Source organism: Aliisedimentitalea sp. MJ-SS2, from assembly GCF_032586155.1.
Lineage (GTDB): Bacteria > Pseudomonadota > Alphaproteobacteria > Rhodobacterales > Rhodobacteraceae > JAWHTC01.
In genome coordinates, this window is record NZ_JAWHTC010000002.1 from 734,792 (window position 1) to 959,090 (window position 224,299).

233 protein-coding genes, 3 tRNA genes and 2 pseudogenes (1 of these 238 only partly in view) are annotated in these 224,299 nt (G+C 60.6%); 106 read left to right on the forward strand and 132 right to left on the reverse strand.

Features of this window, described 5'->3' with window-relative positions:
- A protein-coding gene (locus RXV86_RS10050) for a nucleoside-diphosphate sugar epimerase/dehydratase (RefSeq protein ID WP_316299364.1) crosses the window boundary here: on the forward strand, positions 1-315 show its 3' end. 1,563 nt of this gene lie to the left of the window's left edge; only the last 315 of its 1,878 coding nucleotides appear in the window; the start codon falls outside the window, past its left edge; its stop codon occupies positions 313-315.
- On the opposite strand, the gene RXV86_RS10055 is transcribed toward RXV86_RS10050, so the two are convergent.
- On the reverse strand, positions 312-737 hold the full coding sequence (locus tag RXV86_RS10055) for a VOC family protein (protein ID WP_316299365.1): 426 nt from the start codon (positions 735-737) through the stop codon (positions 312-314). The two genes, RXV86_RS10050 and RXV86_RS10055, sit on opposite strands and share 4 nt — an antisense overlap.
- A 35-nt stretch (positions 738-772) precedes the next feature.
- Here RXV86_RS10055 and RXV86_RS10060 point away from each other — a divergent pair, with 35 nt between their 5' ends.
- Positions 773-1,582: a MaoC family dehydratase N-terminal domain-containing protein gene (locus RXV86_RS10060; protein WP_316299366.1), complete on the forward strand. Its 810-nt coding sequence runs from the start codon at positions 773-775 to the stop codon at positions 1,580-1,582.
- A gap of 141 nt (positions 1,583-1,723) precedes the next feature.
- Here the strand turns inward: RXV86_RS10060 and RXV86_RS10065 are convergent, their stop codons facing one another.
- Positions 1,724-2,758, reverse strand: coding sequence for an FAD-binding oxidoreductase (locus RXV86_RS10065; RefSeq protein ID WP_316299367.1), 1,035 nt, complete (start codon positions 2,756-2,758; stop codon positions 1,724-1,726).
- 66 nt (positions 2,759-2,824) lie between these two features.
- Between RXV86_RS10065 and mnmD the strand changes: the two genes are divergently transcribed.
- Positions 2,825-3,511: a tRNA (5-methylaminomethyl-2-thiouridine)(34)-methyltransferase MnmD gene (gene mnmD / locus RXV86_RS10070; protein ID WP_316299368.1), complete on the forward strand. Its 687-nt coding sequence runs from the start codon at positions 2,825-2,827 to the stop codon at positions 3,509-3,511.
- A complete protein-coding gene (locus tag RXV86_RS10075; RefSeq protein WP_316299369.1) occupies positions 3,508-4,374 on the forward strand; it encodes a DMT family transporter in 867 nt (288 codons plus the stop codon). The genes mnmD and RXV86_RS10075 overlap by 4 nt, the downstream gene beginning before the upstream one ends.
- Here RXV86_RS10075 and RXV86_RS10080 read toward each other — a convergent pair.
- Complete coding sequence (locus RXV86_RS10080; protein WP_316299370.1) at positions 4,339-6,270, reverse strand: lytic transglycosylase domain-containing protein; 1,932 nt, start codon at positions 6,268-6,270, stop codon at positions 4,339-4,341. The genes RXV86_RS10075 and RXV86_RS10080 overlap by 36 nt on opposite strands.
- A gap of 191 nt (positions 6,271-6,461) precedes the next feature.
- On the opposite strand from RXV86_RS10080, the gene dapA reads away from it, so the two are divergent.
- Together dapA and RXV86_RS10090 are read left to right on the forward strand one after the other, a co-directional pair.
- On the forward strand, positions 6,462-7,337 hold the full coding sequence (dapA, locus tag RXV86_RS10085; RefSeq protein ID WP_316299371.1) for a 4-hydroxy-tetrahydrodipicolinate synthase: 876 nt from the start codon (positions 6,462-6,464) through the stop codon (positions 7,335-7,337).
- A gap of 85 nt (positions 7,338-7,422) precedes the next feature.
- Positions 7,423-9,465: a DEAD/DEAH box helicase gene (locus RXV86_RS10090; protein WP_316299372.1), complete on the forward strand. Its 2,043-nt coding sequence runs from the start codon at positions 7,423-7,425 to the stop codon at positions 9,463-9,465.
- Positions 9,466-9,526: 61 nt separating this feature from the next.
- Here the strand turns inward: RXV86_RS10090 and RXV86_RS10095 are convergent, their stop codons facing one another.
- The 4 genes from RXV86_RS10095 to smpB form a co-directional block, all read right to left on the reverse strand.
- Entirely contained in the window at positions 9,527-10,711 is a 1,185-nt protein-coding gene (locus RXV86_RS10095; RefSeq protein WP_316299373.1) for an amino acid aminotransferase, read from the reverse strand.
- A complete protein-coding gene (gene sseA, locus RXV86_RS10100; protein WP_316299374.1) occupies positions 10,711-11,568 on the reverse strand; it encodes a 3-mercaptopyruvate sulfurtransferase in 858 nt (285 codons plus the stop codon). Before sseA ends, RXV86_RS10095 begins: the two co-directional genes overlap by 1 nt.
- Before the next feature lie 129 nt (positions 11,569-11,697).
- Positions 11,698-11,973, reverse strand: coding sequence for a hypothetical protein (locus tag RXV86_RS10105; protein ID WP_316299375.1), 276 nt, complete (start codon positions 11,971-11,973; stop codon positions 11,698-11,700).
- A gap of 117 nt (positions 11,974-12,090) precedes the next feature.
- Positions 12,091-12,567 carry an SsrA-binding protein SmpB gene (gene smpB, locus RXV86_RS10110; RefSeq protein WP_316299376.1) on the reverse strand — a complete coding sequence of 159 codons (477 nt, stop codon included), beginning with the start codon at positions 12,565-12,567 and terminating at the stop codon, positions 12,091-12,093.
- A 287-nt stretch (positions 12,568-12,854) separates the two neighbouring features.
- Between smpB and puuE the strand changes: the two genes are divergently transcribed.
- The 4 genes from puuE (at position 12,855) to RXV86_RS10130 (ending at position 17,060) form a co-directional block, all read left to right on the forward strand.
- Positions 12,855-14,267, forward strand: a complete 1,413-nt coding sequence (puuE, locus tag RXV86_RS10115; RefSeq protein WP_316299377.1) for an allantoinase PuuE — start codon at positions 12,855-12,857, stop codon at positions 14,265-14,267.
- Complete coding sequence (locus tag RXV86_RS10120; protein ID WP_316299378.1) at positions 14,264-15,076, forward strand: bifunctional allantoicase/(S)-ureidoglycine aminohydrolase; 813 nt, start codon at positions 14,264-14,266, stop codon at positions 15,074-15,076. Before puuE ends, RXV86_RS10120 begins: the two co-directional genes overlap by 4 nt.
- Positions 15,077-15,157: 81 nt before the next feature.
- Positions 15,158-15,643, forward strand: coding sequence for an ureidoglycolate lyase (locus tag RXV86_RS10125; protein WP_316299379.1), 486 nt, complete (start codon positions 15,158-15,160; stop codon positions 15,641-15,643).
- Between the two features lie 79 nt (positions 15,644-15,722).
- Entirely contained in the window at positions 15,723-17,060 is a 1,338-nt protein-coding gene (locus RXV86_RS10130) for a nucleobase:cation symporter-2 family protein (RefSeq protein ID WP_316299380.1), read from the forward strand.
- A gap of 54 nt (positions 17,061-17,114) precedes the next feature.
- Here the strand turns inward: RXV86_RS10130 and RXV86_RS10135 are convergent, their stop codons facing one another.
- Positions 17,115-17,519, reverse strand: coding sequence for a RidA family protein (locus RXV86_RS10135; RefSeq protein ID WP_316299381.1), 405 nt, complete (start codon positions 17,517-17,519; stop codon positions 17,115-17,117).
- 309 nt (positions 17,520-17,828) lie between these two features.
- On the opposite strand from RXV86_RS10135, the gene rsgA reads away from it, so the two are divergent.
- On the forward strand, positions 17,829-18,908 hold the full coding sequence (rsgA, locus tag RXV86_RS10140) for a ribosome small subunit-dependent GTPase A (RefSeq protein ID WP_316299382.1): 1,080 nt from the start codon (positions 17,829-17,831) through the stop codon (positions 18,906-18,908).
- A gap of 124 nt (positions 18,909-19,032) precedes the next feature.
- Here the strand turns inward: rsgA and RXV86_RS10145 are convergent, their stop codons facing one another.
- The gene (locus tag RXV86_RS10145; protein WP_316299383.1) at positions 19,033-20,922 is read right to left on the reverse strand and encodes an elongation factor G; all 1,890 of its coding nucleotides are present in this window, start codon (positions 20,920-20,922) and stop codon (positions 19,033-19,035) included.
- Positions 20,923-21,179: 257 nt separating this feature from the next.
- On the opposite strand from RXV86_RS10145, the gene RXV86_RS10150 reads away from it, so the two are divergent.
- Together RXV86_RS10150 and RXV86_RS10155 are read left to right on the forward strand one after the other, a co-directional pair.
- Positions 21,180-21,644 (forward strand): MaoC family dehydratase, encoded by a 465-nt coding sequence (locus tag RXV86_RS10150; RefSeq protein ID WP_316299384.1) that lies wholly within the window; start codon positions 21,180-21,182, stop codon positions 21,642-21,644.
- A gap of 352 nt (positions 21,645-21,996) precedes the next feature.
- Positions 21,997-23,505: a fumarate hydratase gene (locus RXV86_RS10155; RefSeq protein WP_316299385.1), complete on the forward strand. Its 1,509-nt coding sequence runs from the start codon at positions 21,997-21,999 to the stop codon at positions 23,503-23,505.
- 66 nt (positions 23,506-23,571) lie between these two features.
- Here RXV86_RS10155 and RXV86_RS10160 read toward each other — a convergent pair whose 3' ends face one another.
- From RXV86_RS10160 to RXV86_RS10175, 4 genes are all read right to left on the reverse strand, one after another.
- On the reverse strand, positions 23,572-24,360 hold the full coding sequence (locus tag RXV86_RS10160) for a 3'(2'),5'-bisphosphate nucleotidase CysQ (RefSeq protein WP_316299386.1): 789 nt from the start codon (positions 24,358-24,360) through the stop codon (positions 23,572-23,574).
- The gene (locus RXV86_RS10165) at positions 24,347-25,693 is read right to left on the reverse strand and encodes a TldD/PmbA family protein (protein WP_316299387.1); all 1,347 of its coding nucleotides are present in this window, start codon (positions 25,691-25,693) and stop codon (positions 24,347-24,349) included. Before RXV86_RS10165 ends, RXV86_RS10160 begins: the two co-directional genes overlap by 14 nt.
- 130 nt (positions 25,694-25,823) lie before the next feature.
- Positions 25,824-27,350: a hypothetical protein gene (locus tag RXV86_RS10170; protein ID WP_316299388.1), complete on the reverse strand. Its 1,527-nt coding sequence runs from the start codon at positions 27,348-27,350 to the stop codon at positions 25,824-25,826.
- Between the two features lie 114 nt (positions 27,351-27,464).
- Positions 27,465-28,931, reverse strand: coding sequence for a DUF2125 domain-containing protein (locus tag RXV86_RS10175; protein WP_316299389.1), 1,467 nt, complete (start codon positions 28,929-28,931; stop codon positions 27,465-27,467).
- Between the two features lie 175 nt (positions 28,932-29,106).
- Here RXV86_RS10175 and RXV86_RS10180 point away from each other — a divergent pair, with 175 nt between their 5' ends.
- The 3 genes from RXV86_RS10180 (at position 29,107) to RXV86_RS10190 (ending at position 31,929) form a co-directional block, all read left to right on the forward strand.
- Positions 29,107-29,859, forward strand: coding sequence for an SDR family oxidoreductase (locus RXV86_RS10180; protein WP_316299390.1), 753 nt, complete (start codon positions 29,107-29,109; stop codon positions 29,857-29,859).
- Positions 29,856-30,473, forward strand: coding sequence for an enoyl-CoA hydratase/isomerase family protein (locus RXV86_RS10185; protein WP_316299391.1), 618 nt, complete (start codon positions 29,856-29,858; stop codon positions 30,471-30,473). Before RXV86_RS10180 ends, RXV86_RS10185 begins: the two co-directional genes overlap by 4 nt.
- Before the next feature lie 256 nt (positions 30,474-30,729).
- Positions 30,730-31,929 (forward strand): hypothetical protein, encoded by a 1,200-nt coding sequence (locus RXV86_RS10190; protein ID WP_316299392.1) that lies wholly within the window; start codon positions 30,730-30,732, stop codon positions 31,927-31,929.
- A 67-nt stretch (positions 31,930-31,996) separates the two neighbouring features.
- Here RXV86_RS10190 and RXV86_RS10195 read toward each other — a convergent pair whose 3' ends face one another.
- Complete coding sequence (locus RXV86_RS10195) at positions 31,997-32,293, reverse strand: HNH endonuclease (protein WP_316299393.1); 297 nt, start codon at positions 32,291-32,293, stop codon at positions 31,997-31,999.
- Positions 32,294-32,364: 71 nt separating this feature from the next.
- Here RXV86_RS10195 and RXV86_RS10200 point away from each other — a divergent pair, with 71 nt between their 5' ends.
- Positions 32,365-33,765 (forward strand): mechanosensitive ion channel domain-containing protein, encoded by a 1,401-nt coding sequence (locus RXV86_RS10200; protein ID WP_316300232.1) that lies wholly within the window; start codon positions 32,365-32,367, stop codon positions 33,763-33,765.
- Positions 33,762-34,913 (forward strand): TIGR03862 family flavoprotein, encoded by a 1,152-nt coding sequence (locus tag RXV86_RS10205; protein WP_316299394.1) that lies wholly within the window; start codon positions 33,762-33,764, stop codon positions 34,911-34,913. Before RXV86_RS10200 ends, RXV86_RS10205 begins: the two co-directional genes overlap by 4 nt.
- Before the next feature lie 185 nt (positions 34,914-35,098).
- Here the strand turns inward: RXV86_RS10205 and RXV86_RS10210 are convergent, their stop codons facing one another.
- From RXV86_RS10210 to RXV86_RS10230, 4 genes and pseudogenes are all read right to left on the reverse strand, one after another.
- Complete coding sequence (locus RXV86_RS10210) at positions 35,099-35,557, reverse strand: hypothetical protein (RefSeq protein WP_316299395.1); 459 nt, start codon at positions 35,555-35,557, stop codon at positions 35,099-35,101.
- Positions 35,558-35,575: 18 nt separating this feature from the next.
- Entirely contained in the window at positions 35,576-36,535 is a 960-nt protein-coding gene (locus RXV86_RS10215; protein ID WP_316299396.1) for a DMT family transporter, read from the reverse strand.
- A 198-nt stretch (positions 36,536-36,733) separates the two neighbouring features.
- Complete coding sequence (gene ltaE, locus RXV86_RS10220; RefSeq protein WP_316299397.1) at positions 36,734-37,786, reverse strand: low-specificity L-threonine aldolase; 1,053 nt, start codon at positions 37,784-37,786, stop codon at positions 36,734-36,736.
- Between the two features lie 79 nt (positions 37,787-37,865).
- Positions 37,866-38,203, reverse strand: a pseudogene (locus tag RXV86_RS10230) (winged helix-turn-helix transcriptional regulator).
- Between the two features lie 87 nt (positions 38,204-38,290).
- On the opposite strand from RXV86_RS10230, the pseudogene RXV86_RS10235 reads away from it, so the two are divergent.
- Positions 38,291-39,283, forward strand: a pseudogene (locus RXV86_RS10235) (NAD(P)/FAD-dependent oxidoreductase).
- 170 nt (positions 39,284-39,453) lie between these two features.
- Here the strand turns inward: RXV86_RS10235 and RXV86_RS10240 are convergent.
- Entirely contained in the window at positions 39,454-40,212 is a 759-nt protein-coding gene (locus RXV86_RS10240) for a DUF1013 domain-containing protein (protein ID WP_316299399.1), read from the reverse strand.
- 126 nt (positions 40,213-40,338) lie between these two features.
- Between RXV86_RS10240 and RXV86_RS10245 the strand changes: the two genes are divergently transcribed.
- Positions 40,339-40,977 carry a ribonuclease T2 gene (locus RXV86_RS10245; RefSeq protein WP_316299400.1) on the forward strand — a complete coding sequence of 213 codons (639 nt, stop codon included), beginning with the start codon at positions 40,339-40,341 and terminating at the stop codon, positions 40,975-40,977.
- 84 nt (positions 40,978-41,061) lie between these two features.
- Here the strand turns inward: RXV86_RS10245 and RXV86_RS10250 are convergent, their stop codons facing one another.
- The 3 genes from RXV86_RS10250 to RXV86_RS10260 all read right to left on the reverse strand — a co-directional run bounded on the left by RXV86_RS10250 (position 41,062) and on the right by RXV86_RS10260 (position 43,418).
- Positions 41,062-41,394, reverse strand: a complete 333-nt coding sequence (locus RXV86_RS10250; protein WP_367575563.1) for an H-NS family nucleoid-associated regulatory protein — start codon at positions 41,392-41,394, stop codon at positions 41,062-41,064.
- Between the two features lie 357 nt (positions 41,395-41,751).
- Positions 41,752-42,735, reverse strand: a complete 984-nt coding sequence (locus tag RXV86_RS10255; RefSeq protein ID WP_316299402.1) for an NAD(P)H-quinone oxidoreductase — start codon at positions 42,733-42,735, stop codon at positions 41,752-41,754.
- Positions 42,736-42,746: 11 nt separating this feature from the next.
- On the reverse strand, positions 42,747-43,418 hold the full coding sequence (locus RXV86_RS10260) for a COQ9 family protein (RefSeq protein ID WP_316299403.1): 672 nt from the start codon (positions 43,416-43,418) through the stop codon (positions 42,747-42,749).
- Between the two features lie 107 nt (positions 43,419-43,525).
- On the opposite strand from RXV86_RS10260, the gene rpsU reads away from it, so the two are divergent.
- From rpsU to yghU, 3 genes are all read left to right on the forward strand, one after another.
- Positions 43,526-43,732, forward strand: coding sequence for a 30S ribosomal protein S21 (gene rpsU / locus RXV86_RS10265; protein WP_007818122.1), 207 nt, complete (start codon positions 43,526-43,528; stop codon positions 43,730-43,732).
- A gap of 176 nt (positions 43,733-43,908) precedes the next feature.
- Positions 43,909-44,436, forward strand: coding sequence for a flavodoxin domain-containing protein (locus RXV86_RS10270; protein ID WP_316299404.1), 528 nt, complete (start codon positions 43,909-43,911; stop codon positions 44,434-44,436).
- Positions 44,437-44,531: 95 nt separating this feature from the next.
- On the forward strand, positions 44,532-45,404 hold the full coding sequence (gene yghU / locus RXV86_RS10275; protein WP_316299405.1) for a glutathione-dependent disulfide-bond oxidoreductase: 873 nt from the start codon (positions 44,532-44,534) through the stop codon (positions 45,402-45,404).
- A gap of 49 nt (positions 45,405-45,453) precedes the next feature.
- On the opposite strand, the gene RXV86_RS10280 is transcribed toward yghU, so the two are convergent.
- The 4 genes from RXV86_RS10280 to RXV86_RS10295 all read right to left on the reverse strand — a co-directional run bounded on the left by RXV86_RS10280 (position 45,454) and on the right by RXV86_RS10295 (position 49,525).
- Positions 45,454-47,040 carry a GMC family oxidoreductase N-terminal domain-containing protein gene (locus RXV86_RS10280; protein ID WP_316299406.1) on the reverse strand — a complete coding sequence of 529 codons (1,587 nt, stop codon included), beginning with the start codon at positions 47,038-47,040 and terminating at the stop codon, positions 45,454-45,456.
- Between the two features lie 15 nt (positions 47,041-47,055).
- Positions 47,056-47,859, reverse strand: a complete 804-nt coding sequence (gene ppk2 / locus RXV86_RS10285; protein WP_316299407.1) for a polyphosphate kinase 2 — start codon at positions 47,857-47,859, stop codon at positions 47,056-47,058.
- Positions 47,860-47,955: 96 nt separating this feature from the next.
- Positions 47,956-48,972 (reverse strand): Hint domain-containing protein, encoded by a 1,017-nt coding sequence (locus RXV86_RS10290; protein ID WP_316299408.1) that lies wholly within the window; start codon positions 48,970-48,972, stop codon positions 47,956-47,958.
- Positions 48,973-49,066: 94 nt separating this feature from the next.
- Positions 49,067-49,525 (reverse strand): Lrp/AsnC family transcriptional regulator, encoded by a 459-nt coding sequence (locus RXV86_RS10295; protein ID WP_316300236.1) that lies wholly within the window; start codon positions 49,523-49,525, stop codon positions 49,067-49,069.
- Between the two features lie 143 nt (positions 49,526-49,668).
- Between RXV86_RS10295 and ald the strand changes: the two genes are divergently transcribed.
- From ald to RXV86_RS10315, 4 genes are all read left to right on the forward strand, one after another.
- The gene (gene ald, locus RXV86_RS10300; protein ID WP_316299409.1) at positions 49,669-50,784 is read left to right on the forward strand and encodes an alanine dehydrogenase; all 1,116 of its coding nucleotides are present in this window, start codon (positions 49,669-49,671) and stop codon (positions 50,782-50,784) included.
- A gap of 158 nt (positions 50,785-50,942) precedes the next feature.
- Positions 50,943-51,599 carry a hemolysin III family protein gene (locus tag RXV86_RS10305; protein ID WP_316299410.1) on the forward strand — a complete coding sequence of 219 codons (657 nt, stop codon included), beginning with the start codon at positions 50,943-50,945 and terminating at the stop codon, positions 51,597-51,599.
- A gap of 78 nt (positions 51,600-51,677) precedes the next feature.
- Positions 51,678-53,285, forward strand: a complete 1,608-nt coding sequence (locus RXV86_RS10310) for an arylsulfatase (RefSeq protein WP_316299411.1) — start codon at positions 51,678-51,680, stop codon at positions 53,283-53,285.
- Between the two features lie 30 nt (positions 53,286-53,315).
- Positions 53,316-53,966, forward strand: coding sequence for a ferric reductase-like transmembrane domain-containing protein (locus RXV86_RS10315; protein ID WP_316299412.1), 651 nt, complete (start codon positions 53,316-53,318; stop codon positions 53,964-53,966).
- Between the two features lie 6 nt (positions 53,967-53,972).
- Here RXV86_RS10315 and RXV86_RS10320 read toward each other — a convergent pair whose 3' ends face one another.
- The 7 genes from RXV86_RS10320 to mscL all read right to left on the reverse strand — a co-directional run bounded on the left by RXV86_RS10320 (position 53,973) and on the right by mscL (position 57,495).
- Positions 53,973-54,437 (reverse strand): MAPEG family protein, encoded by a 465-nt coding sequence (locus RXV86_RS10320; protein ID WP_316299413.1) that lies wholly within the window; start codon positions 54,435-54,437, stop codon positions 53,973-53,975.
- A 191-nt stretch (positions 54,438-54,628) separates the two neighbouring features.
- A complete protein-coding gene (locus RXV86_RS10325; protein WP_316299414.1) occupies positions 54,629-55,201 on the reverse strand; it encodes a hypothetical protein in 573 nt (190 codons plus the stop codon).
- Between the two features lie 129 nt (positions 55,202-55,330).
- Positions 55,331-55,407, reverse strand: a tRNA-Met gene (locus RXV86_RS10330).
- A 78-nt stretch (positions 55,408-55,485) separates the two neighbouring features.
- Positions 55,486-55,992 (reverse strand): hypothetical protein, encoded by a 507-nt coding sequence (locus tag RXV86_RS10335; protein WP_316299415.1) that lies wholly within the window; start codon positions 55,990-55,992, stop codon positions 55,486-55,488.
- 15 nt (positions 55,993-56,007) lie between these two features.
- The gene (locus tag RXV86_RS10340) at positions 56,008-56,475 is read right to left on the reverse strand and encodes an SH3 domain-containing protein (RefSeq protein WP_316299416.1); all 468 of its coding nucleotides are present in this window, start codon (positions 56,473-56,475) and stop codon (positions 56,008-56,010) included.
- Between the two features lie 98 nt (positions 56,476-56,573).
- On the reverse strand, positions 56,574-56,798 hold the full coding sequence (locus tag RXV86_RS10345; RefSeq protein WP_316299417.1) for a hypothetical protein: 225 nt from the start codon (positions 56,796-56,798) through the stop codon (positions 56,574-56,576).
- A 262-nt stretch (positions 56,799-57,060) separates the two neighbouring features.
- The gene (gene mscL / locus RXV86_RS10350) at positions 57,061-57,495 is read right to left on the reverse strand and encodes a large conductance mechanosensitive channel protein MscL (protein WP_316299418.1); all 435 of its coding nucleotides are present in this window, start codon (positions 57,493-57,495) and stop codon (positions 57,061-57,063) included.
- 153 nt (positions 57,496-57,648) lie between these two features.
- On the opposite strand from mscL, the gene RXV86_RS10355 reads away from it, so the two are divergent.
- Positions 57,649-58,347: a glutathione binding-like protein gene (locus tag RXV86_RS10355; protein ID WP_316299419.1), complete on the forward strand. Its 699-nt coding sequence runs from the start codon at positions 57,649-57,651 to the stop codon at positions 58,345-58,347.
- Positions 58,348-58,357: 10 nt separating this feature from the next.
- Here RXV86_RS10355 and RXV86_RS10360 read toward each other — a convergent pair whose 3' ends face one another.
- Together RXV86_RS10360 and RXV86_RS10365 are read right to left on the reverse strand one after the other, a co-directional pair.
- Positions 58,358-59,491 (reverse strand): mandelate racemase/muconate lactonizing enzyme family protein, encoded by a 1,134-nt coding sequence (locus RXV86_RS10360; RefSeq protein WP_316299420.1) that lies wholly within the window; start codon positions 59,489-59,491, stop codon positions 58,358-58,360.
- 57 nt (positions 59,492-59,548) lie between these two features.
- Complete coding sequence (locus RXV86_RS10365) at positions 59,549-60,187, reverse strand: pyridoxamine 5'-phosphate oxidase family protein (protein WP_316299421.1); 639 nt, start codon at positions 60,185-60,187, stop codon at positions 59,549-59,551.
- 57 nt (positions 60,188-60,244) lie between these two features.
- On the opposite strand from RXV86_RS10365, the gene RXV86_RS10370 reads away from it, so the two are divergent.
- Positions 60,245-61,681, forward strand: a complete 1,437-nt coding sequence (locus RXV86_RS10370) for a PLP-dependent aminotransferase family protein (protein ID WP_316299422.1) — start codon at positions 60,245-60,247, stop codon at positions 61,679-61,681.
- 24 nt (positions 61,682-61,705) lie between these two features.
- On the opposite strand, the gene RXV86_RS10375 is transcribed toward RXV86_RS10370, so the two are convergent.
- Genes RXV86_RS10375 through pheS form a run of 5 tightly spaced genes read right to left on the reverse strand, consistent with a single transcriptional unit; the run spans position 61,706 to position 66,554 of the window.
- Positions 61,706-62,155 carry a YtoQ family protein gene (locus tag RXV86_RS10375; protein WP_316299423.1) on the reverse strand — a complete coding sequence of 150 codons (450 nt, stop codon included), beginning with the start codon at positions 62,153-62,155 and terminating at the stop codon, positions 61,706-61,708.
- A 14-nt stretch (positions 62,156-62,169) separates the two neighbouring features.
- Positions 62,170-62,604, reverse strand: a complete 435-nt coding sequence (locus RXV86_RS10380; protein WP_316299424.1) for a GNAT family N-acetyltransferase — start codon at positions 62,602-62,604, stop codon at positions 62,170-62,172.
- Between the two features lie 4 nt (positions 62,605-62,608).
- Positions 62,609-65,005 (reverse strand): phenylalanine--tRNA ligase subunit beta, encoded by a 2,397-nt coding sequence (gene pheT, locus RXV86_RS10385; protein ID WP_316299425.1) that lies wholly within the window; start codon positions 65,003-65,005, stop codon positions 62,609-62,611.
- A complete protein-coding gene (locus tag RXV86_RS10390; protein WP_316299426.1) occupies positions 65,002-65,457 on the reverse strand; it encodes a hypothetical protein in 456 nt (151 codons plus the stop codon). Before RXV86_RS10390 ends, pheT begins: the two co-directional genes overlap by 4 nt.
- A gap of 23 nt (positions 65,458-65,480) precedes the next feature.
- On the reverse strand, positions 65,481-66,554 hold the full coding sequence (pheS, locus tag RXV86_RS10395) for a phenylalanine--tRNA ligase subunit alpha (protein WP_316299427.1): 1,074 nt from the start codon (positions 66,552-66,554) through the stop codon (positions 65,481-65,483).
- 144 nt (positions 66,555-66,698) lie between these two features.
- On the opposite strand from pheS, the gene RXV86_RS10400 reads away from it, so the two are divergent.
- On the forward strand, positions 66,699-67,874 hold the full coding sequence (locus tag RXV86_RS10400) for a YbfB/YjiJ family MFS transporter (protein WP_316299428.1): 1,176 nt from the start codon (positions 66,699-66,701) through the stop codon (positions 67,872-67,874).
- Here RXV86_RS10400 and RXV86_RS10405 read toward each other — a convergent pair.
- Positions 67,871-68,803 carry a 3-hydroxyacyl-CoA dehydrogenase NAD-binding domain-containing protein gene (locus RXV86_RS10405; protein WP_316299429.1) on the reverse strand — a complete coding sequence of 311 codons (933 nt, stop codon included), beginning with the start codon at positions 68,801-68,803 and terminating at the stop codon, positions 67,871-67,873. The genes RXV86_RS10400 and RXV86_RS10405 overlap by 4 nt on opposite strands.
- Positions 68,804-68,958: 155 nt before the next feature.
- On the opposite strand from RXV86_RS10405, the gene RXV86_RS10410 reads away from it, so the two are divergent.
- Complete coding sequence (locus tag RXV86_RS10410) at positions 68,959-70,542, forward strand: hypothetical protein (protein ID WP_316299430.1); 1,584 nt, start codon at positions 68,959-68,961, stop codon at positions 70,540-70,542.
- 87 nt (positions 70,543-70,629) lie between these two features.
- On the opposite strand, the gene rplT is transcribed toward RXV86_RS10410, so the two are convergent.
- Positions 70,630-70,992, reverse strand: a complete 363-nt coding sequence (gene rplT, locus RXV86_RS10415) for a 50S ribosomal protein L20 (RefSeq protein WP_316299431.1) — start codon at positions 70,990-70,992, stop codon at positions 70,630-70,632.
- Between the two features lie 14 nt (positions 70,993-71,006).
- Entirely contained in the window at positions 71,007-71,207 is a 201-nt protein-coding gene (gene rpmI, locus RXV86_RS10420; protein WP_316299432.1) for a 50S ribosomal protein L35, read from the reverse strand.
- Between the two features lie 197 nt (positions 71,208-71,404).
- Here rpmI and RXV86_RS10425 point away from each other — a divergent pair, with 197 nt between their 5' ends.
- Positions 71,405-72,028 (forward strand): C39 family peptidase, encoded by a 624-nt coding sequence (locus RXV86_RS10425; RefSeq protein WP_316299433.1) that lies wholly within the window; start codon positions 71,405-71,407, stop codon positions 72,026-72,028.
- Between the two features lie 56 nt (positions 72,029-72,084).
- On the opposite strand, the gene RXV86_RS10430 is transcribed toward RXV86_RS10425, so the two are convergent.
- Together RXV86_RS10430 and pyk are read right to left on the reverse strand one after the other, a co-directional pair.
- Positions 72,085-72,309 (reverse strand): hypothetical protein, encoded by a 225-nt coding sequence (locus RXV86_RS10430; RefSeq protein ID WP_316299434.1) that lies wholly within the window; start codon positions 72,307-72,309, stop codon positions 72,085-72,087.
- A 61-nt stretch (positions 72,310-72,370) separates the two neighbouring features.
- Positions 72,371-73,816, reverse strand: coding sequence for a pyruvate kinase (gene pyk / locus RXV86_RS10435; RefSeq protein WP_316299435.1), 1,446 nt, complete (start codon positions 73,814-73,816; stop codon positions 72,371-72,373).
- 163 nt (positions 73,817-73,979) lie between these two features.
- On the opposite strand from pyk, the gene RXV86_RS10440 reads away from it, so the two are divergent.
- The 3 genes from RXV86_RS10440 to RXV86_RS10450 all read left to right on the forward strand — a co-directional run bounded on the left by RXV86_RS10440 (position 73,980) and on the right by RXV86_RS10450 (position 76,002).
- The gene (locus RXV86_RS10440) at positions 73,980-74,720 is read left to right on the forward strand and encodes an N-formylglutamate amidohydrolase (protein WP_316299436.1); all 741 of its coding nucleotides are present in this window, start codon (positions 73,980-73,982) and stop codon (positions 74,718-74,720) included.
- Between the two features lie 58 nt (positions 74,721-74,778).
- Positions 74,779-75,096 carry a DUF1244 domain-containing protein gene (locus RXV86_RS10445; RefSeq protein ID WP_316299437.1) on the forward strand — a complete coding sequence of 106 codons (318 nt, stop codon included), beginning with the start codon at positions 74,779-74,781 and terminating at the stop codon, positions 75,094-75,096.
- A 117-nt stretch (positions 75,097-75,213) separates the two neighbouring features.
- On the forward strand, positions 75,214-76,002 hold the full coding sequence (locus RXV86_RS10450; protein ID WP_316299438.1) for a class III extradiol ring-cleavage dioxygenase: 789 nt from the start codon (positions 75,214-75,216) through the stop codon (positions 76,000-76,002).
- 260 nt (positions 76,003-76,262) lie between these two features.
- Here RXV86_RS10450 and RXV86_RS10455 read toward each other — a convergent pair whose 3' ends face one another.
- The 5 genes from RXV86_RS10455 to RXV86_RS10475 all read right to left on the reverse strand — a co-directional run bounded on the left by RXV86_RS10455 (position 76,263) and on the right by RXV86_RS10475 (position 81,841).
- The gene (locus tag RXV86_RS10455) at positions 76,263-77,468 is read right to left on the reverse strand and encodes a CaiB/BaiF CoA-transferase family protein (protein WP_316299439.1); all 1,206 of its coding nucleotides are present in this window, start codon (positions 77,466-77,468) and stop codon (positions 76,263-76,265) included.
- A 69-nt stretch (positions 77,469-77,537) separates the two neighbouring features.
- Positions 77,538-78,404: a D-amino-acid transaminase gene (locus RXV86_RS10460; RefSeq protein WP_316299440.1), complete on the reverse strand. Its 867-nt coding sequence runs from the start codon at positions 78,402-78,404 to the stop codon at positions 77,538-77,540.
- 11 nt (positions 78,405-78,415) lie between these two features.
- Positions 78,416-79,381 (reverse strand): N-acetyl-D-Glu racemase DgcA, encoded by a 966-nt coding sequence (dgcA, locus tag RXV86_RS10465; RefSeq protein WP_316299441.1) that lies wholly within the window; start codon positions 79,379-79,381, stop codon positions 78,416-78,418.
- A gap of 70 nt (positions 79,382-79,451) precedes the next feature.
- Complete coding sequence (gene dgcN / locus RXV86_RS10470) at positions 79,452-80,456, reverse strand: N-acetyltransferase DgcN (protein ID WP_316299442.1); 1,005 nt, start codon at positions 80,454-80,456, stop codon at positions 79,452-79,454.
- Between the two features lie 146 nt (positions 80,457-80,602).
- Positions 80,603-81,841 (reverse strand): MFS transporter, encoded by a 1,239-nt coding sequence (locus tag RXV86_RS10475; protein WP_316299443.1) that lies wholly within the window; start codon positions 81,839-81,841, stop codon positions 80,603-80,605.
- Between the two features lie 188 nt (positions 81,842-82,029).
- Here RXV86_RS10475 and RXV86_RS10480 point away from each other — a divergent pair, with 188 nt between their 5' ends.
- The 4 genes from RXV86_RS10480 (at position 82,030) to ilvD (ending at position 86,767) form a co-directional block, all read left to right on the forward strand.
- Entirely contained in the window at positions 82,030-82,989 is a 960-nt protein-coding gene (locus RXV86_RS10480; RefSeq protein ID WP_316299444.1) for a CoA ester lyase, read from the forward strand.
- Positions 82,990-83,316: 327 nt separating this feature from the next.
- Positions 83,317-84,450 carry an alpha-D-ribose 1-methylphosphonate 5-triphosphate diphosphatase gene (locus tag RXV86_RS10485; RefSeq protein WP_316299445.1) on the forward strand — a complete coding sequence of 378 codons (1,134 nt, stop codon included), beginning with the start codon at positions 83,317-83,319 and terminating at the stop codon, positions 84,448-84,450.
- A gap of 28 nt (positions 84,451-84,478) precedes the next feature.
- The gene (locus RXV86_RS10490; protein ID WP_316299446.1) at positions 84,479-84,868 is read left to right on the forward strand and encodes a hypothetical protein; all 390 of its coding nucleotides are present in this window, start codon (positions 84,479-84,481) and stop codon (positions 84,866-84,868) included.
- A gap of 66 nt (positions 84,869-84,934) precedes the next feature.
- Positions 84,935-86,767, forward strand: a complete 1,833-nt coding sequence (ilvD, locus tag RXV86_RS10495; RefSeq protein ID WP_316299447.1) for a dihydroxy-acid dehydratase — start codon at positions 84,935-84,937, stop codon at positions 86,765-86,767.
- 37 nt (positions 86,768-86,804) lie between these two features.
- Here ilvD and RXV86_RS10500 read toward each other — a convergent pair whose 3' ends face one another.
- On the reverse strand, positions 86,805-87,257 hold the full coding sequence (locus RXV86_RS10500; protein WP_316299448.1) for an Lrp/AsnC family transcriptional regulator: 453 nt from the start codon (positions 87,255-87,257) through the stop codon (positions 86,805-86,807).
- Positions 87,258-87,330: 73 nt separating this feature from the next.
- On the opposite strand from RXV86_RS10500, the gene RXV86_RS10505 reads away from it, so the two are divergent.
- The 3 genes from RXV86_RS10505 to RXV86_RS10515 all read left to right on the forward strand — a co-directional run bounded on the left by RXV86_RS10505 (position 87,331) and on the right by RXV86_RS10515 (position 89,064).
- Positions 87,331-87,930, forward strand: a complete 600-nt coding sequence (locus RXV86_RS10505) for a LysE family translocator (RefSeq protein ID WP_316299449.1) — start codon at positions 87,331-87,333, stop codon at positions 87,928-87,930.
- Positions 87,930-88,541 carry a hypothetical protein gene (locus tag RXV86_RS10510; RefSeq protein ID WP_316299450.1) on the forward strand — a complete coding sequence of 204 codons (612 nt, stop codon included), beginning with the start codon at positions 87,930-87,932 and terminating at the stop codon, positions 88,539-88,541. The genes RXV86_RS10505 and RXV86_RS10510 overlap by 1 nt, the downstream gene beginning before the upstream one ends.
- A 109-nt stretch (positions 88,542-88,650) precedes the next feature.
- Positions 88,651-89,064, forward strand: coding sequence for a hypothetical protein (locus tag RXV86_RS10515; protein WP_316299451.1), 414 nt, complete (start codon positions 88,651-88,653; stop codon positions 89,062-89,064).
- A 99-nt stretch (positions 89,065-89,163) separates the two neighbouring features.
- Here RXV86_RS10515 and RXV86_RS10520 read toward each other — a convergent pair whose 3' ends face one another.
- Positions 89,164-89,331: a hypothetical protein gene (locus tag RXV86_RS10520; protein ID WP_316299452.1), complete on the reverse strand. Its 168-nt coding sequence runs from the start codon at positions 89,329-89,331 to the stop codon at positions 89,164-89,166.
- On the reverse strand, positions 89,328-89,960 hold the full coding sequence (locus RXV86_RS10525; protein WP_316299453.1) for a GyrI-like domain-containing protein: 633 nt from the start codon (positions 89,958-89,960) through the stop codon (positions 89,328-89,330). The genes RXV86_RS10520 and RXV86_RS10525 overlap by 4 nt, the downstream gene beginning before the upstream one ends.
- A gap of 438 nt (positions 89,961-90,398) precedes the next feature.
- Here RXV86_RS10525 and RXV86_RS10530 point away from each other — a divergent pair, with 438 nt between their 5' ends.
- Positions 90,399-91,361, forward strand: coding sequence for an acetyl-CoA carboxylase carboxyltransferase subunit alpha (locus RXV86_RS10530; RefSeq protein ID WP_316299454.1), 963 nt, complete (start codon positions 90,399-90,401; stop codon positions 91,359-91,361).
- Positions 91,362-91,525: 164 nt separating this feature from the next.
- On the opposite strand, the gene RXV86_RS10535 is transcribed toward RXV86_RS10530, so the two are convergent.
- Positions 91,526-91,846: a DUF1992 domain-containing protein gene (locus RXV86_RS10535; RefSeq protein WP_316299455.1), complete on the reverse strand. Its 321-nt coding sequence runs from the start codon at positions 91,844-91,846 to the stop codon at positions 91,526-91,528.
- A 146-nt stretch (positions 91,847-91,992) separates the two neighbouring features.
- Here RXV86_RS10535 and RXV86_RS10540 point away from each other — a divergent pair, with 146 nt between their 5' ends.
- On the forward strand, positions 91,993-92,313 hold the full coding sequence (locus tag RXV86_RS10540) for a hypothetical protein (RefSeq protein ID WP_316299456.1): 321 nt from the start codon (positions 91,993-91,995) through the stop codon (positions 92,311-92,313).
- A gap of 131 nt (positions 92,314-92,444) precedes the next feature.
- Here the strand turns inward: RXV86_RS10540 and RXV86_RS10545 are convergent, their stop codons facing one another.
- Complete coding sequence (locus RXV86_RS10545) at positions 92,445-92,975, reverse strand: cytochrome b (RefSeq protein ID WP_316299457.1); 531 nt, start codon at positions 92,973-92,975, stop codon at positions 92,445-92,447.
- A 106-nt stretch (positions 92,976-93,081) separates the two neighbouring features.
- On the opposite strand from RXV86_RS10545, the gene RXV86_RS10550 reads away from it, so the two are divergent.
- The gene (locus RXV86_RS10550) at positions 93,082-93,534 is read left to right on the forward strand and encodes a MarR family transcriptional regulator (RefSeq protein ID WP_316299458.1); all 453 of its coding nucleotides are present in this window, start codon (positions 93,082-93,084) and stop codon (positions 93,532-93,534) included.
- Between the two features lie 119 nt (positions 93,535-93,653).
- Here the strand turns inward: RXV86_RS10550 and RXV86_RS10555 are convergent, their stop codons facing one another.
- The 6 genes from RXV86_RS10555 to RXV86_RS10580 form a co-directional block, all read right to left on the reverse strand.
- The gene (locus RXV86_RS10555; protein ID WP_316299459.1) at positions 93,654-94,118 is read right to left on the reverse strand and encodes a PTS sugar transporter subunit IIA; all 465 of its coding nucleotides are present in this window, start codon (positions 94,116-94,118) and stop codon (positions 93,654-93,656) included.
- A 41-nt stretch (positions 94,119-94,159) separates the two neighbouring features.
- Entirely contained in the window at positions 94,160-94,729 is a 570-nt protein-coding gene (raiA, locus tag RXV86_RS10560; protein ID WP_316299460.1) for a ribosome-associated translation inhibitor RaiA, read from the reverse strand.
- A 228-nt stretch (positions 94,730-94,957) separates the two neighbouring features.
- Positions 94,958-95,737 (reverse strand): LPS export ABC transporter ATP-binding protein, encoded by a 780-nt coding sequence (gene lptB / locus RXV86_RS10565; RefSeq protein ID WP_316299461.1) that lies wholly within the window; start codon positions 95,735-95,737, stop codon positions 94,958-94,960.
- Positions 95,734-96,219, reverse strand: coding sequence for a lipopolysaccharide transport periplasmic protein LptA (gene lptA / locus RXV86_RS10570; protein WP_316299462.1), 486 nt, complete (start codon positions 96,217-96,219; stop codon positions 95,734-95,736). Before lptA ends, lptB begins: the two co-directional genes overlap by 4 nt.
- A gap of 4 nt (positions 96,220-96,223) precedes the next feature.
- Entirely contained in the window at positions 96,224-96,877 is a 654-nt protein-coding gene (gene lptC / locus RXV86_RS10575; RefSeq protein ID WP_316299463.1) for an LPS export ABC transporter periplasmic protein LptC, read from the reverse strand.
- A 7-nt stretch (positions 96,878-96,884) separates the two neighbouring features.
- On the reverse strand, positions 96,885-97,499 hold the full coding sequence (locus tag RXV86_RS10580) for a ribonuclease D (protein ID WP_316299464.1): 615 nt from the start codon (positions 97,497-97,499) through the stop codon (positions 96,885-96,887).
- Between the two features lie 92 nt (positions 97,500-97,591).
- Between RXV86_RS10580 and RXV86_RS10585 the strand changes: the two genes are divergently transcribed.
- From RXV86_RS10585 to RXV86_RS10600, 4 genes are all read left to right on the forward strand, one after another.
- Positions 97,592-97,825, forward strand: coding sequence for a hypothetical protein (locus RXV86_RS10585; protein ID WP_316299465.1), 234 nt, complete (start codon positions 97,592-97,594; stop codon positions 97,823-97,825).
- A 132-nt stretch (positions 97,826-97,957) separates the two neighbouring features.
- Positions 97,958-99,751, forward strand: coding sequence for an FAD-dependent oxidoreductase (locus RXV86_RS10590; protein WP_316299466.1), 1,794 nt, complete (start codon positions 97,958-97,960; stop codon positions 99,749-99,751).
- The gene (locus tag RXV86_RS10595; RefSeq protein WP_316299467.1) at positions 99,748-101,643 is read left to right on the forward strand and encodes a 2-oxoacid:acceptor oxidoreductase subunit alpha; all 1,896 of its coding nucleotides are present in this window, start codon (positions 99,748-99,750) and stop codon (positions 101,641-101,643) included. Before RXV86_RS10590 ends, RXV86_RS10595 begins: the two co-directional genes overlap by 4 nt.
- Complete coding sequence (locus RXV86_RS10600; RefSeq protein WP_316299468.1) at positions 101,643-102,692, forward strand: 2-oxoacid:ferredoxin oxidoreductase subunit beta; 1,050 nt, start codon at positions 101,643-101,645, stop codon at positions 102,690-102,692. Before RXV86_RS10595 ends, RXV86_RS10600 begins: the two co-directional genes overlap by 1 nt.
- Here the strand turns inward: RXV86_RS10600 and RXV86_RS10605 are convergent.
- The 10 genes from RXV86_RS10605 to RXV86_RS10650 form a co-directional block, all read right to left on the reverse strand.
- A complete protein-coding gene (locus RXV86_RS10605) occupies positions 102,689-103,471 on the reverse strand; it encodes a hypothetical protein (RefSeq protein ID WP_316299469.1) in 783 nt (260 codons plus the stop codon). The two genes, RXV86_RS10600 and RXV86_RS10605, sit on opposite strands and share 4 nt — an antisense overlap.
- On the reverse strand, positions 103,459-103,848 hold the full coding sequence (locus RXV86_RS10610) for a hypothetical protein (protein WP_316299470.1): 390 nt from the start codon (positions 103,846-103,848) through the stop codon (positions 103,459-103,461). Before RXV86_RS10610 ends, RXV86_RS10605 begins: the two co-directional genes overlap by 13 nt.
- A 50-nt stretch (positions 103,849-103,898) precedes the next feature.
- Positions 103,899-104,849 (reverse strand): dynamin family protein, encoded by a 951-nt coding sequence (locus RXV86_RS10615; RefSeq protein WP_316299471.1) that lies wholly within the window; start codon positions 104,847-104,849, stop codon positions 103,899-103,901.
- On the reverse strand, positions 104,846-106,840 hold the full coding sequence (locus RXV86_RS10620; protein WP_316299472.1) for a dynamin family protein: 1,995 nt from the start codon (positions 106,838-106,840) through the stop codon (positions 104,846-104,848). Before RXV86_RS10620 ends, RXV86_RS10615 begins: the two co-directional genes overlap by 4 nt.
- Positions 106,841-107,065: 225 nt before the next feature.
- Positions 107,066-108,352: a hypothetical protein gene (locus RXV86_RS10625; protein ID WP_316299473.1), complete on the reverse strand. Its 1,287-nt coding sequence runs from the start codon at positions 108,350-108,352 to the stop codon at positions 107,066-107,068.
- A gap of 22 nt (positions 108,353-108,374) precedes the next feature.
- On the reverse strand, positions 108,375-109,280 hold the full coding sequence (locus tag RXV86_RS10630; RefSeq protein WP_316299474.1) for a protein phosphatase 2C domain-containing protein: 906 nt from the start codon (positions 109,278-109,280) through the stop codon (positions 108,375-108,377).
- Positions 109,264-110,454, reverse strand: coding sequence for an FHA domain-containing protein (locus RXV86_RS10635; protein ID WP_316299475.1), 1,191 nt, complete (start codon positions 110,452-110,454; stop codon positions 109,264-109,266). The genes RXV86_RS10630 and RXV86_RS10635 overlap by 17 nt, the downstream gene beginning before the upstream one ends.
- An 11-nt stretch (positions 110,455-110,465) precedes the next feature.
- Positions 110,466-111,839, reverse strand: coding sequence for a serine/threonine-protein kinase (locus RXV86_RS10640; protein ID WP_316299476.1), 1,374 nt, complete (start codon positions 111,837-111,839; stop codon positions 110,466-110,468).
- Positions 111,840-112,126: 287 nt separating this feature from the next.
- Positions 112,127-112,202: transfer RNA gene (locus RXV86_RS10645), tRNA-Ala, on the reverse strand.
- Between the two features lie 204 nt (positions 112,203-112,406).
- Positions 112,407-112,727 (reverse strand): TIGR02300 family protein, encoded by a 321-nt coding sequence (locus tag RXV86_RS10650; RefSeq protein ID WP_316299477.1) that lies wholly within the window; start codon positions 112,725-112,727, stop codon positions 112,407-112,409.
- Positions 112,728-112,839: 112 nt separating this feature from the next.
- On the opposite strand from RXV86_RS10650, the gene RXV86_RS10655 reads away from it, so the two are divergent.
- The 4 genes from RXV86_RS10655 (at position 112,840) to RXV86_RS10670 (ending at position 115,394) form a co-directional block, all read left to right on the forward strand.
- On the forward strand, positions 112,840-113,526 hold the full coding sequence (locus RXV86_RS10655) for a SprT family zinc-dependent metalloprotease (RefSeq protein WP_316299478.1): 687 nt from the start codon (positions 112,840-112,842) through the stop codon (positions 113,524-113,526).
- A 107-nt stretch (positions 113,527-113,633) separates the two neighbouring features.
- On the forward strand, positions 113,634-114,263 hold the full coding sequence (locus RXV86_RS10660; RefSeq protein WP_316299479.1) for a hypothetical protein: 630 nt from the start codon (positions 113,634-113,636) through the stop codon (positions 114,261-114,263).
- 81 nt (positions 114,264-114,344) lie between these two features.
- On the forward strand, positions 114,345-114,992 hold the full coding sequence (locus tag RXV86_RS10665) for a GntR family transcriptional regulator (RefSeq protein WP_316299480.1): 648 nt from the start codon (positions 114,345-114,347) through the stop codon (positions 114,990-114,992).
- A 159-nt stretch (positions 114,993-115,151) separates the two neighbouring features.
- Positions 115,152-115,394 (forward strand): hypothetical protein, encoded by a 243-nt coding sequence (locus tag RXV86_RS10670; RefSeq protein ID WP_316299481.1) that lies wholly within the window; start codon positions 115,152-115,154, stop codon positions 115,392-115,394.
- Positions 115,395-115,423: 29 nt separating this feature from the next.
- Here the strand turns inward: RXV86_RS10670 and RXV86_RS10675 are convergent, their stop codons facing one another.
- The 8 genes from RXV86_RS10675 to cysQ all read right to left on the reverse strand — a co-directional run bounded on the left by RXV86_RS10675 (position 115,424) and on the right by cysQ (position 124,981).
- Entirely contained in the window at positions 115,424-116,842 is a 1,419-nt protein-coding gene (locus RXV86_RS10675) for a sulfotransferase family 2 domain-containing protein (RefSeq protein WP_316299482.1), read from the reverse strand.
- Positions 116,843-118,522, reverse strand: a complete 1,680-nt coding sequence (locus RXV86_RS10680; protein WP_316300238.1) for a beta-1,6-N-acetylglucosaminyltransferase — start codon at positions 118,520-118,522, stop codon at positions 116,843-116,845. It abuts the gene before it with no gap.
- Between the two features lie 68 nt (positions 118,523-118,590).
- The gene (locus RXV86_RS10685) at positions 118,591-119,577 is read right to left on the reverse strand and encodes a glycosyltransferase family 2 protein (protein ID WP_316300240.1); all 987 of its coding nucleotides are present in this window, start codon (positions 119,575-119,577) and stop codon (positions 118,591-118,593) included.
- Positions 119,578-119,638: 61 nt separating this feature from the next.
- A complete protein-coding gene (locus tag RXV86_RS10690) occupies positions 119,639-120,862 on the reverse strand; it encodes a glycosyltransferase family 1 protein (RefSeq protein WP_316299483.1) in 1,224 nt (407 codons plus the stop codon).
- Positions 120,863-120,872: 10 nt separating this feature from the next.
- Positions 120,873-121,853, reverse strand: a complete 981-nt coding sequence (gene galE, locus RXV86_RS10695) for a UDP-glucose 4-epimerase GalE (RefSeq protein WP_316299484.1) — start codon at positions 121,851-121,853, stop codon at positions 120,873-120,875.
- Between the two features lie 15 nt (positions 121,854-121,868).
- Positions 121,869-122,762 carry a UTP--glucose-1-phosphate uridylyltransferase GalU gene (gene galU, locus RXV86_RS10700; RefSeq protein ID WP_316299485.1) on the reverse strand — a complete coding sequence of 298 codons (894 nt, stop codon included), beginning with the start codon at positions 122,760-122,762 and terminating at the stop codon, positions 121,869-121,871.
- A gap of 171 nt (positions 122,763-122,933) precedes the next feature.
- Positions 122,934-124,187: a glycosyltransferase gene (locus RXV86_RS10705; RefSeq protein ID WP_316299486.1), complete on the reverse strand. Its 1,254-nt coding sequence runs from the start codon at positions 124,185-124,187 to the stop codon at positions 122,934-122,936.
- A complete protein-coding gene (gene cysQ / locus RXV86_RS10710; protein WP_316299487.1) occupies positions 124,187-124,981 on the reverse strand; it encodes a 3'(2'),5'-bisphosphate nucleotidase CysQ in 795 nt (264 codons plus the stop codon). The genes RXV86_RS10705 and cysQ overlap by 1 nt, the downstream gene beginning before the upstream one ends.
- Before the next feature lie 158 nt (positions 124,982-125,139).
- Here cysQ and RXV86_RS10715 point away from each other — a divergent pair, with 158 nt between their 5' ends.
- Positions 125,140-125,961: an ABC transporter permease gene (locus RXV86_RS10715; RefSeq protein ID WP_316299488.1), complete on the forward strand. Its 822-nt coding sequence runs from the start codon at positions 125,140-125,142 to the stop codon at positions 125,959-125,961.
- Positions 125,958-126,548 (forward strand): peptide-binding protein, encoded by a 591-nt coding sequence (locus RXV86_RS10720; RefSeq protein ID WP_316299489.1) that lies wholly within the window; start codon positions 125,958-125,960, stop codon positions 126,546-126,548. The genes RXV86_RS10715 and RXV86_RS10720 overlap by 4 nt, the downstream gene beginning before the upstream one ends.
- A 32-nt stretch (positions 126,549-126,580) precedes the next feature.
- Here RXV86_RS10720 and RXV86_RS10725 read toward each other — a convergent pair whose 3' ends face one another.
- A complete protein-coding gene (locus RXV86_RS10725; RefSeq protein ID WP_316299490.1) occupies positions 126,581-127,189 on the reverse strand; it encodes an alpha-ketoglutarate-dependent dioxygenase AlkB in 609 nt (202 codons plus the stop codon).
- A gap of 81 nt (positions 127,190-127,270) precedes the next feature.
- Here RXV86_RS10725 and RXV86_RS10730 point away from each other — a divergent pair, with 81 nt between their 5' ends.
- Entirely contained in the window at positions 127,271-127,585 is a 315-nt protein-coding gene (locus RXV86_RS10730; protein WP_316299491.1) for a DUF1272 domain-containing protein, read from the forward strand.
- Positions 127,586-127,624: 39 nt separating this feature from the next.
- Here RXV86_RS10730 and RXV86_RS10735 read toward each other — a convergent pair whose 3' ends face one another.
- From RXV86_RS10735 to RXV86_RS10745, 3 genes are all read right to left on the reverse strand, one after another.
- Positions 127,625-128,035 (reverse strand): hypothetical protein, encoded by a 411-nt coding sequence (locus RXV86_RS10735; protein ID WP_316299492.1) that lies wholly within the window; start codon positions 128,033-128,035, stop codon positions 127,625-127,627.
- Positions 128,036-128,273: 238 nt separating this feature from the next.
- Positions 128,274-128,615 (reverse strand): hypothetical protein, encoded by a 342-nt coding sequence (locus RXV86_RS10740; protein WP_316300242.1) that lies wholly within the window; start codon positions 128,613-128,615, stop codon positions 128,274-128,276.
- Positions 128,616-128,627: 12 nt separating this feature from the next.
- Positions 128,628-128,810: a hypothetical protein gene (locus RXV86_RS10745; protein WP_316299493.1), complete on the reverse strand. Its 183-nt coding sequence runs from the start codon at positions 128,808-128,810 to the stop codon at positions 128,628-128,630.
- Positions 128,811-129,183: 373 nt separating this feature from the next.
- Between RXV86_RS10745 and dnaK the strand changes: the two genes are divergently transcribed.
- Together dnaK and dnaJ are read left to right on the forward strand one after the other, a co-directional pair.
- The gene (gene dnaK, locus RXV86_RS10750) at positions 129,184-131,103 is read left to right on the forward strand and encodes a molecular chaperone DnaK (protein WP_316299494.1); all 1,920 of its coding nucleotides are present in this window, start codon (positions 129,184-129,186) and stop codon (positions 131,101-131,103) included.
- A 73-nt stretch (positions 131,104-131,176) separates the two neighbouring features.
- Positions 131,177-132,331, forward strand: coding sequence for a molecular chaperone DnaJ (dnaJ, locus tag RXV86_RS10755; RefSeq protein WP_316299495.1), 1,155 nt, complete (start codon positions 131,177-131,179; stop codon positions 132,329-132,331).
- A gap of 93 nt (positions 132,332-132,424) precedes the next feature.
- On the opposite strand, the gene RXV86_RS10760 is transcribed toward dnaJ, so the two are convergent.
- On the reverse strand, positions 132,425-132,514 hold the full coding sequence (locus RXV86_RS10760; RefSeq protein WP_316299496.1) for a hypothetical protein: 90 nt from the start codon (positions 132,512-132,514) through the stop codon (positions 132,425-132,427).
- Positions 132,515-132,852: 338 nt separating this feature from the next.
- Here RXV86_RS10760 and RXV86_RS10765 point away from each other — a divergent pair.
- A tRNA-Leu gene (locus RXV86_RS10765) sits at positions 132,853-132,939 on the forward strand.
- Between the two features lie 166 nt (positions 132,940-133,105).
- Here RXV86_RS10765 and RXV86_RS10770 read toward each other — a convergent pair.
- On the reverse strand, positions 133,106-133,216 hold the full coding sequence (locus RXV86_RS10770) for an integrase (RefSeq protein WP_316299497.1): 111 nt from the start codon (positions 133,214-133,216) through the stop codon (positions 133,106-133,108).
- 659 nt (positions 133,217-133,875) lie between these two features.
- On the opposite strand from RXV86_RS10770, the gene radC reads away from it, so the two are divergent.
- On the forward strand, positions 133,876-134,640 hold the full coding sequence (gene radC, locus RXV86_RS10775) for a DNA repair protein RadC (RefSeq protein ID WP_316299498.1): 765 nt from the start codon (positions 133,876-133,878) through the stop codon (positions 134,638-134,640).
- Between the two features lie 58 nt (positions 134,641-134,698).
- Here radC and RXV86_RS10780 read toward each other — a convergent pair whose 3' ends face one another.
- The 3 genes from RXV86_RS10780 to secA all read right to left on the reverse strand — a co-directional run bounded on the left by RXV86_RS10780 (position 134,699) and on the right by secA (position 140,193).
- Positions 134,699-136,207: a substrate-binding domain-containing protein gene (locus RXV86_RS10780; protein WP_316299499.1), complete on the reverse strand. Its 1,509-nt coding sequence runs from the start codon at positions 136,205-136,207 to the stop codon at positions 134,699-134,701.
- Between the two features lie 71 nt (positions 136,208-136,278).
- The gene (locus tag RXV86_RS10785) at positions 136,279-137,355 is read right to left on the reverse strand and encodes a hypothetical protein (RefSeq protein ID WP_316299500.1); all 1,077 of its coding nucleotides are present in this window, start codon (positions 137,353-137,355) and stop codon (positions 136,279-136,281) included.
- Between the two features lie 150 nt (positions 137,356-137,505).
- Entirely contained in the window at positions 137,506-140,193 is a 2,688-nt protein-coding gene (gene secA, locus RXV86_RS10790; RefSeq protein WP_316299501.1) for a preprotein translocase subunit SecA, read from the reverse strand.
- 179 nt (positions 140,194-140,372) lie between these two features.
- Here secA and RXV86_RS10795 point away from each other — a divergent pair, with 179 nt between their 5' ends.
- From RXV86_RS10795 to RXV86_RS10810, 4 genes are all read left to right on the forward strand, one after another.
- Positions 140,373-141,227: a peptidylprolyl isomerase gene (locus RXV86_RS10795; protein ID WP_316299502.1), complete on the forward strand. Its 855-nt coding sequence runs from the start codon at positions 140,373-140,375 to the stop codon at positions 141,225-141,227.
- A 3-nt stretch (positions 141,228-141,230) separates the two neighbouring features.
- Entirely contained in the window at positions 141,231-142,475 is a 1,245-nt protein-coding gene (gene argJ / locus RXV86_RS10800; RefSeq protein WP_316299503.1) for a bifunctional glutamate N-acetyltransferase/amino-acid acetyltransferase ArgJ, read from the forward strand.
- 81 nt (positions 142,476-142,556) lie between these two features.
- Positions 142,557-142,955, forward strand: coding sequence for an 8-oxo-dGTP diphosphatase MutT (gene mutT / locus RXV86_RS10805; protein ID WP_316299504.1), 399 nt, complete (start codon positions 142,557-142,559; stop codon positions 142,953-142,955).
- A 169-nt stretch (positions 142,956-143,124) separates the two neighbouring features.
- On the forward strand, positions 143,125-143,259 hold the full coding sequence (locus RXV86_RS10810) for a hypothetical protein (RefSeq protein ID WP_316299505.1): 135 nt from the start codon (positions 143,125-143,127) through the stop codon (positions 143,257-143,259).
- 126 nt (positions 143,260-143,385) lie between these two features.
- Here the strand turns inward: RXV86_RS10810 and infB are convergent, their stop codons facing one another.
- From infB to rimP, 4 genes are read right to left on the reverse strand one after another with little or no spacing between them, the layout of a single operon-like run.
- A complete protein-coding gene (gene infB / locus RXV86_RS10815) occupies positions 143,386-145,875 on the reverse strand; it encodes a translation initiation factor IF-2 (RefSeq protein WP_316299506.1) in 2,490 nt (829 codons plus the stop codon).
- Complete coding sequence (locus RXV86_RS10820) at positions 145,872-146,507, reverse strand: RNA-binding protein (protein WP_316299507.1); 636 nt, start codon at positions 146,505-146,507, stop codon at positions 145,872-145,874. Before RXV86_RS10820 ends, infB begins: the two co-directional genes overlap by 4 nt.
- 22 nt (positions 146,508-146,529) lie before the next feature.
- Positions 146,530-148,158, reverse strand: coding sequence for a transcription termination factor NusA (nusA, locus tag RXV86_RS10825; protein WP_316299508.1), 1,629 nt, complete (start codon positions 148,156-148,158; stop codon positions 146,530-146,532).
- A gap of 2 nt (positions 148,159-148,160) precedes the next feature.
- A complete protein-coding gene (gene rimP, locus RXV86_RS10830) occupies positions 148,161-148,775 on the reverse strand; it encodes a ribosome maturation factor RimP (RefSeq protein ID WP_316299509.1) in 615 nt (204 codons plus the stop codon).
- A 296-nt stretch (positions 148,776-149,071) separates the two neighbouring features.
- Here rimP and RXV86_RS10835 point away from each other — a divergent pair, with 296 nt between their 5' ends.
- Entirely contained in the window at positions 149,072-149,773 is a 702-nt protein-coding gene (locus RXV86_RS10835) for a hypothetical protein (protein WP_316299510.1), read from the forward strand.
- Between the two features lie 5 nt (positions 149,774-149,778).
- On the opposite strand, the gene RXV86_RS10840 is transcribed toward RXV86_RS10835, so the two are convergent.
- Positions 149,779-150,405: a CDGSH iron-sulfur domain-containing protein gene (locus RXV86_RS10840; RefSeq protein WP_316299511.1), complete on the reverse strand. Its 627-nt coding sequence runs from the start codon at positions 150,403-150,405 to the stop codon at positions 149,779-149,781.
- 85 nt (positions 150,406-150,490) lie between these two features.
- The gene (gene pip, locus RXV86_RS10845) at positions 150,491-151,471 is read right to left on the reverse strand and encodes a prolyl aminopeptidase (protein ID WP_316299512.1); all 981 of its coding nucleotides are present in this window, start codon (positions 151,469-151,471) and stop codon (positions 150,491-150,493) included.
- A gap of 50 nt (positions 151,472-151,521) precedes the next feature.
- Here pip and ubiG point away from each other — a divergent pair, with 50 nt between their 5' ends.
- Both ubiG and RXV86_RS10855 read left to right on the forward strand, forming a co-directional pair.
- Positions 151,522-152,268, forward strand: a complete 747-nt coding sequence (gene ubiG / locus RXV86_RS10850; RefSeq protein WP_316299513.1) for a bifunctional 2-polyprenyl-6-hydroxyphenol methylase/3-demethylubiquinol 3-O-methyltransferase UbiG — start codon at positions 151,522-151,524, stop codon at positions 152,266-152,268.
- A gap of 17 nt (positions 152,269-152,285) precedes the next feature.
- Positions 152,286-152,588, forward strand: a complete 303-nt coding sequence (locus RXV86_RS10855) for a YciI family protein (RefSeq protein ID WP_316299514.1) — start codon at positions 152,286-152,288, stop codon at positions 152,586-152,588.
- A gap of 3 nt (positions 152,589-152,591) precedes the next feature.
- On the opposite strand, the gene RXV86_RS10860 is transcribed toward RXV86_RS10855, so the two are convergent.
- Genes RXV86_RS10860 through RXV86_RS10875 form a run of 4 tightly spaced genes read right to left on the reverse strand, consistent with a single transcriptional unit; the run spans position 152,592 to position 154,885 of the window.
- On the reverse strand, positions 152,592-153,035 hold the full coding sequence (locus RXV86_RS10860; RefSeq protein ID WP_316299515.1) for a MarR family transcriptional regulator: 444 nt from the start codon (positions 153,033-153,035) through the stop codon (positions 152,592-152,594).
- Positions 153,035-153,868: a carbon-nitrogen hydrolase family protein gene (locus tag RXV86_RS10865; protein WP_316299516.1), complete on the reverse strand. Its 834-nt coding sequence runs from the start codon at positions 153,866-153,868 to the stop codon at positions 153,035-153,037. Before RXV86_RS10865 ends, RXV86_RS10860 begins: the two co-directional genes overlap by 1 nt.
- 3 nt (positions 153,869-153,871) lie before the next feature.
- The gene (gene grxC / locus RXV86_RS10870; protein WP_316299517.1) at positions 153,872-154,129 is read right to left on the reverse strand and encodes a glutaredoxin 3; all 258 of its coding nucleotides are present in this window, start codon (positions 154,127-154,129) and stop codon (positions 153,872-153,874) included.
- Positions 154,130-154,165: 36 nt separating this feature from the next.
- Positions 154,166-154,885, reverse strand: a complete 720-nt coding sequence (locus RXV86_RS10875; protein WP_316299518.1) for a ComF family protein — start codon at positions 154,883-154,885, stop codon at positions 154,166-154,168.
- Between the two features lie 24 nt (positions 154,886-154,909).
- On the opposite strand from RXV86_RS10875, the gene RXV86_RS10880 reads away from it, so the two are divergent.
- Together RXV86_RS10880 and hemH are read left to right on the forward strand one after the other, a co-directional pair.
- The gene (locus tag RXV86_RS10880; RefSeq protein ID WP_316299519.1) at positions 154,910-155,722 is read left to right on the forward strand and encodes a methyltransferase domain-containing protein; all 813 of its coding nucleotides are present in this window, start codon (positions 154,910-154,912) and stop codon (positions 155,720-155,722) included.
- 51 nt (positions 155,723-155,773) lie between these two features.
- Positions 155,774-156,814: a ferrochelatase gene (hemH, locus tag RXV86_RS10885; RefSeq protein WP_316299520.1), complete on the forward strand. Its 1,041-nt coding sequence runs from the start codon at positions 155,774-155,776 to the stop codon at positions 156,812-156,814.
- An 80-nt stretch (positions 156,815-156,894) separates the two neighbouring features.
- On the opposite strand, the gene RXV86_RS10890 is transcribed toward hemH, so the two are convergent.
- Positions 156,895-157,080 carry a hypothetical protein gene (locus RXV86_RS10890; protein ID WP_316299521.1) on the reverse strand — a complete coding sequence of 62 codons (186 nt, stop codon included), beginning with the start codon at positions 157,078-157,080 and terminating at the stop codon, positions 156,895-156,897.
- A 149-nt stretch (positions 157,081-157,229) separates the two neighbouring features.
- Positions 157,230-157,832, reverse strand: a complete 603-nt coding sequence (locus RXV86_RS10895; protein WP_316299522.1) for a L,D-transpeptidase — start codon at positions 157,830-157,832, stop codon at positions 157,230-157,232.
- 163 nt (positions 157,833-157,995) lie between these two features.
- Between RXV86_RS10895 and RXV86_RS10900 the strand changes: the two genes are divergently transcribed.
- Positions 157,996-158,508, forward strand: coding sequence for a CAP domain-containing protein (locus tag RXV86_RS10900; protein ID WP_316299523.1), 513 nt, complete (start codon positions 157,996-157,998; stop codon positions 158,506-158,508).
- 4 nt (positions 158,509-158,512) lie between these two features.
- Here RXV86_RS10900 and RXV86_RS10905 read toward each other — a convergent pair whose 3' ends face one another.
- The 5 genes from RXV86_RS10905 to RXV86_RS10925 all read right to left on the reverse strand — a co-directional run bounded on the left by RXV86_RS10905 (position 158,513) and on the right by RXV86_RS10925 (position 163,026).
- The gene (locus RXV86_RS10905) at positions 158,513-159,007 is read right to left on the reverse strand and encodes a L,D-transpeptidase family protein (RefSeq protein ID WP_316299524.1); all 495 of its coding nucleotides are present in this window, start codon (positions 159,005-159,007) and stop codon (positions 158,513-158,515) included.
- A gap of 74 nt (positions 159,008-159,081) precedes the next feature.
- Entirely contained in the window at positions 159,082-160,305 is a 1,224-nt protein-coding gene (locus RXV86_RS10910; RefSeq protein WP_316299525.1) for a class I SAM-dependent RNA methyltransferase, read from the reverse strand.
- A 3-nt stretch (positions 160,306-160,308) separates the two neighbouring features.
- Positions 160,309-161,469, reverse strand: coding sequence for a CCA tRNA nucleotidyltransferase (locus RXV86_RS10915; RefSeq protein ID WP_316299526.1), 1,161 nt, complete (start codon positions 161,467-161,469; stop codon positions 160,309-160,311).
- Positions 161,466-162,071: a CoA pyrophosphatase gene (locus tag RXV86_RS10920; RefSeq protein WP_316299527.1), complete on the reverse strand. Its 606-nt coding sequence runs from the start codon at positions 162,069-162,071 to the stop codon at positions 161,466-161,468. Before RXV86_RS10920 ends, RXV86_RS10915 begins: the two co-directional genes overlap by 4 nt.
- The gene (locus tag RXV86_RS10925) at positions 162,061-163,026 is read right to left on the reverse strand and encodes an Hsp33 family molecular chaperone HslO (protein ID WP_316299528.1); all 966 of its coding nucleotides are present in this window, start codon (positions 163,024-163,026) and stop codon (positions 162,061-162,063) included. Before RXV86_RS10925 ends, RXV86_RS10920 begins: the two co-directional genes overlap by 11 nt.
- A gap of 94 nt (positions 163,027-163,120) precedes the next feature.
- On the opposite strand from RXV86_RS10925, the gene RXV86_RS10930 reads away from it, so the two are divergent.
- Positions 163,121-163,579, forward strand: a complete 459-nt coding sequence (locus tag RXV86_RS10930; protein ID WP_316299529.1) for an NUDIX hydrolase — start codon at positions 163,121-163,123, stop codon at positions 163,577-163,579.
- Here RXV86_RS10930 and RXV86_RS10935 read toward each other — a convergent pair.
- The gene (locus tag RXV86_RS10935; RefSeq protein ID WP_316299530.1) at positions 163,546-164,844 is read right to left on the reverse strand and encodes a SpoIIE family protein phosphatase; all 1,299 of its coding nucleotides are present in this window, start codon (positions 164,842-164,844) and stop codon (positions 163,546-163,548) included. The genes RXV86_RS10930 and RXV86_RS10935 overlap by 34 nt on opposite strands.
- Positions 164,845-165,038: 194 nt before the next feature.
- On the opposite strand from RXV86_RS10935, the gene RXV86_RS10940 reads away from it, so the two are divergent.
- Entirely contained in the window at positions 165,039-165,371 is a 333-nt protein-coding gene (locus RXV86_RS10940; RefSeq protein ID WP_316299531.1) for an Hpt domain-containing protein, read from the forward strand.
- On the opposite strand, the gene ilvA is transcribed toward RXV86_RS10940, so the two are convergent.
- Positions 165,368-166,615 carry a threonine ammonia-lyase IlvA gene (gene ilvA, locus RXV86_RS10945; protein WP_316299532.1) on the reverse strand — a complete coding sequence of 416 codons (1,248 nt, stop codon included), beginning with the start codon at positions 166,613-166,615 and terminating at the stop codon, positions 165,368-165,370. The genes RXV86_RS10940 and ilvA overlap by 4 nt on opposite strands.
- A gap of 105 nt (positions 166,616-166,720) precedes the next feature.
- Here ilvA and RXV86_RS10950 point away from each other — a divergent pair, with 105 nt between their 5' ends.
- Both RXV86_RS10950 and RXV86_RS10955 read left to right on the forward strand, forming a co-directional pair.
- Positions 166,721-167,947: an argininosuccinate synthase gene (locus RXV86_RS10950; RefSeq protein WP_316299534.1), complete on the forward strand. Its 1,227-nt coding sequence runs from the start codon at positions 166,721-166,723 to the stop codon at positions 167,945-167,947.
- A 74-nt stretch (positions 167,948-168,021) separates the two neighbouring features.
- A complete protein-coding gene (locus RXV86_RS10955; RefSeq protein WP_316299536.1) occupies positions 168,022-168,309 on the forward strand; it encodes an SCP2 sterol-binding domain-containing protein in 288 nt (95 codons plus the stop codon).
- A gap of 21 nt (positions 168,310-168,330) precedes the next feature.
- Here RXV86_RS10955 and RXV86_RS10960 read toward each other — a convergent pair whose 3' ends face one another.
- Genes RXV86_RS10960 through RXV86_RS10970 form a run of 3 tightly spaced genes read right to left on the reverse strand, consistent with a single transcriptional unit; the run spans position 168,331 to position 170,859 of the window.
- Complete coding sequence (locus RXV86_RS10960) at positions 168,331-169,239, reverse strand: hypothetical protein (RefSeq protein ID WP_316299538.1); 909 nt, start codon at positions 169,237-169,239, stop codon at positions 168,331-168,333.
- 13 nt (positions 169,240-169,252) lie between these two features.
- Positions 169,253-169,951, reverse strand: a complete 699-nt coding sequence (locus RXV86_RS10965; RefSeq protein WP_316299539.1) for an HAD family hydrolase — start codon at positions 169,949-169,951, stop codon at positions 169,253-169,255.
- Positions 169,951-170,859 (reverse strand): D-amino acid aminotransferase, encoded by a 909-nt coding sequence (locus RXV86_RS10970; protein WP_316299540.1) that lies wholly within the window; start codon positions 170,857-170,859, stop codon positions 169,951-169,953. The genes RXV86_RS10965 and RXV86_RS10970 overlap by 1 nt, the downstream gene beginning before the upstream one ends.
- A 144-nt stretch (positions 170,860-171,003) precedes the next feature.
- Here RXV86_RS10970 and msrA point away from each other — a divergent pair, with 144 nt between their 5' ends.
- The gene (msrA, locus tag RXV86_RS10975) at positions 171,004-171,666 is read left to right on the forward strand and encodes a peptide-methionine (S)-S-oxide reductase MsrA (protein ID WP_316299541.1); all 663 of its coding nucleotides are present in this window, start codon (positions 171,004-171,006) and stop codon (positions 171,664-171,666) included.
- Here the strand turns inward: msrA and RXV86_RS10980 are convergent, their stop codons facing one another.
- Together RXV86_RS10980 and RXV86_RS10985 are read right to left on the reverse strand one after the other, a co-directional pair.
- Complete coding sequence (locus RXV86_RS10980) at positions 171,667-172,542, reverse strand: ribokinase (RefSeq protein WP_316299543.1); 876 nt, start codon at positions 172,540-172,542, stop codon at positions 171,667-171,669.
- A 31-nt stretch (positions 172,543-172,573) separates the two neighbouring features.
- Complete coding sequence (locus tag RXV86_RS10985) at positions 172,574-174,829, reverse strand: NADP-dependent malic enzyme (protein WP_316299545.1); 2,256 nt, start codon at positions 174,827-174,829, stop codon at positions 172,574-172,576.
- A gap of 157 nt (positions 174,830-174,986) precedes the next feature.
- On the opposite strand from RXV86_RS10985, the gene mutS reads away from it, so the two are divergent.
- From mutS to dxs, 5 genes are all read left to right on the forward strand, one after another.
- Complete coding sequence (gene mutS / locus RXV86_RS10990; protein ID WP_316300244.1) at positions 174,987-177,596, forward strand: DNA mismatch repair protein MutS; 2,610 nt, start codon at positions 174,987-174,989, stop codon at positions 177,594-177,596.
- Positions 177,593-178,504 (forward strand): histone deacetylase family protein, encoded by a 912-nt coding sequence (locus RXV86_RS10995; RefSeq protein WP_316299546.1) that lies wholly within the window; start codon positions 177,593-177,595, stop codon positions 178,502-178,504. The genes mutS and RXV86_RS10995 overlap by 4 nt, the downstream gene beginning before the upstream one ends.
- Positions 178,505-178,590: 86 nt before the next feature.
- Positions 178,591-178,833, forward strand: a complete 243-nt coding sequence (locus RXV86_RS11000) for an exodeoxyribonuclease VII small subunit (protein ID WP_316299548.1) — start codon at positions 178,591-178,593, stop codon at positions 178,831-178,833.
- A 69-nt stretch (positions 178,834-178,902) separates the two neighbouring features.
- The gene (locus RXV86_RS11005) at positions 178,903-179,706 is read left to right on the forward strand and encodes a farnesyl diphosphate synthase (protein ID WP_316300246.1); all 804 of its coding nucleotides are present in this window, start codon (positions 178,903-178,905) and stop codon (positions 179,704-179,706) included.
- Between the two features lie 20 nt (positions 179,707-179,726).
- Entirely contained in the window at positions 179,727-181,655 is a 1,929-nt protein-coding gene (gene dxs, locus RXV86_RS11010) for a 1-deoxy-D-xylulose-5-phosphate synthase (protein ID WP_316299550.1), read from the forward strand.
- Positions 181,656-181,717: 62 nt separating this feature from the next.
- On the opposite strand, the gene RXV86_RS11015 is transcribed toward dxs, so the two are convergent.
- Positions 181,718-182,578, reverse strand: a complete 861-nt coding sequence (locus RXV86_RS11015; RefSeq protein WP_316299552.1) for an SDR family oxidoreductase — start codon at positions 182,576-182,578, stop codon at positions 181,718-181,720.
- Positions 182,579-182,626: 48 nt separating this feature from the next.
- The gene (locus tag RXV86_RS11020; RefSeq protein WP_316299554.1) at positions 182,627-184,021 is read right to left on the reverse strand and encodes an aminotransferase class III-fold pyridoxal phosphate-dependent enzyme; all 1,395 of its coding nucleotides are present in this window, start codon (positions 184,019-184,021) and stop codon (positions 182,627-182,629) included.
- A gap of 230 nt (positions 184,022-184,251) precedes the next feature.
- Between RXV86_RS11020 and RXV86_RS11025 the strand changes: the two genes are divergently transcribed.
- Together RXV86_RS11025 and RXV86_RS11030 are read left to right on the forward strand one after the other, a co-directional pair.
- Positions 184,252-185,514, forward strand: coding sequence for a glycerate kinase (locus RXV86_RS11025; RefSeq protein ID WP_316299555.1), 1,263 nt, complete (start codon positions 184,252-184,254; stop codon positions 185,512-185,514).
- 96 nt (positions 185,515-185,610) lie between these two features.
- Entirely contained in the window at positions 185,611-186,720 is a 1,110-nt protein-coding gene (locus RXV86_RS11030) for a hypothetical protein (RefSeq protein WP_316299557.1), read from the forward strand.
- Here the strand turns inward: RXV86_RS11030 and RXV86_RS11035 are convergent.
- From RXV86_RS11035 to RXV86_RS11070, 8 genes are all read right to left on the reverse strand, one after another.
- Positions 186,717-187,154 carry a hypothetical protein gene (locus tag RXV86_RS11035; protein WP_316299559.1) on the reverse strand — a complete coding sequence of 146 codons (438 nt, stop codon included), beginning with the start codon at positions 187,152-187,154 and terminating at the stop codon, positions 186,717-186,719. The two genes, RXV86_RS11030 and RXV86_RS11035, sit on opposite strands and share 4 nt — an antisense overlap.
- 68 nt (positions 187,155-187,222) lie before the next feature.
- Positions 187,223-187,816 carry a recombination mediator RecR gene (gene recR / locus RXV86_RS11040; RefSeq protein WP_316299561.1) on the reverse strand — a complete coding sequence of 198 codons (594 nt, stop codon included), beginning with the start codon at positions 187,814-187,816 and terminating at the stop codon, positions 187,223-187,225.
- A 4-nt stretch (positions 187,817-187,820) separates the two neighbouring features.
- Positions 187,821-188,846, reverse strand: a complete 1,026-nt coding sequence (locus tag RXV86_RS11045) for a TraB/GumN family protein (RefSeq protein ID WP_316299563.1) — start codon at positions 188,844-188,846, stop codon at positions 187,821-187,823.
- Positions 188,847-188,920: 74 nt separating this feature from the next.
- Positions 188,921-189,265 carry a YbaB/EbfC family nucleoid-associated protein gene (locus RXV86_RS11050; RefSeq protein WP_316299565.1) on the reverse strand — a complete coding sequence of 115 codons (345 nt, stop codon included), beginning with the start codon at positions 189,263-189,265 and terminating at the stop codon, positions 188,921-188,923.
- A gap of 40 nt (positions 189,266-189,305) precedes the next feature.
- Positions 189,306-189,722, reverse strand: a complete 417-nt coding sequence (locus RXV86_RS11055) for a hypothetical protein (RefSeq protein ID WP_316299566.1) — start codon at positions 189,720-189,722, stop codon at positions 189,306-189,308.
- On the reverse strand, positions 189,719-191,203 hold the full coding sequence (locus RXV86_RS11060) for a heme biosynthesis HemY N-terminal domain-containing protein (RefSeq protein WP_316299567.1): 1,485 nt from the start codon (positions 191,201-191,203) through the stop codon (positions 189,719-189,721). Before RXV86_RS11060 ends, RXV86_RS11055 begins: the two co-directional genes overlap by 4 nt.
- Positions 191,204-191,219: 16 nt before the next feature.
- Entirely contained in the window at positions 191,220-192,518 is a 1,299-nt protein-coding gene (locus tag RXV86_RS11065) for a hypothetical protein (protein ID WP_316299568.1), read from the reverse strand.
- Between the two features lie 54 nt (positions 192,519-192,572).
- Positions 192,573-193,289, reverse strand: coding sequence for a uroporphyrinogen-III synthase (locus RXV86_RS11070; RefSeq protein WP_316299569.1), 717 nt, complete (start codon positions 193,287-193,289; stop codon positions 192,573-192,575).
- 75 nt (positions 193,290-193,364) lie between these two features.
- Between RXV86_RS11070 and tsaD the strand changes: the two genes are divergently transcribed.
- The 5 genes from tsaD to RXV86_RS11095 all read left to right on the forward strand — a co-directional run bounded on the left by tsaD (position 193,365) and on the right by RXV86_RS11095 (position 196,590).
- Entirely contained in the window at positions 193,365-194,459 is a 1,095-nt protein-coding gene (gene tsaD / locus RXV86_RS11075; RefSeq protein ID WP_316299571.1) for a tRNA (adenosine(37)-N6)-threonylcarbamoyltransferase complex transferase subunit TsaD, read from the forward strand.
- A complete protein-coding gene (locus tag RXV86_RS11080) occupies positions 194,456-195,418 on the forward strand; it encodes an NAD(P)H-dependent glycerol-3-phosphate dehydrogenase (RefSeq protein ID WP_316299573.1) in 963 nt (320 codons plus the stop codon). Before tsaD ends, RXV86_RS11080 begins: the two co-directional genes overlap by 4 nt.
- Complete coding sequence (locus RXV86_RS11085) at positions 195,419-195,691, forward strand: YciI family protein (RefSeq protein ID WP_316299575.1); 273 nt, start codon at positions 195,419-195,421, stop codon at positions 195,689-195,691.
- Positions 195,691-196,110, forward strand: a complete 420-nt coding sequence (locus RXV86_RS11090; protein ID WP_316299577.1) for an EVE domain-containing protein — start codon at positions 195,691-195,693, stop codon at positions 196,108-196,110. The genes RXV86_RS11085 and RXV86_RS11090 overlap by 1 nt, the downstream gene beginning before the upstream one ends.
- A gap of 84 nt (positions 196,111-196,194) precedes the next feature.
- Entirely contained in the window at positions 196,195-196,590 is a 396-nt protein-coding gene (locus tag RXV86_RS11095; protein WP_316299579.1) for a DUF1761 domain-containing protein, read from the forward strand.
- A gap of 263 nt (positions 196,591-196,853) precedes the next feature.
- Here the strand turns inward: RXV86_RS11095 and RXV86_RS11100 are convergent, their stop codons facing one another.
- Complete coding sequence (locus RXV86_RS11100) at positions 196,854-197,195, reverse strand: DUF2853 family protein (RefSeq protein WP_316299580.1); 342 nt, start codon at positions 197,193-197,195, stop codon at positions 196,854-196,856.
- Between the two features lie 227 nt (positions 197,196-197,422).
- Here RXV86_RS11100 and RXV86_RS11105 point away from each other — a divergent pair, with 227 nt between their 5' ends.
- Genes RXV86_RS11105 through RXV86_RS11115 form a run of 3 tightly spaced genes read left to right on the forward strand, consistent with a single transcriptional unit; the run spans position 197,423 to position 199,012 of the window.
- Entirely contained in the window at positions 197,423-197,707 is a 285-nt protein-coding gene (locus RXV86_RS11105; protein WP_316299582.1) for a metalloregulator ArsR/SmtB family transcription factor, read from the forward strand.
- Positions 197,704-198,756, forward strand: a complete 1,053-nt coding sequence (locus tag RXV86_RS11110) for a permease (RefSeq protein WP_316299583.1) — start codon at positions 197,704-197,706, stop codon at positions 198,754-198,756. Before RXV86_RS11105 ends, RXV86_RS11110 begins: the two co-directional genes overlap by 4 nt.
- A gap of 13 nt (positions 198,757-198,769) precedes the next feature.
- Positions 198,770-199,012: a thioredoxin family protein gene (locus tag RXV86_RS11115; RefSeq protein ID WP_316299585.1), complete on the forward strand. Its 243-nt coding sequence runs from the start codon at positions 198,770-198,772 to the stop codon at positions 199,010-199,012.
- Between the two features lie 10 nt (positions 199,013-199,022).
- Here the strand turns inward: RXV86_RS11115 and RXV86_RS11120 are convergent, their stop codons facing one another.
- Together RXV86_RS11120 and ahcY are read right to left on the reverse strand one after the other, a co-directional pair.
- A complete protein-coding gene (locus RXV86_RS11120; RefSeq protein ID WP_316299587.1) occupies positions 199,023-199,523 on the reverse strand; it encodes a DUF922 domain-containing protein in 501 nt (166 codons plus the stop codon).
- A 191-nt stretch (positions 199,524-199,714) separates the two neighbouring features.
- Positions 199,715-201,109 (reverse strand): adenosylhomocysteinase, encoded by a 1,395-nt coding sequence (gene ahcY, locus RXV86_RS11125; protein ID WP_316299589.1) that lies wholly within the window; start codon positions 201,107-201,109, stop codon positions 199,715-199,717.
- Between the two features lie 98 nt (positions 201,110-201,207).
- Here ahcY and RXV86_RS11130 point away from each other — a divergent pair, with 98 nt between their 5' ends.
- Entirely contained in the window at positions 201,208-201,936 is a 729-nt protein-coding gene (locus RXV86_RS11130; RefSeq protein WP_316299592.1) for an FkbM family methyltransferase, read from the forward strand.
- A 20-nt stretch (positions 201,937-201,956) separates the two neighbouring features.
- Here the strand turns inward: RXV86_RS11130 and RXV86_RS11135 are convergent, their stop codons facing one another.
- Entirely contained in the window at positions 201,957-202,271 is a 315-nt protein-coding gene (locus RXV86_RS11135; protein WP_316299594.1) for a hypothetical protein, read from the reverse strand.
- A 258-nt stretch (positions 202,272-202,529) separates the two neighbouring features.
- Positions 202,530-202,838: a hypothetical protein gene (locus RXV86_RS11140; RefSeq protein ID WP_316299595.1), complete on the reverse strand. Its 309-nt coding sequence runs from the start codon at positions 202,836-202,838 to the stop codon at positions 202,530-202,532.
- 183 nt (positions 202,839-203,021) lie between these two features.
- Here RXV86_RS11140 and RXV86_RS11145 point away from each other — a divergent pair, with 183 nt between their 5' ends.
- From RXV86_RS11145 to RXV86_RS11155, 3 genes are all read left to right on the forward strand, one after another.
- Positions 203,022-203,618 carry an HD family hydrolase gene (locus RXV86_RS11145; RefSeq protein ID WP_316299596.1) on the forward strand — a complete coding sequence of 199 codons (597 nt, stop codon included), beginning with the start codon at positions 203,022-203,024 and terminating at the stop codon, positions 203,616-203,618.
- Entirely contained in the window at positions 203,615-204,100 is a 486-nt protein-coding gene (locus RXV86_RS11150; RefSeq protein ID WP_316299598.1) for a GNAT family N-acetyltransferase, read from the forward strand. The genes RXV86_RS11145 and RXV86_RS11150 overlap by 4 nt, the downstream gene beginning before the upstream one ends.
- Positions 204,101-204,189: 89 nt before the next feature.
- On the forward strand, positions 204,190-204,759 hold the full coding sequence (locus tag RXV86_RS11155) for a hypothetical protein (protein WP_316299600.1): 570 nt from the start codon (positions 204,190-204,192) through the stop codon (positions 204,757-204,759).
- 206 nt (positions 204,760-204,965) lie between these two features.
- Here the strand turns inward: RXV86_RS11155 and RXV86_RS11160 are convergent, their stop codons facing one another.
- A complete protein-coding gene (locus tag RXV86_RS11160) occupies positions 204,966-205,502 on the reverse strand; it encodes an ActR/PrrA/RegA family redox response regulator transcription factor (protein ID WP_316300247.1) in 537 nt (178 codons plus the stop codon).
- A 96-nt stretch (positions 205,503-205,598) separates the two neighbouring features.
- Positions 205,599-206,276 carry an SCO family protein gene (locus RXV86_RS11165; RefSeq protein ID WP_316300248.1) on the reverse strand — a complete coding sequence of 226 codons (678 nt, stop codon included), beginning with the start codon at positions 206,274-206,276 and terminating at the stop codon, positions 205,599-205,601.
- A gap of 95 nt (positions 206,277-206,371) precedes the next feature.
- On the opposite strand from RXV86_RS11165, the gene regB reads away from it, so the two are divergent.
- From regB to RXV86_RS11225, 12 genes are all read left to right on the forward strand, one after another.
- Positions 206,372-207,772, forward strand: a complete 1,401-nt coding sequence (regB, locus tag RXV86_RS11170; RefSeq protein ID WP_316299603.1) for a sensor histidine kinase RegB — start codon at positions 206,372-206,374, stop codon at positions 207,770-207,772.
- Positions 207,773-207,903: 131 nt separating this feature from the next.
- On the forward strand, positions 207,904-209,451 hold the full coding sequence (locus tag RXV86_RS11175; RefSeq protein WP_316299605.1) for a PAS-domain containing protein: 1,548 nt from the start codon (positions 207,904-207,906) through the stop codon (positions 209,449-209,451).
- A 98-nt stretch (positions 209,452-209,549) separates the two neighbouring features.
- Positions 209,550-209,990 carry a tRNA (adenosine(37)-N6)-threonylcarbamoyltransferase complex ATPase subunit type 1 TsaE gene (gene tsaE, locus RXV86_RS11180; RefSeq protein ID WP_316299608.1) on the forward strand — a complete coding sequence of 147 codons (441 nt, stop codon included), beginning with the start codon at positions 209,550-209,552 and terminating at the stop codon, positions 209,988-209,990.
- Complete coding sequence (locus tag RXV86_RS11185) at positions 209,977-210,999, forward strand: phosphotransferase (RefSeq protein ID WP_316299610.1); 1,023 nt, start codon at positions 209,977-209,979, stop codon at positions 210,997-210,999. The genes tsaE and RXV86_RS11185 overlap by 14 nt, the downstream gene beginning before the upstream one ends.
- Entirely contained in the window at positions 210,975-211,667 is a 693-nt protein-coding gene (locus RXV86_RS11190; RefSeq protein WP_316299612.1) for a nucleotidyltransferase family protein, read from the forward strand. Before RXV86_RS11185 ends, RXV86_RS11190 begins: the two co-directional genes overlap by 25 nt.
- A complete protein-coding gene (addB, locus tag RXV86_RS11195) occupies positions 211,660-214,587 on the forward strand; it encodes a double-strand break repair protein AddB (protein WP_316299614.1) in 2,928 nt (975 codons plus the stop codon). Before RXV86_RS11190 ends, addB begins: the two co-directional genes overlap by 8 nt.
- The gene (gene addA, locus RXV86_RS11200) at positions 214,584-217,988 is read left to right on the forward strand and encodes a double-strand break repair helicase AddA (RefSeq protein ID WP_316299615.1); all 3,405 of its coding nucleotides are present in this window, start codon (positions 214,584-214,586) and stop codon (positions 217,986-217,988) included. The genes addB and addA overlap by 4 nt, the downstream gene beginning before the upstream one ends.
- 43 nt (positions 217,989-218,031) lie before the next feature.
- Positions 218,032-218,352, forward strand: coding sequence for a thioredoxin (gene trxA, locus RXV86_RS11205; protein WP_316299617.1), 321 nt, complete (start codon positions 218,032-218,034; stop codon positions 218,350-218,352).
- Between the two features lie 163 nt (positions 218,353-218,515).
- Positions 218,516-219,070: an ATP-dependent protease subunit HslV gene (hslV, locus tag RXV86_RS11210; protein ID WP_316299620.1), complete on the forward strand. Its 555-nt coding sequence runs from the start codon at positions 218,516-218,518 to the stop codon at positions 219,068-219,070.
- The gene (gene hslU / locus RXV86_RS11215; RefSeq protein ID WP_316299623.1) at positions 219,070-220,383 is read left to right on the forward strand and encodes an ATP-dependent protease ATPase subunit HslU; all 1,314 of its coding nucleotides are present in this window, start codon (positions 219,070-219,072) and stop codon (positions 220,381-220,383) included. Before hslV ends, hslU begins: the two co-directional genes overlap by 1 nt.
- Positions 220,384-220,414: 31 nt before the next feature.
- Positions 220,415-220,699 carry a hypothetical protein gene (locus RXV86_RS11220; protein WP_316299626.1) on the forward strand — a complete coding sequence of 95 codons (285 nt, stop codon included), beginning with the start codon at positions 220,415-220,417 and terminating at the stop codon, positions 220,697-220,699.
- 42 nt (positions 220,700-220,741) lie between these two features.
- Positions 220,742-221,965: an MFS transporter gene (locus RXV86_RS11225; RefSeq protein WP_316299628.1), complete on the forward strand. Its 1,224-nt coding sequence runs from the start codon at positions 220,742-220,744 to the stop codon at positions 221,963-221,965.
- Here the strand turns inward: RXV86_RS11225 and RXV86_RS11230 are convergent.
- The 3 genes from RXV86_RS11230 to RXV86_RS11240 are packed head-to-tail and all read right to left on the reverse strand — an operon-like array spanning position 221,948 to position 224,241.
- A complete protein-coding gene (locus RXV86_RS11230; protein WP_316299630.1) occupies positions 221,948-222,529 on the reverse strand; it encodes a Smr/MutS family protein in 582 nt (193 codons plus the stop codon). The two genes, RXV86_RS11225 and RXV86_RS11230, sit on opposite strands and share 18 nt — an antisense overlap.
- 9 nt (positions 222,530-222,538) lie before the next feature.
- Entirely contained in the window at positions 222,539-223,537 is a 999-nt protein-coding gene (locus RXV86_RS11235) for a murein transglycosylase A (protein WP_316300250.1), read from the reverse strand.
- Positions 223,538-223,581: 44 nt separating this feature from the next.
- Positions 223,582-224,241 carry a Tim44/TimA family putative adaptor protein gene (locus RXV86_RS11240; RefSeq protein ID WP_316299632.1) on the reverse strand — a complete coding sequence of 220 codons (660 nt, stop codon included), beginning with the start codon at positions 224,239-224,241 and terminating at the stop codon, positions 223,582-223,584.
- Positions 224,242-224,299: the final 58 nt, after the last annotated feature.

Sequence of the window (224,299 nt, forward strand, 5' to 3'; positions counted from 1 at the left end):
ATGATCGAGGGCGCTGGTCTGACGGTGACGGACGAGGAAAACCCTGAAGGCGATATCGAGATCGTTGAAATTGGCCTACGACCCGGTGAAAAGCTGCATGAAGAGTTGTTGATATCGCCGGACATGCTGACCACGCCGCACCAAAAGATCATGCGCGCCCAGGAAAACTTTCTGTCCGAGATCGAAATGGCCAATGCGCTCAAGGACCTGCGTAGCGCAATCAGCACCCGCGACCCCAAGGCCGCACGCGCGGTGATTTCCCATTGGGTCGAGCGGTTCGAGGACAGCCAGAAAGTGGAACAGCAAATCAGCTAGTGGCTTTCGGGTGAGCCGATCACGTTGGACAGCTCAATCAGGTTGCCGTCGGGATCACGCAGGTAGATCGACAGTATCGGCCCCTGAGCACCGGTGCGCCGCACCGGCCCCTCCTCAACCTTCAACCCATTGGCCTGCAAGTATGTCAGCCAGTCGCCGACGGGCAAGTCGGTGAGAAAACACAAATCCGCCGACCCCGGCGCAGGAGCGACCGCCTTGGGTTCGTACTCCGAACCGGCCACGTGTAGATTGATCTTCTGCGCTCCAAAAATCAGCGCATGACGGGTTGTTCCGTCCGCCGGGAAAAATTTTTCCGGCCGCATTCCTAAATGCCGGGTATAGAAATCCATCGTTGCCTCTAAATCGGTCACGGTTAGAACGAGGTGGTCGAGAGATTGCACCGCAAATCCGCTTTCTACCATTGTCGTGCCTCGCTACGGGTTCTACCAATGAGCTCATGCACGATGACAGCCCAGCTTCGATCCGTCAAAGCGACGTGCTCGACCCTTCCCATGCCCGCGCCTTCCAGGCCGCGCTTGGACGCACCCCCAGCATCACAACCGGGGACGACCTGCCGCCTTTTTTCCACCAGCTCTACTTCTGGGAGGCCCGCCCACCGGCCGAGCTGGGTCGCGACGGCCACCCTCGCACAGGGCTGGGTTTGATCCCCGACATGGGCCTGCAGCGACGGATGTGGGCTGGCGGACAGCTAAAGTTCCACGCGCCGCTTATCGCCGGACAGCCCGCGGAAAAACAAAGTACGATCACCTCGGTCACGCGCAAGGCCGGTCGCACCGGTCCGCTGGCTTTTGTCACCCTGCGACATGACATCCGCCAAGACGACCAGCTCTGCGTTACCGAGTACCAGGACTTGGTCTATCGCGAGGACCCTTCGCCGGATCAGCCACAATCAACACCCCCAATCGCTGCCACCGACGAAGAGACCAGTCGCCACCAAAGCTTCGACAGCACGCTCCTGTTCCGCTACTCAGCGCTTACCTTCAACGGCCACCGCATCCACTACGACCTCGACTATGCCACGCAGGTTGAAGGCTATGCCGGCCTTATCGTGCATGGCCCTCTTCTGGCGCAATTCCTGATGCTGATGGCAACCGACCAACTCGGCCCGCTTGAAAGTTTCGTCTTCCGTGCCACGGCGCCACTGATACACACCGAAACCGCAACACTCTGCCGCCGTGACACCGCCCTCTGGGTGCGCGGCCCCGACGGTCGCCAATGTATGCAGGCCACAGCGACACCCGCCTGACCTGCCTCTTCATTTGACCAGAAATGTCCCAGGGAGCTTGACAGGCTGGCCCCTCGACCCGGGCTTGCCATACTGCCGAACACCTTATTTCAAAGAACGAAGGAGACCGCGGAGTGGGTGGGCGCGGCGCGGGTGCCCGAGTCAGAGAGACGCTTCAACCCGGAACCCCTCAGGGATTCCATCATGCCCCTCCAGCACGAGGTCGGTCATAACCCGAGCCACGCCTGGCCCCATGCCAAAGCCGATCTTGAACCCGCCATTGGCGATGAACTGCCCTTCGCAGATGGGATGCGCGCCCAACATCGGCGCCCGGCTCTTGGCACGCGGTCGTAGTCCGGCCCAACGCTCGATCACCCGTACCCTGCGCAACACCGGCACCGCCTCAAAGGCGCATTCCAGTACCTCGTCGAGCTGCCCATCCACCGACGTTGGGTCCTCATAGTCACGTTCCGAGGTCGACCCGATCGCCACCGTGCCGTTCTCATGCGGCACCACATGGACCGCGTTGGCATAGATCTGCGGCAGGCCGCGCGCATCGAGGTCCAGAACCGCCCCCTGGCCCTTGACCCCGTTGCCGACCATTTTCCCAAGCGCCCCACTGATCCGCTCCAGGTCCCAGACTCCGGCGGCCCAGATCACCGCGCCGGCATCCGCGGCCTCTTCAACAATCTCGCCGCCCTTGGCCGCAATCGCCCGGGCCAGCGCTTGGCCAGCAGATCGCGGATGCATCCGCGCAGTCAGATCGTCTCGGATCAGCCACCCGGTCGGGCTTGCAGGTGCCCACTCCCCGGCCTCTTCGGCCCGGATCACCTGCCAACGCGCCTTGCCTTGCCACAGCTCGGCCGCGGTTTCCGCGCGCCGCCGGGCCAATTCCAACCCGCGCTCATCCGCCACCGGTTGCAATCGACCCAACCGGGCATAACCGGGCGAGTCGCCACCGGCTTCGACCACCGATTTCCAGAACTCTTCCGCGGCGATCAGGCTGTCGAATTGAAACTTCTTCTTGTCGTTCCAGTTTTCAGGCACATGCGGCGCTAGTGCACCGACCACCCCACCCGAGGCTCCTTTGCCCACACCGTTCGGATCAACCACCCGCACCGATGCGCCCCGGCTCAGGCATTCCCAGGCGATCGACAGGCCAAACACCCCCGCCCCCCGGATTGTCACGTCCACCATTGCCAATGCCCCCTCTCGGCTTCATTGTCGCGCCGTTACAGCAATCTCTTAAGGGATCATGGGTCGATGGGCCAGCAGGCAGAGATCGAATGGCGCGACGGTAAGGTGTGCGGGCAGGTGCCCGTGTCGACCCGCTTCGACGATCCGTATTTCAGCCTTGAAAACGGGTTGGACGAAACGTCTTACGTGTTTCTTGACGGCAATGACCTACCGGCACGGTTTGCAGACGGTTTCCACATTGCCGAGCTTGGTTTCGGCACCGGTCTGAACCTCCTGGCTGCGTTGCATCTCTGGCGCGCGTCGGGCCAGTCCGGAGTGTTGCACTTCACCACGTTCGAGGCCTTTCCCATGGCCGCCGATGACATGATCACCGCGCAATCCGCCTTCCCGAAATTGGCTGATCTCAGCGCCGAACTTGCCCCGCACTGGCAATCAGGCCAGCAAACAGTCACCCTACCCGACCTGCATTTCGTGATGTTCAAAGGCGACGCCCGCGAAACCCTTCCTGAATGGCAGGGCCACGCCGATGCATGGTTCCTTGATGGCTTCTCTCCGGCCAAGAACCCCGAACTGTGGCAGGCCGACCTAATGGCGCAGGTGGGCGCTCACACCGCCCCCGGCGGCACAGCGTCCACCTATACCGCTGCAGGCTTCGTCCGGCGCGGCTTGCAAGAAGCAGGGTTCGAGGTATCACGCCGCTCCGGTTTTGGCCGCAAGCGCCACATGACCGTGGCAAGGATGCCCAAAACATGAGCCAGCAGAACACCCGCCTCGGCATCATGTTGATGGTGCTCACCACCTTCATCTTTGCTATGCAGGATGGCATCTCGCGCCATTTGGCGGGGGAGTATAATACGCTGATGGTGGTCGCGGTACGCTATTGGTTCTTTGCCGCCTTTGTCATAACCGTCTCAGCGCGCAAGGCCGGAGGGCTGCGCAATGCCGCTGCCACCTCGCAACCGGTACTGCAAATCAGCCGTGGCCTGATCCTGACCTTAGAAATCTGCATCGCCATCTATGGCTTCACCCTTCTGGGGCTTGTGGAAAGCCACGCCATCTTTGCCTGCTACCCGCTGCTGGTCGCTGCCCTTTCGGGCCCGGTCTTGGGCGAGCAGGTCGGCTGGCGTCGCTGGGTGGCTATCGGCATCGGCTTCCTTGGCGTGCTGATCATCCTGCGGCCCGGGCTGGGGGTGTTTTCCCCCTATGCGCTGATACCGTTCGTCTCGGCACTTCTCTTCGCCATCTACGGCCTGATGAACCGCTACGCTGCCCGCCGCGACAGCGCCGCGACCTCGTTCTTCTGGACCGGTGTAGTCGGCGCGGTGGTCCTGACCCCCATTGGCATCCTCAGCTGGGAGCCGATGACCACTTCCGACTGGGCCTGGATGATTGCGCTCTGCATCACTGGGGCGCTGGGTCATTACACGTTGATTAAGGCTTATGAACAGGCCGAGGCCAGCGCGGTGCAGCCCTTTGCCTATCTGCAACTGGTCTTTGCCTCTGGTGTCGGTGTTCTTATCTTTGACGAGGTAATCGAACTGCCTGTCGCCATCGGCGCGGGCGTGGTTGTGGCGGCAGGCCTATTCACTCTTTGGCGTGAGCGGCAGAATGCTTGAGCCGACAAGCTCTTCCGAGAATGGCACCGGCAGCGCCTCTTTGCCTAATCGGGCGCGGTAAACCGGCAGGCTTTCCGACACCCGCATCACGTAGTTCCGGGTCTCGTCGAACGGGATATGTTCAATCCAGTCGACGATATCGATCTGGCCTTTCAGCGGATTGCCATATTCCTTCATCCAGCGCACCGGCCGCCCCGGCCCGGCGTTATAGCCGGCCGAGACCATGATCACGTTGCCCTCGAACTGCTTCGACAGGGTCGCCAGATAGGCGCTTCCCAGCACTGCGTTGTATTCCCAGTCGTTCAGCACCGCCGCCGGGTCATGATCAAGCTTCAATCCCTGCGCCACCTGCCGCGCCGTGGCCGGCATGACCTGCATCAACCCCTGCGCCCCGGCACCGGACACCACATGTGGATCGAACTCGCTCTCGCGCCGGGCAATGGCCAGAGCCATTTCCATCGGTACCGGCAGGTCCATATCGGTCATCGGGTGCAGCGGATAATAGGGTGCCGGGATCACGATGGTGCGCCGCGCCGCCGCCTTGCCCAGCATCACCCCAAGATGCGGAGCGCCCCAATCCTCAACCATGTTGGCCAACTGCCCTACCCCCTTGCGGTCCTGGGTCTCGGCAATCTGTAGGATGAAGCGTTCGGCAGTGTTCAAGTCGTCCATCGCAAGGGAAAGCGCCGCGACCTGAGCCAAGTCACTCCCGGCAAACTCGGCCTCCTGCCAGGCGGGGAAATACTCGGCCCCTTTTAGGGCCACATCCGCACCGATGCCTGCCTTTTCGGTAGCCAACAAGCCGTAAAAACTGGTCTGGTAATTCGCGCCTTCTGCGTAAGCCGCCTGTGCCGCGTCCTTGTCTCCCAGCGCGGTATGGGCCTCACCAATCCAGTAGCCCGCCCGGCCCAGTGAAATCGGGGTAAACACCGCCTCCTTGAAATTCTCGAAATGTGCCAATGCAGTGGCCGGATCGTTCAGTTTCCGTAGCGACAGATAGCCCGCCAACCATTCCAAATCGGAATAGGACGATCCTTCGACCAGCCCGTGATTGGTGGCGATGCGATAGGCCAGCTTTGCCTCGTCGTCACGCATCATCCGTCGCGCCAAGTTGCGCCGCCATCCAGCCCAGCGCGTGGGTTCACCCAACGTGTCCGCTTGGGAACGCTGGTTCAGAAGCTGAATCGCGTTGCCGACATGGCCCTTGCTCAGCCGCCATAGGAAACGCTCATAGGCCAGCCCCGGATCGTCTTTGAGCTTGTCAGGCACGGCCCCGATCAGCGCATCCGGATTGCCCGCCCGGCCGCGCAACGCCTGCCGCGCAGCGGCCAGCTTGCGGTGATCCTCGTCCACCAGCGGCAGCATCAATTCCGCGTCGCGCTTGAGCCCGCGCCACAAGGCCATGTCTAACCGCGCCTCGTGATGCGGTTTCAGGATCTTACGATAGCGTTCGGCAAAGGAGTGGTGATCCCTCTCGCTCAGATCGAAACTGCGCCATGCCAGCACCACCTCGGCATGGGCCTCGCCCTGCTCTCCTGCCTCAAGCAACGATTCCGCAAACAGAAGCACACCTTTGCCGGTTTGCGGTGCTTCCTCGCGAAAGAACGCGATGATCTCATCCCGCTGTGCACCGGCCATTGATGCCTCGGACCGCTTGCGCAAAAGCTTCAACCCGGGCCAATGGGAGTGATCCGCCAGGAACGCCTTCACATCGGCAAAACTGCCCATGCCTGCACGCAACCTGTGCCATTCGATCAGTGATACGGCGGCGGGGCCTTCACGCAACGCCAGCGCCCCGGCGCGGTCCCAGTCGCCGCGCTTCATCGCATGCAAAGCACTGGCCAGCGGGCGCGGTGCGGTCTCGGCATCGGCCGCGATCAGTGGGACCGGACCCAAAAGACACAAAATAACGGCCCAAACCCGCAACATCTCTTGCAATTCCCAAATTGAATCCGGATAGACATGCCCAGCATAGCGCCCAAATGCCAGCCATCAATTCACAAACCCGATGGGTGGCGCCGGTCCGCCGGTTATGGGTTATTTCGAGACCGGGTTCGCACCCGCCAATGACAAGAAGGAGCGTCACCATGTTAAAAGGGTCCCTAACTGCCCTGGTCACGCCGTTCAAGAACGGCGAGCTGGATCTGGAGACACTCAAGAAACTTGTCGAATGGCATATCGGCGAAGGGACGCACGGCTTCGTTCCCGTCGGCACAACCGGTGAAAGCCCGACCTTGACCCACGAAGAGCACGATGCTGTTGTCGAGTGCGTTGTTGAAACCACGGCCGGCCGTGTCCCCGTGATTGCCGGAGCAGGCAGCAATAACACGTTGGAATCGATCCGTTTGGCACAGGCCGCCGAAAAGGCCGGCGCCGATGGTATCCTTGTGGTCACGCCCTATTACAACAAGCCGACGCAGCAGGGTTTGATCGCGCATTTTACCGCGATCCATGATTGCTGCAATCTGCCGATCATCATCTACAACATCCCGCCGCGCTCGGTAGTCGACATGACCCCAACCACCATGGGATTGCTGGCCAAGCTGCCGCGAATCGCGGGTGTGAAGGATGCCACCGGTGACCTCAGCCGCGTCCCTCATCAGCGCATCACCTGCGGGCCGGACTTCATCCAGTTGTCGGGAGAAGACGCCACTGCGCTGGGCTACAACGCCCATGGCGGAGTGGGCTGCATCTCGGTCACGGCCAATGTCGCACCCAAGCTTTGCTCGCAGATGCAAGAGGCGACGCTTGAGGGTGACTACACCAAGGCGCTGGAACTGCTGGACCGGCTGATGCCGCTGCATATCGCCATCTTTACCGAGCCGGGTCTGTGCGGCGCAAAATACGCCATGTCGCAGCTTGATCTGTGCAGCGACGAAGTGCGCCTGCCTCTGGTCGGCATCTCGGATGACACCAAGGCCAAGATCGACGCCGCCATGCGTCACGCCGGCCTGATGAACTGAACATATGGTATAACGCCAAGAGCCCCGCCCCCTCGGGCGGGGTTTTCTATTTCTAAAAGGCCTCAAGGCCAGAACGGATGAACCCGTGAAACAGACCATTGCAGACGCGCTTGCGGCACAAGGCTATGACAGCCTGACCCCTGTGCAAGAGGCCGTAACCAACCCGGAACTGGCCGAGGCCGACCTTCTGGTGTCGGCCCAGACCGGATCGGGCAAGACCGTGGGATTCGGCCTTGCCATAGCGCCCACCCTTCTGGGTGAAGACGATAGGTTCGGCCCTGCGGCAGCCCCGCTCGCGCTGATCATCGCGCCCACGCGGGAACTGGCCCTGCAGGTAAAACGCGAGCTTAGCTGGCTCTATGGCAAGGCCGGTGCCGTTCTGGCCTCTTGCGTTGGTGGCATGGACATGCGTGACGAACGCCGGGCGCTGGCCCGTGGCGCGCATGTCGTGGTTGCCACGCCGGGACGTCTGCGTGACCACATCATGCGCGGCGCCATCGACCTCGGCGAATTGCGCGCCGCCGTTCTGGACGAGGCAGACGAGATGCTCGACCTCGGTTTTCGCGAGGACCTCGAATTCATCCTTGGCGAAACCCCCGAAACCCGCCGCACGCTTCTGTTTTCGGCCACCGTGCCGCGCGGCATTGCGGCGCTGGCCAAGGGCTATCAGCGCGACGCGATCCGGGTCACCACCCTGGCCGAAACCACGCAACATGCCGATATCGACTATCACGCCATGAACGTGGCCCAGCACGACACCGAAAACGCCATCATCAACGTGCTGCGCTATCACGAGGCGCCGAATGCGCTGGTCTTTGCCAATACCCGCGCGATGGTGGCCCGGATGACCACGCGGTTGTCGAACCGTGGTTTCTCGGTCGTGTCCCTGTCGGGTGAGCTGTCGCAATCCGAACGCAGCCACGCGCTTCAGGCGATGCGCGATGGCCGGGCGCGGATCTGTGTGGCGACCGACGTGGCAGCGCGCGGCATCGACCTGCCCAAACTCGATCTGGTGATCCACGCCGAATTGCCCTCAAACCACGAGACCCTTCTGCACCGCTCGGGCCGCACGGGTCGCGCTGGGCGCAAGGGGGTCAGTGCCCTGATCGTGCCACCGAAACTGCGCCGCAAGGCTGAACGCCTGCTGAACATGGCCAAGCTGACCGCTACTTGGGCACCTGCACCCTCGGCTGAGGCGGTGAATGAGCGCGACGAAGAGCGAATGCTTGCCGATCCGATGTGGTACGAGCCGCTGACCAAGTCCGAGGAAGGCCCGATTGCAAAGTTGATGGCGCAGTTTTCGCCCGAACAGCTGGCAGCGGCCTATCTGCGGCTCTACCACATGCGCCAGTCAGCCCCGGAAGAGCTGTCGCCGCCCGACACCAAACCTGCCAAGTCGCCGCGCAAGGAATTCGGCCCCAGTGTCTGGTTCTCGATTGCAGGCGGGCGCAAGAAAGAGGCCGAGCCGCGTCGTCTTTTGCCCATGCTGTGCAAGGCGGGCGATCTGACCAAAGACGATATCGGCGCGATCCGGATCCAATATGACGCCTCCTATGTGGAAATCCGCGAAGCCTCGGTTGACGGGTTCCTGAAGGCCCTAGGTGACGAGATGGTAGTCGAAGGCGGCAGCGCCGTTACCCGGCTCGACAAGGCACCCGAGTTCGCCCCCCGCCCCGGTCCCCGCGGGAAACCGCCGGGCGGCAAGCCCCATCGTGGCAAGCCGCAGGGTGGCAAACCCAAGCCCCGGTTCGAAGCTGCCCAAGAAGGGGACGCCCCGAAACCGCGCAAGTCTCGGCACACCAAGCCTGACACGTCCTCCGCCCCGATCGACTGGAACGACGATCCGGCGCCGCGGCAGAAAAAGCCCAAACCCGGCGCGAAGAAACCCCATCGCAAACCGGCGCCCAAGCCCACCGATGGGGCGGTGAGCGAGATCAGGAAAAAACGCTCGTCCGATCCGTCGAAAAGCCTGCGTTCGGATGGCAAACCCAAGGGGATCGGCAAGCCCAAAGGCCCCAAACCGCCAGTTGGCAAACCGTCGAGCAAGAAGAACCGCGCCCGTCAAGCCGCCGCCAAACTGGCCAAGACCGGCAAGGGTGGGGATGCGAAACCACGGCGCGACAAGTAAAGAAGCGGGGCCGTTCGGCCCCGCCTGACGCGGGCGGACGCCCGCGTTTCCCTTTCAGGTATCAGACACCGGTGTCGACGATTGCCTTGGCCAGCGCAGGCACCGTTTCGGCGTTCAACCCGGCCACGTTGATACGGCTGTCACCCACCATGTAGATGCCGTTCTCGACCCGCAGTTTTTCAACCACGTCCGCCGGCAGACCCAGACGCGAGAACATGCCACGGTGCTGCGCAACAAAGCCGAACTGGTCGCTTCCTGAGAGCTTTTGCAGTTCACCTGCCAGCTGTTCACGCAATTTCAGCATGCCCAGACGGGTCTCTTCCAGCTCGTCCTCCCACATCTTGCGCAGGGCGGGATCGGTCAGGATCATCGTCACCACGCGGGCACCATGATCGGGCGGGAAGGAATAGTTTTGACGGTTGAGAAAGCTGAGGTTTTCCTGGGTTACAGCAACCTTGCCCTTGTCGGCGCTGACACCCATCAGGATGCCGGTACGTTCACGGTAGACACCAAAGTTCTTGGAACAGCTCGCTGCGATCAAGGTCTCGGGACAGCTTGCCGCCACAAGACGGGTGGCCGCCGCATCCTCGTTCAGACCATCACCAAAGCCCTGGTAAGCCAGGTCGATCATCGGCAACGCGCCCTTGGCGTTCAGCTTGTCGATCACCTGTTGCCATTCGGTCAGGTTCAGGTTCGCGCCGGTCGGATTGTGACAGCAGCCGTGCAGCAGCACCACATCGCCTGCCTTCAGGCCATCGAGATCCGCCATCATGCCGTCGAAATCAACCGCCCGGGTTTCCTCGTCGAAATAACGGTAGGTGACCCGCTCGATGCCGAGGTAATCAATGATGCTCAGGTGGTTGGGCCAGGTCGGGTTCGAGGTGAATATCCGAGCATTGGGGTTGGCCATGCGGATCAGTTCGAACGCCTGACGGCAGGCACCGGTGCCGCCCGGTGTGGCAGCGGCCGCAACCTGATCACGGGCAACGGCGCCCTTGAGCACGAGATCGATCATTGCATCATGATAGGCCGGGTCACCCAGCAGGCCGACATAAGCCTTGGTTTCCTGCGTTTCGAGTAGTTGGCGTTCAGCCTCTTTCACCGCTTTCATCACCGGGGTGACGCCCTTAGCATTCTTGTAGACGCCGACGCCAAGGTCGATCTTTCCCTCGCGCGGATCTTCGCGATGCATCTGCATCAGCTGCATGATCTTGTCGACGGGCTGGGTTTTGAGGTTCTCGAACATCAGGTCTCTCCAGTAGCAACAGGCAGGGTGGGGAAGGCACCCCATTCGGTCCATGAGCCGTCATAAACGGACCAATCGGTCTTGCCGATCCGCTCCATTGCAAGCGACAGAACGCAGGCAGTGACGCCCGATCCGCAGGTCGTGATCGCGGGTTTGGAAAGGTCGACACCAGCTTTTTCAAAAATGGCGCGTAGGGTGTCAGCATCCTTCATCGTTTTGTCTTCATTGAGCAAGTCGAGGAAAGGCACGCTTTTCGAGCCGGGAATGTGACCGCCACGCAGACCTTCGCGCGGCTCATCTTCGGTGCCTGCAAAACGCCCTGCCGAACGGGCGTCGATGATCTCGTAGTCGCCCAACTTGGACGCGGCAGACACCTGCGTCACGTCCTTGACGAGGTGGTTCTGGCGGCGCACCGTCATGTGGCGATCGCGGATCATTGGCGGCAAGTCCTCGATCTCGCGACCTTCGGCCTGCCACCTGGCAAAGCCGCCATCCAGAACGGCGATGTTTTCCTGCCCCATCAGGCGGAACAGCCACCACACGCGCGGCGCTGTGGTGATACCGTTCATGTCATAGACCACCACCTGATGCCCGTCGCCGACACCCATGGCGCGCAGGCGGGACATGAACTTCTCGGTCGGCGGCGCCATGTGCGGCAGGTCGGACCGGCCATCGGCCACGTCGTCGATATCGAAATAGCGGGCGCCGGGAATATGCGCGGCCTCGTATTCGGCGCGGGCGTCGCGGTTTTCGTGCGGCATATGCCAGGTCCCGTCCAGAATCCGCAGATCCGGATCCTTCAGATGCGCCGCCAGCCAGTCGGTGGAAACAAGGGTTTTCGGATCGTCAATCGCCATGAACGCCCCCCGTGGAAGTTGCTCCACTTCCCTAACGTGAGGGACAGAGAGTCGCAAGGCCGGGCGCCCCATTGGAAGCACCCGGCCGCTGGAAAACTCGTTACCGGAAAACTGACGATAGTGCCTGGCTTACTTGGCCATCATGTTCTTGACCACGCCGACAATGGCCAGAACCACGCCGCCGCCAACGCCGCCCGAGGCGACCTGACCAATGACCGAACCGATATCCATGCCCCCGGCAGCAGCGCCACCGGCACCCAACATGCCGAGGATCTGACCGCCAAGGCCACCGCCAACAACACCGGCGATCGAATTCACGATGGCGCCCTGGTTGAGGTTTTTCAGCAGGCCACCGGCCACGTTGCCACCAACTGCGCCGGAAATCAGGCTAATCAAAAGTTCCATATCTTTGCTCCCAAAGGGTCTAATACAATTAGGTTACCAAGAGCTGACCCCCACGCCCCAGTTCTGGCCAAACATTACCAAGCGATGCGGGTTTGTCCTAATGGGAGAATCCGGGCGCTATTCCCCGTGGCGCAAAAGGCGTTGTTTCTGACGGCCCCAGTCGCGTTTTGCCTCGGTGGCGCGCTTGTCGTGGGTCTTCTTGCCCTTGGCGATCCCGATCTTCAACTTGGCGATGCCGCGATGGTTGAAATAGAGAACCAGTGGTACAAGAGTCATGCCTTTGCGCTGGGTTGCATTCCACAGACGGGCCAATTCCTTCTTGGAAACCAATAGCTTGCGCTTGCGGCGCTCTTCATGCGCAAAGGTCTTGGCCTGAGCATAAGGCGCGACATAGCTGTTGACCAACCACAGTTCGCCCTCGTCCACATGGGCATAGCTTTCAGCGATGTTCGCACCGCCCAGACGCAGGGATTTGACCTCGGAGCCTTCCAGGATGATGCCACACTCAAGATCCTCCTCGATTGCATAATCGAAGCGGGCGCGGCGGTTTTCCGCGATAACCTTGTAGTTGGGATCGTCTTTTTTCTTGGCCATAGCCGGGGTTGATTACTCCTGTGGCAAGGTTTCGGCAAGCATTCTTAAGGGCACCGTGCGGTCAAATCTTTGGGGGCTGGTGTCTGTCCGCTATCTGTCGGGTACCTGTCGGGCGTTTTGTAGGACACCTGTTAACGACACCAAAGGTTAACCAAGCGCACGCTTGTCCAGCCATTTTTTCGCTTTTCCAATAGGTGGAAAAGACCTTTAGTTATTTTCGAAAAATCCCATCGCCCAAAGCAGCGTAGAACCACGGCAAAGGACACGGCATGGAACACGGAGCCAAGATGACCCGTTATCCCCGCAACATGATCGGCCATGGTGCCAACCCGCCCGATCCAAACTGGCCGGGCGATGCCCGTGTGGCAGTGCAATTTGTGCTGAACTATGAAGAAGGCGGCGAGAACTGCACCTTGCATGGTGACGGCGGTTCCGAGGCGTTTTTGTCCGATATTGCCGGAGCGGCCTCCTGGCCGGGGCAGCGACACTGGAATATGGAATCGATCTATGAATACGGCGCACGGGCCGGGTTCTGGCGGCTGCATCGGCTGTTCACAGGCACCGGAATGCCGGTGACGATCTATGGTGTGGCCAGTGCATTGGCACGTAGCCCCGAGCAGGTTGAGGCGATGAAAGACGCCGATTGGGAGATCGCGTCGCATGGCCTGAAATGGGTTGAGCACAAGGACATGACCGAAACCGAGGAACGCGCCGCCATAGACGAGGCAGTGCGTCTGCACACCGAGGTGGTCGGGGAGCGGCCGCGTGGCTGGTACACCGGTCGGTGCAGTGAAAACACCGTGCGGCTGGTCGCCGAGGAAGGCGGTTTCGATTACGTCAGCGACACCTACGACGATGACCTGCCCTATTGGCTGGAAGTGGGCGAGCGCGATCAGCTGATCATTCCCTATACGCTGGAAGCCAATGACATGCGGTTCGCCACCGCGCCCGGATACATTACCGGTGAGCAGTTCTATACCTATCTGCGGGATGCGTTCGACACGCTTTTGCACGAAGGTACCGCAGGACGCCCCGCGATGATGAGCATCGGGTTGCATTGCCGCCTGATCGGTCGGCCGGGGAAATTCGCCGGGTTGAAGAGGTTCGTCGACTATATCCAAAGCATCCCGGATGTCTGGGTCGCGCGGCGGATCGACATTGCTGAACACTGGGCGCGGGAACATCCGCACACCCGCATCGAGCGACCCTCGGCCATGGCGCGCGGCACATTCGTGGAGCGGTTCGGTGGCGTGTTCGAGCATTCCCCGTGGATTGCAGAACGCGCCTTCGACCTTGAGCTTGGCCCGGCACATGACCGCCCCGCGGGGTTGCACAACGCTTTGGCGCGGGTATTCCGTACAGCCGGTAACGACAAACGGTTGGCGGTGCTCAATGCTCACCCGGACCTTGCCGGCAAACTGGCGCAGGCCGAACGGCTGACCGCCGAGAGCACATCGGAACAGGCCAGCGCCGGGCTGGATGCCCTGACCGATGAAGAACGGGCACGGTTCAGCGCGCTGAACACCGCTTATGTCGAAAAGCACGGCTTTCCCTTCATCATAGCGGTACGCGATCACGACAAGCCGGGGATCATGGCCGCATTTGAACGGCGGATCGGCAATGACACCGAAACCGAGTTTGCCGAAGCCTGCAACCAGGTCGAGCGCATCGCCCGAATCCGACTGGAGGATATGATATGAGTTACGCTTTCCCCCCCGGCGGATTGCCCCCCATGGATGCCAACCCCGAAGGCAGCGCGGTGTTCAGCGACGCCTACGCGGTGATCCCGGCAAACACGATGCGCGATATCGTGACCTCTTCCCTGCCCGGTTGGGAGGGCACTCGGGTCTGGATCCTGGCCCGCCCGCTGAGCGGTTTTGCCGAAACCTTCGCGCAATACGCGGTCGAGGTGGCCCCGGGGGGTGGATCACATTCCCCCGACCCGGACCCACAGGCGCAGGCCAGCCTGTTTGTTACCGGCGGGCAGGGCCGCCTGAGAATCGGCAAGACCAAGCACAAGCTGGAACCGGGGCACTACGCCTATCTGCCCGCAGGGTGCGATTGGCGGATCAAGGCCATGGGCGACACGCCCCTGCAATTTCACTGGATCCGTAAACGTCACGAGCCGGTGCCCGGCCTGCCCGCCCCGGGTGCCTTTGTCGTGCATGAGCGTGACGTACCCCTGAACATGATGCCCGGTACCGACAAATGGGGCACCCAGCGGTTTGCCGACCCCAATGACCTGCGGTTCGACTACCACGTCAATATTGTCACCTTCCAACCCGGTGGACGCATTCCCTTTGCGGAGACCCATGTGATGGAACACGGGCTCTACGTGTTACAGGGGCAGGCGCAATACCTGCTGAACACCGACTGGGTCGAGGTCGGACCTGGTGACTTCATGTGGCTGCGCGCGTTCTGCCCGCAGGCCTGTATCGCCACCGGCAACGAACCCTTCCGTTACCTTCTTTACAAGGATGTGAATCGCCACCCTTCGCTGACCCTCTGATTCTTCATTTTGCCAGAAGTACTCTCGGGGGGTCCGGGGGGCAGACAGCCCCCCGGCCTCCGTCAACCAAAAGCGCCACATATGATCGAAATCACCGTCCAACCCCTCACCGCCACGGCCTTCGCCCCCTTCGGCGACATTCTCGAAGCCACCGGTGATCCCGACAAACTCATCAACGAAGGCGCATGCGGGCGCTGGCATGACCGGGCACAGCTTGAGTTCGGCGACGACGGGCGTGCGGGAATTTCGATTTTCAATGCCGAGCCGCGCGCACTTCCCTACGTGTTCGATCTGCTGGAACGCCACCCCGAGGGCAGCCAGGCGTTTTTGCCGATGCACGCAAACGACTGGCTGGTCATTGCCGCGCCCGATGAGGATGGCAAACCGGGTACGCCACACGCCTTTCTGGCAACTGGCCAACAAGGCATCAATTTCCATCGCGGCACGTGGCACGGTGTGCTGACTCCACTGCACGCGCCCGGGCTGTTTGCAGTGGTGGACCGAATTGGGAGCACCCCAAATCTCGAAGAATTTAGGTGCAAGACACAATATGTGGTATCGTCCTGACTGAAAAACAATCAGATGCCTGAAAAACAGGCACGTTTGAACAGGCCTGAATGGCCGGACAGTGGAAGGAAACGCGAAAATGACTGATACAACTGCGGGCGCATATCGCGACCCGAACATAACACCCCCATTGGGACAGGCCGTGCCATTGGGTCTGCAACATGTATTGGCGATGTTCGCCTCGAACGTGACCCCGTCGATCATCGTCGCCGGCGGCGCTGGCGCCGGGCTTGGCTTTGGCAGCGCCGAAATGGTGTACCTGATCCAGATGGCGATGCTTTTTGCCGGGGTCGCAACCCTGTTCCAGACCGTGGGCGTCGGCCCGATCGGAGCAAGGCTGCCGATCATGCAGGGTACAAGCTTTGCCTTTGTCGGCGTTCTGACCGGGGTGGCGGCAACCCAAGGGTTGGGCGTCGCGCTGACGGCGTGCCTGATCGGCGGCGTGATCCATTTCCTGCTCGGCGGGGTGATCAAGCATCTGCGCTGGCTGTTCCCGCCGCTGGTCACCGGTCTGGTGATCCTGGCCATCGGGCTTTACCTGATCCCGGTGGCGATCAAATACGCCGCGGGCGGGGCCGCGAAATTCCAGATGGAAGCCGAAAGCTTTGGCTCGCTGATGCATTGGGCTGTGGCATTGACCGTGGTTTTCGTGGCCCTCATCTGCAAATTCTGGGGCAAGGGGATCGTCTCGAATGCGGCCATCCTGATCGGCATGATCGTGGCCTATGTCCTGGCCTACATCCTTGGCATGGTGAACTTTGGAACCGTGGCCAATGCGAGCTGGTTCTCGGGGCTGCAAGTGATGCCCTACGGATTCGAGTTCTCCTTGGGCGCGGTGATTGCAGTGACGCTGGTCTCGATTGTCTCGGCGATCGAAACCGTCGGTGATGTCTCGGCCACGACAAGGGCTGGCGCGGGGCGCAGGGCCACAGATGAGGAAATCGCGGGGGCAACCTATGCCGACGGGCTGGGCACCGCCGTGGCTGCCGTCTTTGGCGGGTTGCCCAATACCTCGTTCAGTCAGAACGTCGGCATCGTCGGCATGACCGGCGTGATGAGCCGCCACGTTGTGACCATCGGGGCGCTGGTGCTGATCATCTGTGGTCTGCTGCCGAAGATCGGCGCGGTCATCGCCTCGATGCCGATGCCGGTGCTGGGCGGCGGTGTGATCGTGATGTTCGGCATGGTGGCTTCGGCTGGCCTGAACGTGCTGACCGAGGTCAAGATGAACCGCCGCAACATGATCATCATCGCCTTGTCGCTGGCGGTTGGACTGGGCCTGAATCTGGTGCCGACGGCGGTGCAGTACCTGCCCGGCGTGGTCAAGGTTCTGGCCACTTCGGCAGTGGCACCGACGGCACTGTGCGCGGTGGTTCTGAACCTGCTCTTGCCACAGGAAGACACAGCCGAAGGCTGATGCCCGTAAATGCCACCGAAGCCCCCGCCGATCTCCTGCGGGGGCTTTGCCATTTCAGCACGCAGCGTCTGCCACGAAGGCGTCGACCTCGATCTCGACCAGCCATTCGGGGTTCACGAAACGGCTGACCGCCATGATCGTATCGACCGGGCGCACATCCTGGCAATACTCCTTGCGCGCTTCGATTGCCTCTTTCCAGTCATCGATATCGGTCAGGATCACCCGCGTGCGCACCACGTCATGCATCCCCGATCCGGCCCGTTCCAGCGCGTCCTTGATGATCTCGAAACACTGTTTCGTCTGGGCGCGGACATCGCCGACACCTACGGTTTTGCCATCGGGGCCAACCGGCGCGGTGCCGCCAACCGAGATGAACGGCCCGACCCTGACCGCGCGGCTGAAGCCGACGATTTTTTCCATCGGGTTACCGTTTGAAATCAGCCTGCGTTCATGTGCCATGGTGGGACCTCCTTGTTCGCCGATGGTGACAGTATAGCACGACGCGGGTCGCGACGGCGGCGTGGACAATCCGCAACAGCAACCGGGCCTGTTCAATTGAGGTCATTTCGCGCAACTACTGCGTGCTCTAAACTGCGCAGCGCAGATATGGAGATTTTATGTCCCGTTGAGAACGAGAGGCAAAGTGGCCTCTCATGGCAAGGCCGACCCGGAATGCGCCTCCCGCATGGGTGAGTGCGCAGTCGGGGCTTGCGTGTTTTCCAACTTTTCCGGGCTAAAACATGGCCCAAGACATGAAAGACCAATGACATGACACGGGATTTTTCCCAATTCCTGCCACCTTCACTGCAACAGAGCAAACCGCGTGAATTGAGCCTGCTGGAGCAGCTGGGCTGGCAGAATTTCTTTGCCCAGCAGATCAGTGCCGAAGACCTTGACCAGACTCCACCCGCGCGGGTGATCGAGGTACATCGCAGCGGCTTGCATATTCGTGGTGAGGGCATCGACACAATGCTGCCGCCTGACGCCGAAGTCACCGTCGGTGACTGGGTGCTCTATGACGCCGATCATCCCGCCGCGAGCCGCGTGCTGGAACGCAAGAGCCTGCTGAAACGCCGCGCGCCGGGGCACGACCGGGCAGTGCAGTTGATTGCGGCCAATCTCGACACCGGGTTCATCGTCACCTCGTGCAATCAGGATTTCAACATCGCCCGGCTCGAGCGCTACGTGGCGCTCTGTTTCGAAGCCGAGGTTGATCCTGTGATCGTGCTGACCAAGCCGGACCTGTGTGAGGTGGACGAGCGTGAGGCGTTCGCGACGCAGGCAGCGACGATTTCCGACCGGGTGCCGGTTGTGGTGGTGAATGCGCTGGAGGGCGACGTGACCGGGGCGCTGGCGGGTTGGTGCAAGCCGGGGCGCACGGTGGGGTTCCTCGGATCCAGCGGCGTCGGCAAGTCAACCTTGGTCAATGCGCTGTCTGGAACGGATGCGGTGGCAACGCAGGATATTCGCGAGGATGACAGCAAGGGGCGGCATACGACCACGCGGCGGCAGTTACACCTGCTGGAAGGCGGCTGCGTAGTGCTGGATACGCCGGGGATGCGCGAGTTGCAGCTGACCGATGTACAGGGCGGCGTGGCCGATGTTTTTGCCGATCTCAGTGAACTGGCCGAAGGCTGCAAATTCCGCGATTGCCAACACGAAAGTGAACCGGGATGCATGGTACTGGCGGCGGTAGACCGTGGCGAGGTCGATGCCGCCCGGGTGGCACGCTGGCTAAAACTAGCCCGCGAAGATGCGTTTAACTCGGCCACGCTGGCGCAGCGCAAGGCCAAGGGGCGGGCGCTGAGCAAACTGGTGCGCGAGGTGAAGAAGCGAAAGAAATCCTGAGTGAACCCGAGCGTCGACACAAGTCCTTTCCGCCACTTCCTCTTGCCCTAAATATCCCGGGGGGTCTGGGGGGCAGCGCCCCCCCAGCCCTGTCGAATTGCCCAGGCAATTCGAAGACCTGCCGCTACCGCATCGCCTCGTAGTGATCGACCTCGGTCGCGAACCACGCCGTACCACGGGTTGTACTGCCCAGCGCGTGGGAAAGCTCCTCAAGCGCGGCCATCGGCAGAAGCGCCCGGAAGACCTCCCAACCCTTGGCGTTGGCGTCGCTTTCGAACCCCTGCACCTGGCCCTTGAGCCCGCTGACCAGCTGCACCAACCCACCGGCAAAGATTGATGGGACATTGATCTCGACCGCCATGATCGGCTGCAGAACGACGGTGCCCAACTCCGAGAGCGCCTCGCGCACCGCGTTCTTACCGGCGGTGCGGAAGGCAAAGTCGGAGCTGTCGACCGAGTGGGTCTTGCCGTCCTTGAGCGTGATCTTCACGTCAACCACCGGGTGGCCCGAAGGGCCGGCCTGAAGCGCTTCCTTCGCACCAGCCTCGACGGCAGCGAAATAATTGCGCGGCACGGCGCCGCCCTTGACGGTTTCGGCAAACTCGAACCCGCCACCCATGGGCAAGGGTTCGACGTCGATCACCACGTCGGCGAACTGCCCGGCACCGCCGGATTGCTTGCGGTGACGGTGGTGCATTTCCTTGCCCTTGCGGATGGTTTCGCGCAGGGCGGTTGCGACCTCTTCGACCTCGACCTTGATGCCGAAACCCTGATCCAGCTTGTCGATGATCCGGCGCAGGTGCAGCGGGCCACCAACGCCGATGACCATATGCCCAACCGAAGCGTCCTGAGCCACTTGCAGGCCAAGGTCGACCTCGGAAATCCGCGACAGGGCCAGCGGCAGCTTGGTCTCGTCACGTTCATTGACCGGGATCACCACCCGTTGCAAGGCGGGTGGGTGCGCGGCGGCCCAATCGGGCAGCGGCGTGGTGCCCTTGGCGGTGAGGAAGGTGCCGAGTGTCAGGTGATCGCTCTTGATTGCCAGACCGATTTCACCGGGTTTCAGCGCCGAGAGCTGCGTCTTGGCGTCGACATCGTCGAGCGTGCCAATCGTATCGCCGCCCAGCGGTGCACCCTGTGCCACACCGTCGGCGAGTGCACGGACCAGGACTGCCTTGCCCACGTGTTTGAGGTTGTCGGCCAGGCAGCTGATGGCGATCACGTCCTTGCCCACGTCCAGGCGGTCACGCAAGGCATCCACCTGCGGCACCTCATGGCGCAAGGATTTCATCAATCGCAGAACCCCGTTGCCATTTTCGGCCGAGCCCAAAAGCGCCTCGATCAGGTCGTGGTGTTGCAGGGCGCGGGTGGCGACCTCGTAAAGTTCCTCGGTCGGCGGCTTTTGATCCTCGATGATCTCTTCCAGCAGGTGGTCGTCGAAATCCGCCAGTGTCTCCATCATTTCGGCGCGGGCTTCCTGTTCGCGGTCGAACATCTCTTTTGGCACTTCCACCAGCGACGAGCGTTCGCCGTCATGGTATTCCCAGGCGCGCTCGGAAATCAGGTCGATCGTGCCCACCGTCTTGCCATCCTTGCGCATCGGTACCTGCCGCAGGATGATCCCGTGGGCGCAATAGTGCTGAAGCTCGGAGATGATGTCGGCGATACGGTTGCTGGCGGCATCAATGCCGTTGACGAAGACCAGGCTGGGAACGTTCGAGTCTTCCAGAAGCCGCAGGTAGGGCGCACTGAGCACAGCCGCGTCGGCCTCGGCCGGGACACAGAGAACAGCCACGTCACAGGCGGCCAGAACCGGGCCGACCTGGCTGATATTGTCCAGGCCCCCAGGCACGTAGAACCCGGCCCAATCGTCGCCCATGAAATTGAACTTGGTTACGCTGGCCCCGCCCATCAGCGGCAATGTCTTTGGTTTTGCACCTTCGAGGCCGGCCAGTGCCTGCACCAGGGTGGATTTACCGGATTGCGATGGTCCGATGACGGCAAAAGCTCTCATGGGTGGTCCTTTCTATCCCTCATATGCCTCGGTCCCGCGCACGTGGTGCAAAGCGGACCGGGTGTTCCCGGTGATTTAGCGCCGCCGGGAATCGGCTGTCTTTGACCTAGATCGTGTCAGGTTAGCATGCCTTCGGGATTGTGGTGTGATCTTGGTCAAGATGACGGGCTACGCGACGTCACGGTGCGCGATGGCTTGTTGAGCGAAACCGGCTTCTGCATCCTTGGGTCTGCACCCGATTGAAAGGACCATCCGCCATGCAGACGCCGCCCGACAACATCCCGTTCATCCCATTCGAAAGCTTCGAGATCGGGCAGGTGCAGAATTTCGGTGCCTACGCGGTGACGCGCGACGAGATCATCGAGTTTGCCAGTAAATACGATGCGCAGTTCTTTCACCTTGATGACGAACTGGCCAAGGCATCACTGTTCGGCGGACTCTGCGCCAGCGGATGGCATACCTGTGCCATGACGATGTCGATGATGGTCGAGAACATGGAAGCCCATGGCCGCAGCCTCGGCTCACCCGGGCTAGACGCGTTGCGCTGGATCAAACCGGTTTTTCCCGGTGACATATTGAGCGTGGAGATGGAGGTGCTGGAGCTGCGGGCCTCAGAAAGCCGCCCCATAGGGTTTGTGACCAGCCGGGTAACGGTCAGCAACCAGAAGGACGAGCCGGTGATGAGTTTCGTCAGCAAGGGTATTTTTCCGCGGGGCGGTTAGGCGGATACTACTGGTCGCGATCCATGCGCCAAGCCACGCGATAGCCAGACCGCGGGATGGCGACCCAATGCTGGTTTGGGGCAGTTTATTCCGGAGAAATCCGTACGAACTCGATCTGTTGCGCTACCGTCTCGAAATCGCCAGCCCTGCGAGCGGTCTGGCTATCGCGCGGCGGCTTCGCCTCGATTCCGCGCGGGCACTGTTTGGAAAGAGCGTTCGTCAACCAACATGACACTTTTGCCCCCCGCAATACCGTACTGCATACAATTGCACACCATTTTTCGGCTTACCTTACCCGCAAACACTGTTAAAACCTGCCCCAAGCCTGAAAGCCACGCAAAGGGAGGTTCCCATGGCCGCCATCACCGAAGAGCATCTGATCGAAAGCATCGCCGATGCGTTGCAGTTCATTTCCTACTACCATCCCGGCGATTTCGTGCAGGCGATGACCGCCGCCTGGGAGCGTGAAGAGAACAAGGGCGCCAAGGATGCGATGGCACAGATCCTGGTCAACAGTCGCATGTGCGCCATCGGGCATCGTCCGATCTGCCAGGACACCGGCGCCGCCAATATCCACATCAAGGTCGGGGTCGAGGCGCCGCTGAAACTGAAACGCTCGTTGCAGGAGATTGCCGACGAGGGCACGCGCCAGGGTTATGCCCGCGACACCAACCCGCTGCGCGCCAGCGTCGTGGTTGACCCCTTTGGCAGCCGCAAGAACTCGGGCGACAACACGCCTTGCATGCTGACCGTGGAAATGGTCGCCGGGGACTCCGTTGAAGTCGAGGTTGCGGCCAAGGGTGGCGGATCGGAAAACAAATCGAAATTCACCACGCTGAACCCATCGGGCAATGTCGCCGACTGGGTGGTTGAAACCGTGGAAACCCTTGGTGCTGGCTGGTGTCCGCCGGGGGTTCTGGGCATCGGCGTTGGCGGCAATGCCGACAAGGTGATGGCGATGGCGAAGCAGGCGCTGAGCGAACCGCTCGATATGCAGGAATTGCTGCGCCGTGGGCCGTCGAATAACGTCGAAGAGCTCCGGGTCGAGATTTACGAACGGGTGAACGCACTTGGCATCGGCGCGCAAGGTCTGGGCGGTGTGACCACCGTGCTGGACGTGAAGGTGAAAAGCTGGCCCACTCATGCGGCTTCGCTGCCCGTTGGCCTGATCCCGAACTGTGCCGCCACCCGGCACGTGCATTTCACTCTGGACGGGTCTGGCCCGGCCACCTTCACGCCACCCGCTGTCGAAGACTATCCGGATATCGTTCTGGACGCTGCTGGCGCGCAGAGCCGTAAACTGGACCTTGATGACCTGAATGACGAGGTTGTTGCCTCGCTGACCCCGGGCGAAACGCTGCTTCTGTCCGGCACGCTCTACACCGGCCGCGATGCCGCGCATAAGCGGATGATCGACATGATGGACCGGGGCGAAGAACTGCCCGTCGATCTGAACCGCAAGGCAATCTACTATGTCGGCCCGGTGGATGCGGTTGGAGACGAGGCGATTGGTCCGGCGGGACCAACCACCTCGACCCGAATGGACAAGTTCACTGATCGGATTCTGGCCGACACCGGCCTCAAGGTCATGGTCGGCAAGGCCGAGCGTGGTCAGATAGGGCTGGACGCGATTGCCAAGCATGACGCGGCTTACCTGATCGCGGTCGGCGGCGCGGCCTACCTGGTGTCCAAGGCGATCAAGGACGCCAAGCCGGTGGCGTTTGAGGATCTGGGCATGGAGGCGATTTACGAGCTTCAGGTGCAGGACATGCCGGTCACTGTGGCAGTCGACACCCAGGGCAACTCGATCCACCGCAGCGGGCCTGCGGAATGGAAGAAGAAGATCGCCGAACGGGCGTGATGTAGGGTGCGTGCTTGCACGCACCTTTTAATGTCGAAGCGGCAGCGGTGCGTGCAGGCACGCACCCTACGCCAGTGCACCTACCAGCGCGCCGTGTATTCCGGCCCCCGCGGCCACGACCCCGTTCACCTGCGGGTGGGCATTGTTGAACCGTAACGGCCCGCCCTTGCGGTCGCTCGCGATCGCCCCTGCCTCTTCCAACAGCAGCGCCCCGGCGGCAATGTCCCACTCCCAGCTGTCGCGCAAGGTCAGCATGGCGTCGTAGCGCCCCTCGGCCACCAGCGCCAAACGATAGGCCAGCGAGGGGCGGTATTTCTTTATCACGCCCGGCACCTTGCCGTGTTTCCAATGCTGCGGTTGCAGCGCAGGACGGGCGCAAAGCACGGTCGCTCCTGTCAGCTTTGATCGCGAAGAGGCGCGGAGCGGTGCTCCGTTCAACGTCGCCCCCTGGCCCTTGGCCGCTGCATAAAGCCGGTCCAGCATCGGCAAGTAGACCGCCGCCGCAACCGGCACACCGTTTTCGACCACCGCCATGGAATGCGCCCAGGTGTTGTCGCCATTGATGAAGCTGCGGGTCCCGTCCAGAGGGTCGATCACGAAGACCCGCTCGCGGGCAAGCCGTGTGTCGCTGTCCTCGCTCTCTTCGCTCAGCCAGCCATAGCCTGGGCGCGCCGCCTGAAGGGTCTCTTCCAGCATCACGTTGACCGAGAGATCGGCCTCGGTCACCGGGCCCGCACCATCGGGTTTGTCCTCGGAATGGAAGCGCCCGCCGAAGAACCCGCTGGCGATCTTGCCGGCCTCGCGCGCGGCATGGATCAGCAGGTCGCGGTCGCGTGTTGCGTCATTCTCCGGCAAGGGTCAGCCCTTCGACCAGAAGCGATGGCACCACGCGGCTCAGCCATGTGCGGGCATCATTGGCAGGGATCAAGCCAAGCAGCATGTCACGCAGGTTCCCGGCGATGGTACATTCGTTGACCGGGTAGGTGATCTCGCCATTCTCGACCCAGAACCCCGAGGCGCCGCGGGAATAGTCGCCGGTGTTGGGGTTGATCGTCGAGCCGATCATCGAGGTCACCAAGAGCCCGGTGCCCATCTCATTCAACAGCTCTTCGCGGGTTTGCGTGCCCTGGGTCAGGGCCACGTTGAACGTGCCCGGCGACGGGGCCGAACCAGTGCCGCGCAGGGCATTGGCGGTGCTCTCCATGCCCAGCTTGCGCCCGGTGGCAAGGTCCAGGGTCCAGCCCTGCAGCACGCCGTCCTTGACGATCATCCGATCCGCTGTCGCCAGACCCTCGGCATCGAATGGGCGGGACGACCCCATGCGCTTGCGGTGCGGTTCCTCGAGCAGCGACAGGGAACTGGGCAGAACCTGCTCACCAAGGCTCTCACGCAGAAAGCTTTCGCCACGCGCCACGGCGCTGCCATTCACGGCGCCCAGAAGATGGCCGATCAGCGAGCTGGAAATCCGCTCGTCGAACAACACCGGGAAGGTCCCGGTGGGCGGTTTCTTTGCGCCCAGCGCGGCAACAGCGCGCTCGCCAGCAATGCGGCCGATTTCGTCGGCTCCACGCATATCGGCAGCAAAGACCCGGCTGTCACCGTCATGGTCGCGCTCCATGCCCGCGCCTTCACCGGCAATCGCTACGGAATAGAGCGAATGCGATGTGCGGGCGTATCCGCCGGAAAACCCGTTGGTGGCCGCAAAATGCATGCTCCGCGCTGAATAGCCCGCACTGGCCGATTGGACTTGCGTGACACCTTCTACGGCTTGCGTGGCGGCCTCGGCAGCCAATGCCTGTTCTTGCAACGATGCGGGCGCGGGTTCATCGCCGGGATCGGCCAGTTCCAGCCCGGCAGCGTCCCAATCGGTGGCAAGCTGCTCGGATGTCGCCAATCCGATATCAGGATTCTCGGGTGCCTCCTTGGCCATCGCAACTGCGCGTTCCGCCATGGCCGCCATCGTCTCGGGGCGGCTGTCCGAGGATGATACCATCGCCTGCCGCTTGCCCAGGAGCACCCGCAGGCCCAAGTCGATCCCTTCCGAGCGCTCGGCTTGTTCCAGCTTGCCCTCGCGTACATCGATCGAGATCGAGCGACCCTCGATCACCAGCACATCCGCCGCCTCGGCCCCGGCCTTTTTGGCGGCATCCAGAAGGGTATGAGACAGGGATTCGGGGCTGGCAGTCATGGGTCGTCCTTTTCGCTGCTACGGAGGTAGACCGCGCGCGGCGGAGGTTCAAGGCCCTGCCCCGTGCTTCATCTTGCCGACAATGCTCGAATCCAACCCTGCATCGGACGCACCGCTGCAAGGTAAGGCGCTATTGCAGCCGCTGACCGTTGGCCAGGACCTCGCCGGTTTTCTTCACCTCGATCGTGGTCGTCAACACGTCGTCTCCGTCGCCGGGCTGAGTCAACAGCCCCATCATCAAGCGCGCACCCATGGCGTCGCTTTGCTCCATCAGCCCCATCGCGATCAGCTTGTCGATCAGCCCGTGAGCTCCGTTGATGGTGAAGGACGCACGCCCCTCGGGGGCGGGCATGCCGTCAAAGGTGGTTAAATCACTGTAGTCGAATGTGAAATCGCCTTTGCCGGTGACCTCGGCGCCGGCGCCGGCAAGGCGCAGATCGTTCAAGGTTGCGGTTTTGGCCATCACCGGCAGCGCGGGCGGTTGCGCCCCGTCCAGAAGGGCACGGAGGTCGAGGAACTCGAACAGGATCGACGCCTTGGAGGCAGCATCCAGGACCACGGTCATTGGATCGCGCGGCAGCTGCTGTTCGGGATCGAACATCGCCCACAGCCCGTCATTGAGCGTGATGTCGTTAAACCCCATGTGCAGAGCCGCATCCTGGTCTTCGCCCATCAGAAGTGGGATCAGCAATCGGAAATCCGCCGCCCCGCCGCCAAAGCTGATCGGGAAGGGCAGTTCAGGCATGATCAGGTCGGCGTTGAAGCCGCCAACCCGGCCGCCATAATCCAATCCAAACCGGCCCAGTTTCACAAAGACATCATAATCCGTCGCCGAGGTCTTCTGGTCGGAGACAAGCTCACCATCCACCTTCACGCTCTGGGTCGAACTTGTCACATCGGTGATTGTACGGATCGACAGGTCCAGATCGTTGCGCAGTTGTTTGTGCAGTCCGAGGATGTCGATACCAGTCTCGGGCAGGGAGAATTGAGAGCGGCTTGTGGTCTTGCCCGCCATGCCGGTGGCGGCGACCTCCATCTGGCCAAGGTCGCGATCGGGCAGCGACGCGGTGTATTGCAGGTCATATCCCGACATCTCGGTCACGGCGGTCAAGCCCAGCATGCCATCTGCCAGAGTGGTTTCATGGTGCGCCGTCAGCGGGCCCATTGTCAGGTTGCCGGAAATATCGACCGCCTGCTCGCCGCTGACCGCCAGATCGACCAAGGCGGCGGAAAACCCGTCACTGGTCCAGTCGCTGATCACTGCCGTAGTGGTTCCGGACATCACCCCCCGGCTGTTGTTGTCCTGCACCTCGAAGGCCATGGCGAAGCTGCCTTCACCTGTGATATCGCCGCCCATCGACATCAGGCCGGTCGGCGCCATGGTCACGGCGACGCGGCCACCATCCATCGGTTCGAACCGTGGCCCGGGCACGTGGACATACACGGTTCCAAAGCCAAGCGGGAAATCCGCATTGAGGCGCAGTTCACCGATCTGAAGCGCCTCGCCGTCGCGGGTTTCGCTGGCCTCGAAGCGCAGGCCAAGCGCGGTAAACTGTGCCTTCCATGTGTTCCAGGCGTCATCGACGGTCAGGTCGGCCAGGACGGGTGTGGTGGTCAGAAAAGCGGCAAAGGTGGTGGTAACAAGCAAACGGGTCATAATGATCCTCGGGCAATGACAGAACTATGCGGGTCAGCCTATGTCCGAGACCAGCAAAGGAAAAGGGGCCACGGCACCTGCCGCAGCCCCTTTTTGCAATCACCTTGAATGCGCTTATTGCAGGCGCTGCCCGTTGGCGAGGATTGAGCCGTCCTTCTTGACCTCGATCTTGGTCGAGTAGACGTCGTCGCCGGTCTGCTGGGCGAACATGCCAAGCATCATCGGCATCATGCCGATGTCGCCTTCGGACACCAGGCCCATCTCGACCAGTTTGCCCGCCAGCGTGTTGGCACCCGACAGGCGCAAGTCAACCGCGCCGTCCATGCCCTGCGTACCGCCCGACATCAGCGCGCTCATGAAGTCGACCACGACACCGCCCTTGCCGACAAGCGACGCACCGGCGGCGCTGACCTGCAGCATGTTCAGGTTCAGCGACTCAACCTCGCCGGGGATGCCAAGCTCGCCACGCTCCACCGCTTCGAGCTGTTCCGGGTCCATCAAATCAAAGCCCAGCTTGCCGCGGCCGCTGAGATCGACAGCCACGGTGGCCGGATCACGCGGCAGGTTGCCTTGCGGATCGACCAAGCTCCAGATCAGGTCGGAGGTGGTGAAATCGGCCAGGGTCAGGCCAACACCGAAGTCCTTCATGTCATCCGATTTCGACACCGGCAGGATCAGCTTGAAGCCAAGCTCGCCCAGGGCCGCCTCGATCGGGAAGGGGATGTCACCGCCCATCATGTTCACCTTCTGACCGGCAACGTTGATGACGTATTTGATCATGTCCTGCGACATGCCGATATCGAAGCTGCCCGAATCCGAGCTGGTGCTGGCCTTGATGGTTTCGCCGCGTTCGATAAAGGCAAAGTCCATCTTGCCGCCGGTATAGGAATACTTGCCATCCACCGCAAAGCCGGCCTTGAGCATGTTGGCCATGTTGTTCACGTCGAACTCACCCATCGGAACGCTCAGGGTTCCGTCGAACATCAGCTGGTTCAGCCCACCGACCAGATCGAGCTTTTCGGCGGCATTGTCGGGATTGGCGAAGTTCATCTTGTAGGTGATCGAAGCCGCCGACATCTTCTGGGCAATGTTGCGCAGGTTGGACACCTTCATCGACGAACTGCCCGAGATATCATTGATCGACAGGTTGGCCGAACCGATCGGAATGACCTCGCCTTCAGCCACGATCTCTTTGAGCATCAGGCCCACGGCGTTGGCCGAATAGGTATAGGTCATGTCGTTGACCGCGCCCGACACCACCATCGACAGGTTGTCATTGGTGTAGTCCATCGTGATCTTGACTTCGTCATCCACCGTGACGACCATCGGCTGCGACGCAGGCAAGCTCACCGCAACGGTGCCGTCGCCCTGATCGGTAAAGTTCAGCTGGCCCATGTTGATCGAAACGGTGACATCCTCTTCGGGAATGGCCACGTTCATGGTCAGGTCGCTCACGGTCAGCGTATTGCCCGACATCGCCTCGGAGGCGGAGACATCATAGCCGAAACCGCTCATATAAGCTTTCCAATCACCCCAAACTTCCTGGGCACTCACGTCGGCAAATGCGGCCGAGCCCATCATCAAAGATACAATTGCGGTCGAACCGCTCAATTTCATCCATTTCGACATATCATGTCCTTTCAGCCAATATTCTTAATCAATCTCTGCCCTTAAAGGGCGAGAATCAAGGCCCTTCGCACTGGACCGTTACCCAGCGGGAGTTTACCACGGTCCGACAAGGGTGAGGGAGGCGCGAATGACGCACTTGACAGGAAAAACCGCTCTGATCACCGGCGCAAGCCGGGGGATCGGCGAGGCCACGGCCCGGCTGTTTGCGGAAATGGGCGCGAATGTCGTTCTGGCGGCACGCGGCAAAGGCGAGATCGAAAAGATCGCGGGAGACATCGGGGACGCGGCACGAGCAGTTTCCTGTGATGTCAGTCAGTTCGAGGACGTGAAAGCCGCGGTTGACCTGGCCGTAGACAGCTTTGGCGGGCTCGACATCGTGATTGGCAACGCGGGCGTGATCGAGCCGATTTCGCACCTCGCGGATTCGGACCCCGAAGAATGGGGCAAGGTGATCGATATCAACCTCAAGGGCGTCTATTACGGCATGCGCTGTGCCATGCCGGTGATGCAGGCGGCGGGCGGTGGCACGATCATCACGATCTCGTCAGGCGCGGCACATAACGCGCTGGAGGGCTGGTCGCATTACTGCGCCTCGAAGGCCGGCGCGGCGATGATGACCATGGCCTGCCACAAGGAAGGGGCCGAACATGGCATCCGCGCCATGGGCCTGTCGCCGGGCACGGTGGCAACGCAAATGCAGCGCGAGATAAAGGTCACCGGCATCAACCCGGTGGCGCAACTGGAATGGGAAGATCACATCCCGCCCGAGTGGCCCGCCAAATGCCTGGTCTGGATGTGTTCAGAGGATAGCAATGCCTGGCTGGGGCAGGAAATCTCGCTGCGCGACGACAACATCCGCGCGAGGATCGGTGTGGCATGAGCGCGATTGAGCTGGAGAAAGACGGCGGGTTGTGGACCGTCACGCTGAACCGCCCCGACAAGGCCAATTCGCTGACCCGCGCGATGCTGGAAGAACTGGCCGATATCGCCGAGGCGGCGGTGGACGCCCGCGTGCTGATTCTGACCGGGCGGGGCCGCGTGTTCTCGGCCGGAGCCGATCTGGATGAGGCCAAGGCGGGGCTGGCGCTGTCGCCGGTCTGGGAACGCCTGTCCGGTGCGATTGCCGCCCTGCCCGGCCTGTCGATTGCGGCACTGAACGGCACGCTGGCCGGTGGGGCCATGGGCATGGCGCTGGCCTGTGATCTGCGGATCGCGGTGCCGGGGGCGAAGTTCTTTTACCCGGTAATGAAGCTGGGCTTTCTGCCGCAACCCTCGGACCCGGCGCGGATGGCGGCGCTTGTCGGTCCTTCACGGGCCAAACTGATCCTGATGGGCGGGCAAAAGATCGAAGCACCCGAGGCGTTGCAAATGGGTCTGGTAGATCGGATCGTCGAAGGCGAGGCGTTGCTGGACACAGCGCGCGGGATCGCCGCTGACACGCTGACCGCCAAGCCCGAGATCGCAACCGGGATCAAACGGCTGTGCCAGGGGTAGATTGAGGGGGCCGTGCAATTAACTGCCCGCGGGGTGGTGATCCGCCGGCTATTTGGCCAGTTTATCTCGCAAGCTTTCGGAGAACTTCCATCGACGCGCTGCCATTTCGTTATCACCAGCCCGCCGAGACGGGCAGGTGATTGCGCGGCGGCTTCGCCTTGATTCCGCGCAGGCTCGTTTTCTAACCGGTGCGTTTCTCTGCCCTTCGCACCCTGTCCCGATCCGTGATAGCCTTGACTGAAACGGAGGGCCGCTCATGCATGTCGTCGCAGATACCGAACAGCTTGTCACCGATGGGGTGATCAACGAAGCCCAAGCCGAGGAAATCCGCAAACGCGGGCGGCAGGCGATGATGGCGCTGGCGATCAACTCGATCCTCAGCTTCGGCATTCTGGCCGCCACGCTGGGACTGATCTTCTGGCTGGGCAATGCAGCCGCCGTTGCGGTGTTTGGCCTTGCCATGCTGATCGGCGGCATGGCGATCCTGTTTGCCGGGGGCGAAATGTACCGGATGTTCGGCAACGCCGCCGCGCTGATAGGCGCGGGCATGCTGATCGGCGGGGCGGCGGTCGAACTTTTGGACAAATACGAAAGCTCGGCCGGGCCGGTGATGACACTTGGCGGAGCGATCCTGGTGGTGGTCTTTACCATGGCCTTTCTCAGGGCCCGGGACACCGCCGCCTTTGTCACCGGCACGATCCTGTTGATGGGATTCGCCTTTCATCTCGTCGGGCTGGGGTTCTGGATGGAGCAGGCCGGGCAAACCGGGCTGACCAAGGCACTGTTCTTCCTCTATGCCGCCGCCGCGCTGGCGGGGCTGGGATGGTTCGTCGATGTGCGGCTGATTACGGCCTTCGCGATCGTGCCCTTTGCCCAGGCGCTCGACACCGGCACCGCGTATTTCCATGCCATGTATGTGTTCTATTCCCCGGAACCGACGCTTTCGATCCTGCAGATGGCGTTGTTGATGACCGTCACCCTGCTGATCGTGCGCCACCGGCCCGAACGGTTGGCACGCCATGCCCGCATTCTGGCGATCTTGGGGTTCATCGTGGCCAATCTCTGCGCGCTGGTCGGCTCGCTCTGGGGCGACGTCGTGGGCGAAACCATGTGGGGACCCCAGCGCGCCGCCTTTACCGGCGATGGTTCCTGGGACGCGTGGCGCGCGGCGCGCGAGGCCTGGCGCGAAACGGCAATCGAGATTTCCGAGGGCGCGTTCACGGTGTTCTGGGCGGTGGCGCTGGCCGGAATGATTGCCTATTCGGCCTGGCGCGGGCATCGCGGGCTGTTCAACACCGCGATCACTTTCGCCGCGATCCACGCCTATACCCAGCTGTTCGAAAGCTTCGGCGACGAACCGTTGGCCTATGTCATCGGTGGCTTGGCGGCGATCCCGCTGGCCTGGGGCATGTGGCGGCTGGATCACTGGATGACCTCGCAAACGGAAGCCGGCTGAACCACTCGCCTCGCTCTCAAAGTCGTGTCTTGCGAGGCGCACCCTTACCGCAAGGGGGCGAAGCGCTTCACCGCAAGCGCCGGTTTCCCGGGGTTTTCGAGCGGAACTCGGGCGGGCGCTTTGCCACCCACCGAATGAACTTCGCAAGTCGAGGATGCGCGCGCAGCGCCGCGATGGTGTTGAACTCCCGCGCCAACTCGCTCTCGCTCAACGTCGCGTGGATTTCCGAATGGCAGATCTGGTGCAACAGCACCGTCTCGCTTCCCTTGCCACCACGCAGGCGCGGCACAAGGTGATGACGGCTTTGAGGAGCGCCCAACGGGATCACCCTGTCGCATAATGGGCAGATCGGTTGATCTGTCACGCAACACCCCCTTGTTTCCCCGGTCCTGATCGGCAATTCATGGAGCCCAGTTTATGAGTAGGAAGATCGCCATGGAAGGCCAACCGGAAATCATCACCAAGGCGCTGGACTATGCCCAGCAAGGCTGGGACATCGCCAAGACCTGGTTGATGTCACCGGCGGCATGGTCACAGTTCGGGCTGCTGTTGGCGGCCTTTTTGCTGGCGCTGCTGATTACCCGCAAGCTGCGCCCGGTCCTGACCAAGCTGCTCACGCCTCCGCCCGGACAGACCAACATCATCGCCCAAGCGCGGCGTTTTGTGCTGATCTTCGTTCCGCTGGTCCTGCCGCTTCTGGCCTATGTGTTGACCGGGATCGGTGAAAGTGTGGTCCGGTCGCTGTTTGATTCCGGCGCGGTGATCGCATTCGGCAAACGCGTCTTCCTGTTCCTGGCCGCCCGCATCCTGGTCAAGGAAATCATCAGCGACCCGTTCCTCAAGATGCTGGGCAAGTTCGTCCTGATCCCCGTGGCCGCGCTTTATGCCGTGGGCCTTCTGGAACTGGTGTTCGAAAAACTGAACGAAACCATTATCCAGCTTGGCAATATCTCTTTCTCGGTCATGTCGCTGGTGCGCGGTGTGATTGCCGGCTCGATCCTGTTCTGGCTCGGACGCTGGTCGAACGATCAGAGCTCGGCCTTCATCGCCAAGCAGGAAGAAATGCGCCCGGCAACGCGGACGCTGGCGCAGAAGACCGCCGAGGTGCTGATCTTTGGCGTCGCCTTCCTGCTGTTGATGAACATCATGGGTATTTCGCTCACCTCACTGGCGGTGCTGGGTGGCGCCATCGGTGTTGGCATCGGCTTTGGCCTGCAACAGATCGCGTCGAACTTTATCTCTGGCGTGATCCTTCTGCTCGAAGGGCAGTCCACGGTGGGTGATTATGTCGAACTGGACGGCGGCGAGGCTGGGACCATCGTCAAGATGACCGCCCGGGCGGCGATACTGGAAACCTATGATGGCCGCTGGATCGTGGTGCCGAACGAGCACTTTATCACCACCCGCGTGGTCAACTATTCCGACTCGGGTTCGGCCAACCGTTACGAGGCGCCCTTCTCGGTCAGTTACAAGACCGATATCAACCTTGTGCCCGGCATCATCGAAGAGGCGGTGGGCAATTTGGATTTCGTTCTGTCGGGTGGGGACGGCGGCGAGTTGGACCCAGACTGCGAGCTGCGCGCCTTCGGCGAAAACGGTGTCGAGTTTGCCGTCGAGTTCTGGGTCAACGGCATTGATGACGGCAAGAACAAGTTCACCCCACGGGTGCTGTTTGCGATCTGGAATGCACTCAAGGACAACGATATCGAGATCCCCTATCCGCAGCGGGTGGTCGAACTCAAAGGTCTTGATCGGCCAGCGCCGCGCACGGCGCCAGCACCTGCGGCCAAACCCAAAGCGGTCAAGGTTGCCCCGAAACCGAAGCCTGAAGCGTGAGTGACGCATTGGTCATCGGTGCGGGGCCGGCGGGGTTGATGGCAGCCGGAGAACTGGCGCGGGCCGGGCTTTCAGTGACGGTGGCCGAAGCCAAACCGTCGCCCGCGCGCAAATTCCTGATGGCGGGCAAGTCCGGATTGAATCTGACCAAGGACGAACCGTTCGAGACATTTCTGAATGCCTTTGGCAGCGCGGCGCACACCCTGCGCCCGATGCTGTCGGAGTTTGGACCGGACGAGGTGAAAGACTGGGCCGAGGGGCTGGGGCAAGAGGTTTTCACCGGCTCGTCGGGCCGGGTGTTCCCCAAGGCGATGAAGGCCTCGCCGTTGCTCAGATCCTGGCTGAATCAACTGGGCGATCTGGGGGTGGCATTGCGCACGCGGTGGCGTTGGATGGGCGGCGATGATTTCGACACACCAGAGGGGATTGTAACGCTGGCACCCAAGGTGACGGTGCTCGCTTGTGGCGGGTCAAGCTGGTCGCGGTTGGGGTCGGACGGGGCCTGGACGGGGCAGTTTGAAACCGATGATCTGGCACCGTTCAAGCCCGCCAATATGGGCTTCGTCGTGGGGTGGTCTGATCACATGGCGCGCCATTTCGGGTCCCCGGTTAAGAACGTCCTTCTGAAGGCCGGGGACACGCAGGTGAAGGGCGAGTTCGTGATCTCGACCCGCGGTGTTGAGGGTGGCGGCATCTATGCCGTATCTGCGGCACTGCGAGAGGGCGCGCCGTTGGTGCTTGATCTGTTGCCTGACTTGAGTGTGGGGCAAATCCGTGACCGGCTTGCAAAGCGGCGGGTTAAGGAAAGCCTGTCGAATGCGTTGCGCAAGTATCTCAGGCTCGACCCGGTCAAACAGGCGCTGGTGATGGAATTCGCAAGGCCGTTGCCGGATGACATAACCCCGTTGCTCAAGGCGATGCCAGTGCGCCATCAGGGACCTCGCCCGATCGACGAGGCGATTTCCACGGCCGGTGGCCTGCGGTTCAACGCGCTGGACGAAGGTTTGATGCTGCGTGATCGGCCCGGTTGGTTTGCCTGCGGCGAAATGTTGGATTGGGAGGCACCGACGGGGGGGTACCTACTGACGGGTTGCCTGGCAACCGGGAGATGGGCGGGACGACATGCGGCGCGTTGGGTTCAGAAATAGCTGCGAGGCCACCAGACCGCGGGGTGGTGAGCCAACTTCGGTAAGGGCCCCTTTATGTCTGAGAAATCTTCACGAACTAACAGCGTCACGCACACTCTCATAAATCACCAGTCCCAAGGAGCGGTCTGGTGCTTTCGCGGCGGCTTCGCCTTGAGTCCGCTTGGGTGCTTCTTGGAGACGTTTCTTCAACCCCGCCCCGCGATCCGCGTAAACAAGCCCGGTTTTTCCGGTTCTTCATTGGCCACAGGCAAGGAATCGGGCTTGATCCGGCTGAGCACATAGCGTGGCAGGGTCCGTTCCCCGGACGAGCCACAACTTGCCCCCATCTTCCACGGGTCGAACAGTTTGACGAAACCCGGCGCTTTCAGGTCATCGACAAAGACGACGCCGCAGAAAGATCGGCTGCGTGCAGGTTCGTACATCTCAGCCACGCTCTTCAGCAGTGTCGCTAATTCCTCGGCGCTGGCCGTGGTGTCTGGCACGGCGTCGCTTTCAAGGTCATGGATGAACCATTCACCGCCGCTGGCTTCAAGAACCGGCCAAAACCGATCCAGCATTTGCCACATGGGAAAGCCATGAAGCTTGCCCTGGAATGCGTTCCAATAGGGCGTGTCGGGCAGCGGGGGTAAGGGGTCGTCACTCATGCCCGGCAGTGTCGGCGATCACTCTTGCGGCGTCAACGCGGCAGTCGCGCGCGCCTTCGCAGGCCGCTGCGCCAGGATCACGCCCAGCACCACAACCGCAGCCCCTGCCGCGTGCCGCCAGCTCCAACCGCCGCCCAGTGCCAGCATGATCAACATGGCATAAAACGGCGCGGTATTGAGATGGAACGAAGCCAACGCTACGCCAAGGCGGCCGACAGAGGCGATCCATAGAAGCTGGCTGAGCGCCATCGAGCCGATGGCATAAAGCACCAGTGGGCCGAAATCGGCATATTGCAGGCCACCCTGAGGCAGGGCCGCGAAACCAAGCGAATAGCCGGCAAGAAAGATCACCGAGGTTGCCATCAGACCCCCGGCAAGGGTCAGGGTGGTGCGGCCAAGGTTCGTTTGGTCGGCCAGGCCCTTGATTGCCGCGCGGCTGCCCCAGACGAAGAGGAAGCACGAGGCCAGCATGGCCGCGATGCCCAGCGCAAGATCGCCGCCCTGCATCGGGCCGCTGACCACGATGACACCGCCGATGATCGAGGCCACGAGGCCGAAGGCGAAACCGCCGGTCAGACGCCGCCCGTCACGAGCCACCTCGATGATCACGGCCAGAACCGGTGAGGTCGACGCGATGATCGCCACGGTCACCGGATCGGTCAGCGCCTGCGCGACCAGCAAGAGCCAGGCACCAAGGCCGAAGCCGATGCCGCCGATCACGGCACCCTGTTTCCACTGCGCCCGCAGCACCGCCCGCGGCCCTTCGACGATGATCCAGATCGGGATGAGCATCATCACCGCCATCAGGAACCGCGCCGAGATCAGCGCCAGTGTCTCCCAGCGCTCCAGCAGCAGTTCCGCCGCCGGAAAACCCGCCGCCCATGTCAGCATCGAACCGGCGCAAAGCAGGTTGCCGGCAAACATGCCAGTGACGGGCGCTGCAGCAGTTGCGCGCAGGGGATCGGGGGCCAGGGACATGGCCTCTCCTTCAGGTCAAATTGTCATGTACCAGGTCGTTAATTCGGCCCTTGCAACAAGAGATCGCACGAATCACCCAGGCGCGTCTGATCCACGCGCGACATGGCGTCGGAAACGGAAGGCCTGTTTTCGACACGATGTCGCAAATGGGACAAGTGGCAGGATTTGTTAGGAAATTCCTAACTTCGGCGGCTTAACTCAGCCATAGAAACTGCGGATCGCCGCAATGGCCCGGTCATAAGCCAGATCATCAACCCCGCGATGCAGGACGATGCGGATCGGGCCGGACGAGCCACCCAGGATCAGCACGTCATGCTCCGCCAAGCGGGCACGCAGCGCGTCGTTTTCGCCGTTTGCCGGGGTGAAAAAGATCATGTTGGTCGCCTGGGTCACGTCACCCGCGTTCAGGTCCCGCAACAGGGCGGCCAGATCGGCGGCACGATCATGGTCCTTCACCAGCCGGGGCGCGTTATGCTCAAGCGCGTGCAGCGCCGCCGCCGCCAGAACTCCGGATTGGCGCATGCCGCCGCCCAGCATCTTGCGCCAGCGGCGCGCTTTGGTGATCAGGTCACGCGGGCCAACAAGGACCGAACCCGCAGGCGTTCCCAGCCCCTTGGACATGCACAGTGACACGCTATCAACAGGCGCGGCCAGATCGGCGACCTCGCAGCCCAGTGCAGCTGCCGCATTGAACGCCCTTGCACCGTCGAGATGCACCGACAACCCGGCCTTGCGCGCGGCCGATATCGCTACACCCATCCGCACCAGGGACACCGGTTTGCCGTTATGGGTGTTTTCCAATGACAGCAGGCGGCTGACCGGTTTGTGGGAATCATTTGGTTTGACCTCGGCGGCAATGGCGGCAGGATCCAATCCGCCGTCATCGGCCACCGCAATCGGACACAAAGCCAATCCGCCCAGAACCGACGCACCGTGCGCTTCGTAGGCGAAGACGTGATAGTCTCGGCCCACGATGACCTCTTCGCCACGCCCGCAATGAGCGAGCATGGCGCAGAGGTTGGATTGCGTGCCCGAGGTCAGGAACAGGCCAGCCTCCTTGCCTGTGCGCTCGGCCAGGGTTTCCTCCAGCCGAGTGACCGTGGGATCATCCCCAAAAACATCATCGCCCAGCTCGGCCGCGACCATGGCCTCGCGCATGGCATCGTCTGGCTGTGTGACCGTATCGCTGCGCAAATCACAAACCGGTGCGTTGCCACGTCTGCTTGTTGTTGCCCCCGCATAGTGATTCATCACCTGTCCCCTTGATCGTTGTTACGGCCAGATGAAACCAAGCGTCGTACAGGTGCAACACATAACTCCCACGAATGCCTCAGTCGGCTGGTACGGTCATCTTGCCGGCGTTTTCTGCCGCCCAGCCGTGCATCGCCTTCAACAGGGGGATCAGGCTTTCGCCCAAAGGTGTCAGGCTGTACTCGACATGCGGTGGGATGGTTTGAAATCCTTGCGAGCGACAAACCCGGCCTCGCGAAGCTCGCCAAGCTGCTGGGTCAGCGTCCGGTGGGTGATGGCGCCAAGGTTTCTCTGAAGCTGGTTGAAGCGGCAGGGGCCCTGGGCCAGCCAATAGATGATCAGCAGTTTCCAGCGTCCCGAAATCGCCGTGATCAGCGTTTCGATCACGCAGTGTTCGTCAGGCCCATGTGCATTCATCTACAGTATCCTAAACGACCGTACTTGTCGTTGGGATCATGCCTTTCTATCTACGGCCCGCACCGCAAAATCACAACGGATATTGCCATGAGTACGAAGAAGAAACTGGTCATCATCGGTGGTGGTTATGTCGGGTTCGAAGTGGCCCAGGGGATGGATGCCCATGCCGATGTTACCCTGATCGAACAGCGCGAATCCCACGTCCTGCCACCCGCAGCCATTCGGGCGCTGCTGGACCCGTCGCTGCTGGACCAGATCGTGCTGCCCTATGATCGGCTTCTGACCCACGGGCGGATCGTTCGGGGCCGCGCCGTAAACGTGTCGCAAGAGGCCATAACGCTGGAAGATGGCCGGGTCATCCCCGCCGATTACATCGTGGTGGCCACCGGGTCATTCTATGCGGCACCGTTCAAGCCGGCAGGATCAAGCGCCGAGGAGCTCAAGGCCACCAGCAGGCAGGTCAGCGCCGAGCTGTCACAAGCCGGGTCGGTCGCGATTGTCGGGGCCGGCGCTGTCGGGACCGAGCTGGCCGGGGAAATCGCCTCGGCAAGGCCCGAGAAGTAAGTCACGCTGATTTCATCCGATGAAACCCTGTTCCCGATGTACCCCGCCAGGCTGGGCCGTCAATTGCAGGCCAAGCTGGAACACATGGGCGTGTCGGTGGTGCTGGGCCAGAGAGTGCAGGATTTGCAGCAGGTCGACCGGCCCTATGAAGGGTCCGTGACCCTGACCGATGGGCGGGTCATTAACGCCGACCTGGTGTTTCCGGTTGTCGGATCGAAACCGCAGGCCGGGCTGATTGCCGACCTGCCGGGGGTGTCCCTGTCGCCGTCGGGCCGGGTCAAGACCGATGGTTGGATGCGCCCGTCGGAACATCCCAAACTGTTCATCGCCGGGGACATTGCGGATGTGGGCGATGGCATGACCATTGTTGCGATTTCGAGGCAGAACCCTTGGCTGATCAAAACGCTGAAAAAGGCGTTGGCGGGTGAAGCCGTTGAGAGCCAGAAACCTCATACCCCGTGGTCACAGGCACCGATTCTCGTGCCGCTGGGTCCGCGTATAGGCAACAGCTGGTAGTTCGCGACGGTGGGCGATTGGGTCACGCGCAAGATGAAAGGGGCCGAGCTGTTCATCCCAAAATACCGCAAGATATTCGGATTGCAGTAACCGCCCCATTTCCAGGCGCTGAAAAAAGCAAAACCCCGGCGCAAGTGGCCGGGGTTTCGAATTTCTCATGTGGGCGAATCTCAGTCCGGCTGTTCTTCGCCATCACCCGAAGGCAGGTTGAAGAAGCTGTCGGCGTCATGGATGTCGCCCTCGTCCTTCTTGTCCTCGTCGCCCTCGTCATCGCCACCCAGCGAGAAGGTTTCCAGACCTTCGATCGCGGTTGGGATCTTCGGCTCGGCGTCCATGCCAAGGCTCTGCTCGGTCGACACCAGCTTGCGACGCTCGTCATCGGACATGACCTCGCCTTCCTTGGCTTTCTTGGCGGCGGCCTTCTGCACCACGGCGTCAAGTTCGGACTGTTTACACAGGCCAAGCGCAACCGGGTCGATCGGCTGGATATTGGAGATGTTCCAATGGGTCCGCTCGCGGATGGCCTGGATCGTCGGCTTGGTGGTACCCACAAGTTTGCTGACCTGACCGTCGCTCAGTTCCGGGTGGAACTTGACCAGCCACAGGATGGCGGCCGGGCGATCCTGACGTTTCGACAGGGGCGTATAGCGCGGGCCACGGCGCTTTTCCTCGCCGACGGCGGCGGCGTAGAACTTGAGCTTAAGCTTGTGCAGCGGATTGGCCTCGGCCGCATCAATTTCTTCCTGGGTCAGCTGGTTGTTGGCAATCGGGTCGAACCCTTTGACGCCGGTGGCCACATCGCCATCGGCGATGCCCTGCACTTCGAGCTCGTGCAGACCACAGAAGTCGGCCACCTGCTTGAAGGTGATCGTCGTGTTGTCCACCAGCCAGACGGCGGTGGCCTTGGCCATGATCGGTTTGTCCGACATGATACTCTCCTTTGGATACAGGTCTCCCGCGCCCTGAATTGGGCTGACCCTTTGTCGGGGCCGGGTTTCCGTTGTCGGGGAACTTGGAGGCTATATAGTGCGCCCGAGCCAAGAAGGGAAGAGTGAATGAAACGGGCGATTGCAGCGGTTTTTATGGGTCTGGCAGGTGTGGCGCAGGCCGATGGTGAGACGCCGGGCGAGTTCGACTATTGGGTCATGGCGCTGTCATGGTCGCCGAACTGGTGCGCCATCGAAGGAGACGCGCGCAAATCCCCGCAATGCGACCCGCGTGAAGATTTCGGCTGGACCCTGCACGGGTTATGGCCGCAATACCATCGCGGTTGGCCGGCGTTTTGCCCGACCGTGAAACGCCAGCCCAACCGCAGCCTGACCAACACCATGGCCGATATCATGGGAACGTCCGGCCTTGCCTGGTACCAATGGAAGAAACACGGGGTGTGCAGCGGACTGTCGGCGCCAGATTACTATGCCTTGTCCCGGCAGGCTTACGAAAGCGTGGTGCGCCCGGCGGTGTTTCGTAAACTGGACAAACCTATCAGGCTGCCAGCGCATGTGGTGGAAGAGGCGTTCCTGAAGGCCAACCCGCGGCTTGAGCCGGACATGATCACCATCACCTGCAAACAGGGCCGCATCCAGGAGGCCCGCGTCTGCCTGTCGCGGGACGATCTGAGCCCGGTGCCCTGTGGCCGCGATACGGTAAAGGACTGCACGATGAAAAACGCGCTGTTCGACCCGGTTCGGTAATCCACGGAATTGCCGGTACAGAAAAGAAGACGGCGCGGGGCATCCCCTCCCCGCGCCGTCAATTCTTAGTGACCAAAAGTCAAATCAAATCGTTAAGTCGTCCAGGCTTTTACCCGCCTCAAGCGCATCCTTGACCCAGGCCGGGCGACGACCGCGGCCGGTCCATGTCTGCGTCAAATCCATAGGATTCGCGTATTTCGGCGCGACTTTCTTACGTGGCCGCACCGTTTCGGGCTGTGCTGCGGCCTCGGCCGCCAACTCGTCCAGGGAAAACCCCATTTCCTTGGCTTTCGCCTTGAGCATCGCCAAGGCCTTTTTCTTCTCACGCATTTCAAACCTGGAAATGGCCTTGGCCAATTTCTTTTCCAGAGATTTCAGTTCCGCGAGTGTCATGGCGTTGAGGTCCGCCATTGAGATTTTGCTTCCTTTTGCCAACGGAAGTCTCCTCATTACAGTTTCGAATCATAAAAAGATGCGCCTTGATCATTCCTTTTTCAATTCCAAAATTCGGTTTCTCTGGTAAATTTCACGTTAATTGGCAAAGACTTACACGCTCGGCGGTATTCAGCCTATTTTGACTCCACAAAACACGGGAAATAACGACGCGCATTAGCGTCTATTTCAGAAAACCGAGAATTTATTCCTTTGATCCTATGGTAATCTAACCCCGGATTCCTTCTCGCCTTGCACGAAAATCACTTTCAGACGCGCCCGCATTGATAGCAGCCACTTCTTGTTTTCAACCCATAGGCCGGGTTTCGACCCGTCCTTCACCTATGCGACCCTCAATACAATCTTGCCCACATGGCCCGGGCTTTCGATCCTTGCATGAGCATCGGCGGCATCAACAAGTGCAAATTCGCTGTCCATCACCGGGGCAACAGTGCCCGCATCCAGCAGCGGCCAGACGTGCGTGCGCAGCTCATCGGCGATCTTGGCCTTGGCCAGGTCACTTTGCGGGCGCAGGGTGCTACCTGTGATGGTCAGGCGTTTGACCATCACCATGGCGAAGTTCAACTCGACCACCGGACCGGACAGGAAGGCGATCTGCACCAGACGCCCGTCATTGGCCAGCGCCTTGACGTCGCGCGGAATGTAATCACCACCGACCATGTCGAGGATCAGGTCGGCACCACCCTCGGCTTTCATCACATTAACGAAATCCTCGGTTTTGTAGTTGATCGCCTGCTCGGCCCCGAGATCGGTGCAGACCTGGCATTTCTCATCCGAGCCAGCAGTGGCAAAGACCCGCGCGCCGAAATGCTTGGCAAGCTGAATCGCGGTCGTGCCGATACCCGAGCTGCCGCCATGCACCAGGAATTTCTCGCCAGCCTTCAAGCCACCGCGCATGAAGACGTTGGTCCAGACGGTGAAATAGGTTTCCGGCAGGCAGGCAGCCTCTTTCATTCCCATGCCATCAGGCACGGGCAGGCAGTGGGCGGCGGGGGTGGCGACATATTCCGCATAACCGCCGCCAGGTAGCAGGGCACAGACCTTGTCGCCAACTTTCCAGTCGCTCACCCCGGCGCCAACTTCGGCCACCTCTCCCGAGCACTCGAGGCCCGGCAGGTCGCTGGCATCAGGCGGTGGCGCATAGCTACCGGCGCGTTGCAGCGCATCGGGGCGGTTCACCCCGGCATAGGCCACCTTGATCACCACCTCGCCCTGCCCTGCCGTGGGCACGGGCCGCTCGCAGGGTTTCAGAACTTCGGGTCCACCCGGCTCGGTGATTTCCACCGCCCGCATCATCTTGGTCATCACGTTTTCTCCTATTTGCCCCAGCTACCGGGCATATCATTTTTGGGCTGTGGCGCGCGAATACGGCCCAGCGCTTCAAGCGGTCCTTTCAGCAGACCCATCAGCGCCTTGTTGTTGCGCACCCCGGCCTTGAAGCTCTCGAATCGCATCACGTCGTCAATGCGGCGGTCGAGAAACTCCCACGTCGCCGCATGACCTTCGCTTTCGTCCCCCAACCAGTAAAGCACGGTCGAGGAATAGACCCCGGAGAGCGTGGCGCGTTTGGTGTACCAGTTGATGTCGTCGGACGTGTCGCCCAGCGTGGTCCAGATCAGATCGGCACTGTCCCAGAGTAGCCGCGCCCCATCTGGCGCATGTTGCGGCAGGGAAAACAGCGCCATGCCGCGACGCACCAGTTCCTTGTCCTCAACCGCCTCGAGTCGAAATCGCACCGCCGCCACGATCCGGTCGCGAAACCGGATATTATCAAGGTCGGCCTGCTCCAGGCGTTCCACCATGCGCCTGTCACCACGCTTGTGATAGGCCACGGCCAGATCAACAGCCCCGCGCGGACACAAACCTCGCGCCAGCCCCTCAGCTACGCCGGTCTCTTCGATAGCGGCGTCGAACACCGTTTGGCTCCAGCCATCGAACGGCACATGGCCAAGCGCGGCGTCGAGCAGTTTTTCTTTCGTGTCGGACATGACGCGACTCCTTTGGCGCTACACTAGACAAAAGCCAATCGGGTTGCTATATGGCGGCTTCCTGCAAATCCTTGCAAACTCAAACTTAGAAAGGTGGTGTTAACCACATGCAGGTAAGCGTTCGCGATAACAACGTCGATCAGGCTCTTCGGGCCCTGAAGAAGAAGTTGCAGCGTGAAGGTGTCTTCCGCGAAATGAAGCTGCGGCAGCATTTCGAGAAGCCCTCCGAGAAAAAAGCGCGCGAGAAGGCCGAGGCCATCCGCCGTGCCCGCAAGCTGGCCCGTAAAAAGGCCCAACGCGAAGGGTTGCTCTAAGCACCTGTCCTTCTCGGACACACGAAATAAACGACCCCCGAGGCCCGGCCCCGGGGGTTTGTTTTTTTTCAAGACACCAGATTTGACCCGCATCTTTGACGCGCATCATGGCGCGGGGGGACTGAATGTGGCCTGATGGGTTCACCGCGCGAGCAGTCATTGCAAAGGAGATCGCGATGAAGATTCTCGTTGCCTACGCCACCAGCGAAGGACACACGCGCAAGATCGCCCGCCATGTTGCGGACCGGATCGCCGACGCGGGCAATGGGGTTGAATTGCTGCCGCTTGCCGATGCCAGTGAAGTTGACCTGGCACGCTTTGACAAGGTGATCACCGCAGCATCGGTTCACGCCGGGCATTATCAGAAATCGCTGGCCGCGTTTGCCGCCATGCACACAGCAGCCCTGAACGCCATGCCAACGCTCTTCCTGTCGGTGTCGCTGGCCGCCAATGGCCATGATGCCGAGGATTGGAAAGCGCTTGATCGGATGCTGGATGACCTGACCGAGGCCACCGGGTGGATACCGGGGCGGCTGGAACAGATTGCCGGGGCTTACATGCCGTCGCAATACAACGTCATCGAACGGTTTATCATGCGCCGGATCATTGCAGCAAAAAGCCCTGATGCCGATCTGGATGCCGACACGGACTATACCGATTGGCCCGCTCTGGATGCGATGATCGACAGCTGGCTGGCCACTTAGCACGCCACGTCACGGATCACAGTTTCGTCGCGGTGCCTTCCATCTCGGACGCGGGCATGTCTTACTTGCGTGCAACCACATGAAGGAGACGCGCGATGTCTGACAGCTATACCCCGCCCAAGGTCTGGACTTGGGAAGAAGAATCCGGCGGACGGTTCGCCAGCATCAACCGCCCAATTTCCGGCGCGACCCATGACAAGGATTTGCCGGTCGGCAAGCATCCGCACCAGCTTTATTCACTGGCTACCCCGAACGGGGTTAAGGTGACCGTTCTGTTCGAGGAGCTGCTGGCACTGGGGATTGAAGAGGCCGAATATGACGCCTGGCTGATCAACATCATGGAGGGCGATCAGTTTTCTTCGGGCTTTGTCGACGTCAACCCGAATTCGAAAATTCCGGCGCTGATGGATCACTCCACGCCCGAACCCACCCGCGTGTTCGAATCCGGCGCGATTCTTCTCTATCTTGCGGAAAAGTTCGACCGCTTCCTTGGCCCGAACCGGCCCGAGATGATCAGCTGGCTGATGTGGCAGATGGGCAGCGCGCCCTATCTGGGCGGGGGCTTTGGCCATTTCTATGCCTATGCGCCCGAGAAATGGGAATACCCGATCAACCGCTTTGCCATGGAAGTGAAACGGCAATTGGATGTGCTGGACCGGCAGCTGGCGGACAACCAATTCATCGTGGGCGAAGACTATACCATCGCCGATATGGCGATCTGGGCCTGGTACGGGCAGCTAGCCTTGGGCCGGCAATACGAGGCCGGGGAATTCCTGGACGTGGAAAGCTACAAGCACGTGCAGCGCTGGGCGCAGGAGATCGACGCCCGCCCCGCCGTCAAACGTGGCCGCATGGTCAACCGCGCAATGGGTGATCCGAAATACCAGTTGCGCAACCGTCATGATGCGGGTGATTTCGAAACCCAGACCTGGGACAAGATCGGCCCGAAAGAGGGCGAAGACAGCTAAAGCAAGGCGCGCGCGCAAGGGTACGAAGAACAAATGCTCTCCCGCCGCTTCAGGCGGTTTCGCGCAGCATCATGTCGGCGGCCTTTTCGGCGATCATGATTGTCGGCGCGTTGGTGTTGCCGCTGACGATGTTCGGCATCACACTGGCATCGACCACGCGCAACCCGCCCAGGCCACGAAAGCGCAGTTTTTCATCCAGCGGCGCGCCCTTATCCGTGCCCATTCGCACGGTGCAGGTGGGGTGAAAGATCGTCGTGCCAACTTCGCCCGCCGCCTGCATAACCTCTTCGTCGCTTTGATAGTCCGCCCCCGGCTTGATCTCTTCCGGCGCGTATTTCGCCATGGCCGACTGCCCCATGATCGCGCGGCTTTGCCGTATCGCGGCCACGGCCACGGCGCGATCACCTTCGGTAGAAAGATAGTTCGGCGCGATCCGCGGCGCTGCCTTGGGATCGGGTGCGGCAATCTCGACCGCGCCACGGCTTTCGGGACGCAGGTTGCAGACACTGGCCGTCAACCCGGGAAAATCATGCAGCGGCTGGCCGAAGGCCTCGAGCGTCAGCGGCTGCACGTGGTATTCCAGATCCGCCGTTTCCACCCGATCCGAGCTGCGTGAAAACGCGCCCAATTGGCTGGGTGACATCGACATTGGCCCCGAGCGGGTCAGGGCGTATTCCAGCCCGATCCTGGCCTTGCCCCAAAGCGAGTTTGCCAGGGTGTTGAGCGTCTTTGCCCCAGTCAGCCGCCAGGCACAGCGCAGTTGCAGATGGTCCTGCAGGTTGGCTCCGATCTGGGACTGTTCCTTGACCACCTCGATACCGTGGCGTTGCAACAATGCGCCCGGCCCCACGCCGGAGAGCTGCAAGATCTGCGGGCTGCCGATGGCCCCGGCGCTCAGCACGACCTCGCCATCGCAACGAGCGGTTTTGACCGAGCCGTTCTGCTCGTATTCGACGCCGACGACCCGGCCGTCTTCGATCAACAGCCGATTGGTGTGTGCCTTGGTTTCCACCCGTAGGGATTGGCCGGTGGCGGTGCGCAGAAACGCCTTGGCCGTGTTCATCCGCCAGCCGCCCCGTTGGTTGACACGGAAATATCCAACCCCTTCATTGTCGCCGGTGTTGAAATCACGCGTCTTGGGCAGGCCCCATTCCTTGGCCGCATCCAGCCAATCATCCAGCACATCCCAATGCAGGCGCTGGTTCTCGACCCGCCATTCACCACCTTCCCCGTGAAGGTCACTCGGCCCTTCGACATAGTCTTCCGAGCGTTTGAACATCGGCAGCACATCTTCCCAGCCCCAGCCGGTCAGACCCATCTGCCGCCAGCCGTCATAATCAGCGGCCTGTCCGCGCAGGTAGAGCATGCCGTTGATCGAGCTGCAGCCGCCAAGGATCTTGCCGCGCGGGTAAAGCAGGGACCGGCCATTGAGACCCGATTCCTCGGTTGTCTTGAACATCCAATCGGTGCGTGGGTTACCGATACAATAGAGATAGCCCACCGGGATATGCACCCAGTGGTAATTGTCACGTCCTCCGGCCTCGAGCACAAGCACCTTGCGCCCGGCATCGGCCAGGCGCTTGGCCATGACGCAGCCGGCGCTGCCCGCGCCGACGATGATGTGATCCCAATTCACCCGGTGGAGTCCTTTTTACAACTTGGCATGTGCGTCGGGCACAAAGGTTTGATCATCCATCGGCGGGCGGACATAGCCACGTTGCGGCGGGCGTTCCTCCAATACGGGCGGTTCGGGTGTCAGGTCCTCGTAGGGGATCATCGACAGGACGTGACTAATACAATTGATCCGCGCATGTTTCTTGATGTCGGAATTCACCACGTACCACGGTGCCTGCTTGATGTCGGTATGGGAAAACATCATGTCCTTGGCGATGGAGTAATCGACCCAGCGCTTGCGGCTTTCCAAGTCCATCGGTGACAATTTCCACTGTTTCGTCTGATCGGTCAGGCGGCGCTGAAACCGGCGTTCCTGCTCTTCGTCGCTAACCGAGAACCAATACTTCAACAGCTGAATACCCGAGCGCACCAGCATACGTTCGAACTCGGGGCAGCTACGCATGAATTCCTTATATTCCTCTTCGGTGCAGAACCCCATGACCCGTTCGACACCGGCGCGGTTGTACCAGGACCGGTCAAAGATCACGATCTCACCCGCGGCAGGCAGGTGTTGCACGTAGCGCTGGAAATACCATTGGGTCTTTTCCCGCTCGGTCGGCGCAGGCAGGGCCACAACCTGGCAAATCCGCGGGTTCATTGCTTCGGTGATGCGCTTGATCGTGCCGCCCTTGCCCGCTGCATCGCGGCCTTCAAACACCATGGCTACCTTGTGGCCGGTCGCCTTGACCCATTCCTGCAGTTTGACCAGTTCGATCTGAAGCCGCGCCAGTTCTTTTTCATAATCCGCATTTTTGATCTTCTTTTGTTTGCCACTTGTCATTGGGCAAGCCCCTCCGCGTTGTCACTTGTCATCACTTGAAATCTGCATGGCGAGCTTGGGCCGCATTGCAGGCAGGAGTCAAACAGACAAACCCATCTAGATCGCGGTCAAACAGCCGCGCCGCTCCCGGACTGGTGCGGGTTTCCGGCGCGGCATAGGCGGCGGGCGCACGCCGGTCAGGGCAATGGCTTCGGCAAAGCTGAGAACCGGGCGCGCGGTCTGTTGGTCGCTTGCCGCGGGAATCGCGGACAAATCCGCCCGATGGCGCGCAATGTCGCCGGGATACAGGCTTTCGCAAAGGGCACCTTCCGCCAAAAGAATTTGATGCCCAGGCAAAAGGAGGTGCACGTAAGTAATGCGCGGACAGGGTGCGAGGCGGATATCGACCCCGTTGACCAGTGCCTTGGCGGGCACCAGAACCTCTGCCGCGCCGAACAAAAGCTCGGCCCGGGCAGACGCAATCATCACCCTGTGTTGTTGCGACAGGCGCAGCGGCGCGACATTGCCCAGCGCCCCGGCTTCAAACAGGACCGGCGCATTGGCGCCGCGCCCGACAACATTGCGGCGCCCGGTCCAACGTATTTCCTGTACTCCGTTATCCAGAGTGCTTAAACGGTCGCCCGGCCACAACTCGCCCGCCGTTACCGCCCCGATTGCCGTGGAAATCCGGGTCTCGGAGGCAAAGCAGATATATTCGTGAGTGTAATTGGCGTCGGTGTCTTCGACATAGAATTGCGGTTCGGCAGCGGGATTGTAATTGTCTGCATACCATTGTTCGAGATCGAAACCGGGGGTCCAGATGATCTGAACCAGCTCACCGTTTTCGTCGATCCCTTCCAGCACGATGATACCGCCACCGCCCGGCGCCGTATCCGTGCGCACAACCACCGCATCCTCTATCGTGCCGCCGCCGTCAAACCCGCCCCAGGTGACATCATAGGTATCGCCAATCTCGAAATTGCGCGGATCTTCGTCACCCTCGTTCGCGGTGACGACCAGGTCCATGGTCGCGCTAGGGGCAGTGTCGAACTGCGCCTGACCAGGCGACACGTTGACATTCGCGCCGGTCGCGGCAGCGAACTTCTCGTCTTTGGCATGAAAAGATACGGGCATGGCGTGTCCTGGCGTCTCTGCCAACGCTAGGTCATGCCAATATGAATCCGGTTAAACCCGACAGGATTTTATCGCTGATTTACACTGATTTTTGTTAAACCGGCAGCGCGGTTGTCTTGAACACTGTACGCAAGGCAAAGCTGGATTGCATCTGCGCCACGCCTGGCAGGCGGGCCAGGTACTGGCGGTGGATACGGGCGAAGTCCTCGGTGTTTTCGGCCACGACCTTCAGAAGGTAATCCGCCGTGCCCGCCATCAAATGACATTCCAGCACATCCGGAATACGCGCCACTGCCTTCTCAAACGCATCCAGAACCGCATCGGCCTGCCCGCGCAGGGTGATCTCGACAAACACGGTGGTTGGCACACCCATCTTGCGTGCATCCAAAAGGGCAACGTAATCACGGATGAACCCGTCCTTTTCCAGCCGCTGCACCCGGCGGTGACAGGCGCTGGGCGAAAGGTTCACCGCCTCGCTAAGGTCAGCATTGGAAATACGACCCTTGCGCTGAACCACCGTGAGGATACGGCGATCTATTGTATCAAGCTCCATCGGCGCGCTTTCCTTCGACATTTTGCTCATAATATCGAAGATCCTTCGAATCTGTCCAGAGGAAGTGGGTAAGATTTCAACCAGCTTGCATGCAAACTGCGACAATCTGTCAGAAATGGCGATTGGGAGCGAGGAGAGACCCCATGAAAATCGGATGCCCAAAAGAGATCAAACCACAGGAATTCCGCGTTGGCTTGACGCCCAATGCCGCGCGCGAAGCGGTGGCCCATGGTCACGAGGTGATTGTCGAAAGCGGCGCCGGGATGGGCGCGGGCTTTGAAGACGCCGACTATATCGAGGCAGGGGCGCATATCCTCGACACCGCCGAGGAAATCTTTGCCATCACAGACATGATCGTGAAGGTGAAGGAACCCCAGGCGGTCGAGCGCAAAATGCTGCGCGAAGGTCAACTTCTGTTCACTTATCTGCACCTTGCCCCCGATCCCGATCAGACCAACGATCTGCTCGAGTCCGGCTGCACTGCGATTGCCTATGAAACCGTTACCGATGCCCGGGGTGGGTTGCCGCTGCTGGCGCCGATGTCCGAGGTCGCGGGCAAGCTGGCACCGCAGGTCGGCGCCTGGACCCTGCAAAAGGCCAATGGTGGCCGCGGCGTGTTGATGGGTGGTGTGCCCGGTGTACCGCCAGCCAAGGTGGTTGTCATCGGCGGCGGCGTCGTCGGCACACATGCGGCGCGTGTTGCTGCGGGCATGGGCGCGGATGTGACCGTGCTGGATATGAGCCTGCCGCGCCTGCGCTATCTGGATGACACCATGCGCGGCGAGTTCAAGACCTCTTATGCCTCGCAAGGCAACACCGCCGAGCTGGTTGAACAGGCCGACATGGTGGTTGGCGCGGTCCTGATCCCCGGTGCCGCCGCACCCAAGCTGATCAGCCGCGAACAACTGTCGACCATGAAACCCGGCGCGGCGCTGGTGGATGTGGCCATCGACCAGGGTGGCTGTTTCGAAACCTCGAAGGCGACCACCCATGCCGATCCAATTTATAATGTGGACGGGATCATGCATTACTGCGTCGCCAACATGCCGGGCGCTGTGGCGCGGACCTCGACCATCGCGCTGGGCAACGCCACCATGCCCTTCATGCTGGCGCTGGCCGACAAGGGCTGGAAACAGGCCTGCGCCGACGATCCGCACCTTCTGAACGGTCTCAATGTCCACGCCGGGCAACTGACCTATTATGCAGTAGGCAAGGCGCTGGGCATGGACGTGGTCTCGCCCCAGCTGATTATCAAATAAGCTCCTCCGAGGGCCATCCGGCCGTCGGACCCTGCGGCGCTCTTCCTCCCGAGAGCGCCGCTTTTTTGTTTGCTTTCCCTAGGGTTAACCGGCAACTTCCCGCCCATGCACATCCGCACGACTAGGCCGATGTGCAAGCCGGCGTTAGGCTGGTACCCATGCAAGACCAACATCCGCCCTATCCCACCTTTGCCCGCTCGGAACGGATTCTTGATGCCGCAATGCACATCCTTGGCATTGCCGGGGCGCTGACCGGAACCATATGGCTGATCATCTGGACCTGGGGCCATGTCAGCGGCGGTCAGAGCGTGGCCCTATCGGTTTACGGCGTGACCCTGATTGCCGGTTTCTTTGCCTCGGGCATCTATCACTTCACCCCGTGGGAGCACTGGCGGACGACCTTTCGCCGGTTCGATCACGCGGCGATCTACCTGAAGATCGCCGGCACCTATACGCCACTGGTGGTGATGATCGGATCGCTGTCGTCCTACCTCGTACTGGCGGCGATCTGGGGACTGGCGGCCTTCGGGATGATCAGCAAGCTGTTCTTCTGGCGCAACCCCAACAGTCAGGGCATCGCGCTTTACCTGATCATGGGCTGGCTGTCGGTACTGCTCGTCGGTTCCCTGTTCTCGGTGCTGCCCGGTGGCGCGCTGATCCTGATCGCGGTAGGTGGCGGGCTGTATACGCTGGGCGTGGTGTTTCATGTCTGGGAAAACCTGAAATTCTCGAACGCGATCTGGCACGGGTTTGTCCTGTCGGCTTCGGTCTGTTTCTTCATTGCCATCGCCATGGGGGCGCAGGCCAGCGGGTAGCACCGCACGGTCGAAGATTTTCCGGTTTTTAACAAGTGGCCTACTGTCGGGACAGACACCGACAGGAAAGGCGATTCGATGACCCGCAAACCCAACGTGATCCTAATCCTGGCCGATGACATGGGCTTTGCCGATCTAGGCTGTACCGGCTCGGAAATCCGTACGCCGAACATCGACCGGTTGGCCCAAAATGGTACCCTTTTGACCGCGATGTACAATTGCGCCCGCTGCTGCCCCACCCGGGCCTCGCTTCTGACCGGGCTCTATCCGCACAATGCCGGCATCGGCCATATGGGCGCCGATCTGGGCACACCCGCCTATCAGGGATTCCTGCGCAACGATGCCGCCACCATTGCCGAACATCTGCGCGCCAGCGGCTACCGCACCTGCATGAGCGGAAAATGGCATGTTGGCGGGGATTTCATGGCGCGCGAGGTTGACAGCTGGCGGGTGGGCGACGTGGACCACCCCACGCCCCGGCAGCGCGGTTTCGACCGTTTCTACGGCATCGTCGACGGGGTCACACATTTCTTTTCCCCGCATTACATGCTGGAAGATGACAACCGCGTCGAAACCTACCCAGATGATTTCTATTTCACCGATGCGATCACCGACAAGGCGATTGGCATGATCGAGGAATCGGTCGAAATGGAGCAGCCGTTCTTCCTCTACCTCGCCCATACGGCGCCCCATTGGCCGCTGCATGCCCATCCAGAGGATATTGCCCGCTATGATGGCGTTTACGACAAGGGCTGGGATGCGACCCGCACCGCCCGGCATGAGAGCATGAACGCCATGGATCTTTTTCAGGCCAACTGGCAGATCTCGCCTCGCGATGGCGATGTGCACCCATGGGAGGCCGAGGAGAACACCAACTGGGAGACCCGCAAGATGGCGACCTATGCCGCCATGGTGGATCGGATGGACCAATCCATCGGCACGCTGATCGAGGCCCTGAAGCGGCTGGAGCAATTCGAAGATACCCTGATCCTGTTCCTTAGCGACAATGGCGGCTGTGCCGAGTTCATGGCCGAGGATGGCTGGGCCAAGTTCTTTCCCGACAAATTGCATGACGGTCGAAGGGTCACCATGGGCAACCGGCCCGACGTGATGCCCGGCGATGCGCAGACCTATCAGAGCTATGACAAGCCCTGGGCCAACGTGTCGAACGCTCCGTTCCGCCTGTTCAAACATTACGTGCACGAGGGCGGTATCTCGACTCCGCTGGTGGCGCATTGGCCGCGCGGCTTTGCGCCGCAAGCCACGCGTCATGCTGCCACCCATGTGGTCGATATCCTGCCGACGATCCTCGAGGTGGCTGGGGCCGACTACCTGTCAGAGATTGGCGGCAACGCGGTGCAACCCTGCCAGGGAGAAAGCTTCCTGCCACTGTTGCGCGGACAGGATTGGAATCGCGAACAACCGATTTTTTTCGAACATGAAGGCAATGCCGCAATCCGCCTGGGACAGTTCAAGCTGGTCCGCCTGCATGGGCAGGACTGGGAGCTTTACGACATGGAAGCCGACCGAACCGAGCTCAACAACCTGATCAAGGGCGAGCCCAACCGGGTGCGCGATCTGATCCGGCAGTACGAGGATTGGGCCGCTAAAACCGGCGTTCTGGACTGGAACGTGGCCTTGCCGAGGCTGCTGGCGGCATGGGATATGGAAAACGCCGAAGGATGACAAATAAGTCGCGCGCGCAGCGACGGAAGCATGAACCAACCACGTATCAGGAGCATTGCAACCCTGAAGTGGATTACCGACATGCTGTCCCGCCTCTCGCCCTACTGGCTTTGGATTCTCTTTGCCCTGCCCGCCCTTGGCATCCTGAACGACGCCCTGACTTCAACCGACCCCAAGGCGCTGAAACACGCACTGCACCCGACCGGGGAATTTGCAGCGCGCTTCATGATCATTGCCATGATCGCCACGCCTTTGGGGATGATCTTAAAAGGTTGGCGCGGGCCGCGTTGGCTGAAAAAGAATCGCCGGTATTTCGGTGTCGCTGCTTTTGGCTATGCCGCGCTGCATCTGCTGTTCTACATGATGCACGAAGGCACGCTGTCCAAGATTCTGGCCGAGGTCACCCATTTCGACATCTGGACCGGCTGGCTGGCCTTCCTGATCTTCCTGCCGCTGGCAGCGACCTCGTTCGACGGCGCGGTCAAGGCCATGGGCCCCGGCTGGAAATCGTTGCAACGCTGGGTCTATGGTGCGGCCGTGCTGACCCTATTGCATTGGGCCGCCAAGGATGGTTGGGAAGGCATTGCGCCTGCGCTGGTGCATTTTACCCCGCTGGCGATCCTGGAAGGTTACCGCGTCTGGTACTGGTATTTGCGCCCGCACCCGGCACGCGCAACCTAGATCAGCCTAGAACAGAACCACCCACAACACGTGCAGGGCCATGTAGATCACGATCAACGACCCGATCGTATAGAACGTGGCCCGCACTTCATGACTCTGCTTGGTGGCGTAAGCAACGAAATGCGCCGCCCGCGCGGCGACAAAACCATACATCAGCACCTGCGCCAACCACACCGCCGGGTTAACGGCAACAAACAACAACCCTGCCACCCAGAACCCCGGAATGTTCTCAAGATCATTGCGATGCATCCGCCGCGACCGGTCGACATAATCGTTGACCTCAAGCTGTGACGGATCAGGCGCGGCGTTCAGCAGGCCCTTCTGCGCGTCCTCGGGGCTGGCGAGGCCCGAGTTGCTTTTCATCATTCGGTAAACCGTCATCCAACCCTGCCCCATGAGCTTGAGCACCATCAAGGCCGCGGCGATCACGTAGGTTGCGAAAACCGGGTTGTCCAAGGTGTACACGCGCATTCCTTTTCATAACGTCTTGAGGAGCAGACTAATGCGCATCCGGCTTTGATGGAAGTTTGGGATGACGTCGTCCACCCGCAGCCCCCCTTCCTTTTGCCAAAAATATCCCGGGGGGTCTGGGGGGCTGGCCCCCCAGCTCTGCCTGTGGTCTGCGCGGCTGGACCTCCAGCGTAAAACCCGGCAAACCCGGTTCAGTTTTGCGCCTGCCGCTCCATCATCATCATGTGCACCGCGTGCATCCCCTGATCGGACATGCGGGTGACCTCGTGGGCATGCAGATGCAGCGCCGCCACGACCTCTGGATCACTCGAGGTCTGGGTTACGACGATACCCTCATCGGTGATGTCCACATCGGTGGTCAGCGTCTCTCGCCGCTCGAACAGGATGTCCAGCGTCGGGCTTTGAATGATGATCTGCGGATCGTTGCCCATTTCCACTCGGTCGATCATGCCGACCACGTGGCTGATCAGCACCTCCATCAACTCAGGGTCCTTGGAAAAGGTCACGGCGCGGATGCCATCTGGCAGGTCTTCGACGCTGCGTTCAATGGCCTGGAAGTTGCGGAACATCACCGCCAGTTCTGCGCTTTCCTGCTTGGTGGCGTTCTTGCCACGCAGGCCCGGCATGTTGACCTCGTCATGCTGCATGTGGCCATGGCCGTGCATCTGGGTACCCTGCCCAGCCGTCTGGGCATGAGCCGCAGACCCAATTCCAACCAAAGCCACAACCATTGCTTTGGCGGTGCTCCTGATCTGGTCCATCATTCCGACCCTCCCTTTGGTCCATGTTGCGCTTGGACGGGCTAGCGCACAAGGCGCATAAATACCAAGTCACGTTCGCGTAGACACGAGGCCCACAACGCCGGAAGCTGTCGATTTCCAGGGATTGGTGTGTGGTGGCGTGAGGTGGACTTGAACCACCGACCCCAGCATTATGAGTGCTGTGCTCTAACCAGCTGAGCTATCACGCCGTTCACACGCAGAGGCATCTATCCGCGCCGCCCGGCACTGTCAAACAGAAATCGACAGGCCGAGGTCGTTGAGGCGCTTTATTCCCGGGCACAGCCCGTGCCATCGACATGAACATGCCCGTTGGGCCGATAGCGCGCCGCCAACTCGCGGGTCGTCAGTGACACGAGGCATTTGAACTCGTCATCGCGGTCGGCGTTGGGTGTCAGCAGAACCGTTGTCACGGCAAAGCCTGGTGCAAGGCGGCCTTCGGGCTCCACATCCTGCTCGGCCGGGGTCAGACCGATGGTGATGGTCCGGCGATACAGCCAGACCGATTCCCCGTCCCGCTCATACCATTTACCCACATCCATTCCCGGCTCGATGGTCAGGGCATAATCCGCCTTGATCGTCTTGGCGTGGGCCATGCCGGTACGCTTGAAGGCCTTGAGCAGCACCGGCACGAGGTACTCGCCGTACCCGCTGGCAAATTGCGAGCTTGTCAGGTGGATGACAAAACTGTTTTGCCGTGGAAACTCCGCCGATTGCTGCGCCGTGAGCGGCGGCGCCAGAAAGGCACAAAGCAGCAGGAATAGATAGCGGATCATGACACCATGCTCCCGCTAGTTGCGCAGGAACTTGACCGAGCACCAGCCCTGTGCGCCGGACTGGTGATAGACCCTGACCCAGGTTCCCTTGCGTTCCAGAATCTCCACCGATTCGCCGTTATACATGCGCCGGATGATCTGATAGCCGGTGCCGGGGCCAGTGCGCAGGTTCAGATAACCGTCACCGGGTGAATAAACGAACTTCATCGGTACGCCACCCTCGAAGGGCGCAAGGTACTTGTGAAAGGCCCAGCCGACCGCACCGGTTTCTTCATGCTGCACCCGGCTCCACTTCCCGGCGCGTTCCAGAACATCCACCATCGAGCCATGATACATCCGCCTTATGATGTCATATTGGCTTCCCGGCCCGGTGCGCAGGTTCAGGTAGCCATCCCCGGGGCTGTTGACGATGCGCATCTCGCCAGCCCAGGCCAGGCCGGCAGCGAATATCAACGCGACGAGGGAAAGAACGAACCGTTTCATGAAAATCTCCTGTCTTTATGGCGGGCAGTCTAGCACGGATCGCGGAAATGGCACTTTGCGGTAGTTCAAACCGGGGGCGGAATGTCCGCACGGGTCCATCACTGCGCGGGTTTGCCCGCCCGCAGCGCCTCGTAGGTGGCAGCGTAGCGAATGAAATCGAGCACTCTCAGGCGCAGCCTGCCCGTTTCACGCAAGTAGGTAGCCGACATGACGAAATCCGAAGTCAGCGGGGTGGCGTAGTAGATCAGAACCTCATCATCGTCAGCGATAAAAGCAACAGGCGCCAATCCGAGCAGGGCGCAGGGCTGGGTCGCGGTAGTCACCTCTGCCTGCGTCGGGATACCGGGCCCTGTTCATCTGCTCACCAGGATCGGACGGGGTGTCGGAGAGTGCCGGCATTGCCAGAAAAATCCCGTGGCAAGAGAGCAGCACGGCAGGCGGTCAGGGAGATATGCAAAGTATCACTATCCGACAGTTCTACTGGACTGTCCTTGATGGTGGCCAAACCGGACACGAAACCATTACCGGAACATGAAAAGGCCCGCCAGAAAGGCGGGCCTTTAAAATCCGTCTGGGAAAGACTGACTACTTCTTGGCCAGCGCGTCGCGGATCTCGGTCAGCAGATCCAGTTCGCTGGGACCCGCGGGGGCCTCTTCAACAGCGGCCTCCTCTTCCTTGGCGGCGGCTTCCTTGGCCTTGTTGACATAGCGCACCAGCATGAACACCACCCAGGCGATGATCAAGAAGTTGATCACGGCCATGATGAAGGCGCCATAGGCAAAGGCCGATGCCCCGGCTTCGCGGGCCGCTTCAAGCGATGAATAATCCGTGCCGTCGCCACCCAGAACAATGAACTTGTTGCTGAAATCAACGCCGCCCATGAACAGCCCGATGATCGGGTTGATCAAGTCGTCGACCATCGACTTGACGATCGCGGTAAAGGCCGCACCGATGATGATACCGACGGCCATGTCCATAACATTGCCCTTGGCAATGAAATCCTTGAACTCTTTGAGCATGTGTTTCCCCTGCTTTGCTGTCCCGGATGTGGCCAAGTCTTGCTTGCCTGTCCTCCACACCCACGCGAATGGTAACACGTTAATACACTTTTTTCCGCTGTCATTATGGGAATAGCGCGCTATTTTTCCCCAAAACGCTTGCAGGAGAACATGATGAGCTTTGTCACCAACCACCCGATCAATGCCCGCTGGCCCGCTCAGAACCCGGACATCCTGCAACTTTATTCTTTTCCCACCCCCAACGGAGTGAAGGCCTCAATCATGCTCGAGGAAACAGGCCTGGCCTATGAGGCGCACAAGGTGATGCTGTCGGATGATGAGGTCAAAAGCGTTGAATTCACGTCCCTCAACCCCAATGGCAAGATCCCGGCGATCATTGATCCCGACGGCCCGGGCGGCGCCCCTGTCGAGCTTTTTGAAAGCGGGGCAATCCTGATCTACCTGGCTGAAAAGACCGGCAAGCTTTTGTCGGTGGATCCTTTGACCCGCTACCAGACCATCCAATGGCTGATGTTTCAGATGGGCGGGATCGGCCCGATGTTCGGGCAGCTGGGGTTCTTCTACAAATTCGCCGGGGCCGAGATCGAAGACAAGCGCCCGGTCGAGCGTTATCTGGGTGAGACCCGGCGTCTTCTGGGCGTTCTTGATGGCGCGCTTGAAGGCAAGGACTGGGTCATGGGGGAGTTTTCGATTGCCGACATCGCCATTGCGCCCTGGGTCCGGGCGCTCGATTTCTACGAGGCGACGGACGCTGTAGGGTTCGACGATTTCGAGAATGTCGACGAGTATCTCGACCGCTTCCTCGAACGTCCGGCAGTGAAACGCGGTCTCAACATTCCCCCACGCGACTGATGCAGCAGGGTTAGCCGTCGAAGGTTGTGCGCCAAAGCGTAGCCGCCCGCGCGACAGCTTCCAAGTCCAGCTCGAAACCAAGGCCCGGCCCGGTAAGGACCGGAAGACTGCCATTGTTCAAGGCCAGGTCCGGGCCAGCCAGAATATCCCATTCCAGGAAATGGTTCATGTATTGGTTGGCATCGTCCAGATTGGGCAGAACCGCCCCCGCCTGATGCGCAGCACAAGTGGTGATCCCGGTCTCATAGAGCCCGTGAATACAGACATCGACACCTGTGGCTTCGGCAATCCGTCCAGCCTTGATGAAGCGGGTAAGCCCGCCGGTCTCGTGCACGCCCAGAACGATCAGGTCCGCAGCATCCGCCGCCAGCGTCGCGGCCACATCCTCGGGTGTGAAATTCACTTGGTCCGCGCCAATGGCAACCGGGCTGGACGCCCGCACTTGCGCCAACGCGGCAAGGCTGTCCGACGGGGTGGGTTGCTCGACCATCTCAACCCCCAAATCGGCCATGCGGTCAATCATCCGGCGCGCCCGTACCGGGGTCCATTTCTCGTTGGCGTCCACCCGCAGCCGTATTTCGGGCCCGATCGCCGCTCGCACGGCGGCCACCGTTTTCAGATCAAGCGCATCACCGCGCCCGACCTTAAGGTAAATCGTCGCGACCCCCTCCTGCACGAATGCCGTCGCCTCCGCCGCAACTTCTTCGGCGGTTTCGCCCATGGCAAAGCCGAAATACTGCAGCTTGTCATGCACGGCCCCGCCCAAAAGCTGATGCACCGGACGCCCGGCGGCTTTGCCCATTACATCCCAAAGCGCCATTTCCAGCCCGGCCAGAACCTGCCCGCCAAAACGCGGCGCACTGCATGTCCCCAAGGCCTGGAACAAGGCGTGATAGGCATTTGCCATCAGACGCGCGTTGTCGAACGGGTCCCGTCCGACGCACATCGCTCCTGCCTTGGCCAGAAACCCGGCCACCGCCAGGGCATCGGGTGAGGCGATGCTTTCACCATACCCGGTGATCCCAGCATCGGTTTCCACCGCGACCAGCAGGACCTCGGCCCCATGAATGATACCTTGGGCCCAGTAATAAGGCTTTTTATAGGGAACGAGCAGCGGAGTGATTTTGACGGCCGTGACTTTCATGACGCCAAGCGTGAGCCAGCGTTAGCGCCCGAGTCCAGCACTAAACCTTCCTGGCACTCAGATTTTGAAATCGCGGATGTGGTCTGGCATCTCGACACCGGGCAGGTTGCGCGGGTCAGGTTCAGGCGGCAAAACGCGGGTTTCCACCGGGATCACCCCGGCCCAGATCGGCAATTCATAGTCCTCGTCATCGTCCACAGGGCCACCGGCACTAACCTTGGCGCTGGCCTCGTTGATTTCCATGCCCAGCACAGTGGTGCCCTTGAGTTCCTGTGGATCGTTGGGCCGCAGAACATCCATACGTCCCGGCCACAATCCATTCACGAAGTTGTCGAGCCGCGCTTCCTTTTCGTCATCCAGTACCTTGAACGCAGTTCCAAACAGCATCGCCGCACGATAGTTGACCGAATGGTGAAAGCCGGAACGCGCCATGACAAAGCCATCCAGAATCGAAACGGTCAGGCAGACTTCGGCACCTGCACTTTTCTTCAACATCCGGCTGGCCGAAGACCCATGCCAATAGACATGGTTACCCTCACGCCAATGCAGCGTCGGTGTGGCATAGGGTTTTCCGTCAATCACATAGGCCACGTTGCACATGCAGGTCGCATCCAGAACCTTGTAAAGGCTCTCGGCGTCGTAAGAACCGCGCTCATGAGCACGGCGCAGGCGGGTTCTGTCGGTGGGGGCGGTCATCGCTCTTTCCTTCTTCACTTGTCTTGTTTTGGGTAGACCTCTATTGGACTGTATCAAATGGCCAATATCGAAAAACAATCCCAGTCCAGTTTTCAGACCGCACTCTATGCCCTGTCGCTCGAGCGCGAAGCCGCCGCACCCTTGCACGTACAGCTGGCCGATGCGCTGCGCCGGATGATCCTGACTGGGATTGCCCCGCCTGGCGCGCGGGTACCTGCGTCGCGTGCGCTTGCTGCCGAGCTGTCGATCAGCCGGATGACCGCGACCACTGCATTGGACCAGTTGACCGCCGAAGGATACCTTGAAACCCGGCAGGGCGCTGGCACCTATGTGGCGTCGAACCTGCCGCATATCTCGCCACCGTCGCGCGCACCGGCACCGGGTCCCGAGCCTGACGCGCCCACAGCACCCCTGCCCTTCCACCCTGCTATTCCCGACCTTGCAGCCTTTCCCCATGCCCTTTGGGCGCGGCACCTGGAACGCGCCTGGCGCAGGCCCGAGCCAGCGCTTCTAGCCCTGCCGGACCCGGCGGGGTACGCCGCTCTGCGCGATGCGATTGCCGCACACCTGTCAGCATGGCGTGGCCTGAATGTCAGCGCAGGACAGATCATCATCACCTCGGGCGCGACCCAGGCCATGGCGCTGGCCGCGCGCGCGCTGTTGGCACCCGGTGACAAGGTGCTGATGGAGGATCCGGGTTTTGCGCCGATGAAGGCGGCCATGCGCGACGCCGATCTGGTGCCTCGTCCTCATGCCATCGATACGGACGGGTTCGACATCGAAAGCGCCGCACGTGATTGCCCATCGGCCCGCGCCGTGCTGGTCACGCCATCACGGCACTATCCTCTCGGCATCACCCTGCCATTGCCGCGCCGGTTGGCGCTGATCGACTGGGCAGCCCGGAATGGCGCCTTCATCTTCGAAGATGATTACGACAGTGAATTCCGCTATGTCGGCCAGCCCTTGCCCGCGCTCTCGGCGCTCGACGGGTCGCATCGGACACTTTACATCGGTTCCTTCTCGAAACTGCTCAGTCCCGCCCTGCGGCTGGGATACCTCGTCGTTCCTGTATCGCTTTTGCCGCGGTTTGGCCCGGCACTCAGCCACCATCAGGGTGCCTCACTGGTGCCGCAACCCGCGCTTGCCAATTTCATGGAAACCGGTGAATTCGCCGCCCACCTGCGCAAGATGCGGCGGCTATACGCCAAGCGCCAAAAGACCCTGCTGAACGCGTTGGCGTATCATCTGCCGGACCACCTGACCGCAACTCCCGACCCGTCCGGCATGCATATCGTTGCCCGACCCGGCCCGGCATTGACGAAACCCGATACAGTGGTCGGCCAACAGGCGGAGCAAGTCGGCCTGACCCTGCGCCCGCTGTCACGCTACTTCTCGAAACACCCACAACAGGGGTTTGTTCTGGGATATGCGGGGTTTGACGAGCCAACGCTTGAGGCCGCCGTGAAAAAGCTCGCCGGCATCCTGTCTGCGTAGGGCGGATTTCAGCCCGCAACCGCGTTACCCCGGCAGCGAACCGGTCAGAACATACCGCAAGATCTCGACCACCTGGGACGGCTCGCGCGCCACGGCCAGTGCCGCCGCATCAACCTCTTTCAGCGCATGATCATGCTCGGGCATCTGCAACACGATCAGCGATTTGCCAAGCGCCGCGGCATAGCCCGCATCGAACGCCGCGTTCCACTGGCGGTACTTCTCGCCAAAGCGCACCACCACGACATCGGCCTCGGCGATCCCCTTGCGGGTACGGATCGCGTTCACCATCGCGCCCTTGTGGTCGTGCCAATACTTGTTGTCCTCGGACCCGAGGATCGCGACACCGCAATCGTCGGATGCGCCGTGATCCGTTACCGGCGCGTCAAAGCTCACATCCAGCCCCCTGGCGCCTTCGACGATCTGCTCGCGCCAATCGGTGTGAATCTCACCGCTCAGATAGACTTTCAATGTCATGTCCAATCTCCCTTTCAGATGTTTCGAACCATCAGGACCTTGTCCCCCTCGGTTCCGGATTTGCGCCAACCCAGACGCTGATACAGCGATACGTTCTGCGTCAGTCGCCGATGGGTGGCCAGCCTGATTTCTTTCACGCCATTTTCGCGCGCAAACAGAACTGCCGTGTCAATCAGAGCCGTGCCAATTCCCTTGCCGCCAGCGCTGGGACTAACCGCGACAAGAACCAGATGGGCCTGAGCCCCGTCGACCGACAAAACCAACCCGCCCTCGATCACACCGTTGTCTTCCGCCGCCCAGACTGCGTGATGACGAATATCATGTTCCACGCCATCACCGACTGGTGGTATCTTTAACCCTGCCTTCTGATAGGCAGCAAAAGCGGCCTCGAACACCGCACCCAAAGCCCTGCTATCGCAAAGCGCGGCGCGACGAATCGAGACCGTCATCGTATCACCCGCGCAGAACCCCGCCGGTGGCCTTGGCGACCTTTTCGACGATCTTGCCGGCAACCGCCTCGATATCGGCATCTTTCAAGGTCTCGCCATGGGGCTGCAACCGTACCGTGATGGCAAGGGATTTCTTACCCTCACCCAACGACCCGCCGATGAACTCGTCGAACACGCGGACATTTTCAATCAACGCTTTGTCGGCACCGGCCGCGGCGTTCACAAGTGTCAACGCCTCGACGCTTTCATCGACCACGAAGGCGAAATCGCGTTCCACCGCCTGCAGGTCGCTCACATCGAGCGCCGGGCGGGTGGCGTTCTTTTTGCGCGGCGCGGGCACCTCATCGGGCCAGATGGTGAAGGCCACGGCCGGGCCTTTCACGCCCATGGCTTTCAACACCTTCGGGTGCAGCTCGCCAAAGATGCCCAGCACCTTTTTCGGGCCCAGACAGATCTTGCCGTGCCGCCCTGGATGCCACCAGGCCGGACCGTCGCGCAGGATCTGCACCTTGGCGGGTGCGCCCACCGCCGACAGGATCGCCTCGGCATCGGCCTTGGCATCGAACAGATCGACGGCGCGGGATGCCCCGTGCACATCCTTCGATGCGGTGCGGCCTACCAACAGGCCGGTGACCTGCAAATGCTGCTCTTCCGGCTCGCCACCGTGAAAGGCCGGGCCAACCTCGAACAGGGCCAGGTCATTCATGCCGCGCGCCTGGTTGCGGCTGGCGGCTTGCAACAGGCCGGGCAGCAGGTCGGGGCGCATATGGCTCATTTCCGACGAAATCGGGTTTTCCAGCATCGTCGCGTCGTCGCCACCACCGAACAGCGCCGCACTGGCGGCGTCGATGAAGGAATAGGTCACGCATTCATTATAGCCGAGGCCCGCAGCCATGCGGCGCGCGGCCTGTTCGCGGCGTTGATGCAGCGACAGGATGGGTTTCGGCACGCCCGCCTGCACCCGCTTCATCGGAATGCCTTTGAGCTTGGTCAGGGACGCCACCCGCGCCACTTCTTCCACCAGATCGGCCTCGCCCTGAACATCGCGGCGCCAGCTCGGAACGTGCGCCATGTTACCGTCCATGCGGAAGCCCAGCGCGGTCAGGGTCTGGCGCTGTTCGGCCTCGGGGATATCCATCCCGACGAGGCTGATCACCCGCTTGGCGTCCAGCTTGTAGGCGCGGTCGGTGTTGGGAACCTCACCGGCAACAACCACGTTCGACGGCTCACCGCCACACAGCTCCATGATCATCTGGGTCGCCAGTTCGATCGCGGGCATGTTGAACGCGGGGTCGATGCCGCGTTCGTTGCGGTAGCGCGCATCGGAATTGATCTTCAGCGCACGTCCCGCATACGCGATCTGGATATGGTCCCAAACAGCGGCCTCAAGGAAGACATTGGTGGTTTCCTCGGTACAGCCGGTCGCCAGCCCGCCCATGATCCCGGCGATGCTTTCGATATTCTCATCATCCGAAATCACGATCTGACCTTCGCTGAACGTGTATTCCTTCTCGTCCAGCCCCACGAGGGTCTCGCCACCCTTGGCGCGGTGAATGCGCAGGTCGCCCTTGACCTTGTCGGCGTCAAACACGTGCAGCGGGCGGTTCATGTCGAAGGTGAAAAAGTTGGTGACATCAACCAGTTTCGAGATCGGGCGCAGGCCAATCGCCTTGAGCCGCTGTTGCAGCCATTCGGGGCTGGGGCCGTTCTGCACGTTCTTGATCAGACGACCGGCGAAGACATAGCAGCCGTCGCGGGTGTCCTCGTCGATGGTCACATTGATCGGGCTGTCGAACTGGCCTTCCACCTGCGCCGTCTTCTCGGGTTTCAACGTGCCCAGACCGCGCGCGGCCAGGTCGCGGGCAATGCCGCGCACGCCCAGCGCGTCCTGACGGTTCGGCGTGATGGCGATGTCGATCACCGGGTCGACCTTGTCCGGCGCGTTTTCGGTCAGCCAGTCAACGAAACTGTCACCCACCTCGCCCGAGGGCAGTTCGATGATGCCGTCATGCTCGTCTGACAGCTCCATTTCACGTTCCGACGCCATCATGCCGTGGCTTTCGACACCGCGGATCTTGCCGACCTTCAGGGTCAGGTCGATACCCGGCACATAATCGCCCGGCTTGGCGATCACCACGGTGATGCCTTCCCGCGCATTGGGCGCGCCACAGACGATCTGTTTCTCGCCTTCGTTGGTCTCCACCATGCACACGCGCAGCCGGTCGGCATCGGGGTGCTGCTCGGCCTTGGTGACCTTGGCCAGCGTAAAGCCCTTCAGCTTGTCGAGCGGGTTGATGATTTCCTCGACCTCGAGCCCAAGGTCGGTCAGCGCCTCGGCGATCTCGTCAACGCTGGCTTGCGTGTCGAGGTGATCTTTCAGCCAGGAGAGGGTGAATTTCATTGGTCTTGTCTTTCCTTTTCTTCCAGAGGGAAATCTGGAAGTGCTTTCGCTTCGAGGGCCAAATCGCGACGCATCTCTGAAATAAGCGCCCTTCGCTTCTTCCAGATTATGTCACCGCCCTCTTTTTCTAGTTCCTTTGAAGCGGACGTGCTTTCACCTCGAGTATGCAGCAGCGATTGCACAAAAAGCTTAGCTGCTTCGACGACAGGTTTTGGAGAAGTCAGAAGAACATGCTGGTAGATACGGAACACTTCAACTTTCAGCATGTTTCGTTCTGACTCGTCATACAGTTTGTCGTGGCCAAAGCGTGAGGTCGCGTCAATAAATTCGCAGTAGGTTTTCCTTCGCTCCAATAGTGCTTCGTGCCTTCTGTCTTCCGCTTTTTGAAGTTTGTAGACGACGACGCCAAAACCCACCGCAACAAATGGAGCAGCCAACTGCAACCAGTCCATCCAGCCAACGGTGGATTCTGTACTCACCTACTCAACCCCCCATGCAACGTCGGCACATCCAGGCTCGCAAACCCGTAATGCCGCAGCCAGCGCAGGTCTGAATCAAAGAACGCCCGCAGATCGGGGATGCCGTATTTCAGCATCGCGATGCGGTCGATGCCCATGCCGAAGGCAAAGCCCTGATAGACCTCCGGGTCGATCCCGCCGGCCTCGATCACCTTGGGGTGCACCATGCCGGAGCCGAGGATTTCCAGCCAGTCGTCGCCTTCGCCGACCTTCAACTGCCCACCTTCCCAGGAACAACGGATATCGACCTCGGCCGAGGGTTCCGTGAACGGGAAATGCGAGGCGCGGAAGCGCAGTTCGACATCGTCGACCTCAAAGAACGCCTTGACGAATTCCTCCAGCACCCATTTCAGGTTGGCCATCGAGATATCGGTATCCAGCGCCAGCCCCTCGACCTGATGGAACATCGGCGTGTGGGTCTGGTCATAGTCCGCCCTGTAAACCCGGCCCGGGCAGATCACCCGGATCGGCGCGCCCTGCAATTCCATCGAGCGGATCTGCACCGGCGAGGTGTGGGTGCGCAGCACATGCGGCGGGCGCTCGTCGCCCTCGGCCCTATGCATGTAGAACGTGTCCATCTCGGCCCGCGCCGGGTGGTGGCCGGGGATGTTGAGCGCGTCAAAGTTATGCCAGTCGGATTCAACCTGCGGACCTTCAGCCACGGCAAAACCCATGTCGGCAAAGATCGCGGTGACCTCTTCGGTGACTTGTGAAATCGGATGGATCGAGCCCTGACGCGCATCGCGCGCAGGCAGGGTCACATCGAGCCATTCCTCGCGCAGACGCGCATCCAGCGCCACGTCTTCCAGCGCCTCTTTCTTGGCGGCCAGGGCGCTGTTGATCTCGCCCTTCAGCGCATTCAGCTTCGGCCCCATGACCTGCCGCTCTTCCGGGGTCATCTTGCCCAGCTCGCGCATTTTCAAGCTGACTTCGCCCTTCTTGCCCACCGCCTGCACGCGCAGGTCTTCCAGGGCGTTTTCGTCCCCGGCTTCGGCAATCAGGCCAATATACTTGTCTCTCAGATCGTCCATCGGACCCTCCGGTAATTCGTTGCTGTCCTGCTAGCGAGCCGGGGGCACGATTGCAAGCGAATGGCAGGAAACCAAGGAACGCAAGGGAACAATTGCGGCATCCCTGCCCGCATGAGACAGTTCACAGGCGATTAAGGGGGGCAAATGACCGGTAATCCGCAAAAACCCTGGCTGGTTCTGGCCGGTCTTGCCGTCGGCGTTGGCGTGACCAACGGGTTTGCCCGGTTTGCCTATGGGCTGATGCTGCCGGCGATGAAGGCCGAGCTGGGCTGGAACTATGCCCAGGCCGGGTGGCTGAATACGGCCAATGCCGCCGGGTACGTCATCGGGGCGATCCTGACGATGATGCTGATCCGCACGGTGCGGCCGACGCATCTGTTTGCCTTTGGCCTGGTCACCACGACGATTGCCTTGCTGGCCACCGGGCTGGTGACCGCACTGTGGTGGCAAACCACCTGGCGGGCGCTGGCCGGGGTGTTTGCGGCGATGTCCTTTTCCACCGCCGGTGCGCTGGCGGCGCAACTGTTTCGTGATGATCCCCGCCGCAATGCGCTGGCAATTGCCATCCTGTTTGGCTGTGGCGGCGGGCTGGGCATCGTTCTGTCAGGTGCGGCGCTGCCGATCCTGCTGGGGGTTTTCGGGAATGCCGCGTGGCCCTGGGGCTGGGTTTTGATCGGCAGTACCAGCCTGGCGGTTCTGCCTTTGGGCCTGTGGACCGCAACGCAATTGCACACGCCGCGCGGCGCAGACATTCCGTCACCGCCACTGCCCCTGCGCCGGATGATCCCTGAACTGTGCGGTTATGCGGGGTTTGGGCTGGGCTATATCGTCTATCTCACCTTCCTGTCCGCGTGGATGACGGAACAGGCGGCAGGCCCGTATTTCATCGCCCTGATCTGGGTTCTTCTGGGGTCGTGCATCGTGGTGTCGCCCTACCTGTGGCGCCCAGTGCTGGCGCGGTTCGCCTCGGGCGTGCCGCTGACCTTGATTCTGGTGGGTATCGCGCTGGGATCGGCCCTGCCGGTGATCGTGCCCGGCAACGGGATGCTGATCGTGTCGGCCACAATATTCGGGCTTTGCGTGTTCATGCCCCCCGGCGCCATCACCAGTTTCTCGCGCCAGAACCTGCCGCCCGAAAGCTGGGGTTCTGCGATCAGCTTCTTCACCGTGGTCTTCGCCGTGGCCCAGACAATCGGGCCCTATGGCGCCGGGCTGATCGGGGATGCCTTTGGCAATATCGGGGTCAGCCTTCTGGCCGCTGCCGGCATCCTGATTCTGGGCGCGGTATTGGCACTGATGCAGCGGCCGCTGGAGCGTTAGGTCAGATTGCCCTTCAACTTCAGGAGCCCCACCAGCCCCTCATCGCGCAGCCGGAGCAGTTCGACATCCTCCATCCCGGCCAGCATCTCGTCCACGCCAGCAATCAGTTTCGCCGCCGTGCCCGCGTCCAACTCAGGTTCCCCCAGCTCGGCCCAGCGCGCCGCCTGGGTCGGGCCCAGATGCTCCATGTAATGGCGGAACCCGCCTGGCCCACCCCCCAGATGATAGGTGGCAAACGGCCCCATCAGGGCCCAGCGCAGGCCGGGGCCGTGCTTCACTGCCCGGTCAACATCTTCGACGCTGGCGATCCCCTCGGCCACCATGTGCACCGCCTCGCGGAAGAGCGCCGATCCAAGACGGTTGGCGACATGGCCCACCACATCGCGTTTCAGCTCGATTACCTCGCGGCCAAGGCTGGCATAGAACGCCCGCGCCGTATCCATCGCCGCAGCACTGGTCTTTTCCCCCGGAACCAGCTCGGCCAGGGGCATCAGGTGCGGCGGGTTAAAGGGATGACCCGCAAGGATGCGCTCGGGATGCAGGGCACCCTTGGCCATCTCGCTGACACGCAAGGACGAGGTAGACGTGGAAATCACCACTTCGGAGCCTGCGCCCATTTCGATCTGCGCAATGATCTGGCGCTTGATCTCCAGCCGGTCCGGCCCGCATTCCTGGATGAACCCGGCGCCCCGGCAGGCGGTTGCAATATCCGCCTCGAAATGCAGCCGGTGCAGCGGGACATCCCCCTCCGCCATCCCCAAACGCACCAGATCGGGCCAAGCCGCTTCGGTGGCCTGCCGCACCCGATCCTCGAACCCCTCGGCCACGTCCTGCAACGTGACATTCAGCCCGTGGGCCAACATCAAGGCAGCCCAGCTTTGACCGATCAGGCCCGCGCCGATGATTGTCACATTCCGCGTGTCACCCATGTTGCCCTCCAGTTTCCCGCAATGCGTGTCATCCAATGTGATCCTTTTGCCCTGAATTGTCGAACATGTTGGAGACAAACAAAAAATCCGCCATGCGTTGACAAGCCTACCGCACCGGTGGTCTCACTCTCCATAGCAAAAGGAGCGACTTGGCAATGAGCACGCCTGCAAGTACTGCGCAAGCCGCCCAAGACGGACTGCAAACCCTCAAGTCCTTGTTAGACACGGGCGATATCGAGCAGCTGGCCGCGCAAGCCGAAGAAATGTCCCGAACATACCCAGACAAACCCGGGCCGATGCGTTTCCTGGCACTGGCCCTGTCCCGCCAACAAAATCACGACGAGGCGAAACACGCGCTGGCAACTGCACGCGAGCGCGGCCTGCCCGATGCATCCTGGCTTGGGACGCGAATGACTCTCGCCCTCAATGCCAAGGACTGGCCCGAAGTCACCACGACGGCGGAACTGCTTGCCGGTCAGGAAGGCACCGAGGGTGCCAGTGTGCTTGCCCGGCTCAAGGACCACTACCGCGAGCCCTATTGCGAAGCGCTTGTCGAAACGGGACAGGCCGACACGGCGTCGCGATTGATCGACGGTTTTACCGAAACCGCCGATGACATGCCCTGGATCGCGCGGGCCAAATTCCGTTGCGTGACAGCCCTGCACGATATGGACGGTGTGGCGGACGCCTGCGAAGCCTGGGTCACCAGACCAGGCGCCAATCCCGGTGATGCCATGGTGCTGCGGCTGATGGGACTTCAGGTTCCGGAGCTGGAACGCCGCGCACGCGAGATCGTGACACGGCTCTATCACGTAGATCCGACAAACCCGGTCGTGCAACGTGGTTTGCAGGCATTGCAGTTGCAGCCCGACGGCAAGGGCAACTTGGTACGCGCGGCCCGGATCGCACGCCGTGACATCAAACTTGCGTCGTCGAATGCCGAAAAACTCCGCATCGCCTTCCAGGCCTTTGCGGAAGGAAAGAGCTGGGACACCGAACGATATACCGAACGCCTGGCTGAGGAATTCTCGGATCGGGATTTTCGCCGCCCGTTGATTGAGGACAACCCGGAAAAAGACGTCAATCAAAGCGAAATTGGCGACAATAGCCGAACCGCGTTGGTCTTTGGCACGATGGGTCTGCCCTTGACCGTGCTTGACGCCTATTTCGCGGTCGAGGGCACAACAGCGATTTACGTTTGGGACTTCCGAAAAACCATGGCCCTTAGCGGTGTGCAATCCCTCGGATCGGATTTCGAGGAGACCGTTCAGGCGCTGCGCAAGTTGGTGTCCGGGATCGGCGGCACTCATCTGACCACTTATGGCACATCCGGCATGGCCCTTCCCGCTTTGCGCTATGGTGTTGCGTTGAACGCCCAAAATGTCATCGGGATCAGTGCCGCAACCACGGCCACCGAAGACTTCGTGCGTCGCGCCAGCGACACCCGTGGCAAGCTTCTGACCCGACGGCTCTATGCCATGTTCGACCAGAGCGAACTGTGCGGCAAAACTGCACTCTTGACCAGCTCGGCACGGCCGCGTGTCGATCTCGTGTTCGGGGCCGAAGCCAAGGTCGACATTCCACATGCCGAGGAGGTGCGGAACGTGGAGAACGTGCATCTCCACGCCCTGCCGGATTGCGCACAACATCCGGTCACCCGCGAACTTGTTTTGCGGGGCATGCTGGCCGACACCCTGGCAGGACGGATCGAAGGCCATCCCGGCCTGATCGCTGGCTAAGCCCGCCCGGCACGACATCGATATCCCAGAAAAGAAGAAGCCCGGGCGCTTGCCCGGGCCTTTCCGAAATCTCTTGTCAGCAGAAGCTTACGCCAGTGCCGCTTTCGCCTGATCGACGATAGCGCCAAACGCATCGGGTTCGTGCACGGCCAGGTCGGCCAGAACCTTGCGGTCGACTTCGATGCCCGACTTCGACAGCCCGTTGATGAACTTCGAATAGGTCAGCGATTCGTCATGTGCGCGCACGGCCGCGTTGATCCGCTGGATCCACAGGGCGCGGAAATTCCGCTTGCGGTTCTTACGGTCACGGGTGGCGTACTGGTTGGCCTTATCCACGGCCTGACGTGCAACCTTGAAGGTGCTCTTGCGGCGGCCATAGTAACCTTTGGCGGCCTTGATGACCTTCTTGTGGCGTGCGTGGGTGGTGGTCCCGCCTTTAACTCTCGACATCTTTCAAGCCCTCCTTAGCGATCGTACGGCATCATGCTCTTGATGATCTTCGCATCAGGAGCAGACATGGTGGTGGTGCCGCGTGCATTGCGGAGGAACTTGTTGGTACGCTTGATCATACCGTGACGCTTGCCGGCTTGTGCGGTCAGCACCTTGCCTTTTGCCGTCACCTTGAACCGCTTCTTGCAGCTCGACTTGGTCTTCATCTTGGGCATTTCCGTCTCCTATCTTCTGAGTTCGGTCCTACGCGCGACTCGGCATGCCACTTTGGCCGGCCGCGCAGACAGAGGCGTCCTATACGAGGGGTTTGCACTTATTGCAAGCGATTTACGCATCAAATGCCTCATCCGGATTTGGGAGGCGCATCAAAGATGTGGTATCCTCTGGCCACACCCTCCGAGAGCACAACCACATGCCAGTAAACACACATCTTGCGATCATCGCAGCCTTTGTGGTGCTCACCACCGCCGCCAGGGCGGAAATCGGCTGGAATAACGGTGCCATCGCACATCGCAAACTGCCACCACCAGAAATATCGCGGTCATTTGTTCGGCTTGATGTGCCACATATGCGACAGGGTCGCGATCTGTGCGTTCCGACCTCGGCAGCGATGATCCTGCGCTACTTCGGTGAAAAGCACGATCCACGTGCGCTCAAGGCCCTGGCCGAGAATCACAAACCCATCGCCCAGCGCAACAGCTTCACCTATTGGCGCGACATGGATCATGCATTGCGTCAAATCGGGCACCGCTGGAAAATCCGTGATTTCGCGCGCACCGATGCAGGTTTCAATCAAGGGCTCAACGCCTTGCGTAAACACCTGCGTCAGGGCCTGCCCGCGATGATCGACGTACATCAGGACGAAGGGCACACATTCGTGGTCATGGGATTTGATGACACCCGGCAAGTTGTTTTCGTCCGAGATCCGAACCTGCCGAAAAGCCGCTCACGCATTCTCAGCTACGCGCAACTCAAAGACAGCTGGCACAACCACCGGTTCGGCCCTCATCGCAGCGCATTCTTTGCCTATAAGTAGATCCGCTGCGGACTACTCTGCCGACCGGTAAAAAGACAATTCTCACGCCGCATGCCCTAGTCCACGTAGCGCGCGACCACTCGGACAATAACATCGGGTATTTCACTGATCGTATAGCCGCCCGGTTTCTGAGTGGCGGCCCAAGCCACCAGCCCGCCGCCGACAATCACCGCAATCGCGGCGATCCGGGGCGCCCGCCGTTCGGACATAGCCGATACCATCGCCGGAATCGCGAAAACGCCAATCACCAAACCAATCACCAATGCCAGATCATAATCCATGTTACCGCCCTCTTTACGCAACGCCCATCATACGTGGCGCCTACTTGTAATACGGCTAAGATTACTCCGGGTCAGAGGCAAAAATCAAACTTTCGTCGCAAGGCGCGACGCGCAGGATATTGGTGGTTCCGGGCTGGTTGAATGGAACCCCGGCGATCACCAGGATCTGATCGTCGGTCCCTGCAAATCCCTGCACCCTTGCGGCGCGCGCCGAATTGACCACCGCCTGTTTGAAGCGCTGCAATTCACCGGTCATGATGCAGTTCGTACCCCAGCTCAGCGCCAACCGTCGCGCGGTGCCGCGCAGCGACGTCATGGCGATGATTGGCACCCGGGGCCGTTCCCGCGCCGTCAACAGGGCGGTGGTGCCCGACTGGGTGAAGCAGCAAATCACTTTGATGTCCGTGGTCTCGGCGATTTCACGCGCAGCGGCAACGATGCCATCGGCGATCGTCGTCCGCTCCGCCCGGCGCGAGGCCTCGATGATGCCACGATAGTTGCTGTCGCATTCCACTTCGACGGCGACGTTGTTCATAGTTGTGACCGCTTCGATCGGATAATCGCCGGCGGCCGACTCCGCCGACAGCATCACCGCATCGGCACCTTCATAGATGGCGTTGGCCACGTCGCTGACCTCGGCCCGGGTCGGCATCGGGCTTTCGATCATGCTCTCCAGCATCTGGGTCGCCACGATCACCGGCTTGGCCGCGGCCCGGCATTGCCGGACCAGCTTCTTCTGGATCGGCGGCACGTTCTGCACCGGCAGTTCCACGCCCAGATCGCCGCGCGCCACCATCACCCCGTCCGAAACCTCGAGAATCTCGTCGAAGCATTTCACCGCCGAGGGCTTCTCGATCTTCGACAGCACCGCCGCACGGCCATCGACCAGAGCCTTGGCCTCAAGCACGTCCTCGGGCCGCTGTACGAAGGAAAGCGCGATCCAGTCGACACCCAGATCACAGGCAAATTCCAGGTCGTCGCGGTCCTTCTTGCTGAGCGCCGCCAGCGGCAACAGCACGTCGGGCACGTTGACACCCTTGCGATTGGAAATCGTTCCGCCGGTCAAAACCGTGCAATCGGCATAATCCTCGCCGCATTTCTCGACCCGCAGCAGAATTTTGCCGTCATTCACCAACAGGCTGGCCCCCGGGGTCAGGGCGGCAAAAATCTCGGGATGGGGCAGGCGCACGCGGGTGGCATCGCCCTTGGTCTTGTCCAGGTCCAGCCGGAAGGACTCGCCCTCGATCAGCTCCTCTTCGTCATTGGCAAACTTGCCGACACGCAATTTCGGCCCCTGAAGGTCGGCGAGGATGCCGATCGGGCTGTCCAACTCGCGCTCAATCTCGCGAATAATGCGGTGGCGCGCGCGGGTTTCGTCATGGCTGCCGTGGCTCATGTTCAGTCGAAATACGTCGGCACCGGCCTCGTGCAGCGCCTTGATGGTTTCATAGTCGCTCGAAGCCGGGCCCAGCGTGGCCACGATCTTTACATTGCGGTGACGTCTCATGTTTTTCTGCCTGCTTTTCTTCTCGGCACGCGCCCTAACAGTTATCGCTAACAATTACCATGGGGCGAATGCGCCGCTCCGTCTCTTTGCGTCCTATTTGCTTCATCTCTTCCCTTCCTTTGGTATCTCGCCTAATTCCATGGGACAGGGAAATGACACGACGATGACATATCAATCATACGAAATTCATGAAGAGACACGAGAGTCGCGCTGGCTGATCACTTGCGATCATGCCTCGAATGCAGTGCCGCCCGAGGTTGCCAGCGGCGACCTGGGCCTGCCGCCTGCCGACATGAACCGCCATATCGCCTATGACCTGGGCGCCGCAGGGGTGACCCACGCGCTGGCCGACCTGATGGGCGCGCCTGCAATCCTGTCACGGTTTTCGCGGCTGGTGATCGACCCCAATCGTGGCCAGGATGACCCGACCCTGATCATGAAGCTTTATGACGGCACCATCGTGCCCGCCAACCGCCATATTGACCATGGCGAGGAACAACGCCGGATCGCCGCCTATTGGAAACCCTATCACGACGCCTACGAGGCGCTGGCCACCCGGCGCGACGACACGGTGATCGTGGCGATCCATTCCTTTTCGCCCAAGCTCAACGGCCGCAAGCCGCGCCCGTGGCAGATTGGCGTGCTGCATGCTGGCGACACCTCACTGGGCCCGGCTCTGGTCGCGCGGCTGGAGCGCGAACCCGACCTCTGCGTCGGTGACAACGAACCCTATGCCGGCCACCTGCCCGGCGACGCGGTGGACCAGCACGCCCTGCAAAAGGGTCGCCCCAACGTGTTGATCGAGCTGCGCCACGATGTGATTGAAACCGACGAACAACAACACGCCTGGGCCCGCCGCCTGGCACCGATTCTGACGCAAGTGCTGGCCGAGACCGGTCTGTAGGGTGGGTGGTTCCGGCACTCATGCCGGGTTCACCCACCACCCTTCAAGGAGACACCAAATGGACGATCAAACCCGTATCGAAATCGAAGCCGCCGCCTTTCGCCGGTTGCGCCAGCACCTGATGGACGACCGCAAGGACGTGCAGAATATCGACCTGATGAACCTTGGCGGTTTCTGCCGCAACTGCCTGTCACGCTGGTACATGGAAGCTGCCAACGAACGCGGCATCGAAATGGGCAAGGAGGAAGCCCGCGAGATCTACTACGGCATGCCCTATGACCAGTGGAAGGCGCAGAACCAGACCGAAGCCAGTCCCGAAAAACAGGCCGAGTTCGAGGTCGCGTTCAAGGAAAACGTGCTGAAGGACAATGGCTGAGCAGGTTACTATCCCTGCGAACACGCACACGGCATGTTCGCTGGTGTGTGTTTGCGCCTGCGGGCCGGTGGCCTATCTGTCATTACACGTTGATGTAAGGACGCTCAAATGACCCGCATGCCCACTTTTTTCATTTCCCATGGCGGCGGCCCCTGGCCGTGGGTGCCCGAAATGCGCAGAACCTTCGCCGCGCTCGAGGACAGCTTCCTGCGCATGCCCGGTGAACTGCCCGAACGCCCTAAGGCGGTTTTGATGATCTCGGGTCATTGGGAGACTCCGGACGCCTATGCCGTCACTCATGCCGCCAACCCGCCGATGGTCTATGACTATCACGGCTTTCCAGCCCACACCTACGAAATCACTTACCCCGCCCCCGGCGCGCCCAAGTTGGCCGAACGCGTGGCAGCTCTAATCGATGCGGTCGGCCTTCCCTCGCGCCTTGACGGGGAACAGGGCTATGATCACGGCACCTTTGTGCCCATGGCCATCCTCTATCCGCAGGCCGACATGCCGCTGATACAAGTGTCGATGCGCAGCCACTATTCCCCGGAAGAGCACCTCGAACTGGGCCGCGCCCTGGCCCCTTTGAGGGACGAAGGCGTGCTGATCATCGGCTCCGGGCTCAGCTATCACAACCTCGCCGCCTTCGGCCCCGGGGCGCGCGAGCCATCCGAAGCGTTTGATGCCTGGCTGAGCGACAGGCTGGCCTTGCCCGCCATCGACCGCACGTCGGAACTGATGGGTTGGGAACGCGCCCCCCATGCCCGCCAGTGCCATGCCCGCGAGGACCACCTTGTTCCGCTCTTTGTCGCGCTCGGTGCCGCTGAAGGCGATATTGCCACGCGGACCTATCACGAGGAAATGATCCGTGGCGGTGTCACCGCGTCAAGCTGGCGGTTTGGCTGACGCCGATCAAGCACAGCATGGGTCGGGTTTCTTTCTGGAGCGGACACTGAGATTGAGCCGCGCGATTACCAGACCGTGGGGTGGTGAACCAACATCCTGTTGCACCGTTTTATCCACGAGAAACCCGCTCAAACCCTCTGCGATTCATTGCCCTCTGGAAATCACCAGCCCCGCGGGCGGTCTGGTGATCGCACGGCGGCCTGCGGCCTTGATTCCGTGCGGGTACGTTTTTGACATGCGCCCTTTCCATGCCAAAGAACTCACGACGCCGCTGCAACAACGCCTTCAGTCAAAAGCCGGTCGATCTCCGCTTCTCCATAACCCGCCTCGGCGAGAACTTCGCAGCTATGCGCTCCGTGGCGTGCCGGGGCTGCATCCAACCGGGGCGAACCCTCATCATAACTATACCCCGCCACCGGCAACCGCGCTGGACCCGGACCGTTACCGGGTACATCCTGCATCACCAACCGCCCGGCAATCTGTGGATGTGCCAGCGCCTCATCCAACCTGCGCACCCGTGCCGCCGGAACGTGATGGGCGTTCAGGTGTTCCTCCCATTCACTCGCCGTTCGTGCTTTCAGCGTCTCTGTCAGGAAAGCTCGGTCACCCTCGGCGCGTTCATGCAAATCGGCCATCGGCGTGATGCGCAGCATCTCGGTCGCCGCATCATTTCCCAGCGCCGCCATCAGATCGGCAGCCTGTGCGGGGGTGAAGGCCCCCAGCATAATCGTGCCCTCGGCGGTCTCGTAAGCGCTGTAGCAGGGCAGGTTCGGATCGTGATTGCCATGCGGGCGGGTCGGCACGCCCGTGGCCTCGGTTGCGACCGTGTTGGCCAGCATCAGCATCAGCGCGCAATCCGCCATGGCCACGTCGATCACCCGACCGCGCCCGGTCTTTTCCCGCCCGAGCAGCGCCGCCGTGATTGCCAAGGCCGCCTGTGCGCCGGTGCCGAAATCCACCACCGGCGGCCCGATCCGCACCGGCGGGCTGTCGGCCTCGCCATTGGCCGCCATTACCCCGGCAAAGGCCTGGATCACCACGTCATAGGCAGGGTCATTCGCCTTGGGCCCGCTGCGGCCGAACCCGCTAATCGAACAATAGACCAGCCTCGGATTGATACCGGTCAGCGTGTCCGCATCCAATCCCAGCTCCGCAAGGCAATGGCTGGTATAGTTCTGAACCACCACGTCCGCCCCGTCGACCAGCCGATGAAACACCGCCTTCCCCTCGGTCGATTTCAGATCAAGCGCCAGCGCCCGCTTGCCACCGCCCTGGCCCTGAAACCCCAACCCCATCCCATCATGGTTCAGGTCATCCACGGCGCCGGTAAACCGGGTCATGTCGGGCCGCCCGGGAGGTTCGATCTTGATAACGTCCGCCCCAAGCACCGCAAGCTGATAGGTGCAAAACGGTCCCGCGAACACATGCGTTAGGTCCAGAACCCGGATCCCGTCCAGAGGTCGCATGGCCCCCTCCTCGCTGATGGTTTTGCTCCATCAGGGCAGCAGGATCGCAGGCTTTCTGTTCCAAAACCGTCAGATTGCCGTTTTCAGGCTTTCGTCCAGATAGATCTCGCGCAGACGTGCGGCCACCGGCCCCGGTGTGCCGTCGCCCAGTTTGGCACCGTCCACTTCCACAACCGGGAAGACGAAAGTCGAGGCCGAGGTGATAAAGGCCTCGTCCGCGTTCTGTGCCTCCTCAACAGTAAAGGCGCGCTCTTCCACTTCCATCTGCGCCTCCCTGGCAAAGCGCAGCACGGCCGCTCGGGTAATGCCGTGCAGGATATCATTGCTCAGATGGCGGGTGATGATCTTGCCATCCTTGACGATATAGGCGTTGTTCGAGCTGCCCTCGGTCACCTTGCCATCCTCGACCAGAAACACGTCATCCGCGCCCGCCTGCTTGGCCATCATCTTGCACATCGACGGGTAAAGCAGCTGTGTCGTCTTGATGTCACGCCGGCCCCAGCGGATGTCCTCGACCGAGATCACCTTGATGCCGTTTTGCACCGCCGCCCCGCCCTGGGTCAGGCCCGGCTTGCTTTGCGTGAACAGCACCAGCGTCGGTTTCACCACTTCCGGATCGGGGAAGACGAAATCCCGATCGCCGGCCGAGCCGCGCGAGACCTGCAGATAGACCAGCCCCTCGTCGATCTCGTTCAACTCCACCAGCTTGCGGTGGATTTCCAGCAAATCGCCGAACGCCTCGGGCTTCTCCATATCGAGTTCCGTAAGCGAGCGTTCCAGCCGCGCCAGGTGTCCGTCGAAATCGAGCAGTTTTCCACCCAGGACCGAAGTCACTTCGTAAACCCCGTCCGCCATCAGAAAGGACCGGTCGAAAATCGAAATCTTGGCGTCTTCTTCCGGCAGGTATTCTCCGTTGACGTAAACTGTGCGGCTCATCGCGTGTCTCCTTAGCCCCAGAGGTCTGCGGATGGCGGATGCACCCCGGCCTCGTCGAATTTCAAAGCGTTGTCGCGGTCTTCGGCCAGAAGGAGCGGGCCGTCAAGGTCTGTTACCATCGCACCCTGCGCCACAAGAGTCGCCGGAGCCATGGCCAGCGACGATCCGACCATGCAGCCGACCATGACCTTGTAGCCCTCGGTCAATGCCGCCTGTTTCAGCGCCAGCGCCTCGGTCAGACCCCCGGTTTTGTCGAGCTTGATGTTAACGACGTCATACTTGCCCTTCAGCCCCGGAAGCGAGGCGCGGTCATGGGCGCTTTCATCGGCGCAGACCGGCACGGGACGTTCCATCCCAACCAGCGCCTCGTCGTCACCAGCAGGCAGGGGCTGTTCCACCAGCGCCACGCCCAGCCGCACCAGATGCGGCGCCAGGTCGGCATAGACTTCGGCGCTCCATCCTTCGTTGGCATCGACGATGATGGTCGATTTCGGTGCCCCCGCGCGGACGGCTTCAAGCCGCGGCATGTCATCCGGCGTGCCCAGCTTTATCTTCAAAAGCGGGCGAAACGCATTCTCGGCCGCCTGTGCCTGCATTTTTTCGGGCGTGTCGAGCGACAGGGTATACGCGGTGATCTCTGGCCCCGGCTGCGGTAACCCGGCCAGTTCCCAGGCCCGCACGCCCGCCTTCTTGGCCTCCAGGTCCCACAGTGCACAATCAACCGCATTGCGTGCGGCCCCGGCAGGCAACAAATCGTACAGCGCCGCGCGCGTCACCGGCCCTGACAGCCCTTCAATTTCGGCCGTCACGCTTTCCAGCGTCTCACCATAGCGGGCATAGGGAACACATTCGCCCTGCCCCGACAGGAACCCATCCGAAACCCGCACGGTCAGCACCTTGGCCTCAGTCCGACTGCCGCGTGAAATGGTGAAGACCTGCGCCAGCTTGAACGTTTCCGGTATCACCGTAATCTGCACGCGCCCGCCCCTTCCTTTTGCCAAAAGAATCCCCGTCGGAGGCTCTGACCTCGCGGCGGAAACAGAGTTATCAGGTGATCGCCACCAGCGCATCCACCAGCTTGCCCGCACCATAACGGAACGGATCGGTTGCCGGCAGCCCCATCTCGGCCTCTACCTCGGCCAGATAGGCGCGCGCCGCGTCATCCGGCATATGCTGCGTGTTCACCGAGATACCGACCACCTGACAATCAGGGTTTGCCACCCGCGCCAGCGCAAGTGCCGTGTCGCGCAGTTCTTGCAGCGAGGGTTGCTGATAATCGGGCAAGCCACGCATATGCGCGCGGGTCGGCTCATGCGCCAGGATCAGCGCGTCGGGCTGCCCGCCATGGATCAGCGCCATGGTTACACCGGAATAGGAGACATGGAACAGGCTGCCCTGCCCCTCGATATGATCCCAGTGATCGTCATCATTGTCCGGCGTCAGCCACTCGACCGAGCCAGCCATGAAATCTGCAATGACAGCATCCAGTGGCACACCGTCACCGGTGATCAGGATACCGGTCTGGCCCGTCGCTCGGAAGCTCGATTTCAGTCCGCGTTTCTTCATCTCGGCGTCCATGCAAAGCGCCGTGTACATCTTGCCGACCGAGCAATCGGTGCCCACCGCAAGACAACGCTTGCCTTTGCGTTTGACGCCATTTGCGATGGGATAGTCGACTTCCGGAATGCGCACATCATGCAACTCGCGCCCCGTCGCCTCGGCCACCGCCACCAGATCGGGCTCATCCCGCAGAAGGTTATGCAGCCCCGATGCCAGGTCGAACCCTTCCTCCAGCGCCATCACCAGCACCTTCTTCCACTCGGCGCTGATCACACCGCCGCGGTTGGCCACGCCGATCACCAGCGTTTTGGCCCCGGCTTCTTTCGCCTCGACAAGGTTCATGTCAGTCAACCCCAGGTCGGCGCCGCAGCCCTCCATCCGGTACTGCCCAACGGCGTTGTCGGGACGCCAGTCCTTGATACCCTGAGCCACCTTGGCCGCCAATTGGTCAGGCGCATCGCCCAGAAACAGCAGGTACGGTGTCTTGATCATGGCAGGAATCCTTTCCCCTGAAGGTCTGCATTACTGTCCTATAGGCGGGTTGCAAGTTTATCCCAAAACCGTTGGAAAATTGCAAATTCTAACAAATTTCTCCGAAAATTCCAAAAAAGAGTCGAAGATTCTTCGAGCATTGTCACTCAAGGCGCGCTTTCTTCCTCGGCAACAAGAGCCTCGGCCTGAAGGTAGCCTGCCTGCGGCGCACCGATTACCGGCATCGCCTGGGCGTGGCCGGTATCCTCGGGCGCGTCTTCTTGCGCGCGTCGGGTCAGGGCGACGATCGAAACTGCGAAACACATCATTGCCAGCGCAGCAATGAAACCGCGGCCCTCGCCGACACTAACCATATTCGGCCCAATCAGGATGCCGACAAACTGTCCCACATTCAGCACCAGAATCATGGTGCCGCTTGCGGGAACGATCTGTGACGGTTTCAGCTGATCATTGGCGTGCGCAGAGCAAATTGCGTACATCGGCAAGCTGGCCCCGGCCAACACCGCGAACCCTGTCGCGATGACCCCGGGCGAAGGGTTGGTCAGCATCCACAGACAGGTCAATCCGCCAATTACCCCCAGCCCGATCAGAACCAACCGTCGGTCGGTACGGTCCGACACCCATCCTACCGGGTATTGCACCAGCGCCCCCATGATCATCGCGAGCACCAGCGCACCTGAGGCCTGGGCCGCCGACAGGCCCATCTGCAGCGCCAGCAGAGGCAGGGAAATATACCATGCCGCCACCAGAAGCGCGCTGATCAGATTACCCAGAACTGCCATGGGCGACACGCGGTACAGCTTCGCGACCGGCATCCGGTCGGGCACCTCGTAGTCCGGTGCCTTGATACCTGACAGCAAGAGCGGCACAATCGACAGGGAGATCAGGATCGACACCAACCCGAACAGCATGTTGCCGCTGGGATCGGGCGCTGCCACCAGCGCCGTGCCGATTGCCGGGCCCGCCATCCAGATCATGAAATAAATCGACAGGATCTGCGCCCGGTTTTTGTTTTCCGATTTCGCCTGAAGCCAGCTTTCGGTGATCACATACATGCCCGGATAACAGACTCCGGCCAAGAACCGCATCGCTGACCAGGTCATCGGATCCGAGGTCAGCAGGTGCAAGATCGCTGCAATACTGACCAACGAAGCCAGAGCCGAAAACGCCCGGATATGGCCGACCTTTTCCACCATGCGCGGTGCCAGGATCGTGCCCAGGATGGCCCCGGCCGGATAAGCCGCCTGCATCAGCGAAATCGTCAGGTCGCTAAAGCCGAGCCCGGCCCCGCGAACCGTCAGCAAGGTCGCCAACAGCCCGTTGGCCATCATCAGAAGGAACATGCCCAGAAAAAGGGCCCAGTTGTCGATCAATGCGCGTTTCATGTCGCCTGCTAAACACGAATGGCCCACCACGCACGCGCGCATATGCGGCATGCCCCCAGGTCGCAAACAGACCGCTGCAACGCAGCGTCGCATGCCGCAACGGCAAAACCTCCTTGCAGCCAAACCCGCAATTCAATATCGCTCGGCCCCGAACCCACGCAAAAGCTTCCTATACGAAAGGCTTCGACATGTCCTTCCGCACCCAACCGCCAGCTCCCGCCCGCCCCAACCGTTGCCAGCTGTTTGGTCCGGGCTCGCGCACCGAGCTTTTCGAAAAAATGGCCGCCTCGGCTGCCGACGTCATCAACCTTGACCTCGAAGACAGTGTCGCGCCCAGCGACAAGGCCACTGCCCGCAAAAACATCATCGCCGCCACGCATGATGTGGACTGGGGCAACAAGTACCTGTCCGTACGCATCAACGGTCTGGACACCGAATACTGGTACAAAGACGTTGTCGACCTGTTGGAAAACGCCAGCGACCGTCTTGACCAGATCATGATCCCGATGGTCGGCTGCAAGGAAGATATCTATGCCGTCGACGCGCTGGTCACCGCGATTGAAAAGGCCAAGGGCCGGACCAAGCCGATCAGTTTTGAAGTGATCATCGAAACTGCTGCCGGTATCGCCCATGCCGAAGAAATCGCCGCCGCCAGCCCCCGGATGCAGGCGATGAGCCTTGGCTATGCCGACTATGCCGCCTCAATGGGTATGGCGACCACCGGTATCGGCGGCACCCAGAAAGATTACTATATGATCGACGGGGACAGCACATATTACCCTGACCCGTGGCACTATGCGATCACCGCGATCGTTGCGGCCTGCCGCACCCATGGCGTTCTGCCGGTTGACGGCCCGTTCGGCGACTTCTCGGATGATGCCGCCTATGTGGCGCAAGCCAAGCGCGCTGCGACCCTTGGCATGGTCGGTAAATGGGCAATCCATCCCAAGCAGGTGAAGCTGGCCAACGAGGTCTACACCCCGTCCGCCGAAGCCGTCACCGAGGCGCGTGAAATCCTGGCCGCCATGGAAGAAGCACAAAAGAACGGCCTTGGCGCCACCACCTACAAAGGCAAGCTGATCGATATCGCATCGATGAAGCAGGCCGCGGTGATCGTCCGTATGGCAGAGCTGGCTGGCGCAAGCTGATCCCTGTCGACACAGCGATTTCGAAGCCCCGGCCATACCGCCCGGGCTTTGCGTTTTTGGTTCGCTTAACTGGGGTCAGGGAAGTCCCATGCGATTGCTGACCCGCGGAGTAGCGACCAGCCTTGGCCTAGTGCCACTTCGTCCTGCCCTCTTCCGTGCGGCTTAACTTTCCTCCGTGCCCTCTCGAAATCGCCGCCCTATGGGGCGGGGTGGTGATTGTGCGGCGGCCCAAGGGGTTTGATTCCGTGCAGGTATTTTTCGGCAATGGTGTTACCTAGCCATCAGCCATCGCTTTCCCATGTCTCGAAAACCCCGTAGACAATCACCATGCAACAGCCCCTCTCCCTGATCGGCGGAATGGTCCTGCGCCCGAACAGGGCGCTGGAACCGGGAGACGTGCATGTCGCCGATGGTCTGATCGTTGAAACGCCAGCCAATGACTCCGCTCAGATAGACTGCAAAGGCAAGCACGTCCTGCCAGGCATCGTCGATGTGCATGGCGACGCGTTTGAGCTGGAACTGCATCCCCGCCCCGACATCGACATCGCCTTTCCCATCGCTATGGCATCCGTTGACCGGCAATTGATTTCCAACGGAATCACCACCGCGTATCACGGCCTCACCCTGTCATGGGAGCCCGGCGCACGCAGCCTGCCCGCCGCCCGCGCCTTCATGTCAGGGCTGGTGCAGGAACGCCCGAACTTTCTTGCCGATCACCGGGTTCAACTGCGCTGGGAAACCTTCGCCCATGATGCGCTGAATGACTTGGCGCAATGGCTGACCGAAAGTCCGACCCCAGCCATCGCCTTCAACGACCATACAACCGAGACACTCGGAGTCATCGCCGAGGGCGACACCGCGTCACTCGACAAATGGGCCACGCGGGCCGGAATTTCGCGGGATGACTATGTTGCTCAGGCAAAAGCCGCGAGCGCGCACGCCGCCAACGTTCCAGGCATGATCGCCAAGGTCGCTGCGATGGGCCGCCAGAACGGCGCCATCATGTTGGCCCATGACGAAACCTCGGCACAGGATCGCACCACCCATCGCGCCCTAGGCATGTCCGTGTCCGAGTTTCCGCTGACCCGCGAGGCCGCTCGCGCGGCAGTTTCCAATGGCGAACACACCGTCATGGGCGCCCCCAACGTGCTGCGCGGTCTCAGCCACAAGGGCAACCTCTCGGCCATCGATGCCATAAGCGAAGGCCTCTGCACCGTGCTCGCCTCGGATTACTATTACCCCAGCCAGTTGCACGCCGCGCAGGCTCTGGTGACACAGGGCATCCTACCACTGGAGCAGGCATGGGCGCTGGTCTCGACCAACCCGGCGGCGGCCATGGGCCTAACAGATCGCGGGGCCATCCACCCCGGTCAACGCGCCGACATGGTGGTTTTGGATACGTCGGCGCATTGGCATCCTCACCAGATCATCGCGTGTGGCGCGATCAGCAGTTTCGGATAGTGTTCTTACCAGAAACAGGAGGACGATCGTGAACGAGTTGTTAGAGTATGTCTGGCACGACACCGTGTTGTTGAAGATCGAAATCGACCGATCCGATCCCGGTGAAAACGATACATTTCGCATATTGGTGGAATGGTCCGATTGGGAACCCCGGCCAGAATGCCCGTACGCGACAATTGAATTCAAGGATTGCCACTGGTTGAACATGGACATGAATTTCGGCGTGGTTTGCGTCGAAACATTCGACCAAATCGAACTTGAACCTGACCACCCCGAGATTCAAAAAATAGCCAAGCTCTTTCGCGTCGAAGACCTGACCTGCGTGGCCTTCAAAACCAATTCGACAGGAAGCACCATTCGGATCATCGCGGAATCTGTAACAATCATGCCTCATACCACGTTGAACGGCGTGGCTTGAGCCTCTCCCCCCATCCCGCTAAACCTCCCGGGACGAATCCGCCGAACACATTTAAGGAAGGCATCCATGCCCAGACTCCGTTCCCGCACCTCGACCCATGGCCGCAACATGGCCGGTGCCCGTGGCCTTTGGCGCGCCACCGGCATGCAAGACAGCGATTTCGGCAAGCCGATCATCGCTATCGTGAACAGCTTTACCCAGTTCGTGCCGGGTCACGTACACCTCAAGGATCTGGGCCAGATGGTCGCCCGCGAGGTCGAAGCCGCCGGTGGTGTCGCGAAAGAGTTCAACACCATCGCCGTTGATGACGGGATCGCCATGGGCCATGACGGGATGCTCTATTCGCTGCCCTCGCGCGAGGTCATCGCCGACAGCGTGGAATACATGGTCAACGCCCACTGCGCCGACGCCATGGTCTGTATCTCGAACTGTGACAAGATCACCCCCGGCATGCTAATGGCCGCGATGCGCCTCAACATCCCTGCCGTGTTCGTTTCGGGCGGACCGATGGAGGCCGGCAAGGTCGTGCTGGAAGATGGCACCGAAAAGGCCGTCGACCTGGTCGATGCCATGGTGGCTGCCGCAAGCGATGACATGAGCGACGCCGACGTCGACGCTTACGAGCGGTCCGCCTGCCCGACCTGCGGGTCGTGCTCGGGTATGTTCACTGCCAACTCGATGAACTGTCTGGCCGAGGCTCTCGGTCTTGCCCTGCCCGGCAACGGTTCGATGCTGGCCACCCATGCCGACCGCCAGCCGATCTTCCTGCAGGCCGGTCGTTATGCCGTGGACCTGTGCAAACGTTATTACGACGGCGACGACGCCAACGTGCTGCCACGCAACATCGCCACCAAGGCCGCGTTCGAAAATGCCATGTCGCTGGATATTGCGATGGGCGGCTCGACCAACACCATTCTTCACCTGCTGGCCGCCGCTGCCGAGGGCGAGGTCGATTTTGACCAGTCCGACATCGACCGCCTGTCGCGCAAGGTGCCCTGCCTGTGCAAGGTGGCCCCAGCGAAGTCCGACGTACACATGGAAGACGTCCACCGCGCCGGTGGCATCATGGCGATCCTGGGCGAGCTGGACCGCGCCGGTCTGCTCGACACCTCGGTCAGCACCGTACACGAACCGACCATGGCCGACGCGCTCAACAAATGGGACGTAGCCCGCACCAACGATCCGGCGGTGCATGAATTCTACCGTGCCGCCCCCGGTGGCGTGCCGACCCAGACCGCGTTTTCGCAGAGCCGCCGCTATACCGAGCTGGATACCGACCGCACCGGCGGCGTGATCCGCGACAAGGCCAATGCGTTCTCACAGGATGGCGGTCTCGCCGTGCTCTATGGCAACATCGCCGAAGATGGCTGCGTGGTGAAAACCGCCGGTGTGGACGATTCCATCCTGGTGTTCTCGGGCCCTGCCCGCATCTTTGAAAGCCAGGATTCCGCCGTGAACGCAATCCTGACCGGAAAGATCGTCGAAGGCGACATCGTGGTGATCCGCTACGAGGGCCCGCGCGGTGGGCCGGGGATGCAGGAAATGCTCTACCCGACTTCCTACCTGAAATCGAAAGGGCTGGGCAAAGCCTGTGCTTTGATCACCGATGGCCGCTTCTCGGGCGCCACATCGGGTCTGTCCATCGGCCACGTCTCGCCCGAGGCAGCCGAGGGCGGCACCATTGGCCTGGTGGAAGATGGCGACCTGATCGAGATCGACATCCCCAACCGCTCGGTCAACCTGGCCGTCAACGATGCCACATTGTCGGCCCGTCATGAGGCCCGCGAAGCCAAGGGCTGGCAGCCGGAAGAGCAACGCACCCGCAAGGTTTCGACCGCGCTGAAGGCTTACGCGGCGCTGACCACCTCGGCCTCGAAAGGCGCCGTGCGAAAGGTGTAATTGTAGGGCGGGGTTCACCCCGCCTTCACCCGCTTCTTCAAGCCCGCTCGTCCTTGGGTGACCCCAGCACCACGTATGATGTGATCGCGTTCACTTGCGGCACCGTCCCCAAAACCTCGGTGTGAAACGCTTTGTAGGCCACCAAGTCCGCCGCCTCGATCCTGAGCAGGTATTCCACCGTTCCGGTAATGTTGTGGCACTCCCGCACCTCCGGCGCCCGCGCAATCGCCCGTTCAAATGCCTCTTGCGCCAGTTTGGTGTGCTGGTTCAGCCCAACGGTGACATAGGCGGTGATCCCGATCCCCATCGCCACCGGATCCAGCACCGCGCGATAACCCTTGATCACACCGGACCGTTCCAGCTCCTGCACCCGGCGCAGACAGGCCGAGGGCGACAGCCCCACACGATCGGCCAGCTCAAGGTTGCTGATCCGGCCATCGCGGGTAAGCTCACACAATATCTTGCGATTGATGTCATCAAAATCCATCATTGATTGTGAAACTAACCCATTTGGCAACAAGAATGCAATTCCATGCCGGTTCTGCCAACGTATTATTGCCCGTATGACTTACGACATCCTCACCGCGCTGGCGGGCTTTGCCCTCGTCTCGTCAATCACGCCAGGGCCCAACAATTTGATGCTGATGGCCTCGGGTGCCAATTTCGGGTTTCGCCGCACGATCCCGCATATGCTGGGCATAGGGATCGGCTTCACGCTGATGATCTGCCTTGTCGGCGCCGGGCTGATCGGAGTTTTTGACGCCTACCCGGTCAGCCACACGATTCTCAAGGTTGTCAGTGTCCTCTATCTGCTCTGGCTCGCCTGGAGGATCGCCAACGCCGCCCCGCCTGAACAGGGACAGAGCAGCGGCAAACCGTTTTCCTTCCTGCAAGCGGCTCTGTTCCAATGGGTCAACCCCAAGGCCTGGACCATGGCGCTGACGGCGATCACGCTTTACGCGCCCGACCGCTCGCTGGCGGCTATCGGGCTGGTGGCGCTGGTCTTTGGCGCGATCAACCTGCCCTCGGTCTCGACATGGACAGTCCTAGGTCTGCAGGTCAGCCGTGTATTGGCCAGCCCTGCCAAGCTGCGCGCCTTCAATTGGACCATGGCGGCGCTTCTGGTGGCCACACTTTACCCGGTGCTGTATGGCATGGCGTGATGCTGACGCTTCTCCATACCTCGCCGGTCCACGTGGCGACCTTTGACGCCCTGCGCGACCGGATCGCACCTGGCGCTTCTCTGCGCCATATCGTGCGTGAAGACCTGCTGGCTCGCGCCATGGACCAGGGTATCACCCCCGAGATCGCCGCCGAAACCACCGACCTGATCAACAGCGTGCAAACCCCGGTGCTTTGCACCTGCACCACCCTCGGCACGGTCGCGGAAAATGCCGGTGCCACCCGCATCGACCGCCCGATGATGCGGATGGCCGCGGAACGGGGCGGACCGGTCCTGATGGCGTATTGCCTGGAAAGCACAGTCGAACCCAGCCTGTCGCTGTTGCAAGAGGAATTGGCGCGGGCCGGCAATCCCCACCCCATCACGCCGCTGTTCCTGCCCGACGCGTGGCCTTTGTTCCAATCCGGCAATAGGACTGGTTTCGCCCATCACATTGCCGACGCGATCCGTGACCGCGTCAACTCCGAAGACCTTTGCGTGATCCTCGCCCAAGCTTCGATGGCCGACGCGGCTGATCATCTCGGTGAACTTTCCAATCCGGTCCTGTCGTCCCCGGAAACTGCGCTGAAACGCGCAGTTGGAATTTCCTGACGCAAGCACATATTCCAGTATTGATATGGATCAAAGAGGACGTTCGCCTTCGCCCCTACGGTCCCGCCGGATTCCCAGCACTCGGGTCCTGTCTTGTGGAGTAAGTCTGATGAAAGCCCTGTTTCTTGCCGCAGGTTTTGCTATCGCCGCTTCGATGGCGACCATTGCCCAAGGCAATTCCGAACTTTCCGACCCGATCTTCGATATGTCCGCGGTGATCATGTCGAATGCCGAGGTTTTGCAACTCACCTCCGAACAACTGGCCGAGGCGCAGGCCTGGGTCGAGTTGTCCAACGACCAGCGCCTCGCACTGGAAGCCCGTGCAATCAAGGCTCGGGCTCAGCTTCGTACCGCGATCATCCGCGGGCAGACCAACAAGACTCGCACCAAGCTCGCGCTAAAGATCGGGCAGCTTGAAACCAAGTTGGCCAGCATCGGCTCGATCAACGCCGATCAGTGGCGCAGCATCCTGAGCAAGGAACAGTTCAATCAATCTCTGGAACTGATGGACGCGCAATACTGACAGCTGCCCGACCGGCAACCAAAGCCAACGTGACCCGCCACAAACTCGGCTTTCGGAAACGATAGGTGAACGCCGACCGGATCGCCGGCCCCGTGGGCGTCAATAGGCCGGCTGCCCCCAGCGCAGGTCTTCCGTCACTGCGCCGGCCCCAAGCGTGTTGGCGGCAACCTCAAGGATCAAATCACGCAGGGCCAGGCACCCGGTGCGCGCCGCTTCGGGAAAGCCATCGAAAACTTCGACCACGGGTTCGGGGATTGCTGCGTTCATAGCGGTCTGACAGGCTGGCGCAGGATGGTCTTCAGCTTCTCGGGTGCCACCCTGCGCGGGTCACTCAGGTAAATCTCGTGATGCTTGCCGCCAAATGTCAGGCCCTTGTCCGGCATCACCTGCTCATGCAGTTCCGCAAGTGTCGGCGCTTCGTCGGTATAGGGCCCGATATGCAGCCGTTGCAGGCAATCGCCCTCGGTAAACCGATCCAGCCGCACGGCCTGGATCAAGCTCGAATCGGCCCCGCCCTTCTTTTTCGCTTGCTTGGCCAAGACCGTCTCGCGAACCGCTTCGATCAGCACTTCTTCTATGCGATCGGGCAGCCTCAGTATCGCCGTCCAGCGCCATTCCTTGCGGTCGCCGGACACAAAGGCCGCCGGATCGTCGGCCCACCACAGCGCCTCGAGCGGTGGCACCGCGAAATCCCGGCCATCGGCCTTCTCGGCGAACTTCACGCCATAGGCCAGCGGGTAGAGCGCCCCGACCGCCGCGCCGTAATCCGGCCCGTTCGGATCGCCCTGCCCGTCGATCATCAGGAAGGTCATTTCGGGCACGTCGATACGTGCCCAAGTGTCGGTCTTGGCCGCATAAAGCGTTTTGTCGGTTTTCTTGAAATCCAGCTTGGTCATGGCCAGATGCCCCTCAAATGGCTTCAACCCGTTCCGCTTTTCCCACACGTGCATTATAGAAGCTCAGGCGGTTCGAGACAAATCTCGGTTACTTATCAGCCTCGCCTTCAAGCGCCCCAACCAGACAACGTTGGGCCAGTGCGACCTCGACTAACTTTTCCGGGACGGGGCTGCCCACTAGATCGGGCTCTTCAACCCAGGGCGGGTGCGCCCGACAGGACTTGTTCAGCGTCAGGTCATACACAGTTATTTCGCAACTCCGAGTGTCGGCCAGATACGTCTGTTTGCACCACGCTTAAATTCGGAAATTGTCGGGCAGCACGCCCATTAGGCGATTTTGCCCGCAACCCGTCGCCTAGGCAACGCCATACCAGCCAACAGTTGCATCAGCCGCCCCAAGCGGCCATATAGCGACAAGTTGGGCGCAGGAGTAACGGCATGACCAATTACCTCGACTTCGAAAAACCGCTGGCCGAGATCGAAGGCAAGGCGGAAGAGCTGCGCGCTATGGCGCGGGCCAACGAGGAAATGGATATCGAGGACGAAGCGGCGGCGCTGGACAAGAAGGCCGCCGAGCTTCTGGAAGAACTGTACAAGGATCTCACCCCCTGGCGGAAGTGCCAGGTCGCGCGTCACCCCGAGCGGCCCCATTGCCGCGATTACATCCAGACGCTGTTCCAGGAATACACGCCCCTGGCCGGGGATCGGAACTTTGCCGATGATCACGCGGTGATGGGCGGGTTGGCCCGGTTCAACGACAAGCCGGTGATGGTGATTGGCCATGAAAAGGGCAGCGATACCAAATCCCGCATCCTGCACAATTTCGGCATGGCCCGTCCCGAAGGTTATCGCAAGGCCGTGCGCCTTTTGGAAATGGCGGGCAAATTCGGATTGCCGGTGATCACGCTGGTGGATACCGCCGGGGCCTATCCCGGTAAAGGCGCTGAAGAACGCGGACAGTCCGAAGCGATTGCGCGTTCGACCGAAAAATGCCTGCAGATCGGTGTGCCGCTGATCTCGGTGATCATCGGCGAAGGTGGCTCGGGTGGCGCCGTGGCCTTTGCCACCGCCGATCGTATCGCCATGCTGGAACACTCGATCTATTCAGTGATCTCGCCCGAAGGCTGCGCCAGCATCCTGTGGAAGGACGCCGAGAAGATGCGCGAAGCCGCCGAGGCGCTGCGCCTGACCGCGCAGGACCTTGAGAAGCTGGGTGTCAATGACCGGATCATTCGCGAACCCAAGGGCGGCGCGCATCGCGACCGTACCGCGACGATTGACGCGGTTGGGGCTGCGATCGCCTCGATGCTGGCGGAACTCGATGGCAAAACACCGAAACAGCTGATCCGTCAACGGCGCAAGAAATTCCTCGACCTTGGCTCTAAGGGTTTGGCGGCCTGATTAGGGTATAGCTGAATGCAACCGGGGCTGAAGTGGGGCGGTCGTAAACAGTTAACCGCGCTGGCTCCATTTTGCGAAAGTCTGCTCTTAACTAGAACCCATCGAAAGCCTGCAGCGCCAATCTCCAAGTTAAGAGAATATGTCAGGGTGCGCAGCCCAATCCCTCACGACGTACTGTAGAATTTGCGCCGGGCTTCCTGCTCGATGGCGAGTTTCATCTGCAGGTCGGCCAGCTTGCGCATGACGTCCTTTTCCTCGGGAGTGCCCTTCGCTGCCTTTAGTTTTTCAAGCTGCGCATCGACTGCTTTTTTCAACTCGATCTCGCGCGGCAGAACACCGGCATCGGCCATGATACCCATCCCGGCAGACACCACATCACCTCCGGCGCGATGCGGCAATGGTTTGCCTTCACCTTGCAGATTGTCCAATTGCCCCTGGGCCTTGGCCTTCTGTATCTGATGTTCTGCAAGGTCACGCCATTTCATCAAGGGACTCCGGTTTGGCAGGAATGTGCCTCGGCCAAGAATATATGTCCTTCTGGATGCCGTTCCAATAGTGGGACACGAAACGGAATAGGTTTGCACGCGCCCTTTTTGCAGCGTTGGCGCGGCGTTCTCCAAGCGGGTTCGGTTTGAACCCACCCACGATCAATTCGATCAGCAAGGCAGCGCGTTGGAAGCGCAACAACTGCCTCGCGCGCTCCAAATGCGTTAAAGCTTGCGGACAGGTGTCCGCCAAGCTCGACCTCGGCCTCGGCCTCGGCCACGGCGCGCAGGTCCGGCATCGTTGGCACAAGGAAGACAAACGCATTGACCGCCAAGAAGGCCGTCATGGCGAGATTGACCTTCATCCAATTGGCACGTTCACCATAGCCGAACCACAGGATCAAATGGCAAATCATCTTGATCGCCAGCCCCGGCTTGATCAGGATATCGCCACGCGTTCCCTGTAGGTGTAAACGGTCAGCGCGGTTTCCGGGTTGGGTGACCCGACGGTCGCCCGATCACGGTACGGCAGGTGATGCAGCCGACATGGGCAATGCCGGCCAACTCGTTGACGAAATCCGGTAGTATGCCCGCGATGTCAGCTTTTGCGATTGCCGAACCACATGCGACGAATAAGTCCGTCCTTGCGGATGAACTGATGGTAAAGCGCACCAGCAACGTGCAACAGCACCAACGCCATCAATAGCTTGGCAATGATCCCGTGCACGGCACGTGGGCCGTATTCCGAGAAATCGGCCGGCAGAGTGCCATAACCGCCAAAAACAATCCCGGGCAGCCCCGCCAAGTTGGCCAGTGCCAGCCCCGAAATGCACATGGCAAATACCAGGACATAAAGCCCGACATGCGCCACACTCCCAGCTGTGTCGATCAGCGCGTTGCCGGTTTCAACTTTGGGCGGCCTTGTGCTCGCAAAACGGGTGATCACACGTATCAGCATCAGCACCAGGATGCTGATACCTACGCTCATGTGCCCGCGCAGCCCAAAAATCTTGTTCGGGTCGCTGTTGGGCGTCTCGGCCAGAGAAAAGGTACCCATGAACAGAGCCACGAGGATCGCAATGGCCAGAAGCCAGTGTAAGGCAACGAGAAGCGGGTGATAACGGGACATAAAGAGCACCTCCTACGGATATGAGTCGCGACGACGATAGGGGATGTGGCATTTTATTGCAATTGCAATTGTTGCATTTGCACTCATTCTATGGCACAACCCTGCCATGACCGATGATGAGACACGCCGAACCCGCGAAAACAGCCTGGGCTGGATGATCCAGCGCATCGCCGGGGCGCTCAATCGCGAAATGACGCGGCAGTTGGAACCGCTGGACCTGTCATTGCCGCAATTTGCCGTGATGATGACCGTGTTGGAGCATGATGGCCTGCCGCAATCTGAAATTGCCGCGTTGATCCACGGCCCCGCCTATGCAGTCAGCCGCGCACTCGACCGGTTGGAAGACCAAGGTCGAATCGAACGCCGCAGCCATGCCAGCTCGCGCCGGGCGGTGGCGGTGCATGTCACCGATGCGGGCCGCGCCCTGGCCGGTGATCTGCAACGTATCGTGAATGAAGTGAACACCGCTTTGGTCACCCCGCTGGCAACCGATGCTGATCGTGCGCTGCTTAAAACGCTTTTGCAGCAGATATTGCCGTCGTCCGACAGGCCCGGGTGACATCATCACCTTAGCCCCAGCACAGGTTTTCGAAACTTCGTCCGCCAATTCGACATCCCACAAAAAAACGCCCCGGTGTGACACCGGGGCGCTTTCAAATCTGGTCGTGTCGGGCCGTTTTACGCAGCTTGAACCGATTGATCCTCGGTCAGGATGGCGTAAAGCGTGGCTGCATCGCCATTGGCGCGCAGCTTCTGGCACACCGCCTCATCGCGCAGCGTGCGCGACACGCGGGCCAGCGCCTTTAGGTGCTCGACACCGTCTTCCTTGGGGGCGAACAGCGCAAAGGCCAGATCGACCGGCTGACGATCTACCGACCCGAAATCAACCGGCTGCTCCAGCATCACGAAAATGCCGACCACGTGATCCACCTCGGCCACGCGGGCATGCGGCAGGGCCACGCCCCGGCCAACGCCGGTGGGGCCCAGACCCTCGCGCTCCAACAGGGCATCGACGGCCATGCTGGCATCAAGCCCATAGACCGATGCGGCAATTTCACCCACTTCGTTGAGCAGGCGTTTCTTGCTCGATGCGGCCGAAATGACTTTGACTGCCTCGGGTTTGAGGATGCTGGAAAGTTCCATGTTACGCTCGTTGCTCCGACAAGCAGGCGCTAACCTGCCCTTCAGTTCTGCGGGTCAATCCAGCCGACATTGCCGTCTTCGCGGCGATATACAACGTTCAACCCACCTTTTCCCTCGTTGCGGAAAACAAGCACCGGTGATCCGGAAATTTCCATCTGCATGACGGCCTCGCCAACCGAAAGCGACGGGATCTTGGTTTCCATCTCGGCCACGATCATCGGCTGAAGCGTTTCGGGCTCCGAATCCTCGTTCTCGTGATCTGAGGCGAGGATATACGAGGCGGCGCCCATAAGTTCAACCGGTTCGGAGCGATCTTTATGGTGATCCTTCAGCCGGCGCTTGTAGCGGCGCAGCTGGGTCTCCATCTTGTCGCAGCAACCTTCGAAAGCGGCATAGATTTCGTGCGCGTGGGCCTTGGCCGACGCATTGAGGCCGGTGGAAAGATGCACGGTGGTTTCACACATGTACTCGGCGCCGTTCTTGGAAAAGACCACGTGGGCGTCGGTGGGGCGTTCGGCGTATTTCGCCATAACAGAGCTAAGCTCGTCTTCGACGTGTTGTTGAAGGGCAGCGCCAATGTCGATGTGTTTGCCACTGATTTGATATCGCATCTTGTCTCCTTTGCGTGACAATTCGGGCTTGTCCGGGCGCAGGGGCCACGGTTTGTTATTGTCCCAGAATGCTGTTGAAAGACCGTTTCCGGGTTTGACTGTGCCCGCTACCTGCATTGCAGGCAGAACGCAAGTCCTTAGCCGGTTCGAGACGGTCATGGATTCAGTTTGTGGCCAAGGGGTGAGTCGAGTCAATGCGGTGGATCAATTCGTGAACAGCCGCGCGGATCACGAAATCCGGAAATTGTCACCCAGATAGACCCGGCGGACGTTTTCGTTTTCCACCACATCTGACGGTGTGCCCGACATCAGCATGCGACCATCATGCAGGATATAGGCCCGGTCGACGATTTCGAGCGTTTCGCGAACATTGTGATCGGTGATCAATACGCCGATGCCGCGTTTTTTCAGGTCGGCAACAAGGTGGCGAATGTCGCCTACCGAGATCGGGTCGACCCCGGCAAAGGGTTCATCAAGCAGCAGGTATTTCGGATCGGCGGCCAGACAGCGGGCGATCTCGACCCGGCGGCGCTCCCCGCCCGACAGCGCCATGGCCGGGGCCCGGCGCAGGTGTTCGATTGAGAAATCCGACAGCAACTCTTCCAGCCGTTCGCGGCGTTTGTGACGGTCCTTGACGGAGATTTCCAGAACGGCCGCGATATTGTCCTCGACGCTCATGCCGCGAAAGATCGACATCTCCTGCGGCAGGTAGCCGATGCCAAGCTTGGCCCGGCGGTACATCGGCAACCCGGTCACGTCGCGGCCATCGGCGATGACGCGGCCGCCCTCGGGGAAGATGATACCGCAGATGGCATAGAAGGTCGTGGTCTTGCCGCATCCGTTCGGTCCCAGAAGCGCGACCACCTCGCCCCGGTTCAGCTCCATCGTCACGTCGCGGATCACCACGCGCTTCTTGTAGCTTTTGCGCAGATTCTCGATCCGCAGTCCGGAGGACCCTTCGGTCACGGCCAGCTGCGGCCCGTTCGTGGGGATGTCGCTGTCGGTCATTGGCTTTGCTGCAGCACCGTCTTGACCCGGCCCTGCATATTCGCGGTGCCGGCCTTGGTATCAACCACCATGCGGTCGGCAGAGATAGCCGAAGTTTTCTGCACCAGAAGCACGTCACCCGACATGTGGATCATGCCGCTGTCGATGCTGTAATCGGCCTGCGATGCCTCGGCCGCATCCTCACCTGATACAAGCGTGACCCCACCGGTGGCCTTCATCCGTTCGATCCGGTCGCCCTTCTCGTTGTAATAGACCTGAACCTTGGGTGCCGAAAGCCGCATCTGTCCCTGGCCAATCAATACGTTGCCGGTAAAGACCGCGGTGCCGTCATTCTGGTTGACCGCCAGGTTGTCGGCGGTCACCTCAACCGGCTTGGTGGTGTCCTGCTTGACATTGCCAAAGGCGATCTGGGCACCCTGGGCCAGGGCTGCGACGGGCAGAGCCAGGCTGCAGGCAACGATAAGAATGCGAATGAAGTGCACGGGTCTATTCCTTGGGCTTTGCGGGATCATACAGCAGTTTGACACCATCGGTGAAGAGCAAATGGATCGCCGGTTCGCCATCCGACTCGGCACCGGTCTCCGCCATGTCGGTCATCAGCATGCGCCCGGCAGTAAAATCGCCCGGCGGGCCTGTGCCGGTGATCGGACCCGGGGTTTCGGCAAAGATCGCCCGCATCCCCGAGATCAGCGCATCGGTGTGCACCTCATAGCCGGTGGAACTCTGCACCACGACGTCCCCGGTCAAGGTGGCCCGGTCGGCTTCGTCGTCGATCACACCGCCCTTGGATTGAAACGTGATCACCGCACCCGAAGTCAGGTCGATCCTTGCGTCAAGCACTTCGGCGCTGGCCCGCGACGGAGATTCAAGATCGGGCTTGGCCGAAGCCGCGTGGAACTCGATGCGATGGCCTTGCTCGGTCACACCGGCAAATTCAGGGGCAGTGATTCGTTCGTCCCGGGCGCGTTCCGTCAGGTCGATGGTTGTGAACGGGATCGTCGTGGTCGGATCGATATTGCGCGAGAACAGGAACAGCGTGGACAACAGAGCAAGCGCGGCCAGCGGCAGAAGAACCTTCAGCCACGCCACCATCCGGGAATAGAAATTGTCCTGCCAGGGCATTTGGCTGCCCGCTCTCATGGTTGCCTCAAGTGTGGGCAAAGATATCGGTTTCCGGCCAACCTGCCAGATCAAGCTGCGCGCGGGCCGGAAGGAAGCGGAAACACGCCTGTGCCAACTCGGTGCGCCCCTCGCGCGCCAGCCGCTCTTCCATCTTGTCGCGCAGCGCATGCAGATAAAGAACATCCGACGCGGCATAGTCGATCTGGGCGGTGCTGAGTTCGTCTGCGCCCCAATCCGAGCTTTGCTGCTGCTTGGAGATGTCCCGGTTCAGCATCTCTTGCAGCAGGTTCTTGAGCCCGTGACGGTCGGTATAAGTGCGGCCCAGTTTCGATGCGATCTTGGTGCAATAGACTGGGGCCGTCAGAACGCCGAACGTGTGCAGCAGAACCGCGATGTCGAACCGGCCGAAGTGAAAAAGCTTGAGCACGTTCTCGTCGGCCAGCATTCGGCAGAGGTTGGGCGCCTGGGTCTGACCCTTGGCAATCTGCACCAGGTGGGCGTCGCCGTCGCCCGACGACATCTGCACCACGCAAAGCCGGTCGCGATGCGGGATCAGTCCCATGGTTTCGCAATCAATCGCCACAATCGGCCCAAGATCGAGATCGTCGGGCAGGTCGCCCTTGTAAAGATGATTGGCCACGGAATGCCTCTTTGGTTTTCGTTGTCTTGCAGGGGATAAGAGGTTTGGCGAGGCAACTCAACTGGCAAAGGTGGTGCCGGCCTGACGTGCACTTGGGCACGCACCCGCGTTGTGCGGGGCCGCGCGGCTCCGCTTCGCTTGTCCTGAATCAAGGTCAGGCCAAGACGCTGCGGATAGCCGTTGGGTATGATGGCGACAGTGCCTGGCCTGAAAGTGAAGACGTCGATTGCAGCGCGAAGTGTCACGGCAATACCCATCCCGACGATGGTGACGGGCCGGTCAACACTGCCGGTGACTGTCTGCGCGCGGTGGCCGGGCGTTTCTGACGTTGCGAAACGCCGAAAAAACCACCGAATCCACCGCAATTCGCACATGAGGCCTTTACAAGCCGCCAATTATTTACACGCTGGTTATGTATGCCATAGTGCACCAAACGCCTGGCGTGAGGGGAAACGGACGTGAAACCTACCGATACCAAGAACCCGGAATACTTCCACAAGGTCGTCGATTGTCAGTATGCCTGCCCGTCGCATACGCCGGTACCATCCTACATCCGCTTGATCGCGCAGGAGCGCTATACCGATGCCTATCTGGTCAACTGGGAAAGCAATGTCTTCCCCGGGGTTCTGGGCCGAACCTGTGACCGCCCGTGCGAACCCGCCTGCCGCCGCGGCCGGGTCGAGGAAGAACCGGTGGCAATCTGCCGACTGAAACGCGTGGCGGCGGATTTCAAAGAGGACATTGCCGACAAGCTGCCCCAGGCGGGGCAACCCAACGGCAAGAAGATCGCGCTGGTGGGCGGTGGCCCAGCTTCGCTCACCGTGGCGCGAGACCTGGCGCCCTTGGGATACGAGCTGCACCTGTTTGATGCCCAGGAAAAAGGTGGCGGGTTCATGCGCTCGGAAATCCCGTCCTTCCGCCTGCCCGAAGAGGTGCTGGAGGAAGAGGTGGGTTACGTTCTGGACATGGGCATCAAGGCCCATTTCAAGACCTATGTCGACAGCATGGCCGAATTGCTGACCAAGGGCTATGACGCGATTTTCGTCGGCTGCGGTGCGCCGCGCGGGCGCGACCTGCCTGATCTGCCGGGGCGTCAGGAAGCGGCAAAGAATATCCATATCGGTCTCGACTGGCTGGCCAATGTGGCCTTCGATCACACCGACAAGATCGGCAAGAAGGTGATCGTGCTGGGCGGGGGCAACACGGCGATGGATTGCTGCCGGACCTCGCGCCGGATGGGCGGCGAGGACGTCAAGGTGATTGTGCGTTCGCCCTATGACACGATGAAGGCCAGTGATTGGGAAAAAGAGGATGCCGTTCACGAGGGCATCCCGATCATCGACAATCACGTACCCAAGGAGTTCGTCCTGAAAAAGGGCAAGCTGGTAGGGATGAATTTCGAGAAAGTCGAGGCGGTCTATGACAGTGAGGGCAAACGGGAACTGGTGCCGACCGGCGAGGACCTGATGTTCTATCCCTGCGACGACGTGCTGATCGCCATTGGCCAGGAAAACGCCTTTCCCTGGATCGAGGCGGAAACCGGCATCCGCTTTACCAGCTGGGGCACCCCGATCATCAATGATGACGAGACCTTCCAATCGACCCGCAAGGAAGTGTTCTTTGGCGGCGACGCGGCGTTCGGCCCGCGCAACATCATCACCGCCGTGGCCCATGGCCACAAGGCAGCGGTGTCGATCGACCTGTATTGCAACGGCAAGGACCTTGAGAACCGGCCACCGCCGCATGTCAACTTGGTCAGCCAGAAGATGGGCATTCACGAATGGGCCTATGACTCGATCCCGGTGGACGACAAGCGTGAGGCGGTGCCACTGGTGGCGCTGGACAAGGCGTTGAAGGATCGTGCGCTGGAGGTCGAACTGGGGTTCGATGCGCAAACGGCTTTCGTACAGGCCGAACGCTGTCTCAACTGCGATGTACAGACAGTGTTCACGCCTGAGAATTGTATCGAATGCGATGCCTGCGCCGATATCTGCCCGACCAGCTGTATCAACTTCACCGCCAATGCACCGGAAGACGAAATGCGCGGCAAGCTGGCGGTGCCGGCACGCAATACCGATCAGGACATCTATGTCTCCGAGGCGCTGAACACCGGCAAGGTTCTGGTCAAGGACGAGGACGTCTGCCTGCATTGCGGACTCTGCGCCGAACGCTGCCCCACGGCGGCGTGGGACATGCAGCTGTTTGACTATAACGTCGCCAAGGCGACCCCTGACCTTATGGAAGTCAAATGAAACAGAGCGCCAAACAAATTCAGGGCATCAACGACTTCGTGGTCAAGTTCGCCAATGTGAACGGCACCGGGTCGGCCTCGGCTAACCATCTGTTCGCCAAGGCGATTTTCCGAATGGGTATCCCCGTCAGTCCGCGCAACATCTTCCCGTCCAACATCCAGGGCTTACCAACTTGGTACGAGGTGCGGGTCAGCAAGAACGGCTATCTTGGTCGTCGTGGTGGTGTCGACCTGATGCTGAGTGTCAACCCCCAGAGCATGGAACAGGACCTGCGTGGCGTCGAGCCGGGCGGCTATTTCGTCTATGACAATACCAAGCCTCTGGCGCCGCATCTGCGGCGCGATGACGTGTCGTTCTTCGGTATCCCCCTGACCGAGATGTGCATGCGCGAGTTCGAAACGCCGCGCCTGCAGCAATTGTTGAAAAACGTGGTTTATGTCGGTGCGCTGGCGGCGCTCTTGAACATGAAATTCACGATCCTCAAGGATCTTGTGGCGGATCAATTCAAGGGCAAGGAAAAGCTGATCTCCTCGAACGTACATGCGCTGGAAATGGGCTATCAGTATGTCACCGAGAATTACGATTGCCCGCTGCCGATCCGGTTGGAAATGGGCGAAGACGTGGTCGCGCCACATATCCTTGAAAGCGAGCATATCCTGATGAACGGCAACACCGCCACTGCGTTGGGGGCGATCTATGGCGGAGCAACGGTGGCCGCGTGGTATCCGATCACGCCATCGACCTCGGTGGTGGACGCGTTTGACAAATACGCCCAGCGGATGCGCATCGACCCGGGAAGCGGCAAGAAGAACTATGCCATCGTGCAGGCCGAGGACGAGCTGGCAGCGATGGGCATGGTTGTGGGCGCCGGCTGGAATGGGGCGCGGGCCTTTACCGCCACCTCCGGCCCGGGTCTGTCACTGATGAGCGAGTTCCTGGGGCTGGCCTATTTCGCGGAACTGCCTGCGGTGCTGATCAACGTGCAACGGTCGGGCCCGTCGACGGGCATGCCGACGCGCAGCCAGCAATCAGACGTGCTGGCCGCCGCCTATGCCAGCCATGGTGACACCAAGCAGGTGCTGCTGTTCCCTGCCACGCCGCGCGAGTGTTTCGACATGACCGTGCAGGCGTTTGACCTGGCCGAGCAGTTGCAGACTCCGGTGATCATGATGTCAGACCTTGATCTCGGCATGAATGACTGGATGTCGCCGCCGCTGGAATGGGACGACAATTACCGGATGAACCGGGGCAAGGTGCTGGATGCCAAGGGGTTGGACGAGGCAACAAACTGGGGCCGTTACCTGGACGTGGATGGCGATGGCATCTGTTATCGCACCCTGCCAGGGACACATCCCGACAAGGGTGCGTTCTTTACCCGGGGGTCGTCCAAGAACGAGATGGCAGTCTATTCCGAAAGCGGGGCGGATTACGTCAAGAACGTGGACCGCCTGTTGCGCAAGTTCGAGACGGCCAAGTCCTACGTGCCCAAACCCAAGACCCACCCGCCGGTCAAGGTAAAGAAGCCCAAGACCAAGCAGAAGCTTGGGGCGCTGTTCTTCGGCACCTCGGCCTCGCCCTGTTACGAGGCGGTCGAGATGCTGGCGGCAGAGGGGTATCCCATCGACACGATGCGCATCCGCGCCTTCCCGTTCCATGACAGCGTGGATGAATTCATCCATGCCCATGACCGGGTCTTCGTGGTCGAACAGAACCGCGACGGACAGATGCGCCGCCTGATCAGCAATGAATGCGAAATTCCACCCGGAAAACTGATCCCGGTGCTGAACTATTCCGGCACGCCGATCACGGCTCGAAACATCGCAAGTCAGATCCGCGACAACCTGAACACCAAGGGCGCCGAAGTCGTGGCGCTGCATCCGGAGAAAGCCTGATGTCCTATGTAAAGCCCAAGTTCCGCCACCCGAACCTGCCGGTCAACACGCTGGGGCATACGATTGCCGACTATGACGGGGCAATCTCGACGCTCTGTGCAGGCTGCGGGCACGATTCGATCTCGGCGGCGATCAAGAATGCCTGTTTCCTATCCTCGATCCCGCCGCATCGGATTGCCAAGGTCTCGGGCATCGGCTGTTCGTCGAAGATGCCGACGTATTTCCTGGGCAAAAGCCACGGCTTCAACTCGGTCCATGGGCGTATGCCCTCGGTGGCAACCGGGGCCAGCCTTGCCAATCGCGACCTGACCTATATCGGCGTCTCCGGTGACGGCGATACGGCGTCGATCGGCATGGGCCAGTTCGTGCATCTGGTCCGGCGCAACGTGAACATGACCTATATCGTCGCCAATAACGGTTGCTACGGCCTGACCAAGGGGCAGGACAGCGCCACCGCCGATCTGGGTTCGGTCGCCAAGGGGGGTGCGGTCAACGAATTCGACGGGATCGACCTGGCCAGCCTTGCCCTGTTGCAGGGCGCCAGTTTCGTCGCGCGCAGCTTCTCGGGTGACAAGGACCAGCTGGAACCGTTGATCCGGGCCGCCATGGCGCACAAGGGATTTGCCTTCATCGACGTGGTATCGCCCTGCGTGACCTTTAACAACCACGCGGGATCGACCAAAAGCTATGCAGAAACCCGCGATCACCTGGACATGATGCCGCTGGATTTCGTGCCGATGCGCGAAGAGATCCGCACCCATTACCCGCCCGGAACGACCCAAGGCATCACCCTGCATGACGGATCGGTCATCCACCTGCACAAGGCCAGCAACGACTATCAGGCTGATGATCGAATTGCCGCGCTGAACGCGGTGCAGCAGGCGAAGGAAGACGAACGCATCCTGACCGGACTTCTGTATCTCGATCCGAACACGCAGGACCTGACCCAGACGCTGAACCTTGCCACCCGTCCGTTGAACGAACTTGGCGATGAAGAGCTTTGCCCCGGCAGCCGGGTTCTCAACAGCGTCAACGAGGGGCTGCGCTAGAGCGTCGACCAGGTTTCGACCACCTGTGCCACCTGCTCGACAGTCAAAACAGCCAGGAGCAGAGCCTCCTGATCCGAGGCAACGATAACGCGCAGCGCATCGCCCAGCGGCAGAATGGTGCAGGTCGGCTTGGCAGCGAGCTTGCCTGCGAGCCTCGTATGTACACCGGCCTGCCGCCGCTCATTGCTTGCCAGATTGGCCAGCATGTCGAAATGATCCGCCGTACCGCCTTGCCGCGGTTCGGCATCGTTGCCTTCGATGAAAACCCAGGAGATGGCGGTTGGTTCGATCTGTTTGAATAGGGCATGCGGCTTGCCTGCCATCGACATGGTGGCGAGCGCGTCGCGCATGTCTTGGACGCTGCAGCTTTGGCCCGAGTCCGAAATCGTGTCGTCCCGCCCGATACGTTCAAGCCGGAACGGGCCGCCGGCCTTGCAGGCGCGCTCAAGCAAGATCGTGAAATACGCCGCGGCTGTTGTCGTCTCGGGGATTTCGCAGCTGTTGTCATCGCCCGGCAACCCGACCCGCACCAATCGGCGCGACGCGATCGAGAGGTGGGCAATCGGCCCGGAATCATCGGCAAGGTCAAAGCGGCGCGGCAGAATGGTCTCGTCGATTTCGCGCAGGATGGCCTGCATAACCTGAGCCATGTCTCCCATTAGGGTCTGGCCTTCGCCCAGATAGGTCACAAGGTCCGCATTGAGCCGCTCAACTGCCCGTCGCAGCGGATCATTCACGCACGGCGCGTCATATGTTGGCCGGTGTTTCAAAGGTTGCATTTCTGTTCCTGCGATATCTCGCGCAGCGCAGTCGCCGCCATTGAGGTGATGGCATCAGAAGAGTGACCCGGTTCGCAGACGCAGCAGATGAAATCGACCTTGTCGGCCGGAGATCGAACAAAGATGCGGGTTTCGGTTTGCGTCAGCATCGTTGCCGCGGTTGCATCCTTGCACGAATGACCACTGGCCTCTGCCACGACATCGCAGGACGAAAACACCTGAGCAGCCTGGGCGCAAATCCTGTCGTAATGCTCCTGCGCACAGGGAGCATCGCTGCTGGCCCGCAACACGAGACGCGTTCCCAGATCACCAAAAGCCACGAGAGAGCAACCGGGGTTGTCCCGGCGTAAATCATCGAGGCTTGCTGCAATGCTCATGTCCTACGGTCCTTCTGCCCGGATGAGGGCGGGTGCGTTGGTTTTGCGTGTCACAGGTAGGCCTCGATCGGTTTGGCGGCGATGGGCCGCGTGCGGTAGCGTTTCGGTTTTGCCACCCGCTTGGGAATAACGGCCTCCGCCGCGTCATTGGCCTCCGGTGCATTCTGGTCCGGCATTGCGGAGTGAAGCTCGGACTGGGCGCCATCGTCCACGGCAGGGGTCGTGGCCGGCGTGATACGGCGGTTTTCACTAGCCTCATGGGTCGGAAGTTCAGGCACAGTGTCCCATTCAACGGTTGCCGATTCCTGCGGATCCAACGGTTTCAGAAGCATGCCCACCAGATGGTTCAAAAAAGCCAGCATGCCGCTTTCCTCGAGGACCGTTTCATCTTCCTCGGACTCCATGGCCTGCAGGACCGAGATCGGGAAGATCGCCTCGAACAACCCATCGGTTTCACGCCGCACACGCGTCATCACCCGTTTGCGGTCGCGCGGATTGCGCAGCTTGTCGATCTGGGTGACGAGAAGGATGTTGCGCCCGTTGGTTGCGGGTAAGGCGCGTTCCCAGATCGCCGCTTCGGACTGGCGCCAGGCCTGGGTGGCGTGGGTGCACCAGATCACGCAGTCGACCTCATCCAGTGTCGACTGCCACACTTGCGCCGGCATGTTCGGATCGGAAATGCCAGGCATGTCAACAAGGTCGCAGATTTCCAGAATTTCGGTTTCCCGCGTCAGCCGGATTAGCGCGGCATCATCGAGCGCAACCGAGGCAATGTCTTCGACGGCGATGTCGGTCTCACTGCCGTCATGGCCGACCAAAGTGGCGGATTTTTCACCATGGCTGGCCCAGATCGGCGGAAGCCGCGTCGCCGTGACCTGAACCGGAAACGGTGCGCCGTCCAACAGCAGGTTTAGAAGCGTGCTTTTGCCCGAGCTGAATTCGCCCATGAGCGCGACACAGGGTTTGCGGTGGGTTGTCGGCACGGTTTTCTCCTCACTCATTGGCGCAGCTCCTGCAAAGTGGCGATCACCACATCCAACTCTTCACGCTGGCGGCGCTCGTCCTCGTCACCGAAGGTCAATTGCATGTCCCCGGCTGTTGTCGCGTTTTCGATCAGGTCGGTGATAATACCCCTGTAGGCATCGAACTCGGCCTGCAACCGCGCCAGGATGTCGGCGCGTATCTCGCTGGTCTGGTCGTTCTTGATCTGCTCCATGAACCCTACGGTTTCACCGGTGATCAAGCTCTGGAACTGTTCGGCAAAGGCCTTGTAGCCGCGCTTGCGGCGCCACCAGTTGACCCACCAGCCATCGTTGAAATCAAGCGCGATGGTCTGGCCAAGAACAATCGGCGAAGGGGCATCCGGCGTATCCGGGATGCTGACCTGGATGCCTTCGACGACCTCGCCAAAGCCGCGAAACAGAAACTCGGCAACGTCGCAGACCGCTTTTTCATACTGCGACTTCGCCGCCGCCTGGGTGCGGCTGACGAAAAGCGAATAGGCCGACCGCAGCAGGATGCGCAGGCCCGATGGGTCGTATTCCCACACCAGCTGTTCACCCCAACGTTCAAGATGCTGGATCAGCGAATGGGTCGCACGGTTGACGAACGTCCCATGCGCGCGGTCGGCGCGCAGCCTGTAGTCATCGGTCAACTGCGAAAGTTCCGCGGCCAGCACATCGAGACTGCTGCGTTCGATCCGGTTAAACTCGGCGCGGATCTCGTCCGGGCTGAGAAGCTCGCCGGTAGGCGAACCCTGCACCTTGACCTGCCGCGCGGCAAGCTGACCGGTGGCAAGGGTAATGGCGGATTCGCTGAGTTCGGACATCAGCGGATTGCCCAGCCCTGCGACCGCTCGTTCGGATATCGCATTCAAGACGGCTGGAACGCCGGACAACTCCCATACCATGCTGGGAACGCTTTGTTCGACACCGCCCGACTTCAGACGAGTCTCGGCCCAGCCAAGCAGCACATCCGAGGTCTTCTTGTCCATCTCGGCGATCTCGCCGTTCAGGACCTTGTTGGCCCAATAGGCGCTGCCAAAAATGATCTCGGCCTCGGTGGGCCCGTGATGATCCTTGAGGGTCTGGCGAATGCTGGCCTCGATATCGGCGATCTGGCGGGACGGGTCCGGCAATTCGTCGATACGGTTGACGAAGATGATAACCTCGCGCGATTTCAGGTTCGAAATCAGCCGGATCAGCCCCATGTCGACCGAGGTCAGCGCCTGCCCCGCCGACAGGACAACAACGCAGATGCGGCTGTCGCGAATGGCCTGGATCGTGGTCTGTTCGCGCATCATGAACGTGTCGTTCACGCCCGGCGTATCGCGCAGGCACATGCGGAACGGGATGGTGCGACAGTTGAGATAAAGATCGGCCGAGCGAGTGATGTCGGCAAACCGCCCCTGTTCTTCGCTGAGGTCTCCCAGGGGGGCACCGTCTAGGTCGAAATCGTCACCCAGGCAAATATAGCGTTCCAGCAGATTCTTGTCGAAATAGCCGTATTCGTGCTTTTGACCCATCAGAAGCTCGAAATTACGGCCCAGCCGTTCGCGGGATTTTTCGCGGATCGCCTCGACCTGAACACGAAGCTTTTCCAGCTCGCTGTCGGCACCGGCCCGACCGGCCAGCTCGCCCATGCGGCCGCCCTTGGTCAACAGACGGTTCCATTCGTCTTCGCTCATGAACTGGAATCGGGCACTGGTTTCCTTCTGGTCCTGCCCTGGTGTCAAGTGCAGCGACGTCACCACCGAAGTCCACGGGTTGACGTCCGATGGTAGAAGGTCAGCCCAACCGGCCATCGCGTTCACCAGCGATGTTTTGCCAGATTTCACTTGTCCCAGGATGGTGACCGCCGGTTCGAACTCGGTCAGCTGGGTCTGCAGCTTCTTAGCGGCGCGGGCGGCGCCCTTGTCCGACAACTCGATCAGTTGGGTCAGGGCGTGATCCAACCGACCCGCCATAGCTGCAAAATCCTTCAGACTGGTCATCCCAATCTGAAGGCTTGTCGGGCGAGCTGAGGCCCGAAGCTCGGTGGCTGGTACGATATCTGCGTCTATCTTCATGTTTTTTGTTCGTATTGATGGCGGCCCAATTCAAACTCGCAACGGAAACAAACAGCTACAAGGCGCGGGCAACGATGCCATTTTGGCACAGGATTGTGCTCTAATTTTGACCTGATCGAAGGGGCGCTGCGCCGATTATGTGCGAAACCCTCAAGCACTGGCCTGCGCCGTCAGTTCTTTGCGCATCTGAAGCAGCAGGGTCACTGCATCCAGCGCAGCGTCTTCACCCCGCTCCATGCGCAGTAGGATCATCATTTCCTCTCCATCCTGGGCCGCAAGGGCGGCATCCTGGAGCGCCGGATCGACCGAGTTTGTATCGCCAAGCTGCGACGAGAGTGTCGCGATCGAACTGGCGCATCGGTTCAGGATCGTGTCGGTGTCGATCGGCGCATCGCCGTCAAGCTCGCGCAAAAGCTCCTGTCCGCTGCGGCTCAGAACGTTCACAGCCTGGGTTAAGACATCCGTTGCCGCCCCGGGGCCACGGGCGGGCGCAGGTTCGGCGGGGCGCGACGTTGTCTCACCCGTCGGGGCTGGCGCGGAAACGGGTGCGGGTGCGGATGCCAATGGTGACGGCACTTCGCGCGATCGGGGTTTCGGAGGCGCGGCGGCCGCCGTTGCATTGCCGAACTTAGCCAGAACCATCTGGGCGCTGTCGATGTCGGCAGACCGGCCGGAATCCACCTGGTGCTGAATCGCGTAACATAAGCTTTTGCCGCCGCTCGAATTCCACAGGTGCTGGTCTTCGCCGGTCCCCGACGTCCGGGCGGTCATGCCCTGAATAGACGCCACGGGGTAAAGTCCCAGGAACTCTTCACTTACAATTGGCTCAAGTTGGCGGATGGTGTCCGCCAAAGTCCCGCGCATGATTTTGCGGTCCGCCTTTGCCAGCACGAGGAAGCTGTGATCCTTTATCTCGTCGGGTAGGTTCGCCCAAAGGGCTTGCTCCATGTCCTTGAAATCATTCGTGCACCACAGCACGATATCGGCCTCGCTCAGCGCAACTTCGAGAATGCGCTGGCTGACCTCAAACCGTCGGTCAAGTTCCAGCTCGCGATATGACTGGCCTTGAAGCGCAGGTGCCGGAAGCTCTTGCAAGGCGCGAATGACCCCTAGGGGAACATCCATTTTTTGCAGGATGCCGTCGGCGCGATGAATGGTGCCGTCTTCCAGCTCGAACCGGATTCGCGGCTTTGGACCATAGGCCAGATCGATAACCGGTGCCGCGTTGGTGTTGCCCAGCACGTGTTGCGCGACCAGCATGTTGATCAGTGAGGATTTTCCGCTTCCGGGCAACCCGGCAACCACGATGCGCACTGGGCGGCACAACCGTTCAAGCAACTGTCCGCCCCACTGCCGGTACTGGGCCGAGATGTCTTCGCGGCACAGGGCCTGTCTCAGGCCAGAAACGATGGGTTCGATTGCTTGTTGTGTTTCCATCGGGAACCTCGTGGGGATGATGTTATCCGGCGGCACTCGCCGTGCCGGAAATCGTGGCAACAATCGTGACGTTGCCCTGCCTGCTGCTCAGAGTCCGGCACTGGGCCGGGTCTTCGTCTTGCGGCGGAATCGCCTTGTTCCTGCGGCTAACCTTGACGATACCGAAAGACACGTTGTCCTGGCTCGGGTCGTCGGCCTCGATTATTTCGCTCATCAGGGCGTCGGCGATTCTCTGGGCTGAATGCCGCCGTTCCGCCCTCGCGATTTCGGCAATGCGTTCGTCGCTCAGCACCAAGACGCCATCGCTCGCGGCGATCAGGATGTCCCCTTCGATCAATTGCAGCGGAGCAGCAGGGCAATCGACCTGTGGAATCTCTCCGCCGACAATGACAGACGTCAGGCAGTTCTGATCCGGATAAGTCAGAGCTTCATCCCGGCGCATCTGGCCAGTCTCGACCAGATAATCGATCTGCGAGCCGACCGCGTGCTCGTCATTGAGGCGACGCAACTCGTTCCGGCGCAACAGGAAGAGCGGGGAATCACCGACCGAGACCCAGAACAGGCGGTTTTCGATCAGCACCGTTGCCAACAAGGTCGCCCCCATGACAAAATCGTCGACTTTGGTCTGCGAATACAAGCCAACACATTCATTTGCGCCATGCATGGCGCCGTGCAAGACATCACCGATCCGGTCTTCCAGATCGCCGGGATTACCGGACTGGAGTTTGAGTTCGCTGAAAACTTCGGTCACGACGATCTTGCTGGCGACATCTCCGGCATCATGCCCGCCCATGCCATCGGCCAGCACCATCAGGCCGACCGGACTTCCGGACGGGAAATCCGCGATGACAGCATCTTCCTGCCGCTCACGCCGGCCCTGATTGATCAGGGTCGCCGTATCGAATTGCAAGTTACCCGCGTGCAGCATGGGACGTCTCGTTCCCGGCCGGTTGGTTCCAGCCGAAGTCGGGACCGCAAAGCGGCGTGAACAAAAGAGTTGTCTCCCCAATGCGAATCCGGTCTGCCGCGGTCAGCGGCTGAGTGCTGAGAACAGGCATGCCGTTGCACCGCACCAGGTTGGCCTTGCCGCCATGTCCGATGAAGAACCTGTTTTCCTCGGGATCGAATGCGATGGCGGCGTGGTTTTCACGCGAAATCGAGTTGTCACCGAAATCGAGCCGCACCGTCTGACTTTCGCCGCGGCCGATCTGGGCCACACCGTTAAACAGAGTAAACGCGGCTCCGCGCCCGGGCCCGTCAACAACGACAAGCCAGCCCACCGGGAATTGCGTGTAATCGGAATCGGTCGGTTGCGTTTTGGCGGCCTTTTCGAACGGATTTCTGGAAGCTGCTGCTCCGGGGTTAAACCCCAGGATGCGGGTTCTGGCCCGGCCGGCGCGCGCCATGCTGCGTCCGGCTGCAGGCGGCGGAACTTCGATTGCGGCGGTGGCCTGCGCCTCGGGTTCTGCCGCACGAGGCTCGGGTTGCGGCTGTGCCGGTGACACGTCTGCCGCAGGTTGGGCCGGTACAGGTTCCGGTGCAAGATGGTCCATTTCGGGTTTCGCCGCCCGATCCGCGGCCGCGGGCAGGTCGATGGGAGACTCCACGACGTGTGTCACCTTTGGCAACGGTTCAAACGTCGTCGAAGACGACGCGGGTTCGGGTTGCGCGGCAGCGATTGGCGCTGACTCTTCCGACTGAACCGTCGGTTGCTGTGGCGTGTCATCGGCAAACACGTTCTCCACCTCTTCCGTAGCTGATGTTTCCACCTCTTCTTCACAGTCCTCCGGATCAGCGTCGCTTGCGGCACTGTCAGACTCGGCACTGTCGGGGCTGGCGGTCTCATGCATCTGTTCGTCGCCCGAGCTCTGCTCGCCGTCGCTGTCGTCGACCATGGCTGCCGGAGAAAGCTCTCCGAACAAGCTGTGCCATTCGACATCCTCGGGCGATGACGCCGCATCACCGGTGGTCGTATCCAAGGCCGAAAATTCCTCCTCGACCGGGCTTGTCACGTTCAGTGCATCTGCCGCGTCGGTGTGCGTGGCCATGGCCTGCTCGGCTTCGGCGCTTTTCTGATGAATGATGTCACGAAGAAATTTCATGTTTTGTCCTTTCAACCCTGTGCGACGGTTGACTTGTTGCGCCGTTTGGACGGGCTCCCCGTCAGGAGGCGCATGATAAGAGATTTCGAAGGTTCTTTGACGGGCTCCTCATGATCCTCATCCGTGACCTCGGGAACCTGTTCGGCTTCCTTGAGTTGCCGTTCCTGCTCTTGCATCCAAGTGTCGACGTCCTCGATGACGTTGCCGTAAAGATCGACCGCTTTCTTCTGCGGTGTGACCACGGTCTCGTCTGTCGCAACGGTCGGACTGTTCAGCTCGTGGCGTGGCTGTTCCAGCTTGGTACAAGGCGGCTCCGGCCTTTCCGGTTCATCGACACCCGAATTCACGGCCGTGACCAATTCGGAGATCGCGTTTTGCAGGTGGTCATCGGGCAAGACCTCTTTGCAGGGTTTTTGCTGGATCTGGCCACGCGCCACGGTTCGCACCCGGTGTCGAATCGCGGCCCTGGTTTTCTTGTCACGGGCCCCCATGAGTTCAAGCCACTCTGACGCGGATTGAAGTCGGTCTTCGTGCGCGATGGAAAGGGTCAGGTCGATAACGGCAAGGAACGCTTCGTCGAACGGCCACCCCTTTGCCATCAGCGGCTCGTAAGGATCAGGCTTGCCGCTGTAAACTGCCTGATACCTGGTCCAGCAATCCACCGGAGCCGCTCCGGTGATCAGGTGGTAAAAGGTCGCCGCCAGTGAATAGAGATCGCTCGAATCGTATTGGGAGGTATTCTCGGTGTAGAACTCGTGCGGGGAATACCCGTCCTTGACCGCATGCAACGAAGCTATGTCGCTGTTAGGCGAGTATACGTTTTCGCGGGCTGACCCAAAGTCGATCAGGGTCAGGTGGTCGTCTTCACCCAGCAACAGGTTGTCAGGTGAAATGTCACGGTGCAGTATGCCTTGGCTGTGCAGGTAATTCAGCGCTTCCAGGGCATCGCGAAGCATCTTCTTGAGAAGCTGCGGCGTCAGCCGCTCGGGGTTTTCCTCGCGAATCGTAAGAAGTTCTTCGCCATCGACCCGATCCATTGCCATATAGGCCGTGTGGTTTTCCTCGAAAACCTGGTGCACGGCGACGATGCTGGGATGCTTCAGTTTGGCCAACCGCCGGGCTTCCTGGACAAAGTCCCAGACCGTGCTTTGATACGCTTTCTGAAAATCGACGTGCTTGGCGCAGACGAGCGGTCCCTGTCGCACACAAAGATCGTAAGGAAAGCATTCCTTTACAACAACTTGGCGGGCCAGACTGTCGCGCGCAAGATAAGTGATCCCGAACCCCCCCAGGGCAAGGGGCCGGGTTATTTCATACTGCCCCTGAAGAAGCATTGTCCCCTTGGACAATTCGCATTCCTGAGTTTTGTTGCCAGTATCTTGCATCTTTGCGCCGTTTGAAACCTCTGAGGACTGAACCCCTATTCCGCCGGGCAAATGCACTCTTGTGCTGTGAGTGTTGCTGCCCTTGCAGGGTCAGATTGTGCGCAAGAATGTGGCCGCAGCGTGACCATTGTCGGCCACCGATTGGGCGAAGTCGATAAAACCGGCATGTGGTTTCAATGCAATAAAACCACCTGTATTCCGGCGACAGCCACGACCTGCGCGACAGCTTTGCGTGCAGGTATTCCGGCAGCGGTTTGCCCCGGTATCGGATAAAATGCAGAAGGTTTTGGTGGAGCCTAGCGGGATCGAACCGCTGACCTCCTGCATGCCATGCAGGCGCTCTCCCAGCTGAGCTAAGGCCCCATAAGGGTGCAGGTATTGGCCTGCCGCCCGGGTATTAAAAGCGTTTCCGCTTGAACCTGGAACAGGTTTGAGTGGAAACGTTGCACGTCTTATTGGCGTTCCGCGCGTTCCGACAAAACCTGCTGATCAGATTTTCTCGAAACGCTTTAGGCAAAGGCCGCGACGGGATCAAGCCCAAAATGCCGCGACCGATGTGTTTTTCGTTTACTCGTCGTCGTTGGTTGCGACGTCGGCGATTTCTTCGAGCGGAACGGTGTCGTCGTCATCATCATCAAGGACGTCATCCTCGAGTTCGACATCCGCGTCATCCGCATCCAGGCTATCAAGCTCCAGATCGTCTTCGCCTTCTTTGGCCTTCTTGCTGGCCGCGTCTTCAGCATCGGCAGCGATCATCGATCGCTTGCCGGTTTCAACCTCGATCGCCTCGCCGGTGTAGGGGCTGATCGCGGGATCCTTGTTCAGGTCGTAAAACCGCTTGCCGGTGGTCGGGCAGATACGCTTTACGCCCCATTCTTCCTTGGGCATGAGTTTTGCCTTTCGAGATTCTCTTGTCTTGTCGACGATCCGCGCCAACTGCCATAACAGGGGCCGGGTGTCAAAGGCTTTCGAGCGTGAACCGCGGGGAGGAGACGGGACGATGACCAGACATGTGCTGCCGGGCGATCCGCCGGTCGAGCTTGTCCTGCGCCGCTCGGCCCGGGCGCGGCGGATTTCGCTCAGGGTTTCGGGGGCGGATGGCCGGGTGACACTGACCATGCCCAAGGGCGCCAGCGAGCGCGAGGCGCTGGAATTTGCCGCCGAAAAAGCCGACTGGCTGCGCGGCCATCTGGACAAGCGACCGGACGAAGTATCCGTAGGCATCGGGGCCGAGTTGCCGTTTCGGGGGTCTGTCCTCCGGGTGATGCCGGGGACGGGCCGGGCCGTGGTGCTGCGCGAGGGCGAGATCGCGGTACCGGGCAAGCCCGAACGCGTGGCCGCACGGTTGCAGGGATTCGTCAAAGAGACCGCCCGGGCACGGCTGGCCGAGGCTTCAGATCGGTACGCGGCCGCCCTGGGCCGCGACTATAGCCGCATTACCCTGCGCGACACGCGCTCGCGCTGGGGATCCTGTTCGGCCCATGGCGGGCTGATGTATTCCTGGCGGCTGATCCTGGCCCCGGACGAGGTGTTGGACTACGTCGCCGCCCACGAGGTGGCGCATTTGGTCGAGATGAACCATTCATCGCGGTTCTGGGGGCATGTGGAGGACCTGTATGGCGACTACGCCGCACCTCGCAAATGGTTGCGGATGAACGGCGCGGGTCTGCATCGCTATCGGTTTTGACTGTCGGTTGCAGCCATTGGTGTTGTCATGAGCCAGTCGGCTAAACTTGGAGAAGTATTATTAGCGAGTTTGAAAACCTGTTGCTTTGAGCGCTTTTGAAAGCGGATATGCGTGGAATTCCATTTGCCGGTCGGACTCTGCAATGGATATCCAAGCGCCAAAGAGAGCGTGCTGGTCCCATCTCACTACTGCATAGCGAGATAATGATTCCCGATCCGTCACGGCCGCTGCCGCCGGACCGGCGGGGGCCATTGGGGCCGACCCACGAGTTGATTCTATTCGAGCCGCCGATTGTGACTGCGGACGTAGTTGTCGGCCGCGAGATTACCGACGTTTCCGTTGGATTGGGGACCTACGGAATGGGAGGGTATGGATATTTCGGTCTCAAATTGGATGAGGAATGGCTGGTGATTGCCGTTGGCGGGGCCGGTGACTGGATAGAAATCGATGGGCGAATGGTTGAAGACCACTTTGCTGAAGAAAATGGCCGTCCAAAACCTTGGGTGTATGATGACGAGGACGAATTGCGTTCGCATCTTCGTGCGAAGAAAGTCGCCGGTTTCGAGGTGACGCCACGGTCTTTGCGGATCGGCTTGGACAATGGGTCAAAAATAGAAATCAAGGAAGATGCCGCGGCACGGCATCCTTATCCCGGAAATGGAGAGCCACGGAGATTTCTGCCAGAGGACGATCTTCGTCGCGCCGTGTTTCTGAGTCCGACAGATGAAATCTGGTGACATGAAGTTTCCTGAAAGTCGTTGATCGGAAATCGAGCTAGCGAGCTTGACCACTCGCCATTTTGTGATCACAAATACCTCATGCAACCTCAATCCCGCACCGACCCCGCCGCATCCGCCCATGACCGCGTCTATCGCGGCCTCAGAACCCGGATCATGCATGGTGACATGCTGCCCGGGCAGGCACTGACCCTGCGGGGGATCGGCAAGGAGTTCGGGGTAAGCATGACCCCGGCGAGGGAGGCATTGCGCCGGTTGGTGGCCGAAGGGGCGTTGAGCATGTCGTCGTCGGGTCGGGTGGCAACGCCGGAGCTGAGCGCCGAGCGGATCGAGGAACTGGCGGCCCTTCGCACCCTGATCGAGGTCGAACTGGCCAGCCGGGCCCTGCCACGGGCCCACATGGCGTTGATCGAACGGTTGCAGAGCATCAACAATGCACTGACCGACATGATCCAGACCCAGGACCCGGTAGGTTATATCCGCACCAATCTTGAATTTCATCGCACGCTTTACCTGCGCGCCCAGGCCCCGGCGATGCTGGCAATGGCGGAAACTGTGTGGCTGCAATTCGGCCCGACGATGCGGCAGCATTATGGGCGGCTGAAACGCAAGGCGCTGCCGCCTTATCACCGGATGATCATCGCCGCGCTCAAGGCGGGCGACGAGCCAGGGCTGCGGTTGGCGGTACGCTCGGACGTGACGCAGGGGCTGAAGATGCTGCTGGCCTGAGGAAGGCGCGTTGACCTAGGCCTGACCCTGAGCATTCTGGGGCACTGTTCCTGGCCGGGCTGGCAGCGGATCAAATAGGCCGGCGGACGAAACGTCCAAGGGTGACACTGCTGCTGGCCTGCGGTTTGATCATCGGCGCGGCCTGTATCGGGCTTCGTATTGCAGCGCGCATTGCCGGGGCTGGATCGGGTCCGCTTTGCCGCCATGCCGCAGGGTGAGAGGCCATGGTACGGCCCTGCGCTTCTGGCCCAGGCCGGGGTGGCCGTGGGCATGAGGCTTGTCGCGGCACAGGTACTGCCCGGACAGGGCGAGGTGATCCTGATCCTGGTCATCGGCTCAGCCGTGGTGTTTGAAATCCTCGGCCCGGTGGCCACCGCGATGACGATCCGCCGGGCGGCGTGATCGGAGGATAGGATGGACCCGATCCTGCCCTATCCGGCCCAGGCGCCGAACCCAAACACAAGGTAGTCCCGGGCATAGGTCTCCTGTGCGGCTTGCTCCACGCTGTCGTCATAGACCTCGCCAAGCGCATAGGGCGCCTCCGCCCCGGCTTGCCCTACCGAGGGGGCCTCCGCATGCCCCATCCGCCGCGCCAGTGCCGGCAGTGCAGCAGCCATTTCATCCTCGCGCAGGACCAGATCGGGCAGGGCGAAACTCCCCATACCCTGCAACACCGCCGCCTGGCTGGCCCAATGCGCATCCTGGCGCACTGCGCTTTGCCCGGACAGGTTGGCCCGGACAAAGTCCAGGAAACTGAGGAACGCTGCCCGGTGATCCGCAAGGTTCCAGCTCTCGTCCGGCTCGCTCTCGGGGATCGGCATCTGATGCACCCGCCGCAGGGTCTTGCGAATGCCATTATAGCTCCCCGGCCCGGTGGTCAGGATCTTGGTGCAAAACGCGTGATGTGCCCGCGCCACCGGGTGGCGCAGCACCGTAAAACTGCGGTGTCCCTTATTTCCCCGCATCCACTGCCGCAGGCTTTTCTGACTGAAATCACCCTGCAATTCCGCTCCGTCCAGCGCCTGCATCCAGGCCCTCACTTCATCTTCGGGCCCGGATCGCACCGGCAAATACATCAACGGCGTTTTTGCGCTGGCGACATAGTTCGGCACCGCCGCACCCCGGCGCGGTTCAAAATTCGGCGTCCGGGTCAGGTTGAACCGGTCCAACCCCGCCAACGCCGCTTCCATCTCTTCGAAGTTTGCCACCTTCTTCGAGAGTGGTTCGGGGTTTTGCCGCTTGAGGTTCCTGTCGAGCCCCTCCAGCCGGTCCGGCTGGCCCAGCCACGTAGCAATCCCATTCATCACGCCCACGTCCTGCAAGTCTTCATAGGCGACATAGAACGCCGTCTGCCCGCGGACCTGCAATTCGCGCATCAACATGATCTGGAATTCCTGCAACGCGTCGAGATGCGCCTTGAACTCGCGCGCGTCAAAGGTGGCCCTGGCATCCTTGCGGTTTGCCACATTGGTCAGTTTCCACTGCCCGGTTGCCTGGGCGATCTTCCAACTGACATAGCTGTCCACCGGGTTGCGGGTGAGGATGATCTTGCCGCAGCGCGGGTTGGAGATGATTTCTTCCAGCACGCGCGGATCGTGGTCGTGAAAGAACCGGAACCCGGCGATGCCCTGGGCATGTTTGACCGTATGGATCAACGCCATCGGGTCGCGGTTGCGCTCCTCTTCGCTGATCCCCAGGCATTCTTCGCGATCAGGGTATCCGATGAAATGTGGGTTGAACGCCTCGCCGACGCAGGAAATCGTCGGAAAGACATTGAGGTTCGCTTCGAGAAAATTCGACCCGGTCCGCATCTCGGCAAACACGACGAAATAGTCAAAGGGTTTCGTCATCTACTGCACCAGATACGGTTTGCGGGGTTTACTTTGCGTGCCCACGGGGTCGTGCACCACCGGGAAATCGCCCATCAGGTGCGGGTGCATCCCCTGGTTCTTGAGGTTCTGCAGGAATTGCCCGAACCCGGTCAGGTCAGTCATCTTGGGTGCCTCGGTCAACCGCCGCAGGGTCTTGTGGCCGATCTCGTCAATGATGGTCTGCAACGGCTCCATCGGGCTTTCGATGAAATCGGCCATCGACCAGATGCGGATCCGCGCCGTGGAATAGGGGCTGCGCAGCACCTTCAGGTGTTCGCTCTCGATCTTCTGCAATTCTGCCGCTTCGGCCCGAATATCAGCAAAGTTACGGTTCGATTTGAAAAGCGGCACCGCCCATGCCCCCGAGATCACGTTGATCTGGGCATTTGGGTCGTTGGCGATGATCCAATTAAGTTTCTGATTGTCCTTTGGCCCGAACTGGAAGCACTGCCACTCGCCCCGCGTGTTCCAGACCAGCGAAGTCAGGAACGCCTTGGGATTATGATCCCGGATCTCGGCGCTGTCGCTGAGCGCGCCGTTGATCACGCTTTGATTACCGGCATATTCCACCCGCTCGGGTGCGAACAAATGGCCATGCACCTGCGCTCCCGTGGCCCGCGCCAGCCAGGGTTCAAAATCCTCGAACAAGTCGGAAAAGCCCTGGAACATCGAATAGGCGCTCGATGTGGTGCCGTTCTCCCAACCGTGGTTGGGAAATCGCGAATGCATGTATAGACCCGGCCGGCCACGCGTCCGCCGCTCAACCGCCTTGGCAAAGATGCGGTCGATCTTGCCGGGGTTGGGCTCGGTGCGCTTGAACGCCCCGCCTTTACCCTCCAGGAAACTTTCATACAAAAGCTCGGCGTGGGCCCATATCTTGCGCGCTACAAAGCAATCCGACCGCCTGAGCAGCTGCAAATGGTCATCGTAAAAAATATGTGGCTTGCCCTGGAAATCGAACTTCGACAGGGTCAGCGACCGGCTTTCGATATTGGTCGAATAGTGCCGTACCAGGGTCTGGAAATAGCTTTCATCCGGGATCCAGACGCGGCGGAAATAACGGTCGTAGGTCTTGCGTTCGGGGTCTTCCAGGATCGCGCTCAGGGTCTGTCGCGTCAGGCACCACCACTGGCTGCCCATATGCGGCACGATGCCGCCGGGAATGCGCCGCTTGAACCGCACCGCCCGCTGGATCGCAACGTAGCGGTCGAACAGGTGCCGCCGCTTGCGCCAGGAAAACGGGAAGCGCAGGGTAAAGCGTTCTTCGTCCAGCCCGCCCACGGTCCAGGGTACATCCGAGGTGGTCGCGCTTTCGATGAAATCGGTTCGCGGGCGCTCGGCCAGGTAATCGATCAATTCCTGCACCGGTCGCAGCGGCAGGCACGAGCCGCTGGCAAGATAGACATGCCGCACCACCGGGAACATCGCCAGCATCATCTCACTGGCTTCCTGGGTGGCCGCCACGATCCCCCAAGTGCCCCATTCACAGCGGTGCCGCGTCGCAAACAAAACATCGTCAAGGTCCGACAACGCCCTCTTGAACGCCAGGTACTCGCTGCGCGGCGTGGTCTTGTCGCAATGGATCACCACCGGACATCCCGCCGCGTGCCAATGCCGCGCCACCTGCTCGGCCCGGTCCAGCGCGGTATGCACCAGCATCACGATGCCGACGCTACCGCGATGGGTATCGTCCAGCGGATCAATCCGCATATCGACCGGTGGCCGGGTCATGCCCAGTTCCCCTTGGACATCAACCCCAGGATCTCGAGTTGCCGCCAATTGATGTATTTTTCAGACCACTTGCACCACAGGTCGGGGTTCTTGGCCATGACCTCGGCATAGGCCTTGTATTCAAGGCTGGCGGCATAGTGCTGTTTGCGCTCAAGCTCCTCGTTGGCCTTGACGGTGAAGGTGTCCAGGAACTTGGTATGGAGCAGAACGCCGCTGGCCTTCTCACCACCCCACTCGTCGTAAACAAGGTTCAGACCGCGCGGCAGAAGCATGTGGGTCGAGCTGACATAGGCGTATTTGCGATCCCATTTCACCAACGGGATCTTGTTCAGCGCCGGCGCCGCCTCGGGTTTTTCGCGGAAAAACATTCGCGCCCGCGGCCCGCCCTGAATCCACAGGTTGCCGAAGCGCTTGTTCTTCTCGATCATGTAATTGCCGTTGTCGAACCAGCTGGTGATTTCCAGCGGGTTCTGCCCCTCCTGGTAGGGTTGTGCATCAATCCGACCCTTTGGATACATGTCCAGAAGCATCGCGCTGAACGACTTGATCGAACTGGCGTCCAGCCAGTCGGTCAGTGCCCGGATCGGCCGCGTATCGCAGAACGGATAGATCAGAAACTCATCCGGATCGACCACCAGCGCCCAATGGCCATGGGCATACTTCATCTGCAGCCAGTTCAGCCAATCCACCCCGAACCGCGCGCGTTTATAGCTTTTGCGCGTGTGCCAGACCGAAACGTCCGGCTGCTGTTTCAGGTACTCAAGCGCGCCGTCATTGCTGTCGTTATCGACGATCAGGAAATGGTTCACCCCCTGCTCGCGGTAATACTTCAGGAAAAAAGGCAGTCGCACCCGCTCGTTGCGCTGGGTCGAGAACAGCAGGATATCGTCACGCTTGATCCGATCGGTGCGGTCGGACACGCTGCGCAACTCGCGACGCTTGCGAAAGGCGCGCACGCGCCATCGCCGCCGCTGAATCCTCAGGACATATGACCGTAGAACGCCCAATCGGTTCCCTTCTGCCTCTGCTTCGGCGTTCCGGCTATCACGTCAACCTGAAAACTTTGTTGAAGTGCTGCGACCAGGACGGCGGATCGAACGGGTCCGCCTTTCTGCCTGCCTGCCTGTCGCTTGCCAGTACCGTTATTCTTCGCTGCCAAAGATAACTGTCCTTGAGGCTTGCGTAAACGGGAATATCCTGCAGGACTTCCCGGTAAACAGGCAGGTCTTCACAGATCACCGGCACCCCCCTTGCGGCGGCCTCGATCATCGGCAGACCATAGCCTTCGACAAAGCTCGGATAGAGCGCCCCGGCAGCCCGTTCGAGCAGCGCCGCAATTGCCCCGTCGCTCAGCCCCTCGTGCTCATGCAGGTACTCGCCCATCAGCGCCGAGCGGTCCATGCGAAAGAGCAGCTCTTCGTTCATCCAGCCCCGGGCGCCACAGATTACCAGGTGCGGCATGTCCTGCGGCGGGTTCAACTTTGCCAGCCGTTCCCAGATGTCCAGCAGCAGGGCGTGGTTCTTGCGTGGCTCGAGCGTGCTGACACAGACGAAGTAGGGCTCCTCTGGCGGCAGGCCATTAGGTAGGTCCTCAGGTGCCGGTTCGGCCATCTCGACACCCAGATGCGCCACCACGGCCTGCGGTAGCGCACCCCATGCCTGCATGTGACGCTCGGCATCGCGGCGCGTTGCGCTGGAATTGTAGATCACAAGATCCGCATGCGCCCGCACCCGTTTCAGCATCTGCTTGAACCGCGCCGCCGATGCGGGGGTTTGGTACTGGGGATGATCCAGCGGGATCGTGTCATGCACCATCGCGACGAACCGACCCTTGCCCGCGTGTTTCACCGCGCTGATCACCGTGTCATTGAGGTTGGAATGCCCGACATTGAGATAGGCAAACCCCTTGGGCATTTTGCGCCGCAACAGCCGCCCCAGCCCGCGCCGATGAGTCCGCCCCACCGCCAGTCGTCGTGCGTCGGAAATCGCTCGGCGCTGCATTTCGTCCAGCTTGCCGAACACCTTGCTCAGGCGCGAAGCCTGGCCCCAGGGCAGCTTGCCCTCAACCCTTCGCGCAAACCCTTCCATTCCGGTTTTGTCGAGCAGCAGAAACCCGATGCGAGAACGCAGCAGCCCAAAGGCTGGATCGTCCCGGTGGATCAACTCATTAAGATAGGCCAGTTCGACTCGGTCCACCCCGGTCAGACCCCGCCCCGCACGGCTCGCCAGCCGGGTCAGGTCCAACAATCGGGTCTGGATCTCTGTCATCGCCCCGATCCTAGCCGTAACCACCGGTCTTGTGCCAGCGCCACGCGTCTTTGATCATTCGCTCCAGGGTCGAACGTTCCGGTGTCCAGCCCAGCTCGGTCTTGGCCCGTTCCGATCCCGACACCAGTTTGGTACAATCGCCCGCCCGGCGTGGACCCACATCATGCGGCACCTCGCCGCCTGTCACCTGCGCGGCAACATCCATCACCTCGCGGACAGAGAACCCGTCGCCGGTGCCCAGGTTGAACACCCGGCTGCCCTTTCCGTCTTTCAACCAGCCGACGCCCAACACATGCGCATCCACAAGATCCATCACGTGGACATAGTCGCGGATACAGGTGCCATCGGGGGTGCCATAATCGTCGCCAAACACGGTCAGCTTGCCGCGCTTGCCGTCGATGGCATCCAGGATCAGCGGCACCAGGTGGGTTTCGGGCACATGATGCTCACCCACCTCGGCCTCTTCATCAGCACCAGCTACGTTGAAATAGCGGAAGATCACCGATTCCAGCCCGTCCGAGACGGCGAAATCCTCCAGCATTTCTTCGATGGCGCGTTTCGATTTGCCATAGGAATTGATCGGCATCTGCAGGCTGTTTTCGTCCAGCACCACGTTGTCCTGATCGCCATAAGTGGCACAGGTCGAGCTAAACACCATTTGCTTGCAGCCTGCGGCCAGCATCGCCTCGATCAGGTTCAGCGATCCGGCAGTGTTGTTGCGCCAGTACTTGCCGGGCAGCTGCATGCTCTCACCCACTTGGCTCAGCGCTGCGAAATGCATCACCGCCGCTGGCTTGTGCTTGGCAAAGACCTCGTCCAGACGCGCACGATCCAGAAGGTCCCCCTTCTCGAACGGGCCGAACTTCACCGCCTCTTCCCAGCCTGTAACCAGACTGTCGAATGTCACCGGTGTAAACCCGGCCGCCTTCAACGCCTTACAGGCATGCGAGCCGATATAGCCCGCTCCGCCCGTTACCAGAACCGTCGTCAATTCGTATCTCCGGGACTACTGAGCCGCCTTGTCGGCGTGGACCACATCCACAAGGTATTCCATCAGGCTGTCGCGCAGATCATCGCGGGCCAGGCCAAACGACACCGTCGCCTGCAGGAACCCGGCCTTTGAGCCGCAATCGAACCGCTGCCCGCGGAAACGGTAGCCATAAACAGGGCGATCGTTCTCGATCTCGGCGGCAATCGCATCGGTCAGCTGGATTTCACCGCCGGCACCGGACTTAATCCGATGCAGGTTTTTCAGAACGTCCGGGGTTAACAGATAGCGCCCGATCACCGCCAGATTCGACGGTGCCGCATCGGGTTCGGGCTTCTCGACCAAACCCTTGGCCTGAACCAGCGCGCCCATGTCGTCTGCCACGTCCAGCACACCATAAGCACTGGTCTTATCCTGCGGTACTTCCATCGCGGCCACCATGCAACCCGGGTTTTCTTCGTAGGCTTCGACCATCTGCTGCAGGCACGGTTTTTCTGCCGCGATCACGTCGTCAGGAAGGATCACTGCAAAAGGTTCATTGGCAATCAGCCGACGCGCACACCAAACTGCGTGCCCAAGACCCAGCGCCTTGTGCTGGCGGATATAAGCAATCGCCCCGGATTCCATGTTGGTATCCTTAAGGATCTCCAGCAGTTCGGTCTTACCCTTCTTGCGCAGTTCCTGCTCCAAGTTCGGCGCGATGTCGAAATAGTCCTCCAGCGCGCCCTTGCCACGCGAGGTCACGAAGATGAATTCCTTGATCCCGGCGGCCCGGGCCTCGTCGATCGCGTATTGGATCAGCGGGCGGTCTACCAGCGTCATGATCTCCTTGGGCACCGATTTCGTCGCTGGAAGAAACCGCGTTCCCAGTCCAGCGACCGGGAAGATAGCCTTGGTGATCTTCTTCTTCATTTCCTGAACCTCTTACAATTCTTGCTTTTTCGCACCGTTGTACATGCACGGAGTTATAGTCGGTATAATGGCATATTGTTGACGAAAAAGAAAAAAATCAGGTGAAAGAAACACATTGTTTGCCAATTTCAGACTATGTGCCCAAATTGACTCTGGTGGCGTTATTTGGCGTCAGATACCGCGCAGGTCAGCCACCCGCTCAACCTCACGTCTCAACCGGCGCGCAAAGCCCGTTGGTTGGAAAATCGGCCCGGCTCGTTCGCCGCGACCCCAAAGCCCCCCAATCTGTTCCCAATATCCGTCATCTTTGAATTTTACCCAATGATACCGAGTACTTGGACCAAACAGGAAGAGCGAGACATTCTCACCCCCTGCGGCTCGTTCCGCCGCCTCGCGTCGCAGGCGTCGAGCCTGCCAGACCCGACCTGACAATACCGTGCCCCCCTTGCGCGCCGGATGGAACGGCAGAAATCCACCCTGCGGCGACGGTAGCGGAACCAGGGGCACCAAGTTTCGGGTCTGCCCTTCGGCTACACCCGCTTGCAGTCCCTTGATCAGAGGCCCGACATCCGACTTGTGGATCATGCGTGATTTGACCTGGTCAAAGACACGCATCTGTTGATCTCGCAAGATGCGGTTCAGCCGCGCCTGTCGCTCATCAACAGGGCAGTGTTTTCGCAGGAAATACATTGCGCTGGCCCCGATCTGGCTCAGGTCGGTAACCGCGCGGTTAGACGCGCGCCGGGAACTTGCGGCATAGGCATGGTGCACCTGTGCCAGGGGCGCAATTGCTGTCACCTGTCCGGCCCGGTGCAGCCGCAGGTTCAGGTCGGTCTCGTCGAGGAAAAAGTGAAACCCCGGGTCGAATCCACCCAGCGCCGCCAGCACGTCGCGCTGCGCGGCCATGTTGGTGCCCTCAGTCTTGATCGCGTACCCCTCTGCCGGGGCAGGTTTGCACCACGCCTCCCCGTCAACCTGGATCGGGCTTGGCTCACCGCCGCAATCGACCTGGCGCGCACGCCACTGAAAGGAAATCCCGTTGCGCCCGCGTACATAGCCACCCACCGCCGCCACGCTGCAGTCGGCAAAGGGCGCTGTCAGGTGGCGTAGCCAGGTGGGTTCCGGCACCGCGTCATCGTCGATGAAAGCCACCACCTCACCCGCCGCCGAGGCAATCCCAAGGTTGCGCGCCGCGCTGATATTCGCCTCGTCAAACGCGATCAGCTTGACGCGGTTTTCGTACCCCGCCGACTGCACCGCCCGGCATCCCGCCGGACAGGCCACAACCACAACTTCAAAGCTGGGATAGTCCAGTCCGTCGATCCCAGTCAGACACCAGATCAGGCTTTGCGGCCTGTCCCGGCTGACCACCACGATACTGACCGTGGGGCCTGCCAGTCCTGAACCTTCGGGCTGCGCTGCCATCAGGCGGGTTTCAGCTCGACCCCGGGCGCAAGGGCAATGAAATACGGGTTGGCGTAGTCTTCCTTGCCATAGCGCAGCGACGTGTGATCATCGAACCGCACCACGTCGCCCCCGGCCCCGGTCAGAACCGCGTGACCGGCGGCGGTGTCCCATTCCATCGTGCGGCCGACACGTGGATAAAGATCGGCCTCGCCAGTGGCCACAAGACAGAATTTCAGGCTGCTGCCCGCGCTCCTGAAATCCTTGGTCTGGTACTTGGCAATGTACGCCTTGGTCTCGTCCGTCAGGTGCGACTTGGACGCCACCACCATCAGCGCACCATTGTCCGGATTGCTCACCCGGATCGGTTTGGTCTCGCCCATTTTCGGACCGAACGGCCCGATCTCTTCAACCGCATTGCCGTCCGCCAGGGTGATGAACATCCGCCCCTTGGCCGGGGCAAAGACCACGCCCCGGATCGGCACGCCATCGACGACATAGGCGATGTTGACAGTGAAATCGCCGCGCCGGTGGACGAACTCCTTGGTCCCGTCCAGCGGATCGACGATCAGGAAGGTACTGGCCTTCTTGCCGTGGCTGTCGGCTTGTTCCTCGGTGATCAGCGCCACGTCCGGGAACACCTCGCGCAGGCCCGCGCTGATGATCGCGTCGGCGGCCTCGTCGGCGGCGGTCACGGGGCTGTCGTCGGACTTCACCTTCACGTCGAAATCGTCACCCTCGTAGATTTCCATGATCTTCGCGCCGCCTTTCAGCGCCAGATCCCGCATCACCTGCTCCAAGAGTTGAAAGTCCATCGCTGCCGTTCCTTGCCTGTTAAGCGCCCCTGCCTGGCTCAAACTCCGGAGTGCTGGGACATTTGATTGAAAAAAAACTGTGCCCCCCTTATGATCCGCAGCTAACGGAACAGCAAGATTTCCCAATTAAGAATAACAGCAGTTTAACGAGACAGGTCATGTTCGAAACCAGGCGGCCTCGGTCGAAATCCACCTCAGCGGTCATCATGATCGAGCTGATCTATCACTCTGCCGTCCGCGCCGTCCGCAACACCCATGGCAATGCGCTTATGTCGATCGGGCTGAACCTGTTGCAGATGGGGATCATGGTTCTTGCCTTCTACATCATGTTCTCGATCCTCGGTCTGCGCGGGGCGACATTGCGGGGTGATTTCCTGCTCTACATCCTGTCGGGAATCTTTCTCTACATGACCCATGTCAAGGCCATGGGCGCTGTCTCCGGAGCCGAGGGGCCATCCGGCGCGATGATGAAACACGCACCGATGAATACCATCATTTCGATCTGCGCCGGTGCGCTCAGCGTGCTTTACATCCAGGTGCTGTCACTGGCGGTAATCCTGTTCGGCTACCACGTCGGCGTCACCCCGTTCGAAGTCGAGGATCCCGCCGCCGCCTTCGGCATGCTGGTCCTGGCCTGGTTCACCGGCTGCGCCCTCGGGCTCGTGCTCTTGTCGCTCAAACCCTGGGCGCCCTCGGTGGTACAGGTGTTCTCGACCGTCTACATGCGCGCCAACATGATCGCCTCGGGAAAGATGTTCGTTGCCAACATGCTGCCATCAGACAAACGTTCCCTGTTCGATTGGAACCCGCTTTTTCACATCATCGACCAGTCGCGCGGTTTCGTCTTCATCAATTACAACCCCCGCTATTCGAACTGGGAATACCCGCTCTACATGGGCATCGGGTTTCTGATGATCGGGTTGATGGGGGAATTCTATACCCGTCAGCATGCTTCGCTCAGTTGGGGTGCACGCCAATGAAAAACCTCGTTTTTGTCCTGCTACTGCTGCTTCCCGGGTTTGCCCGGGCCGACAGCTTTCCGGCTCTTTATGATGTCACCGGGGTGGCTGCGCATGACACGCTCAACGTCCGCTCGGACAGCCATGCGGGCGCGGCCAAGCTGGGCGAACTGGCCCACGATGCAAGCGACGTCGAGGTGATCCGCGTTCAAAGCGGCTGGGGCCTCGTGAATCTGGGCGAGGTTTCGGGCTGGGCTTCCCTGCACTACCTGCAACGCCAGGAAAGTGGTGACTATGTCTTCTCGCGCCACTTCGCCTGCCACGGGACCGAACCGTTCTGGTCGCTGAAAGTGACCCAGGGCCTGTCGGCAAAACTGTCGCAACCGGATGCCATGGACATCAATTACCACGTCGGGCTGGTGCAGACTTCGTTCAATCACACCAACCGCCATTCCCTGACCGGCACCTCCCCCGAAGGCGGGCTCTATGCGGTTCTGAAACCGGTCGCCTGCAGCGACGGCATGTCCGACAGTCAATACGGGATCGAGATCGACATCCTGCTCGATGGCAGCCACATCAGCGGCTGCTGCTCGCTTGTCAGCCACTAGGTCGTAGGGTGCGTGATTTCACGCACCATTCCTCACGTCACCACCCGCAGTGTCAGGTTGATCCGCCCGCCATCCTTCAAGAGCCGGCTTGATCCAAACCGAATCCGATCCACCCCATGATGCACCAGCCGGGCCTCACCGCCGATCACTGCCACGGCGCCCGATTTCAACCAGACGGATTCGGTCTTGCCGCCCTTCTCGAGATTGCCGACCCGAAACAACCCCTCATCCCCAAGCGACACCGACACCACCGGCTGTGAGAAATCCGCCTCGTCGCGATCCTGATGCAGCCCCATCCGTGCGCCCTCGGCATAATAGTTCACCAAGCAACACTCCGGAGCCCGCATCGCCGGCGCGAACCGGTCCCAAACTGCAAGAACTTCATCGGGGATTCTCGGCCACGCCACACCCGAAGGATGCCTGCGCTCATAGCGATAACCGCGTCGGTCGCTGATCCAGCCGAACTCCCCGGCACTGGTCATCTTTACGCTCATCTGCTTGCCCCAGCGGGTTTCCGGATGAAACATCGGCGCGGCGCGGGCGATTTCGCGCACCCGTTCGACCAACCGCTCCTGAACCGGTGTATCAAGCGCGCCAGGAAAAATCGAAACCCCGCGAAGATCGTGCCTTTCAAGATCCATGAACCGCCATCGCACCAATGCTGATTTGAAGCCTGCGCCCCATACTCTACGCTTTCGGCATCAAACGAAAGGACGAGCCCAGTGCTGGAATTGCGCCCCAATTGCGAACTCTGTGACTGCGATCTGCCGCCAGATGCCGAAAACGCCCGCATCTGCTCGTATGAATGCACCTACTGCGCCAAATGCGTCGAAACCCAACTTCACAATGTCTGCCCCACCTGCGGCGGTGGTTTTGTTTCCCGTCCGATCCGGCCGCGCAAGAACTGGCGCGACGGTAAGACACTGGGCCTTGCTCATCACCCGGCCAGTGCCAATCGGCGGCACTCGCCATATACAGCCGAGGATATCGCCGATCATGTCGCGCGTATTCGTGCTATTGCCCCGAAGGACCGCTAGGGCGAACGCCGCCACGGAATCGGCACGGCCTACGCCCTTTTACTTCTTCAGCTTACACTTGGCTTCGCCCCAGGGCCTGTTGTCAGGACCCGAAAGCACAACTCTTATCCGCAGGTTCAGCGTTTTGCGGTCCAATGTTGCCATATACTTAACGCGCGGGATCACTGAACCGGTATTGCTTGTCTTGACGTTCTTAACGGTCCATTTCAGTCGGAACCTTTTTGCAGAACTTTCAACCAGCTTCGCTCGTATCGCGCCACCGTGGTACTCGTCGGTGTATGAATCATGAACATGTGCAGCCCCGGTCTCTTCATCGATTTCGAAAAACAGGAGTGAAGAAATCCAGCCGTCTCTGCCGACTTTGGTTCGTTCGCACCGAAAAACATCACCTGCTGCGACGCTGGTCGCCGCGAAAAGGGTAACTACAATTGCCAGTATTTTATTAACCAATTTCTTTCCCTTGCTCTTTGCTTAGCTGCGCACAACGGCAACCATGTTTTGCGAACCGCCTTTGCACGTTGCAGATGATCGAATCTCGAACCGGATAATGCAATAGGATTTCTGTCAACACATTGAGCTCAGTCAAAAAACTCGGGAAGATCGCAAGACGTCACTCGCCGCCCGACCGGCGTTGTGCAACGGCATTCCGCCCGCATCCGCGGTACTACCCTGAAGGACCCGCTAAGGCTTATGCCGCCTTGCTAAGGGCCACAACACAGGCCCCGCCAGGCCCAAGGTTGTGTTGCAGCGCCGTGCGCGCACCTTCAATCTGCCGCTTGCCCGCGGTGCCGCACAGCTGCCGGGTCAATTCGTAACATTGCGCCAACCCGGTCGCGCCCAGGGGATGCCCTTTCGACAACAACCCGCCGGATGGGTTGGTCAGGTATTTCCCGCCATATGTATTGTCCTCATCGGCAATGAGCTTGTGCGCGCCGCCCTCGGGGCACAGGCCCAGGCCTATATAAGTGACCAGTTCGTTATGGGCGAAACAGTCGTGCAATTCGACAACGTCTGCTTCCCCGGCTCCAATTCCTGCGGCCTCTTAAACCTGTTCCGCCGCCGCGGTCATGTCGCATCCCACCACCCGCATCATGTCGCCGCCATCAAAAGTGGACGGCGTTCCGGTGGTCATTGCCTGCCCCGCATCCTCCAGCGCCTGCCGGATCGCTTTGACCTCCATCCGGTCATAGCTTTCGAAACTACCCGGCGTGGCAAAGCGGGTCACGCCGACCCCTGCAACGATTGTCTTCCGGTTACCCGCGGCTCTCTCCCCTATCGCAACATTCGGCCCTGTCCATTCTGTCCGCAGGAACAACCCCGGACAAACAAAACCTCCGTCCGCACCACTGAACCTTGCGTCGTCATCTTTCGCCGATTCCGTGCGACTCGGCACCTCAACCGGCAATGACATGCGAAAAACCCGACATTTTTGCATTTTCGCCCCCCCAGCAGTGCTTGCAGGGTGAATACCCCCTCCTTATATACGCCCGGAAGCGTCGTGATCCGGATTGTCCGGGCGCGACAACCGAATCCGGGGCGCGGACGCCATAACGGGTCCGAACCTCGCAACATCGCCTTAAGTAAGAAGGGATTTCAAAATGGGTAAAGTCATCGGGATCGACCTCGGGACCACCAACTCCTGCGTCGCCATCATGGACGGCTCGCAACCGCGCGTCATCGAAAACAGCGAAGGTGCCCGCACCACGCCGTCGATCGTCGCCTTCACAGAAGACGAGCGTCTGGTTGGCCAATCGGCCAAGCGTCAGGCCGTCACCAACCCGGAAAACACCGTCTTTGGCGTCAAGCGCCTGATCGGCCGTCGCAACGACGACAAGGCCCTGGCCAAGGACAAGAAGAACATGCCGTTCAACGTCATCGACGGCGGCAACGGCGACGCCTGGGTTGAAGCCCGCGGCGAAAACTATTCGCCCTCGCAGATTTCCGCCTTCATCCTCGGCAAGATGAAGGAAACCGCCGAAAGCTACCTTGGCGAAGAAGTGACCCAGGCCGTCATCACCGTGCCTGCCTACTTCAACGACGCCCAGCGTCAGGCCACCAAGGACGCGGGCAAGATCGCGGGCTTGGAAGTGCTGCGGATCATCAACGAACCGACCGCCGCCGCGCTGGCCTACGGTCTGGACAAGGAAGAAACCCACACCATCGCGGTCTATGACCTTGGCGGCGGTACCTTTGACGTGACCATCCTCGAAATCGACGATGGCCTGTTCGAGGTGAAGTCGACCAACGGCGACACCTTCCTGGGTGGTGAAGACTTTGACATGCGCATCGTCGACTACCTTGCAGGTGAGTTCAAAAAGGAACACGGCGTCGACCTGACCAAGGACAAGATGGCCCTGCAGCGTCTGAAAGAAGCCGCCGAAAAAGCCAAGATCGAGCTCAGCTCCAGCTCGCAAACCGAAATCAACCAGCCCTTCATCTCGATGGGCTCGGACGGCGCACCGCTGCACATGGTCATGAAACTGACCCGTGCCAAGCTGGAATCGCTGGTCGGTGACCTGATCAAGGCCTCGCTGAAACCCTGTCAGGCGGCCCTTAAAGACGCCGGTCTCGGCAAGGATGAAATCGACGAGATCGTTCTGGTCGGCGGCATGACCCGTATGCCCCGCGTCGTGGAAGAAGTGACCAAGTTCTTCGGTAAAGAGCCGCACAAGGGTGTGAACCCCGACGAAGTGGTCGCCATGGGCGCCGCCATCCAGGCCGGTGTTCTGCAAGGTGACGTCAAGGATGTTGTCCTGCTCGACGTGACCCCGCTGTCGCTGGGTATCGAAACCCTGGGTGGTGTCTTCACCCGCCTGATCGACCGCAACACCACGATCCCGACCAAGAAGTCGCAAATCTTCTCGACCGCCGAAGACAACCAGTCGGCCGTGACGATCCGCGTTTTCCAGGGCGAGCGTGAAATGGCCGCGGACAACAAGATGCTGGGTCAATTCAACCTTGAAGACATCCCGCCTGCACCGCGCGGCATGCCGCAGATCGAGGTGACCTTCGACATCGACGCCAACGGCATCGTGCATGTCGGTGCCAAGGACAAGGGCACCAACAAAGAGCACAAGATCACGATCCAGGCCTCCGGTGGTCTCAGCGATGAGGATATCGAAGCAATGGTCAAAGAGGCCGAAGACAACGCCGAGGCGGACAAGGACCGTCGCGAAATGGTCGAAGCCCGCAACCAGGCCGAAAGCCTCATCCATTCAACCGAGAAATCGGTCGAAGAGCATTCCGACAAAGTCGACCCGACCACTGTCGAGGCAATCGAACTGGCCATTGCAGCATTGAAAGATGACCTCGAGAAAGAGGACGCCACCGCTGACAAGATCAAGGGCGGTATCCAGAACGTGACCGAGGCCGCGATGAAACTGGGTGAAGCCATCTACAAGGCCGCCCAGGAAGAAGCCGAGGACGAACCGGCAGCCGCCGACGAAATGGGTGGCGACGATGACGATATCGTCGATGCCGATTTCGAAGACCTCGACGACGACGAAAAGCGCTCGTAAGCGTCCTTAGGGATGTCCGGGGCCGTGATCCAATCTCGGCCCCGGGTTGTTCCCAAGCAGAGGGGATACCCCAATGTCTAAACGCGACTATTACGATGTGCTGGGCGTGGCCAAGGGGGCCTCGGCCGACGAGATCAAGAAGGGCTATCGCAAGAAGGCGAAAGAACTTCACCCCGACCGTAACGCCGACAATCCCGATGCCGAGGCCCAGTTCAAGGAAGCGAACGAAGCCTACGAAGTGCTCAAGGATGCCGACAAGAAGGCTGCATATGATCGCTATGGTCATGCCGCCTTCGAAAACGGCATGGGCGGTGGCGGCGGCCATCCCGGTGGCGGTTTCCATGGCCAGGGTGATTTCGGCAGCGCGTTTTCGGACGTGTTCGACGACCTGTTCGGTGACTTCATGGGCGGTCAACGTGGCGGTGGCGGCAGAAGCCGTGCAGCCCGTGGCGCCGACCTGCGCTACAACCTGCGCGTCACCCTGGAAGAGGCTTACGCCGGCCTGCAGAAAACCATCAACGTGCCGACCTCGGTCAGCTGCGACAGCTGCGATGGCTCGGGTGCTGAAGGCGGCGCCGAACCCACCACCTGCCCGACCTGTTCGGGCATGGGCAAGGTGCGTGCGCAACAAGGCTTCTTTACCGTTGAACGCCCCTGCCCAACCTGTTCGGGCATGGGTCAGATCATCCAGAACCCGTGTAAAAGCTGCGGCGGTCAGGGCCGGGTTCACAAGGACCGTGCATTGGCTGTGAACATCCCTGCCGGCGTCGAAACTGGCACCCGCATTCGCCTGGCTGGCGAAGGCGAGGCCGGGATGCGTGGCGGCCCCTCGGGCGATCTCTACATCTTCATCGAGGTCGACGCGCACAAGATCTTCGAACGCGAAGGCACCAACCTCTTTTGCCGCGTGCCGGTGGCCATGACCACGGCCACCATGGGCGGTGACATCGAGGTGCCTACCATCGACGGCGGCCGCTCGCGCGTGAAAATCCCCTCCGGCTCGCAGTCAGGTCGCCAGATGCGCCTGCGCTCCAAAGGCATGCCCGCCCTGCGCGGCGGTCCTGCGGGCGACATGTTCATCGAACTGGCGGTGGAAACCCCGGTGAACCTGACCTCGCGCCAGAAAGAACTGCTGAAAGAATTCGAAGAGCTTTCGGAAGAGAACAACCCGCAGAGTTCGTCGTTTTTCTCCTCGGTCAAGAACTTCTGGGACAGTATGAAGGGATGAACGCAAGGTGGGTTTTGCAACCCGCCTTACGTTCATTTTCTGACGCGTTTATCAAGAATATCGTGCCCGCAAGCGACATCTTTGGAATATAGATTACGCATTGTTGCGAGCAAGTATGCGCTCTTCCAGCAAATTGTATACCTCGTCTTCTACCCATCTGACGCGACATGAACCAAGCTGCATGTGTTTCGGGAACGTGGCTGATCTTTCCAATCGACCAGTGTGTTGAGGAGAGTATTGCACCAATTTCTTTAAGTCTCTTTTTGACAACACCTTCACAGTTAAACACCCCTTCAGGTGTTTCAGGCAGATGCAATTTTCTCGTACCGAAACAACGTTTCAAAAAGACAGAAAACACAAGGCCGCTTTGATGCGATTGCCGGGCTTTGTGTCCGCCGATGACACTTCGACGTAGCGACTCTTTCACCGTCCGATCATTTGTTTTGAGCTTTTTCAAACAAAGTGTTGTTACCCATTGACACCTCCACTGCATGGGTCTAAATCGCAGCCTCACGACACCTGCCCAGGTGGCGGAATTGGTAGACGCGCTAGCTTCAGGTGCTAGTGTCCGTATGGACGTGGAGGTTCGAGTCCTCTCCTGGGCACCATTTATCATCGAAAAATGTAACTATTTCATCATATTAGAATTCTTGGGAATTTTGATACCCACCTAAATGCCCACCTTATTTGAGAAACTGGTTTGGCTGCGACGTGTTGGCTTGGCCTTAAGCCGAACACGTTGAAATGGGCCGCTTGCAAATGTGACCCACGATCCTAGATTTCGATGGCTTCGGAAATCGCGAACGCATCTACCATCTCGACGCCGAGGTAACGGACCGTGCCAACCATCTTGGTATGCCCAAGCAGGAGTTGAACAGCTCTCAAGTTTCCAGTTTTGCGATAAATCTGAGCAACCTTCGTGCAACCCAGAGAATGGGTACCGTACGAGCTTGGCTCCAGTCTAATGGAAGAGACCCATCTCAAACAAGCCGCGCATACTGTCTCGTCGAAATATGAAGCCGTTGGTAAACCGCTCCGGCCAAAGATGCTCGGATCCAATCATCAACGGCCCCTCCATTCAGCGAAACAGAGCGTTCCCTATAACCTCTGCGATCTCGAACCTCACGGGCCTTTGCGTTTTGGTTTGCATGATCGACGCTCGCTCTTTGACCGGCCCGGTAGGGCTGACAAAAGCCTAAGCCTAGCAATGCTAGATAGAAGGAGGAGGCGATCCAAGACAGGTTGATGCAGACCCCCCGCTCCCTCGACCTAGGGTGCTCCGATAGGAGCCCACCATTAAGTCGGAATCCTGCTGACACTTCATTGTCGATGAGCAGGGTTCAGGATTCGAACCTCTGAACCGCGCGCGGTCTACAGATATCGATATGGGCAACCGATAGTTTGCAAAATATATTATTTAATAACAACAATGTATTACGTGAGCATATCGGGCCCTCTTCTGGCACCAATACAACCTAAAACGACTCAAAAACGTCGAGAAAAATTAACGATTTCTTCACCAAACTGGCAGCACTATGAACGCCATGTCGCAGCGCCCCGAATTCGCCGAAGGCCCGTTACCTCTTTTCGACACGGACGAGGTCCAGCTCGTCCCGGCGCTGCCAAATGGTCGGCTTCCCTCCTATATCGCCGATCACCGCAAACGCCTGCGCGACCGCTTTCTCTCGGGCGGCGCGCAGGCGCTTCCCGATTACGAATTATTGGAGCTTGTCCTTTTCCGCGCCATCCCCCGCCGCGATGTCAAACCCCTGGCGCACGAGCTGTTGGAAACATTCGGGGATTTCAACGGCGTCATGGCCGCCTCCACCGCTCGTCTGCACGAGGTCAAGGGCGTAGGCGAAGCCGTGATCTGTGAGTTAAAAGTCGTCGAAGCCGCCGCCCAGCGACTGGCACGATCCCGCGTGATGCAGCGCCACGTTGTTTCGTCCTGGGACGCGCTGCTCGACTATTGCCACACCACCATGGCCCATCGCGAAACCGAACAGTTCCGCGTACTCTACCTCGACCGCAAGAACGTTCTGATCGCCGACGAGGAACAGGCCCGCGGCACCGTAGATCACGCCCCGGTCTACCCCCGCGAGGTGGTCAAACGTGCTCTCGAGATTAATGCCAGTGCTTTGATTCTCGTGCATAATCACCCCTCAGGTGATCCGACGCCCAGCCCTGAAGACATTGCCATGACCACCAAGGTTCGGGACGCCGCGCAGGCACTTGGCATCACCCTGCATGATCACCTGATCGTCGGCAAATCGGATGAATTGAGCTTCCGCTCCAAAGGCCTGCTCTAGCCCGCTCTTCCGCCTTATCAGCAACCTTGCGAGGCAGGCCGTCAGGACTGGTCGGCCCTCACTTGACCCAGACTTCGACCCGCCGGTTCACCTGCCGCCCCCATGCGCTGTCATCGCAGGCCATCGGCATCGCCTCGCCATAGCCGGTGGTGGTAATCTCGACCTGATCCAGGTTGGCAGTCTCCGCAGCAACCACCACCGCATCCCGCACCGCCCTGGCGCGCCGCTCCGAGATCGTCCGATTGCCCTTGGCCGGCCCTTGACCATCGCTGAATCCGACAAACACCAAGGTCCGCCCATCATATCGCCCCGCCTCCAAGGCATGGGCCAACTGCTCGACGTTCGAGCGCGATTGCGCATCCAGCTTGACCGACCCCGTCTCGAACCGGAACGAGGTGGTCAGCCGTTTCATATCCCCCAAACGGCCTAGCATTTCCTTGAGATCACCCAGCGATATTTCGTCCCCCGCACCACTGATCGCATTGGCCAGCCGATTGCCCTGGGCCTCGACGGCAATCTCTTCGGGCTGCTGATCAACGAACCCCGCTCGCCGGATCACGATCTGCGCCCGCGGCGAGCGCGTATAGGCCAGGAACTCGCGCGCCAGCTTGGGCAGACGCCGGGCCGGCAGGTAAAGAAACATGGGCGCGGTCAGCGGATAATCTTCGGTCTTGATCGTGCGCCGCGCCGCCGACAGGGAAAACCCGCAGCTTCCGGTTAGCACCAGCACCTGCCCATTACCGCGCGCCGCATGACTAACCAACCCGATGCCGAACGGGTCGGCTGCAACCGCCCGGGCAAGTGCTGCATCACTGTCATGGCGGATGGCGTCAGCCGCCAACTGCCCCTTGACCGGTCGCAACAAGCGGTCTTCGACGGCCTGCCCCAACCCCGACTTGGCATCCCGCAAATGCAGGCTAATCGGGGCGTCCGGCCCGCCCAGCGCGCGCCAGTTGCCGATTTCGCCGGTAAAAACGCGCGCCAGATCCGAAATCGACAGGCGTCGCACCGGATTGTCAGGCGCCACGACCGCCACCAGCGCATCCAGTGCCAGAACCCGCGCCCGCCCCCGTGCCGTCAGATCACCAAGGCCGGCCTCGCGACCATGCTGCCGTTCTTCCCGGCGGATCTCGCGCAGCGCCATGGCCATGTCGGCCTCGTCGGCCAGAAGATCGGCAAAACCCTCGTCAGTATTGGTCAGATGAAATCGGAAGCGGCCCTTTTCACGCCCCGACTCACGATCACGCAACCGATAGAGAACCACGTCCTCGTCAGGCTCAGACTCGGCCAGAAACCCTTGGCGCAGGGCAAACCCCTGGATCAGCGCGGGCATCAAAAGCTCACCAATGGTAGCCGCTCCGGATATGTCGACTTCGGCCACGAAGTCAGTCAGCGACGGGCAGCCCGGCCCCTCGCAACGCACGCCCGATCCGTCGACTGTCAACTCGCCATAGATGGTATCGACACGGTAAAACTCCCCATCAAAGCCCAGCAGGTTGCCGCCGATCTCGACCGCTCCATCGCGCGAGGTCAGCGTCACATCCTGGGCATAAACGGCAAGACACATGCCAAAAAAGGAAAGTGCGGCGAAAACCGCCGCACGCACCATTGGTTTCAACCTCGGTAACCCCGCGTGGACTAGTTGGCCGCCACTTTCAGGTCATTGACGAGGTTTTTCAACACCAGAAAGTCACCCACGGCGTCGCAGTCTGGCATGGTCAGGTCCAGAACCTGCACTTTCGGCGCACCGCCCTTGGAGACTTGCAGCGATTGCGCCTCGATCTCGAGGCCGCAATTGGCGTTGGTCACTTCGATTTCCACGCTCAGGGCAACGTCGCCCGATTGCTCGGATTGGCCCGAAGGAAAAGTATAAACCTGCGCCATCGCGCCGTTGCTAACTGCGGGATTGCCCAGCAGGGTCATAAATCCACCGCTGCCAATGGCAGCATCGGCAACTTCACCCTTGGCATTGGCCCAGATGTGACCACTGTCGTTGTATTCCGCGCCGAACTCCAATGCATGAAGCGCGACACTGGAAACAAAGCTGGATTGCACAACTGCCCGATCAAAAAGATCCATCGAGGTCATGTTCACGTTTGCCACTGCCCCTTCTCCGTTCGAAAAGGACGCGATGAAGACCGCCGTGGTCGCCAGTGCCGGAACCTCCAGGCTCAGCTTGCCTGCTGCGTCGGTGGTATCGGTGAACATCATACCGTTGTGGTGCATGGTCACGCGCTCGTTTGGCATACACGGTGCATTGAGGCTCAGCTTGACCAATGCGCCAGCCATTTCCGTTCCACCCATCGCCATCTCGCATTGATCGGCGAATTTCGGTTCTTCGCGCGGCGCGCTTGAGGCGGACGGGTTGGCAGGGGCCTTGTCCGTCAGGCTGACTGAAACCGGCTTGGTCACCGATCGTTCGGTTGCCACTGGCGCATCGACCTGCGGCAAGACCTGGTTTTCACCGGTTGGCATTGCAGGTTTTTTCAGCAACTCGGTATCTGCTGCAGTTAGCTCGACTTCCGAGATTTGCGATGGAGTCGTCAGACCGTTGACCCCTGGAGTTACACTGGGTGCCATTCCGGCGGTTTGAATCTGTACCGTGGGGCGCATAGGCTGTTGTGATTGCCCGAATCCGCCTTGCATGAGGAACCCCGTGGCCAGGATACAAGCCGCGGTTCCACCCATCATTACAATTCGCTTCTTGTCAGCCATTTCCGCCTCCAAAGGGGTATTGGTTCGCGGATACCTTGGTTGAAAAAAGCGGCAGGGGTATGACCCAGAGGGGGAGTCATTAAGACAGCAATAGGGCGGCAGAATGCCTTCTGCCGCCCGTTAATCAGGTTCGGATTGTGCAATTGGCGGTCAGACCAGGCGTCCGTGGCAATGCTTGAACTTGCGACCCGACCCACAGGGGCATTGCTCGTTCCGGCCCGGGTTGCCCCAGGTTTCCGGATCGTTTTCGTCAAAGCCATCGCGGGCGTTTTCCGGGTTCGGTTGAGCCGCCGTAGCGGCAGCAGCGGCCTGTTGCATGGCCTCTTGCTGTGCAATCAGCGCCGCTTGCTCTTCCTCGGTCGGCATGCGTAGCTGACCCAGCAACTGGGTCACATCCGTGCGCAATCCATCAAGCATGCTTTCAAACAGCTGAAACGCCTCGGATTTGTACTCGTTCAGCGGATCACGTTGCGCATAGCCGCGGAAACTGACCACCGAACGCAAATGCTCAAGCGTCAAAAGGTGCTCGCGCCATTTGGCGTCGATGGTCTGAAGCAGCACCTGCTTTTCGATCGAGCGCAGATTCTCGGGGCCGAATTCAACCGCCTTCTTGGCCATGGCTTCATCGGCAGCCTTTTCCAGGCGTTCGATGATTTCTTCGTCATCCACGCCCTCTTCGTGCACCCAGTCGATCACCGGCACGTCAACGCCCAGGTTTTCAATGGCCGCCGCATAGAGACCCTCGCCGTCCCACTGGTCGGCATAGGTTTTGGGTGGAATGTGATGATCCACCAGATCGTCGATCACCTGGTTGCGCATGTCCTGCACGGTCTCGGACAGGTCCTCGGCCTTCATGATGTCAAGCCGCTGTTTAAAGACGACCTTACGCTGCTCGTTCATCACGTCATCGAACTTCAGGAGCTGCTTGCGGATGTCAAAGTTGCGGCCTTCAACCTTGGCCTGGGCGCGTTCAAGCGATTTGTTGACCCAGGGGTGAACGATGGCCTCACCCTCTTTCATGCCCAGTGTCGACAGAACCTTGTCGAGCCGTTCCGAGCCGAAGATCCGCATCAGGTCATCTTCGAGCGACAGGAAGAAGCTTGAGCGCCCCGGGTCCCCTTGGCGGCCCGACCGACCGCGCAGCTGGTTGTCGATCCGGCGGCTTTCGTGGCGCTCGGTCGCCAGAACGAACAGGCCACCGGCATCCTTGACCTTCTGTTCCCATTCCTTGTGTTCGGTCTCGATCTTGGCACGAATCTCTTCCGGATCGCCCTCGGGATCGGCGGCGATGGCCTCCATGATCTTGAAATCGACATTGCCTCCCAGCTTGATGTCGGTGCCACGCCCGGCCATGTTGGTGGCAATCGTCACCGCGCCCAGCTTGCCGGCATCGGCAATGATCTGCGCCTCCTGTTCGTGGTGGCGGGCGTTCAGGACGTTATGCTTGAGCTTGGCCTTGGTCAGCATGTCCGACAGGAATTCGGATTTCTCAATGCTGGTTGTGCCGACAAGGATCGGTTGACCCTTTTCACTGGCTTCCTTGATGGTCTCGACAACGGCCTCAAATTTTTCCTTGGCCGTACGATATACCGCATCGTCATCGTCAATCCGGGAAATCGGCTGGTTGGTCGGCACTTCAACCACGCCCAGGCCGTAAATCTCAGAGAATTCTTCAGCCTCGGTTACCGCAGTACCGGTCATGCCGGACAAGTTATCATAGAGGCGGAAATAGTTCTGGAACGTCACCTGCGCCATGGTCACGTTCTCGGGCTGGATTTGGACCTCTTCCTTGGCCTCGATCGCCTGGTGCAGGCCTTCAGACAGGCGCCGCCCGGCCATCATCCGGCCGGTGAACTCGTCGATCAGCACAACCTCGTTGTTGCGGACGATGTAGTCCTTGTCCTTAGTGAACAGCTTGTGCGCGCGCAGACCCTGGTTGACGTGGTGCACGATGGTGGTGCTTTCCGGGTCATACAGGCTCTGCCCCTCGGGCAGAAGGCCATGGGCGTGCAGCTGTTGTTCCAGCCACTCGTTGCCTTCATCGGTAAAGCTGGCAGTCTTGCTCTTTTCGTCGATCTTGTAGTGTTCTTCTTCCAGCCCCGGGATCAACTTGTCGATGGTGACATAGAGATCGCTGCGATCCTCGGCCGGGCCGGAAATGATCAGCGGTGTCCGCGCCTCGTCGATCAGGATCGAGTCGACCTCGTCGACGACGGCAAAGTTGTGGCCTCTCTGGCACATCTGGCTCAGTTCAGACCGCATGTTGTCGCGCAGGTAATCGAAGCCCAGCTCGTTGTTGGTAGCATAGGTCACGTCACAGGCATAAGCCGCACGTTTCTCGTCCTCGGGCTGCATCGGATAAACAACCCCTGTGGTCAGGCCCAGGGCCTCATAGACATTGCCCATCCATTCGGCATCACGCTTGGCCAGGTAATCGTTGACCGTCACGATGTGCACACCCTCGCCGGTCAGCGTATTCAGATAGGCCGGAAACGTCGCCACAAGGGTCTTGCCCTCACCGGTCTTCATCTCGGCGATGTTGCCCTGGTGCAGGAAGATACCGCCCATCAGCTGCACATCAAACGCCCGCAGACCCAGCGCCCGGCGCGCCGCTTCCCGACAGTTGGCAAAGGCCTCGGGTAACAGGTCATCAAGGCTCTCACCACCCATGGCGCGAGTGGCCAGTTCCTCGGTCTTGTCCTTGATCCCCTCGTCTGTCAGCTTTTCGAACTCGGGCTCCAGCGCGTTGATCTTTTCCACGATGGGTCGGGTTGCCTTGATCTTGCGGTCGTTCGGGGTCCCGAAGACCTTTTTCGTAAGCGTTCCAAATCCCAGCATATTCTTGTCCGATCGGCTATTGACGTATTCGTGCTCGACATTTGCTTGCCCCCGTTCCGGGACCGCCATAAAACGGGCCTTCAGGGGCAGAATTGCCTTTGTCTTAAGGCGATGTAAGGGGCGGTAATGGCAGTGTCAACGCCACGCACCCCGGGCAACAGCAGCGAAGGAACCACTTGATGTCAAAACGTCTCTCTTTCATGGCAGCGCCGCTTGTGGCCCTTGCCCTTTCGATGGCTCCCGCAGGGGCCGGTGAAGGCCCGGGTGCCGACAGTGTCGTGGCCACCGTCAACGGCACCGAAATCACCCTCGGACACATGCTGTTAGTCCGCGCCGACCTGCCGCCGCAGTATCAGCAACTGCCCGATGACGTTCTGTTCGACGGCATCCTGTCGCAGCTGGTCTCGCAAACCCTGCTGGAACAATCGCTGAAAGGGGACGCTCCGCGCAATGTCCGCCTTGCACTGGCAAACGAGCGCCGCTCGCTTCTGGCTGCCGAAGCAATCTCCGTCGCACTGTCCGACCGCATGACCGAAGAGGCGATCATGGCAGCCTATTCTGCGAAATACGAAGGCAGTCCGGGTAAAGAGTTTCACGCCTCCCATATTCTTGTCGAATCCGAAAACGAAGCCAAAGCGCTGATCTCTCGGCTGGAGGGCGGTGCAGACTTCGCCACCTTGGCCAAGGAACACTCCACTGGGCCTTCCGGGCCGTCGGGTGGTGATTTGGGCTGGTTCGGTGTCACGCGGCGCATGGTTCCGGAATTTCAGGCCGCCGTCGACGTGATGGAAATTGGGTCGGTGTCTGCACCGGTTGAAACCGAATTCGGCTGGCACGTGATTATGCTAATCGAAACCCGGCTTGCCGAAGCGCCACCGCTGGAAGAAGTCCGCGGCGAGATCGAGGCCGACCTTCAGGCCGCGTTGATCGAAGAACATATCGCCACGCTTGAAACCACTGCCAAGATTGACCGCTCCGCCGAAAGCAGCTTTGATCCCGCCATTCTCAAAGACCTGTCCCTGCTGGAGAACTGACCCTTGGCCAAGATCGAAAAACGCTCGCCGCTGGCGCCTGCCAGTTTCCCCGACCTGCCGGTTATCGGCGGCGTTAGCTTTGCCACGGTCGAGGCCGGGGTGCGTTACGCGGGCCGGACCGACGTGATGCTGGCCCGGCTTGTGCCCGGCACGGTGATGACCGGCGTTTTCACCCGGTCGACCACGCGCTCGGCCGCCGTGCTGGATTGCGAGGCCAAGATCACTGAAGACTCGGATGCCGGGGCCGCCATTCTGGTCAACTCGGGCAATGCCAATGCCTTTACCGGTGATGCGGGCGAGGCCTCGGTCAAGGCCGTCACACAAGCGGTTGCGCGGGAACTGGACCTGCCCGAGGCACGGATTTTCACCTCGTCTACCGGGGTAATCGGCGAGAAAATGGCGCATGATCGGATTACCGCCAAGATCGCGGATTTGAAATCGACCTTGTCGCCCGACGCCATCGAGGCTGCTGCCAACGCGATCATGACCACCGACACCTTCCCCAAGGGCGCCACCCAAAGCGCTGATCTGGACGGGGTACCGGTGCGGATCGCGGGTTTCTGCAAGGGCTCGGGCATGATCGCACCGGACATGGCGACGATGCTGTCCTACATCTTTACCGATGCCGCCATATCACGCGAGGTCTTGCAACAGATCCTCTGGTTGGAAAACGCCAAGACTTTCAATTGTATCACCGTCGATGGCGATACCTCGACCTCGGACACCGTCCTTGTTGCCGCCACGGGGGTCGCCGATATGGACCCGATCACCGATTTTGCCGACCCGCGCGTGAAATCTTTCCGCGAGGCGCTGCATGCGGTGATGCAGGACCTTGCCATTCAGATCGCCCGCGACGGTGAAGGCGCAACCAAGCTGATCAAGATCACCGTGACCGGTGCCAACGCCAATGGCCCGGCTCATCGCGTGGCCATGTCAATTGCCAATTCTCCATTGGTCAAAACCGCCGCCGCTGGCGAGGACCCGAACTGGGGTCGCGTCGTCATGGCCGTTGGCAAATCCGGCGAACGGGCCGAACGTGATCGCCTAACCATCTGGTTCGGTGACATCCTCGTGGCCGAAAAGGGCTGGGTCGCGCCGTCCTACACCGAGGAGGCAGGCGCAGCATACATGAAGAACGACGAGATCGAAATCCGCGTCGACCTGGGCCTCGACAATGGCACAGCCACCGTCTGGACCTGCGACCTGACCCACGGTTATATCGAGATCAACGCCGATTACCGCTCCTGATTCAGCTCCTTCATCTGACCAAGAATATCCCAGGGGTGTGGGGGTTGGCCCTCACTCCTACACACTCACAAAGGCGCACCAATGAAAACCGTCCTCGTCTCCGCCGTTGCCCTGATCGACCGTGACGGCCGCGTGCTTCTGGCGCAGCGCCCCGAGGGCAAATCTATGGCCGGTCTGTGGGAGTTTCCGGGTGGCAAGGTCGAGGTCGGGGAAACCCCCGAACACGCGCTGATCCGTGAACTGGAAGAAGAGTTGGGCATCAACACCTGGGCCTCGTGCCTGGCACCGCTAACTTTCGCCTCGCACAGCTACAATGATTTCCATTTGCTGATGCCGCTTTTTGCCTGCCGCAAGTGGGAAGGGATCGCCAAACCCCGCGAAGGCCAGACCCTGAAATGGGTACGCCCAGTTGATCTGCGCGATTACCCGATGCCGCCAGCCGATATCCCACTCATACCGATTCTCCGCGATTGGCTGTGACTCTCAGAAACCTATCCCAACCAATCATACTTGTTGTGGCAAAATCTGCAGTTTGATCGATATGTTGTGTGCGTTTGTTATCTACACATGCATATTCACGCGAGTTTTCGATGATTTAACAAAATTTGTATGGCATCTTGAACGTGTCAAGCCATTGGGGAGGATTGGCATGCTGCATACTATCATGATGGGATCGTGCGTTTCCGTGCAGGGGCTTTTCGTCAAGCTTCTGCCTGACGGACGCATGCAAGTCCGGGTCGGTGACCGGCTCTTTGTGGGCAAACCTGTGCGCGAAGCTGCCTGACACAGCCTGGCAATACTGGCCTTCGGGCCAGAAAACCCGGTTCTGACCAGACCGGTTCTGTGACCACAGAAAAAGGGGAGCCGCCTGTGCGACTCCCCTTGCTTTTCATTCGCTGATCGGCGCGGATTAGTCGAGGTTACGCTCAACCTCTTCACGCTCGAAGATCTCGATCACGTCGCCTTCGCGGATATCGTCGTATTTCTCAAACGCCATACCGCATTCCTGACCCGACTGAACCTCGGCCACTTCGTCCTTGAAGCGTTTCAGAGTCTTCAGCGTGCCTTCGTGGATCACCACGTTGTCGCGCAGCAGGCGCACACCGGCGCTGCGACGTGCGACGCCTTCGGTAACCAGACAGCCGGCAACCTTGCCGACGCCGGTGACCTTGAAGACTTCCTTGATCTGGGCGTAACCGATGAAGTTCTCGCGAATCTCGGCCGACAACAGGCCACTGGCCGCCGCCTTCACATCGTCCACAAGGTCATAGATCACGCTGTAGTAACGGATCTCGACACCCTTCTGGTTGGCGGCATTCCGCGCCGGCGCGTTGGCCCGCACGTTGAAACCCATGACCGGCGCACCCGAGGCTTCGGCCAGGCCGATATCGCTTTCGGTGATTGCACCAACGCCCGAATGCAGCACGCGCACGCGTACCTCTTCGTTGCCGATCTTTTCCATCGCCTGAACGATGGCCTCGGCAGAGCCCTGCACGTCGGCCTTGACCAGGATCGGCAGCTCGCTGACGTTCTCGTCGGCCTTGGCGTTCGCCATCAGCTGTTCCAGCGTCGTGGCGGCCCCGGCAGCGGCACGTTTGTCCTTGGCGGCCTGCTCGCGGTAATCCGCGATCTCGCGTGCCTGCGCGTCGGTGTCGGTCACGTTCAACACGTCACCCGCCTCGGGCGTACCATTCAGGCCCAGCACCTCGACCGGAACCGAAGGCCCAGCCTCTTTGACGCGCTCACCCTTGTCGTTGATCAGGGCGCGGACACGACCGTACTGCTCACCGACAACAAAGATATCGCCCTGACGCAGGGTACCGGTCTGCACCAGAACGGTGGCAACCGGACCGCGACCCACATCCAGCTGCGCCTCGATCACGGCGCCTTGGGCGGCGCGGTCGGGGTTGGCTTTCAGTTCCAGGATCTCGGATTGCAGAGCAATGGCTTCCAGCAGTTCGTCCAGGCCCTGCCCGGTATGGGCCGAGACTTCGACGTCCTGCACTTCGCCCGACATCTTCTCGACGATCACTTCGTGTTGAAGCAGATCGGCGCGAACCTTGTCCGGATCAGCAGCAGGTAGATCACATTTGTTGATCGCGATGATCATCGGCACTTCGGCGGCCTTGGCGTGGTTGATCGCCTCGATGGTCTGCGGCATCACCGCGTCATCGGCGGCCACGACCAGCACAACGATATCCGTCACCTGGGCACCGCGCGACCGCATCGAGGTAAACGCAGCGTGGCCCGGCGTATCAAGGAAACTCAGAACCGCGCCGTCCTCTGTGGTCACCTGGTAGGCGCCTATATGCTGGGTGATGCCACCGGCTTCGCCCGACACAACCTTGGCTTTGCGAATCGCATCCAGAATCGAGGTTTTGCCGTGGTCGACGTGGCCCATCACGGTGATGACCGGCGGACGCGGTTTCAGATCGCCCTCGTCGTCTTCCTCGGCCTTGATTACGTCTTCAACGTCGGCATCGGATACGCGCACGACATTGTGGCCGAACTCTTCGATGATCAACTCGGCGGTATCCGCGTCGATCGATTGGTTCTGGGTCACCATCATGCCCATGTTCATCAGCGCTTTGACCACCTCGGCCACGCGCTCGGCCATACGGTTGGCCAGCTCGGACACGACAATGGCTTCGGGCAGTTGTACGTCACGGACGATCTTTTCACGCTCGACCGCGCCGCCCATGGCTTTCTGCCGGGCACGTTCCTGCTTGCGCTTCATCGCGGCCATCGAACGTTGCCGTCCACCACCGCCCGACAGCGCCTGGTTCAGTGTCAGCTTGCCGGACCGGCGGTTGTCATCACCACGGCCACGCGACGGGCGGCCACGTTCATTGTCGCGGGTCTGCTTGCGTTCGGGTTGCTTGGCCGGTGCGGGTTTGGCAGCAGGACGCGCAGCGGCAGGGGCCTCGGCAGGCGCGGCAGCGGCGGCTGCGGCACGCTTGGCGGCCTCTTCCGTTTCACGTTTCTGGCGCGCCTCTTCCTCGGCCTTGGCTTTCAGCGCTTCTTCGCGCTCACGCTCTTCGCGTTCCTTGGTTTCGGCCTCTTCGCGGCGGCGCTGGCGTTCTTCTTCGCGGGCCTTTTCCTCGGCAGCACGCTGGGCGGTCTCTTCGACCTCACGCGCCTTGGCCGCGGCAAGCGCCTTCATCCGGCGCTCCATCTCTGCGTCCGAAATCCCCGCCGGGCGTTTCGACGGATCGCCAGCCGCAGGCTTTCCACCGACGCCAGCCGGTTTAGACGCGCCCGGCTTGGGCACGACGACGCGCTTGCGCTTGGTCTCGACCACGACATTCTTGGTCCGTCCGTGGCTAAAGCTCTGCTTTACATTCCCTGAACGTGGCCCGCCGCGCAGGCCCAATGTCTTTTTGCCGTCACTATCGCTCATCTGGCTCTCTTCTTCTCTTTCCGGCGGTCCGTCCCGCCTTCGGAAACGCGCAAGGCTTTCAATCTTGCCGCTTCCTCTACAACACGTGGCGCCAAACCTCCAGCGCCTATGGCCGCATGGACGACGGTTTCTCGTCCAAAGGCCTGGCCAAGCTCATCACTGGTGAGCAGACCGACAAACCGCGCCCCTTCAGGCGTCCAGAGCTTGGATTTCCCGCGCTCCGATCCATCGCTGGATTGCAAGAGGACCTTCACATCCTCACCTGCAAGCCATCCCTTGACCTTTTCGAACCCCGAAACCGCTTGTCCCGACTTGCGGGCCATCGCGATCAGGTCGATCAGCCGCCGAACCAGCAAGCCCTCGACCTGGGACACCAGGTCTTGGGGCAGCTCAACCGCCTGCTTGGCGGCACGGGCGAACAGCTTTTTGGCAACCGCCTTATCGAGCGCATCCCGCTCGGCGCTGACCCAGATGCCACGCCCGGGCAACTTGCCCCGAATATCGGGAACGATCTGAGCGTCCGGCCCCACGACAAAGCGGACAAGCTTTTCCTTCGGCAAAAGCTCGCCAGTGGCGATGCACTTGCGCACCGCCCCGTCGTCCCGCGCCTTGGCTTGTCCGCCGCGCCCCATGATCAGGATCTCCGAGGCCCGCTTAGGCCTCGGCCTCCACTTCTTCGCCGGCCTCGGCCGCTTCGGCCTCGGCCGCCGCCGCAGCGGCAAGCTCTTCCGGATCAACCCAGCCGAGCATGACGCGTGCGGTCATGATCATGTCCTGGGCCTCTTCCAGACTCATGTCGAAGGGTTCCAGCAGACCGTCATCCTTGATCCGCTCACCATCCTGCGTGGTCCAACCGCCAGCCAATTCCCAATCGGCACATGTGGCGAAATCTTCCAGCGTTTTTACACCATCCTCGGCCAGCGCCACGATCATCGCCGGGGTCAGACCCTCAAACGCGATCAGGCTGTCCTCGACACCCAATTCGCGCGCCTTTTCAAGCGCCGCCTTGGCCTGGGCTTCCAGATAGTCACGCGCCCGCGCCTGCAGTTCCTTGGCAGTGTCTTCGTCGACACCGTCGATGACCAGCAGTTCATCGATCTCGACATAACCCACCTCTTCGAGGTTGGTGAAGCCTTCGGCGACCAGCAACTGGGCAAAGAATTCGTCCAGGTCCAGGGTATCCATGAACAGCTTGGTACGCTCTTCGAATTCCTTCTGACGGCGGGCCGATTCTTCTTCCTCGGTCATGATGTCGATATCAAGGCCGGTCAATTGCGATGCCAGGCGCACGTTCTGACCGCGGCGACCAATGGCAAGCGACAGCTGCTCGTCGGGCACGACAACCTCGATCCGCTCGGCCTCTTCATCCAGAACCACCTTGGCCACTTCTGCCGGTTGCAGCGCGTTCACCAAGAAGGTCGGTACATCCTCGTTCCACGGGATGATGTCGATCTTTTCGCCCTGCAACTCGTTCACAACGGCCTGCACACGGGACCCCCGCATACCGACACAGGCGCCGACCGGGTCGATGCCACCATCATAGGACACAACAGCGATCTTGGCGCGGCTGCCCGGGTCACGGGCCACGGCCTTGATCTCGATGATGCCGTCATAGATTTCCGGCACTTCCATCTTGAACAGCTCGGCCATGAATTCCGGCGCGGTGCGCGACAGGAAAATCTGCGGCCCGCGGGTCTCGCGACGCACATCCTTAATGTAGCAACGAATCCGGTCATTCGGGCGATAGGATTCCCGGCCGATTTTCTCGTTGCGACGCAGGATGCCTTCGCCACGGCCCACGTCGACGATGACGTTGCCATATTCCTCGCGCTTGACCACACCGTTGATGATGGTGCCGGCACGGTCCTTGAATTCCTCGAACTGGCGATCCCGCTCGGCTTCGCGGACTTTCTGCAGGATCACCTGCTTGGCCGACTGTGCCGCGATCCGGCCCATTTCCACCGGGGGGACTTCCTCGATGAACTGGTCGCCCACTTTCGGGTCTTCCATGTACTGCTTGGCCTGCTCGACGGTGAACTCGGCCTGGTAGTTTTCCAGCTCTTCTTCCTCGACCACGGTGCGCACGCGGGTAAAGGTCGCCTTGCCGGTCTTGCGGTCGATGTTGACACGGATGTCCATCTCGGCGCCGTAACGGCTCTTGGCCGCCCGTGCGAGGCTCTCTTCCATCGCCTCGACCACCAGTACCGGATCGATCATCTTTTCGCGGGCCACGGCCTCGGCGGTTTGCAACAGCTCCAGCTGGTTTGCAGAGGTAATTGCCATTCTCAGTCCTCCTCAGAACCGGTATCGGTTTCAATGTCGCCCCCGAGGGGCGCTTCTTCTTCGATCACGTCAAAATCTTCTTCGTTCAAGGCACCCGCATCCTTGCGGGCCTTCAGCATCGCCTTGATCAACTCATCGGTCAGCACCAGCTTGGCATCTGCCAGCCAGTCATAGTCCAGCCCCACGGTCACCGGCTCGCCATGCTGTTCGATATTGATCAGCACCTCGTTGCCCTCAACCCCGGCCAGCACACCCCTGAACCGCTTGCGCCCGTCGATCAGCTCGGCCGTTTCCACCTTGGCCTCATAGCCCTCGTAGGCGTCAAAATCCTTCAGCCGTGTCAGCGGCCTGTCGATGCCGGGTGACGAGACCTCCAGCGCATAGGCATCGGCCAGCGGGTCCTCGACATCCAGCGTTGCACTCAGCGCATTGGAAATCTCGGCGCATTCGTCCACCTCGATCCCGCCCTCGGGACGCTCGGCCATGATCTGCAAGGTCTTGCGCTCGCCGCCCATCAGCCGCACGCGCACAAGTTCGAACCCCATGTCCTCGATGACAGGGGTGATGATCTCGGCCAGTTTGCGATCCATCGCGGTTTTGGCAATCAGGTCAGCCATAGGTGTTCCAGGTTCCAAGCACAAAAAAACGGGCGCGCGGCCCGTCGATCTTTCCCGGTGGAGCGTCAGGTTTGGACCCCAGCGCGCCGCTGTTGAGGGGGATATACGCCTCCATGGGTGAGTCTGCAACCCCTCAGCCAAGAAAGACCCACGCCGCCTCTTAATCTCACCACAAATACCCCGGGTTAATCTCACCACAAATACCCCGGGGGTGTGGGGGCTGGCCGCCACCGCAACGTCTGCCTATGATCACGGTCGCCTGTTTCGTTTCACAACTTTCGCAACACACATCTTCGATGCCCTACCAAACCCGCGACCAATACGTTCTGTCCTTTTACCGCGTGCGCCAGGCGCTTGGCATCCTCGGGCTCGTCTTCCCGTTCCTGCTGATCTTTGGCGGCCTCTTGCAGGACGCCAAAATCCAACCGACGATCTCGGATTATTACCACACCACCCTGCGCGACATCTTCGTCGGTGCGCTCTTTGCCATCGGCATCTTCCTGGTCAGCTACAAGGGCCATTCGCGCGAAAATGGCGAGCGGATTTCTGACAACATGGCCGCTACGCTGGCCGGGGTCGGCGCTTTCGGATTGGCAATCTTTCCCAACCAGCTGGTGCCCGGCACACTGAACATCTTTGAACACTTCCTGGGCCAATGGGCCAAGATCGGCCATTTCCTGTCGGCGATCCTGTTCCTTGGCGCGATGGCTTATTTCTCTTTGATCAAGTTCGCCCGCACCAATAATTCAAACCGTCGCAGAATCTACTACATCTGCGGCTGGGTCATCCTTGGCGGCGGCTTGGGCGCAACCCTGTTCTCCATCCTGCGCGCCCTCCCGTCGCTGGGTCACGCCAACTGGATCGAAACTTCAGGCATCATCTTCTGGTTCGAAGCCATAGGCATCTGGGCCTTTGGCCTTTCCTGGCTTGTGAAGGGCAAGGCCGACATCATGGTCGTGCGCCAAATCAAACGCGCGCGGCGCAACCGCAACTGGTGAATTGGTCAGCCGTCGTCGCGCCAGCCCGCATCGCGATGGGTGCCATCACAAAACGGCTTGTTGCCCGATTTACCGCAGCGGCACAGAACGTATTTCCGCGTGCTGGCCCCTTCGTTGGACGGTTCAACCGGGGCCGTCACATCCAACACCCAATAGGGCCCGTTCTTTTCGATCTGTACCTCGGCCCGCGCCGCCGTCAGGTGCTCGACTCGACCTTCACCGGCCAGCGCCAATGCACCCGAAGGGCACGCCGACACAACCGCGCGTACCTCATCGGCATTCCCCTTATCCGGTTGGACCCATGGCTTTTGCGCCGGGTTGAATATGTGACTTGCCAATCGCCCACATTCGGCCGCGTGCGAACACAACAGCGGATTGTAGCTTACGGAAACTTCGGCTCCCTCGTAGGTGATTAACCGATCGCGTCCGGCAGGCGTTCCGCCCCGGCTTTCAAAGCCGGTCTCGGCATGAGATCCATCGCAGAACGGTTTCGACCTGGATGCGCCGCAGCGACAAAGCGCCATTACCGGCTTGACGTTGACCTCGGTCCCGTCCGGCCCCACCATACGGTGCAGCCCTTTGATGACCAGTGGTCCGTTTTCCCGTTCTTCAATTATTGGCTTGTCACTCATTGCTCGCCCTCCCGTGGTCGTGCATCGACTTCATGCTCATCTGCACGACCTCGCATGGCAAATCACAATTTCGGGGTACCACCGCTCAATCAGGGCGTATCCCCGCAAACCGGTCCATTGCACGCACCAACTCGCGGCTGATTCCCGGTTCCGACAGGGCGTGACCCGCCACCGGAATCATCCGCAGATCGGCCTTTTTCCATTTTCGTGACAGGTTGTAGGCCGCTTCGGGAGGGCAAATCATGTCGAACCGCCCTTGCACGATCACGCCGGGGATATGGGCGATCTTGTCCAGCTCGGCCAATATCTGCCCGTCATATTCCAGGAACGCTCCATTGATGAAATAGTGATTTTCCAGCCGGGCAAAGGCGCGGGCATAGGCGCCATCAGCCACCCCCGCGTCACCGTTCGAGCGGATTGAGGCCAGTGCGTTTTCCCAGCGCGACCAGGACTTGGCAAAGGCGGTCTCTTGCGTGGCGTCGCCGGAAAACAGCCGCTTGTGATAGGCGGCGATCAGGTCATCATGCTCTTTCTCGGGAATGATCCCGGCAAAGCGTTGCCAAAGATCGGGCCAGAATCGCCCGGCCCCGCCGCCATAGAACCAATCCAACTCGGTCTGAGTGGCAAGAAACACGCCGCGCAGCACCAAATGGTTTACCGCCTGCGGATGCGTCTCGGCATAGATCAGCGCCAACGTCGCACCCCAGCTGCCGCCAAACACGGCCCATTTCTCGATACCCAGCGTCTCGCGAATCGTCTCGATATCGCGGATCAGGTGCCAGGTGGTGTTATTCTCGACACTGGCATGGGGGCGCGAGCGTCCGCATCCGCGCTGATCAAACAGGATGATCCGGTAATGCTCGGGTTCGAAATAGCGCCGCATCGCCGGGCTACAGCCACCGCCCGGACCACCATGGAAGACAATGACCGGCCTGCCGTCGGGGTTGCCTGATTGCTCCATGTAAATCTGGTGCCCATCGCCCATGTCCAGCATACGCCGGTCAAAAGGCTCGATGGCGGGATAAAGATAATCCGCCGCACTGCGAGGGCCTGCATATTTGTCCATGGTCATCCTATATGATAGGGCGCGTCCAAGTTGATCCCATGGAGGTCAGAATGCAACCCACCACCACCACCGTCGACCCAGCGGAGGTCGCCAAGTTCGAGGCCATGGCTACCGAATGGTGGGACCCCAATGGTAAGTTCAAACCACTGCACCTGATGAATCCGGTGCGGCTGGATTATATCACCGCGCAGATCGCCGCCGAGTTCGGGCGTGACTTGAACAGCCCCGAACCGTTCAAGGGACTGCGCCTGCTGGATATCGGCTGTGGCGGTGGATTGCTCAGCGAACCGATGGCCCGTCTCGGCGCTACCGTGCTCGGCGCCGATGCGGCGGCCGGAAACATCCCCGTCGCACAGGTTCACGCCGAACAATCAGGCCTGAAAATCGACTATCGCAACGTGACTGCCGAATCGCTGGCCGAAGCTGGCGAACAGTTCGACGTGGTGTTGAACATGGAGGTGGTCGAACATGTGGCCGACCCGCTGGCCTATCTGACGGCCTGTCGACAGCTGCTCAAGCCCGGTGGCCTGATGTTGTGCTCTACCATCAACCGCAACCCGAAAAGTTTTGCAGTGGCGATTGTCGGGGCCGAATACATCATGCGCTGGCTGCCCAAAGGGACGCATGAATGGTCAAAATTCATCACTCCGGATGAGCTTTATTCCCTGATCGAAAACGCAGGCCTGCGCCCGGTGGATCGCAAGGGATTCGTGTTCAACCCAATCTCGTGGCAATGGTCGATCTCGGATCGGGATCTCAGCGTAAACTACGTCACCGCCAGCACCAAACCCGCCTGATCCAAGGACCGAAACCCATGTCTTTCATCCCCGACGGCAACAACCTCTTTGTTGTCAGCCTTGAATACCTTGTCCCCTTCGATCAGGTCGAACCACATCTTGATGCGCATATGGAATGGATCAAGGACTGCCTGAGTGCGAACATGATCCTTGTCGCCGGGGCCAAGGTGCCGCGCACTGGCGGCGTGATCATCGCCACCGCCGAAAGCGCCGAGGCATTGCAAGCCACGTTGGAGCGTGACCCGTTTCATTCCGAAGGGATTGCCAGCTTCTCAGTGACTGAATTCCGCCCCAACACCCGCGCTGACCTGTTGAAATAGAACCTATCCGTCCTGTTCCAGCTTGATGCGTAGTTCGCGCAGGATCGGCAGCGCCGCGCGTACCTTGCCTTCACCCAGGTCGCTGACAAGGTCGTTCAAGACTGGTCCCATCGCAGCAAGCGCCGCATCCCTGGCCTGTCTCCCGGCCGGACTGATTGCGACCATCTTGCGTCGGGCATCGTCCCAGTCTGGGCGGATATGGATGTACCCCGCCCATTCCAGCTTGCCCAAAGTGTTGGTCATCGCACCGCGGGTGACGTGGAAACTCTTGGCCAGCTGCGCCGGGCTGCGTTCATCCCCGGAATGGGCCAGGTGGTTGAGAACCGAGAAATGCGATATCTCCATGCCTTTGGGCAATACCTTGGACAGCCGGTTGCGCACCAGCTGATCGGCCGTCAGGATCTCACTGAAAAGCGTGACGGCAAGGGCGTTGGCTTGATCACTCATCAGGGTGTTTCATAGTCCCGGTCATGGCTCAGCGATGGCACTCGCTGACGTGACTTTGCCACCTGTTCCATGTCCAGATCAACAAACGTAACGCCGCAGTCCTCGCCCGCATCGGCCAGAACCTCGCCCCAGGGTGCCACGGCCAACGAATGACCATAGGTCCGCCTTTCGACCCCGTCCTTCACGTAGTGCACGCCGGTCTGCGCAGGGGCGAGAACATAACAGCCGGTCTCGATCGCCCGGGCGCGCAGTAGGGTTTCCCAATGCGCCGCGCCGGTCACGGCGGAAAATGCCGCCGGCACTGTTAGAATTTGCGCGCCAGCTTGCGCCAGTGTCCGGTGTAGCGCAGCGAAGCGAACATCGTAGCAGATGGTCATACCGATTTTGGCAAAATCGGTCTCGGCCAGAACCGCCTTGTCGCCAGGTCGATAATGCGCCGATTCGCGATAGGTCTCGGTCTCGCTCACGTTCACATCGAACATGTGGATCTTGTCATACTGCCCGGCGATCTTCCCTTGGGGAGAAACCAGAAACGAACGATTGGCAAACCGCCCGTCTTCATCACCGGTCAGAATGCCAAGCGAGCCGATCAGCACCCAGATCTCCAGCGCCTGTGCTTCTTCTTGCACCATCGCCAGTGTCTCGTCGCGATCCTGTTCCCGCAACACTGCACGCTGATGGCTGCGGCTACCCGAAATGCAGTTCGTTACCTCCGGGCTCAGCGCGAAACCCGCCCCACCCGCCTTGACCTGATGCAGATAGCCCCGCAGCACCTCGCGGTTCTCTGCCGGGTCATCCGTCGATGTCATCTGGATCAGGGCGGCGCGGGTCATGGATCAGGCCTCTAGCAGTGCATCAAGCTTGCCCGCGCGTTCCAGCGCATACAAATCATCGCAGCCGCCAACATGGGTCTCGCCGATGAAAATCTGTGGCACGGTGTAGCCACCGTTGGCCCGCTGCATCATCTCGGGTTTGCGGGCGGGATCGGCCCAGATGTCGATTTCGGAAAAATCCACACCCTTCTGGCTCAACAGCCGCTTGGCCGCGTGACAAAAGCCGCACATCGGCGACGTATACATCTCTACCGGTTTCATTAGCGCTTCCTTGATTACTCGCTCTTTGTCCCGGATTTAGTCCTCCTTTGCAACGCGCGCCAGTACCAGCGCCGAAACGTCGCGTGCGCCCTGAGTCAGGCAGGCCTCGGTCGCCGCGGCCATCGTGGCGCCCGAGGTCATCACGTCATCGACGATCAGAATATGGCGCCCAACCATGCGATGGCGGCGTTTCGGATGTGGCTCTATTGCACCGGTAACAGTGGCAAACCGCTGCTCATGCCCTTTACCTTCAAGGCTATCGGTTCGCTTGCATCGGATCAGCAGGTCCGGACAGTAAGGTTGCTGCACTTTTTTTGCCAGCGCTTCGGCCAAAAGCGCCGACTGGTTGAACCGCCGCTTCAACAGACGGGTCCAATGCAGCGGTACCGGCGTGATCAACGTATCCTGTTCAATCAGCCCCTCGGCCCGCCGTGCCAGCCACTTCGCTGCCGGACGCACAATGTCATGCCTGTCGCCATGTTTCAGCGCCAGCACCAGCCGTCGCCCATTTTCTGCATAGCGAAACACCGCGCGACCGTTGCGCCACGGCCTCGTCGTCTTGCGACAGTCGTCGCAAACCTCGTCCTGGTCCGATTCGCCTGGCAAAGGCACACCACACAGATCGCAGCTCAACCCTTCGATAAAGGGAGTATCCCGCCAACACGACCCACACAGGCCAAAATCGCTTTCCACCATCTCGCCGCAGGCCACACAGCGCGGCGGATAGATCAGGCGCAACGCCGTTTGAATCTTCATGCCACCCCCCCTATGTTCGCGCGCATGAGCACACCACCCTCCCTCACCGACCGCACGGCCTTGACCCGCAACCGTGACCGCAGTGACGAAAGCTTTCTTCACGCCATTGCTGTAGACGAGATCAAGGATCGGCTGGAGGTGGTTAACAAAACCTTTACCGCGCCGGCGATCGTGACCGGTCATGGCGATTTCTGGCGCGATGCGTTGCCTGATTGCACCGTGGTGGGGGATGACGAGACACTCGATCTGTCCCCCGGCGCGCATGATCTGGTGATTCACGCCATGGCGTTACACTGGGCCAACGATCCGGTGGGCCAGATGATCCAATGCCAGCGCGCGCTCAAACCCGATGGGTTGTTCCTGGCCGTGCTGTTCGGTGGCCAGACCCTGCACGAGCTGCGCGCTGCATTGGGCCAGGCCGAGGTCGAGGTCACCAGCGGGCTGTCACCCCGCGTCGCCCCCATGGCCGAGATTCGCGATATGGGCGCGCTCTTGCAACGGGCGGGTTTTGCCCTGCCGGTGGCCGACGCTGTGCCTGTGAAAACCACCTATGCATCGCCGCTTGGCCTGATGCGTGAGCTCAGGAAGATGGGGGAACAGAACGCCCTCAATGCCCGCCTGCGCAACTTCACCCGCCGCAGAGTAATTGCGCGTGCATCCGAGCACTATATCGATGCCTTTTCCGATCCCGATGGCCGGGTCCGCGCCACGTACGAGCTGATCTTCCTATCAGGCTGGGCCCCGGATGCCAGCCAGCCGCAACCGTTGCGCCCCGGCTCGGCCGCCGCGCGCCTTGCCGATGCGCTTGGCACCACCGAGACCCCACTCAAGGATTGACGCCACCGCCCGCCAGCTTATGTCAGGACCAACGCCATACAGGAACGCCGAATGCCCATTCTGGAAAAGCCCGCCGATCACCCAAACCTGCCGCGTGAAAAGATCGGTGTCCTCATCGCCAATCTCGGCACACCGGACAGTTATGACTACTGGCCGATGCGGCGTTATCTGAACGAGTTCCTATCGGACAAGCGGGTGATCGACATCCCGAACTGGAAATGGCAGCCACTGTTGCAGCTCATCATCCTGACAAAACGGCCCTTCTCATCGGGTGAGGCCTACAAATCGATCTGGAACCATGACAAGGGCGAAAGCCCATTGATGACCATCACCAAGGATCAGACCACCGCCATCTCCGCCAAGATGGCCGAGCGTTATGGCGACAACGTGATGGTCGATTTCTGCATGCGCTATGGCAACCCGGCGACCACGGCCAAGGTTCGTGAGATGGTCGCCGCAGGCTGCACCAAGATCCTGTTCTTCCCGCTCTACCCGCAATATGCCGGGGCCACCTCGGCCACCGCGAATGACCAGTTCTTTCGCGCCCTGATGGACGAGAAATGGCAGCCCGCTGCACGTACTGTGCCCGCGTATTTCGACAATCCCGGCTATATCGACGCCTTGGCCGAATCGGTTGAAACGGCGTATGCGCAGGCCGACAAGAAACCCGATCTCCTGGTGGTGTCTTATCACGGCATGCCGCAACGCTACCTGCGCGAGGGCGACCCGTATCACTGCCAATGTCAGAAAACCACGCGCCTCCTGAAGGAGCGGCTGGGCTGGGACGACAGCCAGATCACCACCACATTCCAATCGGTGTTCGGTCGCGAAGAATGGCTGCGCCCCTACACGGTGGATGAGGTCGCCCGCCTCGCCCGCGAAGACGGGCAAAAGAACATAGCGGTGATTGCCCCGGCCTTTGCCGCCGACTGCATCGAGACGCTGGAAGAAATCAACGAAGAGATTTGTGAAAGCTTCGAAGAGGCGGGGGGCGAGGATTTCCTCTATATCCCGTGCCTCAATGACAATGCCGCCCATATCGACGTGCTGTCACAGATTATCGAAGACAATCTGAAAGGCTGGATCGACTAAACGCTCCGCATTCCATGCAGACAAAAGAAAAAGGCGGTGGGAAACCCACCGCCTTTTCCAATTTGGCTTGCGCCGGATTATTAATCCATTGCAACGGCTGCGATAGCAACCAGAATCAGCAGCGGAATGATGACGCCGTTTGCCGACGAACCAGCAGCGGCTTCTTCCACGATTACCGGAGCTTCGATCACCGGGTCAGCCATCGAGCCAGCGTAAGCGGTCGAAGCAGCGGCGGTCAGAGCAGCAGCGAGAACGAGTTTCTTCATGTTATCCTCCAGATATTCGCCCACCGTCAAAATGCCATTTTGGCGACGGCAAGCACCCAAGTCTTACCTCGTAACCCTCTCTAAACAGCTATGGTCCGAGATTGCAAACGCAACTTGACCCGAAAGGTGCATAGATCGGACAAATGTCGTCAAATTAGCAACACTTGCGTGCCGACCTTGCAGAGATTGAACAGCTGTTCGATATGCTCGTTGTAAAGGCCGATGCAACCGTTGGACGAACGGCGTCCAATCTTGCGCGTGTCATGCGTGCCATGAATACGGTAATAGGTCCAGCTCAGATACATCGCATGGGTGCCCAGCGGGTTGTCGGGACCGGGGCCGACAAACTCGGGCCATTCCGGGTTTCGCTTGCGCATGGCAGGGGTTGGACGCCAGCTTGGGCCGACCACCTTGCGCACCACCTTGGTACGGCCACGCTTGGTCAAATCCTCGGTCAACGGCACAGATGTCGGGTACAGCCGGTAAACGGAATGGTCCTCGGACCAGAAATGCAACGCCCGCGAGGTGATATCAACAAGAACCGCGCCGTTCGATAGATTGTCGAAGTACGGTTCCCAGCTCAGCGAGCGAAAGCTTGAAATGTTGCGCCGCACCACCTCGTTGAGATCGCGTTCGACCTCGGTCGTGTTGGTGCTGTTGACATCCTGCGCCACCGCTGGTGCCGCTAAAAGCGCCGCGCCGCCGGCCATGAATCCGCGGCGATTGAATTTTCCGATAACATCTCGTGTCATATTTACCCTCGTTGGCCTGCCATTCGCCCGATGCGCATATTATTGCGCGAATGCCGCAGTCGCAATTCAAACAATCGTCAATTGGCTGCATCACGCTTATGTGGGTTTGAACGGCAACGCCACACGCGCTATGGCATGTGAAACACGAATTGGATGGCATAACATGGCTCGACTTCTCGGTATTCTTTTTTCAGCACTGCTGGTTCTGGCGTCCTGCACCACCACCACGGAAACCCAACTGGGCGCAGACGGCAAACCGCTGCCACGGCTTTATCGCATCTCGCAGGGCTCAACCGCCAAGATACAGTTCCGGGTGCTTGATTCGGTCAACGCCCTGCGCCAGGCCTCCGGCGCCCCTGCTGTGCAGCTCAATGCGCAACTGAACGCTGCCGCCGCCACCCATGCCCGCGACATGTCGGTCCAGAACCGCCCCTGGCATTTCGGTTCGGACGGTTCCTCGCCGCTCGATCGGGTGCGCCGGGTTGGGTACTCCGGCGCGATGCTTGGTGAAAACATCTCGGAAACCTACGAGACCGAACTTGAGACCCTGGCCGCCTGGATGGAACAGCCCGACACACGCAACGTGATCCTGGACAATCGCGCGGTCAACCTGGGCTTCGCCTGGTTCCAGGAAAAGAACGGCAAAATCTGGTGGACGATGATCCTGGGGTCCTGATCCGTCAGGGCGTGATCGTGATCGGCGTGCCGTTGCGCACCATCGCGTAGATCTCTTCGATTTCCCGGTTGGTCACGGCGATGCAACCCGCCGTCCAGTCCTGTCCGCCCTTGCGGTTCTTCCATGGGCGCCCGTGGATGAAGATATCGCCGCCCGGGCTTTTGCCCTGAGATGACGCAAACTTGCGATCATCCGGATTGGGATAGGAGATACCCACCGACAAGTGAAACTCGCTGTTCGGGTTGCGGCGATCGATCACATAACTGCCTTCGGGTGTGCGGCCATCGCCTTCGTAATTCTTGTGGCCTGACGGCGCAAATCCAAGTCCGATTCGATAGGACTTCAGCACCTCGTCATGATGCATCAGGTGCATCTTGCGGGCACCCTTGTGCACGACAACCTGCGTCACCTCGGGTCCGTTATAACTCTTGAACTTGGAAGAACATCCAGCGACCCCGACAAAAATTGCCAGCATCAGAAAGACCTTGAAAATCCGCATATCACTGCCCGTTTTGCGTCTTGCCCGTGCATTTTATCCGTTTTGCAGCGCATTCTGTAGGAAATTTTGCCGCCTCACGCCGAAGTGAGCGTAAATCCGGCAACCAATTCGATATGCGAGGACCAGCGGAACTGGTCCACCACCTGCACCCAATGAAGCGCGTACCCCGCCGCATCCAGCCTGTTGGCATCGCGCGCAAATGTCACCGGGTTACACGAGACATAGGCGATCTTCTCGACGCCCGAGGTACAAAGTTGCTCGATTTGCGCCTCGGCGCCGGCCCGGGGCGGGTCGATCACCGCAGCGTCGAACTTCTGCAATTCGTCGGGCATCAGGGGGCGGCGGAACAGGTCACGCGCCTCGACCGTCACCTTGCGCAGCCCGCTGACATGTCGCCAACCATGATCCAGGGCTTTGGTCATTTCGGCGCTGCCCTCAACTGCGTGCACCTCTGACGTTTCCGCCAAGGGCAGGCTGAACGTACCGCATCCCGCAAACAAATCGACAATCCGTCCGGCCTCGCCGACGGCTTGCCGAACCGCCGCCAACAACGTCTGTTCGCCGCTTTCCGTCGCCTGCAGGAACGCCCCCGGCGGCGGTGTTACTTCAGCGATACCAAAACGCTGCACCGGCGCACGACGCGTTGCCATCACCTCGCCATTCCAACTAAGCCGCGCCAGGTCATGCCGCTCGGCCTCCTGTGCCAGGCCGATCAACAACGGCCCATCAGGCTCCAGCCCGCCCTCTACGGCCACATCCAACCCACCCTCGGACAAGGTTGCCGTCACGCTCAACTCACCCCGCCGACTTGCTCCAACCCGTGCCAAGGCCTCTGCTACAGGTAGCGCTGCCAAAAGGTCGGGATGCAACAACTGGCATTCCGCAACTTCGACAATCACGTCCGAAGCGCGGGCATGAAACCCGGCCATTGCCCCCTTTTTTGTGCGCCGCGCCGACAATGTCGCTCGGCGGCGTGATTGTGGTGGCGAAGTCAGGATCGGGCGCATGTCCGCCTTTAACCCCTGCGCCGCCAGCGCTCGGGTGACCACTTCGGTTTTCCATTCGGCAACGAAGTCATCCGAGGCATGCTGCAACTGGCAGCCACCACAGGATTTGAAATGTCGGCAGGGCGGGCGGACGCGGGTCTCGGACGGCATTACAATCCGTATGTCGGCCAATCGATCGCCTTCAACCGCACCGCTTACTACCTCACCCGGTAGGGTCAGCGGCGCATAAAGCGGCCCTTCTGCAATACCATCGCCATGATGGCCCAACCGCTCGATGGTGAACTCCGCCACGGCCTAATCCCCGATTCGCGCCAGCAATTCGTCGCGACTCATCTCGAACCCGGAGGCAATCCAATCCGCCTCCAACGCTTTCATCGCTTTGCCTATCGCCGGACCTTTCAACGTGGGCATCAAATCCCTCGCCTTGATCGGAAAGACTGCGTTTTCGCCCTTTTCTCCGGCGGCAATGCCAGACCGATCCACTGGTCCACCCAGAACCGCTGCCCTGAGCAGGCAGACATCACGTGCCACATCGGCCCCATAATGATAGCCCAGCGCAGCAGGTGTCTCCATGCTGCCGATCCCATCACGCAGTGCCGTCAGCCGCATCGTCTCTTTCTTCGAAAGGCGGAACCGCAACGCGACATCCTCGCCACCCAACACCGCCAGCCGCCGCATCGCATCTGGCGCCAACCCCTGCTCACCCTCCAAATGTACCAATGGCGCCAGACCCTTGTCGTCTGCGCCGGGCAGGATATGGGCCAACACGCCGGTTTGCCGCATCGCCGCGACCGAGGGCGCAGGGTCGGGCGCCCGGAGCAGCTTCTTCATCTCTGCACCCACGCGTTCGCGCGACAGCCGGTCCAGCCCTTCAAGATGGCTGGCAATCGCCGCCAACCCCTCGGCATCCAGCCCGGCCTGCGCGTCGCCATACCAGGCATGAAACCGGAAAAACCGCAGCGTGCGCAGGTAATCCTCACGAATACGCTCTACCGGATTCTCGATGAACCGCACCCGCCGCGCATTCAGATCGCCCAGACCACCCAGCGGATCAATCACTTGTCCGGACGCATCGGCATAAAGCGCATTCATGGTGAAATCACGCCGCCTTGCGTCGTCGGCAATCTCTTTGGAAAAGGCAATCACCGCGCGGCGGCCATCGGTTTCGACGTCATGGCGAAATGTGGTGATCTCGTGCGGCTCTCCGCCTGCCACCACCGTCACGGTGCCATGGTCGATCCCCGTCGGGATCACCTTGAACCCGGCGGCACGTTCCAACACCAACACCTCGTCTGGCTCGGCATCGGTGGCAATGTCGATGTCGTGCACTTCAACCCCCAGCAAGGCGTTGCGCACGCAACCACCAACAAACAGCGCCACGTGTCCGGCTTCGGTCAGCGCCCGGCAAACGCCTTGCGTGTCCTTGTTGCTGAACCAATCCCCGGTGATCTTCATGGCCCACCCATCCGCTCGGCCAAACCGCGCAGAATACGCGCAGTGGCACCCCAGATATAATAGGGACCGAAGGGAACGGTATAGTAATAACGCCGCTGCCCCAGCCAACGCCGCGACTGAACGGAAAACCGCGCGGGATCTGCGACATGGGCAAAGGGCACTCGAAACACCTCATCCACCTCTCCCGGTTCGGGGCGTGCATCGAAATCGGCTCTAACACGGCCCAGAACCGGTGTGATCGTGAAACTGGTCACGGTTTCATGGAACGGCAATACACCGATGACATCGACATTGTCAGGGTGCAGCCCAATCTCCTCATGCGCCTCGCGCAACGCGGCGGCGGTCACATCCGCGTCACCTTCGTCCTGCTTTCCGCCGGGAAAGGCAATCTGCCCGGGGTGATGTTTCAGATGCGAAGCGCGTTTCGTCAGGATCACATCGAGATGGCCGTCGTCGCGCTCAATCAACGGCACAAGCACACCAGCCGGTCGAAGCTTGCGATCCGTCGGCCAGGTGGTTTTTGGGTTCAGGTCGAAATCAGACGAGCTTCCCCCGCCACGCGACAGTGCCGCGCGCACGGGGGCAAGCGGATCAGGCGTCATTGCCGCCTTCTTTCGCCTCGAATCCGACGGTGGCCGGATCAAGGTCGTAATGCTGGCCGCAGAACTGGCAGTCGGCAGTCACCCGGCCATCATCCGTGGTCATCTTTTCGATGTCACGCGCCGAATAGATCGAAAGGCTTTGGCGCACACGATCCTCGGAACAGGTGCAGCCGAAACGCACCTGCTGCGCGTCATAGACCCGCGGGGCCTCTTCGTGGAACAGGCGCAACAACAGGTCGGTCGGTGGGATCACCGGCCCGATCAGCTCCAGCTCTTCAACGGTATCCAGCAGGATATTCACCCGCGACCAGTTCTCGTTCATGTCCACCGCGACCGGCGCTGGTGCTTCGCTCTGCACGTGTTCACCGGCCTTGGGCATATGCTGCAGCATCACGCCCCCAGCGCGCCAGCTCTCTCCGGTTCCCGGCATCATCGACTTGCCAAAGCCCAGCTGGAACCGGGTCGGCAACTGCTCGGACTGACCGAAATAGGCCTCGGCACAATCCGACAGGGACGCACCGGCCACCGGCGTGATTCCCTGATAGGGCTGCATGCCTTCACCCTGGTCGATCAGGATGGCGAAATACCCCTCGCCCACCTGTTCGAACGGTGCTCCGTCACTGATCCGCTCGCGGTCGAAACTGGCATAGGCACGGATCCGCGCGCTACCGCCTTCCTCTTCCGGAGCATAGTAATCGGTCGCGATCATCCGCACCGCGCCCTTGGATTGGACCTGAAGCGACAGCTTCCAGCGCAGCTTGACCGTCTGGCCGATCAGCGCGGTCAGCAACACCATCTCCGCCACCAGCGCTTCGACCGGGGCGGGGTAATCATGCTGACCCAAGATGCCATCTAACACACCATCCAGACGGGCCACGCGGCCGCGCATGTCCGAATTATCAAGCTGGAACGGCAGGACGGTGTCGTCCCAGGCGATTTTCTGTCCGAGTGTCATGAGATAACCTATAAGCGCCGGGGCTCCGGCATACCGCGAGTAGATAGGCGCGGCAAGGCCCAGTACAAGGGGTCCGTCAAAGAGGGATGAGCAGATGATCAAACGCTATGGAACGCCGCCAAGGCGGGGCAAGGCCCACACCCTGCGGCGCGGGGCCTATGCGATCCTGCCGCGCGGCGGAGATTTACTGGTAACGTTCCAATCGACGCCATTCGAAGAGTTCCAACTTCCTGGCGGCGGGGTCGATCCTGGGGAATCACCACTTCAGGCGCTGCACCGCGAAGTCTACGAGGAAACCGGTTGGCGCATAGCCGCGCCGCGCCGGCTGGGCGCATTCCGCCGATTCACCTTCATGCCGGAATATGACCTATGGGCGGAAAAACTCTGCGAGATCTTTGTCGCCCGGCCGGTGCGCCCGCTTGGACCCCCGCTGGAACCAGATCACAGCGCCGTCTGGATGGAGGTCGGTGACGCCGCGGGGCTGCTGGGCAATTCCGGCGACCGCGCCTTTGTTACGCACTATGTGAATGGGCACTCGCGGTCTGCGCCGTGATATTCGAACAGGATCGCGGACACGTCATCGGGAAAATCCCCGTCATCGGCGAAATGCGACAGTTTCCAGATCAGCGTTTCCAACAGCGCCGGGCCGGAAATATCGGCCATCTCGCGCATCATCTCTTCCAGCCCCTCTTCGGTCAGCAAATCACCGGTGTCTGACGGGCATTCGACAATTCCATCGGAAAAGATCATGAACCGGTCGCCGGGGGCGAGTTGAAGGGTGAACTCCTCGTATTGGGCGCCCTGGACCAGCCCCACAGGCAAGCCCCCTGGCCCGTCCTGCAAGATGTCACCGTCGCTGCACTGCACCAGCGGATGCGGATGCCCCGCCTGTGCCATCCGGACAAACCCTGTCGACAGGTCAACATCTGCCAGGAGTAGGGTAAAGTAATGCTCGGTCTCCATCTCACCCAACACCAGCATGTTCAGATGCTCGATCACGCTGGCCGGCGGTAGTGGGCGATGCCCTCCACCCGGCGCCTCTTCCATCGCAACATTCTGTTCTGGGGATGACGGCGAAAGATACCCCGCCAGCCGTGCGGTCATCAGTGCCGAGCTGATCCCGTGCCCCGACACGTCGATGGCATACAACCCGATGCGCGTCTTGCTGACCACGTAGAAGCCGACAAGGTCACCACCGACATGGCCGCTTGGCTGCAGCAACAACGAGACTTCGCCTGGCCCGAAATCGCGATGCCGTTCACGCAGCAGAGACTGTTGGAGTTTCTTGGCTTCCAGAAGGTCACTGTCGATTGACGCATAAAGCGATTGCAGCTTTTCCAACGTCATCTTGATCATTCGGTTCTTCTCGGTCAGCTCACGCTCCATTCTGAGTATGCGTTCACCCGCGGTCAGTCTTGCCCGGAGCTCGGCGGGATTGACCGGCTTGGTCAGGAAATCATCGGCACCATTGTCCAGCCCCTTGGCCACCTCGTCCTTCTCGCTTTTCGAGGTCAGCAGGATGAAATAGCCATAGCTTTCCCGCTTCATCGCCCGGAACGCCTTGCAGAACTCGAGCCCATCCATCCCCGGCATCATCCAGTCGCTGATCACCATGTCCGGTTCGATCTGCCGACAGATTTCAAGCGCCAGCTGCCCCGATTCAGCCTCAAGCACCCGGTAGCCCCAGCGAGACAGTGATACCTGCAGGATTTTTCGCTGCAACCGGCTGTCATCCACCACAAGAACCGTCCGTACCCCGGAGGAGGCATTCTCTGCCGAATCGGTATCGGTCGACTTGATCGGGTTACGTTGTGACATGGCTATGGACTTGCGGGCTTCGGACATATGTCACAGCCAGTACCCGTCTGAATTTAACAAGCGGTGAAAGATAAAATGCGAAAAGGTCATCCTTTTCTGCCCGGCAAGTCGCCCTGGCTGCGCCATGAACCGCTAACCTTCCGTTAATTCCAGAGACCTAGACTTCACACCAACGCGCGAAGGAAGGTGATGCCATGATTGACTGGTCAAAGGTGACCGAGCTGCGTCAGGAAATCGGGGGCGAGGATTTCGCCGAGGTCGTCGATTTGTTCCTCGAAGAAGTGGATGAGGCCATGCAACGCCTGCGCGATGGCTGTCCGGGTGACAGGCTTGAATGCTGCCTGCATTTTCTCAAGGGCAGCGCGCTCAACCTGGGCTTTGACGCGTTTTCCACGCTCTGTGCCGCCGGCGAGGCATCGGCCGCGCTGGGCAATACGGATCAGGTCGACGTCGCCGAAATCTGCCACGTCTTTGACGAATCGAAAGCTCTGTTCCTGGACGAATTGCCGGCCCGGCTGGCTGCCTAGATCAGGAACTCTGCCAATATCTCGTCGCTGGTGATGTCGCGGTAGGGGAAACCGGCCTCATCCAACCGGGCAAACAACGTTTCGAAATTCTCGGGCGCGCTGGTTTCGATCCCAATCAAGACCGAGCCGAAGTTGCGCGCCGATTTCTTCAGATATTCGAACCGGGCAATATCGTCATCCGGCCCGAGCGTGCTCAGAAATTCCTTCAATGCTCCGGGACGTTGCGGCATCCGCAAGATGAAATACTTCTTCACACCCGAGAATCGCTGCGCCCGTTCCTTTACCTCGGGCAGGCGCTCGAAATCGAAATTCCCGCCCGAGGTGATACAAACGACCTGCTTGCCCTTGATCTGATCGGCAACGTCAACCAGAGCATCGACCGCCAACGCGCCGGCGGGCTCCAAAACAATGCCCTCGACGTTCAACATCTCGAGCATGGTCACACAGATCCGATCTTCAGGCGCGGCGAACACTGTCGCCGGGTCAATGTCTTTCAGCACTTCGAACGGGTAAGCCCCGATCCGCGCCACCGCCGCGCCGTCGACAAAACTGTCCACCTTTTCCAGAGTCACAGGTTCGCCCGCCGCCACCGCCGCCTCAAGGCTGGTTCCACCCGCCGGTTCGACAAAGCTGTAGCTCACTGTCGGGCCAAAATACTGCCGAATCCCCGCCGACAGGCCTCCGCCACCGACAGGCAGGATAATGTGATCCGGCGCGCCACCCATCTGATCGGCAATCTCAACCCCGACCGATGCCTGCCCCTCAACCACGTCCTCATCATCAAACGGCGCCAGGAAGTGTCCGCCCTCGGCCTCGCAGAACCGCTGTGCCTCGGCCAGCGTATCGTCGAAATAGTCGCCCACCAGGCGGATCTCGATCGCGTCGCCGCCGAAAATCTGCGTTTTCTGCACCTTCTGCGCCGGGGTCGTCACCGGCATGTAGATCACGCCGAACACACCGAAATGCTGGCACATAAAGGCCACGCCCTGCGCATGGTTGCCCGCACTGGCACAAACAAACAGCTTCGACGTGGCGTCGCCATCCAGCACCTTGCGCATCGCGTTGAACGCCCCGCGCAGCTTATACGACCGCACCGGAGACAGGTCCTCGCGCTTTAGCCAGATGTCGCATTCGAACCGTTCGCTGAGATGCACATTGCGCTGCAACGGCGTGTCGGGGAACACCTGGCGCATGGCGCGTTCGGCGGCTCGGGCGCGGGTATGGAAGTCCTGTTGAAAACTCATCCGCAATGCTTAAGCGCCCGATATGCGCCCGCGCAAGCCCCACACCTTGCCCTGCGACACAAAACCCGATATCGCGCCGGTGATCTGAATAAGAGGATTCCCGCTATGTCCGCGCCCAAGAAAGTCGTCCTAGCCTATTCCGGTGGCCTTGATACGTCGATCATCCTGAAATGGCTGCAAACCGAATACGGTTGCGAAGTCATCACCTTTACCGCTGACCTCGGCCAGGGTGAAGAGCTGGAACCGGCCCGCAAAAAGGCCGAAATGCTGGGCATCAAGCCCGAGAACATCCATATCGAGGACCTGCGCGAAGAGTTCGTCCGCGACTACGTCTTCCCGATGTTCCGCGCCAATGCGCAATACGAAGGTCTCTACCTTCTGGGCACCTCGATCGCCCGTCCGCTGATCTCGAAGCGCCTGGTCGAACTGGCCGAAGAACACGGCGGCGACGCGGTCAGCCACGGCGCCACCGGCAAGGGCAATGACCAGGTCCGCTTCGAACTGGCCGCCTATGCCCTGAACCCCGATATCAAGGTGATCGCGCCCTGGCGGGAATGGGACTTGGGCTCGCGGACACGCCTTCTTGAATTCGCCGAGCAACACCAGATTCCCGTTGCCAAGGACAAGCGCGGCGAGGCCCCATTCAGCGTCGACGCCAACCTCCTGCACACCTCCTCCGAGGGCAAGGTTCTGGAAGACCCGGCCGAGGACGCGCCCGATTACGTTTATCAGCGCACCGTCCATCCCGAAGACGCCCCCGACACGCCCGAGTTTATCGAAATCGAATTCAAGAAGGGCGATCCCGTTGCGATCAACGGCGTGGGCATGTCCCCCGCCACCGTCCTGACCGAGCTGAACGAATATGGCCGTAAACACGGCATCGGCCGTCTCGATCTGGTCGAAGGCCGTTACGTTGGCATGAAGTCGCGCGGCATCTACGAAACCCCCGGCGGCACCATCCTTCTGGACGCCCACCGTGGCATCGAATCGATCACCATGGACCGCGGCGCGATGCACATGAAGGACGAGTTGATGCCGCGCTATGCCGAGCTGATCTACAACGGCTACTGGTTCTCGCCCGAGCGCGAGATGCTGCAGGCCGCCATCGACCACAGCCAGGAACATGTCACCGGCACCGTCCGCATGAAGCTCTACAAGGGCCTCGCCCGCGTGGTGGGCCGCTGGTCGGATCACTCGCTCTATTCCGAGGAACACGTGACATTCGAGGAAGACATGGGCGCCTATGATCAGACCGACGCGGCGGGCTTCATCCAGCTGAACGCCCTGCGCCTGAAACTGATCGCCATGCGCAACCGGCGCATCAAACCGTAAGCTCCTGCAACGTCACTGTTGCCGATATCTGAATGCCCGCCTAGCACAGGCGGGCATTTTCTGTGGAGGGACTCATGTCGCTTGCTGCCATCGCTGACGGGATCAACGCCAACATGCCGAAAAGCGGATTCGAGTGGTCGCTGAAATTCGACTGTGGCGACGATGGCGTGATCGTGCTGGCCGACGGCGTGGCCTCGACCGAAGATCGCGACACCGATTGCACCATCAAGCTTACAACCGAGAACCTGACCAAGCTGCTGCTAGGCAAACTGAACCCGATGACCAGCGTCATGACCGGCAAGCTCAAGGTGTCGGGCAACGCTGGCGTGGCGATGAAATTGGGATCGCTGCTCAAGGGGTGACGACCCAATCGAACCGACCGATTATGCTGTGTTAGAGCCGCTTTTCTCGGTTTCTGCGGCCAAGAGCCGCTCGGCAACTTTCAGTGGTATGGTCAATTCGGTCAGCGCGAACCTGATGTCGCGCTGCAATGACTCGTTGGTAAAAAACAGCCCGCCAATCGAATACAAATCACGCGGCATGCTCAACGCGACATGGATCACGTCATAAGTCCTCACTACAGAATAGAGCCGACAGCCATCCAGCCCATCCAGTTCCGCCAAGGCACTCAGATAACCTTCGAGCTCCGACTCGAGTCGGCGCTCGGGGTCCGCCATGAACACGAGGTATTCATTGCCTGCCGGGCTCCTGACCCGATGCACTTCGTGCAGATTCTTCAGCCCCAACCGCGGCCCGGAAAAGAACCCCGGCGTCGTGTCCTCTTCAAGCCCCATCAAGAGCCAATCCTTGCGCGTTTGGTTGGCAAGGCTCACCACCATCCCGTTGAACAATCTTTTCTTGTTCTTGCCTTCAGTGGTGATTTCAACTTCCACAGTCTCAAGGCTGCGACCCCCGGCTTCCCCAGTGACCCAATCCTCTGCCCGTTCGATTGCACGATCCGGCAACAACCCGCTATCAATCAACGCCTGCACCCGACCCGCACAAGGCCGGTAGGAAAACCCCAAAGCCCCTACCACATGCGGCAGAACCGTCTGCGACACGTCCTTTCTGAACTTCGCGATCAGTTTGACGGCAATGGCGCCCGCACCCAACGCGGGCACCAGGAACACGGGCGTATACCGGCCCAGCGCAATGGCCGGGCCAAGCGTTGACAGAACAATAATCACACAGACCCCGATTGCGGCCAGGTAAGACCAGCGTTTTTTCCTGAGCTCTGCGAGCGGTTGTTCCAATGCCGTGTCGATAGTCGGGTCACCGGTAATCACGATCACTTACCTTTCCCACTTACAACTTTACGGCTTTCATTTTCTCGTAATGGGGCAAGGCGGCACCAAGGACCGGACGCAACTCGTTGGGAACCTCCGGCAATGGCCCCTCGGCGCCGGCAAACCCGGTCGAGCTCCACACCGCGCCATACCAATGCTTGGCCCAGACCCCGTCATCCTTGTGCCCACCCGTGGGCCAGCTCAGCATGCCTGCCTCCCAATCCAGCCCTATTGCATCACACAGCTTGCGCAACATGCCTTCGGGATCGTCACGGATGTCATGGCTGTCGATCACTACACCTCCGAACTGATCATACAGTTCCGCCTGCTGGGCAAACCCGATATCCTCCAGCGTCGGATTTTCCCGTTTCGCGACGTAACTCGCGATGACGCGCGCCGGGTGGCGGATCAGAAACACATTGACCACATCGCGCATCCAGTCCCGTGGCACCCCCTCGATCATATGCTGGGTCATGTGCTTCTGATAGAAATGCTCTTTCCCGTCTGGATTAGACCCTAGCAAGGCCTTTTCGACCTCTTTCGGGTCTTTCGATTGCGACGCCAGGATCTCGTCCCGCATCGGATGATCCAGCCCCGTCATGTCTAAGTAAGCCGCATAGAACGGCTCATCCACCACCGCGCAATCACCCCGCGCGCCGAACGAATACATCATCGCCGTCGACAGGTTGCGCGGCCCGCTCCACATTGCAATCCTCATCACGTGCCCTCCTGCGCAACAAGATCCTTATAGAGATCGCGCAACCGTTGCGTCACCGGCCCCATCTCGCCCGTGCCGATCTGCCGCCCGTCAATCTCGCTCACCGGGGTCTGCGCCCCGAAGGTGCCGGTCAGGAACGCCTCATCGGCACCATAGGTATCGACCAGCGAATAGTTCCGCTCAAAAACCGGTATGTCATTCGCCCGGCAAAGGTCGATCACCTTCTGGCGGGTGATTCCGTTCATGCAGTAATCCCCGGAACTGGTCCAAACCGCACCCTTCCGAACGATAAAGAAATTGCAGGCATTGGTGGTGTTCACGAACCCGTTCACGTCCAGCATCAGAGCTTCATCCGCCCCCGCCTTCTCGGCCGCGATACAGGCCAGGATACAGTTCAGCTTGGAATGCGAATTCAGCTTGGGGTCCTGAGTCATTGGCAGCCCCCTTATATGCGGCACGGTGGCCAGCCGGATCGGGCGTGGCAGCGACGGTTTCGAGTGCTCCATGATGATCGTCACCGTCGGCCCCTGCTGGCTGAGCGATGGATGCTGAAAGGGCCGCGTCTTGACCCCCCGCGTCACCATCAGCCGCGCGTGGGCGTCGCTGGTCATGCCGTTGCCTTTTTGCGTTTCCATCAAGGCGGCGATCATCTCATCCCGGCTCATCCCGATATCAAGATCAATCGCCTTGGCCGCCTCGAACAGTCGGTCCATGTGTTCCCCCAGAAAGGCCCACACGCCATCATAAAGGCGCAGCCCTTCCCACACCCCGTCGCCCAGCATAAAACCGCTGTCGTAAACGCTGACAACGGCTTCGGCCTTGGGCACCAGCCGGCCGTTCAACCAGATCAGGATTTCCTCGTTCCGGGCATCCTCTGCAGCCTGGTGTGTTGTGACGTGATCATTCATGTGCGCTCCTCCACTGCCGCGCACGCTAGGGGCGCGTTTTGGGTAACGCAAGCTCACCTCTGCGTGACTTCCGGTTTCATGGGATTGGCGCAGCGAAGTTCACGCGGCAACGTTCCGAAAGACGTGCCCGAAAGGATATGCCCCATGACCAGTTCGATGCAGAATCTGAAACCCTTGTTTCTAAGTACGCTGATTGCCGTTGCCTTGATGCTGCAATGTGGCCGCGCCGATGCCGGTCCGCGCGAATCGCTGATTGTCGCGGGCGGATGCTTCTGGTGTGTCGAGGCGGATTTCGAGAAAGTCCCGGGTGTGATCGAGGCCGTGTCCGGCTATACCGGCGGTAAAACCAAGAACCCGACCTACAAACAGGTCACGCGCGGTGGCACCGGCCATTACGAGGCGGTCAAGATCACCTTCGACGCGGGACGGGTCAGCCGCGAAAAGCTGCTGCATCTTTTCTTCCGCTCGATCGATCCCACCGATGCAGGCGGGCAGTTCTGTGACCGCGGCAAAAGCTATCGCACTGCCATTTTCGTCTCTAACAATGCGGAAAAGGCGCTTGCCACCAAGGCCAAGGCCACCGCCCAGGCCGCGCTTGGCAAAAAAGTTGTTACCCCGATTCTGGGCACCAAGACCTTCTATCCTGCCGAGGCCTATCATCAGGATTACTACAAGGGCTCTAAGATCATCGTGACCCGCGCCGGCCCCAAGAAGCAGTCGAAAGCCTACAAGTTCTATCGCAAGTCCTGTGGCCGTGATGCCCGCGTCAAGCAGCTTTGGGGCAATGCGGCGGCCTTTAGCGGCTAATCAGCCATTCATCAGCGCATCTACCTCGTCACGGGCGGGAATCGCATCCGCCGTGCCGGGCCGTGTCACATGGATGGCCGAGGCCGCGCTGCCCAATCGCATCGCCTCCTCTGCGCTCATCCCTTGATCCAGCCCAGCCACCACATAACCGATGAAACAGTCCCCTGCCCCCGTGGTATCCACAGGGGTCACCGCATGGGCGGGCACCTCAATCACTTCTCCCGATTTCAAATCATGCCACGCCGCACCCTGGCTGCCCCGTGTGATCAAGACATGCGCAACGGACAGGTCTTCGATTTTGATCGACAGCGCCTTTGACAACTGGCCGGCCTCGACCGCGTTCATCACCAACACATCCGTGTGCGGAAGCATCTCTTGCACTGCCTGCGCATCGAAGGGGGCTGCCGAATAGATCACTTGCAGACCCCGGCGTCGCGCCTCCTGCGCGGCTTCAACCTGCAAGTTGGTTTCGTTCTGAAGCATCAGGCTATCCCCTGAACTGGCCGCCGAGAGTGTCGATTTCAGCTGAGTTAGAGACTGTCTTATGTTCGCACCCGAGAAAATCACGATCGCATTTTCGCCCTGCGGATCAACGTTGATAATCGCATGGGCCGTTGGGGCATCGACGGTCGAAACATGCGCTGTGTCCACGCCGAACTCACGCAATCTCTGCACGGCCCAAGCACCATCCAGACCGACAGCCCCGATGTGGACCACCGACGATCCGGCAAGGGCAGCCGCGACCGACTGGTTCGCGCCCTTGCCGCCAAGCCCCGTGGAATGCCCGGTCGCCGCAAGCGTTTCCCCCGGGCGCGGCAGGTGTGGCACGGAATAGAACAGATCGGCATTGATGGATCCGAGGTTGTAAATGGTCATTGGGGGCGCTCCCGCAAGGGAGGCGGCCCCGTCAGCCCACTTTACAGGCCGCCAGCACCGCCATGTTGAGAATATCGTTCACGGTCGAGTTAGAGGAACAAATCTGGATCGACTTGTCCACGCCCGAAAGGATCGGGCCGATAACCGTTGCGTCCGCCATCTCCTGCATCAGCTTGACCGAGATCGAGGACGAGTGCCGCGCCGGTACCACCAGGATGTTGGCCGGGCCCGACAAGCGCTGGAAGGAATACCCGGCCTGCGCCTGGGTGTTCAGCGCCACATCAACCGTCATCTCGCCTTCATATTCGAAATCGACCCCGCGCTGATCCAATACGTTGGGCGCAAGATGCATCTTCTCGGCCCGTTCCGAGCGCGGGTAACCGAATGTGGAGAAGCTAACGAACGCCACCCGCGGCTCAAGCCCAAGATGGCGCGCCACATCCGCCGAACGCTCGGCGATATTGGCAAGGTCTTCCTCATCCGGCCATTCATGCACCAACGTATCGGCAATCAGCACGATCCGTCCCTTGTGTAGGACTGCCGTAACCCCAACTGCGCCATGCTCGGCATCCACGTCGAACACATGATTCATCAGGTCCAGAACGTGGGCGGATTTCCGCGTGGCGCCAGTGACAAGCGCATCTCCATGCCCATGTGCCAGCATCAGTGCCGAGAATACATGGCGATCCCGCGCGGCGAGACGGTGAATGTCGTGCCGGTCGAAGCCTTTGCGCTGGAGCCGCTCGTAAAGGAACTCCTTATACTCGTCCAAATATGCGGTGTTGGCGGCGTTCACCACTTCCAGCTCGGATACCGCATCACCCAGCCCCTCGGCGGTCAGCTTGGTCTTCACATCGGCTTCGCGGCCCACGACGATCGCCTTGCCCATGCCGGCGCGCTGATATTGCACTGCAGCGCGCAGCACACGGCTGTCGTCGCCCTCGGCAAAGATCACCGTGCCCTGGGCGGCGCGCGCCCGCGCATTCAGGCTACGCAGGATGCTGGCCGTCGGGTCCATCCGGCTTTTCAGGGTCAGCTCATAGGCATCCATATCAATGATCGGGCGCCGCGCCGCGCCGGTATCCATCCCCGCTTGTGCCACCGCGGGCGGGATCACATAAATCAAACGCGGGTCAAACGGCGTCGGGATGATGTAGTCACGGCCAAACGACAGCTTCTTGCCATAGGCCATGCCGACCTCATCCGGCACGTCCTCGCGCGCCAACCGGGCAAGCGCCTCGGCACAGGCGATTTTCATCTCGTCATTGATGGCACGGGCGTGAATATCCAGCGCCCCACGGAACAGGTAGGGGAAGCCCAGCACGTTGTTCACCTGGTTCGGGTAGTCACTGCGCCCGGTCGCCACGATGGCATCTTCGCGCACCTCGTGGGCTTCTTCCGGCGTAATCTCGGGGTCCGGGTTCGCCATGGCAAAGATCACCGGGTTGTCGGCCATGTCCAGCACCATCTGCTGTGTCACCGCCCCTTTTGCCGACACGCCAAGGAACACGTCTGCCCCCTTCATCGCCTCTTCCAGCGTCCGCAGCTCGGTCGCTACTGCGTGGGCTGATTTCCATTGGTTCATGCCCTCGGTGCGGCCCTGGTAAATCACACCCTTGGTGTCGGCGACGATACAGTTCTCGTGCCGTGCCCCCATGCGTTTCAGCAACTCGATACAGGCGATCCCGGCGGCCCCAGCCCCGTTCAGGACAATCTTGCAATCCTCGATCTTCTTGCCACTGATATGCAGCGCATTGATCAGGCCCGCCGCACAAATCACCGCTGTGCCATGTTGATCGTCATGGAACACCGGTATGTCCATCTGTTCCTTGAGCGTCTGCTCGATGATGAAACATTCCGGCGCCTTGATGTCCTCAAGGTTCACCCCGCCAAAGGTCGGCCCCATCAGGCGCACGGCATTGATGAATTCCTCGGGGTCTTCGGTGTCCAACTCGATATCGATCGAATTCACATCGGCGAAGCGTTTGAACAGGACCGACTTGCCCTCCATCACCGGCTTGCCGCCCAGCGCCCCGAGGTTCCCCAAACCCAGAACCGCCGTACCATTGGAAATCACCGCCACAAGGTTGCCCTTGTTGGTATAATCATAGGCCAGCTCGGGGTTCGCCGCGATATCCTCGCATGGCACGGCAACGCCCGGAGAGTATGCCAAAGACAGGTCCCGCTGCGTCGTCATCGGCACCGTCGCCTGCACCTCCCACTTGCCGGGAGTAGGCTCCAGGTGAAATTGCAGCGCGTCTTCGCGGGTAAACTTTGTCTTGGTCATGTCGTAATCCGTGCGTGGAGTCAGGGCCTCTTACACGCGCTGCGCGCGCTGCTCAACCGAAACAGGGTCTTTAATGCCGCGCGTTGGGTTTGTAAGGTCATCAGACAATGAAAACCGGGGGGCTTTCGTGAGCACAGGTAAATCCGCCGTCACACCGATGATGGCGCAGTATCTCGAGATCAAAGCGGGCTATCCCGGCGCTCTGCTGTTCTATCGAATGGGCGATTTCTACGAGCTGTTTTTCGACGATGCCGTCGCAGCATCCGAGGCGCTGGACATTGCGCTGACCAAGCGCGGCAAGCATCTGGGTGAAGATATCGCCATGTGCGGCGTGCCGTTCCATGCCGCCGAGGGCTACCTGCTGACGCTGATCCGCAAGGGTTTCCGCGTCGCCGTCTGCGAGCAGATGGAAAGCCCCGCCGAGGCAAAAAAGCGCGGCTCGAAATCCGTGGTGAAACGCGACGTGGTACGGCTTGTCACCCCCGGCACGCTGACCGAAGATTCCCTGCTCGAGGCCCGCAAGCACAACTTCCTCTGCGCCTATGCGGATGTGCGCGGTGAAGCGGCGCTAGCCTGGGTCGACATCTCTACCGGCGCCTTTCACGTGCTGCCATTGCCGCCGGTCCGGTTGGGCCCTGAACTCGCCCGTCTCGCCCCATCCGAAGTGGTGGTGTCCGAGGCCCAAGAGGTCGATTTGGCCGAGTTAGTGACGGAATCCGGGGCCTCGATTACCGCACTGGCCCGCTCCGCCTTCGACTCGTCCTCTGCGGAAAAACGCCTGAAATCCCTCTTCGGCGTTGGTGCGCTCGATGCCTATGGCCAGTTTGCCCGCCCCGAACTTGCCGCCATGGGCGCCATCGTTGAATGGTTGGAAATCACCCAGAAAGGCAAGCTGCCGATCCTGCAGGCCCCGGTGCGCGAGATCGGCGCGCGGGTCATGCAAATCGACGCCGCCACCCGCGCCAATCTCGAACTCACCCGCTCTCTGTCGGGCAAGCGTCAGGGCTCGTTGCTTGCCACCATCGACCGCACCGTCACCGCCGGGGGTGCTCGTTTGCTGGAGCGCCGCCTCTCGGCCCCATCCCGCACGCTCGATGTGATCACAAATCGTCTCGATGCCGTTGGGTTCGCCCTCGAAAACACTCGAATCGCCGCCGATCTGCGCGAATCCCTCCGCTCGGTGCCCGACCTTGACCGCGCCCTGTCGCGCCTTGGACTGGAACGGGGCGGTCCCCGCGACCTGACCGCCGTGCGTAATGCCCTGACCCAGGCCGACGCCATCGCCGGGATGATGCCCGACGAGCTGCCGGTGCAACTAACTGAAGCCGCCACTGCCCTGCGTGGTCACGACGCGTTGCTCGACCTGCTTGACCAGGCCCTCATCGCCGAACCGCCCTTGCTCGCCCGCGACGGCGGTTTCATCGCCAAAGGCTTTGACGAGGAACTCGACGAATGCCGCCAACTTCGCGACGAAGGCCGCGGCGTGATCGCAGGCATGCAGGCGGAATACACGGAACAAACCGGCATCCAGTCGCTCAAGATCAAGCACAACAACGTGCTGGGCTATTTTGTCGAGGTCACCGCCACCCACGCCGACAAGATGCTGTCGGAACCGCTGTCCGAAACATTCAAACATCGCCAGACAACCGCCAACCAGGTGCGCTTCACCACCGTACCGCTGTCGGAAATCGAAACCAAGATCCTCAACGCCGGCGGCCGCGCCATCGAGATCGAAAAGCGTCTCTATTCCAGCCTAAGTCAGGCTATTCTGGACGTGTCAGACCGCCTTTTCGCCGCTGCTCGCGGCCTGGCAGAGTTGGACCTCGCCACGGCTCTGGCCGATCTGGCACGCGGCGAAAACTGGAACCGTCCCCGCATGGATGACAGCCGCAAGCTGATCATTGAAGGGGGCCGTCACCCGGTTGTCGAACAGGCGCTTAAGGCCGCGGGCGAACCTTTCATCGCCAATGACTGTGCCCTTGGCAATAGCGATGACATCTGGCTGTTGACCGGCCCCAACATGGCCGGTAAATCGACCTTCCTCCGGCAAAACGCCCTTATTGCCGTGCTGGCCCAGATGGGCTCTTTCGTGCCCGCCGCCAGCGCCGAAATCGGCGTGGTCAGCCAGCTGTTCAGCCGTGTCGGCGCCAGCGATGACCTCGCCCGCGGCCGCTCGACCTTCATGGTGGAAATGGTTGAAACCGCCGCCATCCTGAACCAGGCCGACGACCACGCCTTGGTGATTCTCGACGAAATCGGCCGCGGCACCGCCACCTATGACGGGCTTTCCATCGCCTGGGCCACGCTGGAACACCTGCACGACGCCAATGGTTGCCGGGCGCTCTTCGCCACCCATTACCACGAGATGACCACGCTTTCGACCAAGCTCGACCGTGTCGAAAACGCCACCGTCACCGTCAAGGAATGGGAAGGCGAGGTGATCTTCCTGCACGAGGTCCACAAGGGCGCCGCCGACCGCTCCTACGGTGTGCAGGTGGCCAAACTCGCGGGCTTGCCCCCCGCCGTCGTGGCGCGCGCCAAGGTGGTTCTGGAGGCGCTTGAAAAGGGCGAGCGCGAAGGCGGCGCGACGCAAAAGGCGCTGATCGACGACCTGCCGTTGTTCTCGGCAACCCCGCTGCAAGCACCAACCGCCCAACCTCAAGAAAGCGCGGTTGAGGCCATGTTAGAGACGATTCATCCAGACGAAATGACCCCCCGCGACGCGCTTCAGGCGCTTTACGATCTGAAAGAGGCATCAAAGAAATGACCACCGCGCTCTACACCCATGACGACTGCCTGAACCACGTTACACCTCCCGGGCACCCCGAGCAGGTTGCCCGCCTCAAATCCATCGCCGCAGCCCTTTCCCCCATCGAAGGGCTCGACAGGCGCGAAGCTCCCCTGTGTAGCGATGATGATATCCTGCGCTGCCACCCCCGCGCCTATCTCGATGCCATTGCAAGCAACGGCGCCGGACAGCTCGACCCCGACACATGGATGTCCGAGGGGTCCTACCAGGCTGCGCGCCGCGCCGTCGGCGGCGCGGTGGCCGCCGTCGATGCGGTCATGGCCGGCGACGTGACCAACGCCTTCGTCGCCTGCCGCCCCCCCGGACACCACGCCGAAACCCAGACACCGATGGGGTTCTGCTTCTTCGGAAACGTCTCTATTGCCGCCAAACACGCGCTGGATCACCACGGGCTGTCCCGCGTTGCGGTGATAGATTTCGACGTGCACCACGGCAACGGCACACAAGACTTACTCTGGAACGAACCCCGTGCCCTGTTCGCCACGTCACAGCAAATGCCGCTCTGGCCCGGTACCGGCGAACCCTCGGAAACCGGTGCCCATGACAACGTGGTGAACGTGCCGCTCGCCCCCGGTTCGACCGGCGGCAAGATGCGGCTGGAATACGAGGCGCATATCTTCCCCCGCGTCGATGCCTTCGCACCGGAAATGATCCTGATCTCAGCCGGGTTCGATGCTCATGCCGAGGATCCGCTCGCCAACCTGATGTGGGAGACCGAGGATTTCGCATGGCTGACCGAACAGATCTGCGCGCTGGCCGAGAAGCACTGCGATGGCCGCATCGTCTCGGTTCTCGAAGGCGGTTATGACCTTGATGCTCTGGGTCAGGCGGCAGCGGCCCATGTGCGCGGATTGATGGCAGCCTGACTCAAACGCAGCTGGACCGCGTCAACCGAATTGAACCCCCCGTCCGGCACCGTTATGCTGTGCCGGCGCCAACCCCGGAGAATGAAATGACCGACCGCCCTGTTGCAGAGATGAGTTTTGAAGAGGCCATGGCCGAGCTGGAACAGGTCGTCGGTCAACTGGAACGCGGCGACGTGGCGCTCGAGGCGTCGATCCAGCTCTATGAACGCGGGGCCGAGCTCAAGAAGCGCTGCGAAACCAAGCTCAAGGAAGCCGAGGAAAAGGTTGCCGCGATCACGCTCGATGGCGATGGCAACCCTGCCGGGCTGAAACCGGTCGAGGGGCTCTGAATGCCCGACCTTTTTGCGGACGCACTGCGCGCCGATGCAGCGGCGGCGCTGGACCTGTTGCATCGGGAAATGTCTGGCGATCTGCCATTGTATAAGGCCATGCGCCACGCGGTGCACGGTGGCAAGGGAATGCGCGGCTTCCTGGTTATGCAATCGGCGCGGCTGTTCGACATTGGCCCGGAGCAATCGGTCTGGCCCGCTGCCGCAATCGAGGCGCTGCATGCCTATTCCCTAGTCCATGACGACCTGCCGTGTATGGACGATGACGATCTACGCCGCGGTCAGCCCACGGTGCACCGCAAATGGGACGAGGCCACGGCCGTGTTGGTCGGCGATGCGCTGCAATCACTGGCCTTTGAATTGATCGCTCGAAGGGACACCAGCGCCGATCCCGCTGTCCGCGCCGATCTGGTCCTGACACTTGCCCGCGCCGCGGGGGCGCACGGCATGGTTTTGGGTCAGGCACTCGATATCGCGGCTGAAACCGCCGCTACACCGTTGACCCTTGATGAAATCACTCGCTTGCAGGCCGGCAAAACCGGCGCGTTGATCACATGGTCCGCCACCGCAGGCGCACGTCTGGCACAATCCGACATTTCCCCTCTTTCCACTTATGGTGATGCCATCGGCCTCGCCTTCCAGATCGCCGACGATGTTCTTGATGTCGAAGGCGATGCAGCAGAGGTCGGCAAGGCCGTGGGCAAGGACGCAGATGCGGGCAAGGCCACATTCGTATCCCTTCTCGGTCTCGAAGGTGCAAAAAACCGCGCCGCTGAGCTTGTGAATATCGCCTGCGACGCCATATCGCTGTATGGTGAGAAAGCCGAAACCTTGCGACAGGCGGCGCGCTTCGTTATCTCGCGGCGGAACTAACCTGCCCCCGGAGGGCAATCATGTCTGACAAACCGCACACCCCGCTTCTCGACACGGTCAACGTGCCTGCCGACATGAAACGGCTCAGCGACGCCGAGTTGCACCAATTGGCGGGCGAATTGCGAACCGAAACCATCTCGGCGGTCAGCGAAACCGGCGGGCATCTGGGTGCCGGTCTGGGCGTGGTCGAACTCACGGTTGCCCTGCATCACGTGTTCGATGCCCCCAAGGACAAGATCATCTGGGACGTCAGCCACCAGTCCTATCCCCACAAGATCATCACCGGACGGCGCGACCGTATCCGTACGCTGCGCCAAAAGGACGGCCTCAGCGGCTTTACCAAACGCAGCGAAAGCCCGTTCGACCCGTTCGGCACAGCCCACAGTTCCACCTCGATCTCTGCCGCGCTTGGCTTTGCCGTTGCGCGCGACCTTGGCGGCTCCTGCCCCGAGGGGTTGGGCGATGCCATTGCGGTGATCGGCGATGGTGCGATGAGCGCAGGCATGGCATTCGAGGCGATGAACAATGCCGGACACCTGAAACGCCGCCTGTTCGTGATCCTCAATGACAACGACATGAGCATCGCACCCCCGGTCGGTGCTCTCTCATCCTACCTGTCGCGGCTCTACGCCGGGGAACCTTTTCAGGAACTCAAGGCCGCCGCCAAGGGCGCAGTCAGCCTGCTGCCCGAACCCTTCCGCGAAGGCGCCAAACGCGCCAAGGAAATGATCAAGGGCATGACCGTTGGCGGCACGCTTTTCGAAGAGTTGGGCTTCTCCTATGTCGGCCCGATCGACGGTCACGATTTCGATCAGTTGTTGCCGGTTCTGCGCACGGTCAAGGAGCGTGCCACTGGCCCGATCCTGATCCACGTGATGACCAAAAAGGGTAAGGGTTATGCCCCAGCGGAACGCGCCGATGACAAGGGCCACGCCACGGCGAAATTCGATGTGGTCACCGGCAAACAGCACAAGGCACCTTCTAACGCGCCCTCCTATACGTCCGTTTTCGGCCAAACCCTGGTCGATCTGGCGGCACAGGATGACAAGATCTGCGCCGTCACCGCCGCCATGCCAGATGGCACCGGCCTGCAACTGATGGCCGAACGCTATCCCAGCCGCTGTTTCGACGTCTCGATTGCCGAACAGCACGGTGTGACCTTCTGTGCCGGCCTGGCCGCCGCCGGGATGAAACCCTTCTGCGCGATGTATTCCACCTTCCTGCAGCGCGGCTATGACCAGGTGGTGCACGATGTTGCCCTGCAAAATCTGCCGGTGCGCTTTGCCATCGACCGCGCCGGGCTTGTCGGGGCCGATGGGGCCACCCATGCCGGGGCGTTCGATGTCGCCTACCTTGCCAACCTGCCCAACATGGTGGTCATGGCCGCGTCGGATGAGGCCGAACTGAAACACATGACTGCCACAGCCGCCGCCTATAGCGACGGCCCCATCGCCTTCCGCTATCCCCGCGGCGAAGGCGTCGGCGTGGAGATGCCAGAGACCGGCGAAGTGATGGAAATCGGCAAGGGCCGGATGATCCGCAAAGGCGGTCGCGTGGCAATTCTCAGCTTCGGTACCCGCCTGTCAGAGGTGCTCAAAGCCGCCGAATCGCTCGAGGCGAAGGGCATATCCCCAACTGTGGCCGATGCCCGCTTCGCCAAACCTCTGGACCGCGACCTGATCTTGTCGTTGGCCAACGACCACGAAGCGCTGATCACCATCGAAGAGGGATCTGTCGGTGGCTTCGGCAGCCACGTGGCCCAGCTTCTCTCGGACGAAGCCGTGTTCGACGCCGGCCTCAAATTCCGCTCGATGGTGCTGCCCGACACGTTCATCGATCAAGCAAGCCCGGCTGACATGTACGACACCGCCGGTCTGAACGCCGCGCAGATTGAGGCCAAGGTGCTTGATGTTCTGGGCGTGGCGCAGATCGCTTCCAGAAAAGCCTAAGCGAGACCGTCCGTCAGGATAGGCGAGCCACCCGCCACTCCTCCCTTACAAGCGCATCTCGTTCAAGTCGCGTTATCTTCCTGCTTCAATAGTGCATCCAACCCATCGCGATAACTGGGATAAATCAGCTCAACTCCCAACTCCTGCTTGATTCGGTCATTCCGCACCCGCTTGCTTTCGGCATAGAAACTGCGCGCCATCGGTGTCATCTCGGCGGCGGCGTAATCTTCCTCGGGGGGTAGTTCGACCCCCAGCAATTCCGCCGCATAGGACAGAACATCCTGCGGCGGAGCCGCCTCATTATCACAGACGTTGTATATCGCCCCCGGATTGGGCTGCTGGATCGAGGCCAGCAACACCTGCGCGATATCCTCGACATGGATGCGGGAAAACACCTGGTTCTCTTTGATGATCCGCCGCGCTGTGCCGCGCCGCACCTTGGCAAAGGGCCCGCGCCCGGGCCCATAGATCCCCGCCAGCCGGAAGATATGCAACGGCAGGTCCAGCGCCTGCCACTGGCTTTCGGCCAGAACCCTTTGATGCCCGCGCCGCGTGGCAGGAGTTAGCGCAGTGCTTTCATCAACCCAGCCACCCTGGTGATCGCCATAAACCCCGGTGGTCGACAAGTAGCCCACCCATTCCAGATTCGGGGCCATTTCGGCAATGTTAGAGCCGTATTCCTCTAGAACGGGATCGCCCGCATCATTCGGCGCAATCGACAACAACAGATGCGTCGCCTGGCCCAGCGCCTTGGCCACATCTTCACCGGGCCACTGCAACGGCTCAACGCCGACACCGCGCATCAAGTCCATATTTTCAGGGTTTCGCGTGGTGCCGAACATCCGCCACTCCGACGGGTTTAGCAGCTTTGCAAATGCCGTGGCGCTATAGCCATGGCCGAAAGTAAAAAGCGTCTTTGTCATGCGGGCAACCTGTGGCCGCCCGCAGGAAATTTCAAGGCGTGAATGGCCTCAGCCGAACACCTTTGTCAGCGCACCGTCAACGGCATCGCAAATCTCGTCGATGTCGCTCTCGGTGGCAATCAGCGCGGGCGAGAAGCACAGCGTGTTGTTGAAGCCCGGAACCGACCGGTTGGTCGCCCCGATGATCACGCCACGCGCTCCGCATTCGCCGACAACCGCGCCGACCTCTTTCTCGCTCACCGGCTCCTTGGTGCCGCGATCAGCCACCAGCTCGGCGCCCAAGAACAGGCCCTTGCCGCGCACGTCGCCGACAACCCGGTGCTTCTCCATCAGCGCCTCAAGGTTGCCCATCATCCGCTCACCCATCGCGGTGCAGTTTTCCAGCAGGTTTTCGTCCTCGATAATGCGGATGTTTTCCAGCGCCGCCGCCGGCCCGGCGGTGCAGCCACCAAAGGTCGAGATATCGCGGAAATAGTTCAGCGGATCGGTATCGTCATCCTTGAACATGTCGAACACGCGTTCCGATGTGACACAGCAGGCGATGGCCGCATAGCCCGACGCCACACCCTTGGCCATGGTCACGAAATCGGGCTCGATGCCGTAATGCTGATAGCCGAACCATTCAGTCCCGGTGCGGCCCACGCCACAGACCACTTCGTCGATATGCAGCAGGATGTCGTACTTGCGGCAAATCTCCTGCACGCGCGGCCAGTATCCTTCGGGCGCTTCGATCACACCACCGCCAGCGGTCACCGGCTCAAGGCACAGCGCGCCAACGGTATCGGGGCCTTCGCGCAGGATCACCTCTTCGATCAGGTTGGCGGCATATTCGCCATAGCTTTCGCTGGCGGCATCCCAACCCTGCTGCGCACGGTACTCCATGCAATGCGGCACGCGAATGAAGTCGGGCACGAACGGGCCATACTGTACGTTGCGCTCGTCCTGACCGCCTGCCGACATCGCGGCAATGCTGGACCCGTGATAGTCACGCTCGCGATAGAGGATCTTGGATTTCTTGCCGCCATAACGCTTGTGTGAAATCTGCCGCACCATCTTGAAGGCTTTCTCGTTCGCCTCGGTGCCCGAGTTGGTCTGATAGACCCGCGTCAGTCCCGGCATCTTGGAAATCAGCTTCTCAGCAAACAGCGCCCCGGGCACCGATCCGGCAGAGCCCGCGAAATAGTTCAGCTTGATCAGCTGATCGCGCACGGCATTGGCAATGCTTTCACGGCCATAGCCCACGTTCACGGTCCAGACCCCGCCGGACACGGCATCAAGAAACTCTTTGCCCTTCTGGTCCCAGACCCGCATGCCCTTGCCCTCGATGATCACCCGCGGTTCGCCGGTTTCAAAGGGTTTGTGCTGGGTCAGGTGGTGCCAGACATGGGCGCGGTCGGCATCGACCACGTGGGAAATATCGTTATCAGTCAGACGTCCGTCCATGCGGGGGCCTCCGAGGTTGGGCGCGCTACACGCGCGCGCATGTACTTGCAGTGAAATCTCTGGCCGCAATTTCAGCCCGATTTCACCCCGTGTCTATAGGGCCAGACGCAGGATCATGTAACGCCAGATGGTGTCGGAAACCCGGTGTTTTGCACCAAACCCGATTGGATCGCGAATTAAACGGTGGTGTTTTTGCCCTGCGTTGGGAAAATACGGAGCAGGAGAAGTCAATGAATCACCACGATAAATCCTTGCTTGAGGCGATGTTTTCCGCCGCGGTCGATGCCGCCGACCCGGGCCGCGCCATGGCACCAGTGCTGCCACCGCACCCCAAGGGAAAAACTGTGGTGATCGGCGCCGGAAAAGGCTCGGCCCAGATGGCGGCGGCGCTAGAGCACCTGTGGGAGGGGCCATTGGACGGCTTGGTTGTCACCCGCTATGGCTTTGGCGCGGACTGCCAGCAAATCAAGGTGCTCGAGGCTTCTCACCCGGTGCCCGATTCGGCAGGGTTCGCGGCCAGCCAGGCCCACATCGACTCGCTCGCGGGCCTGACCGAAGATGACATGGTGATCGCGCTGATTTCGGGTGGTGGCTCGGCCCTTCTGGCAGCTCCCGCCGAGGGGCTGACACTTGAGGACGAAATCGCCCTCAACGAATCCCTCTTGGCCAGCGGCGCGCCAATTGGCGCGATGAACTCCATCCGAAAGATGACCAGCCGCGTCAAAGGCGGGCGGCTAGCCCTTGCCGCCCATCCCGCCACCGTGATCAGCCTGATCGTTTCGGATGTGCCCGGCGATGCACCTTACGAGGTCGCCAGCGGCCCCACCGTCCCCGGCCCCGGCGGGCGCGATGCAGCGCTGACTGCTGTTCGTGATTACAACATAACCCTGCCTGCACATGTTGACGACTTCCTGCGAACCGCACCGGAACCGCCCAACCCCGATGACCCCCGCTTTGCAAGCAACCAGGTCCACATCATCGCCAGCGCAACCAAGTCGCTCGAGGCTGCCGCGCAAACGGCCAAAGCAGCCGGATTTCTACCCGCAATCCTGTCGGATTCTATCGAGGGCGAAGCCCGCGAGATCGCCCAGATGCATGCCGCTATCGCCCGCGAGATCGCCACGAAGAACCGCCCCTTTCCTAAACCGGTCGCCATCCTGTCGGGCGGAGAGACAACCGTCACCTTGCGCGGTACCCCGGGCAAGGGCGGACGCAATTCCGAGTTCCTTCTCGCCTTTGCCCTTGCCATCGAAGGATTGCCGGACATCACCGCCATGGCCGCCGACACCGATGGTATCGACGGCAGCGAAGCCAATGCCGGGGCCTTTGCCGACGGGCAGACCGTTACACGGATGCGCGCTGCCGGAGTCGATCCCGCCGATGCGCTGGCCCGCAACAATGCCTGGTCGGCGTTCCACGCCATCGGTGCGTTGTTCGAACCTGGGCCCACTGGCACCAACGTGAACGACCTGCGCGTGATCCTTGTCCGCTGAGCCCGCTCTTCCGCCTTTTCAGACGGCCTCGCTTTTTCCTTGGGCCTGACGCCAAATCCGGTGCAGTCTCCCGGAAGGGAAACAGGGAGGGTGAGAATGACCGGAACGGGCACCAAAGGCTTCATGGCGATGAAAGGCGCGGGCTATTACTCGCGTGCAACCATCGGGGCGAAACATGTAATGGACAACGCGGCGGGACTTGTGCTTGACGCGCTTGCCAGGATGGGCCCGGGCAAACGCGATGATGTCTTCCGTTGCACCGATATGGGGGCTGCCGATGGCGGTACCTCGCTGGCGATGTGGGGCCGGGTTCTGGCCCGGGTGCGCGAGATGGCGCCGGACCGCCCGATCGAGATTGTCTATACCGACCTGCCCCGCAACGATTTCAGCCAGACCTTCCAGAACGTCATGGGACTGACCGGCGAGGACAGCTACGTGAACCACGTGTCGGGCGTGCATGTGCTGGCCTCGGCCACCTCGTTTCACGAGGCAATCCTACCGCCCGGCACGCTGGACCTGGGCTTCTCCGCCACCGCTTCGCATTACATCGCCGCCGTGCCCGGCGATATCGCGGATCACGTCCACATGGTCGGCGCCGCCCCGGACGAGCGCGCCGCCTACGAAACCACTGGCGCACAGGATTGGGAACGTATGCTGCTGGCCCGCGCCGCCGAGATGAAACCCGGCGCGCGGCTTTGCCTATTCAACTTCGGTATTGACGAAGAAGGGCGTTACCTCGGCAATACCGGCGGTGTGAACATGTTCGATACCTTTGCTCATCACTGGGCCCGGCTACGCGACGAAGGGGTGATCACCGCAGAGGAGTTCGCCAACACCAACTTTCCGCAATGCTATCGTACGGAGGAACAGTTCACTGCCCCCTTCCAGGATGAAACCAGCCCGGTCTACCAGGCCGGCCTGCGGCTTGAACATGTCGAATCCCGCGTTGTCCGCTGCCCGTTCGAACAAAACTTCGCCGAGACCGGGCAAGACCCGCAGGAATTTGCCCAGGACTACATCCCGACCCTGCGATCGTGGTCGGAACCGACCTTCGTCAATGGGCTGTCCAAGGACCGCTCGGACCGGGAAAAGGCAGAAATAATCGACCGGTTCTATGGCAACTACCAGGCCATGGTCGCCGCCGATCCGACCGGCCACGCGATGGATTACGTGCATGTCTACCTTGTGGTGCGCAAGGAAAGTTAGGGCGCAATCGCCGCAAGGGTCAAAACGACCGCCCCGCCGACGTAGCCGTAAAGCCCGACTTCCACGAACTCCTTGAGCACATCAAGTGCCGCGCTGATGTCGCCACTCGACGGCATCGGCAGGCCCGCACCCGAAAGTTCGTTGGCGCCGGACATCAGCAAGTAAGCGATCAACCCCAAAGGCAACAATCCCGCTGCCAGCGCCAGGAAACGCGAACAGCCATTGGTAAAGGCCAAAAGCGCCACAAGCGCGGCCAACGCAAAGGAGCCGAGAAACAGATAGATCTCGGTCGGCGCATTCGCCAAATCTCCCCCCGCTTCGCTCACCAGCCGGTAGGGTGAAATCGTCTCTCCAAACGGAATACTGAGCCATGTCAGAAAAAAGGAAGCGGCGACAACAGCACCGGAAAGACCGATGACCGGCTGCATTCTCATGATGTGACCTTTCGAATTTGGACCATGTGTGCTGCAACTAAAGCGCGTCAGAATCGGAAAAGAAAGCCTCAGATCTGTTTTCGCGCCTTCAGGGCCGCCGTGATCGTGCCGTCGTCCAGGTAATCAAGCTCGCCGCCGATCGGCACACCCTGCGCCAGCGAGGTCAGCTTGACCCGGCCCTCCAGTTGGTCCGCAATGTAATGCGCTGTGGTCTGGCCATCCACCGTAGCGTTCAGCGCCAGGATCACCTCGGAAATCGCCTCGCTTGTCACCCGGTCGATCAGTTTTGGAATACGCAGTTCTTCCGGCCCCACCGCATCCAGCGCGCTGAGCGTCCCGCCCAGCACGTGATAGCGCCCCTTGAACACACCCGCGCGTTCCATCGCCCACAGGTCAGCCACGTCCTCGACCACGCACAACTCACCATTGGCGCGCTTTTCGGCGGAACAGATGTCACAGATATCGCTGGTTCCGACATTGCCACAGTTCAGGCATTCCCGCGCCGTCGCCGCCACCTGCACCATCATGTCCGCCAGTGGCGTCAACAACAACGCTCGCTTGCGGATCAGGTGCAGTACCGCGCGGCGCGCCGAGCGCGGCCCAAGTCCGGGCAGCTTGGCCATCATCTCGATCAGGTTGTCGATATCGCGGGTACTGCTCATCCCGTTACCTCTCACGCTCAAGCTTTATCCGGGTCACCTCGAACCCGTCACGACGCATTAGTTCGACGATACCATTCCGACCCGACAGATGGGATGCACCAATGGCCATGAAAACGCCACCCTGGTGCAGATCATCGCGGATCGCCGCCAGAAAATCATGATTTCTTTCGCTCAAGAGGTAATCCATCGAGGTGTTATAAATCCGCTGACCGCCTTCGGACCCGAAACGTGCTATGATTTCGGCTCGGTCCCAACGCTCCAAAAGCGCATGCTCGCCTGCGAGGTAAAGTGCAAAGAACGTGCTACGATCAGCCTGGAGCGTTGCTGCATTGGTTTCTTCAAGATAGCTGCCGGTCATCATCAAAAGGGCACGGGCAAGCTCCGTGGCATCCGGGTGGTTCACGCGTCGCAGGAATCGATCCGGCGGCTCAAGTCCCTTGGTCGGCACGCCCGCGATATGCGCCAGCATCTGGATGCGGGCGTCCTGGATCGGTAAGACCCCGTTCGCGAAATCCTCGCACGGGTCGGCCCAGACCGCCTCCAACAGCCCGCCAAAGGTCAACAGATCCTGTGCATCCCTTCCCCAGGACGCGGCTTCAAGCCGGGCGTTCAACGCCTCGGTGATCGCTGCTGGTATTCCGAGCGATTCATAGGAAACCGGGTCACGCCCATTATACTCGCGAAACCAGCCTTCCGGGTCATTCAGGCGTGCCAGCTCGGCGCGTGACTCGGCGGTATAATCCGCCTCGATTGCAAGAAGGCGAGCCCGGGTGATTTCATCAATGACGATGTCCGGTAACGTCAGAACGTGGCGGTCGGAACTGTGCATCGTGCCCCAGACATGCGACACCGCACCGTCTGGCGCCGTTATGCGCCAGAAGTTTCCCACAGCATTGGGGATTTTCGCAGCTTCGGACCGCAGCGCGTCCAACCTCTCGGCCGACAATACGTGGGCGTCAATGCGCGGCGTATCAACTTCGCAAACTGCGGGTGTTACCCAGGATTGCGCTTGCGCCGACAGGCCAAACACGATCAGCGCCGCTGCATGGGCAAAGCCAATCCACCAGCGGCGCCAATATCGCGTATGTGTCGAACAGAATAGGATCAGAACGGCAGCTTCATATCTGCCGGAAGGCCCATGCCCTCGGTGATCTTGGACATCTCTTCCTGTGCCTTGTCCGATGCCTTTTGCTGGGCATCTTTGATCGCCGCCAGGATCAGGTCCTCGACCACTTCCTTTTCATCCGGGTTGAAGATCGACGGGTCGATATCCAGTGTCTTCAGCTCACCCTTGACGGTGCAGGTCGCCTTGACCAGACCGGCACCACTTTCGCCGGTAACCAAGAGGTTGTGCATCTCTTCCTGCAGATCCTCCATCTTGGTCTTCATTTCCTGGGCGGCTTTCATCATCTTGGCCATGTCACCCATGGCGCCAAGTCCCTTGAACATGTTCGGGTCTCCGTTTGTTCGTGTTATCTCGTGTTGAGCCCTAGATACGGTCGGCGGGCCGGTCACGCAACCACAGCAGGCCCAGGAAGATTACCGAAGTCACAGCAATCATTGCACAAGCGGCAATCGGAAGGGTTTGCGGCCCGACACAGCCCTCGGCAATGGCGGCCAGAGTGGTCTCGTCGGGATACGTGTCATTCAGCCAATATCCCGCCCCCACCAGCACGGCAAAAGCCGTGGATATTGCGAAATAGCGTTTCTGTGCGGTCAGCGCCGCCAAGGTCAGCGCCCCGAGAATGCCAAGGCCGGGCAGCGAGGTGAACAGAAAGAACAACTCCTCCAGCCCGGTGGCCGGGCCATTCTCAACCACCCAGTCGGGCCGCTCCAGCTCGCAAACCCCGGCCCATGCCACACTTGGCAGCAGAATCAGTGCAAATGTGACAAGCCGAAGGATCAAGCGGATTTCGCCTCTTCAACCTCGGTATCGGAAACTTCTTCGGCCTCGATCACCTCACCCTCAACCGCAACCTCTTCGACCTCATCCTCGTCGGAGTTGTCCTCGATGGCCCCCACGATCAGCGGCAGCATTTCGGCCCCGGTCGACAGTGACATCTCGGCCTGTGGCGGCGTGGTCCAGCTTAGCGTATCCAGCGCCTCGCAGTTTTCACAAACCGGTTCCCATTCGGCGTGGATATGGTGGCAATTGTCGCAGACCCATTGCGGCCCGCGCGGTGCCGACAGGGCCCGTGCCAACCAGCCCTTGACCACCGCGTCCGACGCCCCTTCGCCGCGCGTGATCGCCGCCATGATGGTCAGCGACCGCGTATCGGGATCAACCTCGGCCAGATCACCCAGCTCGCGCCGCGCCTGGGGAAAGTCCTCGGCCGCGATGTTCAGCTCGGCCAACAAGAGTTTCGTCTCACGATGATCCGGATGCAGCTTGACCAGAGGCTTGAACCGTTTCAGCCGCGCCTGCGGAGTTTCGTCGGGCACGATCGCGGCAAAGGCAGCGGCCAGATCCGGATGCGGACGCGCGTCCCAGGCCTTCTTGATCACCCGTGTCGCATAACGCGGCTTGCCTTCCTCGATATACCCACGTGCAGCCATCACGGCAGCCGGGATCAGGTCGGGCGACAGGCGGTTGGCCTCAATCGCGGCCTCGCGGGATTCGACACTGGCATCATCGGCCACAACGTCCTTGGCTTCGGACAGGGCCAGAACCGCCTCGCGGCGTTTGTGCACATCGCGCGGCAGGGTGCCATGTTTCAGCTTGGCGTCCAGCGTCTCGCGCGCACCTTTCCAGTCACCATTCCCGGCTTGCAATTTCAACAGGATATCCTGGGTCTCGCCATGCGACGGTTTCAGCGCGAATGCTGATTTGGCCAGCTTCATCGCGGTGCCGGTGTCACCGTCCGCCAGTTTCTGCTTCATGATCCCGCGCACACCAATAAACCGTGTCGTATCGTGTTTCAGCAGCGCCCGGTAAACTTCTTCGGCGCGGCGCTTGTCGCCGGTCATCTCGGCTGCTTGCGCGGTCAGCAGCGAGGTCAGCTCGGGCTTCTGCAGGAACTTCTCGGCCTTGGCCGCCTTGGCCATCGCCAGCCGCCCTTCACCCGAAGCAAGCGCCACCATCCCGTCGCTGAGCGCCTGGAACCCCTTCTTCTCGCGGTTGCGGTCAAAGTAACGCGAAATCGCCGTTTCATCGCCGTTCAGGAAACGGAACGTTGCGATCGACAGGCTCAGGAGTTTCAGGAAAATCCACACCGCCAGCACCAACAGCACAATGGCAATTACAGTCATCAGCGGGGTCAGGTTGAACTCCTGTCCTGCAAAAGCGATGCGCACGCCGCCATCCAGTTCCAACAAGTAACCCGCCCCAAGGGTCGCCGCAGCGACGAGGACAACGAAAAGCACAATCTTGATAAGCGACCAGAGCATGTAAGCGATCCTCGGTTCAGTTCATTTCGGCGGCAAGCGCCTCGGCAGCGGCGAGCGCTTCGATCCGCAAGGTGGCTGATGCCAGCCAGTCGGACATTTCGGCCCGCGCGGCCTCGGGCAGGGCTTCGATCTCGGCCATGGCATCGCGGGTGCGGCCCTCGGTCACGGCTGCTTCTGCCCGGCTCAGAACTGCATCCGGGTCTGCGCCCTCCATCGGCTCCAACGACCGCGCGCCCAGCTGGGTTTTCAGGAACCCGCCAAGCCCGCCACCGCCACCATCTTCCTTGCGTGCCACTTTCAGCGCGGCGCGCGCGGCCTCGGGGAAGCTGGCGCTCAGCTCGGCTTGGGTCGCGACACCATCGGCGGCCACCCGCGCCAGCGCCGGTGGAAGGGCGATCCCAACCGCAGCCAGCGAACCCGCCGCATCGTCAAACCCGGCACCGGTATCGAGCGCCGTCTGAATCTGGCTGATCGCCGCCCGCTTCATCGCCTCTTGCGCGGTGATCTCGGCATTGGCCTCGCTTCGCGCGGCTTCGGCGGCAATCTTTTCGATCTCGGCTCGCTGCGCTGCCATCGCCTCCTGCAACGCTTTCAGCTCGCGCTCATAGGCCGCGACCGCAGCGGGCGACGCGCCGTCGGTGATCGGGCGTTTCTCCAGATCGGTCAGGCGCTGTTCCAGCTGGCCCATCTGGTCGTTGACGTTGCCCAAGTCGGTGCTCAGCGTTGCAATACTCTTGCCCAGCCCCGCCAACTTGGCCTCGATTGGCCCAAGGTCGGGCGCCTCGGGCATCGCGGGTATGGCGGTTTTCACCGCCGCAATCTCTTCGGCCTGCGCCTCCAGCTTGGCGGCAATCTCCCGCTCGAATCCACTCTCACCAGCGCCCGGCCAGGGCCATTCATCAGGGTAAGTCGCCATGCCGAACCCTGCGGCTGCCGCAACGGCACCGCCCAGCACCATCGGCACGAACCCACCCTTGCGGATCACGGTTTCCGCGGTGTGGAGCACAGGCTCGGGCGCAGGATCGGACAAAAGCTCGTCTTCCAGCGCCTCTTCGGCGTCCATGTCCGCCTCGGGCTCACCTTCGGGTGCCGGCTCTTCTACCTCGACAGGTTCGGTATCACCGATTTCGGCGCTTTCAGCATCTTCTCCTGCAGGCTCATCCGCGTTCGGGGCAATCTCTTCGATGATCTCGGCATCTTCGATGGCATCCACTGCCGCGCTCTCTTCCGCGTCGGCTTTTACCTCTTCCACCACTTCCACGGGTTTGTCGGCCTCGGCCTTCTTGATCTCTGCCGTCTTCTTCTTCCTAGCCACCGGTGCCACCTTTCCCGAATCTTTGCGCCGTGAAACGATACGACACCGCCAATCTTACTTTGCGCCCGACACGCCCTCAAGGCGAAGCGCTGCGTCGAACAGTCTCTCTGTCGCCTCAAGCATGGCCTGCGCGTCAGGACGATCCGCAATCGCCAGCCCATCGAACCGCAACTCGCCCAGTGCGGCCAGAACCGCATTGCTCATCACCGCAATGAACAGCGGCGACTGACCGCAATGTACCTTACTAAACTGGGTTGCCGTACGCGGTGAGAAAAGGGGAAGAACCACGGGTTTTTCACTCTCAAGCAGGGTTTTTGCCTGATCCGACAGGTCCTGGACCTGTTGGTCATAGACCACCAGATCCACCACGCTGAGACCCATTTTCTGCAATGTTAGAGCCACATTTCCCCGCGCATGCGCACCGCGACAATGTACGAATGGCCCCTTGTCGCCGCTGTCTCGAATGGCCTTGATCAAGTCTTTCGCATCGCCGCCGCCCACCATCGGCGCAAAGCCCGCCTCTGCCGCCGCCTGCGCCGTGGCCTCGCCCACGCACCAGCACGCGCCTATGCCCTCGCCGCCACTGTGCAGGTATCCCTCGATCCCGTTTTTCGAGGTAAAGATCGGCCGCCCGGCCGGCAATTCCACGCCGATCCATTCGATCTGCAGCAACGGAGAAATCACGATCTCCACATCCCCAAGCACCGCACGCAGTGTTTCGGCAAATCCGGTCGCAGCCGGGGTCGGACGGGTCAGCAGAATAGCGGGCATCAATACAGTGCAGCGGTTGTTACAGGCTCCCTGCGGTGTTACCTGCCATGACACGCCCTTGCAACGGTATCCCGGATGAGCACAGACCTGACACTTCTCGGATTGGAAAGCAGCTGCGACGACACTGCCGCCGCCGTGGTGCGCGGCACTCCTGGCAACGCATCTGTCCTCTCCTCGGTGGTGCAAGGCCAATCCGACCTGCATGCCGATTTCGGTGGCGTGGTGCCCGAAATTGCAGCCCGCGCCCATGCCGAACGGCTCGATACCTGCGTTGCGCAAGCGCTGGACCAATCCGGCCTGACCTTGTCCGATATCGACGCCATCGCCGTCACAGCCGGGCCCGGCCTCATCGGCGGTGTTCTTTCCGGCGTGATGTGCGCCAAGGGCCTCTCGGCCGGCACCGGCCTGCCGCTTGTTGGCGTGAACCACCTCGCGGGCCATGCTCTGACGCCACGCCTGACTGACGGCATTGCGTTCCCCTACCTGATGCTGCTGGTCTCGGGCGGCCATTGCCAGTTTCTGTTGGTCCGCGGTCCACAGGATTTCTCGCGCCTCGGCGGAACAATTGACGATGCGCCGGGTGAAGCCTTTGACAAGACCGCCCGTCTTCTGGGTCTGCCCCAACCCGGCGGCCCATCGGTTCAGAAAGCGGCAGAAACCGGCGATCCGAAACGCTTCCCTTTCCCGCGGCCCCTACTGGATCGCCCCGGTTGTGACATGTCTTTCTCTGGCCTCAAAACCGCGCTTCTGCGCACCCGTGACGCGCTGGTTGCCGAAAAAACCGGCCTCACCGAACAAGATCGCGCCGATCTCTGCGCCTCGTTCCAGGCGGCTGTGGTCGACGTGCTGGCCGAGAAGACCCGCCGCGCGCTGGACATCTACGCCGCTGAAAACCCTGCCGAGCCGGTTCTCGCTGTTGCTGGCGGCGTCGCCGCAAATACCGCCATTCGTGCAAGGCTAGAGACTGTTTCGGCCAATGCTGCCACCCGCTTCACTGCCCCACCGCTCGCGCTTTGCACCGACAATGCGGCGATGATCGCTTATGCCGGTCTGGAACGCTTTGCCTTGGGCCAAACCGACGACATGACCCTTGTCGCGCGCCCACGCTGGCCGCTTGACAGGACCAGCCCAGCAATGCTCGGGTCAGGCAAGAAAGGGGCCAAGGCATGATCGCAGTATTGGGCGCAGGGGCTTTCGGCACCGCTTTGGCCGTGTCGCTGGCACAGCAGGGCGAACCTGTCATCCTGTGGGCCCATGATGCCGGCCATGTCGCCGACATGGTTAAGGCGCGCGAAAACATCCGCCGCCTGCCCGGCGTGCCCCTGCCCGACAACATCACCCCGGTGGAAAAACTCACGGGCATCCCCGCTCACGCCACTCTGCTTCTGGCCGTGCCGATGCAGACGATCCGGACCCTGCTTCAGGGCAACGCCACACTTTTCGCCAATCGCATCCTTGTCGCCTGTTGCAAGGGCATGGACCTGACCACCCATCTTGGACCAGTCCAGACCATCACCGAATGCGTGCCCAGCGCCACCCCTGCCATCCTGACCGGCCCCAGCTTTGCCGCCGATATCGCCCAGGGCCTGCCAACCGCACTCACCCTGGCCTGCGTCGACGACACCATCGGCGCGGCGCTGCAACAGTCTCTAACAACGCCCAACCTGCGTCTTTACCGCACCACCGACACCGCCGGGGCCGAGCTTGGCGGCGCTTTGAAAAACGTCATGGCGATTGCCTGTGGCGCTGTGATCGGCGCGCGACTGGGCGACAGCGCTCGCGCCGCCCTGATGACGCGCGGCTATGCCGAAATGCAACGCATGGCGCTTGCGCTTGGGGCACAGCCGGAAACTCTGGCCGGGCTGTCAGGCTTTGGTGATCTCACCCTGACTTGCACCTCCGAAGGGTCGCGCAACTTCCGCTACGGTCTCAGCCTTGGACGGAGCGAAGAATTCGACCCCACCATCACCGTCGAAGGCGCCGCCACCGCACATGCCGCGCTGGCCCGCGCGCATGAGATTGGGATCGATATGCCGATCACCCATGCGGTGACCGCTTTGCTTGACGGAAAGATTGATGTGCGGCAAGCCATGGATATGCTGCTGTCACGCCCATTGAAGGAAGAATAAATGCTTGTTGCCCTGATCGCCCGTGACAATCCCGGTGCGCTTGACACCCGGATGGAAAACCGGCCCGCACACGTGGACTACCTCAAATCCTCCGGTGACACCGTGTTCCAGGCCGGACCGTTGCTGATCGATGGCAACATGGCCGGTTCGCTGATCGTGCTGAATGTCGACAATATGGGCGCTGCGCAGGCCTGGGCCGACAATGACCCCTACGCCAAGGCCGGCCTGTTTGCCTCGGTCGAACTGATCGAATGGAACAAGGTGATCGGTTGATGCGGTACTGGCTGTTCAAATCCGAACCCAATACCTGGGGCTGGGACGACCAGGTTGCCAAGGGCGATATGGGCGAAGAGTGGGACGGCGTGCGCAACTACCAGGCCCGCAATTTCATGCGTGAGATGGAGATCGGGGATCGCGGTTTCTTTTATCACTCGATGAAGGAAAAGTCCGTGGTCGGCGTGGTCGAAGTCATCGCCGCCGCACACCCGGACAGCACCACCGATGATCCCCGCTGGGAATGCGTGGACATCAAGGCGGTGATGCCGGTGAAAACGCCGGTCACGCTGGATCAGATCAAGGCCGACCCGCGCCTTGCCGACATGGTGCTGGTCAAGAACTCACGCCTCTCGGTTCAGCCTGTGACCGAAGAGGAATGGAAGATCATCTGCGCCGCGGCCGGTATTTCCGCCTGATCGGGGGTTAGTTTTCCCTAGGCGATCCGCGGCATCTGCGGCAATCTGTCCACAGCTCAAGCGCGAACACTAAGGAGAGCTCTCATGGAGATCGTCAACACTCTGGCGGCCGCCGTCGCCAGCTACATTTTCGGCGCCATCTGGTACATGTCCCTAGCCCGTCCATGGATGGAGGCCGCCGGCGTCGAGGCGGATGAAAACGGCCGGCCGACGCAGAACGCCGGTGCCATGCCCTATGTCATCGCTTTCATCTGCGCCATCGTTGTGGCCGGCATGATGCGCCACGTCTTTGCTCTGGGTGGTGTTTCGGGCACCGGAAAGGGGCTGATGTCCGGTCTTGGCATTGGTTTGTTCCTTGCCACACCGTGGATTGCCACCAACTATGCCTTTGCCGGACGCCCGGGCAAGCTCACCGCGATCGACGGCGGCTATGCCACGATCGGATGTGGCATCATCGGGCTTGTGCTCGAACTGTTCTGAACAACCACTCGAGAAACAAAACGGAGGGTTCGGCCGAACTGCCTGAACCCTCCGTTTCCCCACGTGCTCCCAACGCACCACACGTGTTCTTGAACTGGGTCCGGCCGTCCTGGCTCGGTCATCCATGACCCTAGCCGCGATTGGATGATTCAGGCAAACGCCAAGTATCTAAAGGTTGACGGGCATTGTCCCTACCCGCTTCGCCTAACGAAAAACGCCCGCGGCAATACCACGGGCGTTTCTCAATTCATGCAGGTCGGGGATCAGCCGTAGACCGATTCCTTGCCGAAATGCTTGGTCAGCATATAGTAAACAACGGCGCGGTACTTGTTGCGCTCGGACCGGCCATAGGTTTCGATCACCGACTGGATCGCTTCATCAAGGTTCGGACCGTCTGCAAGGCCAAGCTTCTTGATCAGGAAGTTGTTCTTGACGGTTTCCAGCTCGTGCTCTTGCGTGGCGGCCACGGTCGATGCGTCCGGGTTATAGATTGCCGGGCCACAACCGATGGTGACCTTGGTCAGCAGATCCATGTCCGGAGTCATGCCGCACTTGTTCTTCAGATCGTCTGCATATTGAGCGATCAGATCATCGCGTTTTCCCATGTGTATTCTCCCAGTTTCGCGGCCACCGCCGCCCTGTACAAAAAGCCCCTGCTGGCGCTGCGTCCGAGACTAGCGATTGTTTCTGCCCGCACAAAGGGAAAACTTGGCAAGTTTTCCCTGTAAATTCCCATGCACTGTTTTGCCGTGAACTCAGGCTTCGAAATTGATCCCGATCATGTCGCTCTGCCGCAAATGCGCCTAAACGCATATGCGAAAAGGAGGCCCTCTTGATCTTACCAGTTCTGAACGCCCTGGCCGAACCCACCCGTCTGGGTGCTATCCGGATTCTCGCCGATGGGGGCGAGCATTGTGTCTGCGAATTGATGGTACGCCTTCACGCCACCCAATCGCGCATGTCGCGGCACATGTCAGTGCTGCGCAATGCCGGTCTTGTCCGCGACCGGCGCGATGCGCAATGGGTACGGTACCGTCTCAACCTAGACCTGCAGCCCGAGTTGCGCGCCGTACTTGATGCTGTTCTCGCGTCCGAACCTAAGGAACAGGCCGCATGACTGCCCATACCGATCTGCCCCCACACCCCCGTTCGACTCTGGTCCAGACCCTAGGCCTGATCGCCTTTCTGGTCGCCTGGGTGTTGCTCTATCGCCAGCTCATCCCAATCTCGGACTGGCTGGTCTCGCTCCTGCCGGTCGATCGCCACAGCCACACCGGCGAGGCGCTGGCGTTTTTCTTCTATGACGTGCCCAAGGTGCTGATGCTGCTCGCGCTCATCGTCTTTGCCATGGGTGTGGTGCGCAGCTTCTTTTCTGCTGAACGCACCCGTGCGCTCCTATCCGGCAAGGCCGAAGGCGCCGGCAATGTCATGGCTGCCGGTCTTGGCGTGGTCACGCCGTTCTGCTCCTGCTCGGCGGTGCCGCTTTTCATCGGCTTCGTCTCGGCGGGTGTGCCTCTTGGCGTGACCTTCTCTTTCCTCATCGCCGCACCGATGGTGAACGAAATCGCGCTTGCCTTGCTCTTTGGCCTGCTGGGCTGGAAAGTCGCACTCACCTACATGGGGTTCGGCCTTGCGCTCGCCGTCATCGCGGGTTGGATCATTGGCCGCCTGAAACTGGAACACTGGTTGCAAGACTGGGTCCGCCAGATTCATGCCGGGGCCGCCGTTGAAACACTGAATCAGTCTCTAACATGGCCCGATCGCTATGCCGCCGGGGTTGAGGCGGTACGCGACATCTTTGGCAAGGTCTGGAAATGGGTCGTGCTTGGCATTGCCATCGGCGCGTTGATTCACGGCTATGTGCCCGCCGACCTGATGGTGCGGATCATGGGCGCAGATGCATGGTGGTCGGTGCCGGCCGCCGTCGTCCTGGGCATCCCGATGTACACCAACGCCGCCGGGGTCATCCCGATTGTCGAAGCGCTTCTCGGCAAAGGCGCGGCCCTTGGCACAACGCTCGCCTTCATGATGTCGGTGATCGCGCTCTCCCTTCCCGAAATGATCATCCTACGCAAAGTGCTGACCGCCCGCCTGATCGCCGTCTTTGTCGGCGTCGTGGGCAGCGGCATCCTCTGCGTCGGCTTCCTGTTCAATCTCTTGTTCTGAAAGGTCCCTAACCATGACAATCGATGTCAAAGTCTACGGCCCCGGCTGCAAACGCTGTGACACCACCGCGCAAATGGTGACCGATGCCGCCGCTAAACTCGGCGCGGAGGTCTCGGTCGAGAAAATCACCGACTACGCCGCCATCGCGATGGCCGGCGTGGTCTCGACCCCCGGCGTTTCCATGAATGGAAAACTGGTGCATTCCGGCGGGCTGCCCGACGCGGCGGCGCTTGAAGGTTGGCTGCGCAACGCCTGAGTCCGGATCGCTACTGAAGAACGACGCCCTCGGTCTTGCCGTGCTTGGTGCGCTTGTCCAGAACCTTGTCCTGTTTGTTCCATTTCTTGATCACCGCGTCACCATTGGCGCATCTGGTTTTCTCGATTTCCCGCGCCGCTTGGACGCCATGCGCTCCGTGCTTTTCCTCGTGCGCCTTCAGGGCCCGCACCATCGCCTTCCAACGCTTTCGCAAGGCCGGGTCAAGTTTGCCCTCGTTCTTGTGCCTAGGCATCGTGTAGGTGATCTTGACCGACAGTTTGCAGCTGCCGGACCATTTCACGTACCAATCGGTATAGGCCCAGTGCCCTTTTGGACCACGCTGTTTCATCTGCTTGCGCAGGCCTTGCACCGTTGTGGCATCGACCAAATACGTCTTGTTCACAACCGAAACCTTGGGCTTGGCATCCACTGACGTCACACTGACCGACAGGCTCAGCACAACTGCCGTAGTAAGACTGGAAAGACAGGTTTTCAGAAAAGAAGATATCATAAACTCAATCTCCTAAATAACGGACCGGCGTTTTCTTGGCTGGCCCAATTTCCTTGCAACAAGCCAAAACTGCATCCCGAAATTCAGTCCGTCAAGAAATTTGCGACACCCGCGGCACAAAGAAAACCGCCGCCCCTGAAAACCAGGAGCGGCGGAAAAACGTAGGGTGCGCTTCTGCGCACCATTCCCGATCAATACCGGTAATGCTCGGGTTTGAACGGACCGTCCACGGTCACGCCAATATACTCCGCTTGTTCCTGGCTCAGCTGGCTCAGCTTCACCCCGATCCGATCCAGGTGCAGCTTGGCCACCTTTTCGTCCAGATGCTTGGGCAGAACGAAGACCTCGTTGTCGTAATCGTCGCCCTTGGTCCACAGCTCGATCTGAGCCAGCACCTGATTTGTGAAGGACGCCGACATCACGAAGGACGGGTGGCCGGTGGCATTGCCAAGGTTCAACAGACGACCTTCGGACAGAAGAATGATCCGGTTGCCCGATGGCATCTCGATCATGTCCACCTGGTCCTTGATATTTGTCCATTTGTGGTTCTTCAGCGCGGCAACCTGGATCTCGTTGTCGAAGTGGCCGATGTTGCCGACAATCGCCATGTCCTTCATCTCGCGCATATGCTCGATGCGGATGATGTCCTTGTTGCCGGTGGTGGTGATGAAGATGTCTGCCGTCGGCACAGCCTCTTCCAGCGTCACAACCTCGAACCCGTCCATGGCCGCCTGAAGCGCACAGATCGGATCGATCTCGGTCACTTTCACACGGGCACCAGCGCCCGACAGCGATGCGGCGCTGCCTTTGCCAACATCACCGTAACCACAAACCACGGCGGTCTTGCCCGCCATCATCGTGTCGGTGGCGCGGCGGATACCGTCCACCAGCGATTCCTTGCAGCCATACTTGTTGTCGAATTTCGACTTGGTGACAGAATCGTTCACGTTGATCGCCGGGAAGGGCAGATGCCCCTTTTCCATCAGCTGGTACAGACGGTGCACACCGGTGGTGGTTTCCTCGGAAACACCCTTGATCATGTGGCGCTGTTTCACGAACCAGCCGGGAGTCTCGGCCATCCGTTTCTTGATCTGCTTGAAGAAATAGATTTCCTCTTCACTCTGCGGGTTCTCGATCAGGTCGGTTTCGCCTTCTTCGACGCGCGCACCGATCAGGATGTACATGGTGGCATCGCCGCCATCGTCCAGGATCATGTTGCAGCCGCCCTCTTCGAACATGAAGATACGGTCGGCGTAATCCCAGTATTCTTCCAGCGTCTCGCCCTTGATGGCGAACACCGGCGTGCCGCCCTCGGCAATCGCCGCCGCCGCGTGATCCTGTGTGGAAAAGATGTTGCACGAGGCCCAGCGCACGTCGGCGCCCAGCGCCACCAGCGTTTCGATCAGAACCGCGGTCTGGATCGTCATGTGCAGGCTGCCCGCGATGCGCGCGCCCTTGAGCGGCTTGCTATCGCCATATTCCTCGCGCAGGGCCATCAGCCCCGGCATCTCGGTTTCGGCAATGTTCAGCTCCTTGCGGCCATACTCGGCAAGCGAGATGTCTTTGACGATGTAATCTGCGGTCATTTTTTGCATTGCTCCACTAATTTGCGGCGCGTGTAACACTCCTTGCTTTGTGGCACAATGCGGATAAGCTTTGGCGAAAAACCTCGAACAGGCAAACAATGGCAAAGGCAAAGCAGACAAAGGCGCTCGATTTCGAGCACTCCATCCTGGCGAATGAATATGGGTTTTACTGCGTGCCGCATGACTATCTGGGGCGCGAAATTGCCGATATCCTGAACAGGGGCGGCGTTTACGAGCCTGCAACCCTCAGGTTTCTGCGTCGCCATCTGGGCGGCGGGGACATCGTGACCGGGGGCGCCTTCATCGGCGATTTCATCCCGGCCCTGGCCGCGCGCCTCGCCCCCAAGGCCCGGATCCACACGTTCGAGCCGGTCCCGATCAGCCATGACGCTTGCCAGGAAACCATCCGCCTCAATGGGTTGAAAAACGTCAAACTTCACAACATCGCCGTAGGCGACAAGGCGGGCACCGTCACGCTGCAGATTGCCCGCCCAAGCGGACGGAAAATCGCGGCCGGGGAAAAGGTAGTCACCGATCTTCCCTCAGGCGACCACCGCACAATCGACGTCGACCTCAAGACCATCGACAGCCTGGTGCCAAAATCGCGCAAGGTTTCGGTTCTGCATCTCGATGTCGAAGGTTTCGAGGAACAGGCGCTGCGCGGGGCGACGCGCATTCTCAATGACCATGCTCCGATGGTTCTTCTGGAATCCGGCAAGGCGTGGCGCGATCGGGCGTTTCTAAACGTGCTCGACGAACTCGCACCAAAGGCCGGCTATCAGCGGGCCGGTGCGATCGAACGCAATACGATCTTCCTCGCCTCCTAATCCGGACCCTCAGTCCTGGCCTAGCTGGCGATATCTGTCAGGTCTGCTGTTGCCTTACGCTCAATCCAGTCCGTCCCCGTCGCCAGAATACAGCTCACCCCCTGCGCATCGGTCAGCATCACGGTGAATGTGCCTGTCTCGGGCGAGGCCCATACCTCGACGATCGAGGCTGCGTCAGAAGCATCCTGCAACCCACCCGCGGTCAATTGCTCGGAAAACTCGTCCGTCAATCGCGCTGTCACCAGATCACGTGACGCACAATCTTCGGCGTGCGCCGGCAGCGCCGTAATCATCGCACCCAACCCCAATCCAAGGGCAATCAAACGTTTCAGCATTTTTGTTCCCCTTTCCAACTGCTCACCCTTGGCTTCAAGGGCGCGCCGGTTTGGAGGGAGAGAACGGCGCGCCCTTGCCATATTCTTGGGATCCTGAATGCGCGCGCCGATGGTCACTTTTTTGCCCCGGCCCGGCACCAGTGGCAGCTGGAGATCCGAACAAAGACCATTGTGCGCCGGGATTGTGTCCATCGCTTGCCCCAATTGTGGCAAGATTGGGGCATCGAGAATTTTAGCCGATTTTTCAGGTTTTCAAGCTCACCCGGCCACCCCCTTGGCCATGTTGGGCAGCAGCCCAAGCGCCAAGCCCTCGCCGCTTGACGTGACGCAGGCAATGCCCTCGGGATCGGTAAGGAAAATCGTCCAGGTCCCGGTCGTTGGCGACGCCCAGATCTCGATCAGAACTCCATTTGATTGCAGCCCCGTGGCGATCTGCGCTTCGGCATAGCGTTTCTCCAACCCGGCAACCAATGCGTCGCGCCCGACACAGCGGGCTTGTGCATGCGCTGGCGGCGCAATCGCGGCCATACCAAAAATAACCGCACTGGCGAAAAGACGTTTGTACATGATGTGCTCCTTTGTGGTTCGGGGCATCGCCCCGGATTTCGCTATGCTATTGATATGGGCTTGCGACCGCCGGTTCTCATCACCCAACCTGCGCACGGGCGCTCATCTCTGCGTGTGGTTTTGGTGATGTTTACAGGCGCAGACCGGCAAGCTAGTCATGTGGCCTGACAACAGGAGATCGCGATGAAACAGCCTCGCGCATGGCAACGGATGCTCTCGGGTCGCAGGCTCGACCTGCTCGATCCCACACCGATGGATATCGAGATCGAGGACATCGCCCATGGCCTGGCCTTCGTGGCCCGCTGGAACGGTCAGACCTTTGGCGACTGGCCCTATTCCGTGGCCGAGCATTCTCTGCTGGTAGAGACGATTTACGCAAGATTAGAGCCTAAATCACCGGCAAAATGGCGCCTTGCCGCCCTTCTGCATGACGCCCCCGAATACGTGATCGGTGACATGATTTCACCTGTGAAGGCAGCTGTCGGTCCCGGTTACGGCGCGCTCGATGACCGGCTGACGGCGGCCATCCATATCCGTTTTGGCCTGCCCGCCGCCGTGCCCGCCAACATCAAGAAAAAGATCAAATCGGCCGACCGTGTCTCGGCCTGGATGGAGGCCACCCAGATCGCAGGTTTCACCAAAGCCGAAGCCGACAGGTTCTTTGGCAAGCCCGACCCGGCCCTCATTGAGGGTCTCGATATCCACCTACGCCCCCCGGTCGAGGTGCGCCGTGATTTCACCGCCCGGCACGAAACGCTATTGGCCGGGATGACCCCGTGATTCACATCCGTCGCGCCACCCCGGCCGACAGCCGCGCCATGGCCGACCTGTTGAATGCGATCATCGCGCTCGGCGGCACCACCGCCAAGACAACGCCAGTCACCGGCGATATTCTGTCCGAATGGATGACACAAGACGGAAGCGCAGGCGCCTGGCATCTGGCCGAAGATGACACCGGAATGCTTCTGGGGTTTCAATCCATCGGCCCGAAAGAGGGCCTTCCCTATGACGCCTGCGACATCGCTACTTTCGTCCGTGTGGGCCAAACCGGCCTTGGCATCGGGTCACGCCTGTTCAAAGCCACCAAACAGGCCGCTCATGATCTTGGATACTCCTGGATCAACGCCACCATCCGCGCCGACAATGAAAGCGGTCTGACCTACTACCAATCGCGTGGGTTTGAGGATTGGAAGCGGGTCGAAGACAGCGTGCTGGATGATGGCACCGTCGTGGCGAGGATCTGCAAACGTTACGATCTGTGATCCCCTGTCCGCTATCCGCTTTACATCGCCACCCCGGGCATACAATTTGAAAGTGTAATCACAGCTCCATTGCACTTGGGATATTCGCAATGAAACTCTTTCTCGTCTGCATCACATTTGTTCTCGGCATCGCGACGCCTGTTTTTGCTGACGTCAAACAATGCCAGGCGCTATATACTGCTGGGCCAAAATCACTAGGCGGCTTGGCCTTGAAGTCAGGTAAAAACTACGAGAAATCCAATCGTGGCGGCGGCTACGCGCTTCAATATGGAACGCTTGGCAAGACATGGGCGACACTGTTCTTTTTCGACATGCAGCGCAAGAAAATCCGCGAGAAGCACTTGGTGGACGAGCTAGGGCGCGCCACACGCGCAGCAATTGAAGCACGACTTGTAATGTTGGCCAACAAAGGGATCACCGAAGCCGGTCAGGAGACACCGATGGAGATCGGGGGCGAAGGTACGTTTCCAGGTGTTCTCTACATGGAATCGAAATTATTCTTAGAACCCAAAGGGCACCCGGTCACGAACGATTACGTGACAGTAGGTGTCGTCAACAATTGCATCGTCAAACTTCGGTTTTCCAGTCAGGGCAATCGCAAGGCCAGCAATCGCAAATTCGAGAAGATGAAACGCGAGTTGAGAAAAGCCGTAAAGTAAAGCAACAGAGTACCATGTCTGCGCGCACGTTGCGTTAACTCTTTTCCCTAACCAATCCCTGCCCCACCGAACGCCAGACGGATACCCGACAGATAGCAGACGGATTCCAGCACCTTAATTTTCGGTTAATTCGAGGCGTTAACCATTTCCCTCACGAACCGATTCCGGCACCGCGAGAGTATTTCTTGTCAGGTCGTGTTTTGACGTTATCGCGGGCTGCGTTTGGCGAGGATACGCTGCAAGGTCCGGCGGTGCATGTTCAGCCGCCGCGCGGTCTCGCTCACGTTGCGATCACACAGCTCATAGACGCGCTGGATATGCTCCCAACGCACCCGATCCGCGCTCATCGGGTTTTCCGGCGGCGGCGGCAGTTCGTTTTCCCCCGCCAACAGGGCGTTGGTAATGTCCTTGGCGTCCGCGGGTTTCGAAAGGTAATCGGTCGCGCCGATCTTTACCGCCGCAACGGCGGTGGCAATCGCGCCATATCCGGTCAGAACCACAACCCGGCAATCGGGACGCTTCTCGCGCAGCACCTCGACCACGTCGAGCCCGTTGCCATCCTCGAGCCGCAGGTCGCACACCGCATAGGCCGGGGTGCGGGCGGTGGCGATCGCCTTGCCAGCGGCAACAGAACTTGCAGTTTCCACCTCGAACCCGCGTTTTTCCATCGCCTTGGCCAGCCGTCGCAGGAACGGTTCATCATCATCAAGGATGAGCAGCGATTTGTCTTCACCGATGTCCATAAGTTCTTCGGTCACGCCGGTCTCCTCCCCGATCACGCAAGTCTGCCTGTGTCGGTTGTATCCCGCGCCCCCGGGTTCGTCAAACCCGCCGGAGACTTAACGATTTTCCACAAAACACCCAATCCGGTCCGCCACCTGCTGTGGTGATTCACCTCGCTTAAACAACCCGACCAGACCTTCGCCCGGAAAGACAAGGTAACTCCAGGTCGAGTGGTCAACCAGGTAGTACTCTTCGTCGCCTTCTTCCGGCTCCTGCTTCTTGAAATAGGTGCGGTAGGCCTTGCTGGCCGCCTTCACCTGTTCCATCGATCCGGTCAGGCCAACAAATCGGGGTGTGACAAGGTTTCCTTCGACCCCGTCCACGTCGTCAATAATGCTGTCGAAAGTCTCGGCAAAATCACGCATCACTTCGGGCGTATCTCGTTCAGGATCGATGGAGATGAACACCGGCTTGACGGTCAACCCGCGTTGATCCAGAAGGCCGACCGCCTCGGCGTTGCGCGAATTGTCTAGAGGACAGACATCCGGGCAGAACGTATAGCCGAAATACAGCAAAGACGGCTGATCGATTACTTGTTCGCTGGTGACCGCTTCTCCATCGAAATCGACCAAGGTGAATGGCCCGCCAAGGGAGCCAACACCGCCTGCGGTTTTTGTGGCTCGGCACTGGGCGTATTTGTCATCCGGACCCCAACCGCCCATGGTAAGCACGACGATGGCGCCAATCGCCAAAACAACCGCTACAACGGCAGCCCATGCATAGTACTTGGTCATTGGCTTTTTCCCTCTCGCCATCACCCGCCATTGATTGGCGCCCGCGTCACATCTAACAATCAATTCAAAGGATGCAACGGGACGAAGGCGCGCAGATGACAGATACATCGATCGGATTCGTCGGCGGCGGTCAGCGGGGCAACTGGATTCGTCTGCGCACCGTCATCTGGTTACGATGGGTGGCCATTGCCGGGCAGATCGGGGCGCTGTTGGTGGCGCGGTTTTACTACGATCTGAAACTCGAATCAGCCCTGTTCTATCTGGTGATCGGCCTGGCGGTGATCGCCAACCTTGTGGCAATGTTCATCTTTCCCGAAAGCAAGCGCCTGACCGAACGCGAAAACTTGTTGATGGTTCTGTTCGATCTTCTGCAACTGTCTGCGCTTTTGTATCTGTCCGGCGGGCTGAACAACCCGTTTGCTCTTTTGATCGTTGGGCCGGTTACCGTGTCGGCTGCCGCGCTCAGTTTGCGCAGCACCGTGTTCCTGGGGGCCATGGCCATCCTGATCGTGTCGTTGCTGGCCGAATTTCACATGCCGCTGCGAACATCCGCGGGTACGGTTCTTTGGGTGGGCGAATTGTTCGTGTTCGGCAATTGGGTCGCAATCGTCATCGCTGTGGTCTTCCTGTCGGTCTATGCCCGCTGGATCTCGTCCGAGGCGCATTCGATGTCGGATGCGCTGCAAGCAACGCAAATGGCGCTCGCCCGCGAGCAGAAGCTGTCCGATCTCAGCGGCATCGTCGCCGCTGCCGCGCACGAGCTGGGAACGCCGCTGGCCACGATCAAACTGGCCTCATCCGAGCTGATGGAGGACCTGTCTGATCACCCCGACGTTCTTGAAGATGTGACCCTGATCAATCAGGAAACTGACCGTTGCCGTGATATTCTGCGCTCGATGGGACAGATCGGCAAAGACGACCTCTACATGCGCCACGCCCCTGTCACCGCCGTCGTGGACGAGGCCGCCGAACCGCATGTCGACCGCGGCAAGGCGCTGCATTTCGAAACCATGTCACATCTGGGAACCGAGCTTCCTCAACCCGTCATAGCGCGGCGCCCCGAAATCGTTCACGGTCTGCGCAACCTGATCCAGAACGCCGTCGATTTCGCCAGGGAAAATGTCTGGGTTGAAACCACCTGGTCGCATGGCAAAATCACAATACGCATTCAGGATGACGGTCCGGGCTTTCCGGCGCATTTAATCGGGCGAATCGGCGACCCGTTCATGCGCAGCGGCAAGAAAAGCGCGACCGACGGTGCTTCGCGCCCCGCCTATGAGGGCATGGGGCTTGGCCTGTTCATCGCCAAAACCCTGCTTGAACGCACCGGGGCCGAACTGACCTTTGCCAACGGGAGTGATTTACAAAATGCAGATACCGTTGCGTCCGCGAGATGTGGTGCCATCGTCGCCGTGACCTGGCCCTTCGCCAAAATCGATGCCCGCTTCGGCGGCGATGCGATGCCAATCGGTCAAAACCGTCCCTTGGAGGTTTAAGATCACAAAAGCCGGAAAATGACGCCGTGTTTACGTCTCGTTAACCAATTGGAATCAGTCTTCTTCAGGGGGGACTGGTGGGTTCGTCCCGGGTACTGAAGCCGGGCGATGTTGGGTCTTGGGGAAGATAGATGACCGGTGTGGATGTTTTGACAATTCTTGCGATGGCAGTGTTGTGCCTTGGCCTGGCCATCGGCGCTCTTTGGATCCTTTCACGGCTGGATGGTTGGAAGAACGCAAACAGGCCGCCGCGTGCGACGGTCAACTACCTCCTCGAAGGCGACCTGATCGTTGATGCCACCCCAATTGCCGAGGGCATCCTGACGGATGTCGGCCCCACAAACGGACACGACTGGAGCCTTCTGCATCGAGCATTCAGTGCTCGGTTTCCTGGTTTGCCCGCCACCGCCGCTGAGGCCCGCGACCTGGGCCCGATACAAATCGATGCGGCAATCTCTGGCGATCGCGCCTCCCTAAGGCTCGGGGTTGTGAACGGCAAACTCAGGGTGGGCCTTGAGGAGCCCGATTCCGCCACCGCAGCCGACAGGCACCTTCGCATCAGGCAGTTGGATCAGCTCAACAAGATCTCGGAAATCGCCGAGATGTTTCCCTATCCGATCTGGTTGCAGTCCCAGAAGGGTATGATCGATTGGGCAAACCGCGCTTATCTCCAGCTGTTGAAGCGAGTCTCCCCGATAGCCGAGGGCGCGCTTATTCAAGAGTTCGACCTGACCCTTCCCAACGGGCAAACATCGCACACGCAACGGACAATGGTTGTGGATCAGAAAACCAGTGAACCAAAATGGTTCAACGCGTCCAAACTGGCGACGCCGGATGGTGGCACGATGGGGCTCGCTATCGATATTGATGCCGTGATCGAGGCTGAAACCGCTCAGCGTAAATTCGTTCAGACCCTGACAAAGACCTTTGCACAGCTTTCCACCGGACTGGCAATCTTCGATCGCGAAAGGCAATTGGCATTGTTTAATCCCGCGCTGATTGACCTGTTGGCGCTGCCTGCCGAGTTCCTGTCAACACGCCCCACTCTTCTGACATTTTTCGACATGCTGCGCGACAACCGCATGATGCCCGAACCAAAGGACTATGCCAATTGGCGGCAACAGATCACCGATATGGTGATCGCATCGGTGGATGGACGGTTTCAGGAAATCTGGACCTTGCCATCCGGTCTGACCTATCGCGTGACCGGGCGGCCGCATCCTGATGGCGCCATCGCGCTCTTGTTCGAGGATATCTCTGCAGAGATTTCTCTAACCCGCCGGTTCCGCGCCCAACTAAACCTTGGTCAGGCGGCGATCGACACGCTGGACGAGGCAATCGCGGTGTTCTCGACCAGTGGTACGCTGACAATGTCGAACCTGGCGTTTCGCAAGCTGTGGAAAATGGACCCGGATTCCAGCTTTGCCGATGTCACGATCCGCGATGCGATGACGCAATGGCGCAAGATGGCCAAACCCGGGCCATTTTGGCCTCAGCTGCAAGAATATTTCAATGATCCAAATGATCGGGCCGACTGGTTTTCCGACGTGACTATGACGAATGGTACCGCTCTGGAATGTCGCGTCGCCCCCTTGTCCGGTGGCGCAACGCTTGTCGGATTCCGCTTGCGTCCGGTTTTCGAAACCGCGCCGCAGACTGCCGGAAAAGAGGGTGCCTGACGCCTGTACCCCGCAAACGGGCTTGCAGCACCGGGCAGGGTAGGTAATCTCGCGCCATGCCGGTTGCCCCGTTTCACATCACACTGACCTCTCCCGATATGACCGCCGATCTTGCTACGCAAATCGGGCAGGTTCTGCACACGGGTGACGTGCTTCTTCTGTCCGGTGACATCGGCGCTGGGAAAACCCACTTCGCCCGCTCGCTAATCCAATCGCTGCAGGACAAACCAGAGGACGTGCCCTCACCAACCTTCACCCTGGTTCAGGTCTATGACACCTCAAAAGGAGAGCTGTGGCATACCGACCTTTACCGCCTTTCCCACGCCGACGAGGTGGTCGAACTGGGCCTGCTCGAGGCTTTCGAGGATGCGATCTGTCTGGTGGAGTGGCCCGACCGACTCGAAGAGCTTGCCCCGACAAACGCGCTGTCCCTTGCCTTTGCTATGACGCCAGAAGCCGGAACCCGTACCCTCGGAATTACCTGGACCGAGCCTGATTGGAGCACTCGGCTGGAAGGAATCACCAATGCGATCGCGTGACGATCTCGCCACCGCCTTCTTGTCGAACAACGGCTGGGGCGATGCGACGCGCGCGCCGTTGGCAGGCGATGCCTCGAACCGGCGCTACGAACGTCTGTCTCATCCGGAACACGGCCCCGCGATCCTGATGGACGCCCCTCCAGAAACGGGCGAGGATGTTCGTCCTTTTGTGCATATCGCCGGACACCTGACCGGGCTGGGCCTGTCCGCCCCCCTGGTCATAGCGCAGGATGCCAAGCACGGATTCCTCTTGCTGGAAGACCTGGGAGACGCGCTCTTTGCCAGGGTCATCCCAGACAATCCCGCGCTTGAAACGCCGCTCTATGAAACCGCCATCGACGCGCTCTGGACCCTTCATCAGGCCGATCTGCCAGCCGACCTTACCGCCTATTCCCCGCAGGTGATGACTGACATGGCCGCGCTGGCCTTTGACTGGTATCTCGGCCACGGTGCCGCACCAAACCCGACTGCCCGCACCGCGTTTACATCGGCCTTCCTCCCGCTTTTGACCGATCACGCAGGCGACCAGTCGGCGCTGATCCAGCGTGATTACCACGCCGAAAACCTGCTCTGGCTGCCCGATCGCAGTGGCCCCGCCCGCGTTGGCCTGCTCGATTTCCAGGACGCCATGACAGGCCACCCAGCCTATGATCTGGTTTCGCTTCTGCAGGACGCTCGCCGTGATGTCCCACCCACAATCGAGCACGCCATGATCACCCGCTATTTGCGGCTTTCAGGCTGGAATAGAGATACATTTGAAACCGCCTATCACCTTCTAGGCGCACAGAGAAATCTGCGCATCCTCGGAGTGTTTGCCCGGCTCTGCCTGCGCGATGGCAAGGCGCATTACGTTGATCTGATCCCCCGTGTCTGGGGCCTCTACCAACGCGACCTCGCCCATCCTTCCATGGCCCCCGTCGCCCAGATCCTGCGCGCGGCGCTGCCCGAACCCACCCCCGAGCTTCTCAACCGGTTAAAGGACAAATGCGGACAGATCCCGACGCCATAATGCTATTTGCCGCGGGCTTCGGCACCCGCATGGGGGCGCTGACCGCCAGTGTGCCCAAGCCGATGATCCCGGTCGCCGGTCGACCGCTGATCGACCACGCCCTTGCGCTGGTCGAACCCATGGGCCTGTCCCGCGTGGTTGCCAACCTGCACTACAAACCCGAGCCGCTGATTACCCATCTTGAAGGGCGCGGCGTGACCTATTCACACGAGTCACCCGACATACTCGAAACCGGCGGCGGCTTGCGCCACGCTTTGCCCCTCTTGGGCAGTGGCCCTGTCTTCACCATGAATACCGATGCGGTTTGGCGCGGACCCAACCCGCTGGACCTTCTGGCGCAAGCGTGGAACCCCGACGAAATGGACGCCCTGCTGATCTGTGTCCCTCGCAGCAATGCCATCGGCCACGCAGGCAAGGGCGACTTCCTGATCGATGACACGGGCCGCATAACCCGCGGCCCCGGCCATATCTATGGTGGTGTACAGATCATCAAGACAGCCGGTCTTCATGACATCACCGAACCGGCTTTTTCCCTGAACCTGCTATGGAATCGGATGGGCGCATCGAACCTACTTTTCGGCGTTGAATACCCCGGCAGCTGGTGCGATGTCGGCCGCCCCGAAGGCATCACCCTGGCCGAGAACATGCTGGACGGCGCCGATGTTTGAGCCTTCCGACAAACCCCGTGTCTTTGCCCTCCCCTCTGGAGTCGATTTTCCCGCCGCCCTGGTCTCGGGCCTGATCGAACAGTTCGCAGGCCAGCCACCACAGGTTCTGGCCAAGGTCGAACTGATCGTTAATACCCGCCGCATGGCGCGCCGTATTCGCGCATTGTTCGATGACGGCCCAGCGTTGCTCCTGCCCCGCATCCGACTGGTCACCGATCTGGGAGAGGAGGTCGGACTTGATCACATCCCTCCCGCCGTGCCACCGCTGCAACGTCGCCTTGAACTGGTGCAACTGGTCTCGGCCTTCCTTGATGCCAATGACAAATTCGCCCCCCGCTCGGCCCTCTTTGATCTCGCTGACAGCCTTGCTGCGCTTCTTGGCGAAATGCAGGGCGAAGGTGTCTCGCCCGAGGTAATCGCCCGGTTGGAGGTTGACGATCAATCCGGCCACTGGTCTCGCACCAAGGATTTCCTGGCGATCGTTCAGCAGTATTGCGAGACCAGCCACGCCGCCCCTGACGGCGAGGCCCGCCAGCGCCGCATTGTCGAGACGCTGACCACAAACTGGCAAACCAACCCGCCCGACCACCCGGTAATCATCGCAGGCTCGACCGGCTCACGCGGGGCAACGCAGCTTTTGATGCAGGCCGTTGCGAAACTACCGCAAGGCGCGCTTGTTCTACCGGGCTTCGATTTCGACATGCCGGGCGAGCTCTGGGCCGTGCTCGATGATCCGCTCCTGGCCGAGGATCACCCACAATACCGTTTCCACGCTTTGATGCGGGCGCTGAACCTTGGCCGTAACGACATTCTTCAGTGGGGCACTACGACGCCTCCAAACCCAGCCCGAAATGCGCTGGTCTCGCTGGCCCTGCGCCCAGCGCCTGTCACCGATCAATGGCTGCGCGACGGCCCGTATCTGACCGATCTGGACAAAGCCACGCAAGACATCACCCTTGTTGAAGCCCCCGGTGCCCGGCACGAGGCGCTCGCCATTGCCCTACGCCTGCGCCAAGCTGCCGAGGATGGCAAAACCGCCGCACTGATCACGCCCGACCGGATGCTGACCCGTCGTGTTGCCGCCGCGCTGGATCGCTGGAACATACTGCCCGATGACAGCGCGGGCGAGCCGCTGGCCCTGTCGCCCATCGGTCGGTTGATGCGCCACGTGGTGGGCCTATTCCAGGATCGGCTGACGGCGGAAAGCCTGCTGACCCTGCTGAAGCACCCGCTGACCCATTCGGCGGAAGGGCGCGGCAATCACCTGCGGCTAACCCGCGATCTGGAACTCCACCTCCGCAAAAAGGGTCCACCCTATCCCGATGCCGACATGATCCGCGCCTGGGGCGCGACTCACGAATGCGAGGCTTGGGCTGATTGGGTGGCCGAGACCTGCACCGGACAGGTCAGCGATGGCGACCTGCTTTTCGAGACCCGGCTTAACGCCCATATCGACCTGACCCACCTCGTCATCCGGGGCAGCGACGCCACCGCCACCGCCCATCCGTGGGACCACGCCGACGGTCACGCTGCCAAGCAGATCGTCGATGCCTTGATCGACGCCGCGCCAGCAGGCGGCCCGCTCTCGGCTTTTGACTATGCCAACCTTTTCGGCGCGGTCCTGTCTGGCGGCGAAGTGCGCGAGGTCGAAACCCCGCATCCCGATATCCTGATCTGGGGCACGCTCGAGGCCAGGGTGCAGGGTGCCGACCTGTTGATCCTTGCTGGTCTCAACGAGGGCAGCTGGCCCGAGGCCCCAACCCCCGATCCCTGGCTCAACCGCAAAATGCGCCACGATGCGGGTCTACTCCTGCCCGAGCGGCGCATCGGCCTCTCAGCCCATGACTTCCAGCAAGCAATTGCCGCCAAAGAGGTCTGGCTGACCCGATCGACCAAATCCGACGAGGCTGAAACCGTGGTCTCGCGGTGGCTCAATCGGCTGATCAACTTGCTGGGCGGTTTGACCGATCAGGGCGGCAAGACTGCGCTCGACGGCATGAGAAGTCGCGGGAAGCGCTGGCTCGCGCTCGCGAAAGCCATGGAGGACGTGGAACCGAACGACCCGGCCTTCCGCCCCGCCCCGCGCCCGCCGGTCACCGCGCGTCCGCGCAAGCTTTCGGTCACCGAAATCCAGAAACTGATCCGCGATCCCTACGCAATTTATGCCCGCCACGTCCTTCGCCTGCGCCCGCTTGACCCGCTGATGCGCACGCCCGACGCGCTGGCCCGCGGCATCGTCACCCATGACGTGATGGAACGGTTCATCAAATCCAGCATGACCGTGAACGGAGAACTGTCCCGCGACGCCCTCATGACCGCCGCCCGCGAGGTCATCGAGGCCGAAATTCCCTGGCCCGCAGCCCGGCTGATGTGGTTGTCGCGGCTTGATCGCGTGGCAGACAGTTTCCTGGCAGATGAACACCGCCGCCGCGAATCCGCCGAACCGATTGCTTTCGAGGTAAGCGGAAAACGCGACATGACCGCCCCCGATTTTACCTTGACCTGTCAGGCCGACAGGATCGACCGAACCGCCACCGGCGGCTTGCGCATCTATGACTACAAAACCGGCACACCGCCGTCGAAGGACAAGCAGAAACACTTCGACAAACAACTCTTGTTAGAGACTGTTATTGCCGAAAATGGTGGTTTCAAAAGCATCGACGCAAGCGTGATTGAAGCTGCCGCCTATATCGGCATTGGCGCCAGTCCCGGCGAGGTTTCCGCTCCGATCACCGAAGAACCACCTGAAAAGATCTGGACCGAATTCCGCGCCCTGATCGCGAGTTATCTCAGCGACGAGCAAGGCTTTCAATCCCGCCGTGCCATGTTCGAAAGCCGTGATGTCGGCGACTACGACCAACTGGCCCGGTTCGGCGAATGGGACATCACCGACGAAGCAATATCGGAGGTGTTGACATGAGCGCCCCCAACGACGCAACCCTTGCTCAGATCAAAGCCGCCCGCCCGGATCAATCGACCTGGCTGTCGGCCAATGCCGGATCGGGAAAGACCAGGGTTCTGACCGACCGCGTGGCGCGGCTTTTGCTGGACGAAGTCAACCCGCAACACATCCTTTGCCTGACCTACACCAAGGCCGCCGCGTCCGAGATGCAGAACCGGCTCTTTGCCCGACTGGGGGAATGGGCGATGCTGCCCGATGCCGACCTGCGCAAAGAACTGGCCGAATTGGGCATCTCCGAGACAATCACGCAGCAAAAGCTGACCGATGCCCGCCGCCTTTTTGCCAGCGCGATCGAAACCCCGGGCGGGCTCAAGATCCAAACGATCCACGCCTTCTGCTCATCAATCCTGCGCCGTTTCCCGCTCGAGGCCGGGGTTTCGCCCCGTTTTGCAGAAATGGACGACCGCACGGCGGCGCTGTTGCGTCAGGACGTGCTGGAGCAGATGGCCGAAAGCGAAGACCGGGCGCTGGTCGAAGGAATCGTTGGCTACTTGTCCGGTGATGACGCGCTGGACATGCTGGCCGCCGAGATTTGCCGATATGCAGAGGGGTTTTCGGCAGAGTCCGATTTCAATGATCTTTTAACCACGTTCGACCTACCCGCCGGGTTCACCGAGACAACCCTGTCGGAAAATGTATTCGCACCCGGTGACGTCGCCATTTTGGCAAGCCTTATGCCGGTGTTACGTGAAGGATCGGTCACCGATCAACAGGCCGCTAACAAGCTGACCAAACTCGGCGCACTCGACCTTTCCGCCTTACCAATCCTTGAATCGGTCTTTCTTACAGGCGCTTCGGCAAAAATGCCGTTTTCCGCCAAGTTAGGCTCGTTTCCAACCAAAGCGACCCAGGCAAAGCTCGGTCCTGTGCTGGATGGCCTGCAGGGTCTCATGACCCGCATCCAAAACGCACGCAACACCCGTCTTGCCCTCTTGGCCGCTCGTCAAACCCATGCCCTGCACCAATTCGCCGGCGCCTTCCTGACCCGTTACGAGATCCGCAAACAGGCGCATGGCTGGCTGGACTTCGATGACCTGATCCAGCGCACCCGCACCCTTATGAACAATCCGCAAGTGGCCGCCTGGGTGCTGTTCCGGCTGGACGGCGGCATCGACCACATTCTCGTGGACGAGGCACAGGACACCTCGCCCGCCCAATGGAACGTGATCGAACGGCTGGCGCAGGAGTTCACTGCCGGCGAAGGCGCCCGCGCCGATGTATTGCGCACGATTTTTGTAGTGGGCGACAAGAAACAGTCCATCTATTCCTTTCAAGGCGCCGACCCGCGTGAGTTCGACCGGATGCAGGCGGAATTTGCCGAGCGTCTGGAAGGCACTAACCATCCGCTCCAGTCCTCTGTGCTAAAATACTCGTTCCGCTCGTCTCACGCTATTTTGTCTCTGGTCGATCAAACCTTCAAAGGGCGTGAAGCCGCCGGGTTTGCCAGTGATCAGACCCACAAGGCGTTTTTCGAGTCCATGCCCGGCCGTGTTGACCTGTGGCCCGTGGTCGAAAAAGAAGACAGGCCTGAGCAGAAGGATTGGTATGATCCGGTGGATATGGTCGGCCCCGATGATCCAGTCTCGATCCTCGCCAGGGAGATCGCGCGCGGAATCAAGTCAATGGTCGAAAATGCGCATATTCCGGTGCAACTGGGTCGAAATGGTGGCTTTGCTCTGCGCCCTGTACACGCCGGGGACGTGCTAATCCTGGTGCAGCGCCGCTCGCTTCTGTTTCACGCCATCATCCGTGAATGCAAGGCGCTGAACCTGCCCATTGCGGGGGCCGACCGGCTGCGGATCGGCGGCGAGCTGGCAGTACGTGATATCGAGGCACTCTTGCGCTTCCTTGCCACGCCCGAGGATGATCTGTCGCTCGCCACCGCGTTGAAGTCACCTCTCTTTGGGTGGGACGAACAGGCACTTTTCACCCTGTCCCATGGCCGCAAGGGGTACCTGTGGGAGGCGCTGCGTGACCAGGCTGCCGATCACCCGAAAACCATGAGCATCCTCGACGATCTGCGCAGCAAGGCAGATTACCTGCGCCCCTTCGACCTGATCGAGCGCATGCTGACCCGCCATGACGGGCGGCGCAAACTTCTTGCCCGTCTGGGGCACGAGGCCGAAGACGGAATCGACGCGCTGCTTTCCCAGGCCCTGAACTACGAACACACCGCCGTCCCCTCACTGACCGGCTTCCTGGTCTGGCTTGAGACCGACGAAGTCGAGATCAAGCGCCAGATGGAAGGCGCCGGGCGGCAGATCCGGGTTATGACCGTGCACGGCGCCAAGGGGCTGGAAGCCCCCATCGTAATCCTGCCCGACACGGCCAAGCGTGACATCCGCATTCGCGACGCACTCCTCAAGGACGGCGATCGGATGTTCTGGCGCCCGCCTTCGAATGCCACGCCCTCACATATCACCACGCTGATCGAGGCCCGCAAACAACGCGAGGCTGAAGAACGTGAACGCCTACTCTATGTCGCGATGACCCGCGCGGAGAAATGGTTGATCGTAGCTGCCGCCGGAGATGCCGGCATAGAGGACGACGCCAGCTGGTACAACAAGATCGCCGCGGCCCTGACAGCACGAGGAGCCGTTTCTCACGGGTTTGAAGGCGGCGACGGATTGCGGCTCGAACATGGGAATTGGGCAGAACTAGAGACTTTACCTTTGCCCGAAGAGCAGGCCCAAACCGCCGCCCTTCCAATTTGGCATGACCAACCCGCACCCATCCCTGCGCCGCGACCAACTTCTCTGTCACCCTCGGATCTGGGCGGCGCCAAGGCCTTGCCGGGTGAGGCAGGCCTCGATGAAGAGGCCGCACTTCGCCGCGGTCGTCAAATCCACCGTTTGCTCGAGTTTTTACCTGCCCATCCCGCCAACGAATGGCCCGATGTGGCCGGGCGTATTCTGTTCTCGGGTCAGGACAACGCCGGGTCTGAAGAACAAAATCTCCTCTTGGCCGAAGCAGAGAACGTCCTGACCAAGCCCGGGCTGGCCGCACTGTTTCAAACCGCTGCGCTGGCCGAGGTCCCGATCACCGCCGATCTGCCCACGCTGAGCGGTCGACGCATCCACGGCATCATCGACCGGCTGGTGATCACCGACGAAGAAATCCTTGCCGTCGATTTCAAGACCAACGCGGTAGTGCCTGACAGTGTCGACACCGTCCCTGACGGTCTGTTGCGGCAAATGGGCGCTTATGCCCAGGCCCTGGAACAGGTCTTCCCAGGCCGGAAAATCCAGACTGCATTGCTCTGGACCCGCAACGCGACCCTTATGCGCCTGCCACACGATCTGGTGATACATGCCCTTGCGACCACCCAGATGCTTGACGCCCCCGGTCCCGACACCTAGGTTCCGGGCCAATGCTCGCAAAGCCCATTCAGGAGATGTGCAAATGGCAACTGTCGCTGTAACCGACGATACTTTCGACGCCGAAGTGAAGAATTCCGAAATCCCCGTCGTGGTGGATTTCTGGGCCGAATGGTGCGGCCCCTGCAAGATGATTGGCCCGGTTCTGGAAGAGCTGTCCGACGAGATGGATGGCAAGGTCAAGATCGTGAAGGTCAACGTTGACGAAAACCCGATGTCCCCGTCGCAACTGGGTGTTCGCGGTATTCCTGCTCTGTTCATCTTCAAGAACGGCGAAGTGGTCGCCAACACTGCCGGTGCGCGTCCAAAGGCGGCGATGCAAAGCTGGATCGAAGACTCGATCTAAGCCCTTCGGCAACGAATTAAGAGAAAGCCCCGCCGGTTCCGCGCGGGGCTTTTTCTTTGATCTGCGCGGCGCGCTATAGTGAAGACCATTCGCGATCAAGCCCACTCTTGCCCCCGGCCCCTGCGGCCTCCATATAGTGCCAGAACGCAAAGGAGAGAGGCCCATGGCAGAGCAAGATTTCCCCGGCTGGCACGGCACCACGATCATCGGCGTCAAGAAGGGCGGCGAAGTGGTGATTGCAGGCGATGGTCAGGTCAGCCTGGGTCAGACCGTGATCAAAGGCACCGCCCGCAAGGTGCGTCGGCTGTCGCCCGGTGGAATGGACGTGGTCGCAGGGTTTGCCGGATCGACGGCGGATGCCTTTACGCTGCTCGAACGGCTCGAAACCAAGCTCGAGGCAACCCCCGGCCAACTGGCCCGTGCCTCAGTTGAGCTTGCCAAGGACTGGCGAACCGACAAATACCTGCAAAAGCTTGAGGCGATGCTGATTGTCAGCGACGGCACGGAGCTTTTCGTGATCACCGGCGCGGGCGATGTTCTGGAACCCGAACATGACGTCACCGCCATTGGTTCGGGCGGCAATTACGCCCTCGCCGCTGCACGCGGCATGATGGACGGCGATCTGTCCGCCGAAGAGGTCGCCCGCAAGGCCATGGCCATTGCCGCCGATATCTGCGTCTACACCAACGGTAACCTGACCGTGGAGAAAATCTCGTAATGACTGACCTCACCCCGCGCGAAATCGTCTCGGAACTCGATCGTTTCATCATCGGCCAGAACGACGCCAAGCGCGCCGTCGCCGTCGCCCTGCGCAACCGCTGGCGGCGCAAACAGCTCAGCGATGATCTGCGCGACGAGGTCTATCCAAAGAACATCCTGATGATCGGCCCGACCGGCGTCGGCAAAACCGAAATTTCACGCCGCCTCGCCAAACTCGCCCGCGCGCCCTTCATCAAGGTCGAAGCCACCAAGTTCACCGAAGTCGGCTATGTCGGTCGCGACGTGGAACAGATCGTCCGTGACCTGGTCGATGCAGCCATCGCCATGACACGCGACCACATGCGCGAAGATGTAAAGGCCAAGGCCCATCACGCCGCCGCAGAACGGGTGATCAGCGCAATCGCCGGTGAAGACGCCCGCGAAGGCACGCGCGAGATGTTCCGCAAGAAACTAAAATCCGGGGAGTTGGACGACACCATCATCGAACTGGAAGTTGCCGACACCTCGAACCCGTTAGGTGGCATGATGGACATCCCCGGTCAGCCCGGCGGCGGCCAGATGGGCATGATGAATCTGGGCGACATTTTCGGAAAGGCCTTTGGCGGGCGCACCGCACGCAAGTCGATGACCGTGGCGCAAAGCTATGAAATCCTGATCGGCGAAGAGGCCGACAAGCTGCTGGATGATGAAATCGTCAACAAGGCCGCTTTGGAGGCCGTTGAACAAAACGGCATCGTCTTCCTTGATGAAATCGACAAGGTTGCCGCCCGGCAGGAAACCCGTGGCGGAGACGTGAGCCGCGAAGGCGTGCAGCGCGACCTGCTGCCGCTGATCGAGGGCACCACCGTCTCGACCAAGCACGGGGCCGTGAAAACCGACCATATCCTGTTCATCGCCTCGGGCGCGTTCCACATCGCCAAGCCTTCGGACCTGCTGCCCGAACTTCAGGGCCGTCTGCCAATCCGCGTGGAGCTGCGTGCGCTGACCGTAGAGGATTTCGTCCGCATCCTGACCGAAACCGACAACGCGCTGACCCTGCAATACACCGCGCTGATGGGAACCGAGGAAGTGGTGGTCGAATTCACCGACGATGGCATCGCCGCCCTTGCCAAGATCGCCGCCGAGGTCAACCAGAGCATCGAAAACATCGGCGCACGGCGTCTCTATACCGTGATGGAACGGGTCTTCGAAGAACTCAGCTTCTCGGCGCCCGACCGATCCGGTGAAAAGGTCGTAGTTGATGGTGACTTCGTACAGGCCAACCTGGGCGAGCTGATGAAATCCACCGATCTGAGCCGCTACGTGCTATGATCGCTGTGGTGTCTCAACCCGGCAAGACGACATGAAGCAACTGATCCGAATTTCTGGGTACCCGGCCATTCTGGTGTTCCTTCTGGCCGGGGCATCCATCACCATTGTGGGCTTCGCCACCTACAACCTTCTGCAAATGGGCATGGCCAATTTGCGCTTCATCGGCGAACACGGCTGGCTGGCCTTGCGCACCGGGGCCTTCGTGCAGCTTCTGCAACTGCTGCTCTATGGTGCCGTCGCGCTGTTCTTCTTCATCCTGTTCAAGATCTGCGAATCCGAGTTGGTGATCCGTTACCGTCGCTGGATGGACCGGTAAATTCACCTTCCCTTCCATGCCATTCTCCGGTTCAGATGGCGTATGAACACATTGTTCTTCATCCGTGAAAACGCTCCTTGGCTGGCCGCCGGTGCTTTGCTGACGTTCCTGTCCAGCTTTGGACAGACCTTCTTCATCTCTGTCTTTGCTGGTGAAATCCGTGCCACGTTTGGTCTCAGCCACGGCCAGTGGGGCGGCATCTATACGCTGGGTACCACCGCCTCGGCTGCGTTAATGGTTTGGGCCGGGGGTTTGACCGATCGGTTTCGTGTCCGGGCATTGGGTGCGGTGATTCTGGTGCTTCTGGCCTGGGCCTGCCTGTTCATGGCGTTGAACCCGTTGGTCTGGCTCTTGCCCGTCGTCATCTTTGCCCTGCGTTTCACCGGTCAGGGCATGAGCACGCACACGGCCATGGTTGCCATGTCCCGCTGGTTCGTCGCTACCCGTGGCCGCGCCCTGTCGATTGCCACCCTGGGCTATTCCATCGGTGAAGCGCTGCTGCCGCTGATGTTCGTGGCCCTGCTGGCACTCTATGACTGGCGCCTCCTCTGGGTGGCCGCCGCCCTGATCGCGCTGTTGGGCATTCCCGCGCTTTTCGCGCTGCTTCGCCACGAACGCACGCCGCAGTCCTTCCTGAAATCCGAGAGTACTCAGGGTATGGAAGGCCGCCATTGGACCCGCAACCAGGCCTTCCGCCACTTCCTGTTCTGGTTCATGGCCCCGGCCATCCTTGGGCCCGGCGCCTTCATCACCGCCTTCTTCTTCCACCAGGTGCACTACGCCGAGATCAAGTCCATCGCCCATGTCGGCCTCGTCGCCCTTTTCCCTCTTTACACGGCGGTGACGACGCTCTGCATGATCGTCTCGGGTTGGCTGATCGACCGGTTCGGCGCGGCGCGTCTGATGCCGTTTATCCAGCTCCCTATGGTCGGCGCCTTTCTCTGCTTTGCCTTGGCAGAGGGCATCGGCGGTATCGTTTCCGGGTTCGTCCTGATGGCATTGACTTCCGGTGCCATGGCCACCATGCCCAATGCCTTCTGGGCCGAGGTCTATGGCACTGGTCATATCGGTTCAGTCAAGGCAATGATTGCAGCGGTGATGGTTCTGGGCTCGGCCATCGGTCCGGGGATTACCGGGCTGGGCATCGACCTCGGTCTCGGGATTTCAACCCAATTCACACTGGTCGCCATCTACTTCCTGCTTGCCAGTGCGATGATGTGGATCGGTGTGACCCGCGTCCGCCCCGCCCTAGCGGTTGCGCCGTAGGTAAACGTAATAGGCTCCACCACCACCATGGGACACATGTGCTTCGGCCACCTGTAAAACCGCCTGTGCCAATGGCGGCAGTGACAGCCATTGCGGCACCTGGTGACGCAGCACCCCGTGGCGCACCGGGATCGGCCCACCGTCATCACGGTGTTTGCCCTTGCCAGTCACCACCAGCACCAGCCGTTTTCCCTCGGCCTGCGCCCGCAGGATGAACGATGTCAGTCTCGGATGCGCCTGGTCCATGGTCATACCATGCAGGTCCAGCTTGCCCTCGGGTGCCATCTTGCCACGCTTCATCTTGGCATGGGTCTTGCGATCCATCTTCAACGGTGTCCGCGCCAGCCGTTCACCCGGCGGCGGGCTCAGATCATGACCGGGCAGGGCCGTGCTGGCCCTCACCCCAACCGTGAACGATGCAACCGGCGTCACCACCCGTTTCTTCGGTTTCGGCTTGGGAAGCGGTGCCGGATGTGGCGCGCGTTCGGGATGCAGCCGGTCTGCCGTCTGCGTCACCTTTCGCCAAAGCTCGACCTCTTCGGGGGACAATCTGCGCCGTGTCATTGCCGTGCCTTACTGCGCATCCACCGGCACCATGGCGAAGGCGCGCTGGATCGGCATGAACACCACCATCCGCCCCGGATCGCGCAGCCGCCCGGCCGCCCGACCCGCTGCATCGCCTGTGCCATAGAAAATGTCGGCGCGCTGCGCGCCCTTGATAGCCGAACCGGTATCCTGCGCGACCATCAACCGGTGCATCGGGTCTTTGCCGGCCTTTTCTATCCAGACCGGCGCGCCCAGCGGTACGAATTTCGGGTCCACCGCAACCGAACGCAGCGTGGTTATCGAGCGGTTCATCGCCCCCAGCGGCCCCTTGTCGGTGGGCACCTTGGTCACCTTGCGAAAAAACACATAGGACGGGTTGTGGCGTAGCAGTTCCGGCCCAGCCACCGGGTTGCGCCGCACCCAGTTTTTGATCACCTGTGCGCTGACCTGGTGCGCCTTGTAGACGCCGCGCCGGACCAGCTCCACCCCGACGGATTTGTAGTTCCGCCCATTCGATCCACCGTACCCAACGCGCAGATACCGCCCATTGGGCAACCTGATCCGCCCCGACCCCTGGATCTGCAGAAAAAACAGCTCGACCGGGTCATCAACCCAGGCAATCTCAAGCCCGCGCCCTTGCATGGTCACACCCGTTTCAATCTCGCGGCGGGTCAGCCATGTTCCCGCCGATTTCGCCTCGGGCGGCATGCGGTACACTGGATAGCGATAGCGCGACGATGGATAAAGATCGCCGTCCAGCTCGGGCTCAAAATACCCGGTGAACAGCGCGTCATTTCCGTCCTCGATCAGAACGGGACGAAAGAACAGTTCGAAAAACGCCTTGGCATCCTTCTGATCCCGGCCCAGCGCACAAAGCGAGCGCCAATCCGGGTCATCCATGTCGCGGCAGGTGTTCAGGAACACATCGAGCGCGGCGCGGTGGTCATCCACCTCCCAGCCGTCCAAATCCTCGAATTTCAGAATGCGATACTCGGGCTCGGCGGCGGCAGTGACATCGCTTGCCATGATCGCCCCCGCCAGTGCCAGTACCAATGCCCGAACGATCGGCCTCATTCGCCCGTGGCAACAAGCCGCCAATTCGGATCGTCCGCGCCCATCACACGCTCGAACGTCCAGATATCTTTCTGGCGTTTGACCTTGCCTTCCTCACCTTCGATGATTTCACCGGCCTTGTTGCGTACAACACTGCTCAGCTCACCGATGAATTTCACTGATACTTCCGCGGTGTTTGTCGCGTCATCAAAATACGCATCTGCAAGCGACAGCTCGCGCACGCCACCAAATTCGGCCTCAATCTGAAGACCCTCTTTTTCGCGTGCCTCGACCACGCCGGCAAAAGCCTCGTAAACCTCATCTGACAGGAACGGTTTGATCTGGGCCATCTCGCCACGCTCGAACCCCATCAGGATCATTTCATAGGCGCCACGCGCTCCTTGCAGGAACTGCGCCACGCCAAAGCTGGGCTCCGTGCGCTTCATTTTTGCCAGGGCCTCGGCTGCTTCGCTGCCCTCTTCGACATGGTCGATGATATCGTGATCCGGCCCACCCTCGATCACCTCGAAGTCACGGCGCGCGTTGCTGCGTTCGGTTGGACGCGGCTGCGGCGGGGCCTCGAACCCATCGCGGGTGCCCAGAACGCTTCTGAGCCGCAGAATCAGGAAAATGGCGATACCGGCCAGAACGAGAAGCTGGATGATGGGTTGGTTCACTTTTTTACCTCTTGGCAGCCCACGCATAGAAATGCGCCTGACCTGCACTTATGTATAT

Coding starts and splice junctions, on each gene's coding strand:
- RXV86_RS10055 (WP_316299365.1), bottom strand. CDS start 737: ATGGTAGAAAGCGGATTTGCGGTGCAATCTCTCGACCACCTCGTTCTA.
- RXV86_RS10060 (WP_316299366.1), top strand. CDS start 773: ATGCACGATGACAGCCCAGCTTCGATCCGTCAAAGCGACGTGCTCGAC.
- RXV86_RS10065 (WP_316299367.1), bottom strand. CDS start 2,758: ATGGTGGACGTGACAATCCGGGGGGCGGGGGTGTTTGGCCTGTCGATC.
- mnmD (WP_316299368.1), top strand. CDS start 2,825: ATGGGCCAGCAGGCAGAGATCGAATGGCGCGACGGTAAGGTGTGCGGG.
- RXV86_RS10075 (WP_316299369.1), top strand. CDS start 3,508: ATGAGCCAGCAGAACACCCGCCTCGGCATCATGTTGATGGTGCTCACC.
- dapA (WP_316299371.1), top strand. CDS start 6,462: ATGTTAAAAGGGTCCCTAACTGCCCTGGTCACGCCGTTCAAGAACGGC.
- RXV86_RS10095 (WP_316299373.1), bottom strand. CDS start 10,711: ATGTTCGAGAACCTCAAAACCCAGCCCGTCGACAAGATCATGCAGCTG.
- sseA (WP_316299374.1), bottom strand. CDS start 11,568: ATGGCGATTGACGATCCGAAAACCCTTGTTTCCACCGACTGGCTGGCG.
- RXV86_RS10105 (WP_316299375.1), bottom strand. CDS start 11,973: ATGGAACTTTTGATTAGCCTGATTTCCGGCGCAGTTGGTGGCAACGTG.
- smpB (WP_316299376.1), bottom strand. CDS start 12,567: ATGGCCAAGAAAAAAGACGATCCCAACTACAAGGTTATCGCGGAAAAC.
- puuE (WP_316299377.1), top strand. CDS start 12,855: ATGACCCGTTATCCCCGCAACATGATCGGCCATGGTGCCAACCCGCCC.
- RXV86_RS10120 (WP_316299378.1), top strand. CDS start 14,264: ATGAGTTACGCTTTCCCCCCCGGCGGATTGCCCCCCATGGATGCCAAC.
- RXV86_RS10125 (WP_316299379.1), top strand. CDS start 15,158: ATGATCGAAATCACCGTCCAACCCCTCACCGCCACGGCCTTCGCCCCC.
- RXV86_RS10130 (WP_316299380.1), top strand. CDS start 15,723: ATGACTGATACAACTGCGGGCGCATATCGCGACCCGAACATAACACCC.
- RXV86_RS10135 (WP_316299381.1), bottom strand. CDS start 17,519: ATGGCACATGAACGCAGGCTGATTTCAAACGGTAACCCGATGGAAAAA.
- rsgA (WP_316299382.1), top strand. CDS start 17,829: ATGACACGGGATTTTTCCCAATTCCTGCCACCTTCACTGCAACAGAGC.
- RXV86_RS10145 (WP_316299383.1), bottom strand. CDS start 20,922: ATGAGAGCTTTTGCCGTCATCGGACCATCGCAATCCGGTAAATCCACC.
- RXV86_RS10150 (WP_316299384.1), top strand. CDS start 21,180: ATGCAGACGCCGCCCGACAACATCCCGTTCATCCCATTCGAAAGCTTC.
- RXV86_RS10155 (WP_316299385.1), top strand. CDS start 21,997: ATGGCCGCCATCACCGAAGAGCATCTGATCGAAAGCATCGCCGATGCG.
- RXV86_RS10165 (WP_316299387.1), bottom strand. CDS start 25,693: ATGACTGCCAGCCCCGAATCCCTGTCTCATACCCTTCTGGATGCCGCC.
- RXV86_RS10170 (WP_316299388.1), bottom strand. CDS start 27,350: ATGACCCGTTTGCTTGTTACCACCACCTTTGCCGCTTTTCTGACCACC.
- RXV86_RS10175 (WP_316299389.1), bottom strand. CDS start 28,931: ATGATGGGCTCGGCCGCATTTGCCGACGTGAGTGCCCAGGAAGTTTGG.
- RXV86_RS10180 (WP_316299390.1), top strand. CDS start 29,107: ATGACGCACTTGACAGGAAAAACCGCTCTGATCACCGGCGCAAGCCGG.
- RXV86_RS10185 (WP_316299391.1), top strand. CDS start 29,856: ATGAGCGCGATTGAGCTGGAGAAAGACGGCGGGTTGTGGACCGTCACG.
- RXV86_RS10190 (WP_316299392.1), top strand. CDS start 30,730: ATGCATGTCGTCGCAGATACCGAACAGCTTGTCACCGATGGGGTGATC.
- RXV86_RS10200 (WP_316300232.1), top strand. CDS start 32,365: ATGGAAGGCCAACCGGAAATCATCACCAAGGCGCTGGACTATGCCCAG.
- RXV86_RS10210 (WP_316299395.1), bottom strand. CDS start 35,557: ATGAGTGACGACCCCTTACCCCCGCTGCCCGACACGCCCTATTGGAAC.
- RXV86_RS10215 (WP_316299396.1), bottom strand. CDS start 36,535: ATGTCCCTGGCCCCCGATCCCCTGCGCGCAACTGCTGCAGCGCCCGTC.
- ltaE (WP_316299397.1), bottom strand. CDS start 37,786: ATGAATCACTATGCGGGGGCAACAACAAGCAGACGTGGCAACGCACCG.
- RXV86_RS10240 (WP_316299399.1), bottom strand. CDS start 40,212: ATGTCGGACAAACCGATCATGGCCAAGGCCACCGCCGTCTGGCTGGTG.
- RXV86_RS10245 (WP_316299400.1), top strand. CDS start 40,339: ATGAAACGGGCGATTGCAGCGGTTTTTATGGGTCTGGCAGGTGTGGCG.
- RXV86_RS10255 (WP_316299402.1), bottom strand. CDS start 42,735: ATGACCAAGATGATGCGGGCGGTGGAAATCACCGAGCCGGGTGGACCC.
- RXV86_RS10260 (WP_316299403.1), bottom strand. CDS start 43,418: ATGTCCGACACGAAAGAAAAACTGCTCGACGCCGCGCTTGGCCATGTG.
- rpsU (WP_007818122.1), top strand. CDS start 43,526: ATGCAGGTAAGCGTTCGCGATAACAACGTCGATCAGGCTCTTCGGGCC.
- RXV86_RS10270 (WP_316299404.1), top strand. CDS start 43,909: ATGAAGATTCTCGTTGCCTACGCCACCAGCGAAGGACACACGCGCAAG.
- yghU (WP_316299405.1), top strand. CDS start 44,532: ATGTCTGACAGCTATACCCCGCCCAAGGTCTGGACTTGGGAAGAAGAA.
- ppk2 (WP_316299407.1), bottom strand. CDS start 47,859: ATGACAAGTGGCAAACAAAAGAAGATCAAAAATGCGGATTATGAAAAA.
- RXV86_RS10290 (WP_316299408.1), bottom strand. CDS start 48,972: ATGCCCGTATCTTTTCATGCCAAAGACGAGAAGTTCGCTGCCGCGACC.
- RXV86_RS10295 (WP_316300236.1), bottom strand. CDS start 49,525: ATGGAGCTTGATACAATAGATCGCCGTATCCTCACGGTGGTTCAGCGC.
- ald (WP_316299409.1), top strand. CDS start 49,669: ATGAAAATCGGATGCCCAAAAGAGATCAAACCACAGGAATTCCGCGTT.
- RXV86_RS10305 (WP_316299410.1), top strand. CDS start 50,943: ATGCAAGACCAACATCCGCCCTATCCCACCTTTGCCCGCTCGGAACGG.
- RXV86_RS10310 (WP_316299411.1), top strand. CDS start 51,678: ATGACCCGCAAACCCAACGTGATCCTAATCCTGGCCGATGACATGGGC.
- RXV86_RS10315 (WP_316299412.1), top strand. CDS start 53,316: ATGAACCAACCACGTATCAGGAGCATTGCAACCCTGAAGTGGATTACC.
- RXV86_RS10320 (WP_316299413.1), bottom strand. CDS start 54,437: ATGCGCGTGTACACCTTGGACAACCCGGTTTTCGCAACCTACGTGATC.
- RXV86_RS10325 (WP_316299414.1), bottom strand. CDS start 55,201: ATGATGGACCAGATCAGGAGCACCGCCAAAGCAATGGTTGTGGCTTTG.
- RXV86_RS10335 (WP_316299415.1), bottom strand. CDS start 55,992: ATGATCCGCTATCTATTCCTGCTGCTTTGTGCCTTTCTGGCGCCGCCG.
- RXV86_RS10340 (WP_316299416.1), bottom strand. CDS start 56,475: ATGAAACGGTTCGTTCTTTCCCTCGTCGCGTTGATATTCGCTGCCGGC.
- mscL (WP_316299418.1), bottom strand. CDS start 57,495: ATGCTCAAAGAGTTCAAGGATTTCATTGCCAAGGGCAATGTTATGGAC.
- RXV86_RS10355 (WP_316299419.1), top strand. CDS start 57,649: ATGAGCTTTGTCACCAACCACCCGATCAATGCCCGCTGGCCCGCTCAG.
- RXV86_RS10360 (WP_316299420.1), bottom strand. CDS start 59,491: ATGAAAGTCACGGCCGTCAAAATCACTCCGCTGCTCGTTCCCTATAAA.
- RXV86_RS10365 (WP_316299421.1), bottom strand. CDS start 60,187: ATGACCGCCCCCACCGACAGAACCCGCCTGCGCCGTGCTCATGAGCGC.
- RXV86_RS10370 (WP_316299422.1), top strand. CDS start 60,245: ATGGCCAATATCGAAAAACAATCCCAGTCCAGTTTTCAGACCGCACTC.
- RXV86_RS10375 (WP_316299423.1), bottom strand. CDS start 62,155: ATGACATTGAAAGTCTATCTGAGCGGTGAGATTCACACCGATTGGCGC.
- RXV86_RS10380 (WP_316299424.1), bottom strand. CDS start 62,604: ATGACGGTCTCGATTCGTCGCGCCGCGCTTTGCGATAGCAGGGCTTTG.
- pheT (WP_316299425.1), bottom strand. CDS start 65,005: ATGAAATTCACCCTCTCCTGGCTGAAAGATCACCTCGACACGCAAGCC.
- RXV86_RS10390 (WP_316299426.1), bottom strand. CDS start 65,457: ATGGACTGGTTGCAGTTGGCTGCTCCATTTGTTGCGGTGGGTTTTGGC.
- pheS (WP_316299427.1), bottom strand. CDS start 66,554: ATGGACGATCTGAGAGACAAGTATATTGGCCTGATTGCCGAAGCCGGG.
- RXV86_RS10400 (WP_316299428.1), top strand. CDS start 66,699: ATGACCGGTAATCCGCAAAAACCCTGGCTGGTTCTGGCCGGTCTTGCC.
- RXV86_RS10405 (WP_316299429.1), bottom strand. CDS start 68,803: ATGGGTGACACGCGGAATGTGACAATCATCGGCGCGGGCCTGATCGGT.
- RXV86_RS10410 (WP_316299430.1), top strand. CDS start 68,959: ATGAGCACGCCTGCAAGTACTGCGCAAGCCGCCCAAGACGGACTGCAA.
- rplT (WP_316299431.1), bottom strand. CDS start 70,992: ATGTCGAGAGTTAAAGGCGGGACCACCACCCACGCACGCCACAAGAAG.
- rpmI (WP_316299432.1), bottom strand. CDS start 71,207: ATGCCCAAGATGAAGACCAAGTCGAGCTGCAAGAAGCGGTTCAAGGTG.
- RXV86_RS10425 (WP_316299433.1), top strand. CDS start 71,405: ATGCCAGTAAACACACATCTTGCGATCATCGCAGCCTTTGTGGTGCTC.
- RXV86_RS10430 (WP_316299434.1), bottom strand. CDS start 72,309: ATGGATTATGATCTGGCATTGGTGATTGGTTTGGTGATTGGCGTTTTC.
- pyk (WP_316299435.1), bottom strand. CDS start 73,816: ATGAGACGTCACCGCAATGTAAAGATCGTGGCCACGCTGGGCCCGGCT.
- RXV86_RS10440 (WP_316299436.1), top strand. CDS start 73,980: ATGACATATCAATCATACGAAATTCATGAAGAGACACGAGAGTCGCGC.
- RXV86_RS10445 (WP_316299437.1), top strand. CDS start 74,779: ATGGACGATCAAACCCGTATCGAAATCGAAGCCGCCGCCTTTCGCCGG.
- RXV86_RS10450 (WP_316299438.1), top strand. CDS start 75,214: ATGCCCACTTTTTTCATTTCCCATGGCGGCGGCCCCTGGCCGTGGGTG.
- RXV86_RS10455 (WP_316299439.1), bottom strand. CDS start 77,468: ATGCGACCTCTGGACGGGATCCGGGTTCTGGACCTAACGCATGTGTTC.
- RXV86_RS10460 (WP_316299440.1), bottom strand. CDS start 78,404: ATGAGCCGCACAGTTTACGTCAACGGAGAATACCTGCCGGAAGAAGAC.
- dgcN (WP_316299442.1), bottom strand. CDS start 80,456: ATGATCAAGACACCGTACCTGCTGTTTCTGGGCGATGCGCCTGACCAA.
- RXV86_RS10475 (WP_316299443.1), bottom strand. CDS start 81,841: ATGAAACGCGCATTGATCGACAACTGGGCCCTTTTTCTGGGCATGTTC.
- RXV86_RS10480 (WP_316299444.1), top strand. CDS start 82,030: ATGTCCTTCCGCACCCAACCGCCAGCTCCCGCCCGCCCCAACCGTTGC.
- RXV86_RS10485 (WP_316299445.1), top strand. CDS start 83,317: ATGCAACAGCCCCTCTCCCTGATCGGCGGAATGGTCCTGCGCCCGAAC.
- ilvD (WP_316299447.1), top strand. CDS start 84,935: ATGCCCAGACTCCGTTCCCGCACCTCGACCCATGGCCGCAACATGGCC.
- RXV86_RS10500 (WP_316299448.1), bottom strand. CDS start 87,257: ATGATGGATTTTGATGACATCAATCGCAAGATATTGTGTGAGCTTACC.
- RXV86_RS10505 (WP_316299449.1), top strand. CDS start 87,331: ATGACTTACGACATCCTCACCGCGCTGGCGGGCTTTGCCCTCGTCTCG.
- RXV86_RS10510 (WP_316299450.1), top strand. CDS start 87,930: ATGCTGACGCTTCTCCATACCTCGCCGGTCCACGTGGCGACCTTTGAC.
- RXV86_RS10515 (WP_316299451.1), top strand. CDS start 88,651: ATGAAAGCCCTGTTTCTTGCCGCAGGTTTTGCTATCGCCGCTTCGATG.
- RXV86_RS10520 (WP_316299452.1), bottom strand. CDS start 89,331: ATGAACGCAGCAATCCCCGAACCCGTGGTCGAAGTTTTCGATGGCTTT.
- RXV86_RS10525 (WP_316299453.1), bottom strand. CDS start 89,960: ATGACCAAGCTGGATTTCAAGAAAACCGACAAAACGCTTTATGCGGCC.
- RXV86_RS10530 (WP_316299454.1), top strand. CDS start 90,399: ATGACCAATTACCTCGACTTCGAAAAACCGCTGGCCGAGATCGAAGGC.
- RXV86_RS10535 (WP_316299455.1), bottom strand. CDS start 91,846: ATGAAATGGCGTGACCTTGCAGAACATCAGATACAGAAGGCCAAGGCC.
- RXV86_RS10545 (WP_316299457.1), bottom strand. CDS start 92,975: ATGTCCCGTTATCACCCGCTTCTCGTTGCCTTACACTGGCTTCTGGCC.
- RXV86_RS10550 (WP_316299458.1), top strand. CDS start 93,082: ATGACCGATGATGAGACACGCCGAACCCGCGAAAACAGCCTGGGCTGG.
- RXV86_RS10555 (WP_316299459.1), bottom strand. CDS start 94,118: ATGGAACTTTCCAGCATCCTCAAACCCGAGGCAGTCAAAGTCATTTCG.
- raiA (WP_316299460.1), bottom strand. CDS start 94,729: ATGCGATATCAAATCAGTGGCAAACACATCGACATTGGCGCTGCCCTT.
- lptB (WP_316299461.1), bottom strand. CDS start 95,737: ATGACCGACAGCGACATCCCCACGAACGGGCCGCAGCTGGCCGTGACC.
- lptC (WP_316299463.1), bottom strand. CDS start 96,877: ATGAGAGCGGGCAGCCAAATGCCCTGGCAGGACAATTTCTATTCCCGG.
- RXV86_RS10595 (WP_316299467.1), top strand. CDS start 99,748: ATGAAACAGAGCGCCAAACAAATTCAGGGCATCAACGACTTCGTGGTC.
- RXV86_RS10600 (WP_316299468.1), top strand. CDS start 101,643: ATGTCCTATGTAAAGCCCAAGTTCCGCCACCCGAACCTGCCGGTCAAC.
- RXV86_RS10605 (WP_316299469.1), bottom strand. CDS start 103,471: ATGCAACCTTTGAAACACCGGCCAACATATGACGCGCCGTGCGTGAAT.
- RXV86_RS10610 (WP_316299470.1), bottom strand. CDS start 103,848: ATGAGCATTGCAGCAAGCCTCGATGATTTACGCCGGGACAACCCCGGT.
- RXV86_RS10615 (WP_316299471.1), bottom strand. CDS start 104,849: ATGAGTGAGGAGAAAACCGTGCCGACAACCCACCGCAAACCCTGTGTC.
- RXV86_RS10620 (WP_316299472.1), bottom strand. CDS start 106,840: ATGACCAGTCTGAAGGATTTTGCAGCTATGGCGGGTCGGTTGGATCAC.
- RXV86_RS10625 (WP_316299473.1), bottom strand. CDS start 108,352: ATGGAAACACAACAAGCAATCGAACCCATCGTTTCTGGCCTGAGACAG.
- RXV86_RS10630 (WP_316299474.1), bottom strand. CDS start 109,280: ATGCTGCACGCGGGTAACTTGCAATTCGATACGGCGACCCTGATCAAT.
- RXV86_RS10635 (WP_316299475.1), bottom strand. CDS start 110,454: ATGAAATTTCTTCGTGACATCATTCATCAGAAAAGCGCCGAAGCCGAG.
- RXV86_RS10640 (WP_316299476.1), bottom strand. CDS start 111,839: ATGCAAGATACTGGCAACAAAACTCAGGAATGCGAATTGTCCAAGGGG.
- RXV86_RS10650 (WP_316299477.1), bottom strand. CDS start 112,727: ATGCCCAAGGAAGAATGGGGCGTAAAGCGTATCTGCCCGACCACCGGC.
- RXV86_RS10655 (WP_316299478.1), top strand. CDS start 112,840: ATGACCAGACATGTGCTGCCGGGCGATCCGCCGGTCGAGCTTGTCCTG.
- RXV86_RS10660 (WP_316299479.1), top strand. CDS start 113,634: ATGCGTGGAATTCCATTTGCCGGTCGGACTCTGCAATGGATATCCAAG.
- RXV86_RS10665 (WP_316299480.1), top strand. CDS start 114,345: ATGCAACCTCAATCCCGCACCGACCCCGCCGCATCCGCCCATGACCGC.
- RXV86_RS10675 (WP_316299482.1), bottom strand. CDS start 116,842: ATGACGAAACCCTTTGACTATTTCGTCGTGTTTGCCGAGATGCGGACC.
- RXV86_RS10680 (WP_316300238.1), bottom strand. CDS start 118,522: ATGCTGGTGCATACCGCGCTGGACCGGGCCGAGCAGGTGGCGCGGCAT.
- RXV86_RS10690 (WP_316299483.1), bottom strand. CDS start 120,862: ATGACAGAGATCCAGACCCGATTGTTGGACCTGACCCGGCTGGCGAGC.
- galU (WP_316299485.1), bottom strand. CDS start 122,762: ATGAAGAAGAAGATCACCAAGGCTATCTTCCCGGTCGCTGGACTGGGA.
- RXV86_RS10705 (WP_316299486.1), bottom strand. CDS start 124,187: ATGGCAGCGCAGCCCGAAGGTTCAGGACTGGCAGGCCCCACGGTCAGT.
- cysQ (WP_316299487.1), bottom strand. CDS start 124,981: ATGGACTTTCAACTCTTGGAGCAGGTGATGCGGGATCTGGCGCTGAAA.
- RXV86_RS10715 (WP_316299488.1), top strand. CDS start 125,140: ATGTTCGAAACCAGGCGGCCTCGGTCGAAATCCACCTCAGCGGTCATC.
- RXV86_RS10720 (WP_316299489.1), top strand. CDS start 125,958: ATGAAAAACCTCGTTTTTGTCCTGCTACTGCTGCTTCCCGGGTTTGCC.
- RXV86_RS10725 (WP_316299490.1), bottom strand. CDS start 127,189: ATGGATCTTGAAAGGCACGATCTTCGCGGGGTTTCGATTTTTCCTGGC.
- dnaK (WP_316299494.1), top strand. CDS start 129,184: ATGGGTAAAGTCATCGGGATCGACCTCGGGACCACCAACTCCTGCGTC.
- dnaJ (WP_316299495.1), top strand. CDS start 131,177: ATGTCTAAACGCGACTATTACGATGTGCTGGGCGTGGCCAAGGGGGCC.
- RXV86_RS10760 (WP_316299496.1), bottom strand. CDS start 132,514: ATGCAGCTTGGTTCATGTCGCGTCAGATGGGTAGAAGACGAGGTATAC.
- radC (WP_316299498.1), top strand. CDS start 133,876: ATGTCGCAGCGCCCCGAATTCGCCGAAGGCCCGTTACCTCTTTTCGAC.
- RXV86_RS10780 (WP_316299499.1), bottom strand. CDS start 136,207: ATGTGTCTTGCCGTTTATGCCCAGGATGTGACGCTGACCTCGCGCGAT.
- RXV86_RS10785 (WP_316299500.1), bottom strand. CDS start 137,355: ATGGCTGACAAGAAGCGAATTGTAATGATGGGTGGAACCGCGGCTTGT.
- secA (WP_316299501.1), bottom strand. CDS start 140,193: ATGCTGGGATTTGGAACGCTTACGAAAAAGGTCTTCGGGACCCCGAAC.
- RXV86_RS10795 (WP_316299502.1), top strand. CDS start 140,373: ATGTCAAAACGTCTCTCTTTCATGGCAGCGCCGCTTGTGGCCCTTGCC.
- mutT (WP_316299504.1), top strand. CDS start 142,557: ATGAAAACCGTCCTCGTCTCCGCCGTTGCCCTGATCGACCGTGACGGC.
- RXV86_RS10810 (WP_316299505.1), top strand. CDS start 143,125: ATGCTGCATACTATCATGATGGGATCGTGCGTTTCCGTGCAGGGGCTT.
- infB (WP_316299506.1), bottom strand. CDS start 145,875: ATGAGCGATAGTGACGGCAAAAAGACATTGGGCCTGCGCGGCGGGCCA.
- RXV86_RS10820 (WP_316299507.1), bottom strand. CDS start 146,507: ATGGGGCGCGGCGGACAAGCCAAGGCGCGGGACGACGGGGCGGTGCGC.
- nusA (WP_316299508.1), bottom strand. CDS start 148,158: ATGGCAATTACCTCTGCAAACCAGCTGGAGCTGTTGCAAACCGCCGAG.
- rimP (WP_316299509.1), bottom strand. CDS start 148,775: ATGGCTGACCTGATTGCCAAAACCGCGATGGATCGCAAACTGGCCGAG.
- RXV86_RS10835 (WP_316299510.1), top strand. CDS start 149,072: ATGCCCTACCAAACCCGCGACCAATACGTTCTGTCCTTTTACCGCGTG.
- RXV86_RS10840 (WP_316299511.1), bottom strand. CDS start 150,405: ATGAGTGACAAGCCAATAATTGAAGAACGGGAAAACGGACCACTGGTC.
- pip (WP_316299512.1), bottom strand. CDS start 151,471: ATGGACAAATATGCAGGCCCTCGCAGTGCGGCGGATTATCTTTATCCC.
- ubiG (WP_316299513.1), top strand. CDS start 151,522: ATGCAACCCACCACCACCACCGTCGACCCAGCGGAGGTCGCCAAGTTC.
- RXV86_RS10855 (WP_316299514.1), top strand. CDS start 152,286: ATGTCTTTCATCCCCGACGGCAACAACCTCTTTGTTGTCAGCCTTGAA.
- RXV86_RS10860 (WP_316299515.1), bottom strand. CDS start 153,035: ATGAGTGATCAAGCCAACGCCCTTGCCGTCACGCTTTTCAGTGAGATC.
- RXV86_RS10865 (WP_316299516.1), bottom strand. CDS start 153,868: ATGACCCGCGCCGCCCTGATCCAGATGACATCGACGGATGACCCGGCA.
- grxC (WP_316299517.1), bottom strand. CDS start 154,129: ATGAAACCGGTAGAGATGTATACGTCGCCGATGTGCGGCTTTTGTCAC.
- RXV86_RS10875 (WP_316299518.1), bottom strand. CDS start 154,885: ATGAAGATTCAAACGGCGTTGCGCCTGATCTATCCGCCGCGCTGTGTG.
- RXV86_RS10880 (WP_316299519.1), top strand. CDS start 154,910: ATGAGCACACCACCCTCCCTCACCGACCGCACGGCCTTGACCCGCAAC.
- hemH (WP_316299520.1), top strand. CDS start 155,774: ATGCCCATTCTGGAAAAGCCCGCCGATCACCCAAACCTGCCGCGTGAA.
- RXV86_RS10890 (WP_316299521.1), bottom strand. CDS start 157,080: ATGAAGAAACTCGTTCTCGCTGCTGCTCTGACCGCCGCTGCTTCGACC.
- RXV86_RS10895 (WP_316299522.1), bottom strand. CDS start 157,832: ATGACACGAGATGTTATCGGAAAATTCAATCGCCGCGGATTCATGGCC.
- RXV86_RS10900 (WP_316299523.1), top strand. CDS start 157,996: ATGGCTCGACTTCTCGGTATTCTTTTTTCAGCACTGCTGGTTCTGGCG.
- RXV86_RS10905 (WP_316299524.1), bottom strand. CDS start 159,007: ATGCGGATTTTCAAGGTCTTTCTGATGCTGGCAATTTTTGTCGGGGTC.
- RXV86_RS10915 (WP_316299526.1), bottom strand. CDS start 161,469: ATGAAGATCACCGGGGATTGGTTCAGCAACAAGGACACGCAAGGCGTT.
- RXV86_RS10920 (WP_316299527.1), bottom strand. CDS start 162,071: ATGACGCCTGATCCGCTTGCCCCCGTGCGCGCGGCACTGTCGCGTGGC.
- RXV86_RS10925 (WP_316299528.1), bottom strand. CDS start 163,026: ATGACACTCGGACAGAAAATCGCCTGGGACGACACCGTCCTGCCGTTC.
- RXV86_RS10930 (WP_316299529.1), top strand. CDS start 163,121: ATGATCAAACGCTATGGAACGCCGCCAAGGCGGGGCAAGGCCCACACC.
- RXV86_RS10935 (WP_316299530.1), bottom strand. CDS start 164,844: ATGTCACAACGTAACCCGATCAAGTCGACCGATACCGATTCGGCAGAG.
- RXV86_RS10940 (WP_316299531.1), top strand. CDS start 165,039: ATGATTGACTGGTCAAAGGTGACCGAGCTGCGTCAGGAAATCGGGGGC.
- ilvA (WP_316299532.1), bottom strand. CDS start 166,615: ATGAGTTTTCAACAGGACTTCCATACCCGCGCCCGAGCCGCCGAACGC.
- RXV86_RS10950 (WP_316299534.1), top strand. CDS start 166,721: ATGTCCGCGCCCAAGAAAGTCGTCCTAGCCTATTCCGGTGGCCTTGAT.
- RXV86_RS10955 (WP_316299536.1), top strand. CDS start 168,022: ATGTCGCTTGCTGCCATCGCTGACGGGATCAACGCCAACATGCCGAAA.
- RXV86_RS10965 (WP_316299539.1), bottom strand. CDS start 169,951: ATGAGGATTGCAATGTGGAGCGGGCCGCGCAACCTGTCGACGGCGATG.
- RXV86_RS10970 (WP_316299540.1), bottom strand. CDS start 170,859: ATGAATGATCACGTCACAACACACCAGGCTGCAGAGGATGCCCGGAAC.
- msrA (WP_316299541.1), top strand. CDS start 171,004: ATGACCAGTTCGATGCAGAATCTGAAACCCTTGTTTCTAAGTACGCTG.
- RXV86_RS10980 (WP_316299543.1), bottom strand. CDS start 172,542: ATGACCATTTACAACCTCGGATCCATCAATGCCGATCTGTTCTATTCC.
- RXV86_RS10985 (WP_316299545.1), bottom strand. CDS start 174,829: ATGACCAAGACAAAGTTTACCCGCGAAGACGCGCTGCAATTTCACCTG.
- mutS (WP_316300244.1), top strand. CDS start 174,987: ATGATGGCGCAGTATCTCGAGATCAAAGCGGGCTATCCCGGCGCTCTG.
- RXV86_RS10995 (WP_316299546.1), top strand. CDS start 177,593: ATGACCACCGCGCTCTACACCCATGACGACTGCCTGAACCACGTTACA.
- RXV86_RS11000 (WP_316299548.1), top strand. CDS start 178,591: ATGACCGACCGCCCTGTTGCAGAGATGAGTTTTGAAGAGGCCATGGCC.
- RXV86_RS11005 (WP_316300246.1), top strand. CDS start 178,903: ATGTCTGGCGATCTGCCATTGTATAAGGCCATGCGCCACGCGGTGCAC.
- dxs (WP_316299550.1), top strand. CDS start 179,727: ATGTCTGACAAACCGCACACCCCGCTTCTCGACACGGTCAACGTGCCT.
- RXV86_RS11015 (WP_316299552.1), bottom strand. CDS start 182,578: ATGACAAAGACGCTTTTTACTTTCGGCCATGGCTATAGCGCCACGGCA.
- RXV86_RS11020 (WP_316299554.1), bottom strand. CDS start 184,021: ATGGACGGACGTCTGACTGATAACGATATTTCCCACGTGGTCGATGCC.
- RXV86_RS11025 (WP_316299555.1), top strand. CDS start 184,252: ATGAATCACCACGATAAATCCTTGCTTGAGGCGATGTTTTCCGCCGCG.
- RXV86_RS11030 (WP_316299557.1), top strand. CDS start 185,611: ATGACCGGAACGGGCACCAAAGGCTTCATGGCGATGAAAGGCGCGGGC.
- RXV86_RS11035 (WP_316299559.1), bottom strand. CDS start 187,154: ATGAGAATGCAGCCGGTCATCGGTCTTTCCGGTGCTGTTGTCGCCGCT.
- recR (WP_316299561.1), bottom strand. CDS start 187,816: ATGAGCAGTACCCGCGATATCGACAACCTGATCGAGATGATGGCCAAG.
- RXV86_RS11050 (WP_316299565.1), bottom strand. CDS start 189,265: ATGTTCAAGGGACTTGGCGCCATGGGTGACATGGCCAAGATGATGAAA.
- RXV86_RS11060 (WP_316299567.1), bottom strand. CDS start 191,203: ATGCTCTGGTCGCTTATCAAGATTGTGCTTTTCGTTGTCCTCGTCGCT.
- RXV86_RS11070 (WP_316299569.1), bottom strand. CDS start 193,289: ATGCCCGCTATTCTGCTGACCCGTCCGACCCCGGCTGCGACCGGATTT.
- tsaD (WP_316299571.1), top strand. CDS start 193,365: ATGAGCACAGACCTGACACTTCTCGGATTGGAAAGCAGCTGCGACGAC.
- RXV86_RS11080 (WP_316299573.1), top strand. CDS start 194,456: ATGATCGCAGTATTGGGCGCAGGGGCTTTCGGCACCGCTTTGGCCGTG.
- RXV86_RS11085 (WP_316299575.1), top strand. CDS start 195,419: ATGCTTGTTGCCCTGATCGCCCGTGACAATCCCGGTGCGCTTGACACC.
- RXV86_RS11090 (WP_316299577.1), top strand. CDS start 195,691: ATGCGGTACTGGCTGTTCAAATCCGAACCCAATACCTGGGGCTGGGAC.
- RXV86_RS11095 (WP_316299579.1), top strand. CDS start 196,195: ATGGAGATCGTCAACACTCTGGCGGCCGCCGTCGCCAGCTACATTTTC.
- RXV86_RS11100 (WP_316299580.1), bottom strand. CDS start 197,195: ATGGGAAAACGCGATGATCTGATCGCTCAATATGCAGACGATCTGAAG.
- RXV86_RS11110 (WP_316299583.1), top strand. CDS start 197,704: ATGACTGCCCATACCGATCTGCCCCCACACCCCCGTTCGACTCTGGTC.
- RXV86_RS11115 (WP_316299585.1), top strand. CDS start 198,770: ATGACAATCGATGTCAAAGTCTACGGCCCCGGCTGCAAACGCTGTGAC.
- RXV86_RS11120 (WP_316299587.1), bottom strand. CDS start 199,523: ATGATATCTTCTTTTCTGAAAACCTGTCTTTCCAGTCTTACTACGGCA.
- ahcY (WP_316299589.1), bottom strand. CDS start 201,109: ATGACCGCAGATTACATCGTCAAAGACATCTCGCTTGCCGAGTATGGC.
- RXV86_RS11130 (WP_316299592.1), top strand. CDS start 201,208: ATGGCAAAGGCAAAGCAGACAAAGGCGCTCGATTTCGAGCACTCCATC.
- RXV86_RS11135 (WP_316299594.1), bottom strand. CDS start 202,271: ATGCTGAAACGTTTGATTGCCCTTGGATTGGGGTTGGGTGCGATGATT.
- RXV86_RS11140 (WP_316299595.1), bottom strand. CDS start 202,838: ATGTACAAACGTCTTTTCGCCAGTGCGGTTATTTTTGGTATGGCCGCG.
- RXV86_RS11145 (WP_316299596.1), top strand. CDS start 203,022: ATGAAACAGCCTCGCGCATGGCAACGGATGCTCTCGGGTCGCAGGCTC.
- RXV86_RS11155 (WP_316299600.1), top strand. CDS start 204,190: ATGAAACTCTTTCTCGTCTGCATCACATTTGTTCTCGGCATCGCGACG.
- RXV86_RS11160 (WP_316300247.1), bottom strand. CDS start 205,502: ATGGACATCGGTGAAGACAAATCGCTGCTCATCCTTGATGATGATGAA.
- RXV86_RS11165 (WP_316300248.1), bottom strand. CDS start 206,276: ATGACCAAGTACTATGCATGGGCTGCCGTTGTAGCGGTTGTTTTGGCG.
- regB (WP_316299603.1), top strand. CDS start 206,372: ATGACAGATACATCGATCGGATTCGTCGGCGGCGGTCAGCGGGGCAAC.
- RXV86_RS11175 (WP_316299605.1), top strand. CDS start 207,904: ATGACCGGTGTGGATGTTTTGACAATTCTTGCGATGGCAGTGTTGTGC.
- tsaE (WP_316299608.1), top strand. CDS start 209,550: ATGACCGCCGATCTTGCTACGCAAATCGGGCAGGTTCTGCACACGGGT.
- RXV86_RS11185 (WP_316299610.1), top strand. CDS start 209,977: ATGCGATCGCGTGACGATCTCGCCACCGCCTTCTTGTCGAACAACGGC.
- RXV86_RS11190 (WP_316299612.1), top strand. CDS start 210,975: ATGCGGACAGATCCCGACGCCATAATGCTATTTGCCGCGGGCTTCGGC.
- addB (WP_316299614.1), top strand. CDS start 211,660: ATGTTTGAGCCTTCCGACAAACCCCGTGTCTTTGCCCTCCCCTCTGGA.
- addA (WP_316299615.1), top strand. CDS start 214,584: ATGAGCGCCCCCAACGACGCAACCCTTGCTCAGATCAAAGCCGCCCGC.
- trxA (WP_316299617.1), top strand. CDS start 218,032: ATGGCAACTGTCGCTGTAACCGACGATACTTTCGACGCCGAAGTGAAG.
- hslV (WP_316299620.1), top strand. CDS start 218,516: ATGGCAGAGCAAGATTTCCCCGGCTGGCACGGCACCACGATCATCGGC.
- hslU (WP_316299623.1), top strand. CDS start 219,070: ATGACTGACCTCACCCCGCGCGAAATCGTCTCGGAACTCGATCGTTTC.
- RXV86_RS11220 (WP_316299626.1), top strand. CDS start 220,415: ATGAAGCAACTGATCCGAATTTCTGGGTACCCGGCCATTCTGGTGTTC.
- RXV86_RS11225 (WP_316299628.1), top strand. CDS start 220,742: ATGAACACATTGTTCTTCATCCGTGAAAACGCTCCTTGGCTGGCCGCC.
- RXV86_RS11230 (WP_316299630.1), bottom strand. CDS start 222,529: ATGACACGGCGCAGATTGTCCCCCGAAGAGGTCGAGCTTTGGCGAAAG.
- RXV86_RS11235 (WP_316300250.1), bottom strand. CDS start 223,537: ATGGCAAGCGATGTCACTGCCGCCGCCGAGCCCGAGTATCGCATTCTG.